Source organism: Anaerostipes faecalis (assembly GCF_018982945.1).
Classification (GTDB): domain Bacteria; phylum Bacillota; class Clostridia; order Lachnospirales; family Lachnospiraceae; genus Anaerostipes; species Anaerostipes faecalis.
On the sequence record NZ_JABRXE010000001.1, the window covers coordinates 403,701 to 610,207 of the forward strand.

Consider the following 206,507-nt stretch of genomic DNA (forward strand, 5'->3'; position numbering starts at 1 on the left):
GATTGGAAGAAGCAGGATATAAAGATGGAGATAAGATCAAAATCGAATATAAGAATGCACAGAATGAGCAGTCAAATTGTCAGACAATTGCAGAACAGTTTGCAAATGACAAATGTGATCTTGTACTTGCAATTGCTACACCAGCAGCACAGGCAATGGCAAATGAAACAAAAGATATTCCTATTCTTGTAACAGCTGTTACAGATCCTAAGGATGCAAAACTGGTTAAATCCAACGAGAAACCAGGAACCAATGTTTCAGGAACATCTGATTTAACACCTGTAAAAGAACAGATGGGATTATTAAAAGAATTAGTGCCAGGTGCAAAAAAAGTTGCCATGTTATACTGTTCAGCTGAAGCAAATTCAAAATTCCAGGTAGAAATCGCAAAGAAAGAAGCCAAAAAACTTGATCTTCAATCTGTAGATGCAACAGTATCTGAATCCAGTGAAATTCGTCAGGTAGTAGAGTCTCTGAAAGGTAAAGTAGATGCAATCTACTCTCCAACAGATAACATGATCGCAGCTGGTATTAATACCGTATCTATGGTAGCAAATGAAGCTAAGATTCCTTTCATTGTCGGAGAAGAAGGAATGTGTGTAGGAGGCGGACTGGCAACTTATGGAGTAAATTACTACGAATTAGGTAAGCAGACTGCAGCTCAGGCTGTAAAAATCTTAGAAGGTAAGGCAGAACCAAAAGATATGCCGATTGAATATCAGGAAAATGCTGATCTTATCATCAATAAAGATACTGTAAAAAAATTAGGAATCAAAATTCCGGAAAAATTACAGAAAAAAGCAAAGATGGTTACAACACAGAAAAACACGGATAAAGAGTAATTTGATTCTGCTCTAAATGAATTACAAGGTGCCTTCTTAGAAAAAAGAAGGCACTTTTGTGTGTTGTCTGACATTATTTGGATACAACGAAATGGAGTATGAATATCGGTTTTACTGCTTATTAATATACGATTAATTGAGGTAAAAGAATATGAACTTAATTACAAATCTTTACAGTGCTCTTGCCCAGGGGACACTGTGGGGAATTATGGCTCTGGGTGTGTATATTACTTTTAGAATTATGGATATTGCAGATTTGTCCTGTGAAGGAAGCTTTGCATTGGGAGGATGTATTACAGCAATTTGTATTATAAAGGGAATCAATCCATTTTTAACATTACTGATTGCTATGGCAGGAGGAATGGTTGCAGGTCTGGCAACAGGAATATTACATACCAGACTTATGATTCCGGCAATTCTGGCAGGTATCTTAACAATGATTGCTTTATGGTCTGTTAATATTCGTGTTATGGGAGGACCAAATGTATCTCTTCTTGGTGAAGATACTGTTTTTACAATTGTTATGGATACTTTTGGTATTGATCAGACGTTGGCAACACTGATTGTGGGTATTGGAATTGGTATCATTGTGATTGCCATGTTATACTGGTTTTTCGGTACAGAAATAGGTTCAGCACTTCGAGCTACAGGAAATAATGAATATATGGTTCGTGCTTTAGGCGGAAATACAGATACTACAAAAGCTATTGCACTTATTATTTCCAATGGAATGATTGCTGTTTCTGGAGCATTAGTTGCACAAAATCAGGGATATGGCGATATCAAAATGGGAACAGGTGCAATCGTTATTGGTCTGGCTTCCATTGTAATCGGAGAAGTTATTTTTGGAAAACGTTTTAATTTCGCATATATTTTAGGGTCTATTATCGGAGGTTCCATTGTATATCGAATGATTATTTCTCTGGTACTTCATTTAGGATTAAGTACAGATGATATGAAACTGTTTACGGCGATTATCGTTGCACTTTCACTTGGAATTCCTGCAATAAAAGCGAAATATTCACAGCGAAGAATACCAGCATAGAAGAAAGGATTATGTATATGTTAGAAATAAGAAATGTCCATAAGACCTTTAATAAAGGAACAATAAATGAAAAAAAGGCACTAAATGGTGTAGAACTGCATCTGGATCCAGGAGACTTTGTAACGATCATTGGTGGAAACGGTGCAGGAAAATCAACAATGTTAAATATGATTTCAGGAGTATATCCTATTGATCAGGGAACCATTATCTTAGATGGAAAAGATATTTCTGATCTTCCTGAATATAAAAGAGCATATATGCTGGGAAGAGTATTTCAGGATCCTATGATGGGAACAGCAGCGGGAATGGAAATTCAGGAAAATATGGCTATGGCATATCGTCGTGGTAAAAAAAGAGGTTTAAGCTGGGGAATTACCAAGAAAGAAAAGAAAATATTTAAAGAGAAACTGATGATGCTTGATCTGGGGCTGGAAGATCGTATGACATCTAAAGTTGGTTTGTTATCAGGAGGACAGAGACAGGCATTGACACTCCTTATGGCAACATTACGGAAACCTAGCCTGTTGCTTTTGGACGAGCATACAGCAGCATTAGATCCTAAAACTGCAAAAAAAGTTTTGGATATCACCCAGAAGATTGTTGAAAAAGATAATTTGACAACTTTGATGGTAACCCATAACATGAAAGATGCCATTCATATTGGAAATCGTTTGATCATGATGAGTGATGGTAAAGTTATTTATGATGTTAAAGGTGAAGAAAAGAAAAATCTAAAAGTAGCTGATCTTTTGAAGAAATTTGAAGAAGTCAGTGGCGAGGCCTTTGCAAATGATAGAATGTTATTATCATAAAGAATAAGAAAAGAGGAAAAATATGAGTGATTTTAGAATGGAGACAAAATGTATCCAGTCCGGATGGACACCAAAAAAAGGAGAACCAAGAGTTCTTCCAATTTATCAGAGTACAACATTTAAATATGATACCAGCGATCAGATGGGACGTTTGTTTGACTTGGAAGACTCTGGATATTTTTATACAAGACTTCAGAATCCTACAAATGATGCAGTAGCATCTAAGATTTGTGATCTTGAAGGTGGAGTAGCAGCTATGCTGACATCTTCTGGACAGGCAGCAAATTTTTATGCCATTATGAATATTTGTGAAGCCGGGGATCATATCGTATGTTCTTCTGCAATTTATGGTGGTACATATAATTTATTTGCCCATACAATTCGCAAGATGGGAGTAGAGGCAACTTTTGTGGAGCCGAATGTAAGTGAGGATGAATTAAATGCAGCTTTTAAAGAAAATACAAAGGCAGTATTTGGGGAAACTATTTCTAATCCATCACTGGATGTACTGGATTTTGAAAAGTTTGTCAAAGCTGCACATGATCATCAGGTTCCGATGATTGTTGATAATACTTTTGCAACACCTATTAACTGCCGTCCGTTTGAATGGGGAGTAGATATTGTTACCCACTCCACAACAAAATATATGGATGGACATGCAGCATGCGTAGGTGGAGCTATTGTTGACAGTGGTAATTTTGACTGGGAAGCATATGGAGATAAGTTTGCATGTCTGACAGAACCGGATGAAACATATCATGGAGTTGTATATACACAAAAATTTGGAAAAGGTGCATATATTACAAAAGCTACGGTACAATTGATGCGAGATCTTGGGTCTATTCAGTCTCCTCAAAATGCATTTTTACTCAATCTTGGTCTGGAGACATTGCATTTGCGGGTACCAAGACATTGTGAAAATGCAAAGAAGGTTGCAGAGTATTTATTAAACCATGAAAAAGTTGCATGGGTTCATACACCTGCCTTGGAAAGTGATAAAAATTATGAATTAGCTCAGAAATATATGCCAAATGGCACATGTGGCGTTATCACTTTTGGATTAAAAGGTGGAAGAGATGCATCTATTAAAATGATGGATAGCTTGAAAATGGTTGCAATTGTAACACATGTGGCGGATGCAAGAAGTTGTGTGCTTCATCCTGCAAGTCATACTCATCGTCAGATGAATGAACAGGAACTTCTGGAAGCAGGAGTTCAGCCTGATCTGATTCGATTCAGTGTTGGTATTGAAAATGCAGACGATATTATTGCTGATGTTGAGCAGGCTTTGGCAAATATATAAATAATTGTAGAAAAAGCTTGACTTTTTTTGAAAAATCTTCATAATAGATAGAGGTAGCTTAATTGTTACCTTTATCATATGGCTCCATGGTCAAGAGGTTAAGACGTGACCCTCTCAAGGTCGAGTCACGGGTTCGATTCCCGTTGGAGTCATTATAAAACCTGCGTTTTTACGTGGGTTTTTTCTTTTTTCTATTTTATTTTGAAATCTAAAGGCAGTTTATAAAAGGAGGAAAGGGCAGTTTTATGAAAAATGCAGTATTCTTTGATATTGATGGGACTTTATGGGATGAAGATATGATTGTGCCTGAAAGCACTGTTACAGCAGTGAAGAAACTCAGGGAAGATGGAAATTATGCGTTTTTATGCAGTGGGAGAAGTCGTGCAGCTATTCAATCTCAGAAATTGTTTGATATTGGATTTGATGGAATAGTTGCAGGATGTGGAACATATTTTGAATATGAAAATCGAGAGATTTTTAATAAAAAAATGAAATATGATGAATTGAAAGAAATCATCTGTATTTTTAAGGAATGCCGGATGCCGTTTATTTTTGAAGGGAGTCGTTATTTATATACAGATGTGGAAGCTTTTGGTGGAGATGCATATATTGAATACTTAAAAAAAGAATTAGGAGAAAATCTAAAACCTCTAGATACACTAAATGAAAAGAGTATAGTCAATAAGATGTGTGGTATTTGTAATCTGGAAAAGAAAGATAAATTTCAGAAAGAAATGGGAAATTATTGTGATGTTATTTTTCATACAGATACTATTATAGAAATGGTGCCTAAAGGCTTTTCAAAAGCAACGGGAATTAAAAAAGTATGTGAATTGCTTGATATTTCCCATAGTAACACATATGCATTTGGAGACAGTGCCAATGATGTTGATATGTTAAATTATGTGCAATTTGGTATTGCTATGGGAAATGCATCAAAGGAAGCGAAGGATGCGTCTGATTATGTTACATCTTCGATTAGTGAAAATGGAATTAAGAATGGATTAAAACATTTTCACCTGATTTAATATCTTGATAAAACTATTTGTTTGGAAGTATAATGTGAATGAAAGTGAGGTTTTATGATGAAATTTAAATTTGATGTACATACACATACTGTAGCAAGTGGACATGCATACGGAACCGTTAGTGAAATGGCAAAGGCAGCAGCAGATCATGAACTGGAGCTTCTTGGAATAACAGAACATGCTAAAGGTATTCCTGGTACATGTGATGATATTTATTTTATGAATATGCGCATTATACCAAGAAAAATGTTTGGTATTGAATTAATGTTTGGTTCGGAAATCAATATTCTGGATAGTAATGGAACATTAAGTATGAGTTCAGAACTAATTGATCGCTGTCTGGATATTCGAATTGCAGGAATTCATGATTTATGCTATGAAGTTGGTACAGTTGCACAAAATACCAATGCTTATGTGAAGGCAATTGAGAATCCTCAGATTGATATTATCAGTCATCCAGATGATTCAAGAATACCGATTGATTATGAAACCATCGTTGATGCAGCAAAAGAAAATCATACATTACTTGAATTAAATAATAGTTCTTTGGACTGTCTGTCTTCTAGAGTAGGAGCGTGGGATAATCTTCAGATTATGCTGAGATTATGTGAAGAAAAAAAAGTACCTGTTATTGCTAATACAGACTCACATTTTACAGATGCAGTGGGGATTTTTGATCATGTTAGTGTTTTACTGGAAGAAACAAAATTTCCGGAGGAACTGGTTGTAAATCGTTCCGTTGAAGCATTAAAGGAACAGATTCAAAAACACAGGACCATCCGGAAAATTGGAAAACAGGTTTATGATAATTAGAAAAATATTAATGCAAGAATAACAGTTATAATACCGGAAATGCCAATGGCAATGCCACTCATTGCACCTTCTACATCGCCAAGTTCTACAGCTTTGGAAGTACCGACTGCATGGCTGCAGGCTCCAATAGATACACCGGCGATGGTTGCATTATCTATTCTGAAGATTTTGATTAGATAAGGACAAAGGATAGAACCAAGGATTCCTGTTATTACAACAGCAGCAACTGTAATAGAAGGAATTCCGGATAGCTGAGAGCTAATTTCCATGGCAATAGGTGTTGTAACGGATTTTGGCAGAAGTGAGAATCTAAGAGATTCATCAATCTGAAATAATTTACATAAAAAATGAACACTGAACGTGGAAGTCAGAGCACCTGCAAGACATCCTGTCAGTACAGGAATCAGGTTTTTCTTTAATAGCGGAAACTGTCGAAAGATGGATAATCCAAGAGCAGCAGTTGCAGGAGCAAGAAACATACTAATAAACTGTCCGCCTTCATTATATGTGTTAAAAGGAATAGAACAAAGCTTAAGCAGTAAAATCATAAATCCGATAGTTAAAAGGAGAGGATTTAAAATTGCAAGCTTTGTTTTTTTATTTATAAGCGAAAATAATTCAAAAATCATTACGGATAAACCGATGGAAAACAAAGGATTTTCCATGAATTCTTTTATAAGATTCATATTATTTACCTTCTTTCTTTTGTAATTTGATAACTAGTTTCATTGTATACGCAGTTGCAAGAAATGTAAAAATTGTAGTGATAAAACAAATAAACAAAAAAATAATCATTTTTCCTTTTAATAAATCATATTTTTCCATAATGGCAATACCGGCAGGAAGAAATAAAAAAGCCATATTTTGAAGAAGAAAATCTGCTGCATCTGAAATGTGTTCTTCTTTTAATATGTGAGATAGTAAAAAGAATAATACGAGAAACATACTCATGATAGTGCCTGGAAATGTAAATGGAAGGAGTTTTGCAAGAAAATCCCCTAAAATACAGATAAAAAATAAAATGCTCAATTGAAATAAGTGTTTCATTTGTGTTCCTTTCTAAGTAAATAGTAAATGTTGTGTTTGCAGAAAATATACAGGTCTTCATTATGATTAACGAAATCTTTTCCAGGGACAAATTTGGAATAACATTTATCTGCTGTTGCGGGAATTCTGATACTCTTATCTACCATTGATCCCATGGCTTTTGGAAGAACAATATCTTCTTCAGGCAAGTAATAATAGTCTTCTGGATTTGGATAATAATGTTTAAGTAATCCATTCTGGTAATAGCAGATAAAGGTGGCAGAAGTATCTTTGATTGATAAGTTCATACAATCCTTTTCTAATACTAAAGGTTTTGACCAGGGCTGTTTTAAAGATATACTAATTTCCAGACAATCTTCTTTCTGTTTACATCTGGTAATCTGAAATTCACCTTTTTCTAAAGAGAGATAACATGTCAGTGATGAGACTGATACTAAACCGGTTAAATCCTCTCTATTATGAAGTAAAAGCAGTTCTTTTAATTCAGTATTCCCCGTTTCCAGAAATGTCTGATAAGTTTTAATGATTTTTTTTCCTGTCAGATTATCATTTCGTATAATCCCTAAATAATTTTCTAAATCTTTTTGTCTGAATCTCTTCATTGGGAAAAGATGGCGAAAAGGTGAAAGAACCTGATAGAGATCTATGTGTTTCATATGATCCAGTGGATTATCCAAATGATATTCTCTGATTTTAGATTCTAAAAAAGGAAGATCAAATGTGGTTCCATTATAAGATATTAAAGTATCATAGGAAACAATATAATCAAGAAAATCTTTAAGAATCTCCTTTTGTGAAAAACCGTCTTTATTAAACCATTGCAGGATAGTACCATCAAAATGGCAGCAGCCAATGAGAGTAATTGCTGAAACATCAGGACTAAGACCGGTTGTTTCAATATCAAAAAATAAATATTTTTTTTCGTTAAACATAAAGATTTCCTCCTGCACATGCGTTTCTAATTATAGACTTATAAATTATATTTTGCAATCCCATAACAGCAATTCATAGTCCTTCAGACTGGACTCGCTTCGCTCGATAAGGTATAATACCTAGAATGGGTGAATTATATGCGAAGGAGGAACTGTTGTGATTTCATATATTAAGGGGATACTGGCGGCTGTTTATTCAGATGGTATTATTCTTGAAAATCAGGGGATAGGATATCGTTTGATGATGCCTATGAATATGGAGCGTTTTCCTGGGATTGGTCAGGAAATGAAAGTTTATACCCATATGCATGTAAGAGAAGATGATATTAGTCTTTTTGGTTTTCGTTCTAAAGAAGAGCTGGAGGCCTTTGAATTGCTGATAGGAGTTAATGGAATTGGTCCTAAAGTGGGATTATCGGTTCTTTCTACGTTAACTGTATATGAATTAAAGATAGCGGTCATGAGTGAAGATGTTAAAACGATTTCTACTACACCAGGTCTTGGACCTAAAGGTGCGAAAAAGCTGATTTTAGAGTTAAAAGATAAGCTGGATTTTGAAGAGATGGAAGAGGATGGGTCTGGTATGGAAATATTTCAGGAACCGGCAGATGAAAATGATTCTGTTATGGTTACTATTGAAGGACTTGTTAGTCTTGGATATTCTAAAACAGAAGCTGCGATGGCTGTGAAAAAAGTTGAGGACGCAGCATCCTATGAACCGGAGGAATTGTTAAAGAAGGCATTAAAAAATATCATGATATAGGTGGGAAATATGATGGATCGAGTGATTTCCACAGAATTAGTGGAGGAAGATATTACAATTGAAAATCATCTGCGTCCGCAGAAACTGACAGATTACATTGGACAGGAAAAAGTAAAGGAGAATCTGAAGATTTTTATTGAAGCAGCCAAAAGCCGTGGTGAGTCTTTAGATCATGTATTGTTTTATGGACCGCCAGGACTTGGGAAAACCACTCTTGCTGGAATCGTTGCCAATGAAATGGGGGTTCACCTAAAGGTAACCAGTGGACCTGCAATTGAAAAGCCGGGAGAAATCGCAGCATTACTTAATAATCTTCAGGAAGGTGATGTATTGTTTATCGATGAGATTCATCGTCTGAATCGCCAGGTAGAAGAAGTACTTTATCCGGCAATGGAGGATTATGCAATAGATATTTTGGTTGGAAAAGGACAGGCAGCCAGATCTATTCGTCTGGAACTGCCTAAATTTACTCTGGTTGGGGCTACAACCAGAGCTGGTATGCTGACAGCTCCTTTAAGAGATCGATTTGGTGTAGTAAATCGTCTGAATTTTTATAATAGTGAAGAGTTAAAGACGATTGTTCAAAGATCAGCTCAGGTACTTAATATTGAAATAGACCAGCAAGGGGCATTGGAAATAGCACGAAGATCGAGGGGAACGCCGAGACTTGCCAACAGGCTGTTAAAAAGGGTTAGAGATTTTGCGCAGGTAAAATACGATGGAAAGATCACACTGGAAGTGGCAGTTGATGCATTGAATCATTTAGAGGTTGATACAATGGGGTTGGATCAGACAGACCGTACATTATTGCTGACAATGATGGATACTTTTGAAGGAAAACCTGTCGGTTTAGATACATTGGCTGCAGCAATAGGTGAGGATTCAGGTACTATAGAGGATGTTTATGAACCGTATTTGATTCAAAATGGATTAATTCAGCGGACTCCAAGAGGAAGAATGCTGACCAGATGTGCATATGAACATTTTGGAAAAACCGTACCAGAAGGGAAATAAAAATGAAAAGAGAAATTGAGGTATTAGCACCTGCAGGTTCCATGGAATGCATGAAAGCAGCAATTGTAAACGGAGCGGATGCAGTATATCTTGGTGGAGAAATGTTTGGTGCAAGAGCATATGCTGGAAATTTTTCTCAGGAAGAATTATGTGAGGCTATTGATTATGCACACTTATTTGGAAAAAAGATATTTCTGACAATTAATACATTAGTAAAGGAAAAAGAACTCCCTTTATTGGTAGACTTCTTAAAGCCTTACTATGAACAAGGTCTGGATGCTGTTATTGTTCAGGATTTCGGAGTGTTTGCAACTGTTCGCAGACATTTTCCTGATTTGGAAATTCATGCCAGTACCCAGATGACAATTACAGGAATAAATGGTGCAAGATTAGTAAAAAAAATGGGAGCCAAAAGGGTCGTTCCAGCAAGAGAACTGTCGCTGGAAGAAATTAAAGAAATAAAAGATGATACAGGGCTGGATATGGAGTGCTTTGTTCATGGAGCTCTTTGTTATGGATACTCTGGACAGTGTTTTATGAGTAGTATGCTTGGAGGGAGAAGTGGAAATCGAGGCAGATGTGCAGGAACGTGTCGTTTGCCTTTTCAGATGAAAGGGAAAAAACATACAAAGAATTCGTATCCACTTAGTCTGAAAGATTTATGTACCATAGAGAATCTTCCGGAAATACTGAATCATGGAGTTGATTCTTTAAAAATTGAAGGACGAATGAAAGGTGCCAGATATGTAGGTGAAGTAACAAGGATTTACAGAAAATATGTAGATTTATATCTTTCAGGCAATACTTATATTGTAGAGGATCAAGACAAAAAAATCTTAATGGAATTGTTTAATCGTGGCGGATTTACCGATGGTTACTATGGTCAGTATCATGGCAGACAAATGATGAGTATGAAGCGTCCGGATCATCAGGGAATGCTTGTTGGGAAAATTAAAAAAATAAATAAAGGAAAACTTGTTTTTACTGCAAAAGAGGAAATACACAAGGGAGATATTATGGAATTAAGGATATCTTCTACAGAGAAGGTAGAATTGACCAGTCCATCAGATTGGGAAAAAGGAAGTTTTGTCACCCTAAATGGACAGAAAATGAAAAAACTGTATTGTGGTATGGAAATTTTCAGAACCAGAAATCAGCAGTTAACACAGAAGATTGATAAGAGTCTGAAATTAAAAAAGCAAGAAAATCTTAAGGGAAAAATCATACTTCATTCAGGCGAATGTGCTAAATTATGGATAGAAAATGGAAGAGAGGCTGTTTGTGTAGAAGGACCAATGATAGAAAAGGCTCAAAAACAGACAGCAGATAAACAGCAAATTATGAAACAGCTATCCAAAACAGGAGAAACTCATTATCATTTCACTGATTTACAGGTAGAAATGGATTCAGATATTTTTGTACCAGGTTCACTATTGAAAAAATTAAGAAGAGATGCTTTTGATGCATTAGATAAAAAGCAGATACAAGCATATCGACGAAGTTACAAAAAACCGGATGAAGAAGTAATCAGACAGCTGAGATCTTGTTATTCTGAGCCAGAGATTACGGTTTCTCTTGAAAATGTTAATCTTGTTCCGACTGTTTTAAAATATTCTAACGTACAGAATGTGTATCTGTCATGGATGAATCTAAAACAGAAGAAACAGCCAAAGCAGATTGTGGAACAGATATGTCAATCAGGAAAATCATGTTATATAATGCTACCTCAAATTGCAAGAAAGCAGCAGATGGAGGAAATTCAAAATAAAAAACGGCTGCTTTTCTCAAAAAATGTCAAAGGATTGGTGGTACGTAATATTGAGGAATTATCATGGCTTCTACAAGAGTCTTATAACGGGAAACTGGTGTTGGATTATATGGTATATGGATACAATAAAAAAGCAGTGGACACATTAATGAAAATGTATCCAGGTGAGGTTCGCATCACATATTCAGTGGAATGTAATCGACAGGAATTAAAGGATTTAGAATGTTACAATGGGGAACTGATTTTTTATGGTTATCTTCCGTTGATGGTTTCAGCCCAGTGTGTAAAAAATAATCTTCTAGGATGTGATCAGAAAGAAGAATGGTTAACCTTAACCGATCGATATCAAAAGGAGTTCTACGTTAAGACTTGTTGTAGCGACTGTATAAATGAAATCTATAATGGACAACCGATTTGGCTTGGAACAGAGCAGGAATTGGTGGAAGATCTGCAGCCAGAAGCATGTCGGTTTCATTTTACAAAAGAAACACCAGAGGAAGCAGATTATATTTTAAATACCATAGAAGAAATACAGAAAGGAAAAAATGTTTCTCCACTCAGTGATTATACAAAGGGTCATATGAATAGAGGAATTTTGTAGGTGAAGGTATGATACAGATTGTCACGGTCATTGCAAAATATTTAATTTTAATCATGTGTCTGGTTTATACATTATCCTGTTTTACTATGTTTAGACCTAAAAACAGGGAAAGACAGGGAGATCTTCTTGATAACCAGGTGATTTATATGTTTATTTTCCTGTTTCTGTGCTATGCAGTTTTATTTTTAAGAAGTTTTGATTTGAAAATTTTAATATTTTTTGCAGCTCAGGTCGTATTTTTTGAAATTATGATGATTTTATTTCCTAAAATCTATAAGCGATGTTCCAGACTGCTGATTAATAATACCTGTTTTTTGCTTGGAGTAGGATTTGTTATTTTAACAAGGTTATCATTTGAACTGGCCATGAAACAATTTGCTATTGCAGCGATAAGTCTTATTGCCACTTCACTTATTCCTTTAATGATGCAAAAAATATCGTTTTGGAGTAAACTGGGATGGTTTTATGCTATTGCAGGGTTTGTACTCCTTGCATCAGTTTTTGTAATAGGGGTTCAGAAAAATGGCTCCTATAATTGGGTTCGTATCGGACCTTTGGCGTTTCAGCCATCAGAATTTGTAAAAATTATATTTGTTTTCTTTTCGGCAGCACTGTTATCAAAGGCAAAAGAGTTTAGAGATTTAGTCAAAATAACTGTAATTGCTGCGTTATATGTCCTTGTTCTGGTAGTTGAAAAAGACTTAGGTGGAGCATTATTATATTTTGTAATATATCTTATGATGCTGTATGTTGCCACTGCAAAACCATCTTATTTGTTAGGAGGACTGGCGGCAGGCTCACTGGCAGCAGTGATTGCCAATCTTTTATTCTCTCATGTTCAGATTCGGGTGGCAGTCTGGAGAGATCCTTTTTCTATGATTGAAGGACGAGGAACACAGGTTTGTCAGTCTCTTTTTGCCATAGGTACAGGAGGATGGTTTGGCATGGGCCTTGGTATGGGGCGTCCATTTGATATACCGGTACGAGAATCAGATTTTATATTCTCGGTTATTAGCGAAGAATTCGGTGCGATTTTTGGACTATGTCTGATTTTTGTATTGATTAGCTGTTTCATATTATTTATGGATATTTCTACCAGAAGCAGAAAGTTATTTAATAAATTACTCTGCCTTGGATTTGGAGTATGTTTTCTGTTTCAGGTATTTTTAAGTATTGGTGGTGTTACAAAATTTATTCCATCAACAGGGGTTACCATTCCTTTGGTAAGCTATGGAGGAACTTCAGTTGTTAGTACATTGATTATTCTGAATATTATTCAGGGATTGCATATGTTAGCAGATAGCGAGGAAGAAGAACATGAACGTATTAAAGCGGAAGAAGCAAAAGAATATGGAAGAGAATCCGTTACAGAAAGACCAATGGGAAAAACCAGGAAAGAAAAGAAGAGCTAACCGTCAAATCTTGCAGATAACCTATATTTTTGTTGGATTATTTCTGGCACTGATTGGTTATATTATTCATTTTGTTGCAATTGACAGTAAAGAAGTTATCACGGACTCTCACAATCTGAGACTTCAGGAACTAGAAAAAACAGTTGTTCGCGGGAAAATCATCAGTAGTGATGGACAGGTACTTGCTCAGACTATTACAGAAAATGGTGAAGAAGTGAGAGATTATCCTTATGGTCGAATGTTTGCACATGTTGTTGGATACAATGATAAAGGGAAATCGGGGCTGGAATCAAAGTGTAACTTTGATCTGTTAACATCCAATGCAAATATTTTTTCACAGATTACAAGTAATTTAAGTGGACAAAAAAGTATTGGAGATAATGTATATACCACATTGGATACCAAAGTTCAAAAAGCTGCCTACAATGCTCTTCAGGGACAAAAAGGAGCAGTGGTAGCTATGGATCCGGAAAGTGGAAAGATATATGCCATGGTTTCTAAACCGGACTTTCGTCCGGGGCTGGTAAAGGAAAACTGGCAGGAATTAAATGAGAGTGAGAGTTCTCTTTTGTTAAATCGTGCAACTCAGGGACTTTATCCACCGGGATCCACCTTTAAAGTAGTAACAGCTTTGGAATATATGAGAGAACATGAAGACGATTATCAGGATTTCAGATATACATGTAATGGATCAACACAGGTAGGTGATCTGACTATTCATTGTTATGGAGGAGCAGTTCATGGAACAGTGGATTTGGAAGAAGCTATGGAGAAATCCTGTAATACTGCATTTGTGCATATGGCACAGTCTTTAAATAAAGGAAAATTTTCAGAACTGGCAAAAGATCTGATGTTTGATTCCAGAGTACCAATAAATTTACTGGCAAATAAAAGTCGTTTTTCTTTTAACAAGAATTCTGGTATCAATGAGTTGGCGCATACGGCAATTGGTCAGGGTGAGACATTGATTACACCTCTCCAGAATGCTATGGTCATGTGTGCGATTGCCAATAATGGTGTTATGATGCAGCCATATCTGGTGAATCAGGTAAAAAATATTGATGGTGGTGTAATTAAAGAGACAAAAACAAAAGAAATATCCAATCCTTTAACAGAAACAGAATGTACAAAGTTAAAGAAAATGCTTCGAAAGGTTATTACCCAGGGAACTGGAACCAGAGCTTATTCATCACAATATCTGGTTTATGGAAAAACAGGTTCTGCTGAATATAACAGTGCAAAGGATTCTCATGCATGGTTTATTGGATGTGCGGAGAAAAGCGGGAAAAAGATTGTTGTCAGTGTACTTGTGGAAGATGGTGATTCTGGAGGACGAGTTGCAGCACCAGTGGCTGATAAAGTTTTCCATGCTTTTTTTGACTGATGGACAGTTGAAATCATCTAATAATCACGGTATAATATTCTCAGAGATAAGGACACACATTGGTCAGAACCAGAAAGAATGTTCTGAAGACAGGAGGTTGTTATGACAAAGGCAACGAGCTGTGGTGGTGTCGTAATATTTAGAGGAAAGATTTTGCTGTTGTACAAAAGCTACAAGAACCGTTACGATGGCTGGGTACTTCCAAAAGGTACTGTTGAGAAAGGAGAAACACACGAGGAGACCGCTCTCAGGGAAGTAAAAGAAGAGACGGATGTGGATGCTTTGATTGTTAAATATGTTGGAAAAAGTGAATATTCTTTTTATTCTTTTCATGAACAGATTGTGAAAAGTGTTCACTGGTATTTAATGGAAGCGGGAAATTATCATTCCAAACCGCAGAAAGAAGAGTTTTTCGTGGACTCAGGGTACTACAAATTTCACGAGGCTTACCACTTATTAAAATTCCCAAATGAGAAGGAGATTTTGAAAGAAGCATATGAAGAATATAAAAGGTTAAAATCTTCTAACCGATGGGGAAGCAGATAGTATTATTAAGAAAACTGTTGTGAAGCAACTGACAGATCAGTTGTTTTACAGCAGTTTTTTTACATTGGGAAAGAACTTATCTGCCTTGTTTTTATTGACAAAATAGTACGAAAATTTTATAATCAAAGCACAAAATAAAATTTCGTATAAATACAAATACATAAAATATATTTTTGTGTGTATAAAAAATTTTACCAGATACTAAACTGTAACATAAGATGTTAGAGGTATATGAATGAAACAACGAATTATGGGGATTTTTGTGGCATTTATAGTGATGACATCCACCTTTGTCTATGGAAATCAGCCAGAAGCAATTGTAACTTCTACGGTACCAACGCTATCTTTATCGGCAAAATCTGCGGTTGTGATGGAGGCAGGAAGCGGCACAATAATTTATGAGAAAGAAAAAGATAAAAAACTTCCGCCGGCGAGTGTAACCAAAGTTATGTCGTTGCTTTTAATATTTCAAGAAATCGACAGTGGGCGTCTGAAACTTGGAGATGAGGTAACGGTCAGTGAACATGCAGCATCTATGGGTGGATCACAGGTATTTTTAGAGCCTTCAGAAGTACAAAAAGTGGAAACACTGATTAAATGTGTGGTAATATCCAGTGCTAACGATGCAGTTGTTGCATTGGCAGAACATATCGCAGGAAGTGAGGAAGGTTTTGTTAAAAGAATGAATAAAGAAGCAAAAAAGCTTGGAATGAATCATACAACTTTTAAGAATGCCTGTGGTTTAGATGAGAAAGGTCATGTAACAACTGCATATGATATCGCACTTATGTCAAGAGAATTAACAACAAAGCATCCGGATATTTTCAAATATACAAAAATATGGATGGATTCTTTTACACATACCACAAGAAAAGGAACAAAGGAGTTTAGTCTTAGTAATACTAATAAGATGATTCGACAGTATAATGGATGCACGGGATTAAAAACAGGAAGTACCAGTGTTGCAAAATTCTGTCTTAGTGCAACTGCCACCAGAAATGGAGTAGATATGATCGCAGTGGTTATGGCAAGTGATGATTCAAAGGCAAGAATAAAAGATGCAAGTGCACTGCTAGATTATGGATTTGCTAATTGTCAGGTTGTTGAAGACACTATTTCAGCAAAAGAAATTGGGAAAATTCCAGTCATAAAAGGAAAAAAAGAGACAGTGTCCTATCCATCTGAAATTAAAACAAAAATTATAAATATTAAGGGTGATCAAAAGAAAATCAAAAAGGAGATAAAAATATATCCAATAACAGCTCCTGTAAAAAAAGGACAGAGGATTGGAATAATTATATATAAAAGAGGAGAAGATGTTCTAATTAAAAAGGATATCAAAGCTACTGAAAATGTGGAAAAGATGAACTACCTTAGTTGCCTTTTGAAAGTTGCAGAAAACTTTTTTTAAAACAATACACTAAATTTCTTCTGGCTGGAAAATGACAACATTAATTATTCTGTATTCGCTCATTATAATAAGCTCATGAAACAAAGAAACGCAGGTTTTTAAAGGAGGATTATAATGAGCGAATCTTGGTTAAAACTTGAAGGTAAGACAGTAATTGTTACTGGAGGTGCTTCTGGTATTGGAAAAGCAGTGGCACAGGGATTTCTGAATGTGGGAGCCAATGTGGTGATTTCTGACATGGCTCCTGAGGCTCCCGAAATGGATGAAGCAGAAGGAAAACTTCTGTATGTAAAGACTGACGTAACAAAAGTTGCAGATGTTGAGGCAATGGTTGAAAAAACAAAAGAAACATTTGGAACAATTGACGTGCTGATCAATAATGCAGGAATTAATATCCCTAGACTTCTGGTTGATCCAAAGGATCCGAAAGGACAGTATGAATTGGATGAAGCAGTTTGGGACAAAGTTTGTAATGTTAACTTAAAAGGTGTATTTTTTTGTGCACAGGCCGTTGGCAGAGTGCTGGTAGAAAAGGGAGAAGGAGTTATCATTAACATGTCTTCTGAAAGTGGTCTGGAAGGTTCTGAAGGACAAAGTGTATATGCAGCATCCAAAAATGCGGTAAATTCATTGACAAGATCTTGGGCGAAAGAACTTGGAAAACAGGGAGTCAGAGTTGTTGGAGTTGCACCTGGAATCATGGAAGCTACAGGTCTTCGTACAATAGCTTATGAATCTGCATTGGCATATACCAGAGGTATTACAGTAGACGACTTAAGAGCTGGATATGCAAAAACATCAACAACACCACTTGGGCGTTCAGGCAAACTTTCTGAAGTTGCAGATATGTGTGTATACCTGGCAAGTGAAAGAGCATCTTATGTTCATGGTGTTACAGTCAATGTTGCTGGAGGAAAAACCAGAGGATAAGAAATTTAACTGAAAGGATAAATATGAAGCTTTTTTTGGAAGAAAACAGAATATCATCAATTCTAAAAAATATTGAGATGCAGTCTGTTTGTAATGTGGAAACACTTGCAGGAAAGTTGAATGTGTCGTCAAAGACTATCCGAAATGATATTAAAGAATTGAATTGTCTTCTGGGAGGATATGCATGTATTAGCAGTCAAAAGGGTAATTATAAATTAATTGTTTTTGAGCAAAAAGGTTATAAAGAAATTCGAAACAAAATATATCAGCAGGATGATTTGTTTAATTCAGCACAGATCAGAATGGCTTATCTGTTCTGGCAGCTAATGGATGCTAAAGAACCATATCTTACAGATGATTTGTCTGAAGAGATGAAAGTTGCACGGACGACAACTATTGGTGACTTGAACAGGCTTCGTAAGATTATCGATAAATATCAGTTAAAGATTAAAGGAAAAGCTAATACAGGATTAACCCTGATTGGCGATGAACTGCAAATACGAATGTTCCTGATGGAAAATATTTATGAACAATTATATTTAAACTTTCCATTGGGACAAGTAGTAAGAGAAAAATTGTTTGAATTTCAAAAAAAGCTTTCTCTGGATGCTTTAGGATTTAGTTTTTTCTTCCGTTTTTTTGTTGTTATGATACATCGGGTGGAAAGTGGACACCTAATAACCAATTTAGAAGATAAGTATTTGGAATTATATCAAAATCAGGCATATGAAATCGTAGATGATTTTTTAAATGAGATAGAAAAAGTTAAAGGCTATAGTATACCAAAAGAAGAAAGGATTTTTCTATGTATTTCAGTGGCGGGAATGAGAACACCGGCAAACATAAAAGAAATTGAACAAAGAATTAATATTTCAGAAGATGTGGCAGAACTTATTATTGAGATGCTCGACAGAATTAAGTCAGAAATGAATGTAACGGTAATTGCCAATGAATTGTTTGATGATTTTGTGTATCATGTTTTTTTCATGATCAACCGGTTAAAATATGGGTTTCATATACATAATTCAATGACAGATGATTTTAAAGACAAATACAGTGTTGCTTTTAAGATGGCAGAAATAGGGAAAGAGGTTATTGAGGAGAGAGAAGGCATTAAGATAACGGAAGATGAAATGGCTTTTCTTGCAGCATATTTCGGAGTATTTTTGATTGAGCAGGAACCAGAACAAAAGAGATGTAAGATTGCGATTGTTTGTGGTTCAGGTAAGATCATTGGAAGATTGTTAGAAATTCAGTTGAAAAAATTATTTGATGTAGAACCTGAATTTGAGTTTTTCTATAACGGAAATTTTCAGGAAGATAAAAATGATCCTTTTGATTTTGTGGTTACAACAACAGAAATTGATATGGATACAAAAGCTCCTGTTATTTTTATGGAAGAAGTATTTGATAAAGAATATATTCAAAGAAAATTTGAGAACATTAAATATCTGTCTGATGCAGGAAGAGATATCAGGAGAGGAATTGATTCTCTTTTCTTAAATCTATTAGATGATGGAAGCTTTTTTATACTGGATTCTCAAAAATCTTATGAAGAAAATGTTGATAGTATGGCTACAACTTTAATCATGCAGGGAGAGATTGATAAGGATTTTGCAGAAAGAATTCATCAGAGAGAACAGTATTCAACAATGATTTTAGATCAGTATGTTGCGTTCCCTCATACAAAGAATATGTTAAATAAATTAACATTGGCATTAGGTGTATTTCCGGAGAAACTTACCGATGAAGAATATAAAGATGTAAAATTGGTTATTATGCTGGGGATTCCGGAAGAAATGGAGAATGACATGGTTCTTGTAAGACTTTATGATGATATTCTGACCGTAACAAAGGATTATCATATAATAGAAAAAATTCAAACAATGAAAAGCTACAGAGAATTATTATTGTATATTGCAGAAGAAAATAATATTTTTAGATAATGAAAAAGGAGGAAGAAGATGTCTTATTTTATGATCGTTGCAGTTGGCTTTTTTGTCGCATTAATGCTGCAGTTTTTGCTGCAGATGATTCAGATGAAAAGTTTTAACAAATATTATAGTAAGCTTCGGAAAATGGGAAGGGTTGCTATTGGTAAAGCAAAAGGTGGATTTTATGCTGGTGCTATTGTCATGTTTGCAATCGATCAGGACGGAATGATACTGGATGGCTGTTTTATGAGAGGATTTACAATGTTGGCAAAATTTAAAGAATGGAGTTTCTTTAACGGAGTAAATGTTGGATCTATTAAAAAAGAACATTGTAGTACCATCGGAGTATCGTTAAGAAGAGCTGTCTTAGACGCTTCTTCCAATTATAACACGATTATGAGTGGAGGCGAAATCTTAGAAAAACCGGGACTTTTAACGAGAATCGGAGATAAAATCTACGGTATAAATAAGAAAAAAGCCTGAATGAAAGGAGTTATTTTATGAATGCTATTATAAAAGCTGCGTCAGGATTTATGGGATTATTCGATACAGGAGCTGAAACTTTTATCAGCTGGGTGTCTGGAATTGTGCCAAAAGTATTGCTGCTGTTAATTTTGATGAATACAATTATTGCATTAATTGGACAGGATCGTGTCAATAAATTCGCAAAAGTTTGTTCCAAAAATGTTATTTTAGCATATGGTGTTTTACCATTCATTTCAGCATTTATGCTGGGAAATCCTATGGCATTATCTATGGGAAAATTTTTACCGGAGAGAATGAAGCCAAGCTACTATGCTTCAGCATCTTATCATTGTCATACAAATAGCGGTATTTTTTCTCATATTAATCCAGGTGAAATTTTTATTTATCTGGGAATTGCTCAGGGAATTCAGACTCTTGGCCTGGATATGACAGAATTAGGACTGCGTTATATGCTGGTAGGTCTGGTAATGAACTTTTTCTCAGGATGGGCAACTGATTTTACAACAAAGATTGTTATGAAACAGCAGGGCATTGAATTAAGTAATGAATTGAAATAGGAGCAAATCGTATAGGAGGAAAACTATGTCAGAATATAGAGCAATTACAATCAAACAAGGTAGCGGAGGGTTTGGTGGACCTTTAACTGTAAAACCGCAAGAGGGAAAAGATGTATTATTATATATTACAGGGGGTGGAGCTGAACCAGATATTTTACAGAAAATCGTAGAATTAACAGGATGTCGACCTGTAAATGGATTTAAAACAACAGTTCCAGAAGAAGAAATTTTTCTTGTAATCATTGACTGTGGTGGAACCCTTCGTTGTGGAATTTATCCTCAGAAGAGAATTCCAACGATCAATATTAACCCTGTTGGAAAATCTGGTCCAATGGCTAAGTATATAACAGAAGATATTTATGTTTCTGGAGTAACAAATAAAGAAATAGTATCTGCAGATGGAGAAGCCGAACCAATAAAGGAAGCAGCGCCTGCAAAAGAAGAAAAAGAATTTAAATATAGTGCAGATAAAAAGGTATCTGAAACTATGGGTGGATCTTCAAATTCAAGTATTATTCAGAAAATCGGTATGGGCGCAGGAAAAGTAGTTGCAACCTTTAACAGTGCCGCTAAAGAATCTGTAAATACAGTGTTACATACAATTCTTCCATTTATGGGATTCGTATCTCTTCTGATTGGTATCATTCAGGGATCTGGATTTGGAAACTGGTTTGCAAAACTTTTGCAGCCATTATGCGGAAATATTATTGGTTTAGTAATTCTTGGATTTATTTGTTCTATTCCGTTTTTAAGCTGTCTCCTTGGACCAGGAGCTGTAATTGCTCAGATCGTTGGAACTTTGATCGGTGTTGAAATTGGAAAAGGAAATATTGATCCAAGTCTGGCACTTCCAGCGCTGTTTGCAATAAATACACAGTGTGCATGTGACTTTGTTCCAGTAGGACTTGGTCTTGCAGAAGCAGATCCGGAAACAGTAGAAGTTGGTGTTCCATCTGTATTATATTCAAGATTTATTACCGGTGTACCTAGAGTTTTGGTTGCTTTTGTAGCAAGTTTTGGACTTTATAGTAAATAATAAATTAAGTTAAAAGAAAGGAAAATAGTATGATGTATCAGGTAACGATTAAAGGAAAAGGAGCTATGGTTGATGCATTTTGTGGCGAAGGTATCTTTGTTACATTTGGTGATAATGCTCCGGACACACTAAAAGATTTTTGTTATTCTATTGATGTGGCCCCGGTAAATGGAGAAGTAAAACCAGGCTGCAAACTTGTTATTGATGGAAAAGAATTTGAAATTGTCAAAGTCGGAGAAGTTGCAAATGAAAACCTTGCAAATTTAGGACATGTTACATATAACTTTAATGGAATTGATGGAGAATGTCTTCCAGGAACAATCTGTGTTGAAAAGGCAGAGCTTCCGGCTCTTGATATCGGAAGCACCATTGCAATCGTTGAATAGGCTATTTTCCTGACTTAAAAGAAAATAAACATCTTTTATAGGCTGATGTAAATGTAGATGAGTTTTAATTATCTACTTTTCATCAGCTTTTTTATTACATAGGAAATTCCTTTGAATTTTCTATATAATAAAATCAATCCGCCAGGGGCTATGGGTTGTATTTTTTTCATACATTTAGTACAATAACAAAAGACGAAAAATTTAAGAATGACATGAAAAGGAGTGTTTATGATTCCTTTATTAACAGTAGTTGCTGTAGTTTTTTTTGTATCCGTTGTTACGGTGATGGTAATTGTCAGTAACATCGAGAATAAAAAACTTACAGTGGAGAATTATACAATTTCATCTATTAAGATTCCCAGATCCTTTGATGGATTCAGGATTGTTTTCTTGACGGATTTGCATTGTAATGAATTTGGAACAGACAATTCACGATTGATCGAGAAAATTGATCAATGTTGCCCCAACTTGATTTTAGTAGGTGGTGATATGGTTGTTGGAAAAGAGAATCAGTCTACAGATGTTCCGTTGAGGCTGATGAGAAATCTGGCAGAAAAATATCTGGTTTATTATGCTGATGGGAATCATGAGATGAAACTGATGCGCAATGAAGAAATATTTGGCCTCCGGTATAAAGAATATGTTCATCAGCTGAAAGAGTATGGTGTCCAGCATATTTCCAATGAGACAATTGTATTGGAGCAGGATGGAGGATATATTTCACTGACAGCATTAGATCTGGACAAAAGGTTTTACCAGAGGTTCCGGATTCCAGATATGACCAGGGAAGATATAGTGGAAGTGATTGGGAAAGAACCGGATAGGTTATTTCGGATTCTTCTTGCACATAATCCAAACTATTTTAAAGCATATGCCCAGTGGGGAAGTGATGTTGTTCTTTCAGGACATTTTCATGGAGGAATGATTCGTATACCGGGCATTGGCGGAGTTATTTCGCCACAATTTCAGCTGTTTCCCAAATATGATGCAGGAGAATATCACCTGGGAGACAGTACAATGATTTTAAGTCGGGGACTTGGAAATCATTCTATTAAACTGCGCTTATTCAATAAACCGGAGATATCCTGCATTATATTAAAAAGACAGGAGAATGCAGATGGCAATTGATGTTAAGTTGAATGTATTTGAGGGTCCTTTGGATCTTCTTCTTCATTTAATAGAGAAAAACAAAGTTGATATTTATGATATTCCCATTTCGGAAATTACAGAACAGTATTTAGATTATATCCGGGAGATGGAAGAGGAAGATCTGGATGTTATGAGTGAGTTTCTTGTGATGGCAGCGACACTTTTGAAAATCAAGGCCAAGATGCTTCTTCCTGTACAGGAAGAAGAAGGAGAAGAGGGCGATCCGAGAGAAGAACTTGTACGCAGATTGATAGAATATAAGATTTATAAATATGCAGCCTGTGAGCTTAATAAGCAAAAGGAAGAAGCCGGGAAAAGTTTCTTTAGAGAGCAGCAGATTCCCGAAGAGGTGGTTGCCTATCGGGAACCAATAGACCCTTCGCAGGTTATTGGAGATGTGACACTGGAAAAACTTGGGGAGATTTTTCAGTTTGTTATGCGAAAACGTGAGAATAAGGTGGATCCTATCCGAAGTAATTTTGGTGAAATCCAGCAGGAAGAGATTAAACTGGAAGATAAGATTTATCAGGTGGAAATGTTTATTATACAGCATGGAGAGATCAGCTTTTTGGAATTACTGGATAGTCAGAAATCTAAAGAAGAAGTTGTGGTAACATTTCTATCGATTTTAGAATTAATGAAAATGGGGAAAATCCATGCCAATCAGGATTGTATTGGTGGAGATATTATAATAAAGACATTGGAGTAATTGAAAGAATGAAGCAAAAACAGGGGATGATTGAAGGCATTTTATTTTCTATGGGAGGAACAGTGTCAAAAAAGCAGCTGCTAGATGCCCTTGAGATAAATGAAGATGTACTTACATATCTAATAGATCAATTGAAAAAAGAATATGAAAGACAAGAAAGAGGAATCCGGATTTTAGAGTTAAATGATGGATATCAGCTATGTACAAAAACGGAATATTATGAGCAGCTGATTAAAATAGTGAAACATCCTAAAAAACCGAAACTTACAGATGTTATGCTAGAAACATTATCAATCATTGCTTATAAGCAACCGGTGACCAAACAGGAAATAGAAGCTATTCGCGGTGTGAAATGTGATCATCCGGTGAATAAGCTTTTGGAATATAATTTAATCTGTGAGGCCGGACGCCTGGATGCTGTGGGACGTCCGATTCTTTTTAAAACAACAGAAGAATTTTTACGATGCTTTGGTGTGTCATCAGTGAAAGAACTTCCGGTTATCCAAAAAGATAAAGTGGAAGATTTTAAAATGGAGGCACAGGAAGAAGTGAAATATGCTTTGGAAGAAGCAGAAAATGAAATGATGGAGGAGAAGTAGTATGGGTAAAATGACAGGAAATGAGTTTTTGGTAAAAGCACTTCAGGAAGAAGGTGTTGAAAAAATATTTGGTTATCCGGGGGCATGCGTTATTGATATATTTGACGAAATATATAAGCAGGATCAGATAGAGCTGGTTCTTCCAAGACATGAGCAGGGATTGATCCATGCGGCTGACGGATATGCAAGATCAACAGGAAAAGTTGGAGTCTGTCTTGCAACCAGTGGTCCTGGTGCGACCAATCTTGTAACAGGTATTGCTACAGCCAATTATGACAGTGTTCCTCTTGTATGTTTTACCGGACAGGTTGCAACCAGTCTGATTGGAAATGATACTTTCCAGGAAGTTGATATTGTTGGAGTAACAAGAAATATTGCAAAATTTGTAATTGTGGTTCGTAAAAGAGAGGATCTTAACCGCCTGATTAAGGAAGCTTTTTATATTGCACGTTCAGGAAAACCAGGTCCTGTACTTCTGGATCTTCCGAAAGATGTTATGGCAGAGCTTGGAAGTGATGAATATCCAGAAGAAGTTAATATTCGTGGATATAAACCAAATACAAAGGTTCATCATGGACAGATTATGAGAGCTATGGAGATGATCTACAAGGCAAAGAAACCATTATTTTTAATTGGTGGTGGAGCGAAGATTTCAGGATCAGCAGAAGAAATGACAAAATTGATGGAAATGCTGAAAATTCCAGTTGTAACTACAATTATGGGAAGAGGAACAGTGCCTACAAATCATCCATTATATTTCGGTAACATTGGTATGCATGGAAATTATGCGGCAAATGAAGCTGTTAACAATTGTGATCTGCTGATCTCCATTGGTACAAGATTTAATGACCGTATTACCGGCAAGCTGGGAACCTTTGCTTCAAAAGCAAAAATTATTCATATTGACATTGATACTGCCGCTATTTCAAAAAATGTTACAGTTGATGTACCGATTGTAGGAGATGCTAAGGAAGCAATTGAACTCATGTTAAATGTTGCAGAAAACGAGTCTTCTTGTGATACAGAGCGATGGCTGGAGACGTTGGATAGCTGGAATAGAAAAAATCCTCTTGTGATGGAGGAAAAAGATAAACTGATACCAAAACAGATTATTGATGCAATTAACCAGTTTTATACGGAACCAATCGTAACAACAGATGTTGGACAGAATCAGATGTGGACAACTCAGTTTCTTCAATTGTTTGGAAAACGTCAGATGCTAACATCCGGAGGTCTTGGTACAATGGGTTATGGATTGCCAGCGGCTATTGGTGCAGCTATTGGAAATCCAGGAAGAGAAGTTGTAGCTGTTTGTGGTGATGGTGGATTTCAGATGAATTCTCAGGAAATTGCAACAGCGGTAATCCAGGAACTACCTATTACAGTGTGTATTTTAAATAATGGATATCTTGGAATGGTGCGGCAGTGGCAGGATCTGTTTTACGGAAAGAAATACGCTGGTACATGTTTAAGAAGAAGAAAAAGCTGTGAACATTTCTGTGGCAATCGTAATGCAGAATGCCCTCCTTATACTCCGGATTTTGTAAAGCTGGCTGAAAGTTATGGTGCACAGGGAATTCGGGTATTTAATAAAGAGGAAATAATCCCTGCGTTTGAAAAAGCAAAAGAAAAGAAAGATGGTCCAACGATTATTGAATTTATTATAGAAGATGAAGAACTGGTTATGCCGATGGTAAAACCAAATGGATCAATTACAGATTTGATCATGAGTCGATAGGAGGGGAAAAGATGAAAAGAAAATGGTTATCTTTATTTGTTGAGAACCGTGTAGGTGTTCTTGCAAGAATTTCTGGTTTATTCTCAGGAAAATCATACAATATTCATAGTCTTACAGTTGGAGAGACAGAAGATCCAACTATGTCACGTATGACAATCTGTACAGATGCAGATGATAAAACATTTGAACAGATAAAAAAACAGCTCAACAGAAGTGTAGAAGTAATTAAGGTTATAGATTATACAGATGTTTCAATTAGAACCAAGGAGATTATGTATATAAAGGTAAAAGGAATTACTGAACGTCAAAGAGCTGAAATTTTTCAGATGGCAGAAGTCTTTCGTTTCCTGATCAAAGACATGGATAAAGATAGCGTATTAATAGAAGCAGTTCGTACCGAAACAAAAAATGATTCAATTTTAAAAGTATTTAAAGATCGTTTTACTAATATTGAAGTTGTACGCGGTGGTCCGGTTGCAATTGAATGCATCAGTATGCAGGATCGGTAAAAGAGAGCAGTTTTCTGCTCTTTTTTTATTACATAGAAAATTCTTTTGAATTTCCTATGTAATAAGAAATGTTCCGCACGGATGTGCAAAGGAAAGACTTTGTTACACTAAAATATATATTTGCATATGAAAAGATGTTTTGTTATTTTTTTCACGAAAATATTGCAGGAATTATGGACTAATGGGAGGAATTTATTAATTGATAAAAAAATATTTATCAATGAAAGCAAATTGTGTTAAAAAAAATACAATCTGGCATGAATGGTGTATACACTTAAAAACCGCGTTTTTATGCGATTTTTTTATATGTAAGATAATTCTTCGTAGCATTTTCTTAAATTATTAATTGAAATGAAATAAAGATTGTGATACTATTAACATATCGGTGGTAATACCACCCCAGCACAATAATCATATTTATGGAGGAGAATTGATATGGCAAAGAAAGTAGTTATTGCGGGTGCATGTCGTACAGCTATTGGTAAAATGGGCGGAGCATTAAGCACAACTCCAGCACCAGTTTTAGGATCTATCGTTATTAAAGAAGCTCTTAACAGAGCAGGCGTTCCAGCTGATCAGGTTGATCATGTATATATGGGATGTGTAATCCAGGCAGGATTAGGGCAGAACGTAGCTCGTCAGGCATCCATTAAAGCAGGACTTCCAATCGAAGTACCAGCAGTTACAGTTAACGTTGTTTGTGGTTCAGGACTGAACTGTGTAAATATGGCTGCACAGATGATTCAGGCAGGAGATGCTGATATCGTTGTTGCAGGTGGAATGGAAAACATGTCAATGGCTCCATATGCATTAATGAATGCACGTTTTGGATATCGTATGAACAATGGAGTTGCTGTTGATACAATGGTAAATGACGCATTAACAGATGCATTTAACAACTACCATATGATGATTACAGCAGAAAATGTTGCAGAACAGTGGGATCTGAAACGTGAAGAATTAGATGCATTTGCAGCTTCATCTCAGCAGAAAGCTGTAGCAGCTCAGGAAAGCGGAAGATTTAAAGATGAAATCGTTCCAGTTGAAGTTAAATCAAGAAAGAAAACAATCATTGTTGATACAGATGAAGGACCAAGAGCAGGAACAACAGCAGAATCTTTATCAGGATTAAGATGCTGCTCAGGAAAACCTGATGGTGTTGTTACAGCTGGTAATGCATCAGGAATCAATGATGGTGCAGCAGCAGTTGTAGTAATGAGTGAAGAAAAAGCTAAAGAATTAGGAGTAACTCCTATGGCTACATATGTAACAGGAGCACTTGGTGGTGTTGATCCTAAGATCATGGGTGTTGGACCAGTTGCATCTACAACAAAAGCTTTAGCTAAAGCAGATTTAACAATTGATGATATGGATTTAATCGAAGCAAATGAAGCTTTTGCAACACAGTCTTTAGCAGTTGCAAGAGATCTGAAATTTGATATGAGTAAAGTAAACGTAAACGGTGGAGCTATTGCTCTTGGACATCCTGTAGGAGCTTCTGGATGCCGTATTCTTGTTACACTGCTTCATGAAATGCAGAAGAGAGACGCTAAGAAAGGTCTTGCTACTCTGTGTATCGGTGGTGGAATGGGTTGTACAACAATCGTTGAAAGAGACTAATTTCAGGAAAGGAGAATTCTAAGATGGAATTCGTTACATATGAACAGGATGGTTTTGTAGGTATTGTTACAATCAATCGTCCTAAAGCATTAAATGCATTAAATAGTACAGTATTAAAAGAAATCGAAGCAACATTTGACGCTATCGATTTAGATGCGACAAGAGCTGTCATCTTAACAGGTGCAGGAGAAAAATCTTTCGTAGCTGGTGCTGATATCGGAGAAATGAGCACATTAACAGTTGAAGAAGGAGAAGCTTTTGGTAAAGTAGGTAATGATGTATTCCGTAAGATCGAAACATTCCCTATTCCTGTAATTGCTGCAGTAAATGGATTTGCATTAGGTGGAGGATGTGAAATCTCCATGAGTTGTGATATCAGACTTTGCGCTGATAATGCAATCTTTGGACAGCCTGAGGTAGGTCTTGGAATTACACCTGGATTCGGTGGAACTCAGAGACTTGCACGTTTAGTAGGGGCTGGAAAAGCAAAAGAAATGATTTACACAGCATTCAATATCAAAGCTGACGAAGCATTAAGAATCGGTCTTGTAAATGCAGTATATCCACAGGCTGAATTAATGGATGCAGCTAAAAAGATGGCTGCTAAGATTGCTAAAAATGCACCAATTGCAGTTCGTGCATGTAAAAAAGCAATTAACGAAGGTTTAGATGTAGATATGGATCAGGCAATTGTTATTGAAGAAAAAGCTTTTGGAAGCTGTTTTGAAACAGAAGATCAGAAAGCTGGAATGGAAGCATTCTTAAATAAAACAAAAGTTGAAGGATTCAAAAATAAATAGTAAGTCATATGGTTAGGAAATTCCTGCCGGATATCCGGCAGGATAACCATTTTAAATTTTATTAATTTTCAGGAGGAATTACGATGAAAGTTGGAGTTATCGGTGCTGGAACAATGGGTGGCGGAATTGCCCAGGCATTTGCACAGACAGAAGGTTATGAAGTATGTCTTTGTGATATCAATGATGAATTTGCTGCAAACGGAAAAGCAAGAATTGCAAAAGGATTTGAAAAACGTGTTGCAAAAGGTAAAATGGATCAGGAAAAAGCTGATGCAATTTTAGCTAAAATTACAACTGGAACAAAAGAAATCTGTGGAGATTGTGATTTGATCGTAGAAGCTGCAATCGAAAACATGGAAATCAAAAAACAGACATTCAAAGAATTACAGGAAATCTGTAAACCAGAAGCAATCTTTGCTACAAATACATCTTCTTTATCTATTACAGAAATTGGTGCAGGACTGGATCGTCCAATGATCGGTATGCATTTCTTTAACCCAGCTCCAGTTATGAAGCTTGTTGAAGTTATTGCTGGTATCAATACACCACAGGAAACAGTAGATAAGATCATTGCAATTTCTGAAGAAATCGGAAAAACACCTGTACAGGTTGAAGAAGGTGCTGGATTCGTAGTAAACAGAATCTTAATCCCAATGGTAAACGAAGCAATCGGAATTTATGCTGATGGTGTTGCATCTGTTGAAGGTATTGATACAGCAATGAAACTTGGTGCAAATCATCCAATGGGACCTTTAGCTTTAGGTGATTTGATTGGATTAGATGTATGCCTGGCTATTATGGAAGTTCTTTATGCAGAATTTGGTGATCCAAAATATCGTCCTCATCCATTATTAAGAAAAATGGTTCGTGGAGGATTATTAGGACGTAAAACTGGTAAAGGATTCTATGATTACAGCAAGTAATTATGAAATTTATGGAGGAATAAAGAATGGATTTCACATTAAGTAAAAAACATGAAATGGCTAGAACTCTGTTCAAAGAGTTTGCTGAAAACGAAGTTAAGCCTCTTGCACAGGAAACTGATGAAAATGAACAGTTCCCAGTGGAAACTGTGAAAAAAATGGCTAAAAACGGCTTCATGGGTATTCCAGTTCCTAAAGAATATGGCGGACAGGGATGTGACCCTCTTACATACGTTATGTGTGTAGAAGAATTATCAAAAGTTTGTGGTACAACAGGTGTAGTTGTATCTGCTCATACTTCTTTATGTATCGATCCTATCATGACATATGGTACAGAAGAACAGAAACAGAAATATGTTCCAGATTTAGCTTCTGGTAAAAAATTAGGTGCTTTCGGTCTGACAGAACCTGGTGCTGGTACAGATGCTCAGGGACAGCAGACAAAAGCTGTTTTAGATGGTGATGAATGGGTAATTAACGGATCTAAATGTTTCATCACAAACGGTAGCTATGCAGACGTTTATATCGTAATCGCTGTAACAGGTGTAGTTGAAAAACGTGGAAGAAAGATGAAAGAAATCTCTGCATTCATCGTTGAAAAAGGAACACCAGGATTCACATTCGGAACAAAAGAAAAGAAAATGGGTATCCGTGGATCAGCTACATATGAATTAATCTTCGAAGACTGCCGTATTCCAAAAGAAAACCTGTTAGGAAAACAGGGAAGAGGATTTGGTATCGCAATGCATACTCTTGATGGTGGACGTATCGGTATCGCTTCTCAGGCTCTTGGACTTGCAGAAGGTGCTCTTGAAAGAACAATCGAATATGTAAAAGAAAGAAAACAGTTCGGACGTTCTATTGGACAGTTCCAGAATACACAGTTCCAGTTAGCTGACATGGCTACAAAAGTAGAAGCAGCTAAGAACTTAGTATACAAAGCTGCAATGGCAAAAGCTACACAGAAAGTTTACAGTGTAGAAGCTGCTATGGCTAAATTATATGCAGCAGAAGTTGCTATGGAAGTAACAACAAAAGCTGTTCAGTTACATGGTGGTTACGGATACATCAGAGAATACGATGTAGAACGTATGATGCGCGATGCTAAGATCACAGAAATCTACGAAGGAACATCTGAAGTTCAGCGTATGGTTATTTCTGGAAACTTATTGAAATAAGGAGGGTACATACCGTGAAGATAGTTGTTTGTGTAAAACAGGTACCAGATACAAAAGGTGGAGTTAAATTTAACCCAGATGGTACATTAGACAGAGGTGCAATGCTTACTATCATGAACCCAGATGACAAAGCTGGACTGGAAGCAGCACTTAGATTAAAAGAAGAACATGGAGCAGAAGTTACAGTTGTAACAATGGGACTTCCAAAAGCTGATGAAGTTCTTCGTGAAGCAATGGCAATGGGAGCTGACAAGGGAATCCTTGTAACAGACAGAGTTTTAGGAGGAGCTGATACATGGGCTACATCCACAACTCTTGCTGGTGCTATCAGAAACCTTGACTATGATCTGATCATCACAGGACGTCAGGCAATTGATGGAGATACTGCTCAGGTAGGACCACAGATTTCTGAACATCTTGATATCCCTGTAATCTCTTATGCAGAAGATATCAAAATTGAAGGAGACAGTGTTATCGTACAGCGTCAGTATGAAGACAGATATCATGTATTAAAAGCTAAAATGCCATGTCTGGTTACAGCATTAGCTGAATTAAATGAGCCACGTTACATGACACCAGGTGGAATCTTTGATGCATATGATGCAGAAGTAACTGTTTGGGGAAGAAAAGACCTGAAAGATGTAGATGATTCTAACATTGGTCTTGCTGGATCTCCTACTAAGATTGCAAAAGCATCTGACAAAGTAAGAAAAGGTGCTGGAGAAAAAGTTACACTTGATCCAGAAGAAGCAGTAGATTATATCATGGATAAATTAGCTGAAAAACATGTAATTTAGTAAAAAGGAAAAGTGGTGAATAAAATGGGTTTAGAAGAATATAGAGGAGTATTTGTCTTTGCACAGCAGGTAGACAACGAATTAAGCGGCATCGCTTTTGAATTACTTGGCAAAGCAAAAGACTTGGCAAAAGACTTAGATACAGACGTAACAGCTGTTCTGGTTGGTTCTGATGTAAAAGGACTGACAGGAGATCTTGCAAAATACGGTGCAGATAAAGTTATCGTAGTAGATGATCCAGAATTAAAAGAATACAGAACAGAACCATATACACATGCATTGGCATCTGTAATCAATGAATTCAAACCAGAAATCATGTTAGTAGGTGCAACAGCAATCGGACGTGACCTTGGACCTCGCGTATCTGCAAGAGTTCAGACAGGTCTGACAGCTGACTGTACAGTTCTTGAAATTGGTGATTTCCCATTAGTAGCAATCCCAGGAAAAGAACAGAAACACAATCAGTTATTAATGACTCGTCCAGCATTCGGTGGAAATACAATCGCAACAATCGCTTGTCCAGACAACCGTCCTCAGATGGCAACTGTACGTCCAGGTGTAATGCAGAAGATTGATCCGATCGAAGGAGCTGAAGCAGAAGTTATCGAATACAATCCAGGATTTACTCCAGATAACAAATATGTTGAAATCATGGAAGTTGTAAAATCTGTTTCTGAAACAGTTGACATTATGGATGCTAAGATTCTTGTATCTGGTGGACGTGGTGTTGGTGAAGAAGGATTCGGAATGTTAAAAGAACTGGCAGAAGTACTTGGAGGAGAAGTAAGCTGCTCTCGTGCTGTTGTAGATAACGGATGGCAGCCAAGAGATATCCAGGTAGGACAGACAGGAAAAACTGTACGTCCAAACGTATACTTCGCTATTGGTATTTCAGGAGCAATCCAGCACGTAGCAGGTATGGAAGAATCTGATATCATCATTGCAATTAACAAAGATGAAACTGCACCAATCTTTGATGTAGCTGATTATGGAATCGTTGGAGATTTAAATAAAATCGTTCCAGCACTTACAGAAAAGTTAAAAGCAGTTGTTAAATAATCAACTTTTTGAATTTAATCCTTATAGTCCTGCGGTTTTCCGCAGGACTATTTATTTATATTAAATAATAAAACATCTGGTATATAGTATGACCAGATATCTGCAAAACATAATCCAGTAAAATGATATAAAATATATTAATAAATGTTGCTGTTTAAGAACAGATAATTGACAAAAAGAGTTTAATATGATAGCATGATTAAGTAGAGATTTTCATATATATTCATTGGCAAACTTATTGAAAGATAAGGACGCAAAGCCATAAGGGTCTAAGGTTATTAACTATGACAGCCGGTTGCCACATTATTGATGATGTGAATGGATATTTATTATATCTTGATAAGGTAGCCATCACTAGGAGTAATCCAAGGGATGGATTTTTTTTACCAGGAAGGTAGAGAGATTTAATGATACCAAATGATAAGACTATGGCTGAGTGATCATATGGAATTTGTTTAATATTCCTCGGGTCCTAAATCTTTTTTTGAAGATGTTCTTAAGGGAACAGGCCATGAAGTATCTGTCACATTTCTACAAATAAGCGGGAGTTTAGGGGAATCAACCATATACATCGGGAAGCCATGGAGTAGGGAACCATGGCTTCTTCAATTGTTAATATGAATTATATGATTGCATGTAAAAGATAAAAGGAGAGGTGTAAAATGATAAAAATACAGCGAGATGATATTATTGTCAGGAAAGGTATTTTACATATATTAGACAGTCATAATGGTTACCTTGGATTATCCAATGACTTGCTGGATATGGGGCCAGATTTAATGGAATTTGTCAGAGGTCATATTTTTAAGATTCTTGAAAGTGATGATACAAAAAAATGTCAATTTGATGGAAGTATCTCTCCAGTGCTGAGTCTTCTGGAGACTATGGAAGAAACCGATGATGAGAGTTTTGTTGAGGCAACTAGAGTATTAGCGGAAAATCTTTTTGATATTATGTGTGATAGCATAACTATTCCTGCTGCAGATTTATTGTGTGTAACATTTCAGGTGCAAAGTGTAGTTCATCTTGCGTTATTGAAGATGAATTATAAAGTAACATACATACATAAACAGGATGAAAATGATGTTAATGATATTGTAAAACAGAGGGTAATGCCGACAGATTCGGCAAAACTGACGGAAGCCGTGATTATTGATCTGATGGAGTATAAGGTAAAACTTGTTGAAAAGAAATATGAAATGTTAAATGGAGACAAGATTAACTATCTGTCAGAACGGTTTTTGCAATGTTATGCTGAAATGGCCCCAAAGAAAAAGTTTCAGATTTTAAATAAAGTAATTAATGACATTAATAATCGTTATCCTGAGGATGGTGTTGCAAAGCGTCTGGAAGCTAAGAGCCGATTAAGGAATGAATTTGAAGAAAATCAGGCATTTAAAGTCAGTGAGATTGGAGATAAGTTATTTGGAGATCATCAGGGAAAGAAGCAGGAATTTGATGAGAAAATTGAACGATATGAAATGCAATATGATACTTTTACAGTAGCAAAAGAGAATACTGTACGAAAGCTGGAATATCAGATGATAGAAACTGATACAGGAATTGAGATAAAGATTCCAATGGAAGAATATAATACAAAAGACAATATAGAAATTGTTGAAGAGCCTGGTGGTGGAAGTACCATTATTATTAAAAATATTGAACAAGTAAAAATAAAATAAGGATGATATCCATCCTTATTTTATTTTTACATGAATTTAAGAAAAATCCAGCTTATTTATGATGGATTTTAAAGTTTTTGCAGATTCTTCTAATTGTTTTTGCTCCTGATGATTTAATTCAATCTCAAGAACTTGTGCTGAGCCTGTGCGATTTACAATTGACGGAATACTAAGATATAAATCTTCAAGACCATACTGACCTGTTAACAGGCTTGAAACAGGAAGTACAGAATTTTTGTTTCTTATAATACTTTCGACAATGTGACCAATTGCCATGGCAACGCCATAATATGTGGCTCCTTTTTTGTCTATAATATGATAAGCACTGTTTTTAACATTTTGATAGATTTTATCCATAGCATCCTGATGATTGTAATATCCTCGTAATTCGCAAAAATCATGTATTGGAATCCCTGCTATATTAGCACCACTCCAAACGGCTAGTTCGCTATCTCCATGTTCTCCTATAATGAAAGCATGGATGCTATCTGTATCAACTTCCAGATGTTCACTGAGTAGATAGCGGAAACGGGCAGAATCAAGAACCGTTCCAGAGCCAAACACCCGATTACTTGGAAAACCGGACAGACGATATGCTGTGTAAGTAAGAATATCTACAGGATTCGCAACAATAAGAAGGATACCTTCATAGTTTCTTTTTGTAATTTCCGGGATAATGGATTTAAATATTTTTACATTTTTCTGGACAAGGTCTAGACGAGTTTCATTTGGTTTTTGGTTTGCACCAGCGGTAATGATGATAATAGAACAGTCGATAATGTCATCATAGGAACCAGAATAAATTTTTGCTGTATCAACATAAGGTCTTCCATGGCTTAAGTCCATGGCTTCACCTTGTGCTTTATTATGATCAACATCAATTAAAACCAGTTCACTGAATAATCCCTGGTGCATAAGACTAAAAGCGGTTGTTGCACCGACAAAACCACACCCTATGATGGCTGCTTTTCTTGAATTTAACATAAAGATGCCTCCTTTTCTCCATGTTATTATTATGAAAAAAAGGAGGCATAGATATACATAAAATATGTTTTGGGCTATTTAAGATTATTTGTTAGATCTTCTCCAGATGTTAGCAGCTTCAGCATCTTTGATCAGCTGATCTCTGAAATCAGGATGAGCAATACTGATTAATGCTTCAGCACGTTCCCATGTGGATAATCCTTTTAAGTTTACCATACCATACTCAGTGACAATGTAATGAGAATTTGCGCGTGTATCTGTAACAATAGAACCATTATGTAATGTAGGGAGAATTCTTGAGAATGTTTCTCCTTTTTTATTTGTGAATGTTGAAGATAAACATACAAAACTCTTTCCACCTTTAGATAAGTATGCCCCCATTACAAAATCAAGCTGTCCGCCTGCACCACTGATTTGTCTAATTCCTGAAGATTCAGAACTAATCTGTCCATAAAGGTCAACATCAACAGCATTGTTAATGGAAATGAAATTGTCTAAAGATGATACAGTAGCAATACTGTTGGTATAATCAACAGGTGCACTCATGCAGGCAGGATTATTGTCAATATAGTCATAAAGTTTCTTTGTTCCTGCAGCAAATGCATATGTCTGACGATAACGGTCAATGTTTTTGTTTGCACCGGTTATTTTTCCCGCTTTTGCAATATCAACAAAAGCATCAACGTACATTTCGGTATGAACACCAAGATCTTTTAAGTCAGATTCAGCAATCATTGAACCAACAGCATTTGGCATACCACCAATACCTAACTGAAGGCAGGCACCATTAGGAATCTGTTCAACGATTAATTTAGCCACTGCCTTATCAACATCAGTAGCGGCTCCACCACCACCCATTTCAGCAATAGCAGGATTATCTCCTTCTACAATCATATCAACTTTTGAAATATGAACACCTTCTTCAAAACCACCAAGGCAGCGAGGCATATTTTCATTAACTTCTACAATAACACAGTCAGCTTTTTCAAGCATTGCAGCTAAATGAGATGCACTAGGTCCAAAATTGAAATATCCGTGCTCATCCATAGGAGCAACCTGCATCATTGCAACATTTGTTCTAGGAAGACAGTTGCGGTAATAACTTGGAAGTTCTGAATAACGAATTGGTGCATAGAAAGAGAATCCTTCGTTAATCCATTTTCTCTCCAGACCGGACATATGCCAGGAATTCCATGTAAAATGATCAGCAGGATTTTCAATCTGGGTAATTGCCAGAGGCCACATGATAATTCCACCGTGAATCTGAATATTTTCCAGTTCAGGCATACGTTCTGCAAGTGCTTTATCTAAAGCAACTGGTGTATTAACACACCACCCATATTCCAAACGATCTCCTGATTTAATAACTTTTACTGCTTCAGAAGCTGTAGTTAATTTCTTCTGATATTCTTGAGTAAATGACATAATGATTGTCCCTCCTAAATATAAAACAAAACTTTAAGTTTCTTTGATTAACCCAATATAATTATTTTAACATCATGGAAGATTAAAGACAAGTAAAATGTGAAAAATTTATCAATGTTCTAAAAAAAGAAACTGGAAAAAACTATGGTTATTTCAAGTTATTTGTATTATAATAATTTATTAGATTTAGGAGGTTAACTATGAAAGAGAAGAAATTAACATGGAAACACTATACAGGGATTGGTCTTGGTATTCTTGTAGTGATTTACTGCATAGTTGCTTTTTATTATAGCAAGAGTTTTGTGTGCGGAACAGAAATTAATGGTGTTGATGTATCAGGTCTTACGGTTAAAGAAGTTGTTGAAATCTTCGATAAAAAAGCAGAGACTTACAATCTTACAATAAAAGAACGAAAGAATCAAAAAGAAGTATTAACAAAGAATCAGATTCAGGCAAATTTTGAAGGGGCTGATGATATTCAGCTGATCAAAGACCAGCAGAATTCATTTATGTGGATTAAAGGTTTGCTGGGAGGGGAAAAATATAATGATGTTACAATGTTTTCCTATAATCAGAATACTTTCTTAAAAGCATACAAAAGGCTGAATTGTTTTAATGAGAAAAAGATTATAAAAATTGCAGATGCTAAACCGGTATATAAAGATGGTAAATTCATTATTCAAAAAGAAGAAGAAGGAACAGAGTTAAAGCTGACACAGACGTCAAAGAAAGTGGATGAATATATTCGTGATGGAATCAATACCATTGATCTTGAAAAGAAAAAATGTTATTACAATCCTGAATATACAAGCAAGAGTAAAGAAATTAAAGATCTTACAGAAAAAATGAATCAGGCAATTAAGGGAAGTATTACATACAAATTTGGAAAGAGGACAGTTGTACTTGATAAGAATACATATAATAAATGGATGAAGATTAAGAAAAATAAAGTAGAATATACCATTGATAAAAATTCAATGGAAAACTGGCTTTTGAAATTTATGTATAAATATAATACTCAGTATGGATGGCATAAATTTAAAACTCATGATGGGCGTGTTAAAAAAATTTATGGCGGCCCTTATGGATGGAGAATCAGTAAAGATAAGGAAGAAGCAGCAATTAAGAAGATGCTTCAAAATGGAACGAAAGAGACAAGAGAACCTTACTGGAGATCAAAGGGGAAAGTATACGATGGAATAAATGGTGATATTGGTGATACATATGTGGAGGTGGATATCAGCGCGCAGACTGTGTACTATTATAAAAATGGTAAACAGAAATTCGCAACTTCATGTGTAACAGGAAAGATGACAGCTGATCGTAAAACACCAGAATGTGTTGCATATATTCTTTACAAAGATCCCAGTGCAACATTAGTTGGTCAGGGATATAGTTCAGATGTAAAATACTGGATGCCGTTTATCGGAAATGTTGGATTCCATTCTGCACCATGGAGAAGTTCATTTGGTGGAAGTGAATATATTTCCAATGGATCTCATGGATGCGTAAATCTTCCTACGTATTCAGCATCAGCACTATATAATATGGTGGAAAAGGGAGACCCTGTTGTTGTATATTATTAATGGCAGTTAAGAAGAAAGGCTTCTCGAAAGAGAAGCTTTTTTGTTCTTTCACTAGATAGAAAAGGAGATAAAATGCGAATTACGATTACAGAATGGGTTCATAAAGTTTTGGATTCATATATTTCGCCAGGGGATATTTGCATAGATGCGACCATGGGGAAGGGCAATGATACCTTATTTTTATGCAGGAAGACGGGAAATGAAGGAAAGGTTATAGCGTTCGATATTCAGGAGGAAGCACTAAACCTTACAAAGGAAAAACTTGAACGTAATTTGGTAGAGGCAAGACTGATTCAGGATGGGCATGAAAATATGGGAAACTATGCTGAACCAGAAACGGTGCAATGTATAATGTTTAATCTGGGATATCTGCCAGGAGGAGATCATAGTCTGGCAACAAAGGCGGAAACCAGTATCCAGGCATTTCAGGAAGGATTTCGTCTGTTAAAGACAGGTGGAATCATGAGTATTTGTATTTACAGCGGAGGAGACAGTGGATTTGAGGAGAGGGATCAGGTATTGGAATTTTTGAAAAATCTTGACGACCGACAATATTTTATTGTGCGACAGGATTTCTGCAATAAATCAAATTGTCCTCCAATGCCCGTATTTATTATAAAATTATAAGAATAATGAGATGATATTTTTCATATATCAGATATGAGATACTCTCTCATCAAAAAATATGAAGGTGCTTTTTGATGATGGAAGAAAGGAAGAAATATGAAAAAAATCATTTCATTTTTTTTAGTTATTTTTTTAACATTTTTTACTGTTAATCCTGTTGATGCAGATGATATCAGATTATATGCCAAGTCTGCAATTTTGATGGAAGTAGAAACTGAGGAAATTATGTATGGAAAATCAGAAAAGGTGTTTATGCAAAACGCAAGCACAACAAAGATTATGACATGTATATATATACTGAATCACTGTAATATAAATGACTGGGCAAAGGTATCTTCCAACGCAGCATCCCAGCCCAGAGTCAGGCTTGGTGTGCATGCAGGAGAGAAATATAGAGTAAAAGATATGCTATATGGCATGATGCTGGAATCATTTAATGATTGTGCAGTAGTACTTGCAGAGTATGCTGCAGGAAGTGTTGAAAATTTTTCAAAGAAGATAAATAGGGAAGCCACTAAAATGGGAGCGAAATCTACACATTTTGTTACCCCTAATGGATTGGATGCATCTAATGCTGAAGGTGCTCATGGTACAACGGCATATGATCTTGCAATAATTATGAGTAAATGTATAAAAAATCAGAGTTTTTTAAATATTACAAGGAAGGAAAGTTATTCATTTCAAGATAGTTCTGGAAAAAGGGAATTCACCTGTGTGAATCATAATGCATTACTGCGATCCATGAATGGGGTAATATCCGGAAAGACCGGATATACATCAAAAGCTGGTTATTGTTATGTAGGCGCAGTGGAAAAAGATGGAATAAAAATGATTGTGGTAGTTTTAGGAAGTGGATGGCCGCCTCATAAAAGCTATAAATGGAGCGATGTGAAAAGTTTGATAAATTATGGAACAAGTCAATATGAATATAGAAATGTTAAACCGGATATTAGCAAAATAAGGAAGATTCCTGTGAATCATGGCACAAAAAAATATGTTTCCGTCAGACTATCTGAGGATGAAGTCAAACTTTTTCTCAGGAAAAAAGATAAAATTGAAATCAGCTGTAAAATCATACCAAGTATAGATGCTCCGATAAAAAAGGGAGATGTCATAGGAAAAATACAATATAATAAGAACAAAAAATGTGTTCATGAGACTATGATCATTTCAAGGGAAAATATAGCAGGAAAAGATTATTGGTGGTATTTTGGAGAATTATTGAAAGACTTTATGATATAAGCAGACAGGAAATAGTTCCTGTCTGTATTTTTTTTCTATGATGTGATAAGATAAACAACAAAGAAAATGGAAAGGAGACAAAAATGTTATTTTTAGAATATCCCAAATGTTCAACCTGTAAAAAAGCAAAGAAATGGTTAGATGAAAATGGAAAAGAATATGAAGATCGACATATTGTGGAAAACAATCCTACAGCAGAGGAATTAAAACAATGGCATCAAAAAAGCGGTTTGCCACTGAAACGTTTTTTTAATACCAGTGGAATGAGATATAGAGAGCTTCAGTTAAAGAATCGTCTGCCTGAAATGTCTGAAGAGGAGCAGTATGATCTTCTGGCATCAGATGGAATGCTGGTGAAGAGACCACTGGTTATTGGTGATCATTTTGTTTTAGTAGGATTTAAGGAAAAAGAATGGGAGGAATTTTTGTAATGGACAGAAAAAATGCATGGACAACTTATGAAGGAAAAGATCTGGTGGAATTAACTGCACTGGCAGAAGATTATAAGGACTTTTTATCCAATGGGAAGACAGAAAGAGAATGTGTAGATCAGTCTGTCATACTTGCCCGAAAGGCTGGATATAAAAATCTGGATCAATGTATTGATGAAGGAACTGTTTTGAAACCAGGAGATAAGGTTTATCGTACCTGGATGGAAAAAGCAATTATTTTGTTTCAATTAGGACAAGACTCAATGGAGTCAGGAATGAATATTTTAGGTGCTCATATTGATTCTCCGCGATTGGATCTGAAACAGAATCCTTTATACGAAGATACAGAAATGGCACTTCTTGATACGCACTATTATGGTGGTGTGAAAAAATATCAATGGGTAACACTTCCTATGGCATTGCATGGAGTTGTAGTGAAAAAAGACGGAACAAAAGTTTCTGTATGTATTGGTGAAAAAGATGATGAACCAGTAGTTGGAATTACAGATCTTTTGGTTCATTTATCCGCTAAACAGATGGAGAAAAAGGCTAGTGTTGTTGTAGAAGGTGAAGACTTAAATGTACTGATTGGAAGCAGGCCTGCAAAAGATGAAGAAAAAGATGCAGTGAAAAAACAGATACTTGATCTTTTAAAAGAAGAATATAACATTGAAGAAGATGATTTCCTATCAGCAGAAATCGAGGTAGTACCTGCTGGAAAAGCAAGGGATTTTGGATTGGATCGAAGCATGATTATGTCTTATGGACAGGATGACAGAGTCTGTGCTTATACATCTCTGGCAGCAATGTTAAATGTGGAAGCGCCAAAGAGAACCGCATGCTGTATTTTAGTAGATAAAGAAGAAATCGGAAGTGTGGGAGCAACAGGAATGCATTCCAGATTTTTTGAAAATACAGTAGCTGAAATTCTTGCACTAACTGGACAATACAATGATCTTTTATTGAGAAGGACATTACAACATTCTTTTATGCTTTCTTCAGATGTTAGTGCAGCCTTTGATCCTAATTATCCGAGTGTAATGGAAAAGAAAAATGCAGCATATTTCGGGAAAGGACTGGTGTTGAATAAATATACAGGAGCAAGAGGTAAATCTGGTTCTAATGATGCAAGTCCAGAGTATATTGCAAAACTTCGTAAAATATTTGATGACCAGAAAGTAGCATTCCAAACGGCAGAGTTAGGAAAAGTTGATGCTGGAGGAGGAGGAACTATTGCTTATATTCCGGCAGCTTATGGGATGAATGTCATTGACTGTGGAGTAGCAGTATTAAATATGCATGCCCCTTGGGAAATTACAAGTAAATCTGATATTTATGAAGTGAAAAAAGGATATGAAGCTTTTTTGAAAAAATGTGAATAGATTAGAACCAGCAATGCCGCCGATAGATTAACCGGCGGCATTGTCTGTTTTGTTATTTTGCAGGTACAATTTCAATCCAGTAACCATCAGGGTCATTGATAAAATAAATTCCCATATCAGGATTTTCATAACAGATACATTGCATTTCTTTATGTTTTGTATGAAGTTCATCGTAATTATCAACGGCCATAGCCAGATGAAATTCCTCATCTCCCAGATTATATGGTTCTTTACGGTCTTTTAGCCAGGTCAGTTCAAGACGAAAATCAGTAATACCATCTCCTAGATAAACAAGTTTGAAACTTCCGTCAGAAGCATTTTTTTCACGAACAGGAGTAAGATTTAATGCTTCTTTATAAAATTTCAGACTTTTCTCCAGGTCTAAAACATTAAAATTGAAATGATTGAATGTGATCATAAAGACCTCCTTTATAAAATATAATTTTTTTAAAATAATAATATCACACTGTTTAGTATTTACAAGTCCAAATTAGGAATATATAATAGATAAAGAAATTTGGATAAAAATTAATATGAAAGGAAGATATATGAGAGATTTTATTATACGAAGTAAAAAGATCTGCGCATTGCTATTAGCTTTGGTTATGGCATTTGGCTTGGTATTTGTCACTCCAAAGACTCAGGTTAAGGCAGCAACGAAATATTGGATCAAGGTTAATAAGCAGGCAAACGTAGCTACTGTTTATCAGTTGAAAAGCGGAAAATATAAACCGGTAAAAGCTTTTCTGGTATCTTGTGGAGGATCTAATACTCCTGCAGGAACATTTTATACACCTGCCAAGTATCGCTGGCATACATTGGATGGTCCAAGTTATGGACAATATTGTACAAGAATCCATGGAGGAATATTATTCCATTCTGTCTGGTATTATTCCCATAGTAAGGCAAGTCAGTCAACAGTAGAATTTAATAAACTTGGGACAACAGCATCTCATGGATGTGTCAGATTGTCTGTTATAGATGCCAAATGGATTTATGATCATTGTGCACTGGGAACTAAAGTTACCATTTACAGCAGCAAGAATCCAGGCCCTCTTGGAAAACCAAAAGGGATTAAAGTTTAAACTGCAAGAAAAATGTACTGGGATCCAACAGATCCGGATAAAAATAATCCATACAATAAGCTGAAACCATCTATAGCCATTTCTAAGAAAAAGAAAAAGACGGTTCAATATGGAGAAAAATACAGCATCAAGTCAGGTGTTACTGCAAAACAGAAGAACAAAGTTAGTTTAACAAGTAAAATCAAGTATTCTGTTAAAAAGTACAGCAGCAAGCAAAAGAAATATGTAAAAGCGAAATTCTCTACAAAGAGTCTTGGAACTTACAAGATTACATATAAAGTTACCAGCAAGGGTGGAACCACAGTATCCAAAGACTTTAAAGTAAAAGTTGTAGATACGCGAGCACCTATCATTACAGCTAAGAACCGTACACTTACGATTGGAAAGACGGTTCCAACCAATGCAGTATCTGGAGTTACAGCAAAACAGAGAAGCGGTGCATCAAGAACCGGTGCAATGAGCATTTATATTAAAACCCCAGGTGCTTCTAAGTACACAAAATTCTCTTCTTATAGTAAGGCAAAGGCTTATCAATTTAAGAAAGCAGGAAATTATTATATTAAGTACAAAGTAACCAATAAGTATAAGACTTCTGTTTATGCAGAGAAAACAATTAAAGTGGTTGTTAAATATGCTAATGCAACGCTGAATATAAAGAACCCAACAGTTTTTTATGATCAGGGATCAGTCTTACCTACAGTGGACGAAATAAAGCAGGATGCGGGAATTACAGCGTATGATTACGATGGAAAAACAAGTTTATATGGTAAAGTTACTATTTCTGATTTAGAATTATTATCTGACAAAATGAATATTCCTGGATCATATGAAGTGACAGTTTGTGTTACGGGATTAAATAAAGTTAAGATATCTAAAAAAATCAGAATTGATATTAAGAAATCAGAACCGGTAACAGAACAACCGACAACAACAGAACAGACTGAAACAACGACAGCAGCAGAATAAAGAAAACAGGGACGTAATGCTTTAAGATTACGTCCTTTTTTCAATATTTTCCATGCCGTGCAGTTGACACATATTTTCAATATGATAAAATAAATTAGTTAGAAAAACTTATCAAAGCGATCAGACGTTTTTGAATAAATATATTACGGCTAGGAGGAACAAAAGTATGGCAACACCTTATAATCATAAGGCAATCGAACAAAAATGGAGAAAACGCTGGGAAGAAAATCCTGTTAATGTAAATGATGGGAAAAAACCTAAATATTATTGTCTGGATATGTTTCCGTATCCATCAGGAAGCGGACTTCATGTAGGTCACTGGAGAGGATATGTAATCAGTGATGTATGGAGCCGTTACAAATTATTAAACGGTTATTACATTATTCATCCAATGGGATGGGATGCGTTCGGACTTCCGGCAGAAAACTATGCAATCAAGATGGGAACCCACCCTCGTATTTCCACAGAAGCAAATATTAAAAATATCAAGCGCCAGATTAATGAAATCGCAGCTATTTATGACTGGGATATGGAAGTAAATACAACAGATCCTGATTTCTATAAATGGACACAGTGGATTTTCGTAAAGATGTTTAAAAAAGGTCTGGCATATGAAAAACAGATGCCAATCAACTGGTGCCCTTCATGTAAGACAGGTCTTGCAAATGAAGAAGTAGTCAATGGAAAATGTGAACGTTGTGGAGCAGATGTAACAAAGAAGAATTTAAGACAGTGGATGTTAAAGATTACTGCTTATGCAGATCGTCTGTTAGAAGATCTTAATAAACTTGACTGGCCGGAAAAAGTTAAAAAAATGCAGGCTGAATGGATTGGAAAGAGCCACGGTGCAGAAGTTGATTTTAAAGTTGATGGAACTGATGAGACAATCACAGTTTATACAACACGTCCAGATACATTACATGGTGCAACTTTTATGGTATTAGCTCCAGAACATGAACTTGCAAAAGGTCTGGCAACAGAAGAAACAAAAGATGCAGTTGAAGAATATATTTATCAGGCATCATTAAAATCTTCTGTAGATCGTATGCAGGATAAAGAAAAAACAGGTGTATTTACAGGAAGTTATGCTATCAATCCAATCAATGGAAAGAAAGTACCAATCTGGTTATCCGATTATGTACTGGCTGATTACGGTACAGGAGCAATCATGTGTGTACCTGCCCATGATGATCGTGACTTTGAATTTGCGAAAAAATTTGATATTCCGATTATTCAGGTTATTTCCAAAGATGGAAAAGAAATTGAAAATATGGAAGCAGCATATACAGATGCGTCTGGTGTAATGATCAATTCCGGTGAATGGAACGGAAGAGAATCAGCAGAACTGAAGGAAGAAGCTCCTGAAATTATCGAAGAAATGGGTGTTGGAAGAAAGACTACAAACTACAAGCTTCGTGACTGGGTATTCAGCCGTCAGCGTTACTGGGGTGAACCAATTCCGATTGTTCATTGTCCTGATTGTGGTGCGGTACCTGTACCAGAAGAAGAACTGCCTCTGGAATTACCAGAAGTTGAAAAATATGAACCAACAGGAACAGGAGAATCTCCGTTGGCAGATATTGAAGAATGGGTAAACTGTAAATGTCCTGTATGTGGCAAACCAGCGAAAAGAGAAACAAATACAATGCCTCAGTGGGCAGGATCTTCATGGTATTTCTTGAGATATATTGATAATAAGAATAATGAAGAATTAGTATCAAGAGAAAAAGCAGACAAGTATCTGCCGGTTGATATGTATATCGGTGGAGTTGAGCATGCAGTTTTACATCTTCTGTATTCAAGATTCTATACAAAGTTCCTGTATGATATTGGAGTTGTAGATTTTGATGAACCATTCCACAAATTATTTAATCAGGGAATGATTACTGGTAAGAATGGTATTAAGATGAGTAAATCCAAGGGTAATGTTGTGTCACCTGATGATCTGGTAAGAGATTACGGATGTGATTCATTACGTATGTATGAATTATTTGTGGGACCACCAGAACTGGATGCAGAATGGGACGAAAGAGGTATTGATGGTGTATATCGTTTCCTGACAAAATTCTATAAACTGGTAATGGATCAGAAAGACAAAGAAGTTACTGAAGATAAAGAACTGATCAAGGAACGTAACAAACTGATTTATGATATTACAACACGTTTAGATAACTTCAGCCTGAATACTGTTGTCAGTGGATTTATGGAACATACAAATACAATGACAGCAATGGCTAAGAAGAATGGAATTGATAAAGAAACTCTGGAAGTAGCTATTGTGCTTCTGGCACCATTTGCTCCTCATATTGCAGAAGAATTATGGGAGGCAATGGGACATGAAGAAAGCGTATTCGCTCAAACATGGCCAACATATGATGAAGAAGCAATGAAAGACGATGAAATTGAAATAGCTATTCAGATAAATGGAAAAGCCAGAGGAAAAGTTACTATTGGTGTAGATGAAGCAAAAGATTCTGTTCTTGCCAAAGCAAAAGAAGCTCTTGGAGATAAAATTACCGGAAATATCGTGAAAGAAATCTATGTACCAGGACGAATTGTAAATATTGTTGTAAAATAGAAAAAGTAAAAGACAGCACAGATATTTAATATTAATTGTCTGCGCTGTCTTTAAATTTTATTATCTTAAAATATAGGATTTTACTATGCCTCCTACTGGATTATATGATAAAGTTTCATCATAGAAATTAATAAATTGTTCCAGTTTAGCTGCAACAAATTTCTGTAAAATATCTGCAGAAGTAATATGTGATAAAAAATCAATCTGATCAAATGCTCGGCGGTATAATTCCTCTCCTCCGGTGAAATAGAAATCCGTTTTGGATCCGATGCGTTCAGCATAGTAGTTATATCCAATCTGATGATGTTCTATTTGATATTCACCTGCACGGATTTTACGTCCGATCAGAAAATTAACAGGATCTTTATTGGATGGATTGGTGCCCATTTTTATTAATAGTGTTTGAAAAAAATTCATATCAAGAGTGTGTTTCTGGTTTAAATAATCATAAACCAGATCTTCGATATTGATTTTTGTTGAAAAAAGTTTTGTAGAATTCTGAACCAGAATCTGGTTAGAACCAAATGTGACAGCAACTCCATTGGTAAAAGGAAATAGTTTTTCAGGATTTCGATTGATATCTTCTACTAACTTACCGTTATCTTCAATGGATGCTTTAGAATCTGCAACTGCAACTAATCCATCTTTAGCTTTAAAAATACCTGTAAATGACATAAGTTATTGTCTCCGTTTCTTTTGAATACATATTGAAAGTATACACTTGAGATTTGTTCTTTTCAAGAGAAACAATAGGATTGACCTGATTGAGAGTTAAAAGGATTTTATGATAAAATAGAAAACAAAAGAAAAAGAAAGAAGGGATTCATATGTGGTTTATATTTGCACTTATGTCTGCAATATTTGCAGCATTGACTTCGATTCTTGCCAAGGTTGGAATTGATGGTGTGAATTCTAATCTTGCAACAGCAGTTCGGACTGTTGTAGTTGTTATCATGGCATGGGGAATGGTTTTTCTGACCAATACACAGGGTGGAATTATGGGAATAAGTAGAAAAAGCTGGATATTTTTAATATTGTCCGGTCTGGCTACAGGCTCATCATGGCTGTGTTATTATAAGGCTTTACAGATTGGAGCAGCATCTAAGGTGGTAGCAGTTGATAAATTTAGTGTTGTGATTACACTGATTATGGCTGTTGTATTCTTACATGAGCAATTTACGTTAAAGTCATGTTTGGGAGCAATCTTAATTACTGCAGGAACATTGTTAATGATTATTTAAAATCTTATGTAGAAATGAGGAAATATAATGTATACATTTGAAAGCAGGATTCGATATAGTGAATTAGATCCATCAGGGAAATTATCGGTACCGGGAGTATTTAATTATTTTCAGGATTGCAGCTCTTTTCAGTCAGAAGAGCTGGGCGTAGGAGTGGATTATCTGGATCAAAAAGGAAAAACATGGGTGTTAAATGCATGGCAGGTTGTAATCAGGCAGTTGCCTTTGGAGTGTGATATTGTCAAGGTAAGTACATGGGCATCAGGATTTAATAAATTTCATGCCACAAGAAATTTTACACTAAAAACAAAAAATGGAGAAATACTGGCTTATGCCAATTCTATTTGGGTCTATGTGGATATGAAAACAGGAAGACCGGAAATTCCTTCTAAAGAAGAGGTTAATATATATCAGCCGGAAAAACCACTGGAAATGGATTATCAGTCCAGAAAGATTAAACTGCCAAAAGAATGGGAAAAACGAGAACCATTAAGAGTTCAAAGGGACTGGATAGATAGTAATCATCATGTAAATAATAATGAGTATATTAAAATTGCATGTAATGAAATATCTGTAGAAGAAAAATACAGCCAGATTCGTGTGGAATATAAGAAGCAGGCGTTGGAAGGGGATGTTATATACCCTAAAACTGCAAAAGAAGATGGAAGAATAGTTGTAGCTTTATGTGATGAAAACGGAAAACCATATGCAGTAGTAGAATATCAATAAGGAATATATAAGCAGCGTTCAGGCAGAGGACTGTCTTGAATTCTGCTTTTTTTGTGTTTATAATAAAAAACGACAGAAAAAGCAATGGACCAAAAGGAGAAAACGATGGAGAAAAGAAAAATCACGATTTTAGGAGCTGGACATGTAGGAACCCACTGTGCATCAAGCTTAATGTTTAGAGGGCTTGCTGATGAAATTGTATTTATTGATACAGATGTTAAAAAGTCAGAAAGTCAGGCGCTGGATTTAAATGATATGGGGGCATGTTTAACAACAAAAACCATTGTGCGAGCCGGAAATTATGAGGATTTAGAGGATTCTCAGATTCTTGTCAATGCAGTTGGAAGAAGCCGTCGTCCAGGAGAAACAAGGTTGGATATGTTTGGTGACTCCATGGAACGCTTAAAAGATATTATTCCTAAAATAAAAGATGTGTCATTTAAAGGTATTCTGATCAGTATTACCAATCCGGCAGATGTGGTTGGAGAGTGCCTCAGAAAAAAACTCCATATGGAACGTTTTCGATGTTTTAGTACCGGGACCAGTTTGGACAGCCTTCGAATAAAACGAATTTTGGAGGAAAAAACAGGATATGATCGTAATTCCATTAGTGCTTTTTGTATGGGAGAACATGGAGATTCTCAGATGGTGCCACTATCTCATGTAACCATTGGAGGGAAACCATTTTATAAACTTATGGAAGAACATCCGGATACGATTGGTAAGATAACTTTGGAGGATCTTCAGCAGCAGGTACGTGAAGCGGGGATGACGGTTATTGAAGGGAAAAAGAGTACAGAATTTGGAATCGGCATTGCTTTTTGTGAAATTGTAAATGCTATTTTTCATGACCAGAAAAGAATCTGGCCATTATCTGTTCATTTGGAGGGCGAATATGGACAAAGAGATGTGGCAGCAGGTGTACCTGCAGTCATTGGAAGAAATGGTATTGAAGAAATTATTGAAATTGAATTAAATTCCAGTGAAAAGAAGGAATTTAATCACTCCTGTGATGTAGTTCGAGGGTATCTTTCACAGGCTGAATTGTTACTAGAATAAAGGAGGATTTCAAATGATTCAGGAAATTTCTTTAAAAGGGAAAAAGGCTCTGATTACTGGAGGAGCCACAGGGATTGGTTTCGCTATCGCAGAACAGATGTATGATGCAGGAGCTGATATTGTTATTGTAGGTCGCAGAGAAGAAAAATTGAAAGAAGCGTCTGCAAAACTTGGAGAACGATGTAGCTGGCATAAATTTGATGTAACTAATACAAAACAGCATGAAGAGTTTATTGAGATGGTGGAAAAAATATCAGCGATTGATATTCTTGTAAATAATGCCGGAATCAATATTAAAAAAGATTATTTTGATTTTAAATCAGAAGAATTCGATACGATAGTTGAAACTCAGGCAAAAGCACCATTTATGTTATCACAAACAGTGGCAAAGCATATGAAAGAAAGAAGATCAGGGTGTATTATTTTTATTTCTTCTTTGGCTGCTATTCTTGGTATGCATCAGATACAGGCATATACTGTTTGTAAAAGTGGAATGAAAGGATTAGCCAGAAGTCTAGCACGTGATTTGGGTCCTTATGGTATTCGCGTGAATAGTCTGAATCCTGGCTTTGTATATACAGACATGCTGAAAAATACAAATTTAAAAACTCCAGAACGATTGAAAGAAATTGAAGACCGCACTCCGATGCGAGGTTTTACCCAGGAAAAGGATCTTGGTATGGCGGCGGCATTTCTGGCATCGGATGCAGCCAGGTTTATTACAGGAATTGATTTGGTTGTGGATGGAGGAATTAGCAGTTCTTTTTTGATTTAATCTACATAATAAAATTTCGAAGCATATCGATGCGTTGCTGTTCCTGAGGACTCATATTTGATTTCAGCGCATCGATGATGATAGCAGTTTCTTCATTTGTAAAAGACAGTCCTTGTTCAGACATGCGGCTGGAGGCCGCCATTAAATCAGGGAGAATCGTTTCCAGAGATTTTCCCTGACATTGTTTTATCAGAAGTTCCATAATTTCCAGTTTTCTTGGATCGATTTGTTTTAATGCCGGATGATTTTTCCATGATTGATTCATCATAATATAAACTCCTTTTATTTATTTAGAATTTGATTTAACTGGTCCATAAAAGCTGTATTGGAAGACTTTTGTGTAGAAGAATTTGGAGTAGATGTGTTTCCAGACATTAGCATTGGCATAAGTTTGGAAAGAATGTCACTATCCTGATTAGATGACAGAGATGATGCCAAATTAGGATTGGAGTTAACAAAATTCTGATAGGTTTGATAAACTTTCATCAATTGCATCATTTGAAGCAATTGATCAATTTGAGCAGCAGTTTCTTTAGGTGCCCTTAATTTCATGGCGTTTAAAATCATCTCTATGGATGCATTGTTTTGATCCAGACCACAGGCAGATAAGGTTTGCTGATTATCAAATTCACTGGTGATCTTTAAAAGTTCGGTTAATTTGATATAGATAGCTGCTGTCTTTTTTAAACTGGAAGGAAGATAAGGAAGGGCGTCTTCCAGCATATTTGAAGAGTCATTTCGGAAAAAATGATCCCATGACTTGTTTTTTTGATCCATTTTTGTCACAACCTTAGGTTTTTCTCTCATATCCTATAGTATTAGGAGGTGAGAAAAAATATGAGTGAAATTTTTGTAGAAGAGGAAAATACAGTTTATGAGATGGATGAAGAATGTTTAAGAAAAAAACATCAGGAGATAGAGAGACAGAAAAAGAGCAGAAATAGTAACTGTAAATGTCAAAGTATAGAGAAATCTTCATGGTTAGTTTTACTGATTATTATTTTATGTTTTAGATAAATATTTCAGTCGGAGAAAATCTCCGACTGTTTTCAATTTCAAATCAGAGATTTTCTGATGAAATGCAAGGATATTGTTAAAAAGGAAAGGTGCCACCTGTTGGTGACACCCTTTTGTTAGTTTACTGCAGAAATTAGCATCCGCATCCACATCCATGTGAACTTCCAAAACCATTACCGCAGCAGCAGAGAAGGATGATGATCCAGATGATATTATCGCATCCGCATCCATCTCCTCCAAATCCATCTCCGCATCCTCCACAGCAGAAAAGCAGGATGATCAAAAGAAGACATCCGTTTCCTCCGAATCCTGAACTACAGGAGCTTCCACAGCCGGTTGCAGCTAAATCACTCATGTTAAATCCTCCTAGATTTATTTACAGTTTATATTATTCGGAAAGGAAAAAGATGTGAATCCTTTTGTGAGTGTGCTATAATTCATTAAGTATATGAGAATTGGAAAATGGGAGGAGGGAGTTAATGGAATCCCTTATAGTTGATAAACTATTACAAAATATTAAGGAAAGACCGACATTGGTACATTGTATTACAAATTATGTTACAGCAAATGATGTGGCAAATGTTATCTTGGCCATTGGGGCATCCCCGATTATGGCGGAAGATATTCACGAGGTGGAAGAGATCACTGAGCATTGCACGTCTTTGGTTCTTAATATGGGTACGTTAAATAAAAATAAATTAGAAGCAATGATACTTGCCGGTAAAAGGGCAAATGTTCTGGGTCATCCTGTGATACTGGATCCTGTGGGAGCCGGAGCTTCGAAATTTCGGAGAGAAGCTGTACAAAGATTACTAAAAGAAGTAAAATTTTCAGTGATTCGAGGGAATGTTTCAGAAATTAAAACAGTGTGTGAAGGAACTGGAACTGCTTTAGGAGTAGATGTAAGTCAGGTAGATGCAACAGATGAAAAAAATATAGATGATCTGATTCACATTGGAAGAAAGTTATCAAAAGAAACTAATGCGGTGATTGTGGTTACTGGAGCTGTGGATTTAGTGGTAAATAAGGATAAGGCAGTAGTAATTTATAATGGAACCCCGGAAATGGCAAGGATTACCGGCACAGGATGTATGATGGATGGAATTCTGGGCAGTTTTGCAGGGGCAAATCAGGAGTATGTTTTTGAGGCTGCCGTAACATCTGTTATTACAATGGGGGTCAGTGGAGAATACGCACAGAAAAAAAGTAAAGGAACATCATCATTTCGAATGAATCTGATCGATGAAATAAGTAACATCACATCAAAAAAAATAGAAAGAGGTAATAAAATTGAAAGTAAATTCTGAAACAATGACTTTGTATGCTGTGACAGATGCAGCATGGACAGGTGATCAGACATTAATTGAACAGGTAAGAGAAGCACTTGAAGGAGGTATTTCTTTTCTGCAGCTTAGAGAAAAAAAACTGTCAGAAGAAGATTTTCTGAAAGAGGCGGTAGAAATCAAAAAACTTGCCGATCAGTATAAGGTTCCTTTCGTTATAAATGATAATATAGAAATAGCAAGAAAAGTTAATGCAGATGGAGTCCATGTGGGACAGGATGATATGCCAGTGGAAGAAGTAAGGAAATTATTAGGTGAAAATAAGATTATTGGAGTTTCAGCCCATAATGTGGAAGAAGCTATGAAAGCCGAAGAAGGTGGTGCAGATTATCTTGGTGTCGGAGCTGTTTGTGCAACGTCAACGAAAAGTGAGGCAACCGTTGTTACAATGGAAGAAATGAGTAAAATTTGTCAGTCGGTATCTATTCCAGTTGTTGCAATTGGTGGAATTAATAAAGATACGATTATGAAGTTAAAAGGAACAGGTGTAGATGGAGTGGCTGTTGTTTCTGGTATTTTCGGTGCAAAGAATATTAGAAAAGCTGCAAAAGAATTGTTAGAAATCACAAAAGAGATGAAATTAAAAGAAAAAAATATGTAAAAGATTCATATTTAAATTCATGGAAATTCGTGATATACTAAATAATTGTGTTATAAAGAAATGTTGAAGGATAAATTTAACAGGAGGATAAACCAATGATAAATTGGATGACAGGAGATGTCTTATCTATTACGGCTTTTATTGGAGTACTTGTTGCATTTGTAATGACTTGTATTTTAACATCAAAATTAAATAATTATTTACCAAAAGATATTGGACGAGATTTTGCCCACAACGGAAAATTATCTGCAGGAAAACCAAGAGGCGCAGGCATTATTTTTGTTTCTGTGTTTACAGTAGCAGCTCTTTTATTCGGAGAAATATCACCGGAAACAGTTATTTACCTGTTGCTTGTTTTTGTTGAAATGTTCACAGGTTTTATGGATGATGCAGCAGATGAGCCATGGAATGAATATAAAAAAGGAATTCTTGACTTTATGGTTGCGGCAGTTGTTGCATTAAATTATATTCATTTTAATGGTACCAGAATTGAAATTGCTACACTTGACATAGATGTGGTTCTTCATCCGGTAGTGTTTTTTGTTTTAACCATTATACTCGTGTGGGGGGCAATTAATGTAACCAATTGCTCCGATGGGGTAGATGGACTTTCTGGAACACTGACTATTATCACATTGATGACAATTTATGTGGTAAATGAAGTAACATTGAAACCACAGGGACTTTATTCAGAATTTTCTTATATAATATTATTATTTGTGGTTTGTATTCTTGGATATCTTTGGTACAATGCTACACCAAGTAAATTAATGATGGGAGATGCAGGTTCCCGTGCCATGGGAATTTTTATCAGTATTGCAGTTTTAAAAACAGGAAGTCCATTCCTGTTTCTGCTGGTAGCGGCGGTTCTGATTGTTGATGGTGGTCTTGGCTTAATTAAGGTAGCACTTCTTCGATTTTTAAAGATACATATTTTTAAGAATACGACTATGCCATTACATGATCATGTAAGGAAAACAATCGGGTGGTCTAATACACAGACTGTATTCCGTTTTGCTATTATTCAGATTGTTATTTCAATTGCAACAGTATATATGCTGATTATTTAATATTGGCAGAATCTGAATTTTCATAAAGAATTATAATAAAAAACACACGGTTTAAGTAAAACATCCAGAATAATTTTTTGAAGGATGATTACCTGTAGATCGTGTGCTTTTTTGTTCTGGACTTTTCTAATTTAAACTTTTATGTTATAATAACTAGAAACATTGCATTTTACCACAGGAGGAGAGAGACATGATTCAGTTATATTCAGAAGGTGCATATCTTGTAAATGGAACAACACTTGTAAAAGAGTCCGAAAAAGAACAGTTAAATCAGATTTTAGGAAATATTCCTGCAAAAGAAGAAGCAGCAAAGAACACAATTGCCTATGGCATTTTAAAAGATCATAATACATCGGGAAATATGGAAAAGCTTCAGATTAAGTTTGATAAGCTTACATCTCATGACATTACATTTGTAGGTATTATTCAGACTGCTAGAGCTTCAGGAATTGAAAAGTTCCCTGTTCCTTATGTATTAACAAACTGTCACAACAGCCTTTGTGCCGTTGGAGGTACTATTAATGAAGATGACCATATGTTTGGTCTGACAGCGGCTAAAAAATACGGTGGAATGTATGTGCCACCTCATCAGGCAGTTATTCATCAGTTTGCAAGAGAAATGCTTGCAGGCGGAGGTAAGATGATTCTTGGTTCTGACAGTCATACCCGTTATGGTGCTCTTGGTACAATGGCTATGGGTGAAGGTGGACCGGAACTGGTAAAACAGCTCTTAAACAGAACATATGATATCAATATGCCAGGCGTTGTTGGTATTTATCTGAAAGGTAAACCTGTAAAAGGTGTTGGACCTCAGGACGTTGCTCTTGCCATTATCGGTGCTGTATTCGAAAAAGGATATGTGAACAACAAGGTCATGGAATTTGTTGGACCTGGAGTTTCAAACTTAAGTGCCGATTTCCGTATTGGCGTGGATGTTATGACAACAGAAACAACATGTCTTTCTTCTATTTGGAGAACAGATGATGTGATTAAAGAATTTTATGAGATTCATGGTCGTGAAGAGGAATATAAAGAATTAAATCCTGGTTCTGTTGCATACTATGATGGAATCGTAGAAGTTGACCTGGATAAAGTAAAACCTATGATTGCTATGCCGTTCCATCCTAGTAATACATATACAATCGAAGAAGTGAATGCAAATCTGGAGGATATTCTTGCAGATGTTGAAAAACGTGCATTAGTCAGTCTGGATGGAGCAGTAGATTACTCTCTTCAGAGTAAGATTCGTGATGGAAAATTATACGTTGATCAGGGAATTATTGCAGGATGTGCCGGTGGTGGATATGAAAATATCTGTGCTGCAGCTAATATTCTGAAAGGTGCAAGTATCGGATCCAATGAATTTACATTAAGCGTTTATCCGGCAAGTACTCCTATTTATATGGAACTGGTTAAGAATGGAGCAGTTGCAGATCTTATGGCTACAGGAGCTATTGTAAAAACAGCATTCTGCGGACCATGCTTTGGAGCTGGAGATACTCCTGCAAATAATGCATTTAGTATCCGTCATTCTACAAGAAACTTCCCTAACAGAGAAGGATCTAAACTTCAGAGTGGACAGATTTCGTCTGTTGCATTGATGGATGCTCGTTCTATTGCGGCAACAGCAGCAAATCAGGGATATTTAACACCAGCTACAGATATTGAAGCAAGCGATTTTATTCCAAAATACCATTTTGATAAAACAATTTATGAAAATCGTGTATTTGACAGTAAAGGTGTTGCGGATCCATCTGTTGAAATTCAGTTTGGACCAAATATCAAAGACTGGCCGGAAATGTCTGCTTTGCCGGAAAATATGCTGTTAAAGGTTGTTTCTGAGATTCACGATCCTGTTACAACAACAGATGAACTGATTCCATCAGGAGAAACATCTTCTTATCGTTCAAATCCTTTGGGGCTTGCAGAATTTGCATTATCCAGAAAAGATCCTGCATATGTAGGTTTGGCAAAAGAAGTGCAGACTGCACAGAAAGCCATTGAAGCAGGAAAATGTCCGGCAGAAGTATTCCCTGAAGTAAAAGATATTATGGCAGCAGTAACAGAAAAATATCCGGATGTGGATAATACAAATCTGGGTATTGGAAGTACGATCTTTGCAGTAAAACCGGGAGATGGTTCTGCTCGTGAGCAGGCAGCATCCTGCCAGAAAGTATTAGGCGGATGGGCTAATATTGCAAATGAATATGCAACAAAGAGATATCGTTCAAATCTGATCAACTGGGGAATGGTTCCATTTACCATTGAGAGAGGAGAACTTCCGTTTAAGAACAAAGATTATATCTTTATTCCTGAAATTAAGAAAGCAATCGAAGATAAATTGACAGAAATTCCTGCTTTTGTAGTAAATGAAGGAATGAAAGAAATTACTTTGACACTCGGTGAATTAACCGATGATGAAAGAGAAATCATCCTAAAAGGATGTTTGATAAACTATTATAGAGATTAAGGAGTAAATTACAAATGACAGGTACGTTTTGGGCAATATTGCCACCGGTAATTGCCATTGTTTTGGCATTAATAACAAAGGAGGTATATTTATCCCTGATGATAGGGATCGCATCAGGTGCCCTTATGTACCATGGATTTCATCCAATTAAGGCAATGGACACAATCTTTACGATTATGTCCGGTAAGATTGGGGATAACTGTGATATACTGATTTTTCTCGTACTGCTTGGTATTTTGGTTGCTCTGATTACAAAATCAGGGGCATCCAGAGCCTATGGGAAATGGGCATCCAGAGCAATCCGGACAAAAAGACAGGCACTGTTTGCAACAGTTTGTCTCGGGGTGGTAATTTTTGTTGATGATTATTTTAATTGTCTTACAGTAGGAACTGTTATGCGCCCGGTAACTGATAAATATAAAATTACGAGAGCAAAACTGGCATATGTTATTGATGCAACTGCAGCACCAGTGTGTATAATTGCACCAATATCCAGCTGGGCAGCGGCAGTTGGTTCTTCACTTCCGGAAGGATGTAATATTGATGGCTTTTCTTTGTTTATCAAAGCTATTCCATTTAATTATTATGCACTGCTTACATTGGCTTTTCTTATATTTATGATTATAACCAATGCTGATTATTCTAAGATGAAGCAGTATGAAATGACACATGAGACAGAAGAACTTGCAGTGAATAAAGAAGATGAAGTTCAGATTGTGGGACAGGGAAAAGTAATTGATCTGATTTTGCCTATTGCTTTTCTGATTTTATCCTGTATTACATTTATGCTATATACAGGTGGATTTTTTAAAGGTGCGTCTGTTGTTGATGCATTTGCCAATTGTTCCAGTGCAAGAAGTCTTGTACTTGGCTCGTTTCTTACATTGATTTTTACTTTTATTTTATATATTCCTAGGAAAATCATTGCTTTTGTTGACTATTGCGGAAGTTTTGTACAGGGATTTAAGGCTATGACATCAGCAATTATGATTTTGTGTCTTGCCTGGTCCCTGTCAGGAATTTGCAGTGAACAATATTTAAATATTCAGGGATTTGTTAAAACAGCGATTGGTGGAAGTACTATGGCGGTCGTTGTTATGCCATTGGCATTTTTCCTTATAGCGTTAGGTCTTGCCTTTGCAACAGGTACTTCATGGGGAACTTTTGGAATTCTTATTCCGATTTCTGTTACAATCTTAGGCGGAAATATGATGATGATGTCAGTCTGTGTTGGTTCTATTTTAGCAGGTGCGGTATGTGGAGATCATATTTCTCCAATTTCCGATACAACGATTTTATCATCCGCCGGAGCACAATGTAAGCATATTGATCATGTTTCGACACAGATGCCATATGCATTTACTGTTGCGGGATGTGCAGCAGCAGGATATGTAACGGCAGGTATAACATCAAATGGATTTATCGGACTTGCCGTTTCGGCAGTATTTCTTGCTTTGGTTATGGGAGTTATTTTATTTAAAAGAGATCGGGGATAGAGTATGAAAGAGATATATATCTGTCAGAAGGCCCAAAGAGCCATGGGTGAGATAGAAAAAGTGATCATAGGAAAAAGCAGGATTATTCGTCAGGTTATGACTGCTATTATTGCAAGCGGACATATTCTGATTGAAGATATTCCTGGAGTCGGTAAAACAACTCTGGCTTTGGCATTTTCAAAAGTGCTTGGATTGGATTACCAGAGAATTCAGTTTACTCCAGATGTCATGCCGGCGGATATTGTAGGGTTTTCTGTGTACAAGCCTGAAATAGGTTCATTTGAATATCAGAAGGGTGGGGCAATGACCAATTTGCTTTTGGCTGATGAAATCAACCGTACTTCACCTAAAACACAGTCAGCTCTTCTGGAGGCCATGGAAGAAGGAAAGATAACCGTCGATGGAATTACCAGAGAATTACCACAGCCTTATGTAGTTATTGCAACACAGAACCCAATTGGTTCCATCGGAACACATTCTCTTCCTGAATCTCAGATGGATCGCTTTATGATCCGGATTTCTATGGGTTATCCTGATTATGAAAGTGAAGTATCCATGTTAAAACAAGGAAGAGTCAACGTGGCAATTGATCAGATCATAGAAAAGATAACGGCAGAAGAGTTGATAGAAATTCGGCAGGAAGTTGAAGAAATATATGTTCATGAGGATATATATCGATATATTGTTACTCTTGCCAACGCCACAAGAAATTCCAGAAATCTTGATCTTGGCTTAAGTCCAAGAGGAACGATTGCTTTGCTTCGGATGGCCAAGGCGAATGCGTATCTCTCCAATCGCACATATTTGATTCCGGAAGACATTAAACAGGTGTTTTTTGTAACAGCCGGTCATCGTGTGATAAAAAGTAAAGAGGCTAAAATTCAGAGAAAGGCCAACGGAGATATATTAAAAGAAATTATGAAATCGGTTCCGTTACCAAAAGGGAACCAGTGAGGTAGATTATGTATTTCATTATAATGATACTTTGCATAATTTATTGGGTAATATATGGGAACTTGATTGGGGGATGTCTGACGGCATCCCTGTTTCTTGTTCTCTTTTTTTCTATCTGTTTTGCAAAACGGGAAAAGAATATTATTAATCTGTCGATGGAACCAAAAGAACGGATCATTAGCGAAGAAGAAAAAATGGAAATGATAATAGAACTGACAGGAAAGCTTTTCCGAAATTCAAGATATTGTGAAGTAGAATACATTGTAGAATCTTCTTTAGGTAAAAAAAAGGAAAAAAGGAAATTTTGTTTTTTGTGGGGGAAAAGTGAAATAAGACCAGTTATCATAGATGAATTATGTACAGAATGTGATTTTTACAGAATTAGATTTACAGAATTGAAATGGAAAGATCTAACTGGTCTTTATGCAGTAAAAAAAACTATAAATAACGTCGAGGATTTTCTTGTGATGCCAAAAAAATTTTCTATGGAAAACATGAATAATCAATACCAGATGAAGGAAGAACAACAGAGTCCTTTTGAATACGACGGAATCAGAGATTATCACCCTGGTGATAAGCTTTCAAGAATTCATTGGAAAATATTTGCAGGTAAAGGTGATTTGTTTGTAAGAGAGTCAGGAGAAGAAAAATCGGAAACAGCTAATATTGTATTGAGTCTTAGAAAAGTAAAGCAAAATCAGTATTCGGATTATTTTTCAACTTTTTATTCTGTTGCCCAGTTTTTCCTTGATCACAATATTCATTTAAATATTTATTTTGGTAATTCATTTATGAAATTGGAATCAATAGATCAATACGAAGAATTATTTACAAAAATTTTTTGTGAGGACTTATGGGTAGATAAGTGTACAGATGAAGCTGATGGATTACAGATATTTGTTTCAAAGGGTAGACAAACGGTTGAAGATTATGCATACGACATGGAGATATAAATGAAGATTAGTAAAAATGAAATAGCTGAATATATTATGTTTGCATTGATTTTTTTTGCAATGATTCAAAGTATTTTTGATGGATTTTCTATTAAACAGTATCACTGGATTCTGGCTTTTTCAGGTATGGCAGTTCTTTTGGTTTCTTGTATTTTGATGGATTATTTTTCATGGATTGTTCCGTGTTACATATTTTTAATTTCAGGAATGATCGCTTTGAAAAAATCAGAATTGCTTAATGGATTTCAGATTATAATTAACAAGATAGTTGATGCAATTAATCAGAATATGGATTTGGGATTTTATTATTATATTTCTGTTGATTTAGAGCATAGCAGAATTGATAGTGTGATTGCAATTATTTTCTTCTTTGTATGTGCGGGATTACTGATAGGACTTATGAGACGAAAACCTTTTCCTCTTTTTATTGTTACATGTATTTTTCAGATAATTATAATGATTATGGCCCCATATGGAGTAACTTCTCCTTTTTTGTTATTTCTTGGTGCATGGATAGGATATTATAATTTGAAAAATAATAAAGTATATTTTGGAATTATAATATTCAGTTTGTTTATACTGGCTGTGATTCCACTTTATTTTTATGAACAGATTTCAATTCCAAAAGAAACATCTGCAAAGCGATGGTCGCTATTAAAAATTCGAAAAGTGATGCAAGGTAATGATTATGAAGTGAATGGTGGAGTTGGAAATGGTAAGATTGGTGGAGTTGGGGCTGTTTCTCCATCGGGTGTCAAACTTTTTGAGGCTTCATCAGATGATGAAAATACGTTATATTTGAAAAGTTTCGTAAGTGGAGATTATCAAAATGGACAATGGATGAAGAAAAAGGAAGACACATTAATTTTTGCAGGAGAACCGGCAATAGGACTTCCGTTTTTGTTCCCGGAATTAAAGATTAATCAGTTAATGCCTTTAAAAAGTCAGAGAGAGTTATTTACAGGAGATTCCAATCTTAGTATCAAATATCAGAAAATAAATGATCATGCATTGCTGATACCGTATTATGCAGATTTGAATCAATTAAATGGAGAAATATCCGGTGACAGGATGATGACAAAAAATGTAGCAGAAAGCTCGTATAATGTCAGATATTATAGTGTGAAAAACTGGGATCTTTTAGTAAAACAGGAAGGAATGGTTCAAGAAGAACTGATTTTTGATTTAAAAGACACTGTTTTAGAAGAAAATTATTTTCGTGCTATGGAAGAATATCAGTGTTATATAGAAGAAAAATATCTGGATGTGCCCCAAAACATTAAAGAAAAACTTCAGAATAAATACTTAAACCAGATTTCTGGAAACAGCAAATATGAAATCATTGATAATGTTCGGACATTTTTAAAAGAAAATTATCAATATACCTATCGTCCTGGTTTGACACCTGATGGAAAGGATCCGGTTCTTTTCTTTCTAGATGAAAAGAAAAAAGGATTCTGTACCCAGTATGCTTCAGCAGCAGTCTTTCTCCTGCGAAGTGCTGGAGTTCCGGCAAGGTATGTGGAAGGTTATAAAATAAGAAAGGAACAATGGATTAACGGAAAAGCTCAGGTGACTGATTATGATGCTCATGCATGGGCAGAAGTTTATGTTACAAATGTGGGATGGATTCCGATAGATGTCACTGGTACATTCACTGGAGAAAAAAACTATCAGAGTTTACAAAAAAAAGAGGAAGAAACAAAGTTTATCAGGAGGTCAAAAAGAGAAATTATCAGTAATGTTAAGGAAATTGTAACATTTATTTTGATAGCTGGTTGTATTACAGTTCTGCTTATTTTAACTAAAATGTTACAAAAAAAATATCAGTGGAAAAAGTTAAATAATCGAGAGAAAATAATTTATTATGAAAGCAGACTAAACGATAAAAATGCTGCAAAACAAAGTAAAATGGTGAATAGACTTGCTTATGAAATCATTCAGAAAGCAAAATTCAGTCAGTTGGATATAACTGATGAAGAGGTAAGGTTTATGAAACGCTATGTGAATGTACAAAAAAAGAAATAAATATTACATAAATGTTACGAATGATGAAAAAAACTTAAAAAACTCTTGACAAATTATTGAGTTATAGTGTAGAATGTTAAATGTTAAGAGAAACAAAAGAAACAAATTCTACAAGAATAACAATATATCAGGAGAAAGTATGAAACGATTATTTGCAAAAACATTAGTTTTGGTTATGATGGCGGCAGCAACTTTTACAATGACAGTACATACTAGTGAAGCAGATGCACAGGCAGCATCAAAAGGACAGAAAGTTGTTAATTATGCAAAGAAATTTGTTGGAAATAAGTATAAATATGGTGGTTCCAGTTTAACAAGAGGAACAGATTGTTCCGGATTTACAATGTCTGTATACCGTAAATTTGGGAAAAGACTTCCTCATTCATCCAGTGGACAGAGAAGTGTTGGTAAGAAGGTTAAAGGCGGATTGAAAAATGCTAAACCAGGAGATATCATTTGTTACAGCGGACATGTGGCGATTTATATTGGAAATAACAAAATTGTTCATGCTAGCAATTCTGCTCCATATCCAAGAGGTGGAATTAAAATTTCAAATAATGCAAGATACAGAAAGATTGTTACAGTCAGAAGAATTTTTTAATAAGAAGATAAAGAATGAAACCTTATAGACATGTTAATGTTTATAAGGTTTTCTCTTGCTTGACAGCATAAAGGTGAACATATTATAATTTTATGGAATACTTTGATATTTAAAATAGATGATTACAGTAAATGAAAGGGAGAATATTATGGTTATTAGTCCAAAAGTAAAAGATTTCTTATGTCTGACTGCTCATCCAGAAGGATGTAAAAAGAATGTTGAAAATCAGATTTCCTATGTCTGTTCAAAGAATTCAGCAATTCCTGGAACAGCAAAAAAAGTACTGGTTATCGGATGCTCTACCGGGTATGGACTTGCATCCAGAATCGTAGCAACTTTTGGATGTCATGCAGATACATTGGGAATTATGTTTGAAAGACCATCTAATGGAAAGAAGACCGCAACACCTGGATGGTATAATACAGCAGCATTTGAAGAATTTGCAGGAAAAGAAGGTTATTACGCAAAAACTATTAACGGAGATGCCTTTTCAAAAGAAATAAAGGATCTGACCATAGAGACGATTCGTAAGGATATGGGACAGGTTGACACTGTAATTTACAGTCTTGCCGCACCAAGAAGAACTGCACCGGACGGAATAACATACCGTTCTGTGTTAAAAACAACAGGAGAGGATTTTACCAATAAAAATCTGAATCTGAAAGACAATACCATTGGAATGAAGACGATTCCTGCTGCAAATGAAGATGAAATTAATGCCACAGTTAAAGTTATGGGTGGTGAAGACTGGAAGCTTTGGATCGATGCATTAAGTGAAGCAGGAGTACTGGCAGAAAATGCTGTAACAGTAGCTTACTCCTACATTGGTTCTGAACTGACTTATCCGATTTATTTTGAAGGAACCATTGGTGCTGCTAAAAAGCATTTACATAAGACCGCAGATGAAATCTGTGATGATTATAAGGAACAGGGTGTGAAGGCTTATGTTTCTGTTAATAAGGGATTAGTTACTCAGGCAAGCTCAGCGATTCCAATTGTTCCATTATATATGTCTGTTCTCTATAAAGTAATGAAAGAAAAAAATGTCCATGAAGGATGTATCGAACAGATTGAAAGGCTGTTTGCTCAGAAAAAACTTCTGACAGATGCAGTGACAGATGAAAATGGATGGATTCGATTGGATGACTGGGAACTTAGAGATGATGTTCAGGAAGAAGTGAAAAGAAGATGGGAAGATCTTAATTCAGATAATGTAAAAGAAATGGCTGATATTGATGGATACTGGGAAGACTTCTATCAAATGTTTGGATTTGATGAAGAAGGTGTAGACTATGAAGCAGATGTTGATCCGGTAGTTCCGGTAGCAAGTATCGAAGGATAGATATGTCTACAGAAATCATTGTAACAAAAATCGACTATCAGATAGTCAGTGCATGGCTGGAAAATCATAAAATTGTTGAATTTCAATGTATATCATCCCAAGAAAAAAGTCTTGTTGGCAACATTTATATTGGCAAGGTTAAAAATATCGTAAAAAATATACGAGGAGCATTTGTTGAATTCCAAAAGGGAGAATTGGGTTACCTTCCTCTTCGTAATGATAAATTAAAGATAGATGATGAGATTCTGGTTCAGGTAAAAAGGGAAGCTACAGAGGAAAAAAGACCCATGCTTTCTGATCGGATTGAACTGACCGGAAAATATCTGGTGTTAACTTCTGATAAAACATCCATAGGTGTTTCTAATAAAATAAGGAAAAAGGAAACCAGACAGCAGCTGAAAACATTTACAGAATCGCTGGTGACAGATGATTTTGGATTTATATTAAGGACAAATGCTGCCAGGGTTTCAAAGGAAGCAGTTTTGGAAGAGGCTGCAATTCTCGCTGAAAGATATCAGGAAATAATAAGAAAAAAGCAGTATAGACAGCCGTTTGTATTGCTGGATACAAATCAGAATATGAAAGACTTGATTTTATTTGGAAAAGATATAAGTCAGATTGATAAAATTATTACTGATCAGACAGATATTGAGGATTTGTTTCTAAATGAAGAAATCTGTGTTGAAATATTATCAGAAGAAGCACATGATATTGAACGGCGTTATCGCTTGAAACATTTTTTAAAAGAAGCATTATCAAAAAAAATCTGGATGAAATCAGGCGGATTTCTCTATATTGAACAGACAGAAGCAATGGCGGTAATCGATGTTAATTCCGGGAAATCTATTGGAAAAGGAAATAAAGCAGATCATGTTCGTAAAATCAATATGGAGGCGGCTAAAGAGGCAGCCAGGCAGATCAGGCTGAGAAATTTATCAGGTATTATTGTTATTGATTTTATTGATATGGAATCTGAATATGATAAGGACACATTGCTGCGGGTGATGCAGGGATATCTTAATGAAGACTCCAAAAAAGCTGTTGCAGTCGATATAACAAAATTGGGATTAATGGAATTAACCAGAAAAAAAGAAAGAAATCCATTATTATGTCAAATAAATATTGACAAAATAGAGAAACTTTGATATTATAACAAGGTATGCCGCACAGCGAGGTATAAGCATGGAAATCACCATAGCTGGCGAGATTGATAATAGGAGGTGCCGTGATGTACGCAATTATCGCAACAGGTGGAAAACAGTATAAAGTAAGCGAAGGCGATGTGATCAAAGTTGAAAAACTTGACGCTGAAGTTGGAGCTAAAGTTACATTTGATAATGTACTTTTAGTTGGTGGAGATACTGTTAAAGTTGGAACACCTACCGTTGATGGTGCGAAAGTTGAAGCTTCTGTTGTAAGCGAAGGAAAAGACAAAAAAGTCATCGTTTACAAATATAAGAGAAAAACTGGATACCATAAGAAAAACGGACATAGACAATTATTTACACAGGTAAAAATCGATAGTATCGTTGGATAATATCCGGAGATAGAGTTATGACAAAGATAACATTCTATCAGAGTGAAGACGGATCTTTTTCTGGATTCGATTCACAGGACCATGCAGGATATGACGTTGAAGGACAAGATATTGTCTGTTCAGCGGTTTCTGCACTGGTAATAAATTTCGTTAACTCACTGGATCAGTTTACCGATGATAACTATCAGGTAGATGTGGATCAGGAGAATGCGAGAATTAACGTAGTATTTACGGAAAAACTTTCTGCCGAAGGAAGTTTGTTATTAAATTCACTGATTCTTGGTCTTAGTGGAATTGAGGAAGAGCAGGAACAGTATTTAGATGTAATTTTTAAGGAGGTGTAACAAAATGATGAAAATGAACCTTCAATTTTTCGCTCATAAAAAGGGAATGGGTTCTACAAAGAACGGTAGAGACTCAGAATCTAAGAGATTAGGTGCGAAAAGAGCTGACGGACAGTTTGTAAAAGCTGGTAATATTCTTTACAGACAGAGAGGAACAAAAATCCATCCAGGAGTTAACGTAGGACGTGGTGGAGATGATACATTATTTGCATTAGTAGATGGTATTGTACGTTTCGAAAGAAAAGGTAAAGATAAGAAACAGTGTTCTGTACATCCAGTTGCATAATCACAGTCGGATGTAGAGACAGAGACATGCAGCAATTACGGCTTCAAATTCATATTTGAGGCCGTTTTTTTCTCATAAATGGTTCTATAACGGGATTATTTATGAGGAAAAAACACATTGCGCTTTATACAGGATAGGAAGGAAAAACAATGTTTGCAGATAGAGCTAATATTATTATCAGATCTGGAAAAGGCGGAAATGGGCATGTCAGTTTTCGCCGGGAACTTTATGTGCCTAACGGTGGACCTGATGGCGGAGATGGCGGACGTGGTGGAGATGTTATTTTCGTTGTTGATGAAGGAATGAATACTTTATCCGACTATCGTCACAGAAGAAAATTTAAAGCTGGTGATGGTCAGGAAGGCGGTAGAAGAAGATGTCATGGTGCTGATGGTGCAGACATCGTTTTAAAAGTTCCACCGGGAACTATTGTAAAAGAGAAAGAATCAGGAAAAGTTATTCTTGATATGTCCAATAAAAAAGAACCTGTTGTTTTATTAAAAGGTGGACGTGGCGGAAAGGGAAATCAGCATTATGCAACTCCTACCATGCAGGCGCCTAAATACGCTCAGCCAGGTGGTAAAGCTCAGGAAATTGAGGTTATGCTAGAGTTAAAAGTTATTGCTGACGTAGGGCTTGTAGGTTTTCCTAATGTTGGTAAATCTACATTTCTGTCCAGAGTTACCAATGCAAATCCAAAGATTGCAAATTATCATTTTACCACATTAAATCCAAATCTCGGGGTAGTAGATATGGGACAGGGAAAAGGATTTGTTATTGCAGATATTCCTGGTATTATCGAAGGAGCTTCAGAAGGTGTTGGTCTTGGATTTGAATTCCTGAGACATATTGAACGTACAAAGGTGATGGTGCATATGGTTGATGCTGCATCTGTTGAAGGAAGGGATCCGATTGCAGATATTTATGCAATTACAGATGAATTGAAGAAGTATAATGCAGATATTCTTGATCGTCCACAGGTTATTGCAGCAAACAAAATGGATGCGATGACAGAAGAAGATAAGGAAACAGTTCTAGATCTTTTAAAAGAGGAATTTGAGCCAAAAGGAATTAAAGTATTTCCAATCTCAGCAGTGAGTGGTATTGGATTGAAAGAATTATTATGGCATATTCAGGGAATGCTGGATGAACTTCCGGAAGGAGCCACGGAATTTGAACAGGAATATGAATTAAATTTTGCTGAAGAGGAAGGCGGAATTATAATTGAAAATCCGGAAGAAGGAGTATTTACTGTGGAAGGGCCTAAAGTCGAAAGAATGCTTGGCTACACAAACCTTGAATCTGAGAGAGGATTTGACTTCTTCCAGAAATTTATGAGAGAAAATGGTGTTATTGAACGTCTGACAGAAATGGGAATCGAAGAAGGAGACACGGTTCGTCTGTTTGATCTGGAGTTTGATTATTATAAATAATGAGAAATAATGGAGGGAAAAATGACAAGCAAACAAAGAGCATATTTAAAAAGTCTTGCCATGAAGCTTGATCCTATTTATAACATAGGAAAAGGAAGTATTTCACCTGAACTTGTTGCAGGAGTAAGAGATGCACTGGAGGCCAGAGAACTTGTAAAAATTGGAGTTCTGCAGAACTGCATGGATGATCCCAAAGATCTGGCTGAAATTCTTGCAGAAAGAACCAGATCCCAGGTGGTACAGGTAATTGGAAAGAAAATTGTATTATATAAGGAATCCAAAAAGCATAAAAGAATTGAACTTCCAAAGGTAAAAAAATAATTACTGGAGGCATTTATGAAAAAAATAGGGATACTTGGAGGAACATTTAATCCTATACATTTTGGACATTTGATTTTAGGACAATCAGCAAAAGAGGAATTCGGACTGGATAAGATTCTTGTAATGCCAACCAAAAATCCTGCATATAAAACCATTTCAGGAAGCGTTACGGAGCAGAACCGAACAGATATGATAAAACTGGCGATTAAAGATTTTCCTTTTTTTGAATTTAGTGATTTGGAGTTACGACGGGAAGGTACCACATATACTGTTGATACACTGAAAGAACTGACAAAACAAAATCCTGATAGTAAATATTATTTTATTATGGGAGCGGATTCATTGTATCAGATTGAGACATGGAAAGACCCGGATCAGATTTTTAGTATGGCAAATATACTTGTTGCTACAAGAAACGATTCAAGAAGTGCACTGGATGCTCAGATTGATTATCTTGAAGATAAATATGATGGAAAAATTTATCATTTAAATAGTCCAAGTATTGAAATTTCCTCTCACGAAATAAGGAAAAGAAATATTGCCGGTCAGAGCATTCATTTTTTCTTGCCGGAAAGTATCATTGGTTATATAGAAAGAAATGGATTATATGAGCACAAATAAAATAGAAGAAAAACTTTCGAAGGAATTAAAACCGGAAAGATATAGACATACACTTGGTGTTGCCTATACAGCGGCATCTATGGCAATGGTGTTTGACATAGATATTCACAAGGCATACAGGGCAGGATTGCTTCACGACTGTGCAAAAGGATATTCTATAGCACAGCAGAAAGATCTATGTGAAAAATATGGAATTTTGATAGATCAAACTTATAAGGACAGTCCTCAGCTGATACATTCTGCATTGGCTCCTTATGTTGCAAGAGAATATTATGGAGAACAGGATCCGGAGATTTTAAATGCAATAGAATGCCATACTACAGGAAAACCAGCAATGAGTATTCTGGAGAAAATTGTTTTTATTGCAGATTATATGGAACCTAATCGTAAAGATATACCTGGATTAAAAGAAGTTCGAAAACTGGCTTTTTTAGATTTAGATGTATGTGTATTTCAGATTCTTGAAAATACAATTGGTTATCTGAATGATATAGGCCAGTCTATTGGTGGCAGTACCATGGAGACCTATGAGTATTACAAATCAATAAATGACGGAAAAAAAGCATAAGGAGATTATAATGGAACAGGCATTAAATATGGTTAAAATTGCTTATCAGGCACTGGATGATAAGTTGGGTGAAGATATTAAGGTTATTGATATTCGTGGAATTTCTACAATTGCAGATTATTTTATTATTGCAGATGGTAGTAATAAAAATCAGGTACAGGCAATGGTAGATAATGTTCAGGAAGAACTTGAAAAAGCAGGATATTCCATGAAACAAATGGAAGGATACAGAGATGGAAGCTGGGTGCTTCTTGATTTTCATGATATTATTATTCATGTATTTGATAGGGAAAATCGTCTTTTTTATGATTTAGAGAGAATATGGAAAGACGGAGTGGAAGTAAATATTGAAGAAATAGGAGAATAATAACCTATAAGTAAATGCCTCAGATATCTGAAATACAGATGTCTGAGGCTTTAATATTATATCAGATGAGGGATGACTCCCGCCTCTGTAGGCGGTGAGCAACAATTATGTATCAGTGGCGGGTTTCAATCCCCCATCTGATATACGCTCCGCGAGGATGCGCAGGAATTCGGATTGGAAGTATGTCTGCTATGCAGACCCGAATTCCGCGCCAAGACTCGCGAGCGAGTCTTGAATTATTTCATAGAGCGATATAGACCAACAACTATTCCGATTATGGAAACTTCCTGAACGATAATGGGATCCATAAAATCGTTTTCAGGTTGTAATCGATAAAATCCATCTTCTTTATAAAAAGTTTTTACAGTGGCAGAGTCTTCAATCAGGGCAACAACAATATCACCATTAGATGCAGTTGACTGCTGTTCAACAATTACCATATCTCCATCTAAAATGCCGGCATTGATCATGCTTTCACCTTTTACATGAAGCATAAAGGTTTTTTTGTTGCTGACGAATTCAGGCTGCATTGGAAAATAATCTTCGATATTTTCAATGGCGAGAATAGGTTCGCCTGCAGTAATAGTACCGACAATCGGGATATGAACAATTTCACGTCGGGATAAATTAAAATCGTCATCAATTATTTCAATAGCACGAGGCTTTGTTGGATCTCTGCGAATATATCCTTTACGTTCCAGTGTCTCAAGATGAGAATGGACAGAAGATGTAGATCTTAAATGTACTGCTTCGCATATTTCACGAACAGCAGGCGGATAACCTTTTTCTAATATACGTTGTTTGATAAATTCAAGAATCTGCTGCTGTTTATCACTTAACTGTTCTCTTGACATAATATATCCTCCATTAAATTCTTATCAATATAATACCATAATAATAGTATCAAAACAAGTGTTCCCGAACAAATTTTCGAAATAGCATTGACAAACGGATGTTCGAATTGTATAATAAAGCTACAAACAAATGTTCGATACGAGTGGAGGGATACAGATGAGAATCAATAAAGGAAGAATTATTTTATTTATCATATTAATAGCTATTGCTTTGTTTATATCGGGAGTATTGTTCACGAGAAGCAGATCTGTTGTTGATGCGAAAGATCGCCGTGAGAAAAGATTTACAAGTATTCAGGTTGAGAAAGGAGATTCCTTGTGGTCTATTGCAGAAGAGCATATTAGCGATGAATATGAATCTATGGATCAATATATAGATGAAGTATGTGAGACAAATCATATTTATGATCAGGTTATAACAGAAGATATGTATCTGGTTATTCCCTATTATATAGATATCTAGAAGCAAAAAGGGTGAATTACTTTCATAAGAAAAATAAAACCTTCTCTATTGTTTAATTATCCACAGTTATAATCAAAGGGATATTTTAAGAGAAGGTTTTTTTGTGAATTATGTTATAGACAATCAAACTATACCGGGTGTTAATCGTTTGTTTTGGTATCTATGGAAGAATTCAACAATTCCGTTATAAACTGTTTTTCATAATTAGATAATTTTCTGTAATAAATCTGGCAGTAAAATATTATTAAAAAGAATGAATGATAGCATTGTAGAGATTGTATCCAATTGTAGATGATCTGGAATTAATGCGGTTAGCTTCTGTACTATTTGTAATAAATCCCATTTCAACCAAAGCAGTGGTCATAGATGGACCATTTAAAACAGCGAGGTCTGTTCGATACTTTAATCCACGGTTGTAAGAGCTGTTGCTGGAGTAACCCATACCATTCAGTGCATATGATTGAACGGTGTTAGCATATGTTTTATAGTTCTTATATAATGTTTCGGTTCCTTTTGCGGAAGCAGAAGCAGAATTAATATGTACACTTAAAAATCGATCAGCCTTTACTTCATTTGCCATGGTATATCGATATGAAAGGCTTGGATACCAGTCAGATAATCTAGTGTAATAAACCTTATATGTAGAATTTCCATCAAAGTATTTTTTTATATTTTGTACAATTTTTAATGTCATGTTTTTCTCGTAATATCCATTTCCGACAGCACCGGAATCAGAGCCGCCATGACCTGCATCTACAACGATTACACGTTGAAACATACTTTTTGGAGCTGCATATTTTACATATATATAGGAAGAAGTTTGTGTGACACTAAATCCTTTAATAGTCGCTGTCTTTAAATTAATATATGTATTGCCACCACTATAAGAAACACTATATGATAGACTGTCTTGAATAGTTCGATTGTTAGTGGCAGAAAAATGAGTTTTATAATTCCCCTGGATAATTAACTGAAGCCGCTTGTTCCAATAATCATCATTTGCTGTTATTTTGGATGCGGATAGTCCTGATGGTTTCTTTATTCGAATAGAATAATTGCTGGATGAAGCTGTTATTTTTGTATAAGGATTTATAATGGAACTTGAACTTGAACTTGAACTTGAACTGGTATTATTACTGGCAGACGAAGCTGTTTTTGAAATAACTCCAGATAAAAGTCTATTATTCCAGCTATAATTTAATCCTAATTTTTTGGAAATAATTTCTCCCGGTACCATTATGTAATTGGTCATGCGGTTATAATAATATACTTTTCTTGGTGCGGCAGGAAGAGAGAAAGCTTTTCCATTTAAATAAGCTGTTTTTTTATCCAATGTCATAGTAATGGTGTTGGATCCTCTTTTAATTGTAATTTTTTTTGTTTTACTTGAATAAGAATATTTTGTTCCTAAGTAAGAATATTTTCCATAAATCCAGTATGCGGAATATAGAGATGTGGATCCATCAAGGAAGCCTGGCATATTCGTAGGAATCACAGTTGAATTATATCGTGCCTGAACTACCTTTTTTTGATAAATTTTTCCAGTACTGCAATATTTGACTTTAATATAGTTTCCAGGATTTACTGAAGATTTAGAGTAAAAATTACCGGTTCGTTTACTGTTTTTCCAATAGTATCCTAATCCCAGATATTTTGCAGAAAATTCTCCAGGAACATAAATATAATTTTTTTTGTTTCTATATGAATAGACTTTTCGTGCAGGTGCAGGAAGGACCTTTTTTACTCCGTTTACATAAGCATATTTGCTGTCTAAAGTGAAGGTAATTGTATTTGATCCACGTTTAAGTATAATCTTCTTATTCTTCGAAGAATAAGAATAAGAAGTACCGAGAGTTTTGGTCTGTTTAAAAATATAATATGCTGAATACATAGATGTGTTAGATTCTATATATCCAGGTGCACGAGTTTTAATTGTTGTTCCAGTCCATGCGGCACCAATGGATTTTTTTTGTTGTTTCTTTCCGGCAATTTTAAGTGTATAAGTATTGCCGGTAACTGCATAGTCATAAGCGGATGCAGAAAGAAAATTGCCTGTTATGAATAGAAAAACAATAAAAATAAATACTGCTTTTTTTGATCGCATATATAATCTCCTTTCTTTTACAAAATTGTATCATAAATGTAATATATTCGCAATAAAAATGAAAAAAAGCCGTATCAAAAGATACGACTTGTCTGAATAATTTATTTAAAAAGAATTACACAATGCCAGATACAATTTGTTTCCAATAATGCTTGTACGAGAATTAATACGGTTGGCTTCTGTGCTGTTTGTGATAAATCCCATTTCTACAAGAGCAGTTGTCATGTTTGGACCATTTAATACAGCAAGATCAGAACGATATTTTAAACCGCGATCAAAAGATCCTTTTTTGGTATATCCCATACCCTGCAATGCATAATCTTGTATATTGGAAGCATAGGTTTTATAAGTTTTATATAGTGTTTCTGTTCCTTTTGCAAAAGGAGAAGCAGAATTAATATGTACACTTAAAAATCGATCAGCTTTTACCTCATTTGCCATCTTATATCTGTAGGAAAGGCTTGGATACCAGTCAGATAACCTGGTGTAATATACTTTATATGTGGAATTGTTATCAAAGTTTTTCTTCATACTTTGTACAATTTTTAATGTCATGTTTTTCTCATAATATCCACTTCCAACAGCACCGGAATCAGAGCCGCCATGCCCGGCATCTACAACAATTACACGTTGAAACATACTTTTTGGAGCCGCATATTTCACATAGATATACGAAGCTGTTTGTGTGATGCTGAATCCTTTAATAGTAGAGGTTTTCAAATCAATATATGTTTTTCCGTTACTGTAAGATACACTGTAAGTAAGGGAATCCTTAATAGTACGATTTGAGGCAGAAGAAAAGTGTGTCTTATAATTTCCGGAAATAATCAGTCTTAATCGTTTATTCCAATAATCATCATCGGATGTTATATTGGAACTGTTCAGTCCAGAAGGCTTTTTTATTCGAATTGAATAATTCGTAGATGAAGCGGTAATCTTAGAGACAGGTACTATTGAATTGGATGATGAAGTACTATTATTTAAATTTGTAGTAGTGTTAGATGAAGTAGTAGTCTTTTTTGTAATTAATCCACATAACAGTCTGTTGTTCCAGGTATAGTTCAGTCCCAGCTTTTTGGAAAGAATTTCACCAGGAACCATGATATAATTTTTTTTCTTTGCCACATAGCGGATTTTACGAGGTGCTGCAGGGAGAGTGAATTTCTTTCCGTTTAATGTAGCAGTTTTACTATTTAGTTTCATGATAATTGTATTGGAGCCGCGTTTTAGAACAACAGAATTATTTTTACTATTATATGTATATTTGGTGCCCAGAGATGTACAACGTCCAAAAATCCAGTATGCAGAATATAATGAAGTAGATCCTTCAATAAAACCAGGCATATTGGTTTTTATAATAGAATTATTATATCTTGCATCAATTGCTTTTTTAGAATAATATTTTTTGTTATGTGTATATTGGATTTTGTAATACTGACCAGCTTTTATAGAAGCAAATGTTTGACAGCAGCTGCTGAACATCATACTGACAGCAAGTCCCATACAAATAATTTTTTTTTTATACATAAAATGTCTCCCCTTTTTATAAATTATAAAAATATTATATTATAATTTTTGTGAGAATTCAACGAAATGAAGATTTTACCAATACTTTCATGAAAAATTGTTTCCATTCTGAAATTAAATGTGGTATTCTATTATATAAGCACGATTTTTAGGGAATTTTGTTAAATTAACTAAACAATCGAGTATTCCTGAATTAAATATCAAGGAGTAAGAAATGAAAGCACATGATGACTTTAAGCAAGGCCTGATTGATGGAATTCCAATAGGTCTTGCATATGTAGCAGTCTCATTTGCATTTGGAATTGCAGGTGTGGCAAAGGGAATTCCAGTATGGGCAGTGACTTTGATTTCGGCAACATGTCTGACGTCAGCCGGACAATTTGCGGCGATTATTTCTATGACTGCAGGGGGATCCCTTGTTGAATTGATTTTGTCCCAGTTTATTATTAATTTAAGATATTCTATTATGTCTATAGCAATAGGACAAAAATTGATTGAGAAAGCTAATATCTGGAATCGCATTTCCATGGCATTTGGAGTAACAGATGAGATTTTTGCTGTTTCCTGTGGACGACCAGGAGAAATCACCCCCAAATATTTTTATGCATTGATGACGATTCCATGGATTAGTTGGACACTTGGTACTTTTCTTGGCGCAACAGCAAGTAGAATTTTACCGGTTGTTATCAGGAATGCATTAGGGATTGCAATATATGGAATGCTGATAGGTATTATAATTCCACCTGCTAAAAAGGATCGAAACATTTTAATTGTAATTATTATTTCCATGGTAATAAGCCTGGCTTTCCATTATGTGAAAGCTTTATCTTTTATTTCCAGTGGATTTTCTATTATCATATGTACTTTGATTGCAGCGACAATTGGAGCAGCAGTTTTTCCGGTAGAACAGGAGGATGATTATGAACATAACTAAATTGCTGGTTTATATTATTGTTACTGCAGTTTCTACTTATTTAATAAGGATGATTCCCTTGGTTGCTATTCAGAAAAAGATTCAAAATCGGTTTTTTCGATCGTTTTTATATTATGTACCATATGCAGTATTAGCTGCTATGATTATGCCGGCGGTGTTTTATGCAACTGGAGATTATAAGTCATCTGTAGTAGGATTTATTGTAGCAATGATATTTGCATATTTTGAAAAGAATATTGTGACAGTGGCATGCGTAAGCTGTATTGCAGCTTTTCTGACACTGGTGTTTTAATTTTATTAGGAAAAACCTTGTTTACATTAAAGTGGACTTAATAATATATAAATTATGCGGAATTATCCGCTTAATATAAGGAGGACAATATGAATTGTAATTTAGCGGTCATTAAAGGTGACGGAATTGGACCAGAAATTGTTACCGAAGCAATGAATGTTTTGGATGCTGTCGGAAAGAAATATGGTCATACATTTTCTTATGAACAGATTTTGATGGGTGGAGCTTCCATTGATGTACATGGTAAGCCATTAACAGAAGAAGCATTGGAAATTGCTAGAAACAGTGATGCAGTGTTAATGGGATCTATTGGTGGAAATACAAGTACCTCTCCATGGTATAAACTTCCGGCTGATTTAAGACCAGAAGCAGGATTGCTTGCACTTCGTAAGGCTTTAGGATTATTTGCAAATATCAGACCTGCATATTTATATGAAGAATTAAAAAAAGCATGTCCTTTACGAGATGAAGTGATTGGTGATGGATTTGATATGGTAATTATGCGAGAACTGACTGGTGGTCTTTATTTTGGAGAAAGGCATACCGAGGAAGTGGATGGCATCAGAGTAGCTACAGATACCCTGACATACAGTGAAGAAGAAATTCGCAGAATTGCAATTAAAGCATTTGATATTGCAAGAAAAAGAAAAAAACATGTAATCAGTGTGGATAAAGCTAATGTTTTGGATTCTTCCAGATTATGGAGAAGTGTTGTTGAAGAAGTTGCAAAAGATTATGAAGATGTTACATATGAACATATGCTGGTAGATAATTGTGCTATGCAGCTTGTAAATAATCCAAAACAGTTTGATGTTATCTTGACAGAAAATATGTTTGGCGATATTTTATCAGATGAAGCAAGTATGATTACAGGTTCTATAGGTATGCTTTCATCTGCAAGTCTTGCTGAAGGTAAATTTGGATTATATGAACCTAGTCATGGCTCAGCACCAGATATTGCAGGACAGGATATAGCCAATCCAATAGCGACAATCTTATCAGCGGCCATGATGCTTCGATATTCTTTTGATCTAGATAAAGAAGCAGAAGAAATTGAAAATGCTGTTAAAGAAGTACTTTCTGATGGATATCGTACAGTGGATATTATGTCAGAAGGTATGAAACAGGTTGGCTGTAAAGAAATGGGTCAGTTAATTATTGAAAAAATCAAATAAATACAGGAGATGGTGATAGAAAATGGAGAGGGAGTTTTTTTCTTCTTTCTGTTTTCCATCACAATAGGAGGTAGTTATGGGTAATACTTACACAGAAGGAGATGCATTTGCACCTCAGAGATCTTTATTTAATGCCTTAGGGTACACAAAAGAAGAAATGAAAAAACCATTGGTTGGGATTGTCAGTTCATACAACGAAATTGTTCCTGGTCATATGAATATTGACAAGATTGTAGAAGCTGTTAAAATGGGTGTAGCAATGGCAGGTGGAACACCAGTTGTTTTCCCGGCAATTGCAGTATGTGATGGAATCGCCATGGGACATGTTGGAATGAAATATTCTCTGGTAACTCGTGATCTGATTGCTGATTCCACAGAATGTATGGCACTTGCACATCAGTTCGATGCACTGGTAATGGTACCAAACTGTGATAAAAATGTTCCGGGGCTTCTTATGGCTGCGGCTCGTGTCAATGTACCTACAGTGTTCGTCAGTGGCGGACCAATGCTCGCGGGACACGTAAAAGGAAAGAAAACAAGCTTATCTAGTATGTTCGAAGCAGTAGGTTCTTATGCAGCAGGAACCATCACAAAAGATGAGCTGGATGAATTTGAAAATAAAACATGTCCAACATGTGGATCTTGTTCTGGGATGTATACAGCCAATTCCATGAACTGTCTGACAGAAGTACTTGGAATGGGACTTCGTGGAAATGGAACAATTCCAGCAGTATATTCTGAAAGAATCCGTCTGGCAAAACATGCAGGTATGAAGGTTATGGAATTGCTTGAAAAGAATATCAGACCAAGAGATATTTTAACAGAAGAAGCATTTGAAAATGCATTAACTGTTGATATGGCACTTGGATGCAGTACAAACAGTATGTTACATCTGCCGGCAATTGCACATGAAGCAGGGATTGATCTTGATCTGGATAAAGCAAATGCAATCAGTGCAAAGACTCCTAATTTATGTCATCTTGCACCTGCAGGACATACTTATATGGAAGATTTAAATGAAGCAGGTGGTGTTTATGCCGTAATGAATGAATTAAATAAAAAGAATCTGCTTCATACAGATCTGATTACAGTAACAGGAAAAACTGTAAAAGAAAACATTGAAGGATGTGTTAACAGAAATCCAGAAATTATTCGTCCTATAGATCATCCATACAGTGAAACTGGTGGAATTGCAGTATTAAAAGGAAATCTGGCACCAGATTCAGGTGTTGTAAAACGTTCTGCTGTTGCACCTGAAATGCTGAAGATGGAAGGACCAGCCAGAGTATTTGACTGTGAAGAAGATGCAATTAAAGCCATTAAAGGTGGAGAAATCCATCCAGGTGACGTCGTAGTTATTCGTTACGAAGGACCAAAGGGTGGACCTGGTATGCGTGAAATGTTAAATCCAACTTCTGCGATTATGGGTATGGGATTAGGTTCCAGTGTTGCTCTTATTACAGATGGACGTTTTTCAGGAGCATCCAGAGGTGCATGTATTGGACATGTTTCTCCAGAGGCAGCAGTAGGAGGACCTATTGCATTAGTTGAAGAAGGAGATATTATTGCAATCGATATTGATGCAAATACATTAAATCTTAAAGTATCAGATGAGGAATTAAAAGAGCGTAAAGAAAAATGGCAGCCACGAACACCAAAGGTTACGACCGGATATTTAGCCAGATATGCATCTTTAGTTACCTCAGGAAATCGTGGTGCAATATTAGAAATCAATAAATAGAAAGAAGGTCAACAAATGAAACAATTGACTGGTGCTCAGATTGTTTTAGAATGTTTAAAGGAGCAGGGAGTTGATACTGTTTTTGGGTATCCTGGTGGTGCTATTTTAAATATTTACGATGAATTATATAAACAGAAAGAGGATTTTACACATATTTTAACTTCCCATGAGCAGGGAGCTTCTCATGCGGCAGACGGATATGCAAGATCAACAGGAAAAGTCGGAGTATGTTTTGCAACTTCTGGTCCTGGAGCCACAAATACAGTAACAGGAATTGCAACAGCGTATATGGATTCAGTACCTATGGTGGTCATTACCTGTAATGTTGGAGTGAGTCTCCTTGGAAAAGACAGCTTTCAGGAAGTGGATATTTCAGGAATAACACTACCTATTACAAAGCACAATTTTATTGTAAAAGATGTACATGACCTGGCAGATACTATTCGAAGAGCTTTTCGTATTGCAGAATCAGGTAGACCAGGACCGGTGTTGATTGATATTCCAAAAGATGTTACAGCGGCTAAAGCAATGTATGAAAAAGTTGTTCCTGCTAAGATCATCAGATCCAGTGAACATATTCGTGAGCTGGATATCCAGACTGCAATTCAGATGATTGAAGAAGCAAAAAAACCTTTTGTTCTTGTTGGTGGTGGTGCGGTTATTTCAGATGCAGCCGATGAAGTTAATGAATTCGTAGAGAAAGTACATTGTCCTGTTTGTGATACACTTATGGGAAAAGGTGCTTTTGATGGAACAAATGCATTATATACTGGAATGATCGGAATGCACGGAACCAAAGCCTCCAATCTTGGAGTGTCGGAAGCAGATCTTCTGATTGCTATTGGTACAAGATTCAGTGATCGTGTTTTAGGAAATCCAAATACATTTGCAAAGAATGCGACAATTTTACAGATTGATATTGATCCGGTTGAAATTAATAAGAATATTATGACAAACGCTTATATTGTGGGCGATATTAAAGCGGTACTGACCGTTATGAATCGACGTCTGACTCAGCAGAATCATAATGCCTGGGTAAAAAAAGTTATGGAGTATAAAGTAAAATATCCATTAACCTATGATAAGGGAAGATTAACTTGTCCTCAGATTATCGAAAAGATTTATGAGAGAACAAAGGGTGACGCTATTATCACAACAGAAGTTGGACAGCATCAGATGTGGGCAGCACAGTTTTTTAAATATGATAAACCTAGAAAATTTTTAACTTCTGGAGGCTTAGGAACCATGGGATATGGTTTAGGCGCCAGTCTTGGAGCTAAAATGGGAAATCCTGACAAGACGGTCATTAATATTGCTGGGGATGGATGTTTCCGAATGAATTTAAATGAACTGGCAACAGCTTCCAGATATAATATTCCAATTATAGAGGTTATTATCAATAATAGTGTACTTGGAATGGTCAGACAATGGCAGGATTTATTCTATGAAGAGCGTTATTCTTATACGACTTTTGAGGATCCTGTTGATTTTGTGAAAGTTTCAGAGGGATTTGGCGTTATTGCTAAAAAAGTTACAAATATGGAAGAATTTGAATATGCATTTGAAGATGCACTGGATGCAGGAAGACCTGTTGTGCTTGATTGTCATATTGATTTAGATGATAAAGTATGGCCAATGGTTAATCCGGGAGGATCTATTGAAGATGCATTTGATAAAGCGGATCTTGAGGAGAGGGAAGCAAATTAATAAATAAGAAGTTTTATAATAAAAGGAGAGAATGATGTCAAGAGTTTATAATTTTTCAGCAGGACCTGCAGTTCTGCCGGAAGAAGTACTGAAAGAAGCAGCAGAAGAAATGTTAGATTATAGAGGATGTGGAATGTCTGTAATGGAAATGAGCCACAGATCTAAAATGTTTGCAGATATTATTGAAACTGCAGAAGCAGATTTGAGAGAACTGATGAATATCCCGGATAATTACAAAGTATTATTCCTTCAGGGAGGAGCTTCTCAGCAATTTTCTGCAATTCCTATGAATCTTATGAAAAACAAAGTTGCAGATTTCATTATTACAGGACAGTGGGCAAAAAAAGCATACCAGGAAGCAAGCAGATACGGAAAAGCTAATATTTTAGCATCATCAGAAGATAAAACATTTTCATATATTCCAGATTGCAGTGATCTTCCTGTTTCAGAAGATGCAGATTATGTATATGTATGTTATAATAATACAATTTATGGAACAAAATACTGGAATCTTCCAAATACAAAAGGAAAAATTCTTGTAGCTGATATGTCTTCCTGCATTTTATCTGAACCAGTGAATGTTGAAGATTTTGGTGTCATTTACTTTGGAGTGCAGAAAAATGTTGGACCAGCCGGAGTTGTTGTATGTATCATTCGTGAAGATCTGATTACAGATGATGTTCTTCCTGGAACACCAACCATGTTAAAATGGAAAACTCAGGCAGATGCTAATTCTTTATATAATACACCTCCATGTTATGGTATTTATATCTGTGGAAAGGTATTTAAATGGCTGAAGGATCAGGGTGGACTGGAAGCAATGCAGAAACGCAATGAAGAAAAAGCAAAAATCTTATATGATTTCCTTGATCAGAGCGAATTATTTAGAGGAACTGTTGAAAAGAAAGATCGTTCTCTGATGAATGTTCCATTTGTAACAGGGGACAAAGATTTAGATGCTAAATTCGTTGCAGAAGCAAAAGAAGCTGGATTTGAAAACCTGAAAGGTCATAGAACAGTTGGTGGAATGCGTGCAAGTATTTACAATGCTATGCCTAAAGAGGGTGTTGAAAAATTAGTTGCATTTATGAAAAAATTTGAAGAAGAGAACAAATAAGGAGAAGTCATGTATACAGTAAAATGTTTAAATCCTATTTCTGAACAGGGATTGGATTTGTTTACAAGTGAGTTTGAAGTTGTTGAAGATTTAAGTGCGGCAGATGCGGTTTTGGTAAGAAGTGCCAAAATGCATGATCTGGAAGTACCAGAAAGTATGATTGCTGTTGCAAGAGCAGGTGCCGGTGTTAATAATATTCCTTTAGAAGAATATGCCGAAAAAGGTATTACTGTATTCAATACACCAGGTGCAAATGCAAATGGTGTAAAGGAATTGGTTGTTGCGGGTCTTTTACTTGCTTCCCGTGATATTATCGGAGGATACAATTGGGTAAAAGAAAATGCAAAAACTGAAGATTTAGGCAAGGTTGTTGAAAAACAGAAAAAAGCTTATGCAGGTAATGAATTAAAAGGTAAGAGTATCGGTGTCATCGGTCTTGGAGCAATTGGTGTATTGGTTGCAAATATTTGTAATCGCCTTGGAATGAAAGTATATGGATATGACCCATATGTATCTGTTCGTTCAGCATGGAGTCTTTCACGCATGGTTAATCATAGCAGCTCTTTAGATGAAATTTTTTCTAAATGTGATTATATTACAATTCATGTTCCTTGTATTGATTCTACAAGAGGAATGATTAACAAGGAAGCAATTTACAAAATGAAAGACGGTGTAAAAATTCTTAATTTTGCCAGAGGAGAACTGGTTGAAGATGAGGCAATGATTGAAGGACTTGCATCAGGTAAAGTCAGCAAGTATGTAACAGACTTCCCAAATGAAACTATCGCAGGGGTAGATGGAGTTATCACAATTCCACATCTTGGAGCGTCTACAGAGGAATCAGAAGATAATTGTGCAGAAATGGCAGTTGATCAGTTAATGAATTATCTGGAAAATGGTAATATTATTAATTCTGTAAATTATCCAAACTGCGATTTAGGCGATAAGGAAGTGGCAGCAAGAATTACAGTTCATCATAAAAATCTTCCAAATATGATTGGTCAGTTGACTGCTATTCTTGCAGGGGAAAACTATAATATTGAAAATATGTTAAATAAATCAAGGGGTGACTGGGCATATTCTATGCTCGATGTTGAGAAAAAGCCTTCAAAAGAAATCATTGAAAAAATGAAGAATATTGATGGTGTAGTTCGTGTGAGAGTATTATAGGAGAGAAAAAATGAGTGAAAAATTACAGGTAGGTATTCTGGGTGCAACAGGAATGGTTGGACAGAGATTCATTGCACTTTTGGAAAATCATCCATGGTTTGAAGTGAAAACATTGGCAGCAAGTCCACGTTCTGCTGGAAAGACATATGAAGAAGCAGTAGGCGGAAGATGGAAAATGGATACTCCAATGCCGGAAGCAGTAAAAAATATTATAGTAAAAAATGTAAATGAAGTTGAGGAAGTTGCATCTTCTGTTGATTTTGTATTTAGTGCAGTTGATATGTCTAAAGAAGAAATTAAAAAAATCGAAGAAGAGTATGCTAAAACAGAAACACCAGTTGTTTCTAACAATAGCGCTCATCGATGGACACCTGATGTTCCAATGGTAGTACCTGAAATCAATCCAGAACATTTTGAAGTTATTGAAAGTCAGAAGAAACGTCTTGGAACAACAAAAGGTTTTGTGGCTGTTAAACCAAATTGTTCTATCCAAAGTTATGCACCTGTACTGACTGCATGGAAAGAATTTGAGCCATATGAAGTTGTTGCAACTACTTATCAGGCAATTTCAGGGGCAGGAAAAACATTTAAAGACTGGCCTGAAATGAATGGAAATATTATTCCATACATTGGAGGAGAAGAAGAAAAAAGTGAACAGGAACCGCTTCGTTTATGGGGACATATTGAAGATGGTGTTATCGTAAAAGCAGAATCTCCAGTTATTACAACACAGTGTATCCGCGTGCCGGTATTAAATGGTCATACAGCAGCTGTATTTGTTAAATTCAGAAAGAAGCCAACAAAAGAGCAGCTGATTGAAAAATTAGTGAACTTTAGCGGTTTACCTCAGGAACTTGATTTACCAAGTGCACCAAAACAGATGATTCAGTATATCGAAGAAGATAATCGTCCACAGGTAACCATGGATGTTGATTATGAAAATGGAATGGGTGTTTCTGTTGGTCGTTTACGCGAAGACACAGTTTATGATTATAAATTTGTAGGATTATCTCACAATACTGTTCGTGGAGCAGCAGGTGGAGCTGTTTTATGTGCTGAAACATTAAAGGCAAAAGGATATATTACGAAAAAATAATTTTTAAATGCAGATGAGAACGGAGATTCTGGAAACGGAAGCTCCGTTTTTTTAACAAATATAAAATACTATAAAACACAAGAGGAGCATAAGAATGTTATTAAAAGCAAATGTAGACTGGAGTCGATTATTGGAAAAATATATTGATGCTGGGTTAGGACTTGCAGGGAAAATTGTTGTAGCATTTTTAATGGTTATCATTGGCTTTAAACTGATTAAACTATTGATAACGATTATAAAAACTACATTAGAAAAAAGTGAAATTGACTATGGAGTGATTTCATTTTCCTGTTCTTTCATAAAAATTGCCTTACGTGCTGTTGTTATTTTTATGGCGGTAGCGCATATGGGTATAGAAGTAAGCTCTTTCATTGCTATTCTGGGTTCTGCTGGTGTTGCAGTTGGTCTGGCATTGCAGGGAAGTCTGTCTAACATTGCAGGAGGCGTTTTGTTACTTGTATTAAAACCATTTCAGGTAGGTGATTATATTGTAGTTGATGGTACCGGATGTGAAGGTGTGGTTGCTGCAATGGATATTTTTTATACGAAATTGAAGACGGTTGATAATCGAGTGATTGTGATTCCTAATGGGACATTAAGTAATTCTAATTTAATCAATAATACCAATCAGGATCGTCGTCTGATTGATCTAACGGTAGGTGTCAGCTATGATACAGATATAAGAAAAGCAAAAGAAATTTTATCTGATATTGTTGAGCAGGAAAAGAAAATCATGGATCAGGAAGGAGTCGATATTTTTGTCAGCAGTTTAGATGACAGTGCAGTTACATTAGGAGTTCGCTGCTGGGTTCCAACGCAGGAATATATATCTGCAAAATGGAGATTAAATGAACAAATTAAATTGCGATTTGATGAGGAAGGAATTGAAATTCCATATCAGAAACTCGATGTGTGTATTAAATCAGAAATAGATTCTATACAAGAGTAAAATGAAAATATGAGAAAAGGCTTATGAAAAAAATATCATAAGCCTTTTTTCTTATTTTCTCTTTTCTATATAATTTTCAATGATAGTTTTTATTTTTTGTGCATACATTAAAATCCAGCTTTGTTTTACATAAATGAAAATACCTGTTACGGCAAGAAATATAAGAGGAATAATAATTTTCAGTAAAGATGTCCAATAGCTGGCAGCACTGCTTCCCTGATAAGATACTTTAAAATGATCTCCGGTTAATTGATACTGGTATAAATCCCGGACAGTTTCGTCAGAATGAATCAGTTCAGATGCCTGCCGGCTGGAAAGGTTCTGTGATATAGTACTTTTTACCTGTTTTTTTGGTGTTACAGATACTTTAACAGATTGCTGATGATTTACAGATACAAATGTATAAGTTCCATGAATTTGTTTATTTCCAGAAGAAAAGGCAATTGTATCTTCAAAATATGTCATATTACCCCGGAAAAAGGAGTTTTTAACAGAAGCATTCATGAAAGAGTCATGAAAAATACTGGAAATATCGTCATTACAATCTTTAACAGTTCCAGATTGTATCATTGAAAGTACCATTTGATCTTCTTTGACTAAGGATACATTAGAAATTGTTTTCCCGGAAAAAGCTTTTTTTAATTTGGATAATTGGCGTTTATTGCTACCTGCATCAAAAGTAAAGGAAATTTTACGACGGATATCTTTTTCGCTTTTCCATACCGTAATAATATTATAATTTATAATCTGCTGTTTTTGTCTGGATGAAAACTGGAGAGTTTTTGTATTCACAGAAGAATCCAGTATTTTCTTTTTATTGAAAGTAAAGGTGACAGGAACTGTTCCAGACTTTTGAACAAAATTGGAAAAGTCCATGGATTCTTTATAATCATAGTCAAAAGAAAAAGGATTACCGGATTTACATTGAACATTATAAGTTCCAGACCATTGTTTTGAATGAAAGATTTCTCTGGTTTTTGCGGCAAGATCCATGAAATTGTCTTCAGAAAACGAAATTATCAATATTTTTCCGTCTTTCCAGTTGGACCATGTTGTATTTTCATTGTCAAAGTAAGATTGAATTTTTCCGGAATTCTGATCTAAAGTTTTTTTGGGAATGTACAATGCAATCTTTCGTGAAAGCTGTCCATTTCTTTTTACTTCGGTATCGATGTGAATGGAAGAAAGTTCAGCATATTGCATTTCATCAATAGAAATTTTATCTTCCGTTTCATAAGTCTTTCCAGAAAATGAAATTGTTGTTTCTTTCAAATTCCACAATTCATCTACAGATTGTTTATCAACATATTTTTTCTCATATAAGGCTGTATAAAGCCATGCCATTAAATCTTTAGATGAAAAATTTTCTTTGTAAATCAATCCTTGTACAAATGGAGAATCACCGTATTGATAGGTAATCTCTGGTGCAAAATTAAGGATTGCTTCTGTTTTTTCTTTATAGTCTTTTAAAGATGAAAACGTCAACGTAAATGTGTAGATTTTCTGACTATCCCTGGAAGATTTTTTATAGCTGAGCTGGGATGGACAGGAATTTTTGATAAGCAGATCTAAATCCTCTTCAGTCCCTTGAAAGAAACGGGTGAAATCATTGGAAGAAAAGGTACAAGACATGATTCTTGTACCTGAAAAATTTTTATTAAGTTTTACTTTGCTTGTAAGTTCTATGCCGCATCCACATAAAAAAGTTAAGGATAGAAGAAATGCTGCAAGAAGACATCTTTTTTTCATAAAGACTCCTTATTTATTTTAAATCAGTCAGATATGTTTCGTTTAGTGCGATAACTTTTTCCATTGCATCATGGCCAGGGGCACCAATGGTATTACGCTTTTCAACACAGGTCTTCATACTGATTGCTTCATAGATATCTTCCTCAAATACCGGACTGATTGCTTTATACTCTATAAGAGGTAATTCGTCCAGAGAAATATTTTTCTCGATACAAAGAAGAACAAGCTGTCCAACGATTCCATGGGCATCACGGAAAGGAACACCATGGTTTACAAGATAGTCGGCAGCATCAGTAGCATTAGTGAAACCGTTTTTCGCACTAGATTCCATATTAGAATAGTTGAAAGTCATGGTTTTCATCATACCATTAAACAGAGAAATACATCCTTTTACTGTATCAATAGCATCGAATGTTAATTCCTTGTCCTCCTGCATATCTTTGTTATAAGCAAGAGGAATACCTTTCATAGTGGTCAGAATTGTAGTTAGAGCACCATAAACTCTGCCGGTTTTTCCACGGACCAGTTCTGCAATGTCAGGATTTTTTTTCTGAGGCATGATACTGCTTCCGGTACTGAACCCATCATCAATGGAAACAAACTGATATTCATTGGAATTCCAGATGATGATTTCTTCACTGAAACGGCTTAAATGCATCATAATGGTAGACAATGCAGAAAGGAGCTCAATAACATAATCACGGTCAGACACAGAATCCATACTGTTTAATGTAGGTCCGTAAAAACCGAGCAGTTGTGCAGTCTGTTCTCTGTCCAGAGGGTAAGTGGTTCCTGCAAGAGCACCAGAACCTAAAGGACAGTAATTCATTCTGTCATAGATATCACACAGGCGGCTGTAATCCCTTTTGAACATTTCCATATAAGCTCCTACATGATGTGCAAGGGTAACAGGCTGTGCTTTCTGAAGATGGGTAAAACCTGGCATAAAAGCATCAATATTTTCTTTCATAATATTATGAAGGGTTACCATCAGATCTTTTACAAGACCTTTGATTTCTACGATTTCATCTCGTGTATACAGTTTCATATCTAGTGCAACCTGGTCGTTACGGCTGCGTCCTGTATGAAGTTTTTTACCTACATCCCCGATACGGTCAATTAAGTTTGCTTCAACAAAACTATGGATATCTTCATATTCGCTGGTGATTTCAACTGCACCTGTCTCAATATCATTTAAAATACTATGTAATCCATCAATGATCTGATCTCGTTCCGCATCTGTAAGAACGCCAACGCTGGCAAGCATTGTTACATGAGCAATACTTCCCTGAATATCCTGTTTATAAAATTTCTGATCAAAAGAGATTGATGCATTAAAGTTGTAAACTAACTGGTCAGTTTCCTTTGTAAAACGACCACCCCATAATTGTGCCATAAATAAAATCCTCTTTTCTGTATATTTATTTTATGATTTACATCATTTTTATGGTTGAAAGAACATCTGAAAAATAAATGTACTTACTTTCACTATTTTACACGAAATAGAAGGTGTTTACCATATTTTTTTGATTTTCTTAAGAATATAAGTAAATGAAAAAGTGCAAAATATAATTTAGTTGGAGAAAATCGGGTATAGGAGAGAAAATGGAAAAAAAACTTGAAATCGAAAAACATGTGATTTTGTTTGCAATTGGTGGAATGGCATATTTCTTTTTGGAAATTTTAGTTAGAGGATATTCACATTACTCGATGTTTCTTTGTGGAGGCGCCTGTTTCCTTTGCTGCGGTCTTTTAAATGAAAATGTAAAAATAGAAATGAGTTTTATTAGTCAGATGGTACTGTCATCCTTGATTATTACAACATTAGAATTTATTACTGGACTAATTGTGAATGTCTGGCTGAAAATGGACATATGGGATTATTCACATCTGCCATATAATTTCATGGGGCAGATATGCCTGCTTTATACTGTATTATGGTTTCTGGTATCAGGTATCGCCATTGTGCTGGATGATTATTTGCGATATAAATTGTTCCAGGAAGAAAAACCTCATTATAAAATCTTATAAACATATGGCACAAATATGGTTTACAATTTATATGATAAGAAAAACCACCAGCGGTCAAAAAATGACTTCTAGTGGTTTTTGCTATTAAAAAAGTTTGAGTTGTTAACTATTTATCTTCCTTTAATGCCTGCATTTTCATTGCACGAACTTTTAATGGAAGTCCGAATAATGTGATAAATCCTTCTGCATCATGATGATCATATAAGTCACCAGTTGTAAAAGATGCGAGAGATTCACTATATAAAGAATATGGAGAAGTAGTACCGGCTTTGATAATGTTACCTTTATACAGTTTGAATTTTACTTCACCAGTTACATATTCCTGTGTTGACTCAACAAAAGCCTGAACTGCTTCACGAAGAGGAGTAAACCATTTACCTTCATAAACGATCTGAGCAAGTTTGTTTGCCATATCTTTTTTTACTTCCATTGTAGCACGATCTAAAACCAGTTCTTCCAGCTGATCATGAGCTTCCATCAGGATGGTTCCACCTGGAGTTTCGTATACACCACGGGATTTCATACCAACAACACGGTTTTCAACGATATCTACGATACCGATACCATGTTTTCCACCTAATTCATTTAATTTACGGATAATATCAGAAACTTTCATTTCTTCACCATTAATAGAAGTAGGTACACCCTTTTCAAAGGTCATGGTTACATATTCACCTTCATCTGGTGCCTTTTCAGGAGAAACTCCTAATACTAATAAATGGTCATAGTCTGGTTCATTTGCAGGATCTTCTAATTCCAGACCTTCATGGCTGATGTGCCATAAGTTACGGTCACGGCTGTAACTCTGATCAGCAGAGAATGGAAGATCGATTCCATGAGCTTTGCAATATTCGATTTCAGATTCACGAGAATCCATATTCCATTTGTCATCTCTCCATGCAGCAATGATTTTTAAATCTGGAGCAAGTGCTTTGATACCTAATTCAAAACGAATCTGGTCATTACCTTTTCCTGTTGCTCCATGGCAGATAGCAGAAGCACCTTCTTTACGTGCAATATCAACCAATGCTTTTGCAATACCTGGACGAGCCATAGAAGTACCAAGTAAATATTTGTTTTCATAGACTGCACCAGCCTGTACACATGGAACAATATAATCATCACAGAATTCATCAGTAATATCAACAATATATAATTTAGAAGCGCCTGAATATTTTGCTCTTTCTTCCAGACCATCTAATTCTTCTTCCTGTCCACAGTCAACACAGCAGCAGATAACTTCATAATCATAATTTTCTTTTAACCATGGAATAATTGCTGTTGTATCAAGTCCGCCTGAATATGCTAAAATAACCTTTTCTTTCATCTTAAATATGTCCTCCTAAATGTGTTATCTAATCACTGATTAATAATATACGTTATATTCTTACGTTTTGCAAGGGGTTTTTTACATTTTCAATGAATATTCACGAAAGAAATATGCATAAAACAAAAAATATATGTATATTTATACAAAAGTGTTGCATATTTTAAAATGGAGTTGTATACTAAATTGCATGACTTTAAATTTACATATAATATAGAAGATGAAAGAGGAGTTTAAGATGATAAAAGCAGGAATTATCGGATCCACAGGATATGCGGGGCAGGAGCTGGTAAGATTATTGACCCAGCATAAAGATGCAGAAGTTGTCTGGTATGGATCCAGAAGTTACATAGATCAGAAATATTATGATGTTTTTCATAATATGTTCCAGATTGTTGATGATAAATGTCTGGATGATAATATGGATGAACTTGCAGAAAAGGTTGATGTAATATTTACGGCAACACCTCAGGGACTGTGCAGCTCTTTAGTATCAGAAGAAGTGTTATCTAAAGTAAAAATTATTGATTTAAGTGCGGATTTTCGTATAAAAGATGTAAATCGATATGAAGAATGGTATGGAATCAAGCATCAGAGTCCTGAGTTTATAGATGAGGCAGTATATGGCCTTTGTGAAATAAATAGAAAAGATGTGGCTAAAGCTCGATTGATCGCAAACCCTGGATGCTATCCAACATGCTCTACACTGTCAATCTATCCAATGGCAAAAGAAGGATTGATTGATATGAATTCAGTTATTATTGATGCAAAATCAGGTACATCAGGAGCAGGTCGAGGAGCAAAAGTAAATAATCTGTACTGTGAAGTCAATGAAAATATTAAAGCATATGGTGTTGCAACCCATAGACACACACCGGAAATTGAAGATCAGTTAAGCTATGCATCTGGAGAAAAAGTTTTATTAAACTTTACTCCTCATCTTGTACCAATGAATCGTGGAATTCTTGTTACAGCATATGCGACATTAAAGAAAGATGTATCATATGAGGAAGTAAAAGCAATTTACGATTCCTATTATAAAGATGAATATTTCGTAAGAGTACTGGACAAAGATGTCTGCCCTGAAACACGATGGGTAGAAGGCAGTAATTATGTAGATGTAAACTTCAAAATCGATCAGAGAACAAACAGAATCATTATGATGGGAGCTATGGATAATCTTGTGAAAGGTGCGGCAGGACAGGCGGTACAGAATATGAACATTATGTTTGGATTGAAAGAAGCAGAGGGTCTGGAACTGGTACCAATGTTCCCATAGAAATATAATATTTATCAGATCCGATTTGTAAGAATAGTTTGTGTCAAAGAGAAGATAGAATATGAAAGAGGATATGGATAAAGAAAGGAAAAGAAACCTATGAAAGTGATAGAAGGTGGGGTTACTTCCCCGAAGGGATTTCTGGCAGCAGGTCTTCGTGCGGGAATTAAATCTGGAAAAACAAATAAAGATATGGCAATGATTTTTAGTGAACAGCCGGCTGCTATTGCAGGTACCTTTACAAAGAATATCGTAAAAGCGGCACCTGTCTTGTGGGGGCAGAAGATTGTTGCAGAGCAGGAAAACGTAAGAGCGGCTGTGGTAAATACAGGAATCGCAAATGCATGTACCGGAACACAGGGATATGGAAATGTAGAAAAAGAAGCAGAACTGGTTGCGGAACTTCTGAAAATCAAACCAGAGGAAGTTGTTGTTGGATCTACAGGGGTCATTGGTCAGCAACTGCCTATGGAGATCATTGAGGATGGCATCAAGAAGCTGGTTCCAGAGCTAAAGCATGACAGGGAAAGCAGTAAGGATGCTTCCTGGGCTATTCTTACAACAGATACAAAACCGAAAGAAGCAGCAGTTGTTGTTGAGGTTGCAGGAAAAGAAGTGACGATTGCAGGAATGTGTAAAGGATCAGGAATGATTCATCCGAATATGGGTACAATGCTTGGTTTTATTACAACAGATGCGAATATTGAAAAATCACTGCTTTTGGAATTGCAGAGAGAATTGATTGAGGATACTTTTAATATGATTTCCGTAGATGGAGATACATCTACCAATGATACTGTATTTGTTATGGCAAATGGTATGGCTGAAAATGCGAAAATTACAGAGAAAAATGCAGATTATAATGCATTTAAGGAAGGTCTTTTATATGTAAATCAGGCATTGGCCAAGCAGATTGCAGCAGATGGTGAAGGATGTACCAGATTATTTGAAGTTCATGTGGCAGGTGCGGATACAAAAGAAAATGCTAAGATTCTTAGTAAATCTGTGGTCACATCCAGTCTTACAAAAGCAGCTATTTATGGAAAAGATGCCAACTGGGGAAGAATTCTTTGTGCGCTAGGTTATTCAGGAGTTGAATTTGATCCTGAAAAGGTTGATATTACTTTAAAAAGTGAAGCAGGCTCTGTTGATATTGTAAAAGATGGAATAGCCACAGATTATTCTGAGGACTACGCAACAGAAATTCTTTCAGGAGATGTGGTAACAGCAGATATTGATGTACATAATGGAAATAAAGAAGCAACTGCATGGGGATGTGATCTGACACATGATTATGTCAGCATCAATGCAGACTATAGATCATAAAAAGGAGAAAAAAGATGACTCAGAAACAGTTAAATGTAATTGAAGAATCCCAGGAAAAAGCGAAAGTTTTAATTGAAGCATTACCATATATCCGTAGATTTAATAACTGCTATGTTGTTGTAAAATACGGAGGAAGTGCAATGAAAGACAAAGAATTACAAAAAAGTGTGATTCGTGATGTGGCACTGTTAAAACTGATTGGTATGAAACCTATTATCGTACACGGTGGAGGAAAAGAAATCAGTAAGTGGGTACGTATGTCTGGAAAAGAACCTGAATTTTATCATGGTTTACGTGTAACTGATAAAGAAACTATGGAAGTGGCAGAAATGGTACTTTTTAAAGTGAATCAGCAGCTTGTTGCCATGATGGCAGAAATGGGTGTAAAAGCAGTTGGATTATCAGGAAAAGATGCGGAAATGATTCGTGTCAAGAAAAAAGAGATGCCAGGAAAAGATCTGGGATATGTTGGAGAAGTAACAGAAGTTAATACAGAACTTTTGGAAGCATTGATTGAAGATGATTTTGTCCCTGTAATTTCCCCAATCGGACTGGGTGAAAATTATGAAGGATATAATATTAATGCAGATGATACTGCATGTGCAGTTGCCACTGCATTAAACGCAGAAAAACTGGTATTTTTAACTGATATAGAAGGTGTATTTGTTGATCCTGAAGATAAATCAACTTTAATTTCTGAAATGGATCTGGCACAGGCAAGAGAGTTTATTGACAATGGGGTTGTTGGAGGAGGAATGCTTCCAAAACTGAACAACTGCATTGATGCGATTGAGAATGGTGTTGCAAGAGTCCATATTCTGGATGGACGTGTTCACAACTGTCTGTTGCTGGAATTTTTCACAGAAAAAGGTATTGGAACAGCTATTTTGAAAGAACCGTTATTTGATAAACCATTATTTTAATTAGGAGGAATTATGACACAAAAGGATTATATGAACCAGGGAGAACAGTACATATTAAAAACATATAATCGTTTTCCAGTGGTTTTTGAAAAAGGAGAAGGAGTCTATTTATATGATGTGGATCATAAGAAATATTTAGACTTTGGTGCTGGAATTGCAGTGTTTGCATTGGGTTATGGAAATCAGGCTTATAATAATGCGTTAAAAGATCAGATTGACAAACTGATTCATACTTCCAATTTATATTATAATATTCCTGCAGTAGAAGCAGCAAAAAAAATTGTGGAAGCTTCTAAGATGGAAAAAGTATTTTTTACCAATAGTGGGACAGAGGCAATTGAAGGAGCTTTGAAGGTTGCAAGAAAATATGCATATAATAAAGATAATTCTAAAGATTATGAATTTATTGCAATGAATCATTCTTTCCATGGAAGAAGCCAGGGAGCATTATCGGTTACAGGAAATGCACATTATCAGGATGGATTTGTGCCAGAGCAGTTCCGTGCAGTATTTGCAGAGTATAATAATCTGGAAGATGTGGTTTCAAAAATTACAGATAAGACATGTGGAATTATTTGTGAGGTCGTACAAGGTGAAGGGGGAATTTATCCTGCTGATCCAGAGTTCCTTGAAGGATTAAGAAAAGTCTGTGATGAAAAAGATATTCTTCTGATTTTTGATGAAGTGCAATGTGGAATGGGTCGATGCGGATCCATGTTTGCACATGATCTTTATGGTGTAAAACCTGATGTACTTGCCGTGGCAAAGGCATTAGGATGCGGAGTTCCGGTTGGTGCATTTGTTGTGAATAAAAAAGCAGATGGTGCACTGGTTCCTGGGGATCATGGTACAACTTATGGAGGCAATCCATTGGCTTGTGCAGCAGTGAATGCAGTGTTTGACCAGTTTGAAGAATTGAAGATTCCAGAACATGCAAGGGAAATCGGTTCTTATCTTTTTGAAAAACTGGAAGAGCTGAAAGACTCATATGATTTTATTACGGCACATCGTGGTATTGCATTGATGCAGGGGCTTGAATTTGCACCTGAAAAACCGGTAGGTGAAATTGTTAAAAAAGCTTTGGAAAAAGGGTTGATTCTTATTTCGGCAGGAAATAATGTAATCCGATTTGTTCCGCCGCTTGTTATTGAAAAAGAACATGTGGATGAAATGATAGAAATCCTGAAAGAAAGTTTTGAATAAAGAGAAATGAATAGAAAAAATCTTCATGGAAAAACTAATGGATATGAAAAAAGTCTGAGTTTAGAAATGGAGGTTTTTTTTATGTTTGGATTTATTATTGCATTGATTTCCGGAATGTTAATGAGTATACAAGGGGTCTTTAATACGGAAGTAACAAAACAAAGCAGTATATGGACAGCAAGTACATTTGTGCAATTTACAGGATTTCTCGCATGTATTCTGATTTGGCTGTTTACGGAAAGAGATCAAAGCTTTATGATGCTTGCCAAAGTATCACCTAAATATCTTTTATTGGGAGGAATTTTTGGTGCAGGTATAACATTTACAGTCATAAAAAGTGTTGCTGCACTTGGACCGGCACAGTCTGCCATGATGATTGTGTCATCACAGATTATTGCTTCCTATCTGATTGAAGTGTTTGGACTGTTTGGGGTTGAAAAGTCCGGCTTTCAATGGATGAAAATAGCAGGAGTTGTTTTGTTCGTAGCAGGTATTATAATATTTAAATGGAAATCTTAAATATCACTTGTAAAGTAATATTATTTTAGTTACAATAATAGATAGATTTTCATGTTCCGAACTCTTTGTAATGACCGGGAGGTTTATGTTGTTAAAAAGAGTCCAGATAGTTATTGTTTTACTGTCGTTTTTCACTCTTTTGACAGGGTGCGCGGATACGTCAGATGTAAAGATTCGACAGGAGAAGACGACAGCGGCCAGTTCGTCTGTGCAGGAATCGAAGATTTATGTCTATATCTGCGGTCAGGTGAAGCAGCCAGGAGTATATCGTTTTCCTAAGGATGCAAGGATTGTGTCAGCTGTAGAAGCAGCAGGAGGATTTACTTCAAAGGCCTCAATAGAAAGCATTAATCAGGCAGAAAAGATGAAAGACGGACAGCAGATTTATGTACCATCAAAGAAAGAGACCAGTAAGAGTGTACCAGAAAAACAGGGAAATATAGAGACATCCAAATCTGGAAAGATCGATATTAATACTGCAGGAAAGGAAGAATTGATGACATTGCCTGGAATAGGAGAATCCAAGGCACAGTCCATCATTTCATATAGAGAGGAACATGGTCCTTTTTCAAATGCCGAAGATATTATGAAAATCCAGGGGATAAAAGAGGGAATCTATGATAAATTAAAAGACAAAATAACAATTTAAAATATATAGAGGTGTGAAAAATGAGAAAGGTATTAGTTGTTGATGATGAAAAATCAATCGTTAAAGGACTTAAATTCAGCCTTGAGCAAGATGAAATGCAGGTTGATTGTGCCTACGATGGTGAAGAAGCATTGGCAATGGCCAAAGAAAAAAAGTATGATATTATCCTTTTGGATGTTATGCTTCCGGGATTAACAGGATTTGAAGTGTGTCAGGCAATTCGTGAATTTTCTAATGTTCCAATTATGATGCTGACAGCTAAGGGTGAGGATATGGATAAGATCCTTGGATTGGAATATGGTGCGGATGATTATATTACAAAACCATTTAACATTCTTGAGGTGAAAGCCAGAATCAAGGCGATTATGCGTCGAAGTGCACATCATGATGCCCATGTGGAAGAATCACCAAAAGTTATAGAGTCAAGAGGTCTGAAGATTGACTGCGAGAGTCGGAGAGTTCATATTCATGGTAAAGAGGTGAATTTGACAGCAAAAGAATTTGATTTGCTGGAATTATTAGTGTTTCATCCAAACAAGGTATATAGCAGAGAAGATTTGCTAAATACTGTATGGGGATATGATTATCCGGGAGATGCAAGAACTGTCGATGTGCATATACGTAGACTGAGAGAAAAGATTGAAGTTAATCCAGGTGTACCGGATTATGTACATACAAAGTGGGGGGTAGGTTACTATTTTCAAGCGTAAGAAGGACAGGTTCGCCTTCTTACATAGTATGCAGTTTATCGTATTAATTGCGGTATTTTCTCTATCCGTGTTTATTTCAGTATTATTTAGCAAATTCTTAAATGACGGTTATAGTGAAAAAGTACTGGATCAGAAGATAGATCATATTGAAAACCAGTGTAAATGGCTGGGCAATCAGGTAGTTGGAGTTGATTTTATTTTAGATGGCAGCTCCAACTCTCTTTCTACGCAAACAGACCAGCTGGCTGCCAGTATGAACGGGCGAATCATAGTCATAAAAAGTAATTATAAAATCATAAAAGATACTCATACAGATTTTCAGGACAGATATTTTTTGAATAAGGATATTCTGAAGATTATGGATGGTAAAAAGAAACGTATTGTCAGAGAAAAAGGCGATTATGCAGAAGTCATGGTTCCTATTGTGTCAGAGGCAGAAGGTAGAGATGATGTTTTAGGAGCAGTAATCTGTACTGTTCCTCAGAAGGATATTATGGCTGCAATTTCTGACATGAGCGAAAGAAGGAATATGCTTTTGGTTGCATTTATTATCTTCGGGTTGTCTTTTTCTGTAGTTTTAAGTTATTTGCTTACAAGAGATTTTCGTAAGATTCAGAAAGATGTTGACTATATTGCTGCAGGTCATGAAGATGCTTCTGTCGGGGAGTCAGGTTTTACTGAAGTCCAGGAAATTGTACATCGTTTTAACGAGATTTTGTCCAGGATGCAGACCTTAGAGGATTCCAGGCAGGAATTTGTATCCAATGTATCTCACGAGCTGAAGACACCAATGACATCTATGAAAGTTCTGGCGGATTCACTTCTTCAGCAGGGTGATCAGGTTCCGGTTGAATTGTATCGGGAATTTATGGAAGATATTGTTGCGGAAATTGACAGGGAGAATGTGATTATTTCAGACCTGCTGTCGCTTGTTAAAATGGATAAAAAGGCAGCAAAACTGGAGATTTCAAATGTGAATATCAATGACCTGCTGGAAATTATCATGAAACGATTGAAACCTATTGCAAAGCAGCGTAATATCGAGCTGATTTTTGAAAGTTTTCGACCGGTAACAGCAGAAATCGATGAAGTAAAATTGACACTGGCACTTTCTAATATTATAGAAAACGGAATCAAGTATAATAAAGATGATGGATGGATACGTGTGACACTGAATGCTGATCATAAATATTTTTATGTGAAGGTAGCTGATTCAGGTGTCGGTATTCCGGAAGATTGTCAGGACAAAGTTTTTGACAGATTCTTCCGTGTTGACAAAGCAAGATCCAGAGATACCGGAGGAACGGGACTCGGTCTTGCCATTGCTCATAATGCTGTACTGATGCACAATGGTGAAATCAAACTTTACAGCAAGGTGGGAGAGGGAACAACATTTACCTTTAGAATTCCTTTAAAATACAACGTATAGGAGGATGACATCATGATGAAAAAGAAAAAAATTATAGCTTTTTTGTGCTGTCTTTGTCTAATGTTTGTATTTTCGGGATGTCGGTCAGAGAAGAAAACAAAGAAAACAGATAAGCAAGAAGGAGTGGCTGTTTACTATACTGATAAAGACTGTACTCGTTTAATTTCTGTGAAAAAGAAAATTTCATCTACAGATAATCGACAGCAAAAAGTGGAACTTCTCTTAAAAGAGATGCAGACCAACCGTAAAGACAGCATGTATAAATCAGCAATTCCCAAAAGAGTAATTATGAACAACGTGACAGTCAGCAGTAATGTTGTTTCTATTGATTTTTCAACGGGATATAAGAAAATTGCGGAAAACGAAGATTTAATTTGTCGTGCAGGGATTGTTTATACACTGACTCAGCTGGAGGATATTAATTATGTGTCTTTTTCTGTTTCCGGGAAAGCTATGCTGGATACGGATGGAAAAGCTATTGGAGCTTTAGGACGTGACAGTTTTGTCTTTGGTGAACTGCCAATGAAATGATTTTATGAAAAACAGACCGATGGTTTTAATATTTGCCGGATGTATGACCGGTGTGGCCGCTGTGTGGAATGAAATGTCCATAACAGCGGTTTTTTATTTTCTTTTGTCAGCTATCGTTTTCGCTGTTCTTATCAGAAAAAGTAAAAATTATCTGTTAATCATTGCCGGTCTGTGTCTGGGATTATCAGTCATGGGAATGCAGAAATATTCGGCACAGAAGGAATGGATGAAAGTCTTAAATGAACAGCAGAATTATTATCAATCAGAAGTTATTAAAGTGACAAATAGAGACAAAGGTCTCACCTGCCTTTTAAAACGGCAGGGATATGAAGGGAAAATTCTCCTTTATTATTCCGGGGATGAAGATATTTATCCTGGAGATAAAATAGGCGTATGGGGGTCTCTGGAATTTTGGGAGAACAGTTCTAATCCTGGAGAGTTTTCGTTGAAAAACTATTATCTTAGCAAGGGAATTTATTTCACATCTTTTTCAGATCATATTCAAATCTTAAATTACAGTTCCGGTGGAATGGAATACTATTTTATGAAGTGCCGGCAGTATTTCAAGGATCAAATTCAAAAACAGTACTCTAAAGATACGATTCCGTTAGTACAGGGGATGCTTCTTGGAGATAAATCAGAAATTTCGGATGTCCAGAAAGATGAATTCAGAGAAAGTGGATTGATTCATTTATTAGCAGTCTCAGGGCTTCATATTTCCATGGCAGGAAGAAGTATTTATAATATTCTCCGAAAAATGGGAATCAACTTTCTTATAAGCAGTTTTGTAGGATTTTTAACGGCAGGATTTTATTGTATCCTTACAGGACTTTCTGTTTCAGCAATTCGTGCATGGATTATGCTAGGAGTATATTTTCTGGCACAAATAACAGGGAGACCATATGATCTTCTATCAGCAGGTGCTTTTGCAGGTATTTTATTACTGCTGAAAAGACCGTTTTATATTTTGGATACAGGATTTTTATTATCATTTACAGCTGTTTTTACTATCGGATCTATTCAGCAGATGGAAAATCAATATAAAAATTATGTTCAGAAATTTCTAAATAGTGTAAAGTTTCCGTTGTATATTCAGATGGGAATGTTGCCAATGATGATTTACATTCAGTATGAATCGCCGGTTTTATCATTTCTTTCCAATTGTGTGGCAATACCTGTTGCATCTATGGCATTTGAAATTGCTGTATGTTTCTTGTGGGTACCATATGTTCCTATACATCGAGTATCAGATACAATGTTCCGTTTTGTAATCTGGTTATCAAGGCTGAAATATGGAATGATTACTGTCGGAAAAGTACCATTGTTTTGGGTGTTTATTTATTATGGAATATTAGGCATTATAATCAATGGAAATTTAAAAAAGAATTTTACTTTTAAAATGATTGGGATTTATTCAGGAATCCTTATTCTTCTGATAACACCAATGATTCGTATGCCGGCAATTGTTTTCATGGATATTGGGCAAGGGGATTGTGTGATGATGAATACAAAAGGCGGCATGGTAGTGATAGATGGTGGAAGTTCAAGTAAGGATCATGTTGGGAAGTATCAGATGTTACCATGTCTGAAATATTATGGGTATCGTAAAGTGAAAATTGCAGTTATAACACATTTGGATTCAGATCATTATTCTGGGATTCTGGAATTACTGGAAATGGGGAAAATAGAATACCTTGGACTTCCTGCGGTGCCGAAAGATCAAAATTACATGAAAATAGAAAAAATAGCTGAAAGGATGAATGCCAAAGTATTTTATTTATCAAAAGGAAATAAGATATCTGGTCAGGATTTTTATCTGGATATCATTCACCCTCAAAAGAATAGTTCTCTAGAGAAAAATGCAGCTTCACTGGTGATGCAAGGAGAAGTATTTGGATATAAAATTTTACTTACCGGGGATGTGGAAAAAGAAGGAGAAAAAGTACTGAAGGAAGAAGGACTTAAAAATACAGAGATAGTAAAAATTGCACATCATGGCTCAAAAAATTCTACCTCTAAGGAATTTCTGGATATTGTAAAGCCTTTGACAGGGATTATTTCATGTGGAAAAAATAACAGATATGGACACCCTCATCAGGAGGTGATGAAAAGATTAAAGGAATATCATATAAAGATTCGAAGAACGGATCAAGAAGGTGCAGTTATAATAAAAGGACGAAATTAGATGCTGAAAAATACTATAATATATGATAACATACTATTACAAAAGTTGAAGTGAGTGAATGAAATGAAAAAAATATTAGAACATATTAAAACAAATACATATCCGAAATTCTATCTGTTCTATGGTAGTGAGAAGTATATGGTATCTCAGATGAAGGAACAGCTTAAAAATGCTCTGGTTTCCAAGGAAGATACCATGAATTACTCATATTTTGAAGGAAAAAATACAGACTCCCTGGAGGTGGCAGAGCTGGCTAAAACACTTCCTTTTTTCAGTGATCACAGGTTGATCATTCTGGATCAGACGGGACTTGGGAAAAAGACAGATGATAAATTCCTGGAACAATTGAAGGAATGTGCTGATACAACAGTTATGATTTTTGTTGAAGATGATGTGGATAAAAGATCCAAAATTTACAAGTATTTATCAAAAGAAGGGCATGTTGTATCTTTCGAGGCGGCAAGTGATAAAGACCTGGCTAAATGGATTCAGTCACTGCTGAAAAGAGAACAGAAACAGATGTCTTCTCCTGTACTTCGCAGCTTTTTGTATCGATGTGGTTCTGATATGTTTACTTTAAAAAATGAATTGGAAAAACTGGTTTCGTATACAGATGACAGAACTGAAATAACACAGAAAGATTTGGATGCATTAACATCTTCTCAGACAACAAACCAGATTTTTGTTATGCTGGAGGCCATTGCCCGAAAACAAAGGGATAAGGTATTGACTTTGTATTATGATCTTATTGAGTTAAAGGAATCACCTTTTGGTATTTTGGCTCTTCTGGTAAGACAGTGTAATCAGTTGCTGCAGGTTAAGGATCTTGAAAGCAGGGGACAGAACAATAGTACAATTGCAAAGAAAATAAAAGTACCGCCATTTGTTGTTGGAAAATTAAAAGAGCAGGCAAAATTGTTTCGAATGGATACTTTATATCAGATGGTGGAAGCTTGTGCAAAAACCGATGAACAGATTAAGAGTGGTATTATCAGCGATAGAGTTGGAGTAGAGCTATTATTAATTGAATTTAGCCAATAGGAGAAATGTTCAAATTGTAAGAGTTGGGTTGAAGTATGCAAGGAAAGCTAGAGAAATCAGGGATGAAATAAAAAAAGAAGAGCTGACGGTTGCTCTTCTTTTTTTATATATATAATCTGAAATTAAGCTACTTTGTTTACAGCTTTTGTTAAACGAGAAATTTTTCTTGCAGCTGTGTTTTTGTGGAAAATTCCTTTAGAAGCTGCTTTGTTGATTTCTGAAATGCATGCTGTTAATGCTGCATCAGCTGCTGCTTTATCTCCAGCTGCGATAGCTGCGTCAACTTTTTTAATGTAAGTTTTAACTTTAGTTTTGATTGCTTTGTTTCTAGCTGTCTTTGTTTCGATAACTTTAATTCTTTTTTTTGCTGATTTAATGTTTGCCAATGTGGGCACCTCCAATATAAAAAACTTTATAATATCTATTCGTTTCGGTATTCGTCTACAGCGAGACACGGTTAAGCCATAGACAAACATACTGTTATATTTTATAGAAGAAAGTAAATTTTGTCAATAAGAAAAACTAAAAATCACATATTTTTTTGAAAAAGTACAATACTAACAAAAAAGGAGAAGAGTATGCAAAACCGTACAGATTTGGCACTGGAATTAAAAGAGGATATGACAGAAGAATCTTTGTTATCAGGAGTGGCAGTAAAGACGAGAATTGATACTGCCAATCATATGAAAGAAACAAAGATCATTATCAAGAATAAAAAAGGTGAAGAAGCTTTGGGAAAGCCTATAGGGCAGTATATTACCATTGAAGCAAAAAATCTTTCGCGAAATGATGGTGATTTTCATCGTGAAATGAGTAAGGCGTTATGTGACAATTTGAAGGAAATGATTCCAAGAAATGCCAAGGTACTGGTGGCAGGACTTGGAAATGCTGGCGTAACAGCAGATTCTCTTGGACCTAAGGTGGTAGAACAGCTTTATGTAACAAGACATTTAAAGAAAGAGGGACTGTTAAATTCGGCTATGGAATTAAGTGCTATTGCTCCTGGTGTGATGGCGCAGACTGGAATTGAAACAAGCGAAATTTTAGAGGCACTGGTTGATAAAACAAAACCTGATTATGTGATAGCCATTGATGCACTGGCTGCTAGAAGTTCATATAGGTTAAATCGTACAATACAAATTAGTGATACAGGAATTGCACCTGGCTCCGGGGTAGGGAATCACCGCAATGAAATTACAAGAAGAACTGTAGGAATTCCGGTTCTTGCAGTAGGAGTTCCTACGGTAATATCGGTTCCTGCAATTATTAATGATCTATTAGAAGAAGAAAATCAGGAAAAAGCTTACCAGAGACTGGATGAAGAATTTATATCTATGCATGTGACTCCTAAAAATATAGATGAGTCCATGAGAAGAATCAGCTATACCATTTCTGAAGGAATTAACCAATTACTGCATATTCATGGAAATTATGAATAGAATGAAAATATGGATAAAAAAAGGAAGTTAGTTACAATTTTTTCTCTGATGTGTATCATAATAATTTTTTTTATAAAAGTGTTCGCTCATCAGGAATTTATATCAGAGGTGATAAATGGGTTCTACCATTGTCTTGAAAGGGAAATGTTTCCAGTGCTTTATAAAAAAGAGCAGTCCCTGTATGGAGACGTATTGTCCGAAATTATTGCCATGTATAAGGAAGAGGCTGCACCTGTACTTCAATTTAGTGAAGATTATAAAAAAACATCCGGGCTGGATCTGGTATCAGAAAATTATTATTATTTTGAAGACGATGAGGAAACGGATGGTCACGTAGAGGAGGTTGAGACATCCGGCAAAAAATTTCATATAAAAAATTGGGAAAATTCTCAGTATTTGCGAAAGTACATTTATCAGATTGACAGTACGACAACCGTTACAAATAGTGAGATAAATGGAAAACAATTAATGAATATGGATTTAAGTCTGAAAAAAACCTCGTCTCCTCAGGTCCTTATTTATCATACTCATGGAAGCGAGCAGTATAAAGACAGCAGGCCAGGGAAAAAAAGTGATACAGTAATAGGTGTAGGTGATGCGCTGGCTCAAAATCTAAAAAAGAAAGGTATCAGTGTAATACATGATCGAAGGATTTATGATATGCAAAATGGAAAAGAAGAGCGTTCCAGAGCATATAATTATGCAGCAGTATCTATTGAGAAATATTTAAAAAAATATCCTGAAATACAGGTTATCATTGATCTTCACAGAGATGGAGTGAAAGAAAGCACAAAACTTATTACTACTCAAAATGGCAGAAAAATGGCACAGATTATGTTTTTTAATGGAATTAGCCGTACTGCAACTAATGGTGATATAAAGTATTTAAAAAATATAAATAAGAAAAAAAATCTTGCATTTAGTTTGCAGCTTCAGGCACAGGCAGCAAGGAAATATCCAGGATTCACGAGAAAAATATATATTAAAGGATATCGATATAATCTGCATTATCGAGGAAGAAGTCTTCTTGTAGAGGTTGGAGCACAAAACAATACAGTAAAGCAGGCAAAAGCATCTATGAGTTTACTTGCTGAATTATTAAATGATGTGTTATACTAAATAAGTTAACGCCATTCACGGCAGGTACGCCGGGGCGTACTTGATTTATTTAGGAGGAACATATGGCTATAGATCAGAGTAAGATTCGAAATTTTTGTATTATTGCACATATAGATCATGGGAAATCGACGTTAGCTGATCGTATTATTCAGATGACGGGAACATTAACCGATCGAGAAATGCAGGAACAGGTTCTGGATAATATGGATCTGGAAAGAGAAAGAGGAATTACAATTAAGTCTCAGGCAGTACGTATTGTATATAAGGCTGATGATGGAGAAGAATATATCTTTAATCTTATTGATACTCCGGGACATGTTGATTTTAACTATGAAGTATCTCGAAGCCTTGCAGCATGTGAAGGTGCTATTTTAGTTGTTGATGCGGCGCAGGGAATAGAGGCACAGACACTGGCAAATGTTTATCTGGCATTGGACCATGATCTGGAGATTATGCCTGTTATCAATAAAATAGATTTACCAAGTGCAGATCCAGAGAGAGTTAAAGCTGAAATTGAAGATGTTATTGGAATTGATGCCGAAGATGCTCCATTGGTATCAGCGAAAAGCGGGCTGAATGTGGAGCAGGTTCTTGAACAGATTGTAACAAAAATTCCAGCTCCAAAAGGAGATTCAAAAGGACCTTTGCAGGGATTGATTTTTGATAGTATTTATGATGCATACAAAGGGGTTATTATTTTCACACGAATTAAGGAAGGGACAATTAAAGCAGGAACCAAGATGAAAATGATGGCCACAGGTGCATCTGCAGAAGTTGTAGAAGTAGGTACCTTTGGTGCAGGACAGTTTATTCCATGTGATGAGTTAACAGCAGGAATGGTAGGGTATGTGACGGCAAGTCTTAAAGATGTACAGGGAACCAGAGTGGGTGATACCATTACTGATTTGAATCATCCATGTGCAGAGCCGTTGCCTGGATACAAAAAGGTCAATCCAATGGTTTACTGTGGATTATATCCAACAGATGGAGCAAAATATCCGGATTTAAGAGATGCATTGGAAAAGCTTCAGTTAAATGATGCTGCACTTCAGTTTGAACCGGAAACTTCCATTGCACTTGGATTTGGATTCCGATGTGGATTTTTAGGATTACTACATCTGGAAATCATTCAGGAACGTCTGGAGAGAGAATATAATCTGGATCTGGTGACTACAGCACCAGGTGTTATTTACCGTGTATATAAGACAGATGGAACGATGATTGAATTGACTAATCCATCCAATCTGCCGGATCCATCAGAGATTGATCATATGGAGGAACCGATTGTTACGGCTGAAATCATGGTGACTTCTGAGTTTGTTGGTGCCATTATGGGACTTTGCCAGGAACGAAGAGGTGTATATCTTGGAATGGAATATATGGAAGAAACGAGAGCGCTTCTTCGATATGAACTGCCTTTAAATGAGATTATTTATGATTTCTTTGATGCTTTAAAATCACGTTCCAGAGGATATGCCTCTCTGGATTATGAAATGAAGGGTTATGAAACAGCCAGACTGGTGAAATTGGATATTCTCATAAATAAAGAAGAAGTGGATGCTTTATCTTTTATTGTTCACGAAGATACTGCTTATGAACGTGGAAGAAAGATGTGTTCAAAATTAAAAGAAGAAATACCAAGACATTTATTTGAAATACCTATTCAGGCAGCTATTGGAAGCAAAATTATTGCCCGTGAAACGGTGAAGGCAATGAGAAAAGACGTTCTTGCAAAATGTTATGGAGGAGATATTTCAAGAAAAAGAAAGCTGTTGGAAAAACAGAAGAAAGGAAAGAAGAGAATGCGTCAGGTTGGAAGTGTAGAAATTCCACAGGAAGCATTTATGAGTGTGTTAAAACTGGATGAAGACTAAAGAATTGGAATTATATGTTCATATTCCTTTTTGTATACAAAAATGCAATTATTGTGATTTTTGTTCTTTTCAGGCATCAGAAACTACAGTCAAGTTATATATGGAAAAGCTTTATCAGGAACTGGAACAATGGGGCAATCATTTGGACGGCGACAGAAAGATTTCTACAATTTTTATTGGAGGAGGGACCCCATCTTCCATTGATGCAGTTTATATTCAGAAATTGTGTCAGATTATCAGACAATCCTTTTCTGTCATGGAAAATGCAGAAGTTACCATAGAAGCTAATCCAGGAACGGTAGATGCTGAAAAATTAAGAATGTATTATGATGCGGGAATTAGTAGAATCAGTTTTGGACTTCAAAGTACAAGGCAGGAAGAACTTTCTTATCTTGGAAGAATTCATACTTATGAGGAGTTTCTTGAAAGCTATTATGATGCACGAAAAGCCGGGTTTGAGAATATTAATGTAGATCTGATGAGTGCAATTCCAAAACAGACGATAAAATCTTATGAGGAAACACTTAGAAATGTAGCAGAATTGAAGCCTGAGCATATTTCTGCATATAGTCTGATCATTGAAGAGGGAACAAGGTTCGCACAAGATGAATCTATTGGATTATATTTGCCGTCAGAAGAAGACGAAGTTTCCATGTACAAGATGACTGGAGAAATTCTTGTAGAGTATGGTTATGAAAAGTATGAGATATCTAACTATGCCAAGCCGGGCTATGAGTGTATACATAATCTGGGTTACTGGTCACAGATTCCTTATCTGGGAGTAGGACTTAATGCAGCTTCATATCTGGATGAAAAACGTTTTGAAAATTCTTTTTCTATGAATGAATATCTGGCAACCGATTATTTTCCAAAAGTGTTTGAAGAAACCAAACCCTTAACCTTGGAAGCACAAATAGAAGAATTTATGTTTTTGGGGCTTCGTAAAACCAAAGGGGTATCAAGAACAGAATTTAGGCAAAAATTCCATCAGCCTATGAATTATTTTTATAGGAATGTAATAGAGAAAGCCATAGGCTGCGGATGGATGCAAGAAAAGGATGATATGTTATCATTGACGGAAAAAGGAATTCTTATCAGCAATCAGGTATTGTGTGAATTCCTGTTAGAGGTCTAATAATTTTTTTAGATTGATTTTCCCCCAGCCCTGATGGTGTCTGGGGGTTTTTAATTGGTCGCAATTGTTTTTTAATTTTAGTTTTGCGTCTTTATTGGTGTAATATGGATATTTTTCGATTAAAAGTGCCATTGCACCGGAAACCACAGGGGTTGCCATTGAAGTACCGCTTTTTATAGTGTAGTGGTTGTTGATACTGCAGGAATAAATATTTGTTCCTGGTGCTACAACATCGGGTTTCATAACACAAGAACGAGTTGGTCCTCTTCCGGAATAGTGACTGGAAAAGCGGTAATTACCTATGATTTTCATAAAGTCATCGCTGGAACCAACGGTGATGATTTTTCTGCTGTTTCCGGGAATAGAGATACTCTGAGGACCTGGACCGTGATTGCCTCCGGCAATACAAACGATAAGACCATCATCCCATAATTGATCCACATAGCGAAGAATCTCTCTGGAAGATTCATCTTCGTTGGTTTGCGCAGTGCCTATGGAGATGTTTACGATTCGAATATCATAACTCTGATAGTTTGTATGAATCCAATCCAGACCGCGGATAAAAGCGGATGGAATACCATTTCCAAAAGAATTTAAAACTTTTAATGAGATAATGTGTGATTTCGGAGCAATCCCAAGAATATCATTGCCATAAGGACAGGAAGAAGCTGCTATTCCGGTAATATGAGTACCATGTCCATTGTCGTCATAGTATTTGGTTTTATGATTGACAAAGTCAATAAATGCAGCAATACGATGATCAGCTGGAGCAAAGTCTTTATGGGGAAAAAGACCGGTATCCAGAAAAGCAATACCGATTCCTTTTCCCATAAGACCCTGTTTATGAGCAAGATCTGCATGAATTTGTTCTGAGATGGATTGTAACATAGATTTCTCCCTACTGTTATATTATAGAATACGTACAGCAGGGAAAAAGGATACATCAGATGTGGGGTGAGAAAATTAATTAAAACCGATAAATTTTCTCGCGGCTTTGTATATACCAATGGTTGTTTTTCTTCCGCCTCTTCCTGGAAGATTTACTGCATAGCCAACAATACTGTGGCGGATTTTACGATAAAGAGATTTATCTTTATCATATAGATATTTCCATAATTCTTTCTTCATCTGAATATGCTCCGGCTTGCCTGATTTCAAGGCAATAATAGAAGAAATACACATGATGATAGACAGATAATGCCGCATATAACGGGCAAGAGGTTTGGTGGTGATGTTGAAACCAGCCATATAATCAATCATAATTTTTGTAACTAAAAACTGCTGATCGATTCTCTTAATCATATTTATTTCGTTTACAGACTGATCATCTCGACCGATAAAATAGCGGTAGAAATTTACATCCAGATAATACATGTTTTTTACATATGGAAGTGGTTTATATACATAAATGTTGTCAACATAAAATGTATGTTCTGGAAGTTTTAGCTGGCATTCCCGAAGCAGTGCTGTACGATAAATAACAGAATGCATAAGAATATACTGTCCAATAGGAAATCGTTTTACATCATTCCAGCAGAATACTTTATTGTGAGGAATGGCATGACGATAATGGATAACAGTTTTTTTTCTGGCACCCTGTTTTTCGTAAACATAGTTTGCAAGAAGCATGTCAAGAACAGTTCCTTTTTCATAGAAACTAGATAAAGTATCCATGATTTTGTCATAGGCTGCCTGATTAACCCAGTCATCGCTGTCTACAACTTTTAAGTATATGCCGGTGGCATTGGCAATTCCGGCATTGACTGCGCCGCCGTGTCCTTTATTCTCCTGGTGGATGGCACGGCAAATAGTAGGATATTTTCTCTGATATTCATCTGCAATTGCTGCAGTATGATCAGAAGAACCATCATTAACGATTAAAATTTCAACATTTTCGCCACCTGGTAAAAGTGTGTCAATGCAGTGACGCATATATTCCTGAGAGTTATAGCAAGGTACTACAAAGGATAATAATTTCATGATAACCTCCATATAATTATTATGATTTCTCTAATTATACCCCTTTTTACAAAATTAGCAAAGGGTTTCCCATTCTTCATACAATTCTTCCAGAGAATCAGTAATAGAAGCCTGCTCATTACCGAGCTCCATTAGTTTTGCAACATCTGTAGCAATTTCTGGCAGTGCCATTTGTTCTTCAATCTCAGACTGGCGTTCTTCTAGCTGTGTGATTTGTTCTTCGACTTTTTTTAGGCGATTTTCCTTTTTCCGCTGTTTTGCCTGAAGTTCTTTCTGCTGCTGCCAGTCAAGCTTGGATTCCGTGATTTCTTCTGCCGGGTTATTATCTGCAGTAATAATGGCTTCTTTTTCTTTTTGTTTTAAATAATCCTGATAATTACCAGTATAAGATGTCAATCCGCTATCAGAAATTTCAAGAATACGGGTAGATGTTTTGTTAATAAAATAGCGATCATGAGAAACGTAAAAAATTGTTCCTGTATAAGCGTTCATGGCAGATTCCAATATTTCTTTTGAATGGATATCCAAATGGTTTGTAGGCTCGTCCAGAATCAGAAAATTGGCATGAGAAAGCATTAGTTTTGCCAGAGATACACGCCCTTTTTCTCCTCCGCTTAAAGAAGATATCGGTCGAAAAACATCTTCTCCATAAAACAGAAATGCTGCCAGAGTATTTCGTATTTTTGTATTTGTAAGGTCTGGATATGAGTCGGATATTTCATCAAAAATTGTTTTTGAATCGTCCAGGTTATCTTGAGCCTGGTCATAATATCCGATAGATACACCAGCCCCAAGCTGAATCAGACCACTGTTTTTACTGATCTTTTTACATATGATTTTCAATAATGTTGTTTTTCCAGTACCATTTGGTCCGATCAGAGCAACACGTTCACCTCTAAAAATATTACAGCTGATATGATCAAACAGAGGCTTTGAGCCGAATGATTTTTTCACATCTTTTAATGTCAGAACATCATTACCGCTGATTACTTCAGGTTCAATGATAAGACGCATATCAGAATTATATTCCATTGGTTTCTCAAGAATTTCCATCTTATTTAAGGCTTTTTCGCGACTTTCAGCACGTCGAATGGATTTTTCGCGATTAAATTGCTTTAGTTTTTTGATAACTTCCTGCTGGTGTTTAATTTCCTGCTGCTGATTTTCATATTCCTTTTGGCGGATAGCTTTGATCTGATCTCGTTTTTGAATAAATTGAGAATAATTTCCATCAAAAAGCATAGATTTTCCCAGTTCGATTTCCATAACTTTGTTGACAATCTTGTCAAGAAAATAGCGGTCATGGGATACGATAATCACCGCTCCGTTATAATGGGACAGGTAATTTTCCAGCCATCGAATGGATTCTACATCCAGATGATTGGTAGGCTCGTCCAGTAATAAAACATCAGGATTTTTCAATAGAAGTTTTCCGAGGGCTACACGTGTCATTTGCCCTCCTGATAATGTACTGATCTGTTTCTGGAAATCTTCTTCACAAAATCCAAGTCCTTTTAAAATCCCGGTAATTTCACTTTTGTATGCAAATCCATTTAACTGTTCAAAACGATGGGTGGCATTGGTATATTGTTTCATTTTCTGCTCAAGTTCTTCACCACTTAAATGTTGCATTTCGTGTTCGCATGTTCGCATTTCATGGTCCAGTTCAATTATTTCCTGCTTTACGGAAAGCAGTTCATCAAAGATTGTATGGTGAAAGCTATGATTCTGATGCTGTGCCAGATATCCTAGAGATGTATCTTTTTTCATGGATACTTCTCCGTCATCTGCACTTATTTCTCCAACGAGAATTTTTAATAATGTGGATTTTCCTGCACCGTTATATCCGATAATCGCCAGTCGGTCATTTTCATTTAAGTGGAATGAAATATTCTGTAAAACAGGTTTTTCGACAAATGTTTTACAAATATTCTGGCATGATAAAATCATAAGTCAATAACTCCTTCTATTATATAAAATATTATTTTCAATGAAGACACTAGAATTCAGAATATCATATTTTCATATAAAATGGAATAATTTTCATTTGGAAACTAATGAGAAAGATTGACAGTTATTAGACAATCTTATATAATTAAAATAGAAATAAAGTTTGGAGGAAATAAAATGGGAAATACAAATAAAAATATTTCATCAGCTGTAATAAAACGTCTTCCAAGATATTTCCGATATCTTGGTGCATTAAAGGCAAAAAATATTACCAGAATTTCTTCTAAGGAACTGAGTGAACGTATGATGGTAACAGCATCTCAGATACGCCAGGATTTAAATAATTTTGGAGGATTTGGACAACAGGGCTACGGATATAATGTGGAAAATCTGTACACCGAAATTGGAAAAATTTTAGGGCTGGATAAGAGAAATGATATGATTATTGTCGGAGCAGGAAACCTGGGACAGGCCCTTGCGAATTATCAGTCATTCAATGAAGATTATGGATACAAAGTAATGGCGTTATTTGATGTCAATCCAAAACTGATAGGTATTTCTGTTCGTGGAGTTAAAGTGCTGGATATTGATGATATGGAAGATTATATCAAACACCATAATATCAAGATTGCAGCATTGACACTTCCAAAAGACCAGGCTCCAAGTATAGCTAAAAAGATGGTTGAATGGGGTATTCGAGGATTTTGGAACTTCGCTCCAGTGGATTTGCATCTTCCGGAAAATGTTACAGTAGAAAATGTACATCTTGCTGAAAGTTTAATGACATTGACTTACAATATACATAATCGGGAAGAGAATGGAGAGTAAGAAAGATGATTGTCGGGATAGGAACAGATCTGGTAGAAATCAGCAGGATTCAGAAAATGATCTCAAGGCATAAAACTCTGAATCGAATATTTACGACAAATGAATTATCCGATGCAAATAATAATGCTACGACTTTAGCTGGTAATTTTGCTGTAAAGGAAGCCGTTTCCAAAGTATTTGGGACCGGCTTTTTCGGTGTAGAAGCAAATGAGATAGAAGTACTTAGAGATCATAAAGGTAAACCATATGTAAAATTGTATGGACAGGCAGAAAAAATGGCGGAAAATCTTAAAATTGAAAAAATTCATATTTCCATTACAAATACAGGGAAATATACACAGGCATTTGCGATAGGAGAGTGCTTATGAAATATGTTTTGACAAATAAAGAAATGCAGGATATTGATAGAAAAACTATTGATCAAATAGGAATTCCGGGCTTAGTGTTAATGGAGAGAGCTTCAGAGGCTGTGGCAAATGTGGTGAAAGAATATGCGAAAAAAGAAAGTCGTATTTTGATAATTGCAGGTACAGGAAATAATGGAGGAGATGCACTGGCTGCGGCAAGGATTCTCCTTGAACAGAAATATAGGATAGATTTTACTGTTGTTGGAAATGTAGAAAAGGCTTCAAAAGATTTAAAACTGCAACTTTCAATTTTAGAAAATCTAGGATTTTATCCTGTTGATGATGTGAAATATGAAAAATATGATTTTTTGGTTGAAGGAATCTTTGGTGTGGGTCTATCAAGAGAAGTAGGAGGCATTTTCAAAGAGGTAATTCAACAGATTAATCAGTCTGGAAAGAAAGTTATTTCCATTGATATTCCTTCTGGAATCAGCGGAGACAGCGGGAAAGTTCTTGGCTGTGCAGTGAATGCTGATGTAACAGTGACATTTGGAGGATTAAAAAGAGGTCATTTGCTGTATCCGGGCAAAGATTATTGTGGTAATACAAAACTGGTATCTATTGGATTTCATGATCAGACCATACAAGAATATGCAAGTGCCTTTACATTTGCGGATGAAAGGAATATAATGCCGCCGAGGGCCAATGATTCCAATAAAGGAACTTATGGTAAAATCCTTATGATAACAGGTAATGAAACCATGTCAGGAGCAGCGGCTTTTGCAGGAGAAGCTGCTTTAAGAATGGGAGCCGGACTGGTAAAGATTCTTTCTGACGAATCAAACCGAGGAATATTACAAACAAGGCTGCCAGAGTGCCTTTTTGGAACAAGAAACCAGCTGAAAGAATCTTTGGAATGGTGTGACTGTATTTTGTTTGGACCGGGAATCGGGGTATCAGAACAGACCAGAGATATGCTGCAGTATATAATGGAGCATGGGAAAAAGCCATTGATCATCGATGCAGATGGGTTGAATACTATCAGCAGGTATCAAATGGATGTACAATATGAATACGGTCTTATTTTGACACCTCATCTTATGGAAGGTGCCAGACTGTTGTCAAAGCCGCTGGAAGAAATAAAAAAAGATATCTGTCAGGCAGCAGAGGACATTGCCCGAAAGTACCATGGAACGGCTGTGTTAAAAGATGCAGCAACAGTAGTGACAGAAAAATCTCATTTGCTATATATCAATCAAAGTGGAAATCATGGAATGGCAACAGGCGGAAGCGGAGATGTTCTGGCTGGAATGATTGCCGGGCTTCTTGGTTCTGGAATGTCTTCCTATGAGGCAGCCATAAAGGGTGTGTATCTTCATGGACTTGCAGGAAATGCCGCAAGAGATGAAAAGGGTCCATATAGCATGATAGCGTCAGATATTTTAAAACACATAAAAGATGTAACAGGAGGAGAATATGAATCAGTATTACCGGGTGCATGCAGTTATCGATCTGGATGCAATCTGCAATAATATAAACGAAGTAAAAAGAGTAATAGGACCAGATGTAAAAGTTATGCCAGTTATTAAAGCTGACGGATATGGACATGGAGCAGTGCCTATTGCAAAAGCCTTAAATGAAATTGGTGTAGATGCATTTGCAGTTGCCATCATTGAAGAAGGAATTACTCTTAGAAATCATGGAATTAAACAGCCTATCGTAATTTTAGGATATACCTCTGAGTATCAATATGGTGCTTTGATTCAATATGAAATCCAGCCAACGGTATTTTGTTATGAAATGGCAGAATCCTTGTCAAAAATAGCAGTTGCACTGGGAAAAGATGCAAAAGTGCATATTAAACTTGATACTGGAATGAATCGCATTGGATTTAAGCCTACAAAAGAATCTCTGGAAACTGTTATAAAGATCTCTAAGCTTCCTAATATTAAAATTGAAGGTATTTTTACACATTTTGCCTGTGCAGATGAAGAAAATAAGGATTCTGCAAAAAAACAAAAAGCTGAATATGATAAATTTATAGGGTGGCTGGAAGAACAGAATATTGATATTCCGGTTAAACATGTTTCCAACAGCGCTTCCATTATTGATATGGATCAGTGGAGAATGGATATGGTACGTTCAGGTATTATTACCTATGGTTTATATCCGTCAGAAGAAGTGGCTAAGGATGTCTTAAATTTAAAACCGGCTATGTCCTTAAAGACACATATTGTACATGTAAAGGAAGTGGAACCTGGTGAAGGAGTCAGCTATAATCATACGTTTATTACAAAAAGAAAAACAAAGATTGCTACAATTCCAGTTGGATATGCGGATGGATATCCAAGAGCTTTGTCTTCCAAAGGACGGGTTTTGATACATGGACAGTATGCTCCGATTATCGGAAGAATCTGTATGGATCAGTTTATGGTAGATGTAACAGATATTGAAGGAGTATCTGTTATGGATGATGTCACCTTAGTTGGAAATGATGGCGAAAACCATATTTCTGTTGAAGAAGTTGCAAATATGGCAGGATCATTCAACTATGAATTTGTTTGTGGCATAAGTAAGAGAGTACCAAGAGTCTATATTCAGAACGGTGAGATGAAAGAAGCCATTGAATATATGTAAGAATATGTCGATTGGTTCCGGTATTAAAGATTTTTTAAAATCAAAAGTTTTTTTTGAATACTTTTGAAAGAAAAGAGAATACTCTTCATAAAATAATAAAAAGAAAGAAATGGAGAGTGTGATAGCTTATGGTAATTAAGCGAGGAGATATATTTTATGCTGATTTGAGACCTGTTATCGGATCTGAACAAGGTGGAATTCGCCCAGTAATCATTTTGCAGAATGATGCCGGAAACAGGTACAGCCCAACGGTAATTTGCGCAGCCATTACAAGTAAGATGAATAAGGCAAAGCTACCAACTCATGTGCCGCTGGACTGCAGAAGATGTCAGCTGGAAAAGGATTCGGTCATTCTGCTGGAACAAATTCGAACAATAGATAAAAGCAGACTTCGGGAAAAGGTCTGTCACCTGAGCTGTTCTTTTTTGGACCAGGTGGATCGAGCATTACGAATCAGTCTGAGTCTTGATACATAATGTGGGAACATTGACCTTTTTCTGCGAAAATGGTATATTTATCTAAATCTTACTTTTGGTAACCGATACCAAAAATTAATTTTTGCAAGAAGGAGAAAATAATTATGGGAGAAATGAATGCCTCGATGCTATTGATTTTGATACTGGCAGCTGCAGTAATAGGATTTGCACTGGGGTGTATTTTTTGGAAGCAAAAAGACAGTTTAAAAGAACAAAAAAAGAAAGTAAAAGCTTCTGAACAGGAACATGACGAAGAAGAGGATAATGAATTTGAAGAAGAAATCATGAATATTGTCAATGAAGGTCATGAGCAGGGGGCAATTCTGGAAGATGAAGCAAAAATGATAACAAATATTTTTGAATTTGGAGATAAGGATGTCACAGATGTAATGACATCAAGAAAGAAGATTTCAGCAATTGATGTTTCCATGCCTATTGAAAAGGCTTTAAACTATATGATTGATGAACCTTATTCCAGATACCCATTGTATGAAGATGATATTGATAATATCATTGGAGTTTTATATTTAAAAGATGTTATGGATGCATATTTAAATAAAAGAAAAGAAAAGCTTTCTGAGATTGCCAGGGAGCCATTTTATGTGCATCAAACCATGAATTTGTCTGATTTATTCCAGGAAATGCAGACAAAGAAAATTCACATGGCTATTATTATCGATGAATACAGCCAGACCGAAGGAATTGTATCTATGGAGGATATGCTGGAGGTTATTGTAGGAAATATTTTGGATGAGTATGATGTTGAGGATAAGGATATTACCAAGCTTGGATGGGCGGATCTTTATCTTATGCGAGGAAGCACTCGACTGGAAGAAGTTGAAGAATTATTAAATATAGAATTTCATACAGATGATATTGAAACACTAAATGGCTTTTTAATTGATCAGCTGGGACATTTACCAGAAGACAATGAAGAAATAGAAATCATTTACGAAGGATATTCATTCAAATCTGTAGATATCCATGAAAAAATGATTAAACAGGTAAAAGTAGAAAAAAGGAAAAGGAAGGAAGATACAGATGTCAGGACACAGTAAATTTGCAAACATTAAGCACAAAAAAGAAAAAAATGATGCAAAGAAAGGAAAAATCTTTACAGTAATCGGTAGAGAAATTGCTGTTGCAGTAAAAGAAGGAGGACCAGATCCAGATAATAACAGCAGACTTCGTGATGTAATTGCAAAGGCAAAAGCAAATAATATGCCAAATGACACTATCGAACGTGGAATTAAAAAAGCAGCAGGAGATGCTGATTCTGTTAATTATGAACAGATTACATATGAAGGATACGGACCAAGCGGAGTAGCTATTATCGTTGCAACATTAACAGATAATAAAAACCGTACAGCTTCAAACGTTAGAAATGCTTTTACAAAAGGAAATGGAAATGTAGGAACACCAGGATGTGTATCTTATATGTTTGAGAAAAAAGGACAGATCATTATTGACAAAGAAGAATGCGAAATGGAATCAGATGATTTAATGATGATCGCACTGGATGCAGGAGCAGAAGATTTTGTTGAAGAAGAAGACAGTTTTGAAGTATTAACAACACCAGATGATTTCAGCACTGTGCGTGAAGCATTAGAAGCAGAAGGAATTCCGATGGCAGATGCCAATGTAACCATGATTCCAGGAACAATGGTAGAATTAACCAGTGAAGAAGACATCAAAAACATCCAGAAGACACTGGATTTACTTGATGAAGACGATGACGTTCAAGAAGTATATCACAACTGGGACGAGTAATTTTGCGCAAGCAGAACACGAAGTGTTGTATTTGCAGGCAAAATTACGAGGAACCATAATTGATTTCCTGTCTCGGTGTACCGAGCACTGCGAAGCAGGGGAGCGAAGCGAACAGGAAATCAAGAATCGGGGAAGTTAAAAAATTAGCTCATAATCAGGTGTGCTTTGCGCACCTGATTTTTGCATGGTATATCAGATGAGGGATGACTCCCGCCTCTGTAGGCGGTGAGCAACAATTATGTATCAGTGGTGGGTTTCAATTCCCCATCTGATATACGCTCCGCGAGGATGCGCAGGAATTCGGATTGGAAGTATGTCTGCTATGCAGACCCGAATTCCGCGCCAAGACTCGCGAGCGAGTCTTGAATAATTGGAATATCATGAAGATTATTTTTGATATAAATATTTTATGAAAGTATTAAAATTATGATAATATATGAAAGGATTCTAAAATAAGTATAAACTCTATTGATTTAGTTATATACTAACGGTATAATTGCAAAAGAAGTTAAAGAAAGAAGGAAACGATTATGTACTACCCATATGGTTTTTATTTTGATAAAACGTATATTTTAATCATTATTGGTGCTGTTATCTGTATGATTGCATCCTCTAAAATGAATTCAACATTTCGCAGATATTCAAGAGTGAGATGTCATTGTGGATTAACAGGTTCTCAGGCGGCAGAAAGAATATTAAACCAGGCAGGTATTTATGATGTTTCTGTGGAAAGAGTAAGAGGAAATCTTACAGATCATTATGATCCAAGAAGTAAGACTCTTCGTCTTTCAGACGTAACATACGGTTCTGATTCCATTGCTGCTATTGGAGTTGCAGCTCATGAATGTGGTCATGCCATACAGCATCAGAAAGGTTATGTTCCGTTAACGGTTAGAGGTGCATTGGTTCCTATTGTTAATATTGGATCTAATTTGTCATGGGTTTTTATTATTGCAGGAATCTTTTTGAGTATGAATCAGACATTGATTAATGTTGGAATTATTTTATTTTCATTTGCAGTTATTTTTCAGCTGATTACGCTTCCGGTAGAATTTAATGCATCAGGAAGAGCTTTAAAAATTTTAGGTAATACAGGGATTATGTATGGTGAGGAAGTTGATCAGACAAGAAAAGTATTATCAGCGGCAGCATTAACTTATGTGGCAGGAGCAGCATCAGCATTGCTGAGTTTGTTAAGACTGGTACTTCTGTTTGGAGGAAATGACAGGGATTAACAATTAATCTGAAATGGAAAGTAAATTGTGGTAATAATGGAATGGAAAAGTGGATTTGTCCACTGAATTCTCTGTAAAATAAAGCTGTAATGTCATTGGATATTGCAGCTTTCGATTTATTACAGAAAAACAGGATAAGGAAATTATGGGAAAAAAATATTATGCAGTAAAAGCAGGAAGAACTCCTGGGATTTATGAAACATGGGATGAGTGTAAGGCGCAGACATCTGGCTTTAAAGGTGCTCGTTATAAAAGTTTTAAAACTTTGGATGAAGCAAGAGAATTTATGAATATAGATTCTCATAAACAGATGATAATAGATGATGATACTTTAATTGCTTATGTGGATGGGAGTTTTGATCAGACAGTAAAAGCATTTTCCTATGGAATGGTTCTTTTATATAAAGGAAATGAAAAATATTTTGCCGAGAAATATAATGATCAAGATCTTGCAACCATGCGAAATGTAGCTGGAGAAATTAAAGGAGCCCAGTCTGCTATGACATATGCACTGGAGAATGGATTTCAAAAAATTGCTATTTATTATGATTATGAAGGTATTGAGAAATGGTGTATCGGGGAATGGAAAACAAACAAAGAGGGTACACGTGCTTATCGGGAGTTTTATCAGGAAATAGAAAAGAAACTGCAGGTAAAATTTATAAAAGTTAAAGGGCATTCCAATGACAAGTATAATGATATGGCAGATATGTTGGCAAAATCAGCACTGGGTATTGGAGATGGAAGTTTTGTGCCAGGAGAAGGTCCATTGTGGTTAAAGAAAAAGGACTTGCAAAATAATTAGAGTTATTGTAATATAATATAGCTTATGTACCAGTAACTCAGTGGATAGAGTGGCAGCCTCCGAAGCTGTTGGCCGCGGGTTCGACTCCCGCCTGGTGCATTATAAAACCCACGTTTTTACGTGGGTTTTTTATTTTGCCTCTATGTGACAGGAACAGCAAACAAACCGATTTGAGGTGGATGATAGGTAAATGCCATAAAGCATAGCATGACAGCAAATACAACGATGCATAATAGTGAAATACAATACTTTCTTTTATAAGACTTTGTGATTTTATAAATAGAATAAAAAGCAAATATCGAACTTAATGCAAACGTTGTGATGTCCAGAATAAAAAGGTTGTATCCCAGAATTCCGGTATACGTATAAAATATAACTGGAATCAGGAATGTTCCAATTAAAATTCCCAGGGATAAAGAGGCAAAAATACAGGGATAATATTTACTTAGTTTTCTGTACATAAAAAGGGAATAGACTAACATTGGAAAAAATACTAATTTCATGTGTTCCCATGTTGATTCATTTACAGGACAGAAGAAACCTACTATAAAGTTTTTTCCGCTCCAGTCATAAATAAAGTGAGAAAGGGTTCCGGTAATTAAAACAAAAATTATGCCGATAATTGTATACTTTTTTAATTGATTCATAGTAATCACCTCATTTCAGAATATGTAATAAATGTTATTTTATTCATTTAGGGTAAAGTAACCAGGAAATCTGCCATGAAAATTCAGACTGGTGTAATATCCAGATTGTGAAGTAACTGAGTATTTAAAACAACAAAATGGGGAAGAATGTGTTATAAATACAACTTGTTAAATTAAGGAGAAATATATGGTAATCGTAATTGCATTTTTAGCAGGAACATTTTTTGGAGCAACGGCCATTATCTGCTGGGCGTTGTGTGCGGTACAAAAAAATCCTCATCTTTAGATTAAAAAGATTAATAGTAATGAAAGAGGAGACAGATTATGATTCATCCGTCTCCTTAGATTCGCAAAATGCTCTTTGTGCCGATAGAGTTGCAAGGGTATCATCTAGCTGTGCAAAAAATGCTGCCATTAGGTCAATTTCTTCAGAGGTTTTTCCATCGGCAATGGAGCAGGCAAGTGCAGAAATAGCCACAACTAAATTGCAAGATTCCATAAAATCACCTCACTGTGCTGTATGATGAATTAGACTGACATTTTATTTATTTCAGACTAGGCAGTGCTACATACATTACAGCCTGCCGGTGACGATTATATATGTTTACCAGCAGGCTGTACGGATTAAAAGTACCTTGACACTTTAATGTTTTTTGAAATCAATAGGACTTTCAATCAGTGTTGCAACCTGAAATTCATGCTTGTGACCATCTTCTTCTTCCGTAAAATCCTTAAGGAAGTGTATGTGTTTGCCATTACCAACATTAATGGCACCAGAAGTTTTTCCATAAAACTCATGAAAATGTTCATCAGAAAAGTCAGTATGAAATTTAACTTCGTGAAAATGATCACGTTTGTCGTTTGTGTATATGGCTTCTCCAGATACTGTGCAGAATCTATGATTGTGACAGTCATCACATTCATTAAAAATCTTGGTGCTGCCGGTTATTTCATGGACATGTTTCTGTTTTCTGCAGTCATATGGTTTAGTGTACATTGCAAATCTCCTTTTTTTTATGATATGACATAGAAAATAGAAATGTGAGATAAAAGATGATTGTTAAGAAATCTTAAGGAAAAATATAAATGATACAACCGGTTCTGAAATATAATCAAAACCGGTTGAAGATGGAATTATTCACCACCAGGACCATCATGGCGAGGGACTTCATCCGGAATCACATTTGTTGCGTTGGTTTTCTTTGGGAGATCAATTTCCGGGATGCTGTCATCATCATATCCGTCATTGGAAGATGGGTCCACTGGTGGAAGGTTTTTCTTCTTTTCCATATGCATACACTCCTTTCAAGAGTAGTATGTGCAGAGGTGATGAGATTTATTAAGTTAGATTTGAGCTGAGACAGTAAAATGGCAGTTCTGTACAAAATATGCTGGAAAGACTGGACATTAGTCTGCTAAACACATTAAAATAGAATACATGCAATTTTTTAATGATTTATTTTAAAGAGGAGGAATAATTATGGAGCATATTTCAGAGATTCAGGTAAGATATGCGGAAACGGATCAGATGGGAATCGCACATCACAGTAATTATCCCATCTGGTTTGAAGTAGCGCGTACAGATTTTATCAAAGCTGCAGGAATTACATATACGGATGTTGAAAAACAGGGAATTATTACGCCGCTGACCAGTCTTGAATGTCAGTATAAAATAGCTGCATTATATGAAGACTGTCTTCAGATACATGCAAAGCTTACTAGATTAACACCGGTAAGACTGGAATTTTCTTATGAAGTAACACGAGGAAATGACCTGATTGCAACAGGAAAAACAACTCATGGAATGGTGTCTAAAGATTTAAAACCAGTCAATGTAAAAAAAGAACACCCGGAAATTTACCGGATGTTTGAGGCTGCATTAGAGCAGGCTTAACTGTTCAATTAAAATTAAACGCATCAGCTGGTGGGGAAAGGTCATATGACTAAAACTCAGTTTCAGTTTACCACGGGAAATGACTTCTTTTGATAATCCAAGAGAACCTCCAATGATAAAGGTAACGCAGGATATGGAGTCATGTTTTAACTGCTGCCATTTCTGATGGAATTCTTCTGTGGAAAGGGATTTTCCTTCAATACATAATGGAATTACATAACTGTCCGAAGGAATTCTCGAAAGAATGCGTTTTCCTTCGGTTTCTTTTATTTTTAATTCTTCCTTTTCACTGGCATGATCCGGGGTTTTTTCGTCTGGCAGTTCTATAATCTCAAAATCATATTTTTTTTGGATGATTTTAGAGTATGATGTAATAAGGTTTTTTAAATAGGTTTCTTTTAATTTACCTACACAAATAATCTGAAGTTTCATAGTAATCTCCTGGGTTGATTTAAAAATGGTATAATATCTATTATAATCTCTATGTTATATTTTTCTCTGCTTAATGTCAATTTAACTATTTATGTTTGCCTTTATTTTGAAAAATGATATAATATAGAGAAATCTCAGGTGATATTTCCACAGACTGGAGGAATTATTTTGAAATTGAAAAGATCAACTGTTGTTATCATCGTGTTAAGCTGGGTTTTGTTTTTTGTGGCATGTTTTTGCTTGCTTATGAAAATGGACCAGATTCATACAGAAGAGATTACAAATGAAAAAATATTCCAGGAAGGAAATACAAAAGAGAATATTACATTGGAACAAGATACAGAAGAGAAAAAAGAAGATGATTTTGCAGATGTAAAAGCATTTATGAAAGAATACTATCATTATATCCAAAGCGATAATGTCCAAGCATTAAAAAGTATGGTGGAAGATACCAGTCAGCTGCTTCAGAAACAGGAAAGTCTGAGCAAATATGTAGAAGAGTATCAAAATCTTTCATATTATGTGGAACAGGGAGCAGATGAATCTTCTTTTATTGTATATGTTACATATCAGATAAAGATAAAGGATATTGACACTCCTGCACCTGGTATGACACCATATTATCTTGTGAAAAAAGGTGATTCTTTTATGATTTATAATAATGAGGATCATTATACAGACGAGATGATAAATGCCAAAAATAAAAGTCTTAATCATCAGAACGTCAGACAGTTGACGGATAAAATGAATAAGGAATATGAGAGGGCAGTAAAAAAAGACAATAAGCTAAAGGATTTTTTGAAGGAAAGCCAGTAATTATGATGAAATTTAATATTTATATACTTCAGAAAAAAGCAGAACCTGTGTATCAGCAGGCCATGGATGAATATTTAAAAAGGCTGCAGGCATATGGAAATGTTTCTGTAAATTATATAAAGAATGACAAGCAAATGAAGAAGAACGTAGAAAAAGGCGGAAAGAAATTCCTTGTTGTACCAGGGAAAAAAAGTAAAACAAGTCCTGAATTTGCAGAGACAATCAAAGATTTATCCGTACAGGGAGAATCAGAACTTAATTTTTATATTGGAAATATATCTGAGCCATTAGAGCAATTGAACATCTCATCTTTTTCTATGAATACGTCATTAACTGTCGTTGTATTGCTGGAACAGATTTACAGGGCTTACCGCATTATAAACAATCAACCATATCATAAATAAGGAGACCATCATGGAATTTAAGACACCAACGCTGGAAGATAAAAAAGAACTGGATTATTATTTGTTAAAGGATTCGACAAGAAGCTGTGATTTCAATTCTGCAAACATTATTTTATGGAATAGTTTTTATAAATGTCAGTATACGATTATTGAAAACTGTGTTGTAGTAAAAACGGATGAAGAAGGGACATCCTTTTCCTATCCGATGGGAAATGGAGATAAGAAAAAAGCAGTTGAAACTATCATGAAATATTGTAAAGAAAAAGAAATTCCTTTTATTATGCATGGAATTACCCATGAAGCAGAAGAGGAAATGATAGCTATGTTTGGGGATATTTTTAAAGTGGAATATGACCGGGATGAAGCAGATTATATATATGAAAGAGAAAGTCTTGCAACATTGAAAGGGAAAAAACTGCATGGAAAAAGAAATCACATTAACCGGTTTAAGGAAAATCATCAGTGGTCTTATGAAAAACTGAATGATGAGAATCAGCTGGAAGCAATCACGATGTTAATGGAATGGAAAATGCAGAATTGTTCACCGGAAGATGTTGAAAAACATGAAGAAGTATGTGTGTCTAAAAATAGTCTGATCTACTATAAAGAGTTTGGACTGACAGGAGGAATTCTTCGTGCAGATGGTAAAATTGTGGGATTTTCTCTTGGAGAACCGGCATTGAATCCGGACACCTTTGTGGTTCATATAGAAAAAGCTTTTGCAAATGTTCAGGGAGCATATCCTATGATCAATCAGCAGTTCGTTATACACGAAATGGAAGGTTATAAATATGTTAACAGAGAGGAAGATCTTGGTGAAGAAGGTCTTCGTAAAGCAAAGATGTCATATCGACCTGCATATATGCTTGAAAAAGGTTTTTTGAGATTTAAGTAAAGTCTTATTAACATATAATACAAAATAATAAGTAAATTAATTGACACTAAGAGTCTAAAAATGTAGAATTAAATTATAAGCTTTTAGGAGGAAATTGCTATGAGACATTTGATTGATCCAATGGATTTAAGTATGGAAGATATCGATCGCCTGTTAAATCTGGCGGATGATATCTCTGGTAATCCTGAAAAATATCAGGAGGTGTGTAAGCATAAGAAACTTGCTACATTATTCTTTGAACCAAGTACAAGAACAAGATTGAGCTTTGAAGCAGCAATGTTGGAATTAGGCGGTAGCGTACTTGGTTTTTCTTCTGCGGATTCATCTTCAGCAGCAAAAGGGGAAAGTATTGCGGATACTGCCAGAACAGTAGCTTGTTATGCGGATATCATTGCTATGAGACATCCAAAAGAAGGGGCACCATATGTTGCATCACAGTTTGTCGATATACCTATAATTAATGCGGGGGACGGGGGTCATAATCATCCGACACAGACATTAACCGACCTGCTTACAATCCATAGAGAAAAAGGACGTCTGAATAATTTTACCATCGGGTTCTGCGGGGACTTGAAGTTTGGGCGTACAGTTCATTCCTTGATTAAGGCACTATCAAGATATGATAATATTAATTATGTTATGATTTCACCGGAAGAACTTCAGATACCGGAATATCTTAAAAAGGATGTTTTTGAGAAAAAGGGGATTTCCTTCAGGGAAGTTGAGCGTATGGAAGATGTAATGCCAGAACTTGACATTATCTATATGACTAGAGTTCAGAGAGAACGTTTCTTTAATGAAGCAGATTATGTTCGTCTAAAAGATAGTTATATTCTGGATTTGGATAAATTGAAGAATGCAAAAAAAGATTTATCAATTCTTCATCCGTTGCCTCGTGTAAATGAAATATCTGTAAAAGTTGACAGCGATCCTAGAGCATGTTACTTCAGACAGGCATTAAATGGAAAACATGTAAGAATGGCTTTGATTATGGATTTGTTGGGGGTAAGTGTAGATGAACATTGATAGTATAAAAAATGGAATTGTATTAGATCATATTACTGCTGGTCGTGGAATGGAGATTTATAAGAGTCTCGGGTTGGACAAACTTGATTGCAGTATTGCAATTATCAAAAATGTTAAGAGCAGTAAGATGGGAAAGAAAGATATTATTAAAATTTCCGATAATTTTGAAGTTAATTTCGATGTACTTGGATATATTGATCCGGAAGTAACAGTTTGTGTTATTGAAAATGGTGGAGTAAAATCAAAACATAAAGTTGAACTTCCACAGACGATAAAAAATATTGCTAAATGCAAAAATCCAAGATGTATCACATCAATTGAGCAGGAAATCGATCATGTGTTCAAATTAGTCGATAAAGAAAAACAGATTTATCGTTGTATTTATTGTGAGTCAAAATTGAAAAAGAACTAAAAGGCAAAGAGGGTTTTACATGGAACAGGAGAACAAAACAAGCATAAACAGGGTGAAAAAAGACATCAGCAGTCCAAAGAGTTTTACTCCGCCGGAGGAGCTAAAAGAACAGCTGATCTCGACTATGAAGGATATTTATGAAGAAGAAGATGTGGAAAAGGTAAGGGAAGCTTATGATGTGGCATACAAGGCACATGATGGGCAGAAGCGAAAGTCTGGCGAACCATATATCATTCATCCTATTTGTGTTGCCATTATTCTTGCCGAACTTGAACTTGATAAGGAAACAGTTATGGCAGGGCTGCTCCATGATGTTGTAGAAGATACGGAAACCACTTATGAAGATATCGTTAGTCAGTTTGGCGAAGAAGTTGCATTACTGGTTGATGGTGTAACTAAATTGGGACAGTTGAGCTATTCTAAGGATAAAATAGAAGTGCAGGCAGAAAATCTAAGAAAGATGTTTCTGGCTATGGCAAAAGATATCAGGGTCATTCTGATAAAATTGGCTGACCGTCTTCATAATATGCGTACCATGCAGTTTATGCGGCCGGAAAAACAAAAAGAAAAATCCAGAGAGACCATGGACATTTATGCACCAATTGCCCATCGGCTTGGAATTTCCAAAATTAAAGTGGAACTGGATGATTTGTCATTAAGATATTTAAAACCAGATGTATATGAAGAGCTGGAACGTTCACTTAATTCGAGAAAAGAAGAGAGAGAAGCATTTATTAAAGAAATCGTTGAAGAAGTGGGCGGGCATATTGAGAGAGCAGGAATTAAAGCCGAGATTGATGGCCGCGTAAAACATTTTTTTAGTATATATAAAAAAATGGTTAATCAGAAAAAGACTATTGATCAGATTTATGATTTATTTGCGGTAAGAATCAAAGTGGATACGGTAAAAGACTGTTATGCGGCGCTAGGTGTTATTCATGAAATGTATAAGCCGATTCCTGGAAGATTTAAGGATTATATAGCTATGCCGAAGCAGAATATGTATCAATCTTTGCATACTACATTGATTGGACCGGAAGGACATCCTTTTGAAATTCAGATTCGAACTTTTGAGATGCATAGAGTGGCTGAATATGGTATTGCTGCCCACTGGAAATATAAAGAAAATAAAAATACTCCAGGTTTAAATAAAGAAGAAGAAAAATTAAGCTGGCTTCGAGAAGTTTTGGAATGGCAGAGAGATATGGATGACAATAAGGAATTTCTCAGCCTGTTAAAGACAAATCTGGATTTATTTGCAGAACAGGTGTATTGCTTTACACCGAATGGAGATGTGAAGAATCTGGCAAATGGTTCCACACCAATTGATTTTGCATATTCTATTCATAGTGCAGTCGGAAATAAGATGGTTGGAGCCAGAGTAAATGGAAAGCAGGTTCCGTTTGAATATAAACTCCAAAACGGAGATCGGGTAGAGATTATTACATCACAGAATTCAAAGGGACCAAGCAGAGACTGGCTTAACATCGTAAAATCTGCTCAGGCACGAAGTAAAATCAATCAATGGTTTAAACACCAGTTTAAAGAAGAAAATATTATACGAGGCAAAGAACTTCTGGAAAAATATTGTAAAAGTAAAAGTATTAATCTGCCGAAGCTTATGAAGCCTGAGTATATAAAGAAAGTTCAGCTGAAATATGGCTTCAAAGACTGGGATTCTGTTTGCGCCGCAGTGGGCCATGGAGGTCTGAAGGAAGGCCAGGTCATCAATAAGATGCTGGATGAAGACCATAAGATGCAGAAACGTACTATTACAGATGAGCAGGTGTTTGAAAAAACATTGGATTCTTCTTCAGTTGAAAAGGAAAAAGAGGGTAAATCTAAAGGAGGAATTGTTGTAAAAGGCACCCATGATGTAGCAGTGCGTTTCTCCAAATGCTGTAACCCTGTTCCGGGAGATGAGATTGTTGGATTTATTACCAGAGGAAGAGGAATATCCATTCATCGTACTGACTGTGTAAATCTCCTGAGTATGTCTGAGACAGACAGAGCCAGGCTTATTGAAGCGGAATGGCAGGTCAGTGAAGGTGATTCAACACAGACATATACAACAGAAATTAATATTTATGCTAATAATCGAAAAGGACTTCTTGCAGATGTGTCTCGTATTTTCCTTGAGCTTGATATTGATATTATTACGATCAATGTATCAAACAATAAAAAAGGAAGGGCAACTTTAAGTATGTCATTTGATATAACAGGAGTAAGTCAGCTGAATCGGATTATTGCAAAAATCAGAAATATTGAAGGTGTAATAGACATAGAACGAACGGCAGGATAGGTGAAGAAAATGAGCGAACATTTAAAATTGATTAGTGTTTGTCTGGGACAGATGCAGACAAACTGTTATATAATTGAAAATACAGAGACAAAAGAAGCATTTGTTTTTGATCCGGGAGATCAGGGAGACAGAATTATGGATCTTCTGAAAAAGGAAGGAGTTTCTCTGGCAGGAGTATGTCTGACACATGCTCATTTTGATCATATCATGGCTTTGCCATATTTAATGCAGCAAAAAGATGATTTGCCAATTTATATTCATGAGGATGAAGAGGAAATATTAGAAAATCCTGATCTGAATCTTTCATCTATGATGGGGATGAATCTTTCATTTAAGGCAAATCATTTTGTAAAAGATGGAGACAAAATAGAAATTCTTGGTACAAAAGTTACATGTATTCATGTACCGGGACATACTAAAGGTGGAGTGTGTTATTATTTTGAAGATGATGAGTGGCTGATTTCCGGTGATACATTATTCCAGCAAAGTATTGGAAGAACTGATTTTCCTACAGGAGATTTTCAGGCTTTGATTCATGGAATCCGGACAAAATTATTTAAGCTTCCATTTGAGACACAGGTTTTTTCAGGACATACGCCACCAACAACTATTGGAGAGGAAAACAGGAGTAATCCTTTTTTGATATAAGAATATGATTGGATTAATTCAAAACGAAACAATATATGAATATGATTTGAGAAGTTTAATATTGGCTTTTATGTTAGGTGAGAAGATAGAATTAACGGATTCCGTTGATTCTATCTATGATTTTATTCTGAGAGTTTCCTATCAGACAGATGTAACGCATTTGACATTATATAAAAAAGGAATTAAAGTTTCCCGGGAACTGATTCCAGGTGATTATAAAGATAAGAAGTCCTTTAAGAACAGAATTAAAAGAGGAGTATATCTTTTATTGTCAGAAGAATTAAAAAGAGAGCTGCCATGGGGAACACTAACAGGTATTCGTCCAACTAAGATTGTTTTTGACGGCTTTGAACAGGGAAAGTCCCGGAAACAGATCATAGAAAATTTCCAGACAGAATATCTGGCATCACAAGAAAAAGCTTCTTTATGCACAGAAGTAGCTGCAAAGGAACGGAAATTGCTGGAAACTTTTCCATACAAGGATGGATATAGTTTATATGTGGGAATTCCTTTTTGTCCAAGTACCTGTTTGTATTGTTCTTTTACTTCATATCCTGTAAAAACCTTTCAGAGCAGAGTAAATGGATATCTGGAAGCCTTGTTGAAAGAGGCAGCTTTTGTCAAAGAACGATATAAGTGGAAGAAGCTGCAGACAATGTATATTGGAGGAGGTACACCTACTTCACTTTCTGCATCAGAGCTTGACTATTTATTGGACAGGTTAAATAAGTATTTTCCGTTTTCAGAGTTGCTGGAACTGACGGTGGAAGCAGGTCGTCCGGATAGTATTACCAAAGAAAAGCTTCAGGTACTGAAAAGGTATGGAGTAACAAGAATTAGTATCAATCCGCAGACCATGAATGATAAAACATTAAAGCTGATTGGGAGAAATCATTCTGTAAAGGATGTAAAAGAGAAATTTTATCTGGCAAGAGAAGTCGGTTTTCATAATATTAATATGGATATTATTTGCGGGCTGCCAGAGGAAGGAATTGAAGAGCTGGAAACCACCTGTCAGGAAATTAAAAAGTTGGATCCGGAGAGTCTTACAGTACATTCACTAGCGGTAAAACGTACTTCAAAACTGAATCATATGAGAGACGAATATCATTTTGGAGCTACAGAAGAAATGGTTTCATTTGCAAATCATTGTGCCGGAGAAATGAATATGAGTCCTTATTATATGTATCGGCAGAAAAATATTCCAGGTAATTTAGAAAATGTAGGCTTTTCAAAAAAATCAAAAGAATGTTTATACAATATTTTGATTATGGAGGAATTACATGATATTATAGCAATTGGTGCAGGTACTTCATCTAAGATTATCAATCAGAAACTGAATTCAATTTCAAGAATTGAAAATCTGAAAGATGTAATTCGCTATACTGCACGAATTGATGAGATGATTCATAGAAAAGAAGAAAAGATGAACCTCAGACAGGAGTTGTAAGTATTATGGCAGTCAAATATGGAAAAACAGATATTGAGACACCTATTCAGGCAGAATTAAGTGATTACATCAGTCATGGAATTGTTGTTAGTAATCTGGCATATCTTGTGGGATGTGAGATGGGACTTGATGAAAAAACCTGTTATGATCTTGCTGTAGCGGGAATGGTACATGATATTGGAAAGGTCCGTCTTAATTTTTATATGAATGAAAAGGAAGAAGACATTCTGGCTGTAGATGAAACAAGATATATGAGAATGCATCCGTCCATCGGATATGCAATGCTGATTGAGTATGGATATAATCAGACAGTACTGGATGCTGTTCTTTATCACCATGAGCATTATGATGGAACTGGTTATCCTCATAATATCAGAGGAAAGAATATACCGCTGGTAGGTAGGATTATGCACGTCTGTGATATTTTTGGAGCACTGATTTCCAACAGAGATTACAGAAAAGGTTTTGATGTGGAAACAGCACTGGATATTATTATTGATGATGTAAAAAATTTTGATATGAAAGTATTTCTGGCATTTCAGAGAGTTGCTTTTTCTGAAAAAATGGAGAAAGTAATTGAAAAAGGAAATCTGGAAGAAATAGAGGAGGAAAATGAATCATGATTACACAGGCACCAAGAGGAACAAAAGACTGGTTTGGAAAGGAAATGGATCAGCGCACATATTTGGAAAACATGTTTAAAGAATTGTGTGCTTCTTATAATATTCATGAAATAATTACACCGGTATTCGAACATACAGTACTATTTCAGAGAAGTGTGGGCGAAACTACTGATGTTGTTCAAAAAGAAATGTATACATTTGAGGATAAAGGAAAACGCAGTATCACATTAAAGCCAGAGGGAACAGCAGGGGCAATTCGTGCATATCTTGAGCATGGAATGCAAAATGAACCGCAGCCAATTAAAATGTTTTATGTTACACCTGCATTTCGTTATGAAAAACCTCAGAGTGGTCGTTTAAGACAGCATCATCAGTTTGGAATAGAGTTTGTAGGATCTCAAAGTCCATTGGCCGAGGTTGAACTAATTACATTAGTCTCTTCTTTTATCAAAAAAATCGGTTTAAAAGATGCGAAACTTCATATTAACAGTATTGGATGTGAAAAATGTCGTGCAGATTACAATAAAGCTCTGCTGGCATACCTGAAGGAGCATGAAGAACAGTTATGTCCAACATGTCGTGAAAGAATGGAAAAAAATCCATTGCGTGTTATAGACTGTAAAGTACCGGAATGTAAGGAAATCGTAAAAGATGCACCAAGAACTATTGATTATCTGGATGAAGAGTGCAGAAATCATTTTGAAGAATTGAAATCTCTTTTAGAAAGTCTTGAGATTCCTTATGAGGTTGATACAGGAATTGTCCGCGGGTTAGATTATTATACAAAGACAGTGTTTGAGTTTGTCAATGAAGATGGCTTCACATTATGTGGCGGTGGCCGTTATGATAATCTTGTTCATGAAATTGATGGAAAAGTTTCTATGCCGTCTGTTGGTTTTGGAATGGGCGTGGAGAGAATCATTTATTTCCTGGAAGAAGAAGGTGTTGATCTTCCATGTCATAGAGATATTGATCTGTATGTTGGAATCCTTGGTGACCAGGCTAAGGCAAAAGCATATAAAATCGTTACCGGACTTCGTAACAAAGGATATGTAGTTGAAACAGATTATCTTTCTAGAAGCGTAAAAGCGCAGATGAAATATGCAAATAAAATTCATGCCAAAAATACGATTATTATTGGAGAGGATGAACTTGAAAAGAACCAGGGACAGGTTAAAAATATGGAAACAGGGGAAAATGTTCAGGTTTCTCTGGATGATATTCAAAGCTGTCTGGATTAAAAGTAAAACAATAACTGTCTTTCGTGACATTTAACAAAAAATCATTTATAATAATATAGTTAAGTGAAAGGAGGTAGCAAAGCGTGAGCGAATATGCAATAGTAGCACCAGAGGATTTTGATCAGAGTGCATTTCGATTAATTGGAAAGGAATGGATGCTTGTTACTGCGAAGAATCAGGAAGGAAAAGTTAATACCATGACCGCATCCTGGGGAGGATTTGGTGTAATGTGGGGAAAGAACGTTGCGGTGACTGTGATTAGACCACAGCGTTATACAAAAGAATTCATTGATCAGTCCGACTCTTTTACATTATCATTTTATGATGATACATTTAAGAAAGATTTATCATATCTTGGAAGTGTTTCAGGAAAGGATGAAGATAAGATTTCTAAGACCCGTCTGACACCAACAGATGCAAATGGCATTCCATATTTTGAAGAAGCTAAGATTGTTTTAATCTGTAAGAAATTATATGCACATCAGATGGATCCGGCAGGATTTGTTGAAGCAGGAGCTAATCTGGATGATGAATGGTATCCAGGTAAGGATTATCATGTCATGTACGTAGCAGAAATCGAACAGATTTTAGTTAGACAGGATTCATAAAGTTTAAATCTAAAGGCAGAACTACAAAAGGTTCTGCCTTTACTTGCAGTAAAATACTTATCTGTGCTATAATGACTGACAGTGAATTATGAAGGAGGAAATATCATGGCAGAATCAATGTCAGGTTTATCCAGATCCCATCGATGTACAGAAGTAAGCAATCAGCTTGTTGGAACAGAAGTCACTGTTATGGGATGGGTACAGAAAAGAAGAAATTTAGGAAGTCTTATTTTTATAGATTTAAGAGATCGTTCCGGCATATTGCAGCTGGTTTTTGATCAGGAAACCCTTTCTGCAGAAGATTATGAAAAAGCTAATTCATTAAGAAGTGAGTTTGTAGTTGCGGCAGTAGGTACTGTTCAAAAGAGAAGTGCGGCAATCAATGAAAATTTGAAAACAGGGGATATTGAAGTTAAGGTACATACCTTGAGAATTCTCTCTGAATCCGAAACTCCTCCGTTTCCAATTGATGCAGATAAAACTGTGAAAGATGAATTGAGATTAAAATATCGTTATTTGGATCTTCGCAGACCAAATCTTCAGAAAAATCTTATGATTCGTAATAATGTTACACGAATTGTACGTAATTTTCTTGCAGATGAAGGATTTTTAGAAATTGAAACACCGATTCTCGGGAAAAGTACTCCAGAAGGAGCAAGAGATTATCTTGTGCCGAGTCGTGTTCACCCAGGAAATTTTTATGGACTGCCTCAATCCCCTCAGCTGTTTAAGCAGCTTTTGATGTGTTCAGGATTTGACAGATATTACCAGATTGCAAAGTGTTTCCGTGATGAAGATTTACGTGCAGATCGTCAGCCGGAATTTACGCAGATTGACATGGAACTTTCATTTGTCGATGTAGATGATGTAATAGATGTTAATGAACGTCTGATGCAGAAGGTATTCAAGGAAGTTCTCGATATTGATATTGAACTTCCAATGAAGCGTCTTACATATAAGGAGGCTATGGATCGATTTGGATCTGATAAACCGGATACACGTTTCGGAATGGAACTTGTTAATGTTTCAGATACAGTGTCTGGATGTGACTTTATGGTATTTAAAGGAGCTCTGGAAAATGGAGGTTCCGTACGTGGATTAAATGCAAAAGGTTTAGGAGATCTTGGAAGAAAGAAAATTGATGCCTTTGTTGACTTTGCAAAAGATTTTGGTGCAAAAGGACTGGCATATATTCAGCTTAAGACAGATGGAACTGTAAAATCTTCTTTTGCTAAATTTATGAAAGAAGAAGAAATGGATGCACTGATTCAGGCAATGGATGGACAGGCAGGAGATTTACTGTTGTTTGCAGCAGATAAAGATAAGGTAGTCTTTGATGTTTTAGGAAATCTTCGTCTTGAAATTGGTAAAAAATATGATATGATAGATGAAACACTATATAATTTCCTGTGGGTAACAGAATTCCCTCTGTTGGAGTGGAGTGAAGAACAGAACCGGTATACAGCAATGCATCATCCGTTTACTATGCCATTTGAAGAAGATCTTGAATTTATTGATTCTGATCCGGGCAAAGTCCGTGCAAAGGCGTATGATATTGTTTTAAATGGTACAGAGCTTGGAGGAGGTTCTATCAGAATCCATCAGGATGATATACAGGAAAAAATGTTTGAGGCTCTTGGATTTACCAAGGAAGATGCATACAGTCGATTTGGTTTCCTGTTGGATGCATTTAAATATGGTGTACCACCTCATGCAGGACTTGCATATGGTTTGGATCGACTGGTTATGTGGCTGACCGGAGAAGACAGTATCCGTGATGTCATTGCATTCCCGAAAGTTAAAGATGCGTCATGTCTTATGACAGAAGCACCGGGAGCTGTGGATGAAGTACAGTTGGAAGAGCTTGGAATTCAGCTCTCTAGCGAAGAAGAGGAGAAATAAGATGGAGAAAATGTTATTTAGTGGTGTTCAGTCTAATTCTGATGTTGCACTGATTGCAATTAAAGGAATTAAGAATCAGCCAGGGATTGCAGCGAAAGTATTTGGATCAATTGCTGAGGAACACATTAATGTGGAGCTGATTCTTCAGTCTATTGGACGAGGAGATAAAAAAGATATCTCTTTTGTTGTAGGTAAAGATGACGCACAGGCAGCTGTTGATACTCTGAAAAAAGCTTTTTCAGAAGATGATTATGATGAAATCGTATGTGATACAGCAGTTGGAATCGTATCTATTGTTGGTGCAGGTATGATGTCCAATTCTGGAGCAGCTTCAAAAATGTTTGAAGCATTGTATAATAAAGGAATCAATATTAAGATGATTTATACATCTGAAATTAAAATTACAGTATTGATTAAAGAAAGTCGTGTAGAACGTGCAGTTGAAGCATTAAAAGAACAATTCCAGGAATAATAGGAAAGTACGAAAGGAGAACACAGATGTTTGATTTTAGTGAAGTAAAAAATTATGACAGCGAAGTAGCAGCAGCAATGGAAGATGAACTCACGAGACAGAGAAGTAATCTGGAACTGATTGCCTCTGAAAATCTGGTGTCCAAAGCAGTTATGGCAGCAATGGGAAGCCATTTAACAAACAAGTATGCTGAAGGGTATCCTGGAAAACGTTATTATGGTGGATGCGAATACGTAGATGTTGTAGAAAACCTTGCAAGAGAACGTGCAAAAAAATTATTTGGATGTGAATATGTAAATGTTCAGCCTCATTCTGGAGCACAGGCAAATATGGCAGTATTTTTTGCAGTTATGAATCTTGGTGATACTTATATGGGTATGAGTCTGGATCATGGCGGACATTTAACACATGGAAGTCCTGTCAACATGTCTGGTAAAAACTATCATTGTGTACCATATGGTGTTAATGATGAAGGATTCATTGATTACGATGAAGTTGAAAGAATCGCACTGGAATGTAAACCTAAGATGATTATTGCCGGAGCAAGTGCTTATGCAAGAGCTATTGATTTTAAGCGTTTCCGTGAGATTGCAGACAAAGTTGGAGCTGTTTTAATGGTAGATATGGCTCATATTGCAGGGCTTGTAGCTGCAGGATATCATCAGAGCCCGATTCCATATGCACATGTAACAACAACCACAACTCATAAAACATTAAGAGGACCACGTGGTGGTATGATTATGTGTAGTAATGAAGTTAATGAAAAATATAACTTTAACAAAGCAATATTCCCTGGAATTCAAGGTGGACCGCTGATGCATGTTATTGCAGCAAAGGCAGTATCTTTTAAAGAAGCATTATCAGATGAATATAAAACATATATTGGACAGGTTGTAAAAAATGCAGATGCCTTGGCTAAAGCATTAATCGCAGAAGGATTTGATATCGTTTCTGGAGGAACAGACAACCATTTGATGCTTGTTGACCTGAAAAAATATGATCTGACTGGAAAAGAAGCAGAAAAAGTTCTGGATTCTGTTCATATTACATGTAATAAGAATACAGTACCAAATGATCCAAAATCTCCATTTGTAACATCTGGATTACGTCTTGGAACACCAGCAGTTACAACAAGAGGATTGAAGGAAGAAGATATGGCAGTGATTGCCAAAGCCATTCGTCTGACATTATTAGATAAGAAGCTGGATGAAGCAGCAGCAATGGTAAAAGATCTGACAGATAAATATCCATTATATGAATAGGAAAGAAGCGGATAAAACGCTGTAATGACCTATAGAGCAAAAAACGGGAATTCCTTAAAAGAACTTTCCGTTTTTTTCTATATTTTTAGACAAAATATAGAAAAAATATCCATTGCATTAGTCATCAATATGAGTTAGAATAATACCTATCGGATTTTTACTAAGTTTTTACATTGTGGAGGAGTTCATAAAATGAAGAAAAAACAAAAGCTGATGATTGCCTGTGGAATAGTGGCTCTATTTATTGCTATTGCAGCAGGAGTACATATATATTATCTGGATCGTTGGTTTCCGGGAAGTACATTTAATCAGGTAGATGTATCAGGAATGACATACGAGGAGTCTGTAAGAGAAATTAAAGAATCTGTTGCAGATTATAAATTAAAAATAAAAGCAAGAAATAAAGGAAGTCTGACAGTTTCAGGAAAAGATATTGAACTTGCATTTACATCAGAAGAAGTTTTAAAAAAAATGTTTGACGGTCAGCACGAAAAAAGTGTGATTGTTTCATTTTTTGATAGTGGTGATGAAACATCTGTGAATGCAGTTTCATATTCAGAAAAAAAATTAAACAATATATTAAAATCTTCCCAGATTTTTAAGGGAAGTGATCAGTATAAGATTATAAAACCACAGGATGCGACTATTGTTTACTCAGAGAAGAAAAAGTATGGAGTCATTCAGAAAGAAAATGAAGGAAATCAGCTGGATGAAGCACAATTTCTTTCTGCCGGAAAACAGGCAGTTGAATCTCTGTCAGAGAATATAAATCTAACAGATGAGAAAAAATATCCTAATGTTTATAAAAAACCTGGATTATATGAAGATGATAAAGAACTAAAGGATATGCAGGAAACGTATAATCAGATTCTTCTTCACTGGATTCAGTGGGATATGGGTAATAATGTTACAGAAACATTAGGACCAGATACATTAAAAAACTGTATTAAGATTGATACTCAAAAGCACACAGTGAAAATCAGCAAAAAAGCAGTTGAAAAATGGATTGAATCATTTTGCCTTAAATATAAGACACAGGGAATTACAAGAACATTTAAAACCCATTCCGGTAAAAAAATTAAGATCAGTGGCGGTGATTACGGATGGAGAATAGATTACGATAAGGTTATTAAACAGGTGTTAAAGATCCTGAAAAAAGCTCCTGACACGAAAGCTATAGAAGCCTATAAGAAGAAGCCATCTGCGGATAATGAAAAAGCACTGATAACTTCATTAAAGCCTGTATATAGTCACAAAGGTTATCGGATGGATTATCAGAATAAGCAGAATGACTGGGATACCAAGAACTATAGTGAAGTGGATCTTTCAGCTCAGCAGGTTTATGTATATAGAAATGGAAAAATGGTATTTAGCTGTATTTGTATTACCGGTAAGGCAACTCCTGACAGAATAACAAGGACAGGAGTTTATGATATTAAAGAAAAGAAGCTGACCAAAACTTTAACAGGAGCAGATTACAGTGTAGAAACAAAATACTGGACCAGAATCATGTGGACTGGAACAGGATACCATTACAGCAGTCGAGGCGACTGGGGCAGATGGTCTACTACATATTATAAAACTGCAGGATCCCATGGATGTGTAAATCTCACATTGGAAAATGCTGAAGCAATCTATCGTTTGACAAAGATTGGTGATCCGGTCTTTATTCATTATTAAAAAAATAAGTACCAGAGGATTATAGAGTCCTTCTGGTACTTTGTTTTTACATAGGAAATTGTTTTGAATTCCATACTTTATAAAATTCTCTGGGAGTGTATCCAAGAACTTTTTTAAATGTCTCAGAAAAATAGCTGCTTCCAGAAAATCCAACTTCTTTTGCAATCACTGTCATTGATTTTTCGTGAGCTAAAATTAGGGGGAAACTTTTCCATATTCGAAGACGAATCAAATAGTCAACAGGACTGTAGGGAAGGATTCGCTGGAATATGCGGCTACATTCACTGTTACTCAAAGAACAGGAAGCAGCTATATCTGCTAAAGTATGTTTTTGGGAATAAGTTTCATCCAGGTACTGTATCATTATTTTTATGCGTTGAATATCTTTTTGGTCTTTTTTAGCCATAGGTGACAGAGAGGAAATATTTTGAAGAATATAATAAAATATTTCTGGGACAAAGTGCTGGATTTTTAATTCATAGCCAAAATTTTTTGTCTCGCATATAGCTGTTATTTTTTTTAGTAATTCCAGAATATATTTCTGCCATGGAATTCTTGGAATTAGAGGAATATGGGAAAATGAAGGATTTTCAGAAATCGGTAAAATGTATTTCTGATAAATGCTATCACTTTCATTTTGATAAAGCATGTGCTTTCCAACACATATGGAAAGAAAACAACAATTATATTTCTGATAGGACATGGCATAGTGAATTTGTCCGGCATTGATAAACAATCCTTCTCCTTTGGAGATGATATAACCTTTCTGATTAATATGGAACTCTAATTTACCGGAACACACAAAAATAAATTCAAAATCCTCCTGCCAATGGGGAAATATAATTTTTCCGGGAAGCGTTTGGATATCATATATGTTTCCTTCAAAAGAAAATGTTTCAGAAGGAACAGATCTATCGTTGAAATCAAATTTAACCGGATGTTGTTTAATTTGCTTCATGAAAACACCTCATAATAAAATTGAATTAGTAACCTAATTCTTCACCAACTAAGATGATCTTAATTCGATCTTTCATAGCTGCACTTTGACGTCTTGTGACTACAATCTGGCTGCAAATACAGCTATCTCCATAGCAGTCACCGCATCGTCCATTGAGAGAACAAGGAGTCTCCAGTCCCAGACGAATGGTATTTGGAGGTGAAGCAAAGTTTCTGACACGGGCAACTCCATCTTCTACATTGTTTACCACTTTATTCATTCCGATAACCATGATAATGTGTTTCGGACCATAGATTAGAGAGGCAACCCTGTTTCCGGTTCCGTCAATGTTAATCAGTTCTCCGTCTAAAGTAATAGCATTGCTACTCATCAGATAATAATCAGATAACACTGATTTGCTAAAAATTTCACGTTGTTCATCATAATTTTTTGCAACGGAACGATCAATGATCTTATAATCTCCAGAAGTAACAGCATCCATTAAGCCTAGCTCTATTATACTCTCAGATCCTCCCCATGATACAACAGACCCTTTTTCTATGTAAGATAATGCCTGCTTCAGGGCATCTTTTTTTGTAGCACAATAGACACCTTGAATATTCCGTTTTTTCAGGTTTTTGATAATGGTTGCGGCTTTACGCTCATTTGCTTTTTGTAAACTCATATAATCATCCTTTCTTGATTTATGTTGTTATTTAGTATATCATAAACAGAGTCTGCATGAACAGGATTTGCAGAAATTTTTCGAAGGCAGGTATTGTTTTGAAATCACTATTTATAACAGAAAAACCCAGTGTAGCCAGAGAATTTGCTGCTGCACTAAATATAAATGCACAAAATAAAGATGGTTACATGGAAGGGGAGAAGGCAGTGATTACATGGTGTGTCGGTCATCTGGTTACAATGTCTTATCCGGATAAATATGATCCTGCATTGAAAAAATGGGATTTAGAGACGATTCCTTTCATACCCAAAGAATTTAAATATGAAATTATTCCTTCTGTAAAGAAGCAGTTTGATATTGTAAGTATGCTTTTAAATCGAAAAGATATTGACACTATATATGTTTGTACTGACTCTGGACGTGAAGGAGAATATATTTACAGGCTGGTGGAGCAGGAAGCAAAGGTCGAAAATAAAATAAGGAAAAGAGTGTGGATTGATTCTCAGACAAAAGAAGAGGTAATCCGAGGAGTCAGAGAAGCAAAAGATCTCAGTGAATATGATAATCTTGCATCTGCGGCTTATTTAAGAGCCAAAGAAGATTATCTTATGGGAATAAATTTTTCCAGGGTTCTGACATTAAAATACGGATGGACTTTGGGAAATTATCTTAATCAGAAGAAGAGCCTGGTAGTTGCAGTGGGACGTGTTATGACTTGTGTTCTTGGGATGATCGTAAAAAGAGAACGAGAAATAAGAAATTTTGTTCCAACATCTTTTTATCGGGTGATTGCACATTTGAACTGTCAGGGCTTTGAAGTGGAAGCTGAATGGAAGGCAGTGAAAGGTTCAAGATACTATGAATCTTCCAAGCTGTATAAGGATAATGGATTTTTAGACAAGAAAGAAGCCCGGGATTTTATTGAGTTTTTGGAGGATGGATCTAATGGAGAAATCATTGTGAAATCATCCGCCAGGCGTACAGAAAAGAAAAATCCCCCATTATTATATAATCTGGCTGAACTTCAGAATCAGTGTTCCAAAATGTTCAAATTGAGTCCCGATGAAACATTAAAGATCGTACAAGAGCTGTATGAAAGAAAACTTGTTACCTACCCGAGAACCGATGCAAGAGTATTATCCACTGCTGTTAGCAAAGAAATATATAAGAATATAAAAGGACTGACCGGTTATGTACCGTTAAGTACATATGCATCTGAGATTCTGGAACAAAAAAAATATCAGGGTATCAGTAGAACAAAATATGTAGATGATAAAAAAATAACAGATCATTATGCAATTATTCCTACTGGTCAGGCTATATCCGGGCTGGGAAGTATTTCACAGCTTGGACAGAAAGTATATGATGTAATCGTCAGGAGATTTTTAAGTATTTTTATGCCGCCTGCAGTATATACAAAGATTAAATTGGAAACAGAAACAAAAGGAGAAACATTTTTCGCTAATTTTAAAATATTGAAAGATCCTGGTTATTTAAAAGTTGCAGGAACGGGAAATTCTAAAAAAGAGGATGGTTTGACCCAGGAGCAGATGGATGCAATTACATCCTTAAAAAAAGGAGGGAAACTTCCTGTAAAAAGTTATAAAATTAAAAATGGAACAACAACTCCACCTAAACGATATAATTCCGGATCTCTGATTCTTGCAATGGAAAATGCAGGACAGCTGATCGAAGATGAAGATCTCAGGGAACAGATAAAAGGAAGCGGAATAGGAACAAGTGCAACAAGAGCAGAAATTGTGAAAAAACTGATCACTAATAAATATATTGCATTGAACAAAAAGACTCAGATCGTGACTCCTACATTGACAGGAGAAATGATCGTAAATGTTGTCAGTGCTTCCATTGGGTCATTGCTGAATCCGGAATTAACAGCCAGCTGGGAAAAAGGGTTAACGTATGTTGCAGAAGGAACTGTCACAGAAGAAGAATATATGGAGAAACTGGACAGATTTGTATCCCAGAAAACTAATATCGTAAAACAAAATAATTATCAGTATCAATTGAGACAGTCATTTGATCAGATTGCTCCATATTACAAAAAAAATAAATAAGATTCGTTATAAGAGAACAGGCATATAAGATGTTTGTTCTTTTTATTATGCATATTTTTAATGCTTTTCCATATATTTGATTATACAGATTATTTGGAGGTGTATATGAAAGAAGGTTCTGAGATATTTCAGATACTTCCGTTGAAAATCAGGGAAAGCTTCATAAATTCCAATATAGATTTTTCAAAATTACAGGAAGTAAGATTAAGAATCAATCAGCCGGTAATCGTTAAGTATGACGGATACGAAATATTTCTATCTGAGAAAAATGGTTTTACAAATGAAAAGAATAAAAGATATATTTTTTTAATAGAAGATTTAAGACAAACATTAGAATACATAAGCAGCTATTCATTGTATGCATATGAAGAGCAAATTAAACAGGGGTTTATAACTGTTCGTGGTGGACATAGAGTGGGACTGTCAGGAAGTGCAGTCATTGACCGTGGAAGAGTAAAAAATCTGAAGTATATTTCAAGTCTTAATATCCGTGTGGCTCATCAGGTAAAAAATTGCGCATTACCGATTTACAAAGGATGCAGTAAGAACGGGAAAATACTTCCAACTCTGATTTTATCGCCCCCCGGGTGCGGGAAAACAACATTATTAAGAGATTTAATCCGCCTTATATCCCTGCATGGACAAACTGTAGGAGTGGCAGATGAAAGAAGTGAGATTGGTGCCTCCTATCAGGGAATTCCTCAAAATGATCTTGGAATACGTACGGATATTATGGACGGATGCAGAAAAGATGAAGGTATGAATATGCTGATTCGGTCTATGGCTCCAGAAGTTATTGCAGTAGATGAAGTTGGGAGTAAAGAAGATGTGGAAGCATTGATTTTCTGTGCATTTCGCGGGTGCACTATGCTTGCAACTGCTCATGGAAAAAGTCGGGAATCATTGTTGAGAAATCCTTACATGAAAGAGATTTCCGATAAAAAAATGTTTCAAAGATACGTTTTGCTGGACAATCTTGGGAAACCGGGAACTGTAAAAAAAATATTAGATGAAAACGGGGTTGAATTAAATGATTAAGATAATAGGTGCCTGTATGATTATTGCTTCGGGAATATCTTTTGGATTTATTAAAGCAGCAAAGGAACAAAAAAAACTGGAGCAGGGAATTGCATTAAAAAGAATGTTATATCTTCTGCAGGGAGAAATCAGATATGGATTTACACCTCTTCCAGAAGCTATTCGAGCGATTTCAAAAAAAACAGTACAGGAGTTTGCTCCCTTTCTACAAAATGCCGCAGACAGGATGGATACACATTCAGAAGATTCTTTTGCATCAATATGGAAAAATTCTATGGAAGAGAATCTGTCTCCGATAATCTTAGAAAAAAGTTTTATGGAACCAATACTGACAATGGGAGAAACAATAGGATACCTGGATAAAGAAATGCAGTTAAAGACCATCAGTTTTGCAATAGAGCAGGTGGAAGATATTATTTTGCAGATAAAGGAGCAGGTAATAAGAAATTGTAAAATGTATCGTTCTTTTGGAATATCCTTTAGTCTCTTAATCGTAATAATACTTTTATGAACAAAAAATTTTTTATGTCTGGGAGGAAAAAATGAGTGTAAATATTATTTTTCGAATTGCAGCAGTTGGTATTCTTGTAACTATTCTGGTTCAGGTATTAAAACATTCAGGGAGGGATGAACAGGCGTTTTTAATTACTCTTGCAGGGCTGATCCTGGTATTGTCCTGGGTGATTCCTTATATTTATGATTTATTTGAAAGTGTTCAAACCCTTTTTACGATTTCTTAAAAAGGAGGTAGAAGATGATACAGGCAGCTCTTTTCGGAATTATTGCCAGTATTGCAATATTAAAATTAAAAAGCATAAGGCCGGAAATCGCACTTGCTCTTGGAATAGCAGCGAGTTTGATACTGGCACTTTATGGTCTGAAGGAAATGAAACAGATTTTAAATGTTTTCGAGACCATTCGAGCATATTCAGGAATTCCCAAAAGTTATTTTCAGATACTGCTGAAATTAATAGGCATATCATTTCTGTGTGAATTTACATCTGACATATGTAAAGATTCTGGACAGACTACCATTGGAAAGCAGATAGAATTTATTGGAAAGATGTCCATTCTTATTGTAAGTATTCCGATTTTTCAGGCCTTGTTGGAAACCATTCAAAAACTGATAGGGAATGGAAAATGAGAATCAGGGTTATTATTCTTTTGATTATATCTGGTATGATTTTTCAGATTCCGGTTTATGGAAAGGAAACAGAATTAAATCAAGATTCGTTAAATGGTGTTGAGAAAGTACTGAGAGAAGAGGAAAGTGATATTTCTTATACGCAAATCGTAAAGCAGCTTATGCAGGGAAAGCTTAAAAGTGTATTGAAACTTATCGGAAAAGAACTTTTTGGAAAGATTAGAAATTCTGTAATGATGAATTATCGGTTTTTAAGACAGATTATCATTGTTGCGATGATTGCAGCAGTATTTAAAAATCTTTCAGATGCTTTTTTTCAGGGAAGTACAGGAAAAACTGCTTTTTATGTGACATATGTTATTTTTGTTGGACTTATGTCAGATTCTTTTTATTTTCTTAATAAAACAGCTGTAAATTTTGTTGAAATGATGATTGATTATATGAAGGGAATGATTACGGCTTATTCTATGGCAATAGTATCAACAACAGGTGTATCAACATCTACAGCTATATATGAATTTTATCTAATGATGATTTATGGAATATCTTTATTAACCAATTCTGTTATTTTTCCAATGATAAGAATTTTATTTGTTTTAAAAATAATTAATCATATTTCAGATGAAGAGCATTTTTCAAGACTTTGTAAAACTTTGGAATGGGGAATTGGACTTGCTTTAAAAAGTTTTCTGTCTATTGTACTTGGAATACAAATGATTCAGTCAATGCTTCTTCCGGCAATTGATTCATTAAGGAATAATACGTTAAAAAAAGGTTTTTCTGCAATACCGGGGATAGGAGGGGGAATCGCAACTGTAATGTCAACCATTCTTGGCTCAGCGGTGGTGATAAAAAATAGTATCGGGGCAGCTGGAATTTTAATTTTGGTAGTTCTAACAGTGCCACCCATTCTTCAGATAGGAGGGGTTGTAATTTCATATGTGGCAGCGGGGGTGTTATTGCAGCCGATTTCGGATAAAAGGATAACAGGTGCAATAGATGCAATAATTCAAAGTGGAAAACTGATGCTTCGCATGATTATAACAATAATGGTATTGTTTATTTTGTCCATAGTAATCATTGCGTTTTCAACCAATGTCAATTACTACACCGGTTAAATGGAAAGGAGTGACTGAATGGAAACGGTCAGATCTATTGTATTTTTTTGCATATTATCAACTCTGGTTGAACAGTTGGTTGATGGAACCGGCTATAAACCGTATGTAAATCTGGTGATAGGATTTATGTTACTGTCTTTAATGATTCGTCCGATACTTTCTTTTACAGGGAATGATAAACTGGTGGAAACTGCTTTGTTTAAAATATCAGAAGAACAATCGAATATATCTTTTCAGAGTGATGCTTTAGAAGAGAAAGAAAAACAACTGGAAGCAGAGATGGAAAAAATTTTAAAAAGCAAAAAAATTCAGATTGAGTCAATAAAAATACAAATAGATCAAAAAGATGAAATCAAAGAAATATATATTAAAACAGGACAGGCAAAAAAAGACGAAAAGATGATAAAAACCATACTTTTAGAATTCTATAATGTGAAAGAATCTAATATAAATATAAGTGAGTAGAGGAAATATGATTGATAAAAACAGGCTGCAGAAATTCATAGAGACCATAGGAATGAAAAAAGCAGTACTTTTATTTGTGCTGGGACTATTTTTCATTTTTTTAAGTTTCCCATCTTCAGAAAAAAAGCAAAATACAAAAACAACTCAGACAACACAAGAAAGTGATTCTACAGATTTATATATAAAAAAACAGGAAAAAAGACTGGTAAAAGCTTTAAGTCATGTGGAAGGTGTTGGTAAGGTGAAAGTCATGATTACAGTAAAATCTTCAAAAGAGGCAGTTATTAATAAAGATAGCCCTTATGAAGAAAGTTCAAATGAAAATGAAAAAACCATAAAGGAAGGTGAAGAAACTGTTTTAATAGAAGAAAATGGAGAAAAAATTCCATATGTATTAAAAGAAGTAGAGCCTGAAGTTGAAGGGGTGGTCGTTGTTGCACAGGGAGGAGGAAATGATATTGTAAATCAGAATATTGTTGAAGCAGTGTCAGTTTTATTTCATATTTCTTCTTATAAAGTTAAAGTCTTAAAAATGGGGGATTCATAATGAAAAAGATAATCAGAAAAAATCAAATGATCATTATGACACTTGCAGTTATTATAGCAGTTGCAGGTTATGTAAATTATAGTGGAAAATACGAATCGGTTTCAAAATCAAAAACCAAAACAGTATCGAACACAGTAAAGGAAACTTCCGGACAGGTAAAAGATGATATCACAGACATAGGAGAAGCTGTGCTTACCAATGCCCAGGTTAGTAATTATGTAGCTAAAGCAAAATTGGAACGAGAACAGACTCATAGTAAAGCAAAGGATACATTGGAAGAAATTATTAATGATAAAACTGTAAAAGACAGTGTAAAACAGGATGCTGTAGACAAACTATCTTCTTTGGCAGAGCAAATGGAAATGGAGACTGCAACGGAAAATCTTCTGGGAGCAAAAGGATTTTTAAATTCGATCGTAACAATCAGTAATGGAAATGTAGATGTTTTAGTTAATAAGAAAAATCTGTCAAAAATAGAAAGAAGCCAGATAGAGGATATCGTAGTTCGAAAAACAGGTTTTCAAATGGAAGATATAGTTATTACATCCATTAAAACGGATGATTAAATAAAAAATGTTTATAAGATACCAACAATACATAAAATAAGTTTGAATAAGAAATACATTTTTGATATAATCAATTAAAGAGTATGTGAAAGTACAGGAGGCTTCTTATGGAAAATAAAAGTAGTTATAAGATAAAAGAGAAGGGGTTGCTGGGAGAAGTTAAAATTGCAGATGATGTTATAGCAATTATTGCCGCGTTGGCAGCAACAGAGGTGACAGGTGTTGCAAGGATGTGTGGTAATATTACAAATGAACTTGTAAGCAAGCTTGGTATGAATAAACTGTCTAAAGGAGTTCGTGTTTCTGTTGAGAATAATCAGGTAGATGTAGATCTGGCATTGGAACTGGATTATGGTGTAAGCATTCCTGCAATTTCAACAAAAGTACAGGATCGTGTAAAAACGGCTATTGAGAATATGACAGGTCTTCAGGTTAATTCTGTAAATGTAAGAGTTGCAGGAGTTGCAATGGAAGATGAATAAAAACTTTGTAGAAGTAGTTAGTTAAAATAGACGGGACTGTTGGTTCAGTTCCGTCTTTGTATCGTAGAAAGGAAATCAAATGACAAGAAGTGAAGTAAGAGAACATATTTTCAGAATTCTGTTCTCAGTAGAATTTTGTGAAATCGATGAATTTAAAGACCAGGTAGATTTATATTTTCAGGGGCATGCAAATATAAATAAAAAAAATCAGAATGAAATATATGATAAGGTTTTAGATTTAATAGCGCATCTGGATGCTATTGATCAGGAAATTGGGAATCATGCAAAGGCATGGAATTTGTCCAGATTAGGAAAAGCAGAATTATCAATTTTACGTCTGGCAGTCTATGAAATAATTATGGATGAGGATGTTCCTCAGAAAGTCGCAATCAATGAAGCTGTTGAGCTGGCTAAAAAGTATTGTAATGAAAAGGCAGCTCCTTTTATCAATGGAATCCTTGGAAGGGTCGGAACGAAGGAAGATGAAGAGTAGAGTTTTCTCTGTCACACAAATTAATTCTTATATAAAGAGAATGTTTCAAAGCGATTATGCTTTAAGAAAAATTTCTATAAAAGGTCAGGTGTCCAACTGTAAATATCATTCGTCAGGACATATTTACTTTTCCTTAAAAGATGAGGGAAGTCAGATATCCTGCGTAATGTTTGCCAATTCCAGATTTCAGGGACTGAAATTTGATATGGAAGATGGACAGGAAGTGATTGTCAGTGGAAATATCAGTGTGTATGAACGTAATGGAAGTTATCAGCTGTATGCAGATGAAATCCGTCTGGACGGAATTGGGGAGTTATATATTATTTATGAACAATTAAAACAAAAATTGTATGAAGAAGGATTGTTTGACCATGAAATAAAAAAGCCGATTCCTTCAAATCCCAAAAGAATTGGAATTGTAACGGCAAAAACAGGAGCAGCCATTCATGATATCATCAGTACAGCGAAAAGAAGGAATCCTTATGTTCAGCTGATTTTATACCCGGCAAAAGTTCAGGGGGATGGAGCAGCCCAAACCATTGTAAAGGGAATAAAGACGTTGGACCGGTTAAATGTTGATACCATTATCATTGGTCGAGGCGGTGGCTCCATCGAAGATTTATGGGCATTTAATGAGGAAATAGTCGCCAGAGCCATTTATGAAGCGAAAACACCGATCATTTCTGGAACAGGTCATGAAGTGGACACTACTATTGCAGATTATGCGGCAGATTTAAGGGCAGCCACACCAACGGCAGCCTGTGAACTGGCAGTACCGGATATCAGGGAAATTGTCGATGGAATCCAGAATCGTGCCTATACGTTAGACACCTTATTAAAACAGGTATTGCGGCGATATCAGTTAAAATTAAAGCAATATCAGTTAATAATTGCCGGATATGATCCTAAATTTCAACTACAGGAGCAGAAAATGCGGCTGGCAGAGCTGGAAGAAAAGCTTACAATCAGAATGAAAGAAACGATGACCTGGTATAAGCATCAGCTGGAATTATATGCAGGACGTCTCCACGGGGCATCTCCTACAGCAAAGCTGATCAATGGATTTGGATACCTGGAGGATGAAGAAGGAATTCCTTTGACTTCATCTGAAAAAGTAAAAAAGGGAGATCATATCTCGGTAACGGTATCTGATGGTTTGATAAAAACAGTGGTAGAAGATATAATACCATATCAAATGGAAAAAATCTCTTTATAAGAAGGAAGACAATGACAGAAGAACAGTGGATGAAACAGCTGTGGGAAAGGCTTTCCAGGTCATCATTCCGCAGCCGTTTCCATTTAAAAGAGAAAGAGAAGCAATATATCAAGGAAAAAGGTATGGAGAAGATTCGAAATCACGCAGAGGATTTTGTCAGTCAGAGACTTGCGCCAGCAAATCTCCCAAATGATGGGAAGCAGACTCCTATGCGTGGTCATCCTGTTTTTATTGCTCAGCATGCGACGGCAACTTGCTGCCGTGGATGTCTTCAGAAATGGCATAAGATCCGTTCAGGAAGAGAACTGACTCCAAGGCAGCAGGAATATATTGTGGATGTAATTATGCAATGGATTGATAAAGAAATGAAAAGAGTAAGTATGTAGGAAATGTAAAATCTGATGATTGCATACTTATTTTTTTGACTTTTTTGTAGCTTAGAAATTTAGATGCCTCCATAGATAAAGATGGCGATGGTAAGAAAAAAGAATTGGCAGATATAATTTTAAATTGTTGTATCTGCTTTTTTCTATGCTATAATAAAACGGAATATAATTATTAGAAAAATAAGGAGAATCTTATGGCAAAGAAAGAATTTAATATAGATCAGGGATTTGAACAACTGGATCAGATTATAGAAAAGCTTGGAAGCGATGAGATTAAGCTTTCTGATGCAGTAAAATTATACTCAGAAGGTGTTACAGTCGTAAAAAAATGCAAAGATTCATTAGATAAGGTAGAAAAAGAATTAATCATATTAGATGAAAACGGAGAGGAACATGAGCTTTAAAGAAAGAATGAAAGAAAGAGTCTGTCATATTGAGCAGATTTTAGATCAGTATCTTCCACAGCCGGAAGGACTGCAACAGACTGTGCTGACAGCAATGAATACTACAGTGAAAGCAGGTGGAAAAAGGCTTCGTCCAATGCTTATGGAAGAAACGTATCATATGTTTGGTGGAGAAAGTAAAATCATTGAGCCTTTTATGGCAGCTATTGAGATGATTCATACATATTCTCTGATTCACGATGATCTTCCTGCTTTGGATAATGATGATTACCGTAGAGGACAAAAAACCTGTCATATTGTATACGGAGAAGATATGGCCATTCTTGCAGGAGATGCCTTGTTAAATTATGCCTATGAAACAGCAGCGAAAGCATTTGATATGGCAGAAGGTGATGAAGTATTTCGTGTGATTGATGCCGTAAAGATTTTATCTTCCAAACCGGGGATATATGGAATGATCGGCGGGCAGGTTGCCGATGTGGAACTGGAAGGTACACCGCTTACCATGGATCAGATCCTCTTCATTCATAAAAATAAAACTTCTGCGCTCATTGAGACTTGTATGATGATCGGGGCCATTCTTGCAGGAGCTAAAGCAGATGCTGTAGCACAGATGGAGCTTTGTGGGGAATTCATTGGTCTGGCATTTCAGATTCAGGATGATATTCTGGATTTGATTGGAGATGAAAAAGAAATTGGGAAACCAGTAGGAAGTGATGAAAAAAATCACAAGGTGACCTATGTAACTTTGAAAGGATTGGAACAGTCAAAGAAAGACGTCAAAGATATTTCCATGAAAGCGGTTGATATTTTAAAAAATTATGATGAAGAGAACGGATATCTGACACAACTGGTTGAATACCTGATCAACCGCACATACTAAAAGAATAAAATACCCGGAGATCTGGGGAGGAGTTAGGATGTTAGAGAAAATTAATCAGCCAAATGATATAAAAAATATAAATCCGGATGACTATAGAATACTGGCAAAAGAAATCAGACGATTTTTACTTCAAAATGTCAGTAAGACAGGGGGACATCTGGCATCAAATCTTGGTATCGTTGAGCTTACCATGGCTTTACATCTTGTACTGGATTTTCCTAAAGACCAGCTGATTTTTGATGTGGGACATCAGTCTTATGTGCATAAAATATTAACAGGAAGAAAAGACGGATTCAGTCATTTAAGACAATTCCATGGAATGAGCGGATTCCCCAAAAGAAAAGAAAGTAATTGTGATGCTTTTCATAGTGGACATAGTTCCATGTCTTTATCGGCAGCTTTGGGACTTGCAGCAGCACGAGATGCCCATCATACAGATGAGACCATTGTAGCTGTGATCGGTGATGGTGCCCTGTCCGGAGGAATGGCATATGAAGCGTTGAATAATATGTCACGGCTTAGAAGAGAAAAGAAAAATCTGATTATTATCTTGAATGATAACAAAATGTCCATTGCTGAGAATGTAGGAGGAATGTCAGCATATCTTGACAGAGTTCGTACTCAGCAGGGGTATGTGGAATTTAAAGGAAATCTGGAACAATCATTGTTAAAGGTTCCGGGAATTGGAAAACCTGTAACATTATTTTTGAAAAAAGCAAAAGATTCTATTAAACAGTTGTTTGTTCCAGGAATGTTTTTTGAAGATATGGGATTAACTTATACCGGTCCTATCGATGGACATAATATACCATTACTGGTGGAGATTCTTCAGAGAGCAAAACGACTACCTGAACCAATTATTATTCATGTGGTAACAAAAAAAGGAAAGGGATATCGTCTGGCAGAGGAAAATCCGGCAAAATTCCATGGAATTAGTTCCTTTTCTTTAAAGACCGGAGAGGTATTATCCAAAAACAGTGGACCATCCAATACAGATATTTTTTCTGATACATTAGTAGAGGCTGCCAGGGAAGATGATATGATTACAGCAGTGACAGCAGCCATGCCGGATGGGACAGGTCTCCAGAAATTTGCAGATATATTTCCAGAGCGTTTTTTTGATGTGGGGATTGCAGAAGAACATGCGGTAACATTTTGTGCCGGGATGGCAGCAAATGGCTTAAAACCAGTGTTTGCTGTATATTCAACATTTTTACAGAGGGGATTTGATCAGGTCCTTCATGATACAGCATTGGGAAATTATCCAGTGATTTTTGGACTGGATCGTTCCGGACTGGTTGGGGCAGATGGAGAAACACATCAGGGAGTATTTGATATTCCTTATCTGTCACTGATTCCTAATATGACAATTATGGCTCCGATCAACGGAAAAGAATTAAGAGAGATGCTGTTAAAAGCATTAAAAGAAGCAAAAGGACCAACAGCAATCAAATATTCCCGTGGAGAGGCTGAACATTTATATGAGGATTCTTTTGATGAAATCGCATATGGAAAAGGTCAGATTTTGAAAGATGGAAAAGATGCTGTTATTATCAGTGTTGGAAACATGATTTCAGAAACTGATAAAGCTGAAAAAATACTGAGAGAAAAAGGACTTGATGTTGGTTTGGTGAATCCAAGGTTTGTAAAACCAATGGATGAAACCCTGCTGGATCAGCTGGCAGAAAAGTACTCTTTAATCGTGACAGTGGAAGAAGGCATGTTAAATGGTGGATTTGGTGCAATGGTTATGCAATATTTGTATCAGAAGGGATATTCTGGTAAGATAAGAAATATTGGAATTAAAGATCAGTTTGTTGAACATGGTTCAGTAAAAGAACTTCGTCATATGCTAGGGATTGATGGAGAAAACATTGCATCATCCATAGAAAAATGGATAAAGGAATAGGAAATGAAAGAACGTTTAGATGTATTATTAGTAAAAAAAGGACTGGCCACATCCAGAGAGAAAGCAAAAGCGATTATTATGTCTGGGATTGTTTTTGTGGATGGGCAAAGAGAAGATAAAGCAGGCTCTACTTTTGATGAGAGTAAGGAAATTGTAATAAAGGGTAAGACATTGAAATATGTCAGCAGAGGCGGATTAAAACTTGAAAAGGCAATGAAGAACTTTGATATTCAATTGGAAGGTAAAGTGTGTATGGATGTAGGGGCATCTACTGGAGGATTTACACATTGCATGCTGTTAAATGGAGCTGTAAAAGTTTATTCGGTGGATGTTGGACATGGACAACTTGACTGGAGTCTTAGAAACGATGAGCGTGTAGTATGCATGGAACGAACCAATATGAGATATGTGACCGAGGAGGATATAGATGAACTGGCTTCTTTTGTATCCATTGATGTATCTTTTATTTCTTTGACCAAAATTCTGCCTGCAGTATATCGTATTCTGGAAAACGGAGGACAGGTTGTTGCGCTGATCAAACCCCAGTTTGAAGCAGGCAGAGAAAAGGTAGGAAAAAAAGGAGTTGTAAGGGATCCTAAAGTTCATGAAGAAGTGATTGAAAAAATATGCAGTTACGCTTCTTCTAACGGGTTTAAACTATTACACCTGGATTATTCTCCAATCAAAGGACCAGAAGGAAATATTGAGTATCTGCTTCATATGCAGAAAACAGAAACTATGGAAAATGCACACGATCTTGAGAAACAGATTATGAAAGTGGTAGAAGCATCTCATCAGGATTTAGCTAAAAACAAGGAATAGACATGAAGAATTTTTTAATTTTAACCAATGAAAAGAAAGATCCAGGGCTTAGAATTTCAAAGAGTATTCAGGAATATATTGGGAAATCAGGTGGCACAAGCTATCGGATGTGTGATTTTAACAGGGATATTCAGGAGAATATTGGATGTATTACAAAGGATACAGAGTGCGTGATCGTTCTAGGTGGTGATGGTACCATGCTCCATGCAGCCCGGCTTGTTGTGAAACACGATTTACCGATGGTTGGAGTGAATCTGGGGACTCTTGGTTTTTTAACAGAAATTGAACTGGAAAAATTATATCAGGGACTGGACTGCCTTTTACATGATAATTTCATCATTGAGCAGCGAATGATGCTGGATGGAGGAGTTATTCACAACAATGAATTAACCTATCATCATTCTGCATTAAATGATGTTGTTATTTCTAGAAGCGGGTTTTCCAGGATTATTTCTTATCGCATCATAGTTAATGGGAAACTTTTGGATATATATCCTGCAGATGGAGTTATTATTTCTACTCCAACCGGGTCTACAGGGTATAATCTATCTGCGGGGGGACCAGTGGTAAATCCAAGTGCCAGTGTAATTTTATTAACTCCAATATGTCCACACACAATGAGTGCCAAAAGTATTGTTCTTTCACAGCAGGATGAGATTGAGATTTATATAGAAAATGTCAGTGAAAGTCAGCTGGAGGAAGCATATGTTACGTTTGATGGGCAGGTTGCCCAGAAACTTCATCCAGGAGATGTATTGAAAGTAAAAACTTCCTATAAGATTGCCAAGGTAATCAAGTTAGAAGGAGATAGTTTTTATAAAACGCTAAGAATGAAAGTTGGGGGAAGCAATGAAGAAGAAGAGACAGGATGCAATCATAGAATTAATACAGAAATATCCGATTGAAACACAGGAAGAATTGCTCTCAAGGCTGAACCATCTGGGATTTAAAACAACACAGGCTACTATTTCAAGAGACATAAGAGAGCTGCAGCTGACAAAACGTCCAGCAGCTAATGGGAAACAGACTTATAGTTTGATTAATCAGAATGATAAGACTGCTAAGAGGTATCAGAGGATATTGTCAGAAGCAATCATATCAATGGAACTTGCTGAAAATATGCTGGTGGTAAAGACTGTTTCCGGTATGGCTATGGCATCTGCGGCAGCATTGGATTCTTTAGAGATTACTGGAATGGTTGGGACGATTGCCGGGGATGATACTATTATGTGTGTTATGAAAGATAAAAATATTGGAAAATCAGCTATTGCAGAAATAAAACAATGGACAAAGAATACAGAAGAATAAACAGAAAGGCAATTTATGTTACAGTATTTACATGTTAAAAATCTGGCTTTAATTGATGAGGTTGAGATTTCTTTCAATGAACATCTGAATATCCTTACGGGAGAAACTGGAGCAGGAAAGTCTATTTTAATTGGTTCCATAGAGAGTGCGTTAGGTAAAAAAGTATCAAAGGATATGATTCGTCCTGGTTCAAAAGAAGCTGTCATTGAATTGTTATTTTGGACCGATGATCAGAAAATTATTCATGAAATTGAAAGTTTTGATCTGACGGTTGAAGAAGGACAGATTTTTATAAAAAGGGTAATAAACGAAAAAAGAAGTATAAATAAGATTAATGATAGTACCGTAACGTTAAATACATTAAGGGAAGTATCACATCGTTTGTTTGATCTTCATGGGCAGCAGGAACATCAGACTCTTTTGAAAGAAAAAAATCATTTGGCAATGCTGGATCATTTTCTGGGAACAAAAGAAAAACAGGCTTTAGATAATTGTAAAAAGTTTTATAAAAAAATTTCTGATATTTCCAGAGAAATAGATGAATTAGCAATGGATGATCAACAGAGACTAAGGGAAATTGGTTTTCTTGAGCATGAAATTCATGAAATTCAGGGAGCTAATCTGGTAAAAGGTGAGGATGAAGAATTAGAACAGATTTATCGGAAAATGGTTCATAGCAGGGAAATCGCAGCCTCTTGTGATGTTGCAGCACGCTTGACTGGTTACGAGGAAGATATATCCATAGGAAATCAGTTAACGGAAAGTATTCGAAAGCTTCAGGAAGTCAGTCATCTTGATAAAGAGGTCATGGGATATTATGAACAACTGCTCCAGATAGAAGATTTGTTAAGCGGATTTCATCAGGAGATTACAGGATATATGGACCAGATGGAGTTTGATGACCAGACGTATTTTGAAACAGAGGAACGATTGAACATTATTAACGGATTAAAAGATAAATATGGTTCAACTATAGATGCTGTTTTACAATATGAGAATAATGCAATGGAGCGCCTTGAGGTTCTTCAGGATGCAGAAAATAGAATAGAGGAACTGAAGAGAAAGAGACATAAAGCAGAAGAATCCTATAATGCAGAAGCATTGAGATTGTCTTTGGCAAGAAAAACAATTGCTAAAAAGCTACAAAAGGATATAATGGGTGCTTTAGAAGATTTGAATTTCTTATCTGTTGTTTTTGAGATTCAGGTCACTGAAGAAGCGCAGATAACACCAGAAGGTATAAATAAAATCTGCTTTATGATTTCTACAAATCCAGGACTTCCTCTTCGTCCGGTTCAAGAGGTTGCTTCAGGAGGAGAATTGTCGAGAATAATGCTGGCTATGAAATCTGTCCTTGCCCAGGTTGATAATGTTGGAACGTTGATTTTTGATGAAATAGATACAGGAATCAGCGGAGAAACAGCAAATCGTGTGGCAAAAAAAATGGCAGTTATTTCAAGAAATCATCAAGTGATTGCAATCACGCATTTGCCTCAGATTGCAGCAATGGCAGACAGTCATTATTTTATTGAAAAGCATTCAGATCAAAATAAAACAACAACAGTTATAAGAGAGCTGAAAGAGCAGGAGTCTCTTGAAGAAATTTCCAGAATGATCAGTGGTAATGAGCGTACAGCAACATCATTAAATAACGCACAGGAAATGAAAAGTTTAGCAAATGACGCAAAATTATACTGATTTTTAATATGATAATTTACACATAATAAAAAGGATGTATCACAAAAGAAGATACGTCCTTTTTTAGGAGGTAAATTTATGCGGAAATATTATTATCGTAAAATACTGGTTTTGCTTTTTTTTGTAAATCTGATCGTAATTGCAGCAGCATATTTTAAATATTGTAAGAATCAGATTCCTTCGGTTATTCATATTCACCGTGGAACCAAGACTTGTTTACAATATGATGTTCCTGCAACAGCAACAGTCAACAGTCAGACAATTAAACTTAATGAGCCTTTTGTTGTAGAAGAAGAAAAAACAGGACATTATGAAATGCAGGCAAGTTTGTTTGGAAAAATTCCTTTGAAAAAAATTCATGTTTATGTCTCCTCGACTAAAAAAGTAACTCCAAGCGGAAAAGTAATTGGAATATATGTAGAAACAAAAGGGTTACTTGTACTGGAAACTGATTCATTTACAGGAATTGATGGAGCAAATCATTCTCCGGGAAACAACAAGCTTTATAAAGGTGATTACATTCTTACTCTCAATGGAAAGACAGTACAGACTAAAGTTGAATTTATGAAAATGATAAATGAATGTGAAGGCAATGAGATAACGTTGATGGTCAGGAGAAAAAATAAAAAAATTAGAATTAAAGTGAAACCAGTCATGGCATCAACAGATCATCAATATAAAATAGGAGTGTGGGTCCGGGATAATACCCAGGGTATAGGAACACTGACTTACACTCAGAAAAGCAGTTTTGGAGGTTTGGGACATGGTATCTGCGATATGGATACAGGAGAATTAATGGATATTAAAGGCGGTTTACTTCTAGAACCTCAGATTGACACGATTGTTAAGGGAAAATCCGGGTCACCGGGTGAAATAGTTGGAACATTATATTATAAAGAGGAAAATCTGATAGGTTCTATTGAAAAGAATACGGATGAGGGAATTTATGGAAGTTTAGCAGATACAAAAAGTAAAGAATATCCTATAGGTTACAAACAGGATATAAAAAAGGGAAAAGCCTATATTATTTCAGACATAAGTGGAACAAAAGAAAAATATGAAATAATGATTCGAAAAATTAATCATGCTGAAAATCAGGGAACAAAAGGAATGGAAATAGAGATTACAGATGAAAAGCTTTTAAAACTTACCAATGGAATTGTTCAGGGAATGTCTGGTTCGCCGATTATCCAGAATGGGAAATTGATTGGAGCCATAACACATGTTTTTGTTAATGAACCAGCTAGAGGATATGGAATTTTTATCGAAAATATGCTGGATAATCTTGTAGAATAATCTTCTTTATTGTATAATTTAATCATTTCTATCACAAGAGAGGAGATATTTAATGGCACACTTAAAGTTTGATGTAAAAGTACTGGAAGATTTTTGTAATGAGGCATTTTTGAAATTTGGATTTTCAATGGATGAAAGTAAAATCATTACAGATGTTTTATTAATGTCTGATATTTATGGAATTGAGTCTCACGGAATGCAGAGATTATCAAGATATCACAAAGGAATTGAAAATGGTCTGATTAAAGTTGATGCAAAACCAGAAGTGGTATTTGAAACTCCGGTATCAGCAGTTATTGATGGACATGATGGTATGGGGCAGCTAATCGGTAATAAAGCAATGAAAATCGCAATTGAAAAAGCAAAAACAACAGGAATGGCAATTGTCAGTGTCCGTAATTCCAATCATTATGGAATTGCAGGATATTATGCAAAGATGGCATGTGATCAGGGATTAATTGGTATGTCATTTACAAACTCAGAGGCTATTATGGTTCCGACTTTTGCAAGAAAAGCTATGCTGGGAAGTAATCCTATAGCTATTGCAATGCCGGCAGATCCATATCCGTTTTTCTTTGATGCGTCAACAACAGTTGTAACCAGAGGAAAGCTGGAAATGTATCGAAAAGCGGAAAAACCACTTCCAGATGGATGGGCACTTGATAAAGACGGAAATCCATCCAATGATGCACCGGATGTCCTGGGTAATATTTTAAGCAAGGCTGGTGGCGGAATTATGCCGCTGGGAGGAAGTGAAGAGCTGACTGGAAGCCATAAGGGTTACGGTTATGGAATGATCTGTGAAATTTTCTGTTCTATCTTGTCACAGGGATTGACATCAAATCATACACATATAAATGGAAAAGGTGGAACCTGTCATGGATTTATTGCAATCGATCCAGCAGTTTTTGGTGACACTGAAGCAATCAAAGAGAATTTTTCAAGATTTTTACAGGAGTTAAGAGATACACCAAAGGCAGAAGGACATGATAAAGTCTATACTCACGGTGAAAAAGAAATACTTGCAATTGAAAGAACAAAAACAGAAGGTGTAGCTGTTGATGTGAAGACTGTTCAGGAAATGAAACAGATGAGTGATTATCTTAACATGGATTTCGAAAAATATTTTGGCAGTATAGAGTTTGGAGACAAAGAATACCGCAGTATTTATTAAATTATCCATTCGAGAATAAAGACGAAGAGCCTTCTTCGTCTTTATTTTATACCGAGAGACTCTGCTACACTAGCGCATAAAAGTTACTTGTGATTAGGGAATATAGGGAGTTGATAGTGGACTTGCCACTTGGTACCATGTATAGAAAACTATATTTGACAATCAAATACTTTATTCGACAGATTTTTGCCTTGCTGTAAAATATTGTTCTCAAAAAGTGTTGAATCATTTGGTTTTTGACAAAAACTTGCGACGGATAGTGGGTTGTTTGTAAAGATAAATAAAATATATAATTATCTTGTCACATGGAAAGCCGTCGTTTTCTGTGTGAAGATATCTTTATTTTAATCATAAAAACAGAATTGGAGGACTTTAAATGGAAAAGATTAACGTGGCAATAGCAGATGATAATCAAAGGATGGTTGAAATGATGACCAGACTGTTAGAGCAGGAAGATGATATAAATGTAGTTGGAAGTACAGATAATGGTGAAGATGTATTAGAAATCATTAAGGAGAAACAGCCGGATGTAGTATTGCTTGATATCATAATGCCAAAATTAGATGGAATAGGAGTTTTGGAAAAATTAAATGAAGAGCCGGTGAATAAAAAACCTGAAATTATAATGGTATCTGCTATGGGGCAGGAAAATGTATGTGAAGAGGCCATGGAGCTTGGGGCATCTTATTATATCTTAAAGCCATTTGATTCCAGGATGATGATACGTAAGATCAAGCAGATAAAAAATGGGCAGAATCATTCTAAACCTTTTGTTTCTGTAAGAGAGCAGCAAAAAGGAATTACAGAAAATCAGCTGGAAATCATCGTGACCAACATGATCCACGAAATAGGAGTCCCGGCACATATTAAAGGTTATCAGTATCTAAGAGATTCCATTATGCTTGCAATTTACGATATGGATATTCTCAATTCCATTACCAAACAGCTATATCCTGCGATTGCAGAAAAATTTCAAACAACATCCAGCAGAGTTGAGAGAGCTATTCGACATGCCATTGAAGTTGCCTGGGGAAGAGGAAAGATGGATACTATTGATGCCTTATTCGGCTACACAGTACATGCAGGAAAAGGAAAACCAACAAATTCAGAGTTTATTGCATTAATTGCTGACAAAATCAGATTGGAATATGGGAATCAGATAAATCAGTAGAATAGAGATAGATATTAATGAGTGGTTAGGTGAATTTTGCCAGAGGAGGATAAAATAATATGGATAGGAAACTAAAGGTTTTAATTGCAGATAGTAATCAGACAGAAACAGAAAAACTTGCAGAGGAACTTTCTCAAAGTCTTGAAGTTGTGGCGACCGTGTTTGATGGAGTAATGGCATTGGAGTCCATCAGGAGATTGTGTCCGGATGTCGTGGTTATAGATATTATGCTTCCGGTAATCGATGGTTTAGGGGTAATAGAAAAATGTAGAGAAGATTTAAAAAATGAAAAAATGCCATCATTTATAGTGACAACCTGTATTGGAAATCAGAAGCTTATTGAATGTATTAATCATATGGATATAGATTACTGTATCATGAAACCATTTCAAACAGAGATACTTCGTCATCGAATTGAACAGATTACCAGATTGCACTATGTAAATCAGCAGATTCAATATGGACAGATGGAGGTAAAAGCAGATCAGGGACTAATAGTTTCTAATCAATATGATATTCGTCAGGATGTGACTAAAATTATAAGAGATTTGGGTATTCCTGCCCATATTAAAGGATATCAATATATAAGAGAAGGAATAATAATGGCTATTGAAGACGTAAATATGATGAATTACATAACAAAGCTTCTATATCCATCTATTGCTAAAAAGTATAAGACAACCTCAAGCAGCGTTGAAAGAGCTATTCGACATGCCATTGAAGTTGCCTGGAATCGAGGAAAAGTGGAACTTCTGGAGGAAATGTTTGGTTATACCATTAGTGCTGGAAAGGGAAAACCAACAAATTCAGAATTTATCGCACTGATAGCAGATAAGCTTAGACTGGATTACCAGATACACGCATCATAAAACGAATAAAAAGGATAGAGCAAATAAAATGTTGCTCTATCCTTTTTATTAGAAAAGAAATTATTACGCTAAAGTGCAAAAGTCTTTCCATGAAAATTGAAGCAGTTTCGTTTTTTATGAATTAGCCTCAGTGATTCCCTGGATGTCGGGAATACACATCATGGAGTAATTTGTATGATAAATGACAAATCCAGGTTTTGCTTTCGGAGGCTTTTTCAGTTCTTTTCGCTGAATGTAATCAATTTCGACTTTTGGAGCCTGGCGGCCTTTTGAATAGTATGCAGCAAGACGACCGGCTTCTTCGAAAGTTGCATCAGGTAAGGTATCAGCTTGTTCTTTACGGACGATTACATGGGAACCTGCCATATTTTTAGCATGGAACCACCAGTCTCCTCCATTGGCAAATTTAAAAGTTAATTCATCGTTTTGATAATTATTTTTTCCAACATACATATGAAATCCATCAGAAGAAATATAATGAAGAGGCTTTGATTTTCCAGGACGTTTATTTCCTTTTTTTCCGTGGCTTTTAATATATCCGTAATCTGTTAGTTCATCTTTGATAATAGATAAATCTTTTTCATCCTCAGAAAGAATCAAAGATGCCATAATGGAATCCAGATGATCCATATCAGATTTTGTTTCGAGAATCAGTTCTGAAAGTGCTTCGTATGTCCGCTTTAATTTATTATATTTTGCGAAATATTTTTGGGAATTATCCAAAGGTGTTTTCGTCGGATCTAAAGGAATCGTAACCTCTTCGTTTGTATAGTAATTCATACATGTAAGAGATTTAGCTTCAGGTTCAAGACCATATCCGTATGTCTGAATGAGTTCACCATATATTTTGAATTTGTCACGCTTCTCTGTATCTTTAAGCTGGCGAATCTGAAGATCATATTTTTTACTTGTTCTTTCTAATGCAGTTTGAACAATTTTTCTTAAGTCTGCAGATTTCTGTTTCATTCGGGTGAATTTTTCTTTCTCAGCATAATATCCAATCAAAACATCAAATATGGAATCAAACTTCTTCTGAGTACAATCTGAAAAAGATGTTAAACAGATACATGAGAATTCTTTTGGTTCTTCTCCGGAATATATGATATTGGGCGTATATGCATGATCTTCTATTAAAGTATTAAGTTTGACCAGTTGACCGTATAGTCCGGCCATAGCATCTTCTGTAAGAGAATCTGTAGAAGCATTTCCATCCAGACCGGATCGAAAACAGATTTCATTGGCAATCAGTGGGCTCATTCCGGTAATTGAAGTATATAGCGCTTTACAAAGATTCAAAGGTTTTGACAGGATGTTCTGATAATAATAATCATAAGTTAAACTGCTTAGGGGTATTTTTCCCTTAGAAGGAGGAAAAGTATATATTCTCCCGGGAAGTACTTCACGAACAGAGCTGATATTGGCTGAAATATGTTTAATACTGTCCAAAATCATATTTTGCTGATCTACAAAAATAATATTGCTGTGTTTTCCCATGATCTCGATGACAAGTCGCTTTTGGCAAAGATCTCCCAGCTCGTCAAGATGCTCAACAGTAATTTCAATAATTCTTTCGAAATTCGGCTGTTTAATGGATACAATACGGCCATTGCTGATATGTTTTCTTAAAAGCATGCAGAAATTAGGTGCCTGCATAGGATTCGATTTTGATTCTCTTGACAGGTAAACTAAAGGAAGAGAAGCACTTGCAGATAAATGCAGACGTTTTGTATCTCTGTCTTTCTTTATTACTAGAGTTATTTCGTCAGCTTCCGGCTGATAAATTTTATAAATTCTTCCACCGATAATCTGTTGATTCAATTCGGTTACTATATTTGAAATGACAAATCCATCAAATGCCATAACTTACCTCCTGATTGTAGAATTTTTGTTCGTCCACAATTATAACAGATAGAAAGAAAAGTATAAAGGGAAACCATTTAAAGGTTTAAGTTGTATATGGATAAAAAATGTAAAAATGATAAAAAGTGTGTTAAAATAAATGAAAAATAATCAATGAAAGGATTTGGTATTATTATGATAACTATAGGAAGAAATGATCCATGCTGGTGTGGAAGTGGAAAAAAATATAAAAAATGCCATAGTCATTTTGATGAAAAAATTCAGGAGATGAAGCAAGAAGGGTATATTGTACCGCCTCATAAGATAATCAAAACTCCAGAACAGATACAGGGAATTCGTGAAAGCGGGAAAATTAATATTGCGGTGTTGGATTATATAGCAGAACATATAAAGGAAGGTATTTCAACCCAGCAGATCGATGACTGGGTATATGAGCAGACTACATCCAGAGGAGCTATTCCTGCACCACTTAATTATGAAGGATTTCCAAAAAGTGTATGTACATCTGTAAATGAACAGGTTTGCCATGGAATTCCTTCAGAGGATGTCATTTTAAAAGAAGGAGATATCATAAATGTTGATGTATCAACGATTTACCATGGATATTTCTCAGATTCTTCACGCATGTTTTGTATTGGAAAAGTTTCAGAAGAGAAGAAGAAACTGGTAGATGTCACAAAGGAATGTATAGAAATAGGTTTAAAGAATGTAAAACCATGGGGTCTTCTTGGCGATATGGGACATGCAGTGCATGAACATGCAATAAAAAACGGATATTCAGTTGTAAAAGAAATTGGTGGACATGGTGTTGGAATTGAATTTCATGAAGATCCCTATGTCAGTTATGTTTCAAGAGAAGGAACAGGTATGGTTATGGCACTAGGAATGATATTTACCATTGAACCTATGGTAAATATGGGGACAGACAAAATCTTTGTGGATGATGAAGATGACTGGACGATTTATACAGATGATGGAAAACCTTCTGCTCAATGGGAGGTGCAGGTTCTGGTAACAGAAGATGGATATGAAATTCTGGCATATTAATAAGGAGCGGTATGATGAATCTGATTGAAATTCATGGTGTAACCAAAGATTATGGCAATGGAAAAGGAATTTTCAATGTAACTTTCCGGGAGTATTTATCATAATTCTTACTAATCGGCTGATTGTAAAATATGTGGATCAGGCTCCATGGTATATCTGCTGTCAGGTCCTGATAAGAGAAGAAAAATTGCAATGACCCAGCAGTTTGTACTGATATTTTTTACTTTACTGCTTGTTTTTTATGTGACAGCACTTATAATAATTACAGGACAGATAATGTTTCCGGGAGAATTGGATATTAACGGATTTATACGTTTAAATGTTGGATGGATAGGATTACTGTTGTTTTTTGGAGGAATGTGCTTTGCATCTTCTTGTATTTTTAATGACTCTAAAAATGCATCAGGGGTGAGTTTTGCTATTGTGATTTATTCCATTCTTGTTCAGATGGTGTCACAGGTTGGAGAAAAATCTGTATATTTAATATTTTTAATTAGGAGGTCTTTTTATGAGTGATCAGTTTATAACATTAAAAATAGACAAAAAGAAACATATTGCATTAATTGCTCATGATGGAATGAAACATTCACTGATACAGTGGTGTGAAGAGCATAAAGAAATATTACAAAAACATTCTCTTTGTGGAACAGGGACAACTGCCAGAATGGTTTCTATGAAAACAGGTCTTTCTGTGAAAGGTTATAACAGCGGACCTCTTGGAGGGGATCAGCAGATAGGAGCACAGATTGTGGAAGGAAAGGTGGATCTTGTCATCTTCTTTTCTGATCCATTAACAGCACAGCCTCATGATCCTGATGTAAAGGCATTACTTAGGATTGCACAAGTGTATGATATTCCCATTGCAAACAATAAAGCAACAGCAGATTTCCTGATTACATCAAAATATATGGATGAAGAATACCAGCATCAGGTGATGGATTTTCAAAAAAATGTTGCAGAACGTGCAGCAAAGCTATAAAAAAGCCTATGTCGGGGAATGTTTTTGCATTTTCCGGCATTTCTTTATATAATACAAGGACAGAATGAAATCAAGGAGGCTAAGTTATGCTGAATAAAGATAAAAAAACCTGGGAGGATCGTAAACATTTTCTGTGGTGGCCTATTACTTTTACAAAATACCGCATTGAAAATGGAAGAATCTATTTAACAACCGGATTATTTTCAACCAAAGAAGAAGAGTGTCTCTTATATCGTATTATGGATATAACATTTGAAAGAACTCTGGGAAATAAAATCTGTGGTACAGGTACGATTCGAATGACAACAAAGGATGCATCCAGTCCGGTTATTTTACTGGAAAATATTGCTGACTCAAAAAATGTAAAAGACACACTGAGTCAGTGGGTGGAAGAAGAACGAGAAGCAAAAAGGGTTACAGGAAGAGATATGTACGGTGCAAGCAGTCATCTGGATGAGTATGATGGAGATTTATAAGATATCACCATAAAACTTTTAGAAAACAGAGACAGTTGACAAAGAAGAAAATGCTTGTTAGAATACTAGATAGTTTTGTGTGCTAGCGAATTAGCACTTTAATTCGATAAAGTATCAAGGAGAAATAGAAGATGAACAAAAAGAGAGTTCATACACCTGAAGGTGTAAGAGATGTTTATGGAATAGAATGCAGACAGAGAATTAAACTGAAGGAGAAGTTAAACAAGGTTTTTGCTTTGTATGGTTATGAAAATATCCGTACTCCGGGTTTTGAATTCTTTGATGTATTTAACAGTGAAAAAGGTACAGTTTCTTCCAGGGAAATGTACAAATTTTTTGACAGAGAAGGAAATACTCTGGTTCTGCGTCCTGATGTTACGCCTTCTATTGCAAGGTGCGTGGCAAAATATTTTAGTGAAGAGAAAATGGGAATCCGTCTCTCATATGCAGGGAATGTTTTCTTAAACAATTCCAGCTATCAGTTAAAATTAAAAGAAACATGCCAGCTGGGAGCAGAGCTGGTAAATGATGACTCTGCACAGGCTGACAGTGAAGTGATTGCAATGGCAGTGGATTGTTTTCTGGCATCAGGATTAAAAGATTTCCGTATATCAATCGGAGAAGTAGAATTTTTCCAGGGGCTGACGGAGTCTATTTGTGATGAAGATATAAAAAATGAATTGAGAGATTTTATTCTTAACAAGAATTATTTTGGATTGATGGAATATGTGGAGAATCTGGATATTCCTGAAAAGGTAAAATCTGTATTTTTAAGGTTCAATGAGTTAAATGGAGATGTGACGATTCTTAATCAGGCAGAAGAGATGGTTGAAAATGAAACTTCAAAAAAAGCTTTGGCACGTCTTCGTAATGTTTATGAAATTTTAAAATTATATGGAAAAGAAAAATATATAAGTTTTGATCTTGGTATGCTTAATCGCCACAATTACTATACAGGGATTATTTTCAAAGGATATACTTATGGAACAGGTGATGCCGTTCTGAAAGGTGGCCGCTATGATAATCTGATAGAGCAGTTTGGGAAAAAGGCACCTTCTGTAGGGTTTGCCATAGTGCTTGATGAATTGATGATGGCTTTAAGCCGACAGGAAATTCCTATGGAAGCAAGACATACAGATGTGATGATTGTATATAGCGAAGATTTAATAAAGGATGCAATTTTGAAAGCCAAAGAACTTCGTAAACAGGGAAAGACAGTTATTTTAGAAAGAAAAAATACTGCCTGCAGCAAAGATGATTATCAGAAATTTGCAAAAGATCATCATCTTGGTGAAATTTTATATTTTATTTAGAAAGGACATAGGATAGATGAGATATATTACATTTGCTTTGGCGAAAGGCCGGCTTGCTAAAAAAACATTATCTTTGCTGGAACAGATTGGTATTACCTGTGAAGAGATGAAAGATGAGAAAACACGAAAACTGATTTTTGTGAATGAAGAACTGAAATTAAAGTTTTTCCTTTCAAAAGCCAGTGATGTTCCTACATATGTGGAATATGGTGCAGCCGATATTGGGGTTGTGGGAAAGGATACCATTCTTGAAGAAGGAAGAAATCTCTATGAAGTGCTGGATTTGAAATTCGGTGCATGTAAAATGTGCGTTTGCGGGCCTAAAGAGGCTAAGAAGTATTTAAATGGTAACGAGATTATTCGCGTTGCATCAAAATATCCGCATATTGCGAAAGAATATTTTAATAATCAGAAACTTCAGACAGTTGAAATTGTGAAATTAAATGGTTCTGTTGAATTAGCACCAATTGTGGGACTTTCTGAAGTTATTGTTGATATTGTTGAAACCGGAACCACGTTAAAGGAAAACGGTCTGGAAGTACTGGAGGAAGTATGTCCGTTGTCTGCAAGAATGGTGGTAAACCAGGTAAGCCAGAAAATGGAACAGGAAAGAATCAGTAAAATCATATTTGAATTAAAGAAATTATTAGACGAGAAGAAATAGGGGGCACATATGAGAATTGTAAAAGTAAATCAGGATTCCATAGATAATATTTTATCTGACTTGTTAAAGAGAAGTCCAAATCACTATGATGGATTTCAGGAAAAAGTTGATGGGATTATTGCCAATGTAAAAGAGAATGGCGATCAGGCTGTGTTTGATTACACCAGACAGTTTGATGGTGCAGACATTCATGCGGATAATATACTGGTAACAGAAGAAGAAATAAAAGAAGCATATGAGCAGGTTGATGACAAGCTTATTGAGGTTATTCGAAAAGCAATAAAAAATATCAGAGATTTCCATGAAAAGCAGCTTCAGAACAGCTGGTTTGAAACAAGAGAAGATGGAGTTATGCTGGGACAGAAAGTGACTCCTATGGAAAGCTGCGGGGTTTATGTTCCTGGTGGAAAAGCGGTATATCCGTCTTCTGTATTGATGAATATTGTTCCTGCACATGTAGCAGGTGTTAAAAATATCATTATGACAACACCGCCTGGAAAAGATGGGAAAGTAACTGCCAATACACTTGTTGCTGCAAAGGAAGCAGGTGCCACTGCAGTATATAAAGTTGGCGGAGCGCAGGCTATTGCGGCTCTGGCCTTTGGAACAGAATCTATTCCTAAAGTTGATAAAATTGTAGGACCAGGTAATATTTTCGTTGCACTGGCAAAAAAAGCTGTCTATGGAAATGTCAGTATCGATTCAATTGCAGGACCTAGCGAGATTCTTGTTTTGGCTGATGATAGTGCTAATCCAAGATATGTTGCAGCAGATCTGCTTTCTCAGGCTGAACATGATGAGATGGCCAGTGCAATTCTGGTGACAACAAGTGAAGAACTGGCACAGAAAGTATCAGATGAAATTGATGGATTTTTAAATGAACTTTCCAGAAAAGAAATTATGGAAAAATCCCTGGAATCTTTTGGATATATCCTTATTGCCAAGGATATGAAAGAAGCTGTGGATGTGGCCAATGCCATTGCGTCTGAACATATGGAAATAATGACGGAAAATCCATTTGATGTTATGACAAGAGTGAAAAATGCAGGTGCGATCTTTATTGGACAATATAGCTGCGAACCACTTGGAGATTATTTTGCAGGACCAAACCATGTACTTCCAACCAATGGAACAGCAAAATTTTTCTCACCATTAAGTGTGGATGATTTTATTAAGAAGTCAAGTGTGATATATTATTCAAGAGAAGCATTGCAGTCGGTTCACAAAGATATTGAATTTTTTGCAAATCAGGAGAAATTAACAGCTCATGCAAACTCAATGAAAGTTAGATTTGAAAATGAACAGGAAGGATAGAATTTATGAATAGAAGTGCATCCCTTGAAAGGAATACCAGCGAAACAAAAATCAAACTAACATTAAATCTGGATGGAAATGGAAAAACGAATATTCATACAGGTGTGGGTTTTTTTGATCATATGTTAAATAGTTTTGCCCGTCATGGTTTTTTTAATCTTGATGTGCAGGTGGAAGGGGATCTTTGGGTTGACTGCCATCATACTATTGAAGATGTTGGAATTGTACTTGGAGAAGCCATCAAAAAGGCAGTTGGAGATAAGAAAGGAATAAAACGTTATGGCTCTTTTATGCTTCCAATGGATGAAACTTTGATGCTTTGTGCCATAGATTTGTCTGGAAGACCGTATTTTAACATGGATTGTGAGTTTACGGTTGATCGTGTTGGAGAATTTGATACAGAGATGGTAAAAGAATTTTTCTATGCGATTTCATATAGCAGTGCCATGAATTTACATTTGAAAAAACTGGATGGCGAAAACAATCATCACATTATTGAAGCAGCATTTAAAGCATTTGCAAAGGCATTAGATGAGGCAACTATGATGGATCCAAGAATTACGGATGTGCTATCCACGAAAGGAGCATTATAAAATGAGCAAAATTACAATGATTCCATGTGTTGATATAACCAGACCGGTGGAGTCTGCAAAACATTATAATCATACCGGAGCAGATGCTATTGCATATTATGATAAAGAAGTGTCCATTGACACTATCAAGGCAATCAAAGAAGTAATAGATGTACCGTTATATGCAGGCGGCGGCATCAAAGATCTGGAGGATGTTAAAAAAGTTTTATATGCAGGCGCTGATAAAATCTGCCTTGGGGCTACAGTTCTTGTTGATAAAGATATCGTAAAGAAAGCATCTGATCGTTTTGGAAAAAGTCAGGTTATTGTTTCCATGGATTTGGAACAGATGGATGCACCAGATGAATTTGCAAAAGAAATGGAGCGCCTTGGGGCAGGAGAATTATTACTTTTAGCCAATCATGGGTATGATAAAACTGAAGAAGCAGTGAAAGCAGTTAAAAGTCAGGTGACTCTTCCTGTTATTGTAAGTGTGGCTTCTACAGATGATATTGTGGAAACATTGGAAGTGACAAATGCAGAAAGTATTTCTATTCATGATGCCGGCACATTTTCAGTCCTTGGTGTGAAAAAGGAATTACAGGCTCAGGGTGTTGATGTTCAGACTTTTGAAAGTCCGATTCCTTTTGAAGAATTTAAGCTAAACAGTGACGGAATGTTGACTGTAGTTACACAAGATTATAAAACAAACGAAGTTTTAATGGTTGCATATATGACAAAAGAGGCATTTGAGCAAACCATTGAAACTGGAGTTATGACATATTACAGCAGAAGTCGTAAAGAATTATGGGTCAAAGGAGATACATCCGGTCATTATCAGTATGTAAAATCGCTAACTATAGATTGTGATAAGGATACGTTGCTGGCAAAAGTCAGACAGGTTGGAAATGCCTGTCATACAGGTAGTTATTCCTGTTTCTTTACAGATTTAATAAAGAAAGATTTTAAAGATGATAATCCAATGAATGTATTTCAGGATGTATATGATGTTATTATGGATCGCAAAGCTCATCCTAAGGAAGGATCATATACCAATTACCTCTTTGATAAAGGAATTGATAAAATCCTTAAAAAAGTTGGAGAAGAATGTACAGAGATTGTTATTGCAGCTAAGAATCCGGACCCTGAAGAAATGAAATATGAAATTTCAGATTTCCTGTATCATCTGATGGTTCTGATGGCAGAAAGAGGTATGACCTGGGAACAGGTAACCAATGAACTTATGGAAAGAAAATAATTGTCTTTCACTGTATGATTTGATATAATCATCTTTATAAGATAAGGAGGCATGATATGACAGCATTTTTATCAGAGCTAGTCTCATATGGAATAAAGTTTATTTTCCTTTTGGCAGTGTCTGTTGGGGGAGCATTCTTTGGCAGATATCTTGCGGCAAAGAAAAAGAGAAATAAAGCATAACCTGTGACAGGCTTGAACTTATTTATTATTTCATTAGGAAAAACCTTGCTACGCTAAAGCGTAATAGTCCCTCATGATAGAGGATTACAGGGAGTTAACAGCGGACTTGTCCGCTTTGTTCTGGAAATGGAAGAAGACCTTATTTAAGGTTTTCTTTTATTTCGTAAAATGAATTCTTATGAACAGAAGAAAGCTATCACATGATGTCTGGAGATATAGAACTTAACATTAGGAGGACAAATAATTGAAAGCATACGGAGTGAATGAACTCAGAAAGATGTATCTTGAGTTTTTTGAGAGTAAAGATCATTTGGCATTGAAGAGTTTTTCTCTGGTACCAAAAAATGATAATAGTTTACTGTTGATCAATGCGGGAATGGCACCATTAAAACCATATTTTACAGGACAGGAAGTACCACCAAGAAAAAGAGTCACAACCTGTCAGAAGTGTATTCGTACCGGAGATATTGAAAATGTTGGAAAAACAGCAAGACATGGTACATTTTTTGAAATGCTTGGGAATTTCTCTTTTGGAGATTATTTTAAACATGAAGCTATTGCCTGGTCATGGGAATTTTTAACAGAAGTAATCGGACTTGATCCGGATAGATTATATCCTTCTGTCTATCAGGATGATGATGAAGCATTTGAAATCTGGGAAAAAGAAATCGGGATTGCACCAGAGCGTATTTTCCGTTTTGGAAAAGAAGATAATTTCTGGGAACATGGAGCAGGACCTTGTGGACCATGTTCTGAAATTTATTATGACCGTGGAGAAAAATACGGATGTGGTAAACCTGATTGTACTGTAGGATGTGACTGTGACCGTTATATGGAAGTGTGGAATAACGTATTTACTCAGTTTGATAATGACGGACATAATAATTACACAGAATTGGAAAATAAGAATATTGATACAGGAATGGGTCTTGAACGTCTGGCGGTTGTGGTACAGGAAGTGGATTCTATTTTTGATGTAGATTCTATCAAAGCCATTCGTGATAAGATCTGTCAGGTGGCAGGAGTAGCCTATGGTGAAGATTATGATACAGACGTGTCTGTACGTGTTATCACAGACCATATTCGTTCTGCAACTTTCATGCTTTCTGATGGAATTATGCCTTCCAATGAAGGACGTGGATATGTGCTGCGCAGACTGATTCGTCGTGCAGCAAGACATGGCAGACTTCTTGGTATCAATCACTTATTCCTGACAGATATCAGTAAAGTAGTCATTCAGGAATCCAAAGATGGTTATCCGGAACTGGAAGAAAAAGCTGAATTTATCTTTAATCACCTATCTCAGGAAGAAAAACAGTTTAATAAGACAATCGACCAGGGACTTTCTATTCTTGCAGATATGGAAAAATCTATGGAAGCAGAAGGAAAGAAAGAATTGCCTGGAAGTGATGCATTTAAATTGTATGATACCTATGGATTCCCGCTGGATTTAACAATTGAGATTCTTGAAGAAAAAGGATTTACAGTTGATCAGGATGGTTTTGAGAAAGAAATGCAGATTCAGAGAGAAACTGCCAGAAAAGCAAGAAAAGTTACCAATTATATGGGTGCAGATGTTACAGTTTATGAGCAGCTGGATCCTGCAATGACATCTATTTTCCTTGGATATGATGCATTAACCTGTGATGGTACCATTACAGCTATGACAACTGATAAAGAAGTGGTAGAGGAATTATCAAAAGGTCAGGTAGGAACAATTGTTGCAGATCAGACAACTTTTTATGCTACCAGTGGTGGTCAGGAAGCAGACAAAGGTGTGATTTTAAGTGACAATGCATCTTTTGAAGTAGAAGATGTTATTAAACTTTCCGGTGGTAAAATCGGACATGTGGGACATGTAGTTGAAGGAACCTTTAAAATGGGTGATAAGGTTGTATTCAATGTAGATGAAAAGAACCGTAAACTGGCACAAAAGAATCACAGTGCAACTCATCTTCTTCAGAAAGCCTTACGTGAAGTTCTGGGAACTCATGTAGAACAGGCAGGTTCTTTAAATAATGCAAAGCATTTAAGATTTGACTTTACACATTTTTCACCAATGACTGATGAAGAGATTAAAAAAGTAGAAGAAATCGTTAACAGTAAAATTGCAGAAAATCTCCCAGTTAGTACGAAGGTTATGTCTATGGAAGATGCAAAGAAAACAGGTGCTATGGCACTGTTTGGTGAAAAATACGGAGATGAGGTAAGAGTTGTCTCTATGGGAGACTTTTCTGTAGAACTTTGTGGTGGTACTCATGTAAGTAATACAGGTACAATTACAGCATTTAAGATTTTATCAGAAAGCGGAGTAGCATCCGGAGTACGTCGAATTGAAGCTATTACAGATCAGGGCGTTTTTGATTATTATGATAAAATTGAAGAAGAGCTGAATATGGCAGCTACCATGTTAAAATCAACTCCTGCAGGATTAATGAAGAGAATTGAGACTTTACTTGCAGAAGTAAAAGAGTTAAAGAGTGAAAATGAATCTCTTAAGAGCAAACTTGCAAAAGATGCTTTAGGAGATGTTATGGATCAGGTAACAGAGGTCAATGGAGTAAAACTTCTTGCAACAGCGGTAGAAGATGTAGATATGAATGGACTTCGGGAACTGGGAGATAACCTGAAAGAAAAACTGGGTGATGGAGTCATTGTTCTGGCGTCATCTAAAGGTGGCAAAGTATTCCTTGTTGCAATGGTGACAGATGGAGCACAGAAGGCAGGTGCTCATGCAGGAAATCTGATTAAAGAAATTGCAGGATGTGTTGGCGGAGGCGGCGGAGGTCGTCCTAATATGGCACAGGCAGGAGGAAAAAATCCAGCAGGAATTCAGGATGCTGTGGCAAAAGTAAAAGAAGTTTTAGAAAGTCAAATTTCCTAGTTGACGAAATGCAAAAATATGGTATAATAGTCTAGTGCAAGAAAATAATACCCAAACAGTCCTATGCACAAGTACAAGACTGGAGGGGAGGTCAGGAATAAGAATGTCTAACGTAATCGTTAAAGAAAATGAATCTTTAGATAGCGCTCTTCGCAGATTTAAGAGAAACTGTGCTAAAGCAGGAATTCAGCAGGAAATCCGCAAAAGAGAACATTACGAAAAGCCAAGTGTAAGACGTAAGAAAAAGTCTGAAGCTGCTCGTAAGAGAAAATCTAAATAATGAATGGATGATAAAGCATCATTTACTGTAATAGGTATATGATGCTTTTTTTCTGCATATATTTAACCAAATGCCGCAGGAGAAGATTTTATGAGAAAAAAAACCAAAGAAGCTATTGTTCAAGGTCTTTCCCTGCCAAGAGATGTGATATTTGGAGATTTTATTATAACAGTTACAGGAAATAGAGAAATTTTTGTTGAAAATTATAAGGGGATATTAGCATATGAAGATGACCAGATTATGGTTCAGGGAAATCATGTGGCTCTTCGTATTTATGGAAAAGAACTTGTCATTGATTATTATTCACAGAATGGAATGAAAATTACTGGTAGAATTGAACGATTGGAATATGTGTAAAGGGAGAAAATAATTGGAAAAGATTTTACACTTTTTGTTTGGATGTCTTTATTATGAAATATCAGGACAGAATGTAGAAAGATTTCTAAATCTTTGTGCAAAAAATGATATTGTTTTATGGGATTTAAAGCCAGATGAAAAAGGGTATTGCTTTTATGTTCGGAAAAGTGCCAGTTCTTCAGTTCAGAATCTGGCTCAAAAGACACATACTGTTTTGAAAAATTGTGGGGGAACTGGACTCCCTTTTTTTTTACTGGAACACAGAAAGCGTAAAGCATTCTTTTTTTCAGTATCAATGGGGTTGTTTTTGATTTTTCTGTTAAGTCAGTTTATATGGGAGATTACTGTTTCAGGAAGTGAAATTTATTCAGAAAATGATATTTTAAAATATGTAACATCCAATTACTATAAACCCGGAACTTACAAAAAGAAAATAGATTGTAATCAGCTGGAAGATCGTTTAAGAGAAGATTATGAGGATATAGCCTGGGTGTCATGCTCTCTTCAGGGAACACAACTTCATATTGAAATAAAAGAAACTTTGGATCGAAAAACAAAACAAAACTCTAAAAAGCCATGTGATATTGTGGCAAACAAAGATGGAATTATTACTAAATTGTCAGTGAAAAGCGGGACACCACTGGTATCAGCAGGCGATCGAATAAAAAAAGGGACCACATTGATTTCTGGATTAATCTATTATTATAGTGATGATTTTCAGGTTACAGAAACTGATAAAATTACAGCGGATGGAGAAATCTACATGAAAACCAGAGAAGCATATAAAGAAACCATTCCAGAAGATTATTATGAAAAGAAAATTGTAAAGACTAAACATTATATAAAAAGTATTTATATGGGATCATACCATTTAAATTTTCCTAAAAAGAAAAAGGATATTCATACAAATATTATAGAAAAAAGATATCCACTAAAAATTGGGAGTTCTTTTTATCTCCCGGCAGGATTTTATCTTCAAACGATGCAATCATATCAGTCAGTGATGAAAAAAAATAGCAAAAAGCAGGCTGAAATGAAACTAAAAAGCAGGTTGAATGTTTTTTTGAAGAAAAAAGAAAATATGGGTATCAAAATTCTTCATCAGGAGATTTGTTATAAGAAAAAAGGAAATGGATATACAGCAGAAGGATATATTATTCAGGAAGAAAAAGTCGGGAAAATCAGGAATATTAAGGCTTTAACGAAGAAGCAGGAAGAAAAGATCATGCCTACCACTGCATCCCAGTAGTTGAAAAACTTTGATGCTAATGGTAAAATACCATAAGAATATAGGGAAAGGAGCAGCATGAATGAATCCTATAGAGATAGAAATGAATTTTCCTGCAGAACACGGCGGAAATGTGTTTGGGCAGTTTGACGTATACATGAAAAAAATAGAAAAAACACTACACGTCAGTCTGATTCTTAGAGGTGATAAACTTAAATGTATCGGAAGTCAGCAGGCAGTAAACCACGCTGTTTCAGTGATTGAAGAGCTATTGGAGCTGTCCAGGAGAGGAAATGCTATCACAGAACAAAATGTTAATTATGCATTATCTTTATCTATGGATGATCAGCCTGCACATCTAATTGAACTTGATAAGGACGTAATCTGTCATACAATTCAGGGAAAGGCGGTAAAGCCAAAAACTCTGGGGCAAAAGAAGTATGTGGAGCAGATAAAAGATAAAATGATTACTTTTGGAGTAGGTCCTGCCGGAACAGGAAAAACATATCTTGCAATGGCAATGGCAATTACAGCTTTTAAAAATGATGAAGTGAATAGAATTATTCTTACAAGGCCAGCCATTGAAGCAGGAGAAAAATTAGGATTTCTTCCTGGTGATCTTCAAAGCAAAGTTGACCCATATCTTCGGCCTCTATATGATGCATTATATGAGATTCTGGGTGCAGATGCATTTATGAAAAATATGGAAAAGGGATTAATCGAGGTGGCACCTTTAGCCTATATGAGAGGACGTACACTGGATAATGCTTATATTATTTTGGATGAAGCACAGAATACAACTCCGGCTCAGATGAAGATGTTCCTCACAAGAATTGGTTTCGGATCCAAGGCTATCATAACAGGAGATATGACCCAGAAAGATCTGCCATTTGACAGTATTTCAGGTTTAGAGGAAGCGCTTCAGGTATTGGGAAAAGTAAAAGATATAGGAATTTCTCACTTAACCAATAAAGATGTCGTACGTCATCCGCTGGTACAGCAGATTGTTGCTGCCTATGATAAATATGAGGAAGCAAAAGAATCACGAAAAAATAAAAGTAGTCGGAAGAAAACAAAAGACAGGTAGATTATGAGTATAATATTAGAAAATGAATATCAGGGTAAAATTGATATTCCTTATGAAAAAATTGCACATGAAGTAATTGAGGCAGCTATAGATTATGTTGAATGTCCTTATGAATGTGAAGTTAATGTATTATTAGTTGATAATGATACCATTCATCAGATCAATAAAGAACAAAGAGAAATTGACAGACCGACAGATGTATTATCATTTCCGATGGCAGATTATCCGGCACCGGGGGACTTTTCAGAAATTGAAGAAGATGATATGCTGTTTCATCCCGAAACCGGGGAGTTTCTTCTTGGAGATATTGTGATATCAATGGATAAAGTATGGGAGCAGGCAGATGCATACGGTCACAGTAGAGAAAGAGAATATGCTTTTCTGATTGCCCACAGTATGCTGCATTTGTTTGGATATGACCATATGGAAGAAGATGAACGAAAAGAGATGGAGGAAAAGCAGGAAGAAATTCTTGTAAAAACCCGATATACAAGAGATGAAAGAGGTTTAGTATGAGTAAGAGCAGAAAAAATTCATTTTTAGTCCAGGGAATGATTTTAGCAGGAGCATCCATAGTTTGCCGTATCATTGGATTATTATATCGCAGCCCTCTGTTTAGCATTATTGGCGAAGAGGGAATGGGATATTATAGCTTTGCTTATAATATTTATAATATTATCCTGCTGATTGCATCTTTTAGTATTCCGCTGGCTGTATCAAAAGCAATTGCTGCAAGATTAGCCAAGCGTGAATATATTAATGCACAACGTATTTTTCGCGGAGCTTTGATTTATGCGGTTATAGTAGGTGGTGCTGCCTCTTTGATAGCGTATTTTGGAGCACCTTATTTTGTAGGACACCAGAAGGGAGCACAGCTGGCACTGCAAACCATATCACCGACCATATTCTTTTCTGGAATTCTTGGCGTATTTCGCGGATACTTCCAAGGACATAATACTATGGTTCCTACTTCGATTTCGCAGATCATTGAGCAGATTTTAAATGCTATTTTCAGTATTTTAATGGCTTATGTATTAATTTTACCATATCTGCCATCAAAAGAAATTACCTATCAGATTGCCAGACATGGTGCTGCCGGAAGTGCCATTGGTACCGAAGTAGGGGTTTTAACAGGACTTGTATTCTGCGTGATTGTGTACAAGCTATATCAGCCGAAAATCAAAATACAGATGCGTCATGATCGGACAAAATATGTAGAATCTTATGGAAATGTACTAAAAATTCTACTGCTGACCATTACACCTGTTATTTTTAGCACTGCCATTTATAATTGCAGTGCAACCATAGACCAGACCATTTTTAGTAATATTATGGCAGGAAAAGGTATGGTGCCCAAAACAGTTTCTTCTGTATACGGTATTTTTGCAGGGCAGTACAATGTATTGATCAATGTTCCTGTAGCTATGGCTTCCGCTTTATCCAATGCCATTGTTCCAAATGTGTCTGGTGCATATGCTTTGGGAAAAACCGATAAAATGAATGATAGCATTCAGATGGCAATTAAAGTTACTATGATGATAGCTATTCCATGTGCTGTCGGGCTTGGAGTTTTAAATGGACCAATCAATGGACTGCTTTTTGGTGCAAAATACGGAAAAGGACTTGGTGCAAATATGTTAAGAGTAGGGGCTGTATCTGTTATCTTCTATTGCTTATCGACCCTCACCAATGGAATTCTTCAAGGTATGGGAAAAATGAAAGTTCCAGTAAGACATGCGGCAATATCAGTTGTTGTGAATATTGTTGTTTTGTGGGCGCTATTAAGTTTTACAAACTGCAAAACTTATGGATTGGTATTTGCAACAATGGCATTTTCTTTTGTAATGTGCATTTTAAATGCATTGTCCATTAAAAAATATACAGGTTTTAAACAGGAATTTTCTAAAACCTTTATTAAACCGGGAATTGGTGCAATTATAATGGGGGTTGTAGTTGGTATCGTTCGTTTTGTACTAATGAAAGTTCTTCCATTTGGACGTCTGGGCTTTGCGGTTTGTCTGGTAATTGCAATTCCGGTGGGAGTCATTGTATACTTTGCTGCAATCATTGGAATGAAAGTATTTACGGAAGAAGAACTACGTAATGTGCCAAAAGGACATTTGATTATTAAATTTGCAAAAAAACTAAAATTATTATAAAGGAAATAAAACACGTTTCTAAATTGTAATATTCAGAAAAACGTAAGATTTATTACAATAAATAGTATGTTTTCCCAGATAAAATGGTATTACTAGATAAGGAAAAATAATTGCCAGGACGTTAGATGATGTCCGAAGGGGGATAGTATGATGAAGAAACGTGTTATTTATTTAAGTTTTGTATTAATAAGCCTGTTTGCGATCGTTTTCTTGTCCTTTTTTTATCTGCCGGAATTAATATTAAGGGAACGTATCCATATCAAGATCTATTTAACTGTAAATGGAAAAGAGTGTGATACCATATCGACTTTATTTCTTAGAAGTCAATTTGAGGGGGAAAAGTCAGATAATGAATTTGTTGTAAAAGAAAAAGACGGAGCATACTATTTCGATTTATCTGGAAGAAAGCAGGGGAATTATAATATCAAATTTCAATGCGATTCAGATACTTATCAGGGGAATTTTAAAAAAGTCCCTATTCTTGGAATCAGTTATGACAAATTAAAGAGCTGGTATGTTTCAAATATTGAATGTAATATTGATTTACGAAAAGAAGATGGCAAATGGATTGCAGCCTACGATGTTGATTATACGGAATTGGGACGTGGAAATAAGAATTCCTATATAGTTCGAGATAATAAAGTTCTTATAAACGGAGGCAATTCTCTGATTTGCTTTGGAATATAGTATAGTACAATGGTGTGTGGAAGTGGGTAGAATGAAAATATTTCACTTCCCTTTTTGTATATTTTATATTATTTGGGGGGACACTTAAGCAAAAGGAGTGTTTCTATGAATAAAATTAATCGATTTTTACTTATATATATGCTTGTAATTACAGGCCTTTGCGGATATATGTATTATGTGGCTTTTTACCGGAAAGATATGGAAAAGGAAAAATTAATTCATCAGGTTCAATCTACTATAACTCAACAGGAAAAAGAAGAAAAGAAAATTGAAAAAAAGGCAAAAACAACTTATGGGCTGGATGTAAGAGATGGGAATCTGGTAGTAATCAATAATCAGACAAAAGAAGTATTTGAATATACAGATTTGAAAAAGGATGAACTGCCTCAGGATGTTTTAAAACTTTTAAAGGGGAAAAAAATATTTAGAACCCGTGAAGAAGTGTATCATTTTCTTGAGTCTTGCAGCAGTTAGCATTATAATAAAACGTAATAGACATAAATGGGAGGAAATAAATGAAGTATGATGTAATAATTACAGGTGGAGGTGCATCTGGAATGATGGCTGCGATTTCAGCAGCGTCCAATGGAAACAGAGTGCTTCTTTTAGAACGAATGGATAAGCTGGGGAAAAAAATCCTTGCTACAGGTAATGGAAGATGTAATCTTTCCAATGATCATATGGATCAGATGTCATATCGAGGAAATCTTCCGCATTTTCCATACGGAATGCTAGAGATGTTTGGTCTGCCGGAACTAATCCGTTTTTTTGAATCACTGGGAATGCTGATGACTCAACAGAACGGATATTATTACCCGGCATCTTTTCAGGCTTCCACTGTTGTAGATGTTCTGACTGCCAAAATAAACAGTTTAGCAATTGATGTTATAACAGGGTTTGAGGTCCAAAAAGCAGAGAAAATTAAAGATACATTTTATGTCTATGGCAACGAAAAAACTTTTCAGGGGAAAAATCTGATTCTTGCCACGGGAGGATGTGCCCAGGAGAAGCTTGGAAGCAACGGAAGTGGTTATAAGCTTGCAAAAGGATTTCATCACAGAATCACAGACACCTTTCCTGCACTGGTTGCATTAGAAGGAAAGGGAAATTATTTTTCGTTGATTTCTGGGGTAAGGAATGTGTGCAGACTCAAAGTTTTTGCCAATAACGAATTGATTGCAGAGGAATATGGAGAAGTTCAGTTTACTAAATATGGAATATCAGGGATACCTGTTTTTCAGATCAGTCGGTTTGCCATCGATGCACTGAGGAGGAGAAAAAAGGTTAAAATTTTTCTAGATCTCATGCCGGATCAAATGACCCTGCAGGAAACGGCAAGGCTGTTTTTAAAGAACTGTCAGTATAAGACAGTAGAAGAGTTTTTTCAGGGATTTTTAAATAAGAAGCTGGTTTTTGGCATTTTGAAACGTTTAAATGTCTCACCTGATAAATCTGTAAAGAAAATGACGGAAGATGAGTTTCATCGTATTATAGGAATGATACAGTCGTTTGAAATTGAAATCATCGGTTATAAAGGCTTTGATATGGCTCAGGTTACCGCTGGAGGTGTATCAACAAAGGAAATTATCCAGGGAACTCTGGAATCAAAAATATTGAAAGGACTATATGTAACTGGTGAACTGCTGGATGTAGATGGCACGTGCGGGGGATATAATCTGCAATGGGCATTTACATCCGGATTTATTGCAGGAAGCCAGATAGGAAAAATATGATCAGAATCAATCAGATAAAGCTGCCGGTAAATCATAGTAAGAGGCAGCTGGAACAAAAAATTAAAAAGGTATTACATAATATTCAGATTAAGAGCTGGACTATTCAAAAGAAATCCATTGATGCCAGAAAAAAGGATGCTATTTTATATGTTTATGCTGTTGATGTGGAGATGGGGCATGAACAGGAAACATTATTTTTAAAGAAAAATAAAAATCGAAATATTATCAAGGTTCAGCAAAAAAAATATTGTTTTCCGGTAAATAAAAGAAAAACAAAAAATCCACCTGTAGTGATCGGTATGGGACCTGCAGGTCTTTTTGCAGCTCTTATGCTTGCGCGATCAGGAATGAATCCTGTTGTACTGGAACGAGGACAGTCTGTGGAGCAAAGAACAGCTGATGTGGAACATTTTTGGAAAACAGGAAAGTTAAATACTGAATCAAATGTTCAGTTTGGAGAAGGAGGAGCCGGTACTTTTTCTGATGGAAAACTGAACACACTGGTCAAGGACAAATTTGGAAGAAATCATTTTGTTCTGGAAACATTTGTTGAGTTTGGTGCTCCTGAGGAAATATTATATGAAAACAAACCACATATTGGAACAGATTTATTATGTCATGTTGTTGCCAATATGAGACATGAAATAGAGAGACTGGGAGGACGGGTGCGTTTTGGGGCTAAAGTTTCCGATTTTATAATAGATAAGGATGTTATTAAAGGGGTTATTATAAATGGTCGCGAAAAAGTACCTGCAGATGCTGTCATACTTGCACCAGGACATAGTGCCAGAGATACTTTCTATACTCTTCTGGAAAAGGGAATGAATATGACTGCCAAGGCATTTGCCATGGGTGTCAGAGTAGAGCATCCGAGAGAGATGATCAATCAGTCGCAGTATGGTGATGATTATGAAAGGCATGATCTTCCTACCGCATCTTATAAGCTTACATACCATGCACAAAATGGAAGAAGTGTTTATTCATTTTGTATGTGTCCAGGAGGCTTTGTTGTAAATGCGTCTTCTGAGGAAGGGCATTTAACTGTAAACGGGATGAGTAATCATGATCGTATGGGATCCAATTCCAACAGTGCCATTATTGTGAGTGTTACTCCAGATGATTTTGGTAATAACAGTCCCCTTGCAGGCGTGGAATTTCAGAGAAAATGGGAAGAAAAAGCTTTTCAGGCAGGAAACGGGAAAATACCGGTACAGCTTTTAGAAGATTTTAGAAAAAACAGGATTTCTCAAGAATATGGGGAGATTCTTCCAAATTCCAAAGGAGAAACCATTTTTGCGAATATAAGAGAATGTCTTCCAGAAGAAGTGTCAGAGGCTATCTGTGAGGGTATGGAATATTTTCAGAGGAAGATTCAGGGATTTAACAGAAATGATACTGTTTTATCGGGAATTGAAGCCAGAACTTCTTCACCGGTACGTATGGAAAGATCCAAAGACTATCAAAGTAATATCAGAGGATTATATCCCTGTGGTGAAGGAGCAGGATATGCAGGAGGAATTACTTCTGCAGCAATGGATGGAATAAAGGTTGCAGAAGCATTGGTAAACAGTGTAAAATACCTTTAAATGCAGGTTACAAGGAGAGAAAGATGAACTATCGTGAAAAACTCAGAGATAAAAAACGAATTGTAGTAAAAGTGGGAACTTCTTCTTTAATTCACAAAAGCACTGGAAATATTAATCTGTTTCGTCTGGAAAAACTGGTCAGAGTGCTGACAGATTTACATAATAGTGGGAAAGACGTTATACTTGTTTCTTCCGGGGCAATTGGTGTAGGATTTAAAGCATTGGGATTATCAGGACGACCAGAGTCATTGCCGATGAAACAGGCATGTTCTGCAGTTGGACAGGGGCAGCTGATGATGATTTATCAGAAACTTTTTGCAGAATATAATCAGGGATCTGCACAGATTCTTATTACAAAAGAAACAATGCTTAATGATGAAAGAAGACGCAATGCAAAAAATACATTTGAGCAGCTGCTTAAACTGGGTGTGATTCCAATCGTAAATGAAAATGATACGGTTTCAACTGAAGAAATTGAATTTGGAGATAATGATACATTATCTGCAGTGGTAACAGCTGTGGTACAGGGTGATCTTTTAATTCTTCTAACAGATATAGATGGATTATATACTGACGATCCCCATAAAAATCCGGAGGCAGAATTGATTTCTGAGGTTCCGGTAATCAATGATACAATTGAAAACATGGCAAAAGGAGCAGTGACAAAGGTTGGAACCGGCGGAATGGCTACGAAGATTGCCGCGGCTAATATTGTAACAGATGCCGGAGCAGATATGATCATTTTAAATAGTGACAATTTGAATAATGTAAATAAAGTGATGGCTGGAAATAATCTTGGGACTTTATTCCTGGCTCATAAAAGAGAAGATTTTAATTTTAAGACATATCTGACAGAAAGACCATATTTTAAGAAAGGCTGAGAAATGGACGAGAAGAAAATTCAAAGAATCAATGAATTATATCATTTGGAAAAATCTGTAGGATTAACTGCAGAGCAAAAAAAAGAACAGAAGAAACTGCGGGCAGAATATATTCAGTCTGTTCGTGCTAATTTAAGAGGGCAGTTAAATAATATCAGTATCCAAAATGAAGATGGTACTATTACGCCACTTCGCCCTAAAGGAAAACATTAAGAGGAGGAAAATTATGTTAGAGCAGTTAGGTAAACAGGCAAAAGAAGCAGCAGCGATTCTTGCAATAGCCGGGACACAGGAAAAAAACAGCGTTTTAAAAGAAGTAGCGAAAAGTCTTGTGGAAAATCATGATTATATTCTTTTGGAAAATGCAAAAGATGTAAAAGCTGCAAGAGAAAATGGAATGACAGAAGCGTTAGTTGACCGTCTGACTCTGACGGCAGAACGTATTGCAGGAATGGCAGAAGGACTTCGCCAGGTATCTGATCTGGGAGATCCTATTGGAGCGGTAGAACATATGCAGCGAACTCCAAATGGTCTTCTAATAGGAAAAAAGGTAGTCCCATTGGGGGTTGTAGGTATTATTTATGAATCCAGACCAAACGTTACAGCTGATGCATTTGCCCTTTGCTTTAAAACAGGAAATGCATGTCTGCTTCGCGGAGGCAGTGATGCATTGAATTCTAATCTTGCCATTACAAATGTGATTCAGAAGACACTGGAAATATGTGGAATGCCAAAGTACAGTATTCAGCTTCTTACGGATACCAGCAGGGAAACTGCCACAAAAATGATGCAGTTAAATGAATATCTTGATGTTCTGATTCCAAGAGGTGGAGCCGGGCTTATACAGGCGGTGGTAAAAAACAGCACAGTTCCGGTTATTGAGACTGGAACAGGAAACTGTCATGTTTATGTAGATGAATTTGCACAAAAAGATATGGCGGTAAAAATAATCGTGAATGCTAAAACCCAGAGATTAGGAACATGTAATACATGCGAGTCACTGGTTTTACATAAAAATATTGTTAAGAGTCATGGACCGGCTATTATCGAGGCGTTGCTGGAAAAAGGAGTTCAGATTCGAGGCGACAAAGAGATTTGTGCATTAAATTCATCTGTGATTTCCGCTGTGGAAGAAGACTGGGGAACAGAATATCTGGATGCAATCATTTCAGTTAAGACAGTGAATGATTTTGATGAGGCAATTGCTCATATTAATCATTATAATACCGGACATTCCGAAGCAATTGTGACAGATTCCTACCAGAATGCGCAGGCATTTCTTGAAAAAATTGATGCAGCAGCGGTATATGTCAATGCTTCAACGCGTTTTACCGATGGTTTTGAATTTGGTTTTGGTGCTGAAATCGGAATCAGTACCCAGAAAATACATGCACGCGGACCAATGGGATTAAATGCTTTAACTACAACAAAATTTATTATTTATGGTAATGGACAGATTAGAAAATAAAACTATTGAAAAATTTTTTAAATTGTGTTATATTTCCATATGTGCAAAGGAGTTTTCATGTTTCTAGGTGGAAACTCTTTTTGTTTTGGGAAATAATTCCAAAAAATATGGGATTAAAACCACAATCAGATATCATAAGAAGTTTATCGAAAAGAAAAGAAAATTGTTTGAAATCCAGTACATTTGTTGATTTTCCTTAAGAAAAAACTTATGATATAGTTTAATGGAAAAATAATGAATAAGAAAGGAAGGCTTAAAATGGCATTGTTTACATTTAGCGGTGGAGTTCATCCGGATGATGGAAAAGAATATGCAAAAGATTCACCTATCACCGAATATCTGCCAAAAGGAGATGTTGTTTTACCTGTAGGCCAGCACATTGGCGCCCCTGCGAAACCAATCGTAAACAAGGGTGACAAAGTACTTGTAGGTCAGAAGGTTGCAGAAGCTGGTGGATTTGTATCTGCAAATATTTTCAGCTCTGTTTCAGGAACAGTAAAAGCAATTGAACCGAGAATTACTCCAGCAGGAGCGAAAGTAAACTCAATTGTAATCGAAAATGACGGAGAATTTAAAGAGGTTGCGTTCGAGACAAAACCTTATGAATCCATGTCAAAAGAAGAAGTACTTGGAGCAATCAAAGAAGCAGGAATTGTTGGACTTGGGGGTGCTGGATTCCCTACGCATGTAAAACTTGCTCCAAAAGATCCAGAGGCAATTGAATATATTATCGTAAATGGTGCAGAGTGTGAACCTTATATTACCGGAGATTACCGTATTATGATGGAAACACCTGAATTATTGATCGAAGGATTGAATATTGTCCTGGATATGTTCCCTAAAGCAAAGGGAATTATCGGAATCGAAGATAATAAAAAAGATGCAATTGCAAAAGTAGAAGCACTTGTAAAAGGAGATTCACGTATCAGTGTTGCCTCATTAAAGACAAAATATCCTCAGGGAGCAGAACGTTCTCTGATTTATGCAACAACAGGAAGAAGTATTAATTCAAGTATGCTTCCAGCTGATGCAGGATGTATCGTTGATAACGTTGCAACAATCGTAGCAATTAAAGAAGCAGTTAAAGATGGTAAACCATTATACCAGCGTTTAGTAACTGTAACAGGAGATGCAATTGCAAATCCAAGCAACTTTATGGTTCGTACAGGTACAAATGTCAATGAACTGATTGAAGCTGCCGGTGGATTTAAAGTTCAGCCGGAAAAGATTATCTCCGGAGGACCTATGATGGGTATGGCAATGTTTACTACAGATGTTCCTGCAGTCAAGACATTTTCATCATTCCTTGCACTTTCAAAGGATGAGGTTGCTGCCAATGAGCCAAGTAACTGTATCAGATGTGGCCGCTGTGTCAGAGTCTGTCCACAGAAACTGATGCCAGCAAAATTATCTGTTCTTGCAGACAACAACCAGTTTGATGAATTTGAAAAGCTCTATGGAGCAGAATGTGTAGAATGTGGATGCTGTTCCTACATTTGTCCTGCAAAACGTAATCTTGCACAGTCAATGAAAACAGGACGTAAACAGGTATTAGCAAACCGTAGAAAGAAATAAAGGAGAGATACATATGAGCGAATCATTATATCATGTGTCTGCCAACCCTCATGTAAGAGATAATGGCTCAACACAGAAGATTATGCTGGATGTAATAATTGCATTATTACCCGCTACTATTTTTGGTATCTATATCTTTGGTGTTCCTGCGGCAATTACAATTGCAATTACGGTTGTTACTTGTGTTGTAGCAGAATATGCATACCAGAAACTTATGAAACAGCCGGTGACTATCAGTGATCTTAGTGCTGTTCTTACCGGATTATTACTTGCGTTAAACCTGCCTGCAGAAGTTCCTTTCTGGCTTCCAATCTTAGGTGGTATTTTTGCAATCATTGTCGTAAAACAGCTTTTCGGTGGCTTAGGACAGAATTTCATGAACCCTGCACTTGGTGCAAGATGTTTCCTGATGATTTCCTTTGCTGCAAGAATGACAACATTTACATATGATGGTGTGACAACAGCAACACCTATGGCAGCATTAAAAGCAGGAAAAACTGTAGACGTATTAAAATTATTTGAAGGGTTCATTCCAGGTACTATTGGAGAGACTTCTGCAATACTGCTGATTATTGGAGGAATTTATCTTGTTATCCGTAAAGTTATTTCTCCAATCATTCCATGTGTCTATATCGCAACAGTAGCAGTGTTTGTGGCGCTGTTTGGAGGACATGGACTGGATATTAACTTTATTGCTTCTCACTTATTTGGTGGAGGACTTATGTTAGGTGCTATCTTTATGGCAACAGACTACGTAACATCCCCGATTACAGATAAGGGAAAAGTAATCTATGCATTACTTCTCGGTATTCTTACCGGAACATTCCGTCTGTTTGGACCAATGTCTGAAGGAGTATCATATTCCATCATTATTGCGAACTTACTTGTTCCGTTGATTGAGAAAGTAACCGTTCCTACTCCATTTGGAATCGTTAAAGCAAAAGGAGGTAAGAGCAATGAATAAGAATCTGATTACAGATTGTATCAAATTATGTGTTATCACTCTGATTGCCGGTCTCCTTCTTGGATTTGTATATAACATTACAAAAGCTCCGATTGCAGCCCAGGAAGAAAAGACAAAACAGGAAGCTTATAAAGCAGTATTTGCTGATGCAGCAAAATTTGAAAATGTGAAGTTAGATCAGAAAGAAGTTGCGAAAGTATTAAAAGCAAATGATCTTGGTCAGAACACAATCAGTGAAGCAGCAAAAGCAGTAGACAGCAATGGAAAAGAACTTGGTTATGTATTTTCTGTCACAAATCCGGAAGGATATGGCGGAAATGTATCATTATCTGTTGGTGTTCGTAATGATGGAACAGTAAATGGATATGAAACATTATCTATTAGTGAAACAGCCGGACTTGGTATGAAAGCTACAGAAGATGAGTTCAAAAGTAATTTCAAAAATAAAAAAGCAGATAAATTTGAAGTTGTAAAAGATGGTTCTGGAAAAAATGATGATGCAAAAGTTGATGCTATCAGTGGTGCAACAATTACAAGCCGTGCTGTAACAAGCGGTGTCAACAGCTGTGTTGCATATGCAAAGAGCCTGAAGGGAGGTAAGTAAGATGAAACCAAATCCAATAGAACGTTTGATTAATGGTATCGTAAAAGAAAACCCAACCTTCGTATTAATGTTAGGTATGTGTCCGACACTTGCTGTAACAACATCAGCAATCAATGGTGCAGGAATGGGCTTATCAACAACAGCTGTATTAATGTTTTCCAATCTGATTATTTCAGCATTAAGAAATATAATTCCAGACAGAGTCAGAATTCCAGGATATATTGTTGTTATCGCTTCCCTGGTAACAATTGTTCAGTTTTTACTTCAGGGTTATGTGCCATCTGTAAATGCAGCATTGGGACTTTACATTCCTCTGATCGTAGTTAACTGTATCATCCTTGGACGTGCTGAATCATTTGCAGCAAAAAATGGTCCTATTGTATCATTTTTTGATGGACTTGGAATGGGACTTGGTTTTACTATTGCATTGACATTAATCGGTGCTTTCCGTGAATTACTGGGAGCAGGACAGATTTTTGGAATGCAGGTTATGCCAGCATCCTATGAACCAATTACAATCTTTATTCTTGCTCCAGGAGCATTCTTTGTATTAGCTTGTCTGGTTGCAGCTCAGAATAAGATCAGAAGTAAAAAACCTGGAAAGAAAGCACCTGCATCTACAGGATGTGGAGATTGTGCCAACTGTGGAAATAGTGCATGTGGCTCCAGAAGCTTTTTTGATACAACAGTCGATGATAAATAAGGAGGATTATTATGAAGGATTTATTGTTAATTGCCATTGGGTCCGCCCTGGTAAATAACGTCGTATTAAGCCAGTTCCTTGGTTTGTGTCCTTTCCTTGGAGTTTCTAAAAAAGTTGAAACTGCTGGCGGAATGGGTGCAGCGGTCATCTTCGTTATTACCATCGCATCAGCCGTAACTAATTTAATTTATTCGTTTATTTTAGTTCCAACAGGACTGGAATATCTGCAGACTATCGTATTTATTCTGGTAATTGCAGCATTAGTACAGTTCGTAGAATTAGTATTGAAAAAATCCATGCCGGCATTGTATGAAGCATTGGGAGTATATCTTCCTCTGATTACAACAAACTGTGCTGTACTTGGTGTGGCTTTAACTAATGTGCAGAACAGCTATAGTTTTGTTACCAGTGTTGTAAATGGTATTGGTACTTCCATTGGATTTACCGTTGCTATCGTAATCCTGGCTGGTATTCGTGAAAGAATGGAACATAATAATATACCGGAATCTTTTAAAGGAATGCCAATTACTCTTGTAACTGCAGGGTTGATGGCAATTGCTTTCTTTGGATTCTCAGGAATCATATAGGAGGTAGTAGGAATGGACGTTACAGCAATTATTCTTGCGGCCGTCGTTGTAGGAGGAACTGGACTGGTAATTGCCATCTTACTTGGAATTGCCTCTGAGAAATTTAAAGTTCCTGTTGACGAAAAAGAAGTCGCAATCAGAGCAGAACTTCCTGGAAACAACTGTGGTGGATGTGGCTATGCAGGTTGTGATGGCCTTGCAAAAGCAATCGCAAATGGTGAAGCACCGGTTAACGGATGTCCTGTTGGTGGACCAGCAGCTGCAGAAAAAATCAGTGCAATCATGGGAGTTGAAGCAGGAGAATTTGTAAAGAAAGTGGCATTTGTAAAATGTGCCGGAACTTGTGAAAAAGCAGCTGATAAATATAAGTATAGTGGAACACAGAGCTGTATTGAAGCTATGACAGTGCCAGGTGCGGGACCAAAAGCCTGCGAATATGGATGTCTTGGTTTTGGAAGCTGTGCAAATGTTTGCCCGGAAGATGCAATTTCTATTGTAAACGGAATTGCTTATATTGACAAAGAAGCATGTGTTGCATGTGGTAAATGTACAGAAATCTGTCCGAAAGGATTGATTGAGCTTGTACCATATGATAAAAAATGTAAAGTACAATGTAGTTCTAAAGACTTTGGAAAAGCCGTTATGTCTGTATGTAAGGCCGGATGTATCGGTTGTAAAGCCTGTGAAAAGGCTTGTAAACTGGGAGCTATTACCGTTGAAAATAATATTGCCAAGATCGATTATGACAAATGTGTTGGATGCGGATTATGTGCAAATAAATGTCCAAAGGGCATTATTACAGGAAAAAAAGAAGTTAAGAAAGAAGCCTAGACTTTTGAGATGTCTGGGTGCACAAGACAGGGAGAATTTTCTTCCTGTCTTTTTGTATAAGATGCTTTGGTTTTGAATATAAATGAAAAAAAGGTGTTTTTATGAATTTTCTTGAGCTGCGGCAAAAGGATGTAATCAATTGTAAGACTGGAGAAAGACTTGGTTTTGTGATTGATCTGGAATTTGAGCTTGAAAACGGATGTATATGCTTTTTAATTGTTCCAAAAGCGGAAAAACTAATCCGTTGCTTTGGAAAAAATCAGATATATAGAATACCATATAAAAAAATTGTCAAAATTGGGCATGATACAATTCTTGTAGATATAAATGAAAAAGAATGTTTGAAGTAGAATATAAAAAATGTTATACTGCAAGCAAAAGAAACGGAGGTAGCGAAAGATGAAGTGTCCATATTGTGGAAGTGAAAGTTCCAGAGTTATTGATTCAAGACCAGCGGACGATAATAATGCCATTCGTCGGAGAAGACAATGTGATGACTGCAGTAAACGTTTTACCACATATGAAAAGATTGAAACAGAGCCATTATCAGTAATCAAAAAGGATAAAACAAGGCAGTTATATGATAGAAACAAGATACGTCATGGAATTGTTCAGTCATGTCATAAATTACCTATTTCCATGGCTCAGATTGATCAGGCAGTGGATGAGATTGAGACAAAGATTTTTAACCTGGGATTCAGGGAAGTTGAAACATCTCTTATAGGAGAAATTGTCATGGACAAAATCAAAGATCTGGATGAAGTGGCATATGTGCGTTTTGCTGCAATCTATCGCGAATTTAAAGATGTAAATACTTTTATGAATGAATTAAAGAAGCTCTTGAAATAATTTCCAATTATGGTATGATAATCCTATCATTTTGGAAAACCTTCCTGAGAAGAAGGAGTCAGTTATGATTTATCAGGAAGTGCAAAGTGGCATTGTTTCAGGTGTCACGGGACATTTAATTCATGTAGAAGTTGAAATCAGAAATGGTCTTCCCTATTTTACTATGGTAGGCTATTTATCCAAGGAAGCCGCAGAGGCAAGAGAGCGAGTTGCCTCTGCACTTCGATCTATCGGGCATCCATTGCCATCTATGAAAATCACAGTTAATTTATCCCCTGCAAATATCAGAAAAAGCGGCACAGCATTTGATTTTCCTATTGCTGTAGCCTTTTTAGCATGTCTGGGCTTAATACCATCCGATCAATTACATAACTTTTGTGTGCTTGGAGAACTGGGTCTTAATGGGAGAATTCATGGTGTTGGAAATTGTCTTCCCATTATTTTAGAAGCAAGGAAGCAGGGAATAAAGAAATTTTTTGTTGCAGAAGATGATCGAGATTCTCTGGATTCCATTGAAGGAATTGAAATATTTTATATGAAAACTCTGGAAAATGTCATAGACTTTTTTCATGGAAAACTTAAAAAGAATCATTTCAAAAGAAAGATAGAATGGGAGAACAGAGAGTATCCTGAAGACTATATTGATATAAAAGGTCAGGAACATTTAAAACGTGCCATTGAGATCGCAGTGACCGGAAAACATCATATGTTAATTGCAGGGTCACCAGGTTCAGGCAAGACAATGGCAGTAAAAAGAATTCCTTCTATATTATATCCATTAACAGATGATGAGAGATTGGAAGTACAAAGTATATATGATGCAACAGGTGTTCCAAGGAATATCATGGATACAGACAGGCCTTTTCGAATTCCACATTCATCTATTTCTAAGGCTGCTTTTACAGGAGGAGGGAAAAATCCAAAGGCAGGAGAAATTACACTTGCGCATCTGGGAATTTTATTTTTAGATGAAATGATGGATTTTCGGACTGAATGTCTGGAAGCTTTAAAGCAGCCATTGGAAGATAATGAGATTATTATGAATCGTCTTGGGAAAAACTACATATTTCCAGCGGATTTTCAATTAATTGGTATCATGAATCCGTGTCCTTGCGGATATGGACTGGAAGAAGGAAAATGCAGGTGTTCTTACTACGAAAAACGGAGATATCTGAAGAAATTATCAGGGCCTCTTCTGGATAGGTTTGATATGATATTATCTGCAGTGGAAGAAAAGACAGCTATAGAAATTAATCAAAGTGAATCATCGAAAACCATAAAGAACAGAATTGTTGAAAATGTAAATAAAGAGAAACAGCTGCTAAGAAAAACAGGATATTCTTTTTTTAGTGAAATAAAAGCTTTTGATATGAAGAAACTATGTAATATATCAAAAGATGGAGAAGCTCTGATTTGTAATATTTACAAAGATGGAAAGATTTCTAAGAGGGGTGTTGACAAAATAAAAAAGTTATCAATGACCATTGCACTTATGGATGACCAGGAACAAATTCAGCCATATCATATCATAGAGGCTTTATCTTATCGAAATGATAGCTTTTTAAAAGAGGTGCTTGGCGATGACAGATAAATTATATTGGTATTGGTTTTCAGCTTTGTCTGGTATCAGTTCCGTAAAACAGCATCAGCTCATGGAGATTTTCTGTCATCCCAGAGAATTATTTTTGGTAAAACCTAATATAATAGAAGAAAAGTTTTCAAAAAGCCAACTGGAGACATTTATAAAAACAAGAAATATATCTTTTATTCAAGAACAATATGAGCAATTAGAAAAACAGGAAATTATATGTACTATGTTTCAGGAAGCGACATACCCGTCGCGTCTAAAAAAAATCTACGATTTTCCTTATGTATTTTTTCAAAAAGGACAACCTTATAAAGAAAAGTCTCTTAATATAGCAATCGTTGGTACAAGGTTTCCTACATCTTATGGAATAGAAATTGCCAGGAGATTTGCTAAGGAGCTGGCATCTTATAACGTTGGGGTCATAAGTGGACTTGCAAAGGGAATCGATGGAGCAGCTCATAGAGGAGCAATGTCTCAAACCGGAATGACAACAGGTATTCTTGGGTGTGGAATTGATAAAATTTATCCAAAAGATAATTATCAGTTATTTCATGAAATGTATTTAACCCAAACAGTCCTATCAGAATATCCACCTGGAGTACCTCCATATTCATGGAATTTTCCAAAAAGGAACAGACTGATCAGTGGATTAAGTGACGGAGTTGTTGTTGTAGAAGCTGAGAAAAAAAGCGGTTCATTGATTACAGCAGACTGTGGACTGGAACAAAATAAAGAGATATTTGCAGTGCCGGGACCGGTTACACAAAAAAAGCATGAGGGTTGTCATAGATTGATAAAAGAAGGTGCAAAGCTAACAGAATCTGTTGAAGATATTCTGACAGAATTCCCGGATTTCACAAAATATTCAGGAAATTTCAGTCAATTTATGGGAAAATGTCTTGCGGTTACAGAAAAAAAGGTGTATGATGTGTTAGATTTGTATCCGAAACATTTAAATGAAATCGTATATTTATCAGGGCTATCATTTGAAAAAACCCTGGAAGTATTGTTTCATTTGGAATCGGATGGCTATGTGAAACAGGTACACCATAATATATATATAAGATGTGAGATGCCAACTGTTTAGAAGGAGGCATTCTTGAATAAAAATCTTAGCAAGGGGTAAGTATAATATGCCAAAATATCTAGTAATCGTTGAATCACCAGCGAAAGCAAAAACAATTAAAAAATTTCTTGGTAAGAATTACGAGGTAATTGCATCAAACGGACATGTCAGGGATCTTCCGAAAAGTACCTTGGGAATTGATCTGGAAAATGATTTTGAACCAAAGTATATTACCATCAGAGGAAAGGGAGAGGTACTGGCAACTCTTCGTAAAGCGGTGAAAAAAGCTGATAAAGTTTATCTTGCAACTGACCCGGACCGTGAGGGAGAGGCTATTTCCTGGCATTTATATCATGCATTAAAGCTTGAGAATAAAAACTGCAGTAGAATTACCTTTAATGAAATAACAAAAAATGCAGTAAAAGATTCTATCAAACATGCCCGAGAGATTGATATGAATCTTGTAGATGCCCAGCAGGCGAGAAGAGTATTGGACCGTATTGTTGGATATCAAATCAGTCCTATTTTATGGGCTAAGATCAAAAGGGGGCTCAGTGCAGGAAGAGTGCAGTCTGTAGCACTTCGTTTGATTTGTGACCGGGAAGAAGAAATCAGTCTTTTTATTCCTCAGGAATACTGGTCATTGGATGCTTTACTGGATATGAAAGGCAGTAAAAAACCTTTAGTTGCAAAATTTACAGGAACAAAGGATAAGAAGCTTGAGATACACAGTAAAGAAGAACTTGATAGAATTCTGAATGACCTGAACGGAAAAGATTTCAAGGTGGATTCGGTCAAAGTCACTGAACGTTTAAAGAAAAATCCTCTTCCTTTCACTACAAGTACTTTACAGCAGGATGCTTCCAGCAAGTTGAATTTTCCAACTCAGAAGACCATGAGGATTGCTCAGCAGCTGTATGAAGGTATAGACATTAAAGGAAAAGGAACCGTTGGTCTTATAACTTATCTTCGTACAGATTCCACACGTATTTCTGAAGAAGCAGATACCAATGCAAAAGAGTATATAGCAAAAACATATGGTGAAGCATATGTTGGTAATGGAAATATATCTAAGAAAAACGATAAAAAGGTTCAGGATGCCCATGAAGCTATCCGTCCAACCTATATGGAGAATTCTCCTGCAAGTATAAAAGATCAGCTGTCCAGAGATCAGTTTCGTCTGTATCAGCTGATTTGGAACCGATTTATTGCAAGCCGTATGGCACCTGCAAAGTATGAAAATACTTCAGTAAAAATCAGTGCAGGTGAATATCGTTTTTCAGCATCAGCTTCAAAAATTGTTTTTGATGGATATTTATCTGTTTATAATATAAATAATGAGAAATCTGAAGGAAATGTTATGTTAAAATCCATTGATGAAGATACACAGCTGTCATTAAATGATTTTGAAAGCAAGCAGCATTTTACTCAGCCGCCAGCACATTATACAGAAGCTTCCCTGGTTAAAACTTTAGAAGAACTGGGAATCGGTCGTCCAAGTACCTATGCACCAACTATTTCAACCATTGTTGCAAGACGTTATGTTGTAAAAGAAAAGAAAAATCTTTATGTAACAGAACTTGGAGAAGCCGTAAACTCAATGATGAAAAAAGCATTTTCTTCGATTGTAGATGTGAATTTTACGGCAATGATGGAAGGCCTTCTTGACATGGTAGAAGAAGGAAAAGTTCATTGGAAATCTATTATTGAGAACTTCTACCCTGATTTTAACATTGCTGTAAAAAATGCAGAGAAAGAACTGGAAAAAGTTGATATTGCAGATGAAGTTACAGATGTTATCTGTGATCAGTGCGGAAGAAACATGGTAGTAAAATATGGTCCATATGGTAAATTTCTTGCCTGCCCGGGATTTCCTGAATGCAGAAATACAAAACCGCATTTTGAAAAAGTAGGAGTACCATGCCCGATCTGTGGCGGTGAAGTTGTTCTAAAGAAAACGAAAAAAGGCCGCAAATATTATGGATGCGAAAATAATCCGGAATGTGATTTTATCTCATGGCAGAAGCCATCTACTGTAAAATGTGAGCGTTGTGGAAGTTATATGATTGAAAAAGGCAAGAAGCTTGTTTGTTCAAACAAAGAATGTGGTTATGTATGTAACCGTCCAGATGAAGAAGAGGTTTCTAAAGAAGTTTCCGCCAAATAAGGAGAGTATATAAAATGAGTAGTATACAGTTATTAGATAAAACAAGAAAAATCAATAAACTGTTGCATAACAATAATTCCCAAAAAGTGGTTTTTAACGACATTTGTAAAGTGCTGACAGAAGTTATGGATTCCAATGTTCTTGTAATCAGTAAAAAAGGGAAAATTCTTGGAAAAAACGAGGAACCTCATATTGAGGTGCTTCATCAGCTGATTTCAGGAAATGTAAAGGATTATGTGGATCATTATCTGAATGAGAGACTGCTGACAATTCTATCAACAAATGAAAATGTCAGCTTGTCAACTCTGGGCTTTGAATCAGATATTGATGATTATTTTGCAATCATTGCTCCAATTGATATTGCAGGAGAAAGATTTGGTACATTGTTTATGTATCGCCAGAATAAACAGTATTCTATTGATGATATTATTCTTGCAGAATATGGAACAACCGTGGTTGGACTTGAGATGCTTCGTTCCGTCAGTGAGGAGATGGAAATGGAGCGCAGAAAGAAACATATTGTTGATTCAGCAATCAGTACTTTATCTTTTACAGAACATAAAGCAGTCATACATATTTTAGAAGAGCTGGATGGAAATGAAGGTATTCTGGTGGCAAGTAAGATTGCGGACCGGTTTGGAATTACAAGATCTGTTGTAGTTAATGCACTGCGTAAACTTGAAAGTGCCGGTGTTATTGAGACAAGATCTTCTGGAATGAAAGGAACATACATAAAGGTAACCAATGATTTCGTATTTGATGAAATCACAAAACAAAGATAATGATGTTATCAGACAGGAAAATACTTGCAATTAAGCAGAAGGTCTGATATACTGTCATAGGTAAAAATAAACACGCTGTTGGAATTTCGGTAAGTGCCGACAGGTTTGCCGAAACGATGAAAGCAGCGGAAGCACAAACTAAAGGAGATTTTATAATGAGCGTAATTTCAATGAAACAGTTACTTGAAGCAGGTGTTCATTTCGGACATCAGACAAGAAGATGGAACCCTAAAATGGCACCATACATCTACACAGAACGTAACGGAATCCATATCATCGATTTACAGAAATCTGTTGGAATGGTTGACGATGCATACAATGCAGTAAAAGACTGTGTAGCTCAGGGTGGAAAAATTCTGTTTGTAGGTACAAAAAAACAGGCACAGGATTCTATCCAGGCAGAAGCTGAACGTTGTGGAATGTTCTACGTTAACAACAGATGGTTAGGTGGAATGATGACCAACTTCAAGACAATTGAATCAAGAATTGCAAGACTTAAGAAAATCAAAGAAATGGAAGAAGACGGAACATTTGATGTACTTCCAAAGAAAGAAGTTTTAGAACTTAACAAAGAAAAAGACAAATTACAGAAGAACTTAGGCGGAATCGAAGAAATGGGTGGACTTCCAGACATGATCTTTGTTGTAGACCCTAAGAAAGAAAGTATCTGTGTTCAGGAAGCACATACTTTAGGAATTCCTCTTGTTGGAATCGCAGATACAAACAGCGATCCTGAAGAATTAGATTATATCATCCCAGGAAATGATGATGCTATTCGTGCAGTAAAACTGATTACATCTGCAATGGCTGATGCTGTTATTGAAGCTAACCAGGGAATTGATGCTGAAGCTGAAGAAGCTGCAGAAGAAGAATAATTTTAATTTGTTTAGGAGGAAGAAATCATGGCTATTACAGCAGCAATGGTAAAAGAATTAAGAGAAATGACCGGTGCAGGTATGATGGATTGTAAGAAAGCTCTTACAAAAACAGAAGGAGATATGGATGCAGCGGTAGAATTTTTAAGAGAAAACGGTCTTGCTAAAGCAGCTAAAAAAGCTGGACGTATTGCAGCAGAAGGATTAGTTGCAGTTGCAATGTCTGATGATGCAAAAGAAGCAGCAATTGTTGAAGTTAACTCTGAAACAGACTTTGTTGCTAAGAACGAAACATTCCAGGCATATGTTGCAGAAGTTGCAGATCAGGCTCTTACAACTGGTGCAGCAGATCTTGAAGGATTCATGGCAGAAGAATCTAAAGCAGAAGCTGGAAAAACTGTAAAAGAAGCATTAGACGGAAAAATCGCTGTAATTGGTGAAAACTTAAATATCCGCAGATTCAGCAAAGTTGCAGCTGAAGATGGATTTGTTGCTTCTTATATTCACGCTGGTGGAAAAATTGGTGTATTAGTTGAAGTTGCTACAGATGTAGTAAATGACGAAATCAAAGAAATGGGTAAAAACGTTGCAATGCAGGTTGCAGCTATTGCTCCTAAATACACAAGCAGAGATGAAGTTTCTAAAGACTATATCGATCATGAAACAGAAATCTTAAAAGTTCAGGCTATGAATGAAAACCCAGACAAACCAGAAAACATCATCGAAAAGATGATCATTGGTCGTCTGAACAAAGAATTAAAAGAAGTATGTCTTTTAGATCAGGTTTACGTTAAAGCAGAAGATGGAAAACAGGCTGTTGGAAAATATGTACAGCAGGTTGCTAAAGCTAACAATGCTAACGTAACAATCAAAGGATTCGTTCGTTTCGAAACAGGTGAAGGAATCGAAAAGAAAGAAGAAAACTTCGCTGAAGAAGTTGCAAAACAGATGCAGTAACTCATAAATATATATAATTTTATGTATATATCGTAGAAACCACGTATTTAAGCCATTTTTAAAGCTTTTTAATCAATATATGGCATATACGATGCTATCATAAACTATCATATATTATCATAAGTTATTGATCACTTTTTGGTCAAATTTTGGTCAGTGTTTTTGGTCAAATCTAAAAATGGTACCCTTCTGCAAAGTTGACCAAAAATGTAACTTTCAAATATAATTATAATAAACTTATGTATTTCATTAACTAAATATTATATTTAACTATTAAGGTAGATACTGATTGTGTCTGCCTTAATTTTTTTTGCCCATTGTTAATCTAAAACATACAAATATCAACTAAAAATAAAATCGTAAAAAATGGGATAAGAGATAAAAGGGGTTTGCGTGATACTATGTTGATTTAAGACGGCACGAAGGGCAGATGCATTTTCCTGACGCTCTTCGTTTGCGTGATACTATGTTGATTTAAGACCAAACAGAGGAAGATAATAGGGTTTAAATTTTGTATAGATTTTACAATAATAGACATTAGATTATACAGTACAGTGGTAATATATAAAAGAATTTTTATATCATGGTCAGTCTATACGCTGGAAAAATTAAAGTGGAGGCAAAATAGGTGGGAAAAAATCAAAACAAGAAAGATAAACTTACAAAGCTTGAAATATCCTGGATATTATATGATGTTGGAAATTCGGCATTTACAATGCTGGCTTGCGCACTGATACCGATTTGGTTTAAGAAATTAGCAATGGGTAATGGGAATGGTCAGATAACATCGGATCAGGCAACAGCATATTGGGCACTTATTGCATCGGCAGTGACGATTATTACGGCAATACTTGGACCGATACTTGGAGCTTTTATGGATTTTAAGGGTAAGAAAAAGAAATTCTTTGTAGCTTCAGTTGCTATCGGTGCGGTGACATGTTTGTTAACAGGGTTTGTCACATCATGGATTATGTTTGCTGCTGTCTATGTGATAAGTAGAATTGCTTATTCTATATCACTGTTGGTATATGATGCAATGCTTGGAGATGTTACTACGGAGGATCGTCTGGATGTTGTCTCAACCTACGGATTTGGATGGGGATATCTTGGATCGTGTATCCCGTTTTTGATTGCTTTGGCAGCTTATATTATGGGACCTGATATACTTGATATTATTTCAAACGGTCTGTCTATGTTAATAGGCTTTGGAATTACAGCAATATGGCGGTTTGTTGTAACCATCCATTGATAAAAAATTATCGTCAGATTCATTATACGGAAAGGGAAAAAGGCGTTGTAAAAAATGCTCTTTCAAGAGTTGGAAACACCATTCAAAACATATGTTTTGAAGATAAAAAGGTTCTATTTTTTCTTATTGCATTTTTCTTATATATTGACGGTGTTGAAACAATTATAGATAATTGCGTAAATATTGGAACAGATCTGGGATTGGACACAGTGGGTCAAGTAGTAATGCTTGTTGGAACACAGATAGTTGCATTTTCTTTTTCCATGTTATTTGTAAGACTGACTCAAAAATACAAAACAGTAACACTTATTAAGATTTGCATTCTTGGATATTTATGCATATGTTTATATGCACTTACTTTACACAGTTTAATCGGATTTGCAATACTTGCTTTGTCAGTAGGTATGTTTCAAGGATCAATACAGGCCTTATCAAGAAGCTATTATACAAAAATAATACCTGCAGATAAATCAGGGGAATATTTTGGTATTTATGATATTTTTTCCAAAGGGGCTTCGTTCCTTGGTTCGGCCGTTTTGGGTTTTGTAAAGTTAGTAGGAGGCACTATAAATATTGCTGTTGCTTCGCTGGCAGTATTTTTTATTTTAGGATATGTATTTATGCAGATTACAGAGAAAACTCCAGGAAAGAAAACTAGTATATAAGGAGATGATGGTTTTATGAAAATCTGGGCACATAGAGGTTGTAGTTTACGTTATCCGGAGAATACATTACTTGCTTTTGAAAAAGCGGCTAATCTGGATGGACTTGAAGGAATAGAACTTGATGTGATGTCCAAAGACGGAGGGTTAGTCATTATACATGATGAACAACTGGATAGAACAACGGATGGAACTGGGTTTGTAAAAGACTATACGCTGTCGGAATTAAAGAAATTTCATATTAAAACGATAAATAATGAATTATCTGAAACAATTCCAACATTAAATGAGGTTATGGAGCTGTTACAGAAAAAAAGAGTAAAACTTAATATAGAGCTAAAAAACAGTAAAGTCATGTATCACGGAATGGAAGAGAAGATCATTAATGTTATTAATAAATATGGATTTGAAGATCGAGTCGTATACTCTAGTTTTTATGCAAAGTCCCTTGAACAGATTAGAAAACTGCTTCCTAAAGCAGAGATTGGAATCTTGGATACAAAAGCATCAGATTGTATCTATAAAATGAACGGTAAATGCGGGGCCAATGCAATTCATCCATATGCCGGTGCCATAGATTTAGATAGAAAAGATCTTGAGGATATCAATGTAAGAGCATGGCTGACGGAAGATTTGTATCCGGAAAAACAGACAGGGAAAGTAATAGAGATAAGAAAACTAGAGGAGGCTGGTATTACAGATGTTTTTCTGAATGAGCCAGAGATGTATTTGTAATGAGTGATTTTGAAAAGAAAATGGAAAAAGTGGTGTATCCATACATTATAAAGCGGTGTGAGGAGCAATATTTTTATAATGCTGATAGATCACATCTCAGATATAAGCATTATAAAGTCGAGTTTTCGCATAGGAGCATACTTGTGATTCATGGATTTAGTGAATTTCTTGAAAAATACGATGAGATCAGTTATTCCTTTATGAAAGCAAGATGACAGAAAGACAGAGATATTATTATGAGAAGAGATTGGATGATACATTGTTTCAGACATGGGGTGCATCCTATGGATGGATAAAAGCTGCCGGAGAAAATACAAGAGATATTACATTCATATCTAGATTAAGAGTAAAAATGTTAATACTTATTGCTGAGTGTGATGATATGGTTGTACCAAAAGAAACAATGAAATATGCAATACGACAGGATAACACAAAATATGTATTGTTTCATGAGGGAAAGCATGAATTGTTTAATGATACGGAAGAAACTATTGAAAAATTTTGGAATGAAATATTAGGGTTTCTAGAACAAGAATAAAAAAGGAGAGGTATAGCATATTGATTTTATAGTTGTGAGATGAATTGTACAATATACAAGAGAATACTTAATCTTATACAAGGGCTGTGATATACTACATATAGAAAAAGGATGAGGGATGTTATTGTGGAATTAAGTATGCAGGAAGAGGCAAAATTAAAATATGAGGAATACATGGAGGCAGGACTGAAAATGTTTCCACCTTTTAAAGGGTATGGAATAAAGACTATACAGTTTGCTATTGATGAGCTGGAGCTTTACCGGATTCATTTCATGTGCCAATGTGATATGTTTACTTCGGATTTTTTTAATGAAAGGGTGGAGATAGAAAAAATTTTGCCTTATGTCAGAGATAGCTTGGAGTTAAATAATCAGGATGCCAGGTGGCTTATTACCAATATGGTAATCTATACACTTGGAATCGGCTCTCTTTTGGTAAATAGCACCTGTATTATGTCTGTTGAAGAAATAAGCAGGAGCCTGGGCAGTGTGTGCAGAGGACTGATGATGCAGCTAAAGGCTCCAGAGGATGAACGTGTGGAAACCATACCGGATCAAAACATAAAGGAATTAGGAAGGATTGAAGAGTATGTTAAAGGAAAGAAAAACATGATCATTGGTTATAATGCTGACAGGGAAATGTTTCAAATACGTCTCGATGCTGTATTGTACTTTGAAGCAGTGGGAGAAAAAGTTTTTGCTTATACGAAGCAGCATGTGTATGAGATCAGGCAGCGACTTTACCAGGTAGAGGAACAAGTAAAACCGTTTGCATTTATCAGGGCATCAAAATCATTGCTGGTAAGTATAAAAAAGATTTCATCTGTGATACCGGAATCGGGTGGAAGAGGCAGATTAAGAATGATGAATGGAGAGACTATTATAGCCAGTCGAGCATATTACAAAGAAATAATAGATACATTAAAGGATCCTGTGTTGTAATGCAGGATCTTTTTTTGCATGTTATCGTACGTATCATGCATCTCATCGTCACTTTATAGAAACAGGATAGGAATCGTGTTATTGTTACCATAATGATAAATTATACAAAGGAGACAAAATATGAAAGATTTTTTTATGGCAGCATATCCATGGATTATCACCGGACTCTGTGTTGTGGTGATGGCAGCTCAGATGATCAGAAAGAGAAGCAAGATTGAATTTGGAGGAAATGACAATGCCTGAATATATTCTCAAAAGGAGAGTATCATGGAAGCCGCTTCTCATTGGTGCCATTGGATTTATTGTATCCGCAAGAGTGCTGGAGCTTGACGTTCATATGTTTTGCATTGTATTAGATACACCGGTTTCACGTTTTATAGTAGAGGCGTCGTGGCAACGCCTATGAGAATACGTATGGCTTAATTGCCATGCGCTGTTCTCATGAAGCCCCCACTTCTATAAGTGGGGGTAGTTCACGTGATAGAAAGAATCCTGTGTATGGCGATACATATCTCATTGACATTAATTGTTTTTTATGGAATCAAAGAAAAGATAAGGGCTAAATGGCATAAAGAGCCGTTCTACCCTTATTTACTTTCCTGCATGGATCATATGGCATATCTAGTGCTGATACTGCCAGGAGCTTTTTTATTAATTATTTTTATCTGAAATCTGCTCCATTGCTTTTCTAAACTGGAAAAAGAACAAAATTGCAGTAAAGGTAACAGCAATGGCATCTGCAATAGGTTCAGCCATATATACGGCAATTGTTTGATTGGCTGTATATAAGTGTGGCATCAGATAAATAAGCGGAAGCAAAAGGATGAATTTTCTTGTTACTGCTACAATAATTGATGCTTTTGCATTTCCAAGAGAAGTAAAAGTCATCTGACATGCAATCTGGATACCAAATAGGAACATAGATGCCACATAGATTCTGAGAGCAGTTTTTGTAAATACAATTAAAGCTGGGTCAGAGGTAAACATGGATACAAAAACCTGAGGGAACAGCATAATGCACAGCCAGAGTAAAGTGGAATAAATCAAACTGGATTTTAGAAGCATATGATAGGTCCCTTTTACACGGTCTTTATTTTTTGCTCCATAGTTGTAGCTCATAATAGGCTGGGCACCCTGTCCAAGACCCTGAAGAGGTAGCATTGCAAATTGCATAACACTGGTTAAAATCGTCATGGCACCAACGGCAATGTCACCGCCATATTTTAATAGAGAAGAATTAAAGCAGACGGAGATAACACTTTCGCTGGCCTGCATAATAAAGGTGGCAAGACCAAGGGCAAGACAAGGAAGGATGATTTTTGCACGTAATCGGAGATTCGCTTTCCGGATCTTTAAAATTGTTTTTTTGCCTGACAGGAAAGAAACAACCCAGATACAGGAAATTGCCTGGGAGGTAATCGTTGCCAGTGCTGCACCACGCACACCCAGATGGAATCCATAGATGAAAATAGGATCTAGGATGATATTGCAAATTGCTCCGATCAGTACAGAAAGCATACCGGTTTTTGCAAACCCCTGTGTGGTAATAAAAGCATTCATTCCAAGTGTCAGTTCTACGAAAATCGTTCCAACAGCATAGATATTCATGTATGCAACAGCATAGTCAATGGTGTTTTCACTGGCACCGAAGGTCAACAGAAGGTTTCTGCTGAAAAGAAGAAGGAATACAGTCAGAGCCAGAGAAATCAGAATCTGAAGAGTAAAACAGTTTCCCAGTGTTTTTTCAGCAGATTCATTATCGTTTTTTCCCATAAAAATAGAGGCTCTAGGAGCACCGCCATATCCAACTAAAGCAGCAAAAGCTGATACAATCATAATAATAGGCATGCATACACCAACACCGGTCAGGGCCAGAGCACCATCTCCTGGGATATGACCGATGTAAATACGGTCTACGATGTTATAAAGCATATTGATGAGCTGAGCTGCCAAAGTTGGAACAGCCAGTTTAAATAAAAGTTTTCCAATTGGTTCTGTACCTAAAAAGTTTTTGTTGTCATTCATGGTGAGATGTTTTCCTTTCTAAATCATTTTTTATATTATTCATAATCTTGTCTGTTATTAATATATATTGTTCATATTCTTCAGAAGTCACACCAGAAAAAATCTGATCCAGAAAAGTTTTCTTTGCATTTTCTACTTGCTCCACCAGAGGAAGTGCCTCTGAAGTTAGAGAAAGATGAATCTTTCTTCGGTCTTTTTCATCCGGATGGCGTATCAGCATTGATTTTTTGATTAGGGATTCCACAGCCTGTGATACATTTCCCTTGCTCAGCATTCTTAACTCTACAATATCTGCAGCCGTATCTTTTCCAGGATTATTGTGAAGAAAGCTGATGATCGTAATTTCAATCTGGGTAAGCCCGTAGCTTTTGCAGGCTTCTTTCAGATTGAGATCATATAATTTAATTGTTTTTCGTAGCGACATAAGATAATCTGTTGCTCGTTGCATGATACCACTCCTTAAAAGTTCTAAAAAGAACAGTTCTTAATAATACTATTGTAAAATTAATAAAGAAAAAGTCAAGAGAAAATATGACTTGACTTCTATATCTTACGCTTGTAAGATATAGATATTAAAAGAAAGAGATAAAATTAGTTGTTTTGCAGATTTAAATCTTACATATGTAAGATTTAAAGAGAAATGGAGGTCATAATGAAAAGAAAAAACAGATATAGGAGAGTAGTATTTTTATCGATTATAATACTAATAGCTGGTGCTTTCCTATGTATTTATCAAAAAAAAGTACAAATATCAAGGAAGATTATTTTAGAGGAAAAAATAAGAAAAGCAAAGAAACGGGGATATGATATTCCAATCAAGGATAAAGAAAAGAAAGAATCAGAACAGGATTGTAAAAAAGCCATGGAACTTACAAAAGATCTTTATAAAACTGCAGATAAAGGAACAGCATTGAATGTAGTTTTATCTGATGAGACTGTTTTAAAGATGCAGAATAAAATTAAAAATGCCCAATGTCCGGTAACTACAACGGTATTGTATTCTGATATGAAAAATTATCAGGATATGGATCGTTTTCTTAGGAAGTCCCTAAAGGGAGAAAAAGGTTCAATTGATGTGGTATAAAAAAAGTTGACACCCCATTCTCAAGGATTTGATATATAATCAAGAGAATAAGGAGTGAACAAAAATGGCAGAAAACAGGAAATATGATCATGAATACAAAGTACAGGCAGTGAAACTTGCAAAGGAAATCGGACAAGCTAAGGCAGCCAAAGAGCTTGGGGTTCCCAAGAATACCATGTATGGCTGGGTAAGAGCCAACCGGCTTGGCAATCTTGATCTGGGAGCAGGCTCACAGACTCCACAAAGCGCCATGACACTTAATGAGGAACTTATCCGTCTTTGCCAGCAGGTGAAAGAACTGGAGAAAGAGAACCGTCGTTTAAAGAAGGAAAACGACTTTCTAGAGGAAGCCAGCGCTTTTTTCGCTGCGAGCCGTCTGAAGTCAGCAAAAACGAAAGAATGAAGTTT

General features: G+C 35.9%; 215 protein-coding genes, 2 tRNA genes and 1 riboswitch (1 of these 218 only partly in view). Of the genes, 187 read left to right on the plus strand and 30 right to left on the minus strand.

The window, feature by feature from the left end; all coding sequences use genetic code 11:
• The 7 genes from KTB61_RS01945 to KTB61_RS01975 all read left to right on the plus strand — a co-directional run.
• Positions 1-842 carry the 3' portion of an ABC transporter substrate-binding protein gene (locus tag KTB61_RS01945; protein ID WP_075758954.1) on the plus strand. The gene continues 166 nt to the left of window position 1, outside the view, so 842 of the gene's 1,008 nt are visible here — the last part of the coding sequence; its start codon lies off the left edge, out of view; it ends in the stop codon at positions 840-842.
• Positions 843-993: 151 nt separating this feature from the next.
• Positions 994-1,887, plus strand: coding sequence for an ABC transporter permease (locus KTB61_RS01950; protein ID WP_216696683.1), 894 nt, complete (start codon positions 994-996; stop codon positions 1,885-1,887).
• Positions 1,888-1,904: 17 nt separating this feature from the next.
• Positions 1,905-2,699: an ABC transporter ATP-binding protein gene (locus KTB61_RS01955; RefSeq protein WP_075760507.1), complete on the plus strand. Its 795-nt coding sequence runs from the start codon at positions 1,905-1,907 to the stop codon at positions 2,697-2,699.
• Between the two features lie 22 nt (positions 2,700-2,721).
• Positions 2,722-4,002: an O-acetylhomoserine aminocarboxypropyltransferase/cysteine synthase family protein gene (locus KTB61_RS01960; protein WP_075758952.1), complete on the plus strand. Its 1,281-nt coding sequence runs from the start codon at positions 2,722-2,724 to the stop codon at positions 4,000-4,002.
• An 80-nt stretch (positions 4,003-4,082) separates the two neighbouring features.
• Positions 4,083-4,154: transfer RNA gene (locus KTB61_RS01965), tRNA-Glu, on the plus strand.
• A gap of 93 nt (positions 4,155-4,247) precedes the next feature.
• Positions 4,248-5,030, plus strand: a complete 783-nt coding sequence (locus tag KTB61_RS01970; RefSeq protein ID WP_216696684.1) for a Cof-type HAD-IIB family hydrolase — start codon at positions 4,248-4,250, stop codon at positions 5,028-5,030.
• A gap of 57 nt (positions 5,031-5,087) precedes the next feature.
• On the plus strand, positions 5,088-5,843 hold the full coding sequence (locus KTB61_RS01975; protein WP_216696762.1) for a phosphatase: 756 nt from the start codon (positions 5,088-5,090) through the stop codon (positions 5,841-5,843).
• Here the strand turns inward: KTB61_RS01975 and KTB61_RS01980 are convergent.
• Genes KTB61_RS01980 through KTB61_RS01990 form a run of 3 tightly spaced genes read right to left on the minus strand, consistent with a single transcriptional unit; the run spans position 5,840 to position 7,822 of the window.
• Positions 5,840-6,529: an LrgB family protein gene (locus KTB61_RS01980; RefSeq protein ID WP_230973568.1), complete on the minus strand. Its 690-nt coding sequence runs from the start codon at positions 6,527-6,529 to the stop codon at positions 5,840-5,842. The two genes, KTB61_RS01975 and KTB61_RS01980, sit on opposite strands and share 4 nt — an antisense overlap.
• A gap of 1 nt (position 6,530) precedes the next feature.
• On the minus strand, positions 6,531-6,890 hold the full coding sequence (locus KTB61_RS01985) for a CidA/LrgA family protein (RefSeq protein ID WP_075758949.1): 360 nt from the start codon (positions 6,888-6,890) through the stop codon (positions 6,531-6,533).
• Positions 6,887-7,822, minus strand: a complete 936-nt coding sequence (locus KTB61_RS01990; RefSeq protein WP_075758948.1) for a ribonuclease H-like domain-containing protein — start codon at positions 7,820-7,822, stop codon at positions 6,887-6,889. The genes KTB61_RS01985 and KTB61_RS01990 overlap by 4 nt, the downstream gene beginning before the upstream one ends.
• 157 nt (positions 7,823-7,979) lie before the next feature.
• Here KTB61_RS01990 and ruvA point away from each other — a divergent pair, with 157 nt between their 5' ends.
• The 25 genes from ruvA (at position 7,980) to KTB61_RS02115 (ending at position 34,813) form a co-directional block, all read left to right on the plus strand.
• Positions 7,980-8,585 (plus strand): Holliday junction branch migration protein RuvA, encoded by a 606-nt coding sequence (gene ruvA / locus KTB61_RS01995; RefSeq protein WP_216696685.1) that lies wholly within the window; start codon positions 7,980-7,982, stop codon positions 8,583-8,585.
• Between the two features lie 9 nt (positions 8,586-8,594).
• Positions 8,595-9,599: a Holliday junction branch migration DNA helicase RuvB gene (gene ruvB, locus KTB61_RS02000; protein WP_075758946.1), complete on the plus strand. Its 1,005-nt coding sequence runs from the start codon at positions 8,595-8,597 to the stop codon at positions 9,597-9,599.
• A gap of 2 nt (positions 9,600-9,601) precedes the next feature.
• Complete coding sequence (locus KTB61_RS02005; protein WP_230973569.1) at positions 9,602-11,968, plus strand: peptidase U32 family protein; 2,367 nt, start codon at positions 9,602-9,604, stop codon at positions 11,966-11,968.
• 8 nt (positions 11,969-11,976) lie between these two features.
• Positions 11,977-13,380, plus strand: a complete 1,404-nt coding sequence (locus KTB61_RS02010; RefSeq protein WP_216696686.1) for an FtsW/RodA/SpoVE family cell cycle protein — start codon at positions 11,977-11,979, stop codon at positions 13,378-13,380.
• Complete coding sequence (locus tag KTB61_RS02015) at positions 13,286-14,764, plus strand: peptidoglycan D,D-transpeptidase FtsI family protein (protein ID WP_216696687.1); 1,479 nt, start codon at positions 13,286-13,288, stop codon at positions 14,762-14,764. The genes KTB61_RS02010 and KTB61_RS02015 overlap by 95 nt, the downstream gene beginning before the upstream one ends.
• Positions 14,765-14,866: 102 nt before the next feature.
• Positions 14,867-15,310: an NUDIX hydrolase gene (locus tag KTB61_RS02020; RefSeq protein ID WP_075758942.1), complete on the plus strand. Its 444-nt coding sequence runs from the start codon at positions 14,867-14,869 to the stop codon at positions 15,308-15,310.
• A gap of 235 nt (positions 15,311-15,545) precedes the next feature.
• Entirely contained in the window at positions 15,546-16,721 is a 1,176-nt protein-coding gene (locus tag KTB61_RS02025) for a D-alanyl-D-alanine carboxypeptidase family protein (RefSeq protein WP_075758941.1), read from the plus strand.
• A gap of 114 nt (positions 16,722-16,835) precedes the next feature.
• Complete coding sequence (locus KTB61_RS02030; protein ID WP_075758940.1) at positions 16,836-17,651, plus strand: SDR family oxidoreductase; 816 nt, start codon at positions 16,836-16,838, stop codon at positions 17,649-17,651.
• Positions 17,652-17,674: 23 nt separating this feature from the next.
• The gene (locus tag KTB61_RS02035) at positions 17,675-19,597 is read left to right on the plus strand and encodes a BglG family transcription antiterminator (RefSeq protein ID WP_216696688.1); all 1,923 of its coding nucleotides are present in this window, start codon (positions 17,675-17,677) and stop codon (positions 19,595-19,597) included.
• Positions 19,598-19,615: 18 nt separating this feature from the next.
• A complete protein-coding gene (locus tag KTB61_RS02040; protein WP_230973570.1) occupies positions 19,616-20,068 on the plus strand; it encodes a transcriptional regulator GutM in 453 nt (150 codons plus the stop codon).
• A 17-nt stretch (positions 20,069-20,085) separates the two neighbouring features.
• Positions 20,086-20,628 carry a PTS glucitol/sorbitol transporter subunit IIC gene (gene srlA / locus KTB61_RS02045; protein WP_075758938.1) on the plus strand — a complete coding sequence of 181 codons (543 nt, stop codon included), beginning with the start codon at positions 20,086-20,088 and terminating at the stop codon, positions 20,626-20,628.
• 25 nt (positions 20,629-20,653) lie between these two features.
• On the plus strand, positions 20,654-21,664 hold the full coding sequence (gene srlE, locus KTB61_RS02050; RefSeq protein WP_075758937.1) for a PTS glucitol/sorbitol transporter subunit IIB: 1,011 nt from the start codon (positions 20,654-20,656) through the stop codon (positions 21,662-21,664).
• Between the two features lie 29 nt (positions 21,665-21,693).
• Entirely contained in the window at positions 21,694-22,050 is a 357-nt protein-coding gene (locus tag KTB61_RS02055; RefSeq protein ID WP_075758936.1) for a PTS glucitol/sorbitol transporter subunit IIA, read from the plus strand.
• 228 nt (positions 22,051-22,278) lie between these two features.
• Positions 22,279-23,178 carry a metallophosphoesterase gene (locus KTB61_RS02060; RefSeq protein WP_216696689.1) on the plus strand — a complete coding sequence of 300 codons (900 nt, stop codon included), beginning with the start codon at positions 22,279-22,281 and terminating at the stop codon, positions 23,176-23,178.
• Complete coding sequence (locus KTB61_RS02065) at positions 23,168-23,908, plus strand: segregation and condensation protein A (RefSeq protein WP_075758934.1); 741 nt, start codon at positions 23,168-23,170, stop codon at positions 23,906-23,908. Before KTB61_RS02060 ends, KTB61_RS02065 begins: the two co-directional genes overlap by 11 nt.
• 8 nt (positions 23,909-23,916) lie before the next feature.
• A complete protein-coding gene (gene scpB / locus KTB61_RS02070) occupies positions 23,917-24,507 on the plus strand; it encodes an SMC-Scp complex subunit ScpB (RefSeq protein ID WP_075758933.1) in 591 nt (196 codons plus the stop codon).
• Position 24,508: 1 nt separating this feature from the next.
• Positions 24,509-26,245: a biosynthetic-type acetolactate synthase large subunit gene (gene ilvB / locus KTB61_RS02075; protein WP_216696690.1), complete on the plus strand. Its 1,737-nt coding sequence runs from the start codon at positions 24,509-24,511 to the stop codon at positions 26,243-26,245.
• A gap of 11 nt (positions 26,246-26,256) precedes the next feature.
• Positions 26,257-26,754 (plus strand): acetolactate synthase small subunit, encoded by a 498-nt coding sequence (ilvN, locus tag KTB61_RS02080; RefSeq protein WP_075758931.1) that lies wholly within the window; start codon positions 26,257-26,259, stop codon positions 26,752-26,754.
• A gap of 435 nt (positions 26,755-27,189) precedes the next feature.
• Positions 27,190-28,374 carry an acetyl-CoA C-acetyltransferase gene (locus KTB61_RS02085; protein ID WP_075758930.1) on the plus strand — a complete coding sequence of 395 codons (1,185 nt, stop codon included), beginning with the start codon at positions 27,190-27,192 and terminating at the stop codon, positions 28,372-28,374.
• A gap of 23 nt (positions 28,375-28,397) precedes the next feature.
• Positions 28,398-29,174: an enoyl-CoA hydratase-related protein gene (locus KTB61_RS02090; RefSeq protein WP_216696691.1), complete on the plus strand. Its 777-nt coding sequence runs from the start codon at positions 28,398-28,400 to the stop codon at positions 29,172-29,174.
• Positions 29,175-29,257: 83 nt separating this feature from the next.
• Positions 29,258-30,097 (plus strand): 3-hydroxybutyryl-CoA dehydrogenase, encoded by an 840-nt coding sequence (locus KTB61_RS02095; RefSeq protein ID WP_075758928.1) that lies wholly within the window; start codon positions 29,258-29,260, stop codon positions 30,095-30,097.
• 26 nt (positions 30,098-30,123) lie between these two features.
• Positions 30,124-31,275 (plus strand): acyl-CoA dehydrogenase, encoded by a 1,152-nt coding sequence (locus tag KTB61_RS02100; RefSeq protein ID WP_075758927.1) that lies wholly within the window; start codon positions 30,124-30,126, stop codon positions 31,273-31,275.
• A 14-nt stretch (positions 31,276-31,289) separates the two neighbouring features.
• Entirely contained in the window at positions 31,290-32,072 is a 783-nt protein-coding gene (locus KTB61_RS02105; protein ID WP_075758926.1) for an electron transfer flavoprotein subunit beta/FixA family protein, read from the plus strand.
• A gap of 24 nt (positions 32,073-32,096) precedes the next feature.
• A complete protein-coding gene (locus KTB61_RS02110) occupies positions 32,097-33,131 on the plus strand; it encodes an electron transfer flavoprotein subunit alpha/FixB family protein (protein WP_075758925.1) in 1,035 nt (344 codons plus the stop codon).
• Between the two features lie 218 nt (positions 33,132-33,349).
• Positions 33,350-33,434, plus strand: a riboswitch (cyclic di-GMP riboswitch).
• A 359-nt stretch (positions 33,435-33,793) separates the two neighbouring features.
• A complete protein-coding gene (locus tag KTB61_RS02115; RefSeq protein WP_216696692.1) occupies positions 33,794-34,813 on the plus strand; it encodes a nucleoid-associated protein in 1,020 nt (339 codons plus the stop codon).
• Positions 34,814-34,849: 36 nt separating this feature from the next.
• On the opposite strand, the gene KTB61_RS02120 is transcribed toward KTB61_RS02115, so the two are convergent.
• A complete protein-coding gene (locus tag KTB61_RS02120; protein WP_216696693.1) occupies positions 34,850-35,797 on the minus strand; it encodes an L-lactate dehydrogenase in 948 nt (315 codons plus the stop codon).
• Positions 35,798-35,881: 84 nt separating this feature from the next.
• Positions 35,882-37,222: a butyryl-CoA:acetate CoA-transferase gene (locus KTB61_RS02125; protein ID WP_075758922.1), complete on the minus strand. Its 1,341-nt coding sequence runs from the start codon at positions 37,220-37,222 to the stop codon at positions 35,882-35,884.
• A gap of 200 nt (positions 37,223-37,422) precedes the next feature.
• On the opposite strand from KTB61_RS02125, the gene KTB61_RS02130 reads away from it, so the two are divergent.
• The 5 genes from KTB61_RS02130 (at position 37,423) to KTB61_RS02150 (ending at position 42,490) form a co-directional block, all read left to right on the plus strand.
• Positions 37,423-38,808: a L,D-transpeptidase family protein gene (locus KTB61_RS02130; RefSeq protein WP_216696694.1), complete on the plus strand. Its 1,386-nt coding sequence runs from the start codon at positions 37,423-37,425 to the stop codon at positions 38,806-38,808.
• Positions 38,809-38,880: 72 nt separating this feature from the next.
• A complete protein-coding gene (locus KTB61_RS02135; protein ID WP_216696695.1) occupies positions 38,881-39,435 on the plus strand; it encodes a class I SAM-dependent methyltransferase in 555 nt (184 codons plus the stop codon).
• A 96-nt stretch (positions 39,436-39,531) separates the two neighbouring features.
• Positions 39,532-40,677, plus strand: coding sequence for a D-alanyl-D-alanine carboxypeptidase family protein (locus KTB61_RS02140; RefSeq protein WP_216696696.1), 1,146 nt, complete (start codon positions 39,532-39,534; stop codon positions 40,675-40,677).
• An 83-nt stretch (positions 40,678-40,760) separates the two neighbouring features.
• Entirely contained in the window at positions 40,761-41,108 is a 348-nt protein-coding gene (locus tag KTB61_RS02145) for an arsenate reductase family protein (RefSeq protein WP_075758918.1), read from the plus strand.
• Positions 41,108-42,490 carry an aminopeptidase gene (locus tag KTB61_RS02150; protein WP_075760504.1) on the plus strand — a complete coding sequence of 461 codons (1,383 nt, stop codon included), beginning with the start codon at positions 41,108-41,110 and terminating at the stop codon, positions 42,488-42,490. The genes KTB61_RS02145 and KTB61_RS02150 overlap by 1 nt, the downstream gene beginning before the upstream one ends.
• Before the next feature lie 52 nt (positions 42,491-42,542).
• On the opposite strand, the gene KTB61_RS02155 is transcribed toward KTB61_RS02150, so the two are convergent.
• Positions 42,543-42,908, minus strand: coding sequence for a VOC family protein (locus tag KTB61_RS02155; RefSeq protein ID WP_075758917.1), 366 nt, complete (start codon positions 42,906-42,908; stop codon positions 42,543-42,545).
• A 130-nt stretch (positions 42,909-43,038) separates the two neighbouring features.
• Here KTB61_RS02155 and KTB61_RS12970 point away from each other — a divergent pair, with 130 nt between their 5' ends.
• The 3 genes from KTB61_RS12970 to leuS all read left to right on the plus strand — a co-directional run bounded on the left by KTB61_RS12970 (position 43,039) and on the right by leuS (position 47,119).
• A complete protein-coding gene (locus tag KTB61_RS12970) occupies positions 43,039-43,575 on the plus strand; it encodes a L,D-transpeptidase (protein WP_230973571.1) in 537 nt (178 codons plus the stop codon).
• Positions 43,576-43,587: 12 nt separating this feature from the next.
• Positions 43,588-44,541 carry a hypothetical protein gene (locus tag KTB61_RS12975; protein ID WP_230973572.1) on the plus strand — a complete coding sequence of 318 codons (954 nt, stop codon included), beginning with the start codon at positions 43,588-43,590 and terminating at the stop codon, positions 44,539-44,541.
• A gap of 166 nt (positions 44,542-44,707) precedes the next feature.
• Positions 44,708-47,119, plus strand: a complete 2,412-nt coding sequence (gene leuS, locus KTB61_RS02165; RefSeq protein WP_216696697.1) for a leucine--tRNA ligase — start codon at positions 44,708-44,710, stop codon at positions 47,117-47,119.
• A 60-nt stretch (positions 47,120-47,179) separates the two neighbouring features.
• Here leuS and KTB61_RS02170 read toward each other — a convergent pair whose 3' ends face one another.
• Complete coding sequence (locus KTB61_RS02170; RefSeq protein WP_216696698.1) at positions 47,180-47,794, minus strand: hypothetical protein; 615 nt, start codon at positions 47,792-47,794, stop codon at positions 47,180-47,182.
• A gap of 152 nt (positions 47,795-47,946) precedes the next feature.
• Between KTB61_RS02170 and KTB61_RS02175 the strand changes: the two genes are divergently transcribed.
• From KTB61_RS02175 to KTB61_RS02190, 4 genes are all read left to right on the plus strand, one after another.
• Positions 47,947-48,360 carry an EamA family transporter gene (locus KTB61_RS02175; protein WP_075758913.1) on the plus strand — a complete coding sequence of 138 codons (414 nt, stop codon included), beginning with the start codon at positions 47,947-47,949 and terminating at the stop codon, positions 48,358-48,360.
• Between the two features lie 27 nt (positions 48,361-48,387).
• Positions 48,388-49,089, plus strand: coding sequence for an acyl-[acyl-carrier-protein] thioesterase (locus tag KTB61_RS02180; protein WP_216696699.1), 702 nt, complete (start codon positions 48,388-48,390; stop codon positions 49,087-49,089).
• Positions 49,090-49,194: 105 nt separating this feature from the next.
• Positions 49,195-50,148 carry an L-lactate dehydrogenase gene (locus tag KTB61_RS02185; protein ID WP_075758911.1) on the plus strand — a complete coding sequence of 318 codons (954 nt, stop codon included), beginning with the start codon at positions 49,195-49,197 and terminating at the stop codon, positions 50,146-50,148.
• A 13-nt stretch (positions 50,149-50,161) separates the two neighbouring features.
• Entirely contained in the window at positions 50,162-50,923 is a 762-nt protein-coding gene (locus tag KTB61_RS02190) for an SDR family NAD(P)-dependent oxidoreductase (RefSeq protein WP_216696700.1), read from the plus strand.
• Position 50,924: 1 nt separating this feature from the next.
• Here KTB61_RS02190 and KTB61_RS02195 read toward each other — a convergent pair whose 3' ends face one another.
• Both KTB61_RS02195 and KTB61_RS02200 read right to left on the minus strand, forming a co-directional pair.
• The gene (locus KTB61_RS02195) at positions 50,925-51,191 is read right to left on the minus strand and encodes a hypothetical protein (protein WP_230973573.1); all 267 of its coding nucleotides are present in this window, start codon (positions 51,189-51,191) and stop codon (positions 50,925-50,927) included.
• A 14-nt stretch (positions 51,192-51,205) separates the two neighbouring features.
• Positions 51,206-51,700 carry a hypothetical protein gene (locus KTB61_RS02200; protein WP_230973574.1) on the minus strand — a complete coding sequence of 165 codons (495 nt, stop codon included), beginning with the start codon at positions 51,698-51,700 and terminating at the stop codon, positions 51,206-51,208.
• A gap of 60 nt (positions 51,701-51,760) precedes the next feature.
• Here KTB61_RS02200 and KTB61_RS02205 point away from each other — a divergent pair, with 60 nt between their 5' ends.
• Positions 51,761-51,940, plus strand: a complete 180-nt coding sequence (locus KTB61_RS02205; RefSeq protein WP_075758908.1) for a hypothetical protein — start codon at positions 51,761-51,763, stop codon at positions 51,938-51,940.
• A gap of 133 nt (positions 51,941-52,073) precedes the next feature.
• Here the strand turns inward: KTB61_RS02205 and KTB61_RS02210 are convergent, their stop codons facing one another.
• Positions 52,074-52,295, minus strand: a complete 222-nt coding sequence (locus KTB61_RS02210; protein WP_075758907.1) for a chorion class high-cysteine HCB protein 13 — start codon at positions 52,293-52,295, stop codon at positions 52,074-52,076.
• A gap of 124 nt (positions 52,296-52,419) precedes the next feature.
• Here KTB61_RS02210 and thiM point away from each other — a divergent pair, with 124 nt between their 5' ends.
• The 19 genes from thiM (at position 52,420) to rsfS (ending at position 70,275) form a co-directional block, all read left to right on the plus strand.
• A complete protein-coding gene (gene thiM, locus KTB61_RS02215; protein WP_083638259.1) occupies positions 52,420-53,247 on the plus strand; it encodes a hydroxyethylthiazole kinase in 828 nt (275 codons plus the stop codon).
• On the plus strand, positions 53,231-53,884 hold the full coding sequence (thiE, locus tag KTB61_RS02220; protein ID WP_075758906.1) for a thiamine phosphate synthase: 654 nt from the start codon (positions 53,231-53,233) through the stop codon (positions 53,882-53,884). The genes thiM and thiE overlap by 17 nt, the downstream gene beginning before the upstream one ends.
• 95 nt (positions 53,885-53,979) lie before the next feature.
• The gene (locus tag KTB61_RS02225; RefSeq protein ID WP_075758905.1) at positions 53,980-54,954 is read left to right on the plus strand and encodes a phospho-N-acetylmuramoyl-pentapeptide-transferase; all 975 of its coding nucleotides are present in this window, start codon (positions 53,980-53,982) and stop codon (positions 54,952-54,954) included.
• Between the two features lie 190 nt (positions 54,955-55,144).
• On the plus strand, positions 55,145-57,424 hold the full coding sequence (locus tag KTB61_RS02230; RefSeq protein WP_075758904.1) for a hydratase: 2,280 nt from the start codon (positions 55,145-55,147) through the stop codon (positions 57,422-57,424).
• A 14-nt stretch (positions 57,425-57,438) separates the two neighbouring features.
• Positions 57,439-58,920, plus strand: coding sequence for a Na+/H+ antiporter NhaC family protein (locus KTB61_RS02235; protein WP_216696702.1), 1,482 nt, complete (start codon positions 57,439-57,441; stop codon positions 58,918-58,920).
• Positions 58,921-58,923: 3 nt separating this feature from the next.
• Positions 58,924-59,874 (plus strand): AAA family ATPase, encoded by a 951-nt coding sequence (locus KTB61_RS02240; RefSeq protein ID WP_216696703.1) that lies wholly within the window; start codon positions 58,924-58,926, stop codon positions 59,872-59,874.
• A gap of 155 nt (positions 59,875-60,029) precedes the next feature.
• A complete protein-coding gene (locus tag KTB61_RS02245; RefSeq protein ID WP_216696704.1) occupies positions 60,030-60,827 on the plus strand; it encodes a DUF58 domain-containing protein in 798 nt (265 codons plus the stop codon).
• Positions 60,828-62,855 carry a transglutaminase domain-containing protein gene (locus KTB61_RS02250; protein ID WP_216696705.1) on the plus strand — a complete coding sequence of 676 codons (2,028 nt, stop codon included), beginning with the start codon at positions 60,828-60,830 and terminating at the stop codon, positions 62,853-62,855. It begins immediately after the preceding gene.
• 139 nt (positions 62,856-62,994) lie between these two features.
• Positions 62,995-63,456 carry a C40 family peptidase gene (locus KTB61_RS02255; protein WP_075758899.1) on the plus strand — a complete coding sequence of 154 codons (462 nt, stop codon included), beginning with the start codon at positions 62,995-62,997 and terminating at the stop codon, positions 63,454-63,456.
• Between the two features lie 148 nt (positions 63,457-63,604).
• Complete coding sequence (gene fabV / locus KTB61_RS02260) at positions 63,605-64,798, plus strand: enoyl-ACP reductase FabV (protein WP_216696706.1); 1,194 nt, start codon at positions 63,605-63,607, stop codon at positions 64,796-64,798.
• Between the two features lie 2 nt (positions 64,799-64,800).
• Complete coding sequence (locus KTB61_RS02265) at positions 64,801-65,943, plus strand: ribonuclease E/G (RefSeq protein ID WP_216696707.1); 1,143 nt, start codon at positions 64,801-64,803, stop codon at positions 65,941-65,943.
• Between the two features lie 83 nt (positions 65,944-66,026).
• Entirely contained in the window at positions 66,027-66,335 is a 309-nt protein-coding gene (gene rplU / locus KTB61_RS02270; protein ID WP_075758896.1) for a 50S ribosomal protein L21, read from the plus strand.
• A 17-nt stretch (positions 66,336-66,352) separates the two neighbouring features.
• A complete protein-coding gene (locus tag KTB61_RS02275) occupies positions 66,353-66,679 on the plus strand; it encodes a ribosomal-processing cysteine protease Prp (RefSeq protein ID WP_075758895.1) in 327 nt (108 codons plus the stop codon).
• Positions 66,680-66,683: 4 nt separating this feature from the next.
• The gene (gene rpmA / locus KTB61_RS02280) at positions 66,684-66,965 is read left to right on the plus strand and encodes a 50S ribosomal protein L27 (protein ID WP_008391483.1); all 282 of its coding nucleotides are present in this window, start codon (positions 66,684-66,686) and stop codon (positions 66,963-66,965) included.
• Positions 66,966-67,114: 149 nt separating this feature from the next.
• Positions 67,115-68,398, plus strand: coding sequence for a GTPase ObgE (gene obgE, locus KTB61_RS02285; protein WP_075758894.1), 1,284 nt, complete (start codon positions 67,115-67,117; stop codon positions 68,396-68,398).
• Positions 68,399-68,419: 21 nt separating this feature from the next.
• Positions 68,420-68,719, plus strand: a complete 300-nt coding sequence (gene yhbY, locus KTB61_RS02290; RefSeq protein WP_075758893.1) for a ribosome assembly RNA-binding protein YhbY — start codon at positions 68,420-68,422, stop codon at positions 68,717-68,719.
• A gap of 15 nt (positions 68,720-68,734) precedes the next feature.
• Entirely contained in the window at positions 68,735-69,340 is a 606-nt protein-coding gene (gene nadD / locus KTB61_RS02295; RefSeq protein WP_075758892.1) for a nicotinate-nucleotide adenylyltransferase, read from the plus strand.
• Entirely contained in the window at positions 69,327-69,908 is a 582-nt protein-coding gene (gene yqeK / locus KTB61_RS02300) for a bis(5'-nucleosyl)-tetraphosphatase (symmetrical) YqeK (RefSeq protein ID WP_143249360.1), read from the plus strand. The genes nadD and yqeK overlap by 14 nt, the downstream gene beginning before the upstream one ends.
• 10 nt (positions 69,909-69,918) lie before the next feature.
• Positions 69,919-70,275: a ribosome silencing factor gene (gene rsfS, locus KTB61_RS02305; protein WP_075758890.1), complete on the plus strand. Its 357-nt coding sequence runs from the start codon at positions 69,919-69,921 to the stop codon at positions 70,273-70,275.
• A gap of 236 nt (positions 70,276-70,511) precedes the next feature.
• On the opposite strand, the gene lexA is transcribed toward rsfS, so the two are convergent.
• Positions 70,512-71,129, minus strand: coding sequence for a transcriptional repressor LexA (gene lexA / locus KTB61_RS02310; protein ID WP_216696708.1), 618 nt, complete (start codon positions 71,127-71,129; stop codon positions 70,512-70,514).
• A gap of 157 nt (positions 71,130-71,286) precedes the next feature.
• Between lexA and KTB61_RS02315 the strand changes: the two genes are divergently transcribed.
• Positions 71,287-71,592, plus strand: a complete 306-nt coding sequence (locus tag KTB61_RS02315; protein ID WP_075758888.1) for a LysM peptidoglycan-binding domain-containing protein — start codon at positions 71,287-71,289, stop codon at positions 71,590-71,592.
• 244 nt (positions 71,593-71,836) lie between these two features.
• On the opposite strand, the gene KTB61_RS02320 is transcribed toward KTB61_RS02315, so the two are convergent.
• Both KTB61_RS02320 and KTB61_RS02325 read right to left on the minus strand, forming a co-directional pair.
• Positions 71,837-73,696: an N-acetylmuramoyl-L-alanine amidase gene (locus tag KTB61_RS02320; RefSeq protein ID WP_216696709.1), complete on the minus strand. Its 1,860-nt coding sequence runs from the start codon at positions 73,694-73,696 to the stop codon at positions 71,837-71,839.
• A 105-nt stretch (positions 73,697-73,801) separates the two neighbouring features.
• Entirely contained in the window at positions 73,802-75,223 is a 1,422-nt protein-coding gene (locus KTB61_RS02325; protein WP_216696710.1) for an N-acetylmuramoyl-L-alanine amidase, read from the minus strand.
• Between the two features lie 214 nt (positions 75,224-75,437).
• On the opposite strand from KTB61_RS02325, the gene KTB61_RS02330 reads away from it, so the two are divergent.
• From KTB61_RS02330 to KTB61_RS02370, 9 genes are all read left to right on the plus strand, one after another.
• The gene (locus KTB61_RS02330; protein ID WP_075758886.1) at positions 75,438-76,157 is read left to right on the plus strand and encodes an AzlC family ABC transporter permease; all 720 of its coding nucleotides are present in this window, start codon (positions 75,438-75,440) and stop codon (positions 76,155-76,157) included.
• Positions 76,144-76,449 (plus strand): AzlD domain-containing protein, encoded by a 306-nt coding sequence (locus KTB61_RS02335; RefSeq protein WP_075758885.1) that lies wholly within the window; start codon positions 76,144-76,146, stop codon positions 76,447-76,449. Before KTB61_RS02330 ends, KTB61_RS02335 begins: the two co-directional genes overlap by 14 nt.
• 89 nt (positions 76,450-76,538) lie before the next feature.
• A complete protein-coding gene (gene leuB / locus KTB61_RS02340; protein WP_075758884.1) occupies positions 76,539-77,624 on the plus strand; it encodes a 3-isopropylmalate dehydrogenase in 1,086 nt (361 codons plus the stop codon).
• A 76-nt stretch (positions 77,625-77,700) separates the two neighbouring features.
• The gene (gene ilvD / locus KTB61_RS02345) at positions 77,701-79,365 is read left to right on the plus strand and encodes a dihydroxy-acid dehydratase (RefSeq protein WP_075758883.1); all 1,665 of its coding nucleotides are present in this window, start codon (positions 77,701-77,703) and stop codon (positions 79,363-79,365) included.
• A gap of 15 nt (positions 79,366-79,380) precedes the next feature.
• Positions 79,381-81,072 (plus strand): biosynthetic-type acetolactate synthase large subunit, encoded by a 1,692-nt coding sequence (ilvB, locus tag KTB61_RS02350; RefSeq protein ID WP_075758882.1) that lies wholly within the window; start codon positions 79,381-79,383, stop codon positions 81,070-81,072.
• Between the two features lie 34 nt (positions 81,073-81,106).
• Entirely contained in the window at positions 81,107-82,189 is a 1,083-nt protein-coding gene (gene serC, locus KTB61_RS02355; protein ID WP_075758881.1) for a 3-phosphoserine/phosphohydroxythreonine transaminase, read from the plus strand.
• 9 nt (positions 82,190-82,198) lie between these two features.
• Complete coding sequence (locus tag KTB61_RS02360; protein ID WP_216696711.1) at positions 82,199-83,359, plus strand: phosphoglycerate dehydrogenase; 1,161 nt, start codon at positions 82,199-82,201, stop codon at positions 83,357-83,359.
• Positions 83,360-83,369: 10 nt separating this feature from the next.
• Positions 83,370-84,455: an aspartate-semialdehyde dehydrogenase gene (gene asd / locus KTB61_RS02365; protein WP_216696712.1), complete on the plus strand. Its 1,086-nt coding sequence runs from the start codon at positions 83,370-83,372 to the stop codon at positions 84,453-84,455.
• Between the two features lie 94 nt (positions 84,456-84,549).
• Entirely contained in the window at positions 84,550-85,404 is an 855-nt protein-coding gene (locus KTB61_RS02370) for a mechanosensitive ion channel family protein (RefSeq protein WP_216696713.1), read from the plus strand.
• A 51-nt stretch (positions 85,405-85,455) separates the two neighbouring features.
• Here the strand turns inward: KTB61_RS02370 and KTB61_RS02375 are convergent, their stop codons facing one another.
• Complete coding sequence (locus KTB61_RS02375; protein ID WP_216696714.1) at positions 85,456-87,153, minus strand: hypothetical protein; 1,698 nt, start codon at positions 87,151-87,153, stop codon at positions 85,456-85,458.
• 13 nt (positions 87,154-87,166) lie between these two features.
• Positions 87,167-88,549 carry an argininosuccinate lyase gene (gene argH, locus KTB61_RS02380; protein ID WP_075758876.1) on the minus strand — a complete coding sequence of 461 codons (1,383 nt, stop codon included), beginning with the start codon at positions 88,547-88,549 and terminating at the stop codon, positions 87,167-87,169.
• 209 nt (positions 88,550-88,758) lie between these two features.
• On the opposite strand from argH, the gene KTB61_RS02385 reads away from it, so the two are divergent.
• A complete protein-coding gene (locus KTB61_RS02385) occupies positions 88,759-89,184 on the plus strand; it encodes a putative ABC transporter permease (RefSeq protein WP_075758875.1) in 426 nt (141 codons plus the stop codon).
• A 106-nt stretch (positions 89,185-89,290) separates the two neighbouring features.
• Here the strand turns inward: KTB61_RS02385 and KTB61_RS02390 are convergent, their stop codons facing one another.
• Positions 89,291-90,511, minus strand: coding sequence for an argininosuccinate synthase (locus tag KTB61_RS02390; protein ID WP_075758874.1), 1,221 nt, complete (start codon positions 90,509-90,511; stop codon positions 89,291-89,293).
• A gap of 238 nt (positions 90,512-90,749) precedes the next feature.
• Between KTB61_RS02390 and argC the strand changes: the two genes are divergently transcribed.
• The 11 genes from argC (at position 90,750) to holA (ending at position 102,306) form a co-directional block, all read left to right on the plus strand.
• Entirely contained in the window at positions 90,750-91,790 is a 1,041-nt protein-coding gene (gene argC / locus KTB61_RS02395; protein ID WP_216696715.1) for an N-acetyl-gamma-glutamyl-phosphate reductase, read from the plus strand.
• 99 nt (positions 91,791-91,889) lie between these two features.
• A complete protein-coding gene (argJ, locus tag KTB61_RS02400; RefSeq protein ID WP_216696716.1) occupies positions 91,890-93,116 on the plus strand; it encodes a bifunctional ornithine acetyltransferase/N-acetylglutamate synthase in 1,227 nt (408 codons plus the stop codon).
• Positions 93,117-93,130: 14 nt separating this feature from the next.
• A complete protein-coding gene (gene argB, locus KTB61_RS02405) occupies positions 93,131-94,039 on the plus strand; it encodes an acetylglutamate kinase (protein ID WP_075758871.1) in 909 nt (302 codons plus the stop codon).
• Positions 94,040-94,051: 12 nt separating this feature from the next.
• Complete coding sequence (locus KTB61_RS02410; RefSeq protein WP_075758870.1) at positions 94,052-95,242, plus strand: aspartate aminotransferase family protein; 1,191 nt, start codon at positions 94,052-94,054, stop codon at positions 95,240-95,242.
• Between the two features lie 81 nt (positions 95,243-95,323).
• Positions 95,324-95,761 (plus strand): DMT family transporter, encoded by a 438-nt coding sequence (locus KTB61_RS02415; RefSeq protein WP_075760500.1) that lies wholly within the window; start codon positions 95,324-95,326, stop codon positions 95,759-95,761.
• Between the two features lie 85 nt (positions 95,762-95,846).
• Positions 95,847-96,410 carry a helix-hairpin-helix domain-containing protein gene (locus tag KTB61_RS02420; RefSeq protein ID WP_075758869.1) on the plus strand — a complete coding sequence of 188 codons (564 nt, stop codon included), beginning with the start codon at positions 95,847-95,849 and terminating at the stop codon, positions 96,408-96,410.
• A 20-nt stretch (positions 96,411-96,430) separates the two neighbouring features.
• Positions 96,431-97,120, plus strand: coding sequence for a response regulator transcription factor (locus KTB61_RS02425; protein ID WP_075758868.1), 690 nt, complete (start codon positions 96,431-96,433; stop codon positions 97,118-97,120).
• Positions 97,121-97,148: 28 nt separating this feature from the next.
• Positions 97,149-98,549 (plus strand): sensor histidine kinase, encoded by a 1,401-nt coding sequence (locus KTB61_RS02430; RefSeq protein ID WP_216696717.1) that lies wholly within the window; start codon positions 97,149-97,151, stop codon positions 98,547-98,549.
• Between the two features lie 12 nt (positions 98,550-98,561).
• The gene (locus KTB61_RS02435; protein WP_075758866.1) at positions 98,562-99,080 is read left to right on the plus strand and encodes a GerMN domain-containing protein; all 519 of its coding nucleotides are present in this window, start codon (positions 98,562-98,564) and stop codon (positions 99,078-99,080) included.
• 4 nt (positions 99,081-99,084) lie between these two features.
• A complete protein-coding gene (locus tag KTB61_RS02440) occupies positions 99,085-101,265 on the plus strand; it encodes a DNA internalization-related competence protein ComEC/Rec2 (protein WP_075758865.1) in 2,181 nt (726 codons plus the stop codon).
• Between the two features lie 63 nt (positions 101,266-101,328).
• A complete protein-coding gene (gene holA / locus KTB61_RS02445; RefSeq protein WP_216696718.1) occupies positions 101,329-102,306 on the plus strand; it encodes a DNA polymerase III subunit delta in 978 nt (325 codons plus the stop codon).
• 122 nt (positions 102,307-102,428) lie between these two features.
• On the opposite strand, the gene rpsT is transcribed toward holA, so the two are convergent.
• Complete coding sequence (gene rpsT / locus KTB61_RS02450; RefSeq protein ID WP_216696719.1) at positions 102,429-102,692, minus strand: 30S ribosomal protein S20; 264 nt, start codon at positions 102,690-102,692, stop codon at positions 102,429-102,431.
• A 192-nt stretch (positions 102,693-102,884) separates the two neighbouring features.
• Between rpsT and gpr the strand changes: the two genes are divergently transcribed.
• The 4 genes from gpr (at position 102,885) to hemW (ending at position 107,873) form a co-directional block, all read left to right on the plus strand.
• Positions 102,885-103,745 carry a GPR endopeptidase gene (gpr, locus tag KTB61_RS02455; RefSeq protein WP_075758862.1) on the plus strand — a complete coding sequence of 287 codons (861 nt, stop codon included), beginning with the start codon at positions 102,885-102,887 and terminating at the stop codon, positions 103,743-103,745.
• Between the two features lie 144 nt (positions 103,746-103,889).
• A complete protein-coding gene (gene spoIIP / locus KTB61_RS02460; RefSeq protein ID WP_230973575.1) occupies positions 103,890-104,864 on the plus strand; it encodes a stage II sporulation protein P in 975 nt (324 codons plus the stop codon).
• Between the two features lie 62 nt (positions 104,865-104,926).
• On the plus strand, positions 104,927-106,738 hold the full coding sequence (lepA, locus tag KTB61_RS02465; RefSeq protein WP_216696721.1) for a translation elongation factor 4: 1,812 nt from the start codon (positions 104,927-104,929) through the stop codon (positions 106,736-106,738).
• A complete protein-coding gene (gene hemW / locus KTB61_RS02470) occupies positions 106,728-107,873 on the plus strand; it encodes a radical SAM family heme chaperone HemW (RefSeq protein WP_216696722.1) in 1,146 nt (381 codons plus the stop codon). The genes lepA and hemW overlap by 11 nt, the downstream gene beginning before the upstream one ends.
• Here hemW and KTB61_RS02475 read toward each other — a convergent pair.
• From KTB61_RS02475 to KTB61_RS02485, 3 genes are all read right to left on the minus strand, one after another.
• A complete protein-coding gene (locus tag KTB61_RS02475; protein WP_075758856.1) occupies positions 107,862-108,761 on the minus strand; it encodes a S8 family peptidase in 900 nt (299 codons plus the stop codon). The two genes, hemW and KTB61_RS02475, sit on opposite strands and share 12 nt — an antisense overlap.
• 75 nt (positions 108,762-108,836) lie before the next feature.
• Positions 108,837-109,853 carry a glycosyltransferase family 2 protein gene (locus KTB61_RS02480; protein ID WP_075758854.1) on the minus strand — a complete coding sequence of 339 codons (1,017 nt, stop codon included), beginning with the start codon at positions 109,851-109,853 and terminating at the stop codon, positions 108,837-108,839.
• Between the two features lie 54 nt (positions 109,854-109,907).
• On the minus strand, positions 109,908-111,803 hold the full coding sequence (locus KTB61_RS02485; protein ID WP_075758852.1) for an ABC-F family ATP-binding cassette domain-containing protein: 1,896 nt from the start codon (positions 111,801-111,803) through the stop codon (positions 109,908-109,910).
• 177 nt (positions 111,804-111,980) lie between these two features.
• Here KTB61_RS02485 and KTB61_RS02490 point away from each other — a divergent pair, with 177 nt between their 5' ends.
• The 10 genes from KTB61_RS02490 (at position 111,981) to KTB61_RS02535 (ending at position 120,000) form a co-directional block, all read left to right on the plus strand.
• Complete coding sequence (locus KTB61_RS02490; protein WP_075758851.1) at positions 111,981-112,631, plus strand: redox-sensing transcriptional repressor Rex; 651 nt, start codon at positions 111,981-111,983, stop codon at positions 112,629-112,631.
• Positions 112,632-112,636: 5 nt separating this feature from the next.
• Complete coding sequence (gene acpS / locus KTB61_RS02495; RefSeq protein ID WP_075758849.1) at positions 112,637-112,999, plus strand: holo-ACP synthase; 363 nt, start codon at positions 112,637-112,639, stop codon at positions 112,997-112,999.
• Positions 112,996-114,510: an NAD(P)H-hydrate dehydratase gene (locus KTB61_RS02500; protein WP_216696723.1), complete on the plus strand. Its 1,515-nt coding sequence runs from the start codon at positions 112,996-112,998 to the stop codon at positions 114,508-114,510. The genes acpS and KTB61_RS02500 overlap by 4 nt, the downstream gene beginning before the upstream one ends.
• Entirely contained in the window at positions 114,455-115,615 is a 1,161-nt protein-coding gene (gene alr / locus KTB61_RS02505) for an alanine racemase (protein ID WP_075758846.1), read from the plus strand. The genes KTB61_RS02500 and alr overlap by 56 nt, the downstream gene beginning before the upstream one ends.
• 128 nt (positions 115,616-115,743) lie before the next feature.
• Positions 115,744-116,091 carry a type II toxin-antitoxin system PemK/MazF family toxin gene (locus tag KTB61_RS02510; RefSeq protein WP_075758844.1) on the plus strand — a complete coding sequence of 116 codons (348 nt, stop codon included), beginning with the start codon at positions 115,744-115,746 and terminating at the stop codon, positions 116,089-116,091.
• A 104-nt stretch (positions 116,092-116,195) separates the two neighbouring features.
• Positions 116,196-117,149 carry a transporter associated domain-containing protein gene (locus tag KTB61_RS02515; RefSeq protein WP_075758843.1) on the plus strand — a complete coding sequence of 318 codons (954 nt, stop codon included), beginning with the start codon at positions 116,196-116,198 and terminating at the stop codon, positions 117,147-117,149.
• Complete coding sequence (locus KTB61_RS02520; RefSeq protein WP_075758841.1) at positions 117,133-117,861, plus strand: YebC/PmpR family DNA-binding transcriptional regulator; 729 nt, start codon at positions 117,133-117,135, stop codon at positions 117,859-117,861. The genes KTB61_RS02515 and KTB61_RS02520 overlap by 17 nt, the downstream gene beginning before the upstream one ends.
• Before the next feature lie 530 nt (positions 117,862-118,391).
• Positions 118,392-119,096: a zinc metallopeptidase gene (locus tag KTB61_RS02525; RefSeq protein ID WP_075758839.1), complete on the plus strand. Its 705-nt coding sequence runs from the start codon at positions 118,392-118,394 to the stop codon at positions 119,094-119,096.
• A gap of 145 nt (positions 119,097-119,241) precedes the next feature.
• Positions 119,242-119,901, plus strand: coding sequence for a ribonuclease H1 domain-containing protein (locus KTB61_RS02530; protein WP_075758837.1), 660 nt, complete (start codon positions 119,242-119,244; stop codon positions 119,899-119,901).
• 26 nt (positions 119,902-119,927) lie between these two features.
• Positions 119,928-120,000: transfer RNA gene (locus KTB61_RS02535), tRNA-Arg, on the plus strand.
• A 41-nt stretch (positions 120,001-120,041) separates the two neighbouring features.
• Here KTB61_RS02535 and KTB61_RS02540 read toward each other — a convergent pair.
• The 4 genes from KTB61_RS02540 to KTB61_RS02555 form a co-directional block, all read right to left on the minus strand.
• A complete protein-coding gene (locus KTB61_RS02540; protein ID WP_216696724.1) occupies positions 120,042-120,548 on the minus strand; it encodes a DUF6512 family protein in 507 nt (168 codons plus the stop codon).
• A 322-nt stretch (positions 120,549-120,870) separates the two neighbouring features.
• Entirely contained in the window at positions 120,871-121,047 is a 177-nt protein-coding gene (locus KTB61_RS02545) for a DUF6774 domain-containing protein (protein ID WP_216696725.1), read from the minus strand.
• A gap of 144 nt (positions 121,048-121,191) precedes the next feature.
• Complete coding sequence (locus tag KTB61_RS02550) at positions 121,192-121,545, minus strand: YmaF family protein (RefSeq protein ID WP_216696726.1); 354 nt, start codon at positions 121,543-121,545, stop codon at positions 121,192-121,194.
• A gap of 137 nt (positions 121,546-121,682) precedes the next feature.
• Positions 121,683-121,838 (minus strand): hypothetical protein, encoded by a 156-nt coding sequence (locus tag KTB61_RS02555; protein ID WP_216696727.1) that lies wholly within the window; start codon positions 121,836-121,838, stop codon positions 121,683-121,685.
• A gap of 190 nt (positions 121,839-122,028) precedes the next feature.
• Here KTB61_RS02555 and KTB61_RS02560 point away from each other — a divergent pair, with 190 nt between their 5' ends.
• Complete coding sequence (locus KTB61_RS02560) at positions 122,029-122,442, plus strand: acyl-CoA thioesterase (protein WP_075758832.1); 414 nt, start codon at positions 122,029-122,031, stop codon at positions 122,440-122,442.
• Here the strand turns inward: KTB61_RS02560 and rlmH are convergent.
• Positions 122,428-122,874, minus strand: a complete 447-nt coding sequence (rlmH, locus tag KTB61_RS02565) for a 23S rRNA (pseudouridine(1915)-N(3))-methyltransferase RlmH (protein ID WP_075758830.1) — start codon at positions 122,872-122,874, stop codon at positions 122,428-122,430. The genes KTB61_RS02560 and rlmH overlap by 15 nt on opposite strands.
• 168 nt (positions 122,875-123,042) lie before the next feature.
• On the opposite strand from rlmH, the gene KTB61_RS02570 reads away from it, so the two are divergent.
• The 15 genes from KTB61_RS02570 to KTB61_RS02640 all read left to right on the plus strand — a co-directional run bounded on the left by KTB61_RS02570 (position 123,043) and on the right by KTB61_RS02640 (position 138,615).
• A complete protein-coding gene (locus tag KTB61_RS02570; RefSeq protein ID WP_143249359.1) occupies positions 123,043-123,690 on the plus strand; it encodes a hypothetical protein in 648 nt (215 codons plus the stop codon).
• Between the two features lie 2 nt (positions 123,691-123,692).
• Entirely contained in the window at positions 123,693-124,094 is a 402-nt protein-coding gene (locus tag KTB61_RS02575; RefSeq protein WP_075758829.1) for a 23S rRNA (pseudouridine(1915)-N(3))-methyltransferase RlmH, read from the plus strand.
• 10 nt (positions 124,095-124,104) lie between these two features.
• Entirely contained in the window at positions 124,105-124,989 is an 885-nt protein-coding gene (locus tag KTB61_RS02580; RefSeq protein ID WP_075758827.1) for a DUF2156 domain-containing protein, read from the plus strand.
• A 99-nt stretch (positions 124,990-125,088) separates the two neighbouring features.
• Positions 125,089-126,015 carry an aspartate carbamoyltransferase gene (pyrB, locus tag KTB61_RS02585; protein WP_075758826.1) on the plus strand — a complete coding sequence of 309 codons (927 nt, stop codon included), beginning with the start codon at positions 125,089-125,091 and terminating at the stop codon, positions 126,013-126,015.
• Positions 126,005-126,427, plus strand: coding sequence for an aspartate carbamoyltransferase regulatory subunit (locus KTB61_RS02590; protein ID WP_075758824.1), 423 nt, complete (start codon positions 126,005-126,007; stop codon positions 126,425-126,427). The genes pyrB and KTB61_RS02590 overlap by 11 nt, the downstream gene beginning before the upstream one ends.
• 19 nt (positions 126,428-126,446) lie before the next feature.
• A complete protein-coding gene (locus KTB61_RS02595; RefSeq protein WP_075758822.1) occupies positions 126,447-128,729 on the plus strand; it encodes a RelA/SpoT family protein in 2,283 nt (760 codons plus the stop codon).
• Between the two features lie 9 nt (positions 128,730-128,738).
• Complete coding sequence (locus KTB61_RS02600; protein WP_216696728.1) at positions 128,739-129,377, plus strand: MBL fold metallo-hydrolase; 639 nt, start codon at positions 128,739-128,741, stop codon at positions 129,375-129,377.
• A gap of 4 nt (positions 129,378-129,381) precedes the next feature.
• The gene (gene hemZ, locus KTB61_RS02605) at positions 129,382-130,827 is read left to right on the plus strand and encodes a coproporphyrinogen dehydrogenase HemZ (RefSeq protein ID WP_075758820.1); all 1,446 of its coding nucleotides are present in this window, start codon (positions 129,382-129,384) and stop codon (positions 130,825-130,827) included.
• Between the two features lie 5 nt (positions 130,828-130,832).
• Positions 130,833-131,450 (plus strand): HD-GYP domain-containing protein, encoded by a 618-nt coding sequence (locus tag KTB61_RS02610; protein WP_075758818.1) that lies wholly within the window; start codon positions 130,833-130,835, stop codon positions 131,448-131,450.
• Complete coding sequence (gene hisS, locus KTB61_RS02615; RefSeq protein ID WP_075758817.1) at positions 131,447-132,691, plus strand: histidine--tRNA ligase; 1,245 nt, start codon at positions 131,447-131,449, stop codon at positions 132,689-132,691. The genes KTB61_RS02610 and hisS overlap by 4 nt, the downstream gene beginning before the upstream one ends.
• Before the next feature lie 83 nt (positions 132,692-132,774).
• Positions 132,775-133,299: a flavin reductase family protein gene (locus tag KTB61_RS02620; RefSeq protein ID WP_075758815.1), complete on the plus strand. Its 525-nt coding sequence runs from the start codon at positions 132,775-132,777 to the stop codon at positions 133,297-133,299.
• Positions 133,300-133,404: 105 nt separating this feature from the next.
• Positions 133,405-135,201 carry an aspartate--tRNA ligase gene (gene aspS / locus KTB61_RS02625; protein ID WP_075758813.1) on the plus strand — a complete coding sequence of 599 codons (1,797 nt, stop codon included), beginning with the start codon at positions 133,405-133,407 and terminating at the stop codon, positions 135,199-135,201.
• A gap of 1 nt (position 135,202) precedes the next feature.
• The gene (locus KTB61_RS02630) at positions 135,203-135,673 is read left to right on the plus strand and encodes an ACT domain-containing protein (protein WP_075758812.1); all 471 of its coding nucleotides are present in this window, start codon (positions 135,203-135,205) and stop codon (positions 135,671-135,673) included.
• Between the two features lie 26 nt (positions 135,674-135,699).
• Positions 135,700-136,935, plus strand: a complete 1,236-nt coding sequence (glyA, locus tag KTB61_RS02635; RefSeq protein ID WP_075758810.1) for a serine hydroxymethyltransferase — start codon at positions 135,700-135,702, stop codon at positions 136,933-136,935.
• A gap of 192 nt (positions 136,936-137,127) precedes the next feature.
• The gene (locus KTB61_RS02640) at positions 137,128-138,615 is read left to right on the plus strand and encodes a L,D-transpeptidase family protein (protein WP_075758808.1); all 1,488 of its coding nucleotides are present in this window, start codon (positions 137,128-137,130) and stop codon (positions 138,613-138,615) included.
• Between the two features lie 46 nt (positions 138,616-138,661).
• On the opposite strand, the gene KTB61_RS02645 is transcribed toward KTB61_RS02640, so the two are convergent.
• On the minus strand, positions 138,662-139,573 hold the full coding sequence (locus KTB61_RS02645) for an AraC family transcriptional regulator (protein ID WP_216696729.1): 912 nt from the start codon (positions 139,571-139,573) through the stop codon (positions 138,662-138,664).
• Positions 139,574-139,598: 25 nt separating this feature from the next.
• Positions 139,599-140,237: a lactate utilization protein gene (locus KTB61_RS02650; RefSeq protein ID WP_075758805.1), complete on the minus strand. Its 639-nt coding sequence runs from the start codon at positions 140,235-140,237 to the stop codon at positions 139,599-139,601.
• Between the two features lie 56 nt (positions 140,238-140,293).
• Here KTB61_RS02650 and KTB61_RS02655 point away from each other — a divergent pair, with 56 nt between their 5' ends.
• The 24 genes from KTB61_RS02655 (at position 140,294) to spo0A (KTB61_RS02770) (ending at position 161,301) form a co-directional block, all read left to right on the plus strand.
• Entirely contained in the window at positions 140,294-142,312 is a 2,019-nt protein-coding gene (locus tag KTB61_RS02655) for a DNA topoisomerase (RefSeq protein ID WP_216696730.1), read from the plus strand.
• A gap of 105 nt (positions 142,313-142,417) precedes the next feature.
• Positions 142,418-143,350 carry a stage III sporulation protein AA gene (gene spoIIIAA, locus KTB61_RS02660; RefSeq protein WP_216696731.1) on the plus strand — a complete coding sequence of 311 codons (933 nt, stop codon included), beginning with the start codon at positions 142,418-142,420 and terminating at the stop codon, positions 143,348-143,350.
• Complete coding sequence (locus KTB61_RS02665) at positions 143,343-143,861, plus strand: stage III sporulation protein AB (RefSeq protein WP_075758800.1); 519 nt, start codon at positions 143,343-143,345, stop codon at positions 143,859-143,861. Before spoIIIAA ends, KTB61_RS02665 begins: the two co-directional genes overlap by 8 nt.
• Before the next feature lie 31 nt (positions 143,862-143,892).
• Positions 143,893-144,090, plus strand: a complete 198-nt coding sequence (gene spoIIIAC, locus KTB61_RS02670; RefSeq protein WP_006567206.1) for a stage III sporulation protein AC — start codon at positions 143,893-143,895, stop codon at positions 144,088-144,090.
• Between the two features lie 14 nt (positions 144,091-144,104).
• Entirely contained in the window at positions 144,105-144,494 is a 390-nt protein-coding gene (locus tag KTB61_RS02675; RefSeq protein ID WP_075758799.1) for a SpoIIIAC/SpoIIIAD family protein, read from the plus strand.
• Positions 144,491-145,612, plus strand: a complete 1,122-nt coding sequence (locus KTB61_RS02680; RefSeq protein WP_075758798.1) for a stage III sporulation protein AE — start codon at positions 144,491-144,493, stop codon at positions 145,610-145,612. The genes KTB61_RS02675 and KTB61_RS02680 overlap by 4 nt, the downstream gene beginning before the upstream one ends.
• 18 nt (positions 145,613-145,630) lie before the next feature.
• A complete protein-coding gene (locus KTB61_RS02685; protein ID WP_075758797.1) occupies positions 145,631-146,077 on the plus strand; it encodes a stage III sporulation protein AF in 447 nt (148 codons plus the stop codon).
• On the plus strand, positions 146,070-146,624 hold the full coding sequence (locus KTB61_RS02690) for a hypothetical protein (RefSeq protein ID WP_330656289.1): 555 nt from the start codon (positions 146,070-146,072) through the stop codon (positions 146,622-146,624). The genes KTB61_RS02685 and KTB61_RS02690 overlap by 8 nt, the downstream gene beginning before the upstream one ends.
• Positions 146,624-147,190, plus strand: coding sequence for a SpoIIIAH-like family protein (locus KTB61_RS02695; RefSeq protein WP_075758795.1), 567 nt, complete (start codon positions 146,624-146,626; stop codon positions 147,188-147,190). Before KTB61_RS02690 ends, KTB61_RS02695 begins: the two co-directional genes overlap by 1 nt.
• 107 nt (positions 147,191-147,297) lie before the next feature.
• Positions 147,298-147,672 (plus strand): Asp23/Gls24 family envelope stress response protein, encoded by a 375-nt coding sequence (locus KTB61_RS02700; RefSeq protein ID WP_216696732.1) that lies wholly within the window; start codon positions 147,298-147,300, stop codon positions 147,670-147,672.
• A 79-nt stretch (positions 147,673-147,751) separates the two neighbouring features.
• Positions 147,752-148,165, plus strand: a complete 414-nt coding sequence (gene nusB, locus KTB61_RS02705; protein ID WP_216696733.1) for a transcription antitermination factor NusB — start codon at positions 147,752-147,754, stop codon at positions 148,163-148,165.
• The gene (gene xseA / locus KTB61_RS02710; RefSeq protein WP_216696734.1) at positions 148,155-149,381 is read left to right on the plus strand and encodes an exodeoxyribonuclease VII large subunit; all 1,227 of its coding nucleotides are present in this window, start codon (positions 148,155-148,157) and stop codon (positions 149,379-149,381) included. The genes nusB and xseA overlap by 11 nt, the downstream gene beginning before the upstream one ends.
• Before the next feature lie 11 nt (positions 149,382-149,392).
• The gene (locus KTB61_RS02715) at positions 149,393-149,767 is read left to right on the plus strand and encodes a DUF4186 domain-containing protein (RefSeq protein ID WP_075758788.1); all 375 of its coding nucleotides are present in this window, start codon (positions 149,393-149,395) and stop codon (positions 149,765-149,767) included.
• A gap of 194 nt (positions 149,768-149,961) precedes the next feature.
• Positions 149,962-150,171, plus strand: a complete 210-nt coding sequence (xseB, locus tag KTB61_RS02720) for an exodeoxyribonuclease VII small subunit (RefSeq protein ID WP_075758786.1) — start codon at positions 149,962-149,964, stop codon at positions 150,169-150,171.
• A complete protein-coding gene (locus tag KTB61_RS02725) occupies positions 150,161-151,054 on the plus strand; it encodes a polyprenyl synthetase family protein (RefSeq protein WP_216696735.1) in 894 nt (297 codons plus the stop codon). The genes xseB and KTB61_RS02725 overlap by 11 nt, the downstream gene beginning before the upstream one ends.
• Before the next feature lie 37 nt (positions 151,055-151,091).
• Positions 151,092-152,963, plus strand: a complete 1,872-nt coding sequence (gene dxs, locus KTB61_RS02730; RefSeq protein WP_216696736.1) for a 1-deoxy-D-xylulose-5-phosphate synthase — start codon at positions 151,092-151,094, stop codon at positions 152,961-152,963.
• A gap of 3 nt (positions 152,964-152,966) precedes the next feature.
• Positions 152,967-153,785, plus strand: coding sequence for a TlyA family RNA methyltransferase (locus tag KTB61_RS02735; protein ID WP_075758781.1), 819 nt, complete (start codon positions 152,967-152,969; stop codon positions 153,783-153,785).
• Between the two features lie 2 nt (positions 153,786-153,787).
• Complete coding sequence (locus KTB61_RS02740) at positions 153,788-154,690, plus strand: NAD(+)/NADH kinase (protein ID WP_216696737.1); 903 nt, start codon at positions 153,788-153,790, stop codon at positions 154,688-154,690.
• Positions 154,635-155,093 carry an arginine repressor gene (argR, locus tag KTB61_RS02745; RefSeq protein WP_075758779.1) on the plus strand — a complete coding sequence of 153 codons (459 nt, stop codon included), beginning with the start codon at positions 154,635-154,637 and terminating at the stop codon, positions 155,091-155,093. Before KTB61_RS02740 ends, argR begins: the two co-directional genes overlap by 56 nt.
• Before the next feature lie 15 nt (positions 155,094-155,108).
• The gene (gene recN / locus KTB61_RS02750) at positions 155,109-156,791 is read left to right on the plus strand and encodes a DNA repair protein RecN (protein ID WP_216696738.1); all 1,683 of its coding nucleotides are present in this window, start codon (positions 155,109-155,111) and stop codon (positions 156,789-156,791) included.
• A gap of 78 nt (positions 156,792-156,869) precedes the next feature.
• Positions 156,870-158,087 carry a SpoIVB peptidase gene (gene spoIVB / locus KTB61_RS02755; RefSeq protein WP_216696739.1) on the plus strand — a complete coding sequence of 406 codons (1,218 nt, stop codon included), beginning with the start codon at positions 156,870-156,872 and terminating at the stop codon, positions 158,085-158,087.
• A 52-nt stretch (positions 158,088-158,139) separates the two neighbouring features.
• Positions 158,140-159,261, plus strand: a complete 1,122-nt coding sequence (locus tag KTB61_RS02760) for an Ldh family oxidoreductase (RefSeq protein ID WP_216696740.1) — start codon at positions 158,140-158,142, stop codon at positions 159,259-159,261.
• Between the two features lie 376 nt (positions 159,262-159,637).
• Positions 159,638-160,432, plus strand: a complete 795-nt coding sequence (gene spo0A, locus KTB61_RS02765; protein WP_075758773.1) for a sporulation transcription factor Spo0A — start codon at positions 159,638-159,640, stop codon at positions 160,430-160,432.
• A 59-nt stretch (positions 160,433-160,491) separates the two neighbouring features.
• Positions 160,492-161,301, plus strand: coding sequence for a sporulation transcription factor Spo0A (gene spo0A, locus KTB61_RS02770; protein ID WP_075758771.1), 810 nt, complete (start codon positions 160,492-160,494; stop codon positions 161,299-161,301).
• Positions 161,302-161,415: 114 nt separating this feature from the next.
• On the opposite strand, the gene KTB61_RS02775 is transcribed toward spo0A (KTB61_RS02770), so the two are convergent.
• The gene (locus KTB61_RS02775; protein WP_075758769.1) at positions 161,416-163,161 is read right to left on the minus strand and encodes an Rqc2 family fibronectin-binding protein; all 1,746 of its coding nucleotides are present in this window, start codon (positions 163,159-163,161) and stop codon (positions 161,416-161,418) included.
• Between the two features lie 174 nt (positions 163,162-163,335).
• Here KTB61_RS02775 and KTB61_RS02780 point away from each other — a divergent pair, with 174 nt between their 5' ends.
• From KTB61_RS02780 to KTB61_RS02985, 45 genes are all read left to right on the plus strand, one after another.
• Complete coding sequence (locus KTB61_RS02780; RefSeq protein WP_216696765.1) at positions 163,336-164,208, plus strand: methionyl aminopeptidase; 873 nt, start codon at positions 163,336-163,338, stop codon at positions 164,206-164,208.
• 192 nt (positions 164,209-164,400) lie between these two features.
• Positions 164,401-164,724, plus strand: a complete 324-nt coding sequence (locus KTB61_RS02785) for a hypothetical protein (protein WP_143249358.1) — start codon at positions 164,401-164,403, stop codon at positions 164,722-164,724.
• On the plus strand, positions 164,717-165,187 hold the full coding sequence (locus tag KTB61_RS02790; protein WP_075758766.1) for a methylglyoxal synthase: 471 nt from the start codon (positions 164,717-164,719) through the stop codon (positions 165,185-165,187). Before KTB61_RS02785 ends, KTB61_RS02790 begins: the two co-directional genes overlap by 8 nt.
• Before the next feature lie 86 nt (positions 165,188-165,273).
• Entirely contained in the window at positions 165,274-165,663 is a 390-nt protein-coding gene (locus tag KTB61_RS02795) for a PH domain-containing protein (protein ID WP_075758765.1), read from the plus strand.
• 131 nt (positions 165,664-165,794) lie between these two features.
• Complete coding sequence (gene hisZ, locus KTB61_RS02800) at positions 165,795-166,976, plus strand: ATP phosphoribosyltransferase regulatory subunit (protein WP_075758764.1); 1,182 nt, start codon at positions 165,795-165,797, stop codon at positions 166,974-166,976.
• Positions 166,977-166,992: 16 nt separating this feature from the next.
• Positions 166,993-167,640: an ATP phosphoribosyltransferase gene (gene hisG, locus KTB61_RS02805; protein ID WP_192846094.1), complete on the plus strand. Its 648-nt coding sequence runs from the start codon at positions 166,993-166,995 to the stop codon at positions 167,638-167,640.
• 9 nt (positions 167,641-167,649) lie between these two features.
• Positions 167,650-168,954 carry a histidinol dehydrogenase gene (gene hisD, locus KTB61_RS02810; RefSeq protein WP_216696741.1) on the plus strand — a complete coding sequence of 435 codons (1,305 nt, stop codon included), beginning with the start codon at positions 167,650-167,652 and terminating at the stop codon, positions 168,952-168,954.
• A gap of 5 nt (positions 168,955-168,959) precedes the next feature.
• A complete protein-coding gene (gene hisB / locus KTB61_RS02815; RefSeq protein ID WP_216696742.1) occupies positions 168,960-169,547 on the plus strand; it encodes an imidazoleglycerol-phosphate dehydratase HisB in 588 nt (195 codons plus the stop codon).
• Between the two features lies 1 nt (position 169,548).
• The gene (gene hisIE, locus KTB61_RS02820; protein WP_075758761.1) at positions 169,549-170,784 is read left to right on the plus strand and encodes a bifunctional phosphoribosyl-AMP cyclohydrolase/phosphoribosyl-ATP diphosphatase HisIE; all 1,236 of its coding nucleotides are present in this window, start codon (positions 169,549-169,551) and stop codon (positions 170,782-170,784) included.
• Between the two features lie 56 nt (positions 170,785-170,840).
• Positions 170,841-170,966 (plus strand): hypothetical protein, encoded by a 126-nt coding sequence (locus tag KTB61_RS13125; RefSeq protein ID WP_269145767.1) that lies wholly within the window; start codon positions 170,841-170,843, stop codon positions 170,964-170,966.
• 244 nt (positions 170,967-171,210) lie between these two features.
• Positions 171,211-173,850, plus strand: coding sequence for an alanine--tRNA ligase (alaS, locus tag KTB61_RS02825; protein ID WP_269145768.1), 2,640 nt, complete (start codon positions 171,211-171,213; stop codon positions 173,848-173,850).
• Positions 173,851-173,953: 103 nt separating this feature from the next.
• The gene (rpsU, locus tag KTB61_RS02830; RefSeq protein WP_015530429.1) at positions 173,954-174,130 is read left to right on the plus strand and encodes a 30S ribosomal protein S21; all 177 of its coding nucleotides are present in this window, start codon (positions 173,954-173,956) and stop codon (positions 174,128-174,130) included.
• A gap of 90 nt (positions 174,131-174,220) precedes the next feature.
• Positions 174,221-174,487, plus strand: coding sequence for a YabP/YqfC family sporulation protein (locus KTB61_RS02835; RefSeq protein WP_075758758.1), 267 nt, complete (start codon positions 174,221-174,223; stop codon positions 174,485-174,487).
• Between the two features lie 13 nt (positions 174,488-174,500).
• A complete protein-coding gene (locus KTB61_RS02840; RefSeq protein WP_216696743.1) occupies positions 174,501-175,736 on the plus strand; it encodes a sporulation protein YqfD in 1,236 nt (411 codons plus the stop codon).
• A 61-nt stretch (positions 175,737-175,797) separates the two neighbouring features.
• The gene (locus tag KTB61_RS02845; protein ID WP_216696744.1) at positions 175,798-176,802 is read left to right on the plus strand and encodes a PhoH family protein; all 1,005 of its coding nucleotides are present in this window, start codon (positions 175,798-175,800) and stop codon (positions 176,800-176,802) included.
• A 3-nt stretch (positions 176,803-176,805) separates the two neighbouring features.
• On the plus strand, positions 176,806-177,318 hold the full coding sequence (gene ybeY / locus KTB61_RS02850) for an rRNA maturation RNase YbeY (protein WP_216696745.1): 513 nt from the start codon (positions 176,806-176,808) through the stop codon (positions 177,316-177,318).
• A complete protein-coding gene (locus tag KTB61_RS02855) occupies positions 177,315-178,961 on the plus strand; it encodes a putative polysaccharide biosynthesis protein (RefSeq protein ID WP_075758753.1) in 1,647 nt (548 codons plus the stop codon). Before ybeY ends, KTB61_RS02855 begins: the two co-directional genes overlap by 4 nt.
• 147 nt (positions 178,962-179,108) lie before the next feature.
• Positions 179,109-179,648 carry a hypothetical protein gene (locus tag KTB61_RS02860; protein ID WP_075758752.1) on the plus strand — a complete coding sequence of 180 codons (540 nt, stop codon included), beginning with the start codon at positions 179,109-179,111 and terminating at the stop codon, positions 179,646-179,648.
• Between the two features lie 105 nt (positions 179,649-179,753).
• Positions 179,754-180,122, plus strand: a complete 369-nt coding sequence (locus KTB61_RS02865) for a hypothetical protein (protein WP_075758751.1) — start codon at positions 179,754-179,756, stop codon at positions 180,120-180,122.
• Positions 180,123-180,163: 41 nt separating this feature from the next.
• Positions 180,164-181,381, plus strand: a complete 1,218-nt coding sequence (locus KTB61_RS02870) for a BaiN/RdsA family NAD(P)/FAD-dependent oxidoreductase (RefSeq protein WP_075758750.1) — start codon at positions 180,164-180,166, stop codon at positions 181,379-181,381.
• Positions 181,378-182,967 (plus strand): NAD(P)/FAD-dependent oxidoreductase, encoded by a 1,590-nt coding sequence (locus KTB61_RS02875; RefSeq protein ID WP_216696746.1) that lies wholly within the window; start codon positions 181,378-181,380, stop codon positions 182,965-182,967. The genes KTB61_RS02870 and KTB61_RS02875 overlap by 4 nt, the downstream gene beginning before the upstream one ends.
• Positions 182,968-182,990: 23 nt before the next feature.
• A complete protein-coding gene (gene proB / locus KTB61_RS02880; protein ID WP_075758748.1) occupies positions 182,991-183,848 on the plus strand; it encodes a glutamate 5-kinase in 858 nt (285 codons plus the stop codon).
• Positions 183,849-183,851: 3 nt separating this feature from the next.
• Positions 183,852-184,061, plus strand: a complete 210-nt coding sequence (locus KTB61_RS02885; RefSeq protein ID WP_075758747.1) for a DUF896 domain-containing protein — start codon at positions 183,852-183,854, stop codon at positions 184,059-184,061.
• 13 nt (positions 184,062-184,074) lie between these two features.
• The gene (locus KTB61_RS02890) at positions 184,075-185,316 is read left to right on the plus strand and encodes a glutamate-5-semialdehyde dehydrogenase (protein ID WP_216696747.1); all 1,242 of its coding nucleotides are present in this window, start codon (positions 184,075-184,077) and stop codon (positions 185,314-185,316) included.
• A 258-nt stretch (positions 185,317-185,574) separates the two neighbouring features.
• Entirely contained in the window at positions 185,575-186,891 is a 1,317-nt protein-coding gene (gene rsxC, locus KTB61_RS02895; RefSeq protein ID WP_075758745.1) for an electron transport complex subunit RsxC, read from the plus strand.
• A gap of 13 nt (positions 186,892-186,904) precedes the next feature.
• Positions 186,905-187,855 (plus strand): RnfABCDGE type electron transport complex subunit D, encoded by a 951-nt coding sequence (locus tag KTB61_RS02900; protein ID WP_075758744.1) that lies wholly within the window; start codon positions 186,905-186,907, stop codon positions 187,853-187,855.
• On the plus strand, positions 187,848-188,459 hold the full coding sequence (locus tag KTB61_RS02905; RefSeq protein WP_075758743.1) for an RnfABCDGE type electron transport complex subunit G: 612 nt from the start codon (positions 187,848-187,850) through the stop codon (positions 188,457-188,459). Before KTB61_RS02900 ends, KTB61_RS02905 begins: the two co-directional genes overlap by 8 nt.
• Position 188,460: 1 nt before the next feature.
• Positions 188,461-189,162, plus strand: coding sequence for an electron transport complex subunit RsxE (gene rsxE, locus KTB61_RS02910; RefSeq protein WP_075758742.1), 702 nt, complete (start codon positions 188,461-188,463; stop codon positions 189,160-189,162).
• A gap of 11 nt (positions 189,163-189,173) precedes the next feature.
• Positions 189,174-189,749 (plus strand): electron transport complex subunit RsxA, encoded by a 576-nt coding sequence (rsxA, locus tag KTB61_RS02915; protein ID WP_075758741.1) that lies wholly within the window; start codon positions 189,174-189,176, stop codon positions 189,747-189,749.
• A gap of 12 nt (positions 189,750-189,761) precedes the next feature.
• Positions 189,762-190,580, plus strand: a complete 819-nt coding sequence (locus KTB61_RS02920) for an RnfABCDGE type electron transport complex subunit B (RefSeq protein ID WP_075758740.1) — start codon at positions 189,762-189,764, stop codon at positions 190,578-190,580.
• A 101-nt stretch (positions 190,581-190,681) separates the two neighbouring features.
• Complete coding sequence (locus tag KTB61_RS02925; RefSeq protein ID WP_075758739.1) at positions 190,682-190,930, plus strand: YlmC/YmxH family sporulation protein; 249 nt, start codon at positions 190,682-190,684, stop codon at positions 190,928-190,930.
• Between the two features lie 49 nt (positions 190,931-190,979).
• Positions 190,980-191,429: a transcriptional regulator NrdR gene (gene nrdR / locus KTB61_RS02930; protein ID WP_075758738.1), complete on the plus strand. Its 450-nt coding sequence runs from the start codon at positions 190,980-190,982 to the stop codon at positions 191,427-191,429.
• A 64-nt stretch (positions 191,430-191,493) separates the two neighbouring features.
• Entirely contained in the window at positions 191,494-193,020 is a 1,527-nt protein-coding gene (locus KTB61_RS02935) for a YifB family Mg chelatase-like AAA ATPase (protein WP_075758737.1), read from the plus strand.
• Positions 193,010-194,104, plus strand: coding sequence for a DNA-processing protein DprA (gene dprA, locus KTB61_RS02940; protein ID WP_075758736.1), 1,095 nt, complete (start codon positions 193,010-193,012; stop codon positions 194,102-194,104). The genes KTB61_RS02935 and dprA overlap by 11 nt, the downstream gene beginning before the upstream one ends.
• 46 nt (positions 194,105-194,150) lie before the next feature.
• Positions 194,151-196,250, plus strand: coding sequence for a type I DNA topoisomerase (gene topA / locus KTB61_RS02945; RefSeq protein ID WP_075758735.1), 2,100 nt, complete (start codon positions 194,151-194,153; stop codon positions 196,248-196,250).
• Positions 196,251-196,264: 14 nt separating this feature from the next.
• Complete coding sequence (gene codY, locus KTB61_RS02950) at positions 196,265-197,032, plus strand: GTP-sensing pleiotropic transcriptional regulator CodY (RefSeq protein ID WP_075758734.1); 768 nt, start codon at positions 196,265-196,267, stop codon at positions 197,030-197,032.
• A 155-nt stretch (positions 197,033-197,187) separates the two neighbouring features.
• The gene (gene rpsB, locus KTB61_RS02955) at positions 197,188-197,907 is read left to right on the plus strand and encodes a 30S ribosomal protein S2 (RefSeq protein ID WP_192846092.1); all 720 of its coding nucleotides are present in this window, start codon (positions 197,188-197,190) and stop codon (positions 197,905-197,907) included.
• A gap of 27 nt (positions 197,908-197,934) precedes the next feature.
• Complete coding sequence (gene tsf / locus KTB61_RS02960) at positions 197,935-198,864, plus strand: translation elongation factor Ts (protein WP_075758733.1); 930 nt, start codon at positions 197,935-197,937, stop codon at positions 198,862-198,864.
• A gap of 628 nt (positions 198,865-199,492) precedes the next feature.
• Positions 199,493-200,113 (plus strand): MFS transporter, encoded by a 621-nt coding sequence (locus tag KTB61_RS12980; RefSeq protein ID WP_242946295.1) that lies wholly within the window; start codon positions 199,493-199,495, stop codon positions 200,111-200,113.
• Positions 200,086-200,778: an MFS transporter gene (locus tag KTB61_RS12985; protein ID WP_230973576.1), complete on the plus strand. Its 693-nt coding sequence runs from the start codon at positions 200,086-200,088 to the stop codon at positions 200,776-200,778. Before KTB61_RS12980 ends, KTB61_RS12985 begins: the two co-directional genes overlap by 28 nt.
• 15 nt (positions 200,779-200,793) lie before the next feature.
• Positions 200,794-201,510: a glycerophosphodiester phosphodiesterase gene (locus KTB61_RS02970; protein WP_216696748.1), complete on the plus strand. Its 717-nt coding sequence runs from the start codon at positions 200,794-200,796 to the stop codon at positions 201,508-201,510.
• A gap of 211 nt (positions 201,511-201,721) precedes the next feature.
• Positions 201,722-202,048, plus strand: a complete 327-nt coding sequence (locus tag KTB61_RS02975) for an alpha/beta fold hydrolase (protein WP_216696749.1) — start codon at positions 201,722-201,724, stop codon at positions 202,046-202,048.
• Positions 202,049-202,174: 126 nt separating this feature from the next.
• Positions 202,175-202,990 (plus strand): LytTR family DNA-binding domain-containing protein, encoded by an 816-nt coding sequence (locus KTB61_RS13200; protein WP_216696750.1) that lies wholly within the window; start codon positions 202,175-202,177, stop codon positions 202,988-202,990.
• 120 nt (positions 202,991-203,110) lie between these two features.
• A complete protein-coding gene (locus KTB61_RS13130) occupies positions 203,111-203,233 on the plus strand; it encodes a hypothetical protein (protein WP_269145769.1) in 123 nt (40 codons plus the stop codon).
• Positions 203,226-203,396 (plus strand): hypothetical protein, encoded by a 171-nt coding sequence (locus tag KTB61_RS02985; RefSeq protein ID WP_216696751.1) that lies wholly within the window; start codon positions 203,226-203,228, stop codon positions 203,394-203,396. Before KTB61_RS13130 ends, KTB61_RS02985 begins: the two co-directional genes overlap by 8 nt.
• Before the next feature lie 245 nt (positions 203,397-203,641).
• Here KTB61_RS02985 and KTB61_RS02990 read toward each other — a convergent pair whose 3' ends face one another.
• Positions 203,642-205,015 (minus strand): MATE family efflux transporter, encoded by a 1,374-nt coding sequence (locus KTB61_RS02990; protein WP_075758727.1) that lies wholly within the window; start codon positions 205,013-205,015, stop codon positions 203,642-203,644.
• Positions 205,008-205,463, minus strand: coding sequence for a MarR family winged helix-turn-helix transcriptional regulator (locus KTB61_RS02995; protein ID WP_216696752.1), 456 nt, complete (start codon positions 205,461-205,463; stop codon positions 205,008-205,010). The genes KTB61_RS02990 and KTB61_RS02995 overlap by 8 nt, the downstream gene beginning before the upstream one ends.
• A gap of 204 nt (positions 205,464-205,667) precedes the next feature.
• On the opposite strand from KTB61_RS02995, the gene KTB61_RS03000 reads away from it, so the two are divergent.
• Together KTB61_RS03000 and KTB61_RS03005 are read left to right on the plus strand one after the other, a co-directional pair.
• A complete protein-coding gene (locus KTB61_RS03000) occupies positions 205,668-206,099 on the plus strand; it encodes a DUF6070 family protein (RefSeq protein WP_216696753.1) in 432 nt (143 codons plus the stop codon).
• A 64-nt stretch (positions 206,100-206,163) separates the two neighbouring features.
• Positions 206,164-206,502 carry a transposase gene (locus KTB61_RS03005; protein WP_216696754.1) on the plus strand — a complete coding sequence of 113 codons (339 nt, stop codon included), beginning with the start codon at positions 206,164-206,166 and terminating at the stop codon, positions 206,500-206,502.
• Positions 206,503-206,507 lie beyond the last annotated feature (5 nt).

What these genes read in the sequence shown, in the direction of transcription:
- KTB61_RS01950 (WP_216696683.1), top strand. Translation starts at nt 994, where the DNA reads ATGAACTTAATTACAAATCTTTACAGTGCTCTTGCCCAGGGGACACTG.
- KTB61_RS01955 (WP_075760507.1), top strand. Translation starts at nt 1,905, where the DNA reads ATGTTAGAAATAAGAAATGTCCATAAGACCTTTAATAAAGGAACAATA.
- KTB61_RS01960 (WP_075758952.1), top strand. Translation starts at nt 2,722, where the DNA reads ATGAGTGATTTTAGAATGGAGACAAAATGTATCCAGTCCGGATGGACA.
- KTB61_RS01970 (WP_216696684.1), top strand. Translation starts at nt 4,248, where the DNA reads ATGAAAAATGCAGTATTCTTTGATATTGATGGGACTTTATGGGATGAA.
- KTB61_RS01975 (WP_216696762.1), top strand. Translation starts at nt 5,088, where the DNA reads ATGAAATTTAAATTTGATGTACATACACATACTGTAGCAAGTGGACAT.
- KTB61_RS01980 (WP_230973568.1), bottom strand. Translation starts at nt 6,529, where the DNA reads ATGAATCTTATAAAAGAATTCATGGAAAATCCTTTGTTTTCCATCGGT.
- KTB61_RS01985 (WP_075758949.1), bottom strand. Translation starts at nt 6,890, where the DNA reads ATGAAACACTTATTTCAATTGAGCATTTTATTTTTTATCTGTATTTTA.
- KTB61_RS01990 (WP_075758948.1), bottom strand. Translation starts at nt 7,822, where the DNA reads ATGTTTAACGAAAAAAAATATTTATTTTTTGATATTGAAACAACCGGT.
- ruvB (WP_075758946.1), top strand. Translation starts at nt 8,595, where the DNA reads ATGATGGATCGAGTGATTTCCACAGAATTAGTGGAGGAAGATATTACA.
- KTB61_RS02005 (WP_230973569.1), top strand. Translation starts at nt 9,602, where the DNA reads ATGAAAAGAGAAATTGAGGTATTAGCACCTGCAGGTTCCATGGAATGC.
- KTB61_RS02010 (WP_216696686.1), top strand. Translation starts at nt 11,977, where the DNA reads ATGATACAGATTGTCACGGTCATTGCAAAATATTTAATTTTAATCATG.
- KTB61_RS02015 (WP_216696687.1), top strand. Translation starts at nt 13,286, where the DNA reads ATGAACGTATTAAAGCGGAAGAAGCAAAAGAATATGGAAGAGAATCCG.
- KTB61_RS02020 (WP_075758942.1), top strand. Translation starts at nt 14,867, where the DNA reads ATGACAAAGGCAACGAGCTGTGGTGGTGTCGTAATATTTAGAGGAAAG.
- KTB61_RS02025 (WP_075758941.1), top strand. Translation starts at nt 15,546, where the DNA reads ATGAAACAACGAATTATGGGGATTTTTGTGGCATTTATAGTGATGACA.
- KTB61_RS02030 (WP_075758940.1), top strand. Translation starts at nt 16,836, where the DNA reads ATGAGCGAATCTTGGTTAAAACTTGAAGGTAAGACAGTAATTGTTACT.
- KTB61_RS02035 (WP_216696688.1), top strand. Translation starts at nt 17,675, where the DNA reads ATGAAGCTTTTTTTGGAAGAAAACAGAATATCATCAATTCTAAAAAAT.
- KTB61_RS02040 (WP_230973570.1), top strand. Translation starts at nt 19,616, where the DNA reads ATGTCTTATTTTATGATCGTTGCAGTTGGCTTTTTTGTCGCATTAATG.
- srlA (WP_075758938.1), top strand. Translation starts at nt 20,086, where the DNA reads ATGAATGCTATTATAAAAGCTGCGTCAGGATTTATGGGATTATTCGAT.
- srlE (WP_075758937.1), top strand. Translation starts at nt 20,654, where the DNA reads ATGTCAGAATATAGAGCAATTACAATCAAACAAGGTAGCGGAGGGTTT.
- KTB61_RS02055 (WP_075758936.1), top strand. Translation starts at nt 21,694, where the DNA reads ATGATGTATCAGGTAACGATTAAAGGAAAAGGAGCTATGGTTGATGCA.
- KTB61_RS02060 (WP_216696689.1), top strand. Translation starts at nt 22,279, where the DNA reads ATGATTCCTTTATTAACAGTAGTTGCTGTAGTTTTTTTTGTATCCGTT.
- KTB61_RS02065 (WP_075758934.1), top strand. Translation starts at nt 23,168, where the DNA reads ATGGCAATTGATGTTAAGTTGAATGTATTTGAGGGTCCTTTGGATCTT.
- scpB (WP_075758933.1), top strand. Translation starts at nt 23,917, where the DNA reads ATGAAGCAAAAACAGGGGATGATTGAAGGCATTTTATTTTCTATGGGA.
- ilvB (WP_216696690.1), top strand. Translation starts at nt 24,509, where the DNA reads ATGGGTAAAATGACAGGAAATGAGTTTTTGGTAAAAGCACTTCAGGAA.
- ilvN (WP_075758931.1), top strand. Translation starts at nt 26,257, where the DNA reads ATGAAAAGAAAATGGTTATCTTTATTTGTTGAGAACCGTGTAGGTGTT.
- KTB61_RS02085 (WP_075758930.1), top strand. Translation starts at nt 27,190, where the DNA reads ATGGCAAAGAAAGTAGTTATTGCGGGTGCATGTCGTACAGCTATTGGT.
- KTB61_RS02090 (WP_216696691.1), top strand. Translation starts at nt 28,398, where the DNA reads ATGGAATTCGTTACATATGAACAGGATGGTTTTGTAGGTATTGTTACA.
- KTB61_RS02095 (WP_075758928.1), top strand. Translation starts at nt 29,258, where the DNA reads ATGAAAGTTGGAGTTATCGGTGCTGGAACAATGGGTGGCGGAATTGCC.
- KTB61_RS02100 (WP_075758927.1), top strand. Translation starts at nt 30,124, where the DNA reads ATGGATTTCACATTAAGTAAAAAACATGAAATGGCTAGAACTCTGTTC.
- KTB61_RS02110 (WP_075758925.1), top strand. Translation starts at nt 32,097, where the DNA reads ATGGGTTTAGAAGAATATAGAGGAGTATTTGTCTTTGCACAGCAGGTA.
- KTB61_RS02115 (WP_216696692.1), top strand. Translation starts at nt 33,794, where the DNA reads ATGATAAAAATACAGCGAGATGATATTATTGTCAGGAAAGGTATTTTA.
- KTB61_RS02120 (WP_216696693.1), bottom strand. Translation starts at nt 35,797, where the DNA reads ATGTTAAATTCAAGAAAAGCAGCCATCATAGGGTGTGGTTTTGTCGGT.
- KTB61_RS02125 (WP_075758922.1), bottom strand. Translation starts at nt 37,222, where the DNA reads ATGTCATTTACTCAAGAATATCAGAAGAAATTAACTACAGCTTCTGAA.
- KTB61_RS02130 (WP_216696694.1), top strand. Translation starts at nt 37,423, where the DNA reads ATGAAAGAGAAGAAATTAACATGGAAACACTATACAGGGATTGGTCTT.
- KTB61_RS02135 (WP_216696695.1), top strand. Translation starts at nt 38,881, where the DNA reads ATGCGAATTACGATTACAGAATGGGTTCATAAAGTTTTGGATTCATAT.
- KTB61_RS02140 (WP_216696696.1), top strand. Translation starts at nt 39,532, where the DNA reads ATGAAAAAAATCATTTCATTTTTTTTAGTTATTTTTTTAACATTTTTT.
- KTB61_RS02145 (WP_075758918.1), top strand. Translation starts at nt 40,761, where the DNA reads ATGTTATTTTTAGAATATCCCAAATGTTCAACCTGTAAAAAAGCAAAG.
- KTB61_RS02150 (WP_075760504.1), top strand. Translation starts at nt 41,108, where the DNA reads ATGGACAGAAAAAATGCATGGACAACTTATGAAGGAAAAGATCTGGTG.
- KTB61_RS02155 (WP_075758917.1), bottom strand. Translation starts at nt 42,908, where the DNA reads ATGATCACATTCAATCATTTCAATTTTAATGTTTTAGACCTGGAGAAA.
- KTB61_RS12970 (WP_230973571.1), top strand. Translation starts at nt 43,039, where the DNA reads ATGAGAGATTTTATTATACGAAGTAAAAAGATCTGCGCATTGCTATTA.
- KTB61_RS12975 (WP_230973572.1), top strand. Translation starts at nt 43,588, where the DNA reads ATGTACTGGGATCCAACAGATCCGGATAAAAATAATCCATACAATAAG.
- leuS (WP_216696697.1), top strand. Translation starts at nt 44,708, where the DNA reads ATGGCAACACCTTATAATCATAAGGCAATCGAACAAAAATGGAGAAAA.
- KTB61_RS02170 (WP_216696698.1), bottom strand. Translation starts at nt 47,794, where the DNA reads ATGTCATTTACAGGTATTTTTAAAGCTAAAGATGGATTAGTTGCAGTT.
- KTB61_RS02175 (WP_075758913.1), top strand. Translation starts at nt 47,947, where the DNA reads ATGTGGTTTATATTTGCACTTATGTCTGCAATATTTGCAGCATTGACT.
- KTB61_RS02180 (WP_216696699.1), top strand. Translation starts at nt 48,388, where the DNA reads ATGTATACATTTGAAAGCAGGATTCGATATAGTGAATTAGATCCATCA.
- KTB61_RS02185 (WP_075758911.1), top strand. Translation starts at nt 49,195, where the DNA reads ATGGAGAAAAGAAAAATCACGATTTTAGGAGCTGGACATGTAGGAACC.
- KTB61_RS02190 (WP_216696700.1), top strand. Translation starts at nt 50,162, where the DNA reads ATGATTCAGGAAATTTCTTTAAAAGGGAAAAAGGCTCTGATTACTGGA.
- KTB61_RS02195 (WP_230973573.1), bottom strand. Translation starts at nt 51,191, where the DNA reads ATGATGAATCAATCATGGAAAAATCATCCGGCATTAAAACAAATCGAT.
- KTB61_RS02200 (WP_230973574.1), bottom strand. Translation starts at nt 51,700, where the DNA reads ATGGATCAAAAAAACAAGTCATGGGATCATTTTTTCCGAAATGACTCT.
- KTB61_RS02205 (WP_075758908.1), top strand. Translation starts at nt 51,761, where the DNA reads ATGAGTGAAATTTTTGTAGAAGAGGAAAATACAGTTTATGAGATGGAT.
- KTB61_RS02210 (WP_075758907.1), bottom strand. Translation starts at nt 52,295, where the DNA reads ATGAGTGATTTAGCTGCAACCGGCTGTGGAAGCTCCTGTAGTTCAGGA.
- thiM (WP_083638259.1), top strand. Translation starts at nt 52,420, where the DNA reads ATGGAATCCCTTATAGTTGATAAACTATTACAAAATATTAAGGAAAGA.
- KTB61_RS02225 (WP_075758905.1), top strand. Translation starts at nt 53,980, where the DNA reads ATGATAAATTGGATGACAGGAGATGTCTTATCTATTACGGCTTTTATT.
- KTB61_RS02230 (WP_075758904.1), top strand. Translation starts at nt 55,145, where the DNA reads ATGATTCAGTTATATTCAGAAGGTGCATATCTTGTAAATGGAACAACA.
- KTB61_RS02235 (WP_216696702.1), top strand. Translation starts at nt 57,439, where the DNA reads ATGACAGGTACGTTTTGGGCAATATTGCCACCGGTAATTGCCATTGTT.
- KTB61_RS02240 (WP_216696703.1), top strand. Translation starts at nt 58,924, where the DNA reads ATGAAAGAGATATATATCTGTCAGAAGGCCCAAAGAGCCATGGGTGAG.
- KTB61_RS02245 (WP_216696704.1), top strand. Translation starts at nt 60,030, where the DNA reads ATGGAACCAAAAGAACGGATCATTAGCGAAGAAGAAAAAATGGAAATG.
- KTB61_RS02250 (WP_216696705.1), top strand. Translation starts at nt 60,828, where the DNA reads ATGAAGATTAGTAAAAATGAAATAGCTGAATATATTATGTTTGCATTG.
- KTB61_RS02255 (WP_075758899.1), top strand. Translation starts at nt 62,995, where the DNA reads ATGAAACGATTATTTGCAAAAACATTAGTTTTGGTTATGATGGCGGCA.
- fabV (WP_216696706.1), top strand. Translation starts at nt 63,605, where the DNA reads ATGGTTATTAGTCCAAAAGTAAAAGATTTCTTATGTCTGACTGCTCAT.
- KTB61_RS02265 (WP_216696707.1), top strand. Translation starts at nt 64,801, where the DNA reads ATGTCTACAGAAATCATTGTAACAAAAATCGACTATCAGATAGTCAGT.
- rplU (WP_075758896.1), top strand. Translation starts at nt 66,027, where the DNA reads ATGTACGCAATTATCGCAACAGGTGGAAAACAGTATAAAGTAAGCGAA.
- KTB61_RS02275 (WP_075758895.1), top strand. Translation starts at nt 66,353, where the DNA reads ATGACAAAGATAACATTCTATCAGAGTGAAGACGGATCTTTTTCTGGA.
- rpmA (WP_008391483.1), top strand. Translation starts at nt 66,684, where the DNA reads ATGATGAAAATGAACCTTCAATTTTTCGCTCATAAAAAGGGAATGGGT.
- obgE (WP_075758894.1), top strand. Translation starts at nt 67,115, where the DNA reads ATGTTTGCAGATAGAGCTAATATTATTATCAGATCTGGAAAAGGCGGA.
- yhbY (WP_075758893.1), top strand. Translation starts at nt 68,420, where the DNA reads ATGACAAGCAAACAAAGAGCATATTTAAAAAGTCTTGCCATGAAGCTT.
- nadD (WP_075758892.1), top strand. Translation starts at nt 68,735, where the DNA reads ATGAAAAAAATAGGGATACTTGGAGGAACATTTAATCCTATACATTTT.
- yqeK (WP_143249360.1), top strand. Translation starts at nt 69,327, where the DNA reads ATGAGCACAAATAAAATAGAAGAAAAACTTTCGAAGGAATTAAAACCG.
- rsfS (WP_075758890.1), top strand. Translation starts at nt 69,919, where the DNA reads ATGGAACAGGCATTAAATATGGTTAAAATTGCTTATCAGGCACTGGAT.
- lexA (WP_216696708.1), bottom strand. Translation starts at nt 71,129, where the DNA reads ATGTCAAGAGAACAGTTAAGTGATAAACAGCAGCAGATTCTTGAATTT.
- KTB61_RS02315 (WP_075758888.1), top strand. Translation starts at nt 71,287, where the DNA reads ATGAGAATCAATAAAGGAAGAATTATTTTATTTATCATATTAATAGCT.
- KTB61_RS02320 (WP_216696709.1), bottom strand. Translation starts at nt 73,696, where the DNA reads ATGCGATCAAAAAAAGCAGTATTTATTTTTATTGTTTTTCTATTCATA.
- KTB61_RS02325 (WP_216696710.1), bottom strand. Translation starts at nt 75,223, where the DNA reads ATGTATAAAAAAAAAATTATTTGTATGGGACTTGCTGTCAGTATGATG.
- KTB61_RS02330 (WP_075758886.1), top strand. Translation starts at nt 75,438, where the DNA reads ATGAAAGCACATGATGACTTTAAGCAAGGCCTGATTGATGGAATTCCA.
- KTB61_RS02335 (WP_075758885.1), top strand. Translation starts at nt 76,144, where the DNA reads ATGAACATAACTAAATTGCTGGTTTATATTATTGTTACTGCAGTTTCT.
- leuB (WP_075758884.1), top strand. Translation starts at nt 76,539, where the DNA reads ATGAATTGTAATTTAGCGGTCATTAAAGGTGACGGAATTGGACCAGAA.
- ilvD (WP_075758883.1), top strand. Translation starts at nt 77,701, where the DNA reads ATGGGTAATACTTACACAGAAGGAGATGCATTTGCACCTCAGAGATCT.
- ilvB (WP_075758882.1), top strand. Translation starts at nt 79,381, where the DNA reads ATGAAACAATTGACTGGTGCTCAGATTGTTTTAGAATGTTTAAAGGAG.
- serC (WP_075758881.1), top strand. Translation starts at nt 81,107, where the DNA reads ATGTCAAGAGTTTATAATTTTTCAGCAGGACCTGCAGTTCTGCCGGAA.
- KTB61_RS02360 (WP_216696711.1), top strand. Translation starts at nt 82,199, where the DNA reads ATGTATACAGTAAAATGTTTAAATCCTATTTCTGAACAGGGATTGGAT.
- asd (WP_216696712.1), top strand. Translation starts at nt 83,370, where the DNA reads ATGAGTGAAAAATTACAGGTAGGTATTCTGGGTGCAACAGGAATGGTT.
- KTB61_RS02370 (WP_216696713.1), top strand. Translation starts at nt 84,550, where the DNA reads ATGTTATTAAAAGCAAATGTAGACTGGAGTCGATTATTGGAAAAATAT.
- KTB61_RS02375 (WP_216696714.1), bottom strand. Translation starts at nt 87,153, where the DNA reads ATGAAAAAAAGATGTCTTCTTGCAGCATTTCTTCTATCCTTAACTTTT.
- argH (WP_075758876.1), bottom strand. Translation starts at nt 88,549, where the DNA reads ATGGCACAATTATGGGGTGGTCGTTTTACAAAGGAAACTGACCAGTTA.
- KTB61_RS02385 (WP_075758875.1), top strand. Translation starts at nt 88,759, where the DNA reads ATGGAAAAAAAACTTGAAATCGAAAAACATGTGATTTTGTTTGCAATT.
- KTB61_RS02390 (WP_075758874.1), bottom strand. Translation starts at nt 90,511, where the DNA reads ATGAAAGAAAAGGTTATTTTAGCATATTCAGGCGGACTTGATACAACA.
- argC (WP_216696715.1), top strand. Translation starts at nt 90,750, where the DNA reads ATGATAAAAGCAGGAATTATCGGATCCACAGGATATGCGGGGCAGGAG.
- argJ (WP_216696716.1), top strand. Translation starts at nt 91,890, where the DNA reads ATGAAAGTGATAGAAGGTGGGGTTACTTCCCCGAAGGGATTTCTGGCA.
- argB (WP_075758871.1), top strand. Translation starts at nt 93,131, where the DNA reads ATGACTCAGAAACAGTTAAATGTAATTGAAGAATCCCAGGAAAAAGCG.
- KTB61_RS02410 (WP_075758870.1), top strand. Translation starts at nt 94,052, where the DNA reads ATGACACAAAAGGATTATATGAACCAGGGAGAACAGTACATATTAAAA.
- KTB61_RS02415 (WP_075760500.1), top strand. Translation starts at nt 95,324, where the DNA reads ATGTTTGGATTTATTATTGCATTGATTTCCGGAATGTTAATGAGTATA.
- KTB61_RS02420 (WP_075758869.1), top strand. Translation starts at nt 95,847, where the DNA reads ATGTTGTTAAAAAGAGTCCAGATAGTTATTGTTTTACTGTCGTTTTTC.
- KTB61_RS02425 (WP_075758868.1), top strand. Translation starts at nt 96,431, where the DNA reads ATGAGAAAGGTATTAGTTGTTGATGATGAAAAATCAATCGTTAAAGGA.
- KTB61_RS02430 (WP_216696717.1), top strand. Translation starts at nt 97,149, where the DNA reads ATGCAGTTTATCGTATTAATTGCGGTATTTTCTCTATCCGTGTTTATT.
- KTB61_RS02435 (WP_075758866.1), top strand. Translation starts at nt 98,562, where the DNA reads ATGATGAAAAAGAAAAAAATTATAGCTTTTTTGTGCTGTCTTTGTCTA.
- KTB61_RS02440 (WP_075758865.1), top strand. Translation starts at nt 99,085, where the DNA reads ATGAAAAACAGACCGATGGTTTTAATATTTGCCGGATGTATGACCGGT.
- holA (WP_216696718.1), top strand. Translation starts at nt 101,329, where the DNA reads ATGAAAAAAATATTAGAACATATTAAAACAAATACATATCCGAAATTC.
- gpr (WP_075758862.1), top strand. Translation starts at nt 102,885, where the DNA reads ATGCAAAACCGTACAGATTTGGCACTGGAATTAAAAGAGGATATGACA.
- spoIIP (WP_230973575.1), top strand. Translation starts at nt 103,890, where the DNA reads ATGTTTCCAGTGCTTTATAAAAAAGAGCAGTCCCTGTATGGAGACGTA.
- lepA (WP_216696721.1), top strand. Translation starts at nt 104,927, where the DNA reads ATGGCTATAGATCAGAGTAAGATTCGAAATTTTTGTATTATTGCACAT.
- hemW (WP_216696722.1), top strand. Translation starts at nt 106,728, where the DNA reads ATGAAGACTAAAGAATTGGAATTATATGTTCATATTCCTTTTTGTATA.
- KTB61_RS02475 (WP_075758856.1), bottom strand. Translation starts at nt 108,761, where the DNA reads ATGTTACAATCCATCTCAGAACAAATTCATGCAGATCTTGCTCATAAA.
- KTB61_RS02480 (WP_075758854.1), bottom strand. Translation starts at nt 109,853, where the DNA reads ATGAAATTATTATCCTTTGTAGTACCTTGCTATAACTCTCAGGAATAT.
- KTB61_RS02485 (WP_075758852.1), bottom strand. Translation starts at nt 111,803, where the DNA reads ATGATTTTATCATGCCAGAATATTTGTAAAACATTTGTCGAAAAACCT.
- KTB61_RS02490 (WP_075758851.1), top strand. Translation starts at nt 111,981, where the DNA reads ATGGGAAATACAAATAAAAATATTTCATCAGCTGTAATAAAACGTCTT.
- acpS (WP_075758849.1), top strand. Translation starts at nt 112,637, where the DNA reads ATGATTGTCGGGATAGGAACAGATCTGGTAGAAATCAGCAGGATTCAG.
- KTB61_RS02500 (WP_216696723.1), top strand. Translation starts at nt 112,996, where the DNA reads ATGAAATATGTTTTGACAAATAAAGAAATGCAGGATATTGATAGAAAA.
- alr (WP_075758846.1), top strand. Translation starts at nt 114,455, where the DNA reads ATGAATCAGTATTACCGGGTGCATGCAGTTATCGATCTGGATGCAATC.
- KTB61_RS02510 (WP_075758844.1), top strand. Translation starts at nt 115,744, where the DNA reads ATGGTAATTAAGCGAGGAGATATATTTTATGCTGATTTGAGACCTGTT.
- KTB61_RS02515 (WP_075758843.1), top strand. Translation starts at nt 116,196, where the DNA reads ATGGGAGAAATGAATGCCTCGATGCTATTGATTTTGATACTGGCAGCT.
- KTB61_RS02520 (WP_075758841.1), top strand. Translation starts at nt 117,133, where the DNA reads ATGTCAGGACACAGTAAATTTGCAAACATTAAGCACAAAAAAGAAAAA.
- KTB61_RS02525 (WP_075758839.1), top strand. Translation starts at nt 118,392, where the DNA reads ATGTACTACCCATATGGTTTTTATTTTGATAAAACGTATATTTTAATC.
- KTB61_RS02530 (WP_075758837.1), top strand. Translation starts at nt 119,242, where the DNA reads ATGGGAAAAAAATATTATGCAGTAAAAGCAGGAAGAACTCCTGGGATT.
- KTB61_RS02540 (WP_216696724.1), bottom strand. Translation starts at nt 120,548, where the DNA reads ATGAATCAATTAAAAAAGTATACAATTATCGGCATAATTTTTGTTTTA.
- KTB61_RS02545 (WP_216696725.1), bottom strand. Translation starts at nt 121,047, where the DNA reads ATGGAATCTTGCAATTTAGTTGTGGCTATTTCTGCACTTGCCTGCTCC.
- KTB61_RS02550 (WP_216696726.1), bottom strand. Translation starts at nt 121,545, where the DNA reads ATGTACACTAAACCATATGACTGCAGAAAACAGAAACATGTCCATGAA.
- KTB61_RS02555 (WP_216696727.1), bottom strand. Translation starts at nt 121,838, where the DNA reads ATGGAAAAGAAGAAAAACCTTCCACCAGTGGACCCATCTTCCAATGAC.
- KTB61_RS02560 (WP_075758832.1), top strand. Translation starts at nt 122,029, where the DNA reads ATGGAGCATATTTCAGAGATTCAGGTAAGATATGCGGAAACGGATCAG.
- rlmH (WP_075758830.1), bottom strand. Translation starts at nt 122,874, where the DNA reads ATGAAACTTCAGATTATTTGTGTAGGTAAATTAAAAGAAACCTATTTA.
- KTB61_RS02575 (WP_075758829.1), top strand. Translation starts at nt 123,693, where the DNA reads ATGATGAAATTTAATATTTATATACTTCAGAAAAAAGCAGAACCTGTG.
- KTB61_RS02580 (WP_075758827.1), top strand. Translation starts at nt 124,105, where the DNA reads ATGGAATTTAAGACACCAACGCTGGAAGATAAAAAAGAACTGGATTAT.
- pyrB (WP_075758826.1), top strand. Translation starts at nt 125,089, where the DNA reads ATGAGACATTTGATTGATCCAATGGATTTAAGTATGGAAGATATCGAT.
- KTB61_RS02590 (WP_075758824.1), top strand. Translation starts at nt 126,005, where the DNA reads ATGAACATTGATAGTATAAAAAATGGAATTGTATTAGATCATATTACT.
- KTB61_RS02595 (WP_075758822.1), top strand. Translation starts at nt 126,447, where the DNA reads ATGGAACAGGAGAACAAAACAAGCATAAACAGGGTGAAAAAAGACATC.
- KTB61_RS02600 (WP_216696728.1), top strand. Translation starts at nt 128,739, where the DNA reads ATGAGCGAACATTTAAAATTGATTAGTGTTTGTCTGGGACAGATGCAG.
- hemZ (WP_075758820.1), top strand. Translation starts at nt 129,382, where the DNA reads ATGATTGGATTAATTCAAAACGAAACAATATATGAATATGATTTGAGA.
- KTB61_RS02610 (WP_075758818.1), top strand. Translation starts at nt 130,833, where the DNA reads ATGGCAGTCAAATATGGAAAAACAGATATTGAGACACCTATTCAGGCA.
- hisS (WP_075758817.1), top strand. Translation starts at nt 131,447, where the DNA reads ATGATTACACAGGCACCAAGAGGAACAAAAGACTGGTTTGGAAAGGAA.
- aspS (WP_075758813.1), top strand. Translation starts at nt 133,405, where the DNA reads ATGGCAGAATCAATGTCAGGTTTATCCAGATCCCATCGATGTACAGAA.
- KTB61_RS02630 (WP_075758812.1), top strand. Translation starts at nt 135,203, where the DNA reads ATGGAGAAAATGTTATTTAGTGGTGTTCAGTCTAATTCTGATGTTGCA.
- glyA (WP_075758810.1), top strand. Translation starts at nt 135,700, where the DNA reads ATGTTTGATTTTAGTGAAGTAAAAAATTATGACAGCGAAGTAGCAGCA.
- KTB61_RS02640 (WP_075758808.1), top strand. Translation starts at nt 137,128, where the DNA reads ATGAAGAAAAAACAAAAGCTGATGATTGCCTGTGGAATAGTGGCTCTA.
- KTB61_RS02645 (WP_216696729.1), bottom strand. Translation starts at nt 139,573, where the DNA reads ATGAAGCAAATTAAACAACATCCGGTTAAATTTGATTTCAACGATAGA.
- KTB61_RS02650 (WP_075758805.1), bottom strand. Translation starts at nt 140,237, where the DNA reads ATGAGTTTACAAAAAGCAAATGAGCGTAAAGCCGCAACCATTATCAAA.
- KTB61_RS02655 (WP_216696730.1), top strand. Translation starts at nt 140,294, where the DNA reads ATGAACAGGATTTGCAGAAATTTTTCGAAGGCAGGTATTGTTTTGAAA.
- spoIIIAA (WP_216696731.1), top strand. Translation starts at nt 142,418, where the DNA reads ATGAAAGAAGGTTCTGAGATATTTCAGATACTTCCGTTGAAAATCAGG.
- KTB61_RS02665 (WP_075758800.1), top strand. Translation starts at nt 143,343, where the DNA reads ATGATTAAGATAATAGGTGCCTGTATGATTATTGCTTCGGGAATATCT.
- spoIIIAC (WP_006567206.1), top strand. Translation starts at nt 143,893, where the DNA reads ATGAGTGTAAATATTATTTTTCGAATTGCAGCAGTTGGTATTCTTGTA.
- KTB61_RS02675 (WP_075758799.1), top strand. Translation starts at nt 144,105, where the DNA reads ATGATACAGGCAGCTCTTTTCGGAATTATTGCCAGTATTGCAATATTA.
- KTB61_RS02680 (WP_075758798.1), top strand. Translation starts at nt 144,491, where the DNA reads ATGAGAATCAGGGTTATTATTCTTTTGATTATATCTGGTATGATTTTT.
- KTB61_RS02685 (WP_075758797.1), top strand. Translation starts at nt 145,631, where the DNA reads ATGGAAACGGTCAGATCTATTGTATTTTTTTGCATATTATCAACTCTG.
- KTB61_RS02695 (WP_075758795.1), top strand. Translation starts at nt 146,624, where the DNA reads ATGAAAAAGATAATCAGAAAAAATCAAATGATCATTATGACACTTGCA.
- KTB61_RS02700 (WP_216696732.1), top strand. Translation starts at nt 147,298, where the DNA reads ATGGAAAATAAAAGTAGTTATAAGATAAAAGAGAAGGGGTTGCTGGGA.
- nusB (WP_216696733.1), top strand. Translation starts at nt 147,752, where the DNA reads ATGACAAGAAGTGAAGTAAGAGAACATATTTTCAGAATTCTGTTCTCA.
- xseA (WP_216696734.1), top strand. Translation starts at nt 148,155, where the DNA reads ATGAAGAGTAGAGTTTTCTCTGTCACACAAATTAATTCTTATATAAAG.
- KTB61_RS02715 (WP_075758788.1), top strand. Translation starts at nt 149,393, where the DNA reads ATGACAGAAGAACAGTGGATGAAACAGCTGTGGGAAAGGCTTTCCAGG.
- xseB (WP_075758786.1), top strand. Translation starts at nt 149,962, where the DNA reads ATGGCAAAGAAAGAATTTAATATAGATCAGGGATTTGAACAACTGGAT.
- KTB61_RS02725 (WP_216696735.1), top strand. Translation starts at nt 150,161, where the DNA reads ATGAGCTTTAAAGAAAGAATGAAAGAAAGAGTCTGTCATATTGAGCAG.
- dxs (WP_216696736.1), top strand. Translation starts at nt 151,092, where the DNA reads ATGTTAGAGAAAATTAATCAGCCAAATGATATAAAAAATATAAATCCG.
- KTB61_RS02735 (WP_075758781.1), top strand. Translation starts at nt 152,967, where the DNA reads ATGAAAGAACGTTTAGATGTATTATTAGTAAAAAAAGGACTGGCCACA.
- KTB61_RS02740 (WP_216696737.1), top strand. Translation starts at nt 153,788, where the DNA reads ATGAAGAATTTTTTAATTTTAACCAATGAAAAGAAAGATCCAGGGCTT.
- argR (WP_075758779.1), top strand. Translation starts at nt 154,635, where the DNA reads ATGAAGAAGAAGAGACAGGATGCAATCATAGAATTAATACAGAAATAT.
- recN (WP_216696738.1), top strand. Translation starts at nt 155,109, where the DNA reads ATGTTACAGTATTTACATGTTAAAAATCTGGCTTTAATTGATGAGGTT.
- spoIVB (WP_216696739.1), top strand. Translation starts at nt 156,870, where the DNA reads ATGCGGAAATATTATTATCGTAAAATACTGGTTTTGCTTTTTTTTGTA.
- KTB61_RS02760 (WP_216696740.1), top strand. Translation starts at nt 158,140, where the DNA reads ATGGCACACTTAAAGTTTGATGTAAAAGTACTGGAAGATTTTTGTAAT.
- spo0A (WP_075758773.1), top strand. Translation starts at nt 159,638, where the DNA reads ATGGAAAAGATTAACGTGGCAATAGCAGATGATAATCAAAGGATGGTT.
- spo0A (WP_075758771.1), top strand. Translation starts at nt 160,492, where the DNA reads ATGGATAGGAAACTAAAGGTTTTAATTGCAGATAGTAATCAGACAGAA.
- KTB61_RS02775 (WP_075758769.1), bottom strand. Translation starts at nt 163,161, where the DNA reads ATGGCATTTGATGGATTTGTCATTTCAAATATAGTAACCGAATTGAAT.
- KTB61_RS02780 (WP_216696765.1), top strand. Translation starts at nt 163,336, where the DNA reads ATGATAACTATAGGAAGAAATGATCCATGCTGGTGTGGAAGTGGAAAA.
- KTB61_RS02785 (WP_143249358.1), top strand. Translation starts at nt 164,401, where the DNA reads ATGACCCAGCAGTTTGTACTGATATTTTTTACTTTACTGCTTGTTTTT.
- KTB61_RS02790 (WP_075758766.1), top strand. Translation starts at nt 164,717, where the DNA reads ATGAGTGATCAGTTTATAACATTAAAAATAGACAAAAAGAAACATATT.
- KTB61_RS02795 (WP_075758765.1), top strand. Translation starts at nt 165,274, where the DNA reads ATGCTGAATAAAGATAAAAAAACCTGGGAGGATCGTAAACATTTTCTG.
- hisZ (WP_075758764.1), top strand. Translation starts at nt 165,795, where the DNA reads ATGAACAAAAAGAGAGTTCATACACCTGAAGGTGTAAGAGATGTTTAT.
- hisG (WP_192846094.1), top strand. Translation starts at nt 166,993, where the DNA reads ATGAGATATATTACATTTGCTTTGGCGAAAGGCCGGCTTGCTAAAAAA.
- hisD (WP_216696741.1), top strand. Translation starts at nt 167,650, where the DNA reads ATGAGAATTGTAAAAGTAAATCAGGATTCCATAGATAATATTTTATCT.
- hisB (WP_216696742.1), top strand. Translation starts at nt 168,960, where the DNA reads ATGAATAGAAGTGCATCCCTTGAAAGGAATACCAGCGAAACAAAAATC.
- hisIE (WP_075758761.1), top strand. Translation starts at nt 169,549, where the DNA reads ATGAGCAAAATTACAATGATTCCATGTGTTGATATAACCAGACCGGTG.
- KTB61_RS13125 (WP_269145767.1), top strand. Translation starts at nt 170,841, where the DNA reads ATGACAGCATTTTTATCAGAGCTAGTCTCATATGGAATAAAGTTTATT.
- rpsU (WP_015530429.1), top strand. Translation starts at nt 173,954, where the DNA reads ATGTCTAACGTAATCGTTAAAGAAAATGAATCTTTAGATAGCGCTCTT.
- KTB61_RS02835 (WP_075758758.1), top strand. Translation starts at nt 174,221, where the DNA reads ATGAGAAAAAAAACCAAAGAAGCTATTGTTCAAGGTCTTTCCCTGCCA.
- KTB61_RS02845 (WP_216696744.1), top strand. Translation starts at nt 175,798, where the DNA reads ATGAATCCTATAGAGATAGAAATGAATTTTCCTGCAGAACACGGCGGA.
- ybeY (WP_216696745.1), top strand. Translation starts at nt 176,806, where the DNA reads ATGAGTATAATATTAGAAAATGAATATCAGGGTAAAATTGATATTCCT.
- KTB61_RS02855 (WP_075758753.1), top strand. Translation starts at nt 177,315, where the DNA reads ATGAGTAAGAGCAGAAAAAATTCATTTTTAGTCCAGGGAATGATTTTA.
- KTB61_RS02860 (WP_075758752.1), top strand. Translation starts at nt 179,109, where the DNA reads ATGATGAAGAAACGTGTTATTTATTTAAGTTTTGTATTAATAAGCCTG.
- KTB61_RS02865 (WP_075758751.1), top strand. Translation starts at nt 179,754, where the DNA reads ATGAATAAAATTAATCGATTTTTACTTATATATATGCTTGTAATTACA.
- KTB61_RS02870 (WP_075758750.1), top strand. Translation starts at nt 180,164, where the DNA reads ATGAAGTATGATGTAATAATTACAGGTGGAGGTGCATCTGGAATGATG.
- KTB61_RS02875 (WP_216696746.1), top strand. Translation starts at nt 181,378, where the DNA reads ATGATCAGAATCAATCAGATAAAGCTGCCGGTAAATCATAGTAAGAGG.
- proB (WP_075758748.1), top strand. Translation starts at nt 182,991, where the DNA reads ATGAACTATCGTGAAAAACTCAGAGATAAAAAACGAATTGTAGTAAAA.
- KTB61_RS02885 (WP_075758747.1), top strand. Translation starts at nt 183,852, where the DNA reads ATGGACGAGAAGAAAATTCAAAGAATCAATGAATTATATCATTTGGAA.
- KTB61_RS02890 (WP_216696747.1), top strand. Translation starts at nt 184,075, where the DNA reads ATGTTAGAGCAGTTAGGTAAACAGGCAAAAGAAGCAGCAGCGATTCTT.
- rsxC (WP_075758745.1), top strand. Translation starts at nt 185,575, where the DNA reads ATGGCATTGTTTACATTTAGCGGTGGAGTTCATCCGGATGATGGAAAA.
- KTB61_RS02900 (WP_075758744.1), top strand. Translation starts at nt 186,905, where the DNA reads ATGAGCGAATCATTATATCATGTGTCTGCCAACCCTCATGTAAGAGAT.
- KTB61_RS02905 (WP_075758743.1), top strand. Translation starts at nt 187,848, where the DNA reads ATGAATAAGAATCTGATTACAGATTGTATCAAATTATGTGTTATCACT.
- rsxE (WP_075758742.1), top strand. Translation starts at nt 188,461, where the DNA reads ATGAAACCAAATCCAATAGAACGTTTGATTAATGGTATCGTAAAAGAA.
- rsxA (WP_075758741.1), top strand. Translation starts at nt 189,174, where the DNA reads ATGAAGGATTTATTGTTAATTGCCATTGGGTCCGCCCTGGTAAATAAC.
- KTB61_RS02920 (WP_075758740.1), top strand. Translation starts at nt 189,762, where the DNA reads ATGGACGTTACAGCAATTATTCTTGCGGCCGTCGTTGTAGGAGGAACT.
- KTB61_RS02925 (WP_075758739.1), top strand. Translation starts at nt 190,682, where the DNA reads ATGAATTTTCTTGAGCTGCGGCAAAAGGATGTAATCAATTGTAAGACT.
- nrdR (WP_075758738.1), top strand. Translation starts at nt 190,980, where the DNA reads ATGAAGTGTCCATATTGTGGAAGTGAAAGTTCCAGAGTTATTGATTCA.
- KTB61_RS02935 (WP_075758737.1), top strand. Translation starts at nt 191,494, where the DNA reads ATGATTTATCAGGAAGTGCAAAGTGGCATTGTTTCAGGTGTCACGGGA.
- dprA (WP_075758736.1), top strand. Translation starts at nt 193,010, where the DNA reads ATGACAGATAAATTATATTGGTATTGGTTTTCAGCTTTGTCTGGTATC.
- topA (WP_075758735.1), top strand. Translation starts at nt 194,151, where the DNA reads ATGCCAAAATATCTAGTAATCGTTGAATCACCAGCGAAAGCAAAAACA.
- codY (WP_075758734.1), top strand. Translation starts at nt 196,265, where the DNA reads ATGAGTAGTATACAGTTATTAGATAAAACAAGAAAAATCAATAAACTG.
- rpsB (WP_192846092.1), top strand. Translation starts at nt 197,188, where the DNA reads ATGAGCGTAATTTCAATGAAACAGTTACTTGAAGCAGGTGTTCATTTC.
- tsf (WP_075758733.1), top strand. Translation starts at nt 197,935, where the DNA reads ATGGCTATTACAGCAGCAATGGTAAAAGAATTAAGAGAAATGACCGGT.
- KTB61_RS12985 (WP_230973576.1), top strand. Translation starts at nt 200,086, where the DNA reads ATGGCGGTTTGTTGTAACCATCCATTGATAAAAAATTATCGTCAGATT.
- KTB61_RS02970 (WP_216696748.1), top strand. Translation starts at nt 200,794, where the DNA reads ATGAAAATCTGGGCACATAGAGGTTGTAGTTTACGTTATCCGGAGAAT.
- KTB61_RS02975 (WP_216696749.1), top strand. Translation starts at nt 201,722, where the DNA reads ATGACAGAAAGACAGAGATATTATTATGAGAAGAGATTGGATGATACA.
- KTB61_RS13130 (WP_269145769.1), top strand. Translation starts at nt 203,111, where the DNA reads ATGAAAGATTTTTTTATGGCAGCATATCCATGGATTATCACCGGACTC.
- KTB61_RS02985 (WP_216696751.1), top strand. Translation starts at nt 203,226, where the DNA reads ATGCCTGAATATATTCTCAAAAGGAGAGTATCATGGAAGCCGCTTCTC.
- KTB61_RS02990 (WP_075758727.1), bottom strand. Translation starts at nt 205,015, where the DNA reads ATGAATGACAACAAAAACTTTTTAGGTACAGAACCAATTGGAAAACTT.
- KTB61_RS02995 (WP_216696752.1), bottom strand. Translation starts at nt 205,463, where the DNA reads ATGCAACGAGCAACAGATTATCTTATGTCGCTACGAAAAACAATTAAA.
- KTB61_RS03000 (WP_216696753.1), top strand. Translation starts at nt 205,668, where the DNA reads ATGAAAAGAAAAAACAGATATAGGAGAGTAGTATTTTTATCGATTATA.
- KTB61_RS03005 (WP_216696754.1), top strand. Translation starts at nt 206,164, where the DNA reads ATGGCAGAAAACAGGAAATATGATCATGAATACAAAGTACAGGCAGTG.